The sequence below is a fragment of the Scytonema hofmannii PCC 7110 genome, from assembly GCF_000346485.2.
Lineage (GTDB): Bacteria > Cyanobacteriota > Cyanobacteriia > Cyanobacteriales > Nostocaceae > Scytonema > Scytonema hofmannii.
The window spans coordinates 10,139,380-10,370,065 of record NZ_KQ976354.1; the positions used below are offsets into that span (position 1 = coordinate 10,139,380).

The following is a 230,686-nucleotide window of genomic DNA, read 5'->3' on the forward strand; positions in this document are numbered from 1 at the left end:
CACAGTTTATTTATCCGTGAGTACTACTACACAATCTCTAGTTAATTTTTGTAGAATTTCAACTTGCTTTTCATATTCTGCCAGAGTTGTTAAAATTTGCCAACTATGTAAAAATTGTATTTGTTTTGTAAGCAAGTTAGACACATAACTCCTCTTCTCTCTGCGACCTCAGCGCCTCTGCGGTTAAAAATTTATTTATTACTCCCTTTCCTCCATAAGGTTACCAATCTTCTTCTCTTTCTTCGCGCTCTTTGCGTCTTTGCGGTTAAAAAATTTATTAAACCACACCAGACGCAGAGAGCACAGAGAGAGGAAAGAGAGATTTTATAAATTCATATCGCGTAATTTACGATTACCAGTATTTGCTCTTTTTGCACCATTTAAAAGTTCTTTAAGCTGTCCTTGAGCATCAGCATAGTCGAGCAAACTAAACACGATTTGTTGGTAATTCTCTCCACCAGCTATTTGATTTAATTTCCAATTCAACTCATAGCTAAGCATCATCTCTAAGTCTTTCTGACTGCGAAAAGCATCCATTAAAGCATCACAAAATTGCTTCCGTTGAGCGCCAGTAAAATTGATATTCTGGTTATTTCTTTCCAAATTTACTGTTAAAAGTGACTCCAACTCTTGTATTTGCCGTTCAATATCTTCGATTTCCTTCTTAAGTTGAAACTTGCGACCTGGATCGGCGGTAATGATGTATTCTCTTCGGAAATCAGATAGCTTTTCCTGTAAAAGTTTAAGATTAGAATCATCCATAGGTAAAGTATTAGATACAGTCGTCTGATTTGATGGAGAATTCACTTCTTGAGGCTGAAGCTTTGCAAGAACCTCAAAAGCAAAAGCACTGGCGCGATTTGCAGCCAATTCCTGAGAACCTCCATTGTCATCAATGCTTTTACCATCTATCAGATCGGATATACCACGAACGATCAACGCTGAAAGTTGGTTAGCATGAGTCGCTTGGAGAAAACCTCGTCCCTCCATTTCCACTGCAACTGCATCACCGTAGTTAGACTGAAGAAATTGGTAAACTTCAGACTTTGTGGAAGCAACAACTTTTGCTCCTGCGGCTATGGGTGCGACAAATACCTTGGGGGTTGGATGAGGAAGAGACTTTAACCTTTGAAGCCAGTCCGGTTTTCTGGCTTCTGCTCTTGCTCTTTGTATTAGGTTGTATGCTGATTCTCCCACATCAGGTCTGGGTTCAAATTCCTCTTTTGCTTTACCAGACTCATAACCATAAACTTTTGTCGCCGCAACGACATCTCCCAGCTTGACATCTTTAATACCACCTGCGACTCCCACAAACAGAACAAGACTTGGTTTGAAGTAAGCGATCGCCCGCTCTGCTTCCATCGCTGCGCCCGAATTTCCCGCACCTATCTCAACAATCCCAACATCCCATGACTTGCTGTTGGCAGTAAATTTTCCCTGTTCGTAAACTGTACCTTGGGGATGTACTATTTCTTGAAGGTCAGTTAGATGGGAGCGAACTGCCATATACTCTATGTTAATAGCAGTGAGTATTACCACACCAGCCATAGGTTAAACTTTTGTTGAACTTCAACTTGCTTTTCATATTCTGCCAGAGTTGTTGAGATTTGCCAAGCAATGTAGTCATTGTATTTGATTTGTCAGAAAATACTGAGTCTCTGAGGGTATTGCTAACCCTGTCAAGATGAACAAATAACTCCTCTTCTCTCTGCGACCTCAGCGCCTCTGCGGTTAAAAATTTATTTATTAAACTTGGTTAGGGACTTCCAAGAAATAAATTATCCGGTGATTGTGGGATGGGCGTCCTCGCCCGTCCTATGCTAGTGGCGGGCGGGGACGCCCGCACCACAAGAAATTTTGGGATATTTTTTTATTTGGAAGTCCCTTACCTGACGCTTGGATTTCGTGTTGGGTTTGGTTATCTCACAATTGGATTTCGTGTTGGGTTTGGTTATCTCACAATTGGATTTCGTGTTGGGTTTGGTTACCTGACGCTTGGATTTCGTGTTGGGTTTCGTTCCTCAACCCAACCTACTTATCTGCGTTCATCTGCGGTTCCATGACTTTTTTGTGTATTGCACTCAACTAAGTTCGCCCAGCCAAACTCGCAACGACTGTGGCTAACTCTGCAGGTTCAACAGGCTTGGGTAAATGTATCTGAAAACCTTCCTGTAAAGCTCGCAGCCTATCCTCTGTTCTAGCATAAGCCGTTAATGCAGCCGCAGGTATCTTTGCGCCTTGTTCCGAAAGGGGAATTTTTCCACTACGCTCAAGCGATCGCACTTCACGAATCAGAGTATAGCCATCTTCATTTGGCATACCAATGTCACTGACCAAAACATCTGGTCTCCATTGTGCGATCGCTTCTAATGCTTCCCGTACAGATCCTACTGCTTTTACTTCCGCTTGGCACTGTTGCAGTACGATGCTCAAAAAATCACGGGTGTCAGCTTCGTCATCTACAACCAGTACCCGAATACCCAACAGGGAGGGTGCGGGAGTAAGGATTTCCCCTGTCTCCCTATCTCCTTGTCCCTTTGTCTCTTCATCTTCCTCATCTTTTTTACCAAGAAGGGGTAACTTGACTGTAAAAGTAGTCCCTTGTCCTTCACCCAGACTTTCTACACGAACGCTACCACCATGTAGTTCTACTAAATGACTCACAATTGCTAACCCCAACCCCAACCCGCCGTAGGATCTTGTTGTAGAACTATCAGCTTGACGAAAACGGTCAAAAACGTATGGAAGAAAATCAGGGTTGATACCAATACCAGTGTCACTTACCTGAATTTGGGCATAGGACAATGGGAATTGGGAATTGGCATGGAGTGACGATTTCTTATGCCTTGTTACTGACAAGCGTACTTCAACACAACCTCCCTGAGGAGTAAATTTAATGGCGTTGGATAGTAGATTCCATACAATTTGCTGCAAGCGTTCGCTATCCCCCACAACATCCCAATCACCAGTCCCCTGTCCCCTGTCCCCTAAAACATAAAACTTTAAATCGATCTCTTTTGTCTCAGCAGCTAGACGAACTGTTTCCAGTGCAGTCTCAATAATTGAAATTAGGTTGCAAGGACGGACATTCAGGCGTAATTTGCCTCTAATCATCCGCGAAATATCTAATAAATCTTCTATCAGCTGTGTTTGTGCTCTAGCATTCCGCTCAATGGTTTCTAATGCTTTTGCTACTTTGGTTTCATCAAGTTGGCGTCGAGAACGCAATAGCTGTGTCCAACCAAGAATTGCATTGAGAGGCGATCGCAATTCATGAGATAAAATTGCTAAAAACTCATCTTTCATGCGATTTGCTTCTTTAAGCTGTTCTGTTTGCTGCTGTAAAGAGGCAATTAGCTTCGCACGTTCCATTGCAATAGCGATTTGATCGCAAACTGCTTGCATCATCCCCATTTCATTATGGGTAAATCTTACCCGAGTTCGACTGCCAAAGGCAAGAGTACCCAAAAGTTGTCCCTGAGCTACTAGAGGGTAACTGTAATAGGCTGTAATTCCAATAGAACGCAGAAATTCTGTTTTTGGCTCGGTTAACTGCTGCACGTTTTCCAAAGCTATTGGATGGCGTTGCTGCGATACCGTACCACTCACTCCTTGACCAAATTCTAACCACTCAATTTCTGTGACTTGTTCTTCAGAAACACCAGTGTAAGATGCTAGCTGTAAAATCCGTTTATCCTCATAAACTAAATAATTAAAGTAAGCATCTAAACGAATTTGTTCTGAAAGTTTTTTAAATAAACTATCAATCAGTGCAACAGGTTGTTGGCTTGAAAGTAAATCGCTAGCTGTATTAAACAATAGCTGAAGTCTCTTGTAACCTAGCGAAAGTGCTTTTTCTACCTGTTTCAGGTTAGTAATGTCCTGAAACACCAAAACACAGGTTGCTGGATAACCATGCATGGCTGGTAAAGTATCGGCAAATATCAGGAGCGAGCGAATTCCTACTGGTGTATGCCAATCTAATTCAAATCCTTCAATACGTTCGCCACGAGCGACTCTTATTCCAGGTGCTTGTTCTACTGGGATCGGATTTCCTGTAGCATCAGTGGCATAATAGTATGTGTTATAATCTTTCAATGATTCTGCTTTGGGAAATTTGCCTCCAGCCACTTTATCGGCAGCAACATTTGCAAAAGTTACCTTTGCTGTTCCTGATTCTATCAACAGCATTGGCATTGGCATGAGATTGAGCAAATCTTCCAGCCATTTTTGTTGGTTGCGGAGTGTTTCTTCTACCTGTTTGCGTTCTGTAATATCATTTGTAAAGGCAAGAATTTGTTCAATTTCGCCTTTTTCATCTAATAGTGGTAAATATTTAATTTCGGTTGTGAATTGTCCGTAATCAGGTAAACTAATTGTAACTTCTATTTTTTGTAACGTGCGGGTTTCTTGTGCCTGAATCAAAGTGGAAAGATAAGGTGTTGTCACTTCCGATGGAAAGATTTCCTCGTCTGTTCTTCCAAGAATTTCTTCTTTTGGCTTCTTAATTCTCTGTAATGCTGCTGCATTTACAAACTCTAATTGCCGTTTAGCATTGTAGATAGCAAAAACATCGGGGATATTATCTAGTGCCAATCGGAACCGTTCTTCACTTTGACATAGTGCTTGCTCTATTTGCTTGCGATCGCTTAAATCTAGGATAAATGCAACCGATTCCTCACGATTTTCTCCTACCAAAGTATAACCAACTAAAACTGGTATGCGACTGCCATCTTTACGGATATATTCTTTCTCGTAAGGCGTACAAGCACCTTTAGCGATCGCTTCTGCAATCCCTTCTGCATCTAAAGGTAAATATTCAGGCGGTGTAATATCAGTCCATTTAATTTTGTCTGCTTGTAAATCTTCAGATGTATAGCCAATCATCCGCAGAAATTCGTCGTTGGCTTTGCGGACGCGACCGTAAATGTCACCAAAGAGAATGCCAATAACGTTAGAATCTACAAAACTGCTTAATTTCTCTTCATTTACCTTCAAAACTTCTTTAACGCGATCGCGTTGCTTTCCCAATTTTTCTAAAGCTGCTGCACTTTCCCATATAAAGACACAAAAGCTCACAATTAGGACAACGACTAACAAGGATACTGCAAATTCTGGTTCATATAACCCTGCTATCAGCCCTTGTAGAGTTAACCATCCTAGCACTAAAGGGACTGCGATCGCAGCTAACAGTAACCGACGTGCTAGTACACCACTATAGGTATCGCTGGTTATTAACCGCATCAACCCTTCATCGGGATGAGCATATAAAATACCAACACAAAGCACTGTAAATGTCAGTGCAGTGTTAAGTGCCATTCCCGGATCGTGGGGTTGAAAACTGTATAATACACGAACTCTGTAGACATATCCAATAATAGCTTGTAAGGATATTAAAGCAGCGATGAGGCTAAAGACTTGAGCATACCAATAGTTACGATAGGTTTTGGGTTGACACACAAGTTCCAAAGCCCTACCAAGAACTATAAAGTTTAGCGCCGTATTTATGCCCATACCTTCCCAATGGATTGTCCCCAAACCATTTAGGAAGTCACGATGCAACAATTCGTCAAGCCTGAAATTCCAGTGGAACACGTATTGACTGACTGTAAACAAAGCAATGCTTAGAACCGCGATCGCACAAACTTTGCCCAAGATCGTGGGAGCAATCTTCTCTTCGTCTTTTCTTGTTAAGGACAGCCACAGGGATATGCCAGACAAAAAGAAGCAAAATGCTGCATCTACTTCCATACTTCCCGTACCGAAAGAGAGGAGCGATGTCAGAAACTTTTGCTCCAAGCACCAGCCAATTAATACCAAGAAACCGACGCTAGCAGCGATCGCACTCGCAGTTCGTGCCACCACTGAATTTGAAGAGAGTTGATGTGAACTTTGTTGGTGTAAGCGACTTAGTCTTAACATTTAAGGCTTCATTACCGCATGATTTTGGCACGGTAAACCAAGGCGTTTTCTACAATAACTATATTTTTTATTCTATTCTCCCTGAAATTTACGGTTGTTTACATCTATCTTTTTACAGATGTTTTTCTTTGCGTTCTTCGTGCCTTAGTGGTTCAAAATATTTTTTAACCGCAAAGACGCAAAGAACGCAAAGGAAAGATTTAGACAAAATACTATCAAGCTGCTTTTTGCAACTCTTCGAGTCGAGCAAAAACTTCTTGACTATGGGTAGCTGGATTCACTTTCACAAAAGTCTCGCGTAAGGTGCCATTTGGATCGATGATAAAACTATGGCGTACAGACACAAAGCTCATCCAGGAACCATAGGCTTTGCTAACTGTGCCAGTAGTATCAGCTAATAAGGGGAATTTTAAACCTTCTGAATCACAAAATTCTGCATGAGAATTGACATCATCAGCACTTACACCAACAATTTGAGCGTTTTTCTGAATATATTTCGGTAAGTCCTGCTGAAAGCGACGGGCTTCTATGGTACAGCCAGGGGTAAAATCTTTGGGATAGAAGTAAAGTACTACCCACGAACCACGTAGATCGGAGAGAGAAAGTTTGCCATCACCAGTGTTAGTTGGCAGTGTAAAGTCTGGTGCAGGTTGATTAATTGCTGGAAGTTTGCCACCGAGGGCATTGGCAACTGGAGCAAAATTCAACCAACTGATGATAGCAAAACAGCTAGCAAGTAATATGTTCAAAAAAGTGCGGCGAGAAATCATAATGATTAATACCAGAAACACAACTTAATATAAGTTTACATTTCCTGGTCGCCATTCTGAGAGTCTTAAGATTCCGAAGTTGTGTCCGCAGATTCAATGTATTGACTATCAAGGAGAAAAGCGCCCTTTGCAAAGCGAATACCCCAGTACCCACCAGGACGACGGTCAATAACTATACCTTCCTCTCCAAGATGAATCACATCAGGAGGACGCAGCATGGGCATGGGTTCGGCTGTTTTTACGTAGGGTGGTAGTGCTACAACACGTACTTTACTACCAATGGCAAATTCTTTGGACATAGTTTTGTTCATTGCTATTACTATGGTGCTTGCCAAATTTTTTGATGGTACTTTTCTATATCTGCGTAAGGGTCTTCAGGTGGATGGGTGTGGTCGTGACTGTGATGATGGTGATGGTGGTTATGAGCGTGGGAATGCTCGTGTCTGTCTTTTGCTAAAGCAGATAGACGGAATTTACACATCTCACAATTCATTTGTACTTGTTCTAGTTGGGTTTCAATTTCTCTTTCTCTCAGTACGGAAAGGAGAACCGGATGCAATCCCATTTCTGGTAGACAAGTTATGGAAATATCTGGATATTGCTCTTGCTGTTGGGCGGTGATATTAAAGATTTTTTTCACTAATGCTCCTGTAAATAGGAAGTATGGCAAAACGATGATGCGTTTGGGTTGGTAAAGTCGTGCGCGGCGAAAACCATCTTCTAATCTGGGGTGGGTAATGCCGATAAAACAGGTTTCAACGGTGGAGTAGCCGCTTCCTTCCCAAAGAATGCGAGCTAGTTTACATACATCTCCATTGGCGTCAGGATCGCTGGAACCGCGCCCAACAAATAAGAGAACGGTATCAGAGCGAGATATTTGTTGGGGGTTATGTTCGGTTTTGTCAAGTTCAGCTAGACGCGATCGCCACAATTCTACAATCGTAGGAGTAATACCAAAATGACGCCCATAGTGAAACTTTAACTGTGGATGTCGCAACTTAGCGCGATCTAACTCATTTGTGACATCAAATTTATTATGCCGTGCAGCAAATAACAGTATAGGTAGAACTGTTAGTTCAGTATAACCTTGTGCTACACATTGGTCTATACCTTCCTGAATGGAAGGCTCGGTCAGTTCCAAAAAGCAAGGTAAAACGGGACGGGATGGATCTAAAGCTTGATAAAGAGTGGCAAAATCTAATAAAGCTTGCCTTCCTTGTTCATCCCTAGTACCATGCCCAACCATTAACAAAGGACGTTGTATTGGCAGGGGTGACAGTTTCAGACTTTGAGCAGTTGAAGATTCTGAATGAGAGTGATTTGGAGTGTTGGTAGTCAGCATCCAGTTGTAAAGCTCCCTTCCCGTGCTACGCAGGAAATAGAGTGAGCAGGTAATAAATAGGCGTTCTGGCTAACGCAATTTTGGATTTTGGATGCGTGGATTTTGGATGAGAATAATCCAAAATCTAAAATCTAAAATCTAAAATCCGTTTACAGCTGCGGCACAGCCCCGGACTTGCACCGGCGTTTCCCTATTCCGTTACAGTTCACGTTTGCTTTGATATCTTAGCTGATTTAAGTCAGTAGCAAAATACCGGGGGAGGGGAGATCTTCGTGCTCTTTGCGTCTTTGCGGTTCATTAAATAAATAATTGAACCACGAAGACGCGAAGGTCACGAAGAAATGTTTCCTTTTTTTACATTCTCTCTAAAACTTTGATTCCTAGTAAGGATAATCCAAGCTTCAACGTTCTCGCTGTCACATCACATAGTATTAGCCGTGATGTTCGCACGGGTTCTTCAGATTTCAGAACTGGGCAATTTTCAAAGAATTGATTGAACTTTTGGCTCAGTTGATACAAGTACTCGCACAAGCGGTTTGGTAGCAAATCTTTTTCTACCTCACTGAGGACTTCATCTAACTGTAGCAAGTGTTTGGCTAAAGTGAGTTCTACTTCTTCTTGCAGAATAATTGGTGCATCTGCTCTGAGTTTGTCATAGTCAATGTTACCTTCACGGCTGATGCCTTGAGTTCTGACGTAAGCATAGAGCATATATGGAGCCGTGTTGCCTTTTAAGGCTAACATCTTTTCATAACTAAAAATATAGTTACTAGTACGGTTTTGGCTAAGGTCAGCATATTTAACGGCACTGATGCCAACTAAGAGCGCGACATGAGCGATGAATTCTTCTGTTTCTTCTCGTTCGTCTTCTTTGAGTCTATGTTCTAAGTCTGTACGAGCGTGGGCGATCGCTCCATCAAACAAATCCTGCAACCGTACTGCTTCTCCAGAACGAGTTTTCAATTTCTGACCATCTTCGCCAAGTATTAAGCCGAAGGGGGTGTGAACAAACTCGGTATCGTCTGTAATCCAACCTGCTTTTCTTCCTACTTGAAAAATTTGAGCAAAGTGGTTTTTTTGTTCTGCACCTACTGGATAAATCACTCGTTGCACTTTCTCTACCTGAACTCGGTAGCGAATTGCTGCTAAGTCTGTGGCGGCGTAGTTATAACCTCCATCTGATTTTTGCACGATTAAAGGTAAGGGTTCGCCCTCTCTATTTGTAAAACCTTCCAGGAAAACGCATTTTGCTCCTTGATTTTCTACCAACAGACCTTGTTTATCTAGTTCTTCTAGGACTTCAGGTAGTAAAGTATTATAAAAAGATTCTCCCCTTTCAATAAAGGGAGCCAATCCTAACAAATCGTATATGACTTGGTATGCTCTGCTGGAAAGTTGACAGACAATTTTCCATGCTAGCAAAGTTTTTTCATCTCCCGCTTGTAGCTTGACAACTGCTTGATGTGCTGCTTTGCGGAAATCTTCATCTGCATCGAACCGTTTCTTTGCTTCTCGGTAAAATGAGGATAAGTCCCCTAAGTTGAGAGTCTCAGTGGTGTTTAAAGCTTCGGGATACGTTTCTTCTAAATGGGCAATCAGCATTCCAAAGGGTGTTCCCCAGTCCCCTACATGGCTTACCCGCAAAACTTCATGACCCATGAATTCTACAATTCGGGAAAGGCAATCTCCAATAATGGCTGAACGTAAATGCCCTACGTGCATTTCTTTGGCAATATTTGGGCTGGGATAATCTACAATGACTCGTTTGGGATTTTTTGCTGGTGGAACTCCTAGTCTTGGATCGGTTTGAATCGCTTTAAGTTGTGCGACTAGGTAATCTGTTTCTAGCTTAAGATTGATAAATCCAGGACCTGCAATCTCTGGGGGTTTGCAAATTCCTACTAGGTCAAGTTTGTCAACTATTTTTTGTGCGATCGCTCTTGGCTGCTGTCCCAACTGCTTTGCTAGGGATAATGCAACATTTGCCTGGTAGTCTCCAAATTTTGGATTGCTAGCAGGTACTAATATTGGATCGGATTCAGCATAGTCAGCGCCAAAAGCTGCGCCTAAAGCCTCTTGTAATTGAAGTTTTAGTTTTTCTTGTGTAGCTTTCATAGATGAAATTTCATACTCCAGGGGGAATTTTCCCTCAAACTATAGTTTTTTTACTGCAAATGGACAATTTTTGGATAATTACTGGATTTTCATGCTCAAATCCAACCAACCGGATTGGGTAATGGGCGCACTACTTGAGATGTAGTCTACCCCTGTCTCAGCCACAGAACGAATAGTTTCTAAAGTAATGTTGCCAGAAGCTTCAATTTTAACGCGGTTGTTATGTTGGCGAATGAGGGAAACCGCCTGACGCATCAAATCAACTGGCATATTGTCTAACATAATGATGTCCGCACCATATTGTAATGCTTCTTGGACTTGAGCTAAATTTTCAGTTTCTACTTCTATTGTTAGGGGATATGGAATTTGGTGGCGTATACGAGATATTGCTTCCTCAATTCCCCCTGCTGCTGCAATATGATTGTCTTTGATCATGACGGCGTCATCTAGCCCCATCCGGTGATTGACTGCTCCTCCTATAGCGATCGCATACTTTTCTAACAGTCTCAATCCTGGTGTTGTCTTACGAGTATCTACCAACTTTGTAGGTAAATCTGCTATTTTCTCTACATATTTCTTTGTTAGCGTAGCGATGCCGCTAAGGCGCATAACTATATTAAGTGCAACTCGTTCTCCTGTGAGTAGTGCATCTAAAGGTCCTTCTATTTCAGCAACAACGTTTCCGCGTTCTGGACTTTCGCCCTCAGCGACAACCGCCACAAAGTTTACTTTTTCGTTTAATAAGCTGAAGACTTTGGCTGCTACAGGTAACCCAGCGATGACTCCATCAGCTTTCGCTATCCATTTTGCCTGTCCTTCTTCATGATTAATCAGTGCTTGGGTTGTGCGATCGCCTCGACCAATATCTTCTAATAAAAACGAGTGCAGTAGCGGTTCTAGCACTATCGTTGGTGGCAAAATTCCTAATTTATTCACGACTCTAAGATTTCCTCTAGCTCCGTCAAAATTACTTTATCCTAAAACCCTTCTACTGTCAGGCTTTCAGCCGTATCAAAAAACTTTTTCCAAAATTTTCAAAAAAAATGTTGACAGACGGAAGTGAGGTCGCTACTATATAAAAGTGCCTGATGAGGCGGGCGCACAAATGAGCGACGCCGAAAGGAGCCGAACCTTGAAAATTCTATAGTTTGGAAGCAATTATACAGCTAAAACCTGGCGTAAGTAAAGAATAAAACCCTTGGTTGAAGGGAAAAATTCAACTAGAGATAGAGCTAAACAAACAAACCAAAACGGAGAGTTTGATCCTGGCTCAGGATGAACGCTGGCGGTATGCTTAACACATGCAAGTCGAACGGAACCTTTAGGGGTTTAGTGGCGGACGGGTGAGTAACGCGTGAGAATCTGGCTTCAGGTCTGGGACAACAGTTGGAAACGGCTGCTAATACCGGATGTGCCCATGGGTGAAAGATTAATTGCCTGAAGATGAGCTCGCGTCCGATTAGTTAGTTGGTGTGGTAAGAGCGCACCAAGACGGCGATCGGTAGCTGGTCTGAGAGGACGATCAGCCACACTGGAACTGAGACACGGTCCAGACTCCTACGGGAGGCAGCAGTGGGGAATTTTCCGCAATGGGCGAAAGCCTGACGGAGCAATACCGCGTGAGGGAGGAAGGCTCTTGGGTTGTAAACCTCTTTTCTCAGGGAATAAAAAAATGAAGGTACTTGAGGAATAAGCATCGGCTAACTCCGTGCCAGCAGCCGCGGTAATACGGAGGATGCAAGCGTTATCCGGAATGATTGGGCGTAAAGCGTCCGCAGGTGGTTTATCAAGTCGGCTGTCAAAGCGTCTGGCTCAACTAGATAAGGGCAGTGGAAACTGAGAGACTAGAGTAAGGTAGGGGTAGAGGGAATTCCTGGTGTAGCGGTGAAATGCGTAGAGATCAGGAAGAACACCGGTGGCGAAAGCGCTCTGCTGGACTATTACTGACACTGAGGGACGAAAGCTAGGGGAGCGAATGGGATTAGATACCCCAGTAGTCCTAGCCGTAAACGATGGATACTAGGCGTTACGCGTATCGACCCGCGTAGTGCCGGAGCCAACGCGTTAAGTATCCCGCCTGGGGAGTACGCCGGCAACGGTGAAACTCAAAGGAATTGACGGGGGCCCGCACAAGCGGTGGAGTATGTGGTTTAATTCGATGCAACGCGAAGAACCTTACCAGGGCTTGACATGTCGCGAATCCCGATGAAAGTTGGGAGTGCCTTAGGGAGCGCGAACACAGGTGGTGCATGGCTGTCGTCAGCTCGTGTCGTGAGATGTTGGGTTAAGTCCCGCAACGAGCGCAACCCTCGTACTTAGTTGCCATCATTAAGTTGGGAACTCTAAGGAGACTGCCGGTGACAAACCGGAGGAAGGTGGGGATGACGTCAAGTCAGCATGCCCCTTACGTCCTGGGCTACACACGTACTACAATGCTATGGACAGAGGGCAGCAAGCATGTGAATGCAAGCAAATCTCACAAACCATGGCTCAGTTCAGATCGCAGGCTGCAACTCGCCTGCGTGAAGGTGGAATCGCTAGTAATTGCAGGTCAGCATACTGCAGTGAATTCGTTCCCGGGCCTTGTACACACCGCCCGTCACACCATGGAAGCTGGTAGTGCCCGAAGTCGTTACTCTAACCATTCGTGGAGGAGGATGCCGAAGGCAGGACTGGTGACTGGGGTGAAGTCGTAACAAGGTAGCCGTACCGGAAGGTGTGGCTGGATCACCTCCTTTTAGGGAGACCAACTTTTCAGTTCAACAGTGACCAGTGACCAGTGACCAGCAGAAAAAGGTTGTTGGGAGCGAGTCAAGAGTGAAACTGAAGGGACATCCCAGGTCGTGCGTCAGGTGAAAGCAGCTTCCAAACTAGAATTGAGGTTCGATTTGGGCTATTAGCTCAGGTGGTTAGAGCGCACCCCTGATAAGGGTGAGGTCCCTGGTTCGAGTCCAGGATGGCCCACCTGACATCAGTAAACAGTAACCAGTGAGCAGTGACCAAAGTTAAATTTACTGGTCACTGGGCACTGGTCACTGGTCACTGAAGACAGGGGGGTATAGCTCAGTTGGTAGAGCGCCTGCTTTGCAAGCAGGATGTCAGGAGTTCGAGTCTCCTTACCTCCACCTACCGCATTTTTCAGCCAGTAAAGATTCAAAGCCAGCGCAAAGTTGAAACAATGCGTGTGACTTAGTCAAATGGCAAACAATTGGAAAATGAGAAAGCTCAGAAATGAGGGAAATTCCAGCACCGTGATATCACAGATATCAGACTGCTGGGGAAAAAACCAGCCAGAACCTTGAAAACTGCATAGAGACGCGATAAGTTAGTGACCAGTGACCAGTGACCAGTGAGAAATTGTTGTCAAACTGAGAACTGAGAATTGGTCAGTGAACTTGAGAAAGCCAAAAAGTGGTCAAGAGAATCAGGGCTAATGGTGGATACCTAGGCACACAGAGGCGAAGAAGGACGTGGTTACCAACGAAAAGCTCCGGGGAGCTGGAAGCAAGCATCGAGCCGGAGATGTCCGAATGGGGCAACCCAATAAACGAAAGTAGCGAACCCAGTGAATTGAAACATCTTAGTAGCTGGAGGAAAAGAAATCAACAGAGATTCCCTGAGTAGTGGTGAGCGAAAGGGGAAGAGCCTAAACCAAATTGCATGCAGTTTGGGGTTGTGGGAAAGCAAGATCGAATCTAGCGGTTAGACGAAGCAGCGAAATACTGCACCAGAGAAGGTGAAAGTCCTGTAGTCAAAAACTCAAGGATAGTAGCTTCATCCCGAGTAGCATGGGGCACGAGGAATCCCATGTGAATCAGCGAGGACCATCTCGTAAGGCTAAATACTACTGTGTGACCGATAGTGAACAAGTACCGCGAGGGAAAGGTGAAAAGAACCCCGTCGAGGGGAGTGAAATAGAACATGAAACCGTTAGCCTACAAGCAGTGGGAGTCCGATTCAACGGATGACCGCGTGCCTGTTGAAGAATGAGCCGGCGAGTTATAGGTACTGGTAGGTTAAGTCACAGATGAAGCCAAAGCGAAAGCGAGTCTGAACAGGGCGTATGATCAGTATTTATAGACCCGAACCCGGGTGATCTAACCATGTCCAGGATGAAGCTTGGGTAAAACCAAGTGGAGGTCCGAACCGACCGATGTTGAAAAATCGGCGGATGAGGTGTGGTTAGGGGTGAAATGCCAATCGAACTCGGAGCTAGCTGGTTCTCCCCGAAATGTGTTGAGGCGCAGCGGTAACAGAAAAAACTGAGGGGTAAAGCACTATTTCGGTGCGGGCTGGGAGACCGGTACCAAATCGAGATAAACTCTGAATACTCAGTGGTAAAGTTACCAGTGAGACGGTGGGGGATAAGCTTCATCGTCAAGAGGGAAACAGCCCAGACCACCAGCTAAGGTCCCAAAATCATCTCTAAGTGGTAAAGGAGGTGGGAGTGCATAGACAACCAGGAGGTTTGCCTAGAAGCAGCCATCCTTGAAAGAGTGCGTAATAGCTCACTGGTCAAGCGCTCCTGCGCCGAAAATGAATGGGACTAAGAGATGTACCGAAGCTGTGGATTTCAGTGACCAGTAACCAGTGAACAGTGACCAGAAAGAAAAAAATGGTCACTGCTCACTGGTCACTGTTGAACTGAACTGGTAGGGGAGCGTTCCGTCTTCGGTAGAAGCAGTAGCGGCAAGCAGCTGTGGACGAGACGGAAGTGAGAATGTCGGCTTGAGTAGCGCAAACTAGGGTAAGAATCCCTAGCCCCGAAACCCCAAGGGTTCCAGAGGCAGGTTCGTCCACTCTGGGTTAGTCGGGACCTAAGGCGAGGCTGAAAAGCGTAGTCGATGGACAGAGGGTGAACAATCCCTCACTTTGAAGTGGGAGTCGGCAGAAGACGCATGAAAGAAAGCAACGCCCTGAATGGATTGGGAGGTGTCTAAGGATGCCGAGTTGTGAAGGATAGTGCCAAGAAAAGCTCTGTCGATGATGAAAGCATCAAACCCGTACTCGAAACCGACACAGGTGGGGAAGTTGAGAAAACTCAGGGGCGCGAGATAACTCTCTCTAAGGAACTCGGCAAAATGGCCCCGTAACTTCGGAAGAAGGGGTGCCAGCGAGAGCTGGCCGCAGTGAAGAGATCCAGGCGACTGTTTACCAAAAACACAGGTCTCCGCAAACAAGCAATTGGAAGTATGGGGGCTGACGCCTGCCCAGTGCCGGAAGGTTAAGGAAGTTGGTCAGGAGGAAACTTTGAAGCTGACGACTGAAGCCCCGGTGAACGGCGGCCGTAACTATAACGGTCCTAAGGTAGCGAAATTCCTTGTCGGGTAAGTTCCGACCCGCACGAAAGGCGTAACGATCTGGATGGTGTCTCAGAGAGAGACTCGGCGAAATAGGAATGTCTGTGAAGATACGGACTACCTGCACCAGGACAGAAAGACCCTATGAAGCTTTACTGTAGTCTGGAATTGGGTCCGGGCTTGGCTTGCGCAGCATAGGTGGGAGGCGTAGAAGTATTCCTTGTGGGGAGTATGGAGCCAACGGTGAGATACCACTCTAGCGAAGCTAGGATTCTAACCCACGATTGTGAATCCAATCGGGAGACAGTTTCAGATGGGCAGTTTGACTGGGGCGGTCGCCTCCTAAAAGGTAACGGAGGCGCACAAAGGTTCCCTCAGCACGCTTGGAAACCGTGCGTTGAGTGTAAAGGCAATAAGGGAGCTTGACTGTAAGAGTTACAACTCGAACAGGGTGGAAACACGGTCTTAGTGATCCGACGGCGCAGAATGGAATGGCCGTCGCTCAACGGATAAAAGTTACTCTAGGGATAACAGGCTGATCTCCCCCAAGAGTCCACATCGACGGGGAGGTTTGGCACCTCGATGTCGGCTCATCGCAACCTGGGGCGGAAGTACGTCCCAAGGGTTGGGCTGTTCGCCCATTAAAGCGGTACGTGAGCTGGGTTCAGAACGTCGTGAGACAGTTCGGTCCATATCCGGTGCAGGCGTTAGAGCATTGAGAGGAGTCCTCCTTAGTACGAGAGGACCGGGAGGAACGCACCGCTGGTGTACCAGTTATCATGCCCATGGTAGACGCTGGGTAGCCATGTGCGGAGCGGATAACCGCTGAAAGCATCTAAGTGGGAAGCCCACCTCAAGATGAGTGCTCTCACTACTATAAGTAGTTAAGGTCACAGGTAGAACACCTGTTCATAGGCAGTCGGTGTACATACAGTAATGTATTTAGCCAAGCTGTCCTAACAGACCGAGGTCTTGACCTCTGTTCAGTGACCAGTGACCAGTGACCAGTGACCAGTGAAGAACTGAGTTATGGTTAATGTTCGCTGTCATGGCTTCAATTCGCGTTTCTGTGCAGTCTTCAGGGTTTTGATTGAGCGATCAGTGATGCGAAATCTTCACAGCGATCTGAGTAAACTTTCTTTACTGGTCACTGCTCACTGGTCACTGCTCACTGTCTTACCTGGTGCCTATGGCTCGGTGGATCCACTCTGACCCCATCCCGAACTCAGTTGTGAAACATTGATGCGGCGACGATAGTTGGCGGGTTGCTGCCCGCGAAAATAGCTCGGTGCCAGGTTTATATTTACAACAACAGCCCTCTTCCTTACACTTAGGAAGGGGGCTTTGTTGTTTTCCAATTCAAATGACTCAAGTGATTGATGAGTTATAGATAACTGCGGGCGAGTGAGAGGCTTATGCTTGGATTTAGCTAAATTTGAACGCACCCCATCTAACAAGAGCGGTATAGATGAGGATTCCTTCGCTATGCAGCCAAAAGACTACGTAGCGTACCCAGAGTTACAGGCGTCCTCTGTGTGTCGTGGGAACTTTTGCCCTCTCCTTCGGAGACGCTTGCGCGAACGAACACTCTAGAATAACTGTTATCACCCATAATGACTGCATACCAATAACGAGCAGCAATGTTATATGAAGCGTTTAAGTCAGAGTGGTATCTTTTCCCTGTCGTAAAACAACACAAAGAATAATTTACTTTATCTCTTTTGACTTTACCGCTACCGTCATAAGCGTATGCGCTCGTATATTTTGGGTTGATAAAAACAATTGTCCCTCCCAATTCCGTCCATCTATTTGTCACTAGCTCAACAATTTTTCTGTGACACCAGAGATGAAACTTTTGTTTTTGTAAAGATTTTCTTCTCCCACCCTTCGCTTTCCATCCTTCTAGGTTCTCAAATACAATAACCTTGGCATTGTGGGTTTTCGCAAACTCAACAATAGATTTGGAAACTGTTTTTGATATTTGAAGATTAATATTGGAGGACTTGCGTTGAAGTCTTTTACAAAAACCCTTGGGTAAATCCGACTTTGTAATATTCCTTGTTTGTTTAGCCTTATGAGCAATCATCATCCGTCGTTTGTCTCTTCGGTCTATGTCTTGGCTCGGATTAATAAATTTTCGAGCTTTTACAGTACCGTCACGACCAACTATGGATGCTGTTGCAGCATTGTTAATACCCATGTCAACGCTGCACACAAACGTCTTTTCAGGTAAGTCAACTTTCTTAACCTCAATAGGCATAGACAGTTGACAAGTATGTTTGTTAACAACCATTGCAGGTGATTTTATCTTATTACCATCAATTAAATGGCGATTTAAACCATGTTTCTTAACAGGGATGCAATTAATCCATATCCAATCAGTTCCCGACCAAACTTTAAGATCAACTAGCTGATAATTTTGTCGATACTTAACTTGCTGACCTTTATACAACACTGGGTAAGTGTTGCACATTGCTTGTAGCGTCGGAGGTTTTGTTTTTCGGTGCGATCGCACTCCGGGGGAATAAACCTCAGTTTTGGTCTGGTAGTTACGCTATTATTAGCGTTGGCGCTCAAGCCCCTTTAGAAAAGCTTATTGAATACGTACAAAATCAAGAAAATTTACAATAAATACTTCGTATTTTTATGCTGGCTTCGCTAACCGGGGTTCAAGCTCTTAAAAAATGGGGCAGCCTTATAAACAACTTTACAATCTGCATTAGGGCTTACAATCTCAAGAAGGCTGCCCCATTTTTTCTTGCCTAGTGCAGTCCCTACCTAAAATGTAGATATTTTTATAGTATTTTTAGGTAGGGACTGCACTCAGCATTCTTGTTCAAAACTTGCATTCTGCCAAACCTAAATAACGTACTCCTTCTGGAGTTGTTTCAAATCGACAAGGTAAAATTTCTAAGCCAACGTTGATAGCATCTCGTAACAATTTTCCATAGATAGGATCTGCAACATCACCAGGAGAAAATCCCGTGCAATCGCCTCTGTTGACAAAGTAAAGCATAACTGCACGGTGTTGAGGCGTAAGTAGCATCAATTCCCGAAGGTGTTTTTGTCCTCGTGTTGTTTCTGTATCAGGAAATAAGGCTAATTTGCCCTGTGCCAAGGTTGTATTTTTAACTTCAAGATAAATTTGATGAGTGCTTTGAGCAAGTAGCAATTCCCGCTTTCTTGCTAAAGAGTCGCCAGATAGAACGGTGTTTTGGTTTTCTATTGATTCATATAGGAGAAAATCCACACGGCTTTTTTTGTCTTGGCCATATGTAACTTCGGTAAGGATATAGTCATATTTGCCTAATTCAGGAAAAAGACATTTTTCTAAAGCTAACTTAGTTATCCTGTTGGGCAATATTGTATTTATACCTACCCAAGTTGGCTCATTGTCATGTACCTGAATCATTTCCCAGGTATAGGACAATTTACGATTAGGACGATCGCTGTAGGAAAGCTGCACTAGACTACCAGGAGTACAAACGCCTGTCATTGGTCCCGTATTTGGACAGTGGGCTGTGACAACCTCACCATCCGCAAGTTCAACGTCGGCAAAAAACCGCTTGTAGCGTTTCAGCAAAATACCGGGGTACAAGGGTGGATAGCGATAGAGGTAGTCCATAGTGGCAGATTTGTTCTGTTTCAACGAAAATTGGAAATGAGTGAATTCAAGACTGAAGTATAAAGTATAAAGGATTTCTTCAACTCAGCCTTGACTCTTGATACTTTCTCCTTTTAACAAACCTATGAATGACGAATCTTATAATAAGGGAATAGAAAAAGCCAAGCAAAAAGATTACGCTGTAGCCATTGAGGAATTTACCCGTGCTTTGCAGCTAGCACCTTACTTTGCTGAAGCGTATTATCGACGAGGCTTAGCGTACTATGACTTGGGAGAAATACATAAGGCGGTTTCTGACTTTACAGAAGCGATCGCGCTTAATCCCCAGAGTATGGAAGCATATTATTGCCGCGCCTTAGCACGAATGTTGTTGAAAAATCTCCCAGGGGCGCTTGCGGATGTAGAGCAAGCTATTCGTCACAATGTTAATTATGCTGCTGCTTATCATTTGCGGGGAACGGTGCTTCGCAAACAGGGATATGTTCAAGATGCGATCGCTAACTTTAAAAAAGCAGCCCAATTGTATTTAGAGCAAAAAGACACAGAGAACTGTCGCCAATGTCTGGAAAAGATTAAACAGTTACAACCAAAAGAAAAACCCGTTGCAGTGAAGCAACCAAGTAGCACAATTGCACCCTTAAAATCAGAAAAAGAATATTTCGCGCAGTTACTGGAAAAAGCAGAAAAGGGTGACACCCGAGAAGCGATGGAGGATTTGAACTGGGTATTGCAAGTCGATCCTATTGATGCACAAGCTTACTGCTGTCGAGGAGTAGTGCGATGCAAACAGGGCAATTATCGGGATGCTATCTCAGACTTCAACCAAGCATTACGACTTAATTTTCAAGATGCCATTGTCTACCGCAACCGGGGAAAAGCACGCTTTCATTTAGGGGATCATACTGGAGCGATCGCCGATTTTAACCAAGCACTCCAGATGGAACCCCAGGATGCAATGCTCTATGTTGCCAGAGGGAATGTCTATCGAGCAATAGGTAATCATCTTGGTGCAATTAAAGATTATACCCAAGCAATACAAATAAACCCCGATGATGCAACAGCTTACTACAATCGCGGCATTGCTTATACTTGCATAGAAGAAATGCATCGCGCCGTTGAAGATTATCAGCACGCAGCGAGTCTGTTTTGTGAAAAAGAAGACTGGGGAAATTACCAACAAGTCTTAGATAGCCTTAAAAAAATTCACTCATATGGTTCTGATTCCAAAAAAGCAACAAACAATCTGCTACGCCAGCGTCTATTGAGACTCGTAGGCGGACATTGGGAAATTGCCGAACGGCTGATTGACCAGGCAAAGTACAACTATCCTGGCATGCCAGAAGAGTGGTATATCGAAAAAGTGATTCATGACTTGGAACGCGATTGGGATAGATAGACCATCCGGACGAAACACAAAGAAGTCAATAACATACAAGGATTATTTTTTTAAGACATAACTGTGTTCATTATCTATCTCAAAAATCAGTACTTTTAAGGAATCTTTAGATTTTGACAGCAATAACTTTCACAAGTTAATCATTCCTTGATAATTCCTCTGGAGACAACTACATAATTTTTTTCCATTATGAATTGATGAAAGCCTTGAAATCGAAGAGTCACTAACAGATTATAGGAAGGGGATAAAACAAGACATTTATCAAATCCCAAAAACAAATCACTAAAGCTTGGAGTACATTTCAACATGGCTAAGATTACAATTTCTCAACTACAGACTGCTGATGCTGCTTCTATCCAAGAGTTATCAAATGCTGAGCTTGATGCCACAAAAGGTGGACTAACACTAGCACTAAGCCCTGTCGTTAATGCTAAAAACACTGCGATCGCTGGTCAAGCTGACACCTATGGTTCTACCAATACGGTGCTCAAGGATGCCTTACAAGGTCTATTAGGCGTAAAATTATAAGTAAGTTTCTTGAACTCAAGTTCAGAACTGAAGCTAAAACCCATGAAAACGGCTTAAAATTTTGTCTAGTCAGCTCTGCTATCAGCCCAGAAAATCAATTTTGGGCTGAATTTTATCAAAGGAATAGTGTGTAAACAATTTCCATAGCTTCAGAAATAAGGCTTCGTGAAGACAAACGCAAGTGGGACGACAGCGCAAACATTCCCCTTAACCCACCCAAGGGTGGAGCTACAAAAACAAAGTTTGCTGACCCTGGCTCAATATCAATCCGCACAGGTAGATTGATATTGAGCCAGGGTCGTTTTGGTATTTGCCAGAATTCAGGTACGAGATGGCTTTCATCTGTTGCCATGAAATGATAAAACATCCTGCGATGGGCATAGTTTTTCACTACATTGAATGATGAGGCAGAGGGAATGACACCAGTCTCAATTTTTTACCAATCAGAGGAAAAGCTTTTTGAGACATAACTATGTTCATTATCTGCCTAAAACACAAGTGCTTTTAAACAATCTTTAAATTTTTCGGTTTTGACAGCAAGAGTTTTCACAAGTTAATCATTCCTTGATAATTCCCCTAGAGATAACTGCAGGATTTTTTTCGATTAGGAATTGATGAAAGTCTTGAAATCGAAGAGTCACTAACAGATTATAGGAAGGGGATAAGAAAAGACATTCATCAAATCCCAAAGACAAATAACCAAAGCTGGGAGTATATTTCAACATGGCTAAGATTACAATTTCTCAACTACAGACCGTTGATGCTACCTCTATCCAAGAGTTAACAAATTCTGAGCTTGATGCCACAAAAGGTGGACTAACAGCAGTAGTATCCCCTGTCATTAATAGTAAAAACCTTGCGATCGCTGGTCAAGCTGACACAGGTAGTTCTACCAATACTGTAGGTAAGAATCTCTTACAAAGCTTATTAGGCATAGTTGCATAAGTCTTTTGAACTCAAAGTTCACCCCTGAAGCTAAAACCCATGAAAACGGGTTAAAATCTTTGTCCACTAAGCTTTAGCTCTCAGCCCGAAAATCAATTTCGGGCTGAATTTTTTCACAGGAATAGTGTATAAACATCTATGAGTTTTTCGCTAACGCCTAAAGGCGTTAGCGAAGCTATCGCTATGCATGTTTAACTAGCGCTTACAAGCCCTTTGGAGGCAGGTATGGTGGAGGCAAAGGGCAGAAACTAAGTGTGTTTTTTGATACTATGATTGTCATGCCTTCTGCCCTCAGCAAAGCTGCCTTTTCAAAACCTTCATTACTTCGTCAAAGTCTCGTTGTAGTACTAGCTCAATAGTAGCAGGACTTAGGCAGAAACCGGATTTCTTTACCAAAAACTGTCGTTTCAGCCATGAGTCTTTGCTCAGAAACCCAGTTTCTTTCGTGTGAGTGCGTAAGTCTTAAGTAGTTTGCCTGTGCATATTAACAATATTAACATTGTTGGGTGAAATTAAGCCCAAGCAAAACTCTCTCAATCCAAAATCTAAAATACCAAATGGCATTACCTGTCAGATGAAAAACTTTTTGAGACATAACTATGTTCATTATCTGCCTAACAAACTAGTGCTTTTAAAGAATCTTCAAATTTTTCGAGTTTGACAGCAATAACTTTCACAACTTAATCATTACTTAATAATTACTTGAGAGACAAATGCATGATTTTTTTCTATTATGAATTGACGAAAGCCTTGAAATCTAAGAGTCAGTAACAGATTATAGAAATAGGGTAAGAAAAGACATTCGTCAAACCCCAAAGACAAACAACCAAAGCTTGGAGTATATTTCAACATGGCTAAGATTACAATTTCTCAACTACAGACCGCTGATGCTACCTCTATGCAAGAATTAACAAATTCTGAAATTAATGCAACAAAAGGTGGAATAGTAGTAGGACTAGGCCCTGTCGTTAATCTTACAAACACTGCTGTTGGTGGTCAAGCTGACACCTTTAATTCTACTAATACTGTAGGTCAGAATCTTGTACAAAGCTTATTAGGCGTGATTGTATAAGTGTCTTGAACTCAAGTTCAGCCCCTGAAGCTAAAACCCATGACAACTGATTAAAATCTTTGTCCACTAAGCTTTAGCTTTCAGCCCGAAAATCAATTTCGGGCTGAATTTTTTCATAAGGCTAGAGCATCGGTACAGAAATCACAAAAACCCGGTTTCTTCAAGTTGAGCATACGAGATATCAAGCTTGACCACAGAGAGAAACCGGGTTTTTTGCAACATTTTTGATTATTGTACCGACGCTCTAGTGTCAATACTGCAAGGGATTACGATAATTGAAGTGTCAGAACCCCGGTTTATTCAAAAAATCGGGGTTCTAATTTCCGCTTATCCAAGTAGTCTTGAGGCTAGTGTATAAACAATACCTTTAGGCTAAATTTTATACAATTTAAATTATTAATTCTTTCTTTTTTATCTTTTTAATTGAAACCCCAATCTGCTCGATTTCCTTTAAACTTTTGCTTTGGTCAAAACGATTGCGTTTTCATCTAAAAAGCGGAGGTAATAACATCAGTCTACAGTCTTTTTTTTTAACTAAACATTTTAGACATAAATGTGTTCATTATATACTTAAAAAAACAGTCCCTTTTAAAGAATCTTTAAATTTTAAATTTTTGACAGCAATAACTTTCACAAGTTAATCATTCCTTGATAAATTTCCTAGAGATAACTGCATAATTTTTTTCCATTAGGAATTGACGAAAACCTTGAAATCGAAGAGTTAGTAACAGATTATAAAAAGGGGATAAGAAAAGACATTCATCTCATCCCAAAGACACATCACCAAAGCTTGGAGTACATTTCAACATGGCTAAGATTACAATTTCTCAACTACAAACTGCTGATGCTGCCTCTATCCAAGAGTTGACAAATGCTGAGCTTGATGCCACAAAAGGTGGTTTAACAGCACTACTAAACCCTAACCTTAATCTTACAAACACTGCTCTCGCTGGTCAAGCTGACACCAGTTGTTCTACCAATACTGTGGGCGTTGATATCCTACAACGCTTATTGAGCTTGGTTGCATAAGTGTTTTGAACATAGCTATTCTATTTGATTTGTAAAAATTGCGAAATCCCAGAAACCCGGTATCTCAAAGATACCGGGTTTCTCGCCTTTTACTTTCGCGTAGCGTGTCTGAAGGATTTAGGATTGCTATATTAACGTTACTATTTTAAATATAGCTATACTATCTAATTTGTGAAAATTGACGCTATCCAGATCCCCGACTTCTTTGAAAAGTCAGGGGTCACACTTTTCACGAATGATTTAGGATTGAGATATCTTTCATAGCTTGGAGAGAATGACATCAATTTAAAGTTTTTTTTGCTGTTAGATGATTTTTTTTGAGACATAATTATGTTCATTTTCTGCATGAAAAACAAGGATATTTAAAAAATATTCAATTTTTTTGATTTTGACAGCAATAGCTTTCACAAGTTAATCATTTCTTGATAAATTTCCTGGATAAAACTGCGTAAGTTTTTTCCATTATGAATTGATGAAAGCCTTGAAATATAAGAGTAAGTAACAGATTATAGGAAGGGGATAAGAAAAGATATTCTCCAATCCCAAAGACAATTCACCAAAGCTTGGAGTACATTTCAACATGGCTAAGATTACAATTTCTCAACTACAGACCGCTGATGCTGCCTCTATCCAAAAGTTGACAAATGCTGAGCTTGATGCCACAAAAGGTGGTCTAACAGCACTACTAAACCCTAACCTTAATCTTACAAACACTGCTGTCGCTGGTCAAGCTGATACTAGTCGTTCTACCAATACTGTGGGCACTGATATCCTACAAAGCTTATTCGGCGTGATTTTATAAGTGTCTTGAACTTAAGTTCAGCCTTGAAGCTAAAACCCACGACAACGAATTAAAATCTTTGTCTACTAAGCTTTAGCTCTCAGCCCGGAAATCAATTTCGGGCTGAATTTTCTCATAGGGCTAGTGTATAAACAATTCTCATGACTTCAAAATAAGGGTTGCTGAAGACGATGAAAAACTTTTTGAGACATAACTGTGTTCATTATCTACCTAAAAAACAAGTGTTTTTAAAGAATTCTCAAATTTTTAGGTTTTTACAGCAATAGCTTTCGCAAGTTAATCATTAGTTGATAATTCGCATGCAGATAACTCCGTAATTTTTTTCCATTATGAATTGATGAAAGTATTGAAATCGAAGAGTCAGTAACAGATTATAAGAAGGGGATAAAAAAGGCATTCGTCAAATCCCAAAGACAAATCACCAAAGCTTGGAGTACATTTCAACATGGCTAAGATTACAATCTCTCAACTGCAGACTGCTGAGGCTGTCTCTATCCAAGAGTTAACAAATTCTGAGCTTGATGCAACAAAAGGTGGAATAACAATAGTAATAGCCCCTGTAATTAATCTTGCAGACACTGCTATCCTTGGTCAAGCTAACACCAGTCGTTCTACCAATACTGGTCTCGCTAATATCGGACAAAACTTAGTGGGTGCGATTTTATAAGTGTCTTGAACTCAAGTTCATCTCTGAAGCTAAAACCCATGAAAATGGGTTAAAATCTTTGCCTAGTAAGCTTTAGCTTTCAGCCCGGAAATAAATTTCGGGCTGAATTTTACAACAGGGCTAGAGCGCCGATACAGTAATCTCAGAAACCCGGTTTCTTTAAGAAACCGGGTTTCTGACACCTCAACGAGCGTTAACCGAGGAGTATTGAGAGTTGAGGGATAAAATTCTGCTCAAGAAGAACCTCCACTTTATTTCTAAGATTTAATGGTTAGATTATTCTGCATCTTGTTGTATTAATATGCAGGGTTGTCTCAGTAAAAAGTAAGTAAGCCTGAGGTCTGAGGGCAACCACTTAGTTATCTTATTATAATTTTTGAAGAACTTTTACTTGAAGAATTTTTTGTTTTAGCCATTCAGAAAAAAACTCTGAAAGGATTTGACTGCGTAACTTCTCATCTAATTGCGGCTGAAGTATTTCCTCCACAAGAATTAGATGGATTCCAGAAGATGTCACAATTGGCTTAAGAAGCTCTCTTTGATGGGTAGTAAAGACAGCAGCAGAAATTTCGGGCTTCAAATCTTTCCGGTAAACTATCCCCCGATATCCACATTTTCGACGTAATTCTGTATCTTCAATATATTTGTGAGCTACATCATAAAAACTTATCTCACCTTCTTTAATCATATAGTAAAGTTCTATTGCCAAGTCTTCATCATCTAAGATAACCTCATACATTACCACACCAGTATACTCAAGTTGGTTAGCAAAGAAATAGGGTTCAATTTTATCTGCAAACAAATGTTTTGCCAGCAGTCCTGATGTGAAACTCAAGTATGCGATTTGTTCAAAATCTTCTACGGAAAGACAATGTTTTTGCAGCCATAACCAAGTTTCTTCTGCACTCGTAAGTTTATTGATTAACCGAAAGGCGTCTGCCGACTTCTGGAGCGCTTCATCGTTCACCTCAATCCCAGCTTCTTTAGCGGCTTCCTCAACAACCTTACGAGTCAGAACCTCTTTAAGAATCTCAGGAATTTTACAAGATAGCTTCAGTTGTTGAATAATATCTTCGCTCGTAATGGTGACAGTTTCTAACATGATGTTCATTGTTGTTATGTAAACGCAATTAAATCAGGACTTACGCAAAGCCCCCTTTTTAAGGGGGTTCGGGGGATATGCAACGCTGAAAAACCCGAAAATTTGTTAAGGCTGCGTAAGTCCTGTACTTATCCGAACCGTATTGGAAGGTCGATACCACGCACCCCCTACAATTTCAACTCACCCTGTTGTAACTGCTTAAACGGATCTAGCAGAAAATCAATAATCCGACGTTGGCGCACAATGACCTCAGCCGTTGCTGTATCTCCAGGACGCAAAGGAATACAATCATTAGCTTTGGGAATACAATTCTTTTTCAGGGAGATTTCCAAGTTATAAGCTGCTACTTTTCCATTAGGTGTTTCTACTTCTGTTGCAGTAGGAGAAATTTCTACTATCTCTCCTTCTACAACTCCATGATCCTGAAACGGATAAGCATCAAACTTTAACTTGACAGGCAATCCTTTCCGCAAAGAACCACTCTCACTTATTGCCATCTGCGCCCGAATAATGAGCGGCGCATTTAGGGGTGCAATCTCTGCTACCATTGTTCCCGGTTGCACCACAGCCCCAGCCCGTTGTATCGGCAACTGATACACCCTACCAGCTATAGGGGATTTTAATACTCTTTGGTCTAACTGTAATTGTAAGGTTTTTATCTCATTCTTACTTTGATCTATTTCTGCCCTCATGGTAATCATCTCTGTCTCCAGATTTTTTAACTGTTCCTCACTTTTTAAGAGAGCCAGCTTATGAGAATGAGTCAGAGTCTGATAACTTCTTTGCTGTTCCTTTAGTCGCAAATATGCCTGTTCAATCTCCGCTTTTGCTTGACGAATAGTCCGCTCATAATTACTTCTTTGTTCTGCCAATCTAAGTTTAGCTTGCTCAATGTCTGACTTGTTTTGTTCGTATAACTTTTGTCTTTCTTTAGCTAGATCTTGTCTTTGTATAACTTGAACTTCTGCAACAATACCTTCCTTGCTTAACCGACGATAACGTTCAACCTCCTGCTGAGCACTTGTTAAACCACTCTCTGCTAAGGGAATTGCAGTTTGATTGTACTTAAGAGTTTGCTTTGCTTGATTGACTTGGGTAAATTTTTCTTCTTTTTGTAGTTCATAGGAATTTTTGAGAGCGCTCAAGTTCTGACTAACCTGTTCAATTTGAGCGTGTTTTTCTAACTCTTGTGCTTGATTTTGTTGTTGCTGAGTTGCCAAACCTATAATTAACTGTTTTTTCAACATTTCCAACTGCGAAAGTCGATTGAATTGTCCCTCCAATTTATCCTTTACCTGACGCAAGTCGGCGTGAACTAATTGCGAATCCAATATTAATACAGGCTCTCCAGGTTTTACTATTGCACCTTCCTTCACTGGAATTGAGGCAACAGTTCCTAAGACGGCAGTATCTAACGTAACTGTCTTTCCTTTAGGCTTCAGTCTTCCCCTAGCACTGCCTGTTTCATCAACTTTAAACAGCATTGCCCAAGGCAAAGCAGTCGCAGTAAAAATCAACAAAAAATACAGCAATCCCCTTGTCCAAACTTGGGGTAAGCTATCAACTAATTCCTGAGTAACATCAGACCAATCATCAGTTGGATAAGATGGAGTTTGGAGAGTTAAAGTTTGAGAGCGCTGTTCATCCTCATGGATTTGGATTTGCACCCGTCCATTCAATGTACTTGGCATGATTTCTTTTTACACAATTTGGGCTTTAGGATTTTTATTTGCTAATGGCTAATGACTCATTGCTAATTGTGAGAACTACCAGTCTGACCTTAGCCATTAGCCATTAGCTTTAAGCTATTAGCTATTAGCCATTTCACACCACAGAATTCATCTGCTGTTGATTGAGATAAAAATAATGTCCTCGTTTTGCCATTAACGCGTCGTGAGTTCCACTTTCAATTAACACACCCCGATCTAACACTAAAATCAAATCTGCATTCCGTATAGTTGAAAGACGATGGGCAATGACCAAGGCGGTTCGTCCCTTGAGAATAGTACTCAAGTTCCTCTGAATAATCCGTTCCGACTCAGTATCTAGATGGGAAGTTGCCTCATCGAAAACCAACAATCTGGGATTACCTAATAACGCCCTGGCGATCGCAATTCGCTGGCGTTGTCCACCAGACAACAATCCTCCACCTTCTCCAATCTGGGTTTCATACCCCATCGGCAACTTTTTAATAAACTCATCAGCACCCGCTAGTTTTGCTGCTTCCATGACCTCTTCGAGAGCTGCTCCTGGATGTGCCAGACTAATATTCTCTCGAATCGTACCACCAAACAAAAAGGTGTCTTGGTCAACGACTCCAACTTGTTGACGTAAAGAACGGAAGGAAATACTGCCTATCTCTAACCCATCAATCAATATATTACCATCTGTCGGAGGATACAGTCCTAACACCAATTTAGAAATCGTAGTCTTCCCTGAACCACTTCGTCCCACCAGCGCTACCATTTGTCCTGGTTTGACTTCAAAATTAAGATTTTGCAAGACATTGACATCACTTTCTGGGTGATAGCGAAATGTCACATTTTCAAAACGAATAGACCCCTGAAGCGGCGGTAAAGCTTGCCGTGCTTGGTGCTGCAAATCCTCTTCAGGTTCTGCATCTAACACATCGTTGATGCGTTCAGTCGCAATCATCACTTCTTGCAATTGATTCCACAACACTGTTAATCGTTGGAAAGGCGAAATAATATTCCCCAGTAACATATTAAATGCCACCAATTGCCCAATGGTTAACTGGTTGTGAATCACCAAATGCGCCCCATACCACAGTAAGCTAGATGTTATCACTGCTTGAATTGCGTTACTGAAAATTTGCAAGCGATTCCCAATAACTTGGCCGGAAAAGTTACTCTTTACCTCTTTATTCAATAACTCCTCCCAATGCCAACGCACTGTTTGTTCCACCGATGTGGATTTCACAGTCCGCACACCAGTTAAAGCTTCAATTAGGTAACTACTCTCCGCTGAATATGCATTAAAGATTTCCCTGGAAATTTTTTGCAAAAAAGGTGTGGCAATCAACGCCAGAAGGAAAAAAGGCGGTATGATTATCAACGACAGTAGGGCCATTTGCCAACTGTACCAAAACATCAATCCCACATAGATAAATACAGTTATTACATCCAGTAGGATAGACAATGCCTCCCCGGAGAGAAAGCGTTGTATTTTGCGATTTTCCTGCACCCTAGAGATAATATCCCCTACATAGCGGGACTCAAAGAAACTGAGGGGTAGCCGCATGGTATGGCGAATAAATCCCACAATTAACGCCAAGTCGAGCTTAGAAGCTGTGTGGAAGAGTAGATATTGCCGCAAACCCATCATTGCCACTCGGAACAGACTGAACATCAACAACCCCAACCCAACTGCTGTTAAGGTCAGTTCCGATCGCTGTACTACCACTCGGTCTAAGATCAACTGGGTAAATAGGGGCGTAATGAGTCCAAATATCTGGATGAATATAGAAGCAACAAACACTTCTAGTATCACCAAGCCATGCGGTTTCATCAACTCAAAATATTGCCATAAGGGGGTTGTCGCCTCTTTAGCATCGTTAAACATGGCTGTAGGTTGCAGCAGTAGCGTATAGCCAGTCCAGCCTTCTTTAAATTCCTTATGGCTAAGTTTACGTTGACCAATAGCCGGGTCTGCTACTATGACATTTTTCTGAGCGATTTCATAAACAACGATGTAGTGCTTTCCTTCCCAGTGGGCAATAGCAGGCAATTTTTGCTTTGCTAACTGGTCAAGAGTTGCTTTCACAGGTCGCGTGCTCAAGCCAATACTTTCTGCTGCTGCTGATAACCCTCTTAACGATGAACCATTGCGGTCAACATTGGCAATATCCCGCAAGCGGTTAATACTAAAATGTTTGCCCCAAAAGCGCGATATCATCACCAAACAAGCTGCACCGCAGTCCGATGCACTTTGTTGAGCATAAAACGGATAGCGTCGCATCACTCGCTGCCATAAATGCCCTACCTGTTGCTTGGGGTTGGGAAAATACACTTTGCTTTGCTTTTCTTTTTGCTTTTGCTTTATCGCAAATGTTGTATCAACATCTTTGTTAAGATTTGTTTTTCGATTATCTACCGTTGTTACTGAAAGATTGCGATTTCCCATCAGTAGAGAATTGCGCGCAACCGCTTCACCCCGCAAGTGCTCCCGAATTTGCGGAAACTTTGTCATAAGTGGAGACAGTGTCTCTGTTGAGAGAAAGCAAAGCTGTAAGTTCAACGCAGCCCTAGCTTTATATGGGCGAAAATCTGCCTCAGGGAATAAAGTGAATTCTCCAAATGCCCCCCCCGCCTCTAACGTGGCAATTAATTCATCTGCGTCGTCTAATAGCCTGACTTTGCCAGCTATCACTATGTATATACCAGGCTCAATATTAGTTCCATGCCAAAACTTACCTACTTTAGGGGAGAGGGATTTAACTTGTTTCAGACAGCGATGGTAATCCTCCTGGGAAAGAGAATGTCCCAAAATATTGCTTAACTGTTGCAGAGAAAACAGCTGCTCGGATAGATTTTCCGCCATGAGCGTCTAAATTTGTACCTATTTTTGCTAAGTTAACAGGCAAAAATTCGGTGTTATCCGATGAATTTGCCGAATTAAGGTCACCAATCAAGATTCTGGAACTCTTACCCAAGGTATTCTCAGGAGTGTTTTGCTGAGTATCGCTGAGTTTCGAGCGCGTGGACAATCCCATCTGTTTGAGCAAGCGATGGATATGGCGATCGCTCACCTCAACCCCAAATTCTTTCCCTAGATGTTTCCTCAACCAAGAGGCTGTCCATCGTTGAAAAGAGTAGCCATGCTCGCGGGGACTCTGACTCACGAGTTCGTGCAACCTATGAAGATATTCCTGATTCACAGCCGTTGGACGACCAATTGGACAATCTTGCCATTGGTGCGCCATACCTGTACGGGCAATGTGAGTCCAATGGCGTGCTGTTGCTCTCGAGCATCCTAAGGTTCGACAAATTTCAGTTTGGGATTTCCCATCATCAGCCAACAACATAATTTGGATACGCTGGTGGTAACACACAGGTAAATTCTCCTGTAAACTTTTTTGCAAAAGTTTACGCTGAAATGGTGTCAAAAATTTACCATTCGGAATTTCCGTATCAACTGTATTACAATTTACTAGGTAGTGCGACATACATTTGAGCTAAACCGTTTGCTATATATAGAGTTCGTCTTGGGGAAGGCAAGCGGTTTTATAAAAACCCATAAAAAATATACAGGTTTTATATCAATTCTAGAAAACAGTATATACAAGTTCGGAAAAAAATGTCTCACATATGACCAATAAAAATATAGAAAATTTATGTTGTTATTTTCATCTTCATCTTTCTTTCATAAAATCTAGAAACCTTTTAAACGAACAAAAATAAATTCTTCCACAGTAGAAATAATACGGTAAAGTATGTTATTTCTGCACTCTAGCTTGAAAAAGGGAGTAGGGGTAAGAAGTTTTCATGCGATCTCCCGTGGGAATCTAGCTAAGTACCAGTACTGATGACTTTGTTTGGAATTCCACACAACACTTGTGTAGAAGTATAGCAATAGCTGTAGTAGTGCTTGAAGGGAGGGTGGCTGTGAGGAGGTTTTGGAATGGGCTATTTCAAATTATATTTTGGGTTTGGAACGTCACTTTTTTGTTAATTGTCTACATGGGGATACTGCCTGTTATTGGTGTACCGTTGGTCTTGGCTACCGTAGCAGGTGAAATTCCCAGTGAGTTCTTTTTAACGTTGGTAGGTTTAGTCGCAGTCCCAACCGTGTGTACTTTCCTAGGAGGGTTCCACTTTAAACAACAGCCCCTACAACTCATTCGCTTATTTTATGGAGTGGAAGCACCTCTGTTTCTGCTGTGTCTGCTGCGGTTATTTCTGATTCGGGAACTGACTCCCGCTAGCACTCAAATTCTGGGCACAATGGCAGTTTGTATCGTAGCATTCTTTTTAGAAATGCTGTTGGGCTATGCAACAACCCGCAAAAGTGGTTTGCAGTGGCTGCAAATGCTAGCACACAGCTTGATACTGCTATTTGGTATCTACGCAAGTGCGGTACTGCTGTTTTATGCCTTGCCTTTAGCAGCATTTTTAGTGCAAGAATTTCTGAAATTCGAGTGGGCGCGTACACTTGGGCAGATTTTAATTTCTGGATGGTGGATACAGGGGTTGTGGTATTTTTTGTTATTTTTAATTCTCTGGATACTCAGTACTGCGTTATTTGTTATCATGCCTTTGGCACTAGCCGCACTATATATTAACTCTGGCCGACGGATTTTACAGGCATTTGCTTCACAAAACGGAAAAAAAAATACTGTCATTGGTGCTAGTGCAGTTGCGATCGCCTGGATAACCATATTTATCTTTCTACAACAACAGCCCCAAGTCCAAGCCTTTTCGTTGCTAGCCAATCCAGCATCTAACGACAGTACTCGTCAAGCACTTTTGGCAAAGTCAAGCACCATCCGGGAAGGTTTGGTGAACGCTTACCTGTCCTCTTATCGCTACCTCAGCACCAGAGAAGAAAACAATCACATTAGCGAAATGTATCGCGGTGTCTTTGGATTGAGCCAACCTATTGCCAATGCAGTGCAAGACAGCTATAACTCCCTCATGTCCCCATTTTTATACAATGGCTCCGATAAAGATGCTGAGAAAGCCGAAAAACTCTACGCAGAGTTTTTTGATACGCCACTTCAAAAGGCGGAACAACAATTAGTCAGTCACGCCGTACAATCTACATTTAACCGACAAGAAGTCAAAGCAGGGCTACTCAATATCAACGAGAAAAAAGTGTGGCTGCGATCGCAACAAGTCAAAGTCACAGAACATGGTGATTGGGCGGATCTGGAACTGTACGAAGTCTACAAAAACCAAACACCCGAAGTTCAAGAAATTTTCTACTCCTTTTCTTTACCCGAAAGCGCCGTCATTACAGGATTATGGTTGGGCGATACGAGCGATTTGCAAAAACGCTTCCCCTTTGTTGTCGCACCTCGCGGAGCGGCTCAGAAAGTTTACAATTCACAAGTTAGGCGGGAACGCCCAGTCGATCCAGCGTTGCTCGAACAAGTCGGACCAAGGCAATATCGCTTGCGAGCATTTCCCATTCCTCCTCAAGCACCAGTATTGCGAAGCGTATCGCAACAAAGACCAACTGAAATGCATTTGTGGCTAACTTATAAAGTGATGCGACAAGAAAGTGGTTGGGCATTACCAGCTTTAGGGGAAAAACGCAACATCTTTTGGACTCATGATACCAAGCGCATCCGTAACGGCAAAGAGGTAGCACTGAAAGACGAGCCTTGGTTAGAACCATTTTTACCAGCAACGGTCGAATTTCAGCCAACATTGCATCAAGTTGACTTTCCTGAAGGTCACAGCATTTTAGTAAAGCCACTCTTAAACAAGGATTATTCCTTACCCCAAGCAAAGCGATTTGCTTTAGTTCTAGACAGTTCTTTCAGTATGAATTCCCATGTCAAAGAATTGTCACAAATTTTTACATGGCTTCAAAAACATGGCTTTGCAGACAAAGAATTGGCTAATAATGACGCCGATCTATACATGACTGCTTCTAAAGGTGCTGTTCCCAAAAGATTAGATGACATCGGGCAATTGAAAGCTGAAAAAATGACCTTTTATGGCACAATTCAACCACAAGAAATGCTACAGCAGTTTAACCAGTTGCGTGGTGATACAGCTTATGATGCTGTTTTACTATTAACTGATGAGGGTAGTTATGAATTGTCAAAAGATAGGGTTTCCAAGCAGAATCGTGAGAATGAAATCAAAACAACGCCCGCACCTTTATGGATAATACATTTAGGTTCACTACCCGCAGCTTATGATGATGCTACGTTAAAGGCAATACAAGATAGTGGCGGAGGAGTTTCTCAGCAAGTTTCAGAGGTTTTGCAAAGAGTTGCAACGAAAGCAGCGTTGGGATCTTCTACAGTTAGTGTAGTGGATGGTTATGCTTGGTATAAACCAGATACACAAGAGAGTCAGACTGTATCTCAAAAAGAAGAGAGTTTCCAGCAACTGGCAGTGCGACAATTGATATTAGGATTGAGTCAGGAAATTAATTTAGATCGGTTAGAGACTGTGGATGCTATTCACGCCATAGCCAAAAAGTACGAGTTAGTCACTCCCTATTCCTCAATGCTTGTACTGGTGAACGATGAACAAAGAAGATTACTCAAACAAGCAGAAGCACAAAGCGATCGCTTTAACCGCAAAATCGAAAATGGTAAAGAAGATTTGAGCAAACCCAATAATCCGTTTAAAGTCAGTGTTAGCGAACCTTCGAGCGGATGGATTGTAGGGATTGTGGCGATCGCTTTACTGTTTTTTTCCAAGCGCTTTAACAGTAAACAGTGACTAGAGCATTGGTACACTATTTAACATGGGAGCATCCCAATTTTTTTAAAATACCTAGCGAATAGAATTCGCGGCTATACAAACGAAGTCCGCGCAGGCGGACTGACTAGAGTTTGTGTAGCTTCCCTTTTGTTTGTGTAGGGGACTTCTAAATTAAAAAATCTCCAACTTTCTCTTGTGGTACGTTGCTCACAGCCCGTCCTACAAAATAAGCGGGCGAGGACGCCCGCACCACAAGACAAGATGGGATAATTTATTTTTTGCAGTTCCCTTAAGTCAGAGAGGTTGCTATGCCAACAGCTACAGCATCGGTCGGAAAAATACGGTGGCGCATTCCAATAGTTCTCGCTGTAACACTGTTCGTCAATTACTTGGATCGCAACAATCTTTCGCTGGCGCTACCACAAATTGCTCGCGATTTTGGTTGGAGCGATCGCGAAATTGGTTCAAATGGTGAATGGCTGTTGGGCGCGTTCTTTTTATCATATGGGTTGTCGAATATGCTTATAAGCCCACTTGCTGAACGATTTAGTCCCAAACGCAGCACAATTGCAGCTATTGCAGCATTTTCTTTATTCACAATTTTATGTGCGCCGTTGGGACAGTCCCTCACTGCACTCATTTTGCTGCGCTTGCTGTTGGGGCTTGGCGAGGGGGTTCACATCCCGATGCTGAGTGCAATGACCAGCCATTGGTTCCCAGACACGGAGCGATCGCGTGCAAATGCGATTTGGGGTCTTGGAATTATCCTCGCTACTGCATCTGCTCCTCTGCTTATCGTTCCATCGATTCACTTGATTGGTTGGCGTCTTACCTTTGCTGTATTAGGTGCAGTCGGGATGCTGGTGTCAATTCCACTCGTTTGGTTTTTTGTACAAGATGAGCCACATCAAAACCATAGTGTGAGCGATATGGAGTTGGTATATATTCGTACCGGACAGGGAATTGTTGAGAATGCAGAAATGAGAATACCACGAGGAAATTATGTGCGCGATCGCCGATTTTGGTTGGTTGTTTTGGGTGGTACCCTCAACTCCTTCTGTGCCTTTGGTATACTCAACTGGTTACCAACTTATTTCAATCGTGCCAAAGGGATTGACTTCGAGCAACTGGGATGGCCTTTAGCGTTCATTTTTGGAGCAGGCATCGCAGGTATTATTGTGATGGCTTATCTGGGAGATAAACTTCAGCACCGAATACTGCTTGCAAGCGTTGGGTTTCTGGTTGCTGGTGTTATGGTTTACATTGCCTCAAGTGTTAATGCGTTAGGTCTCTTAGTGCTATGCTTTGCGCTCGCAGTCTTCTTTCAAAGTGCTTATGGTGCTCAAGAATACGCTATTGTTCAATGTCTGTTACCTGCCAACCGAGTAGGTGCTGGTACAGGATTGTACAACGGTCTTTCAGTTCTGTTTGGAGGTGTTGGCGGCTCGCTGATTCCTGGTTCAATTGTTGCAACAACTGGTAGTTTTGATACGGCAATTTTAAGTATTGTTGTCGGTGCTTTACTAGCAGCAGGCGTAATGTTTTTGTTAACACGGATGATTAAGTACTGATTGCCCAATAAACAATTTCGGTAAAGCTAGAGCATTTCTTAGGATAATGATGTATAAATTTATCTGCGTCCATCTGCGTTCATCTGCGGTTAATTATCAAAAATCCTTACTCGATCACACGCATCTATAATTATGAATATAGAAAATGATAGGTAAAAGCAGGTGTAATTATGCAGGCTATTTTTTGGACTGTAGAGGAAGTTGCCCAAAGAGCCAAACAGTTTTATGAAGATGGAATTCGGCAACAAGTCGAGCATAGCGATAATATTAGCAAAATGATTGTGATTGATGCTGAAACTGGCGAATATGGAATTGATAAAACTGGTGTAGAATCAGCATTAAATGGAAGGATATCATCTAGAGATAGATTTTGAAGACAATGGTTTGGTTTCATTAGAAAAAATACAATCTCCAATGTCATAAGATTTTTATTTAGATAAATATCATAGCGATTGTCCTCTCAAAATCAAGTTAAAGAACTCAATGCGATCCCTCTCCCCAAGAAACTAGAATTCTCTCTCATACTTATATATTTATTTTTTCGATAGTGATGCACTTTTTACTGGTTAAGGTTATGCAAGGAGGTTCTTCTCTAAATGTTGAGACAGGCGATCCCCCTTAAAAAACTACTGCATACACACAAGCCCCTTTCCAAGGGGAGGGTTAGGGTGGGGTAAAAAAGACTAAAACCTCTGCCTCTAATGCAACAATTCTTCTACCTGATGCTGGCTCCATAATTGTCTGTAAAGCCCTGGTTGCTGCAAAAGTTCCAGTTGCGTTCCTGTCTGAACAATCTTACCTTTATCCATAACAAAAATTCGGTTAGCCGCCGCCGCCGCAGACAACTGATGAGTGATAAACACAACTGTTTTCTTTTGCGTACCGCTAGATAGATTATTTAAAATTTTTGTAGCAGTTTGGTTATCAACACTAGAAAGGGAATCATCTAACACTAATATAGGAGCATCAACTAGCAAGGCTCTAGACAAAGCAGTCCGTTGACGCTGTCCTCCAGATAAAGTTATGCCGCGTTCACCAACTATTGTTTCGTACTGTTGGGGAAAGTTGGTAATTTCTGGATGAATTTGTGCTAGTTTTGCTGCTGCTTCTACGTCTCTTTGTTCGCTAATTGGATCTCCATAGCGAATATTGTTCTTAATAGTGGTGCTGAAAAGAAAACTATCCTGCGGCACAAAAGCAATAGCGCTTCTTAGATCGCTCAAAGCTATTTTAGTAATATCTATACCGTCTAAAAATAACTGCCCTGGTTCAATATCTAACAGCCTTGGCAAAGCATTTGCTAAAGTAGATTTTCCGGAACCAATAGCACCTACAATTGCCACTATTTCCCCAGGGGATATGTTAAAGTTAACGTCTTCTAGTGCGGGAGTAGAGTAACCAGGGTAGGTAAAACTTAAATTTTTAGCTGTTAATAGTCCTTTAACTTTTTCTTTTGGCAAATGAATGGCTTCTACGTCGTCTTGAATTTTGGGGGTAACGGTAAAAATCGTTTCAATGCGATCGATACTGACTTCACCCCTTTGGTAAGTCGTGATGGTAAATCCTAATAATGCTGTGGGAAAAACCAGACGCTCAACATAGAGTAACAGTGCCACAAAATTTCCAACAGCAAGAGTTCCAGCTGCAATTCGATTTGCTCCGAGCCAAATAATAATTAAAGAACTGATAGTAGCTAATCCACCAATTAGGGGAAACAATGTATTCCTGCTTTTTGCCAGGTTTAAGTTAGCTTGCAATAACTGTTCGTTTCTCTCGGCAAAAGCACGGCGCTCCTGATCTTCCTGAGAGTAGATTTTTATCAGGGCAATTCCGCTCACGTCCTCTTGAATCAGTTCGCTAATATTAGAAAGTCTCTCCTGTACGGCAAGTTGTTCGTTACGAAGGCGACTGCTAAACAAATGAACCAATAAAAACATCAAGGGGTAGATTGCCAATGATGCTAATGTAAGATCCACGCTAATTGTTAGCATCACTGGTAAAGTGAGAGTGTAAGCAAACAGGGTATTTGCTAGACTTAGAACCGCAAAACCCAATAATCGGCGGATATTATCTAAATCACTTGTTGCGCGACTAATTAAATCACCCGCCGTATTAGTGGCAAAATATGATGGTTCTAACTTAAGTAAGTGTTCAAAAATCCTTTGTTTCAAGTCAAATTCAACCTGACGCCCCACACCAAATATCCATATGCGTGAAGCCATACGGATCAGCCACATTGCTGACGTAAATAATACTATTCTTATCACAAAATATGATATTTGGCTCGCAGTAAAGTCTGTAGAGAGCTTATCTATGGTGTCACGGATCAACAAAGGGATGTAAACACCCAATCCGTTGACAATTAATAAAGAGATAATTCCTAAGGTTGCATCCCGCCAATGAGGGCGCAGGTATGCACCAAGTTTAGCAAGCCGTCGTGATTTTGCCATTCAAGCCCAGAAAGCAACTTTTTTATCTTATCTCCAACCCAAATATAGCTGTCTTCTTACCGTAGGGCAATTTTAATAAAGTTTGAAGGATGAAGGATGAAAAAAGAGTCGGAATTCGATATAATTCCCTAACTCCATTAATTTGTGTCACTTTATACTTCATCCTTCAAACTCGATCTCTTTAGTAGAAATTACCTTCCACCACGCAAGAAGCCAGAAATATAGTTGAGGTAAGTTTCCCACACTCGTGATGTTATTGACAGCGTTTCGGCATTAGGGACAAAGTCTTCAAGCCGCAATCCTCGTCTGGTAGTCTGAGCTGGGGTTTGCATTAAGTATGGTGCTCTAGCAACGATCGGATCTCCGACATCTGATACACCTACTGTTGGACTTCCGTATGCTGATGCTATAAGTGTTTCATATTTAGGATCTGCCATAGAAGCAGTTAACCCCCCATTTTGGAACACTAGCTGACTGGTGATGGATGGATCGACCACCATTGCAGCCACTGGCGATCGCACTAGAAAATAAGCAACTGCTGGTGTACTTGCCAACAACAAAATCACCAATGCCCAACCCAGTAAATATCCTCCTGGTTTACCTAACGCGCCATCTTTCATCTTTTGGGCTGCAAGAATCATCAGCAAAATCGATGCGCCTAAAGGTTTGAGTGGAAAAGAGACCACTCTCCACAAGGAGGCGACAGCTGGCTCGTTGGGGTTGATAAACGATAGCAAGACCACAACGAACAGAATAACTAAAAATAGTCGGGCAACGAAATTGCCTTGAGGATAAAACTTTTGGAACAGAGAGTAGATGATGGCCCCCACAAGTAGCCACAGTAATACTCTGCTTAACAGTAGAAACATAGATTGACTCTCAAATCTGAATTTTTCGGTCAGCCTCAGGTTTTAGGTAGTGGGGTTATTGTACTGCCAAATTGTAAAAGCACTGTTACTTGACATCAAACACCTCACATCCACAACACAACGACTACCGTCGTAGTGATTTTAGAGCAAATTCTTTCACATGAAACAATGAATCTGTAATTTTCCTCATCCGTAATTTGCCTCCTGTAGACTAAGTTAATTTAGGTAGTACTTTCACGATACGTAAGGAAAAACTATGTCGCATGGAAAACCCACCATTTTGGTGACAGGCGGAGCAGGATACATTGGTTCCCACACGGTGCTTGCCCTCAAGCTTGCGGGTTTTGACGTTATAGTACTAGATAATTTGGTTTATGGTCACCGCGATTTGGTAGAACAAGTTTTACGGGTAAAACTTGTGCAGGGGGACACAAACGACCACGCACTGTTAAATGATTTATTTAAAATACACGAAATTGCGGCAGTTATGCATTTTTCAGCCTACGCCTACGTAGGAGAGTCGGTAACCGACCCCGCAAAATACTACCGCAACAACGTTACTGGCACTCTGACTCTGCTGGAAGCGATGCTAGAAGCGTCTGTTAAAAAATTTGTATTTTCTTCTACTTGTGCAACTTACGGTGTACCACAAGTTGTACCCATTACTGAAGACCATCCCCAAAACCCCATCAATCCTTACGGTGCAACCAAACTCATGGTAGAGCGAATTCTATCTGATTTTGATGCTGCCTATGATTTCAAATCTGTACGTTTCCGCTATTTTAACGCTGCTGGTGCTCATCCTGATGGTTTGTTAGGGGAAGATCACAATCCAGAAACTCATTTGATTCCCTTGGTATTGCTTGCAGCACTGGGTAAGCGCGAATCTATCTCCGTTTTTGGCACTGATTACCCTACTCCCGATGGTACTTGTATTCGAGATTACATTCATGTTACGGATTTGGCAGATGCCCATGTTTTAGGGTTGGAATACCTGCTAAAAGGAGGCAATAGCGAAGTTTTTAATCTAGGAAATGGCAATGGCTTCTCAGTCAAAGAAGTGATTGACACTGCCAAGAAAGTTACAGGAAAGGAGATCGAAGTTGTGGAATGCGATCGCCGTCCGGGCGATCCACCATCACTGATTGGAAGTGGTGAAAAAGCGAGAAAAATGCTTGGCTGGAATCCACAGTACTCATCTCTGGAAGAAATTATTTCTCACTCGTGGCAGTGGCATCAAAAGCGACATAAGTAATACGATTTTGGATTTTGGATTTTAGATTTTGGATTGAAAAAGCCTTACTTAGACATAACTTTCACTTAACTATCTGTTACATTCTTTTTTCAAGTTGGTTAAGGAGAGAGAGATAGGAGGACAAGAGTGAATAATTAATCTAAAATCCCTTAATCCAAAATCCAAAATCCAAAATCCAAAATCCAAAATTCCTACCCCCTCTTTCTGCTTCGCAGTACTGCAAAAGAGACACCCAAAGCAGCAAGGGCTAATGAAGCGATCGCCCAAATTGGACTACCTTGAGACTGACTGGGGGTAACATCAGAATTGGAATTTTGTACTGGTGTATTATTTACCTCTACTGGTTCTGTAGTTGCTGAACCTGCAGCTACAGTGACTGAAAACTTTAACTCAAATGGCTGAAAACTCCCTTCATTTTTTGGTTTGCCACTCAGCTGTAATAAATAAGCCCCTGGTCTGGGAAAGATAATTTCCGAACCTGGTATGCCTTTATACTTCTCTGCTCTTACAGGTTGTAAAGATGGTTCTAGCAAAGGAGGTTCTTTTTGTGAATAAGGTTCAGCGTAAACAGCCAATTGGCAATTGCACTCAGTTAAAGGAATAACTTTTCCACCTCGGCGAGTTAGAGCAAACCAGGTTTTTGTTGTTTCCCCAGCACGGGGATTATCATTTGGTTCTAAATGGAGGGTAGCACCCACGTCTGCTGCAGTTTTAACCTTGTGAGCATGGGCAGTAGAATTTGGTAGGAAAAGGACGAATAACAGTAGTAAATTACACCAGATAACCTTCTTTGTGAGCAGAAAAGAGGGAGTATTTTTGCTTATCTCTGTATGGGAAGAGGGAAGATCAGTGGGGTCAACGCGACTTAGTAGAGGAAACATAAAATTTCTTTATAGATAAGATTGACCAAAAAAAGCGCCAACGTACAAGCAAAACACTCAGTGTTACAAAGCTTAGAAGCAACACTGCCAACTTATTCTCCCAACTTAACTGTAAAGCACCCAAGTAATGAGAACCGATCGTCACAGCATGAAAAGTACTTAACAGTAAAGCAGGTAAGCTCAATAAATGAATTAGTCTCCAAAGCTTGCCCAAGAACTTTTGCAAAGAATCAAAACTCGTCAAGGCAGCAGGAGTTATCAAAACCAATGCTATGGCACCAGCCACCATTCCTAACTGATACTCTTGTGGTAGGAAAAAGAAGGCTGTAAAGTTCCATTGTAGTGAATGTTCCATCATATGAGTTGTATGAGCCAATGACAGCACAAAAGCACCCACTCCCAACGCACGACGGTAACGTAAAGGTTTTGCCCACAAACCACTAATCGGGCGAGCAATCAGCGTGATTACTAAAAATACCAACGCAATATGCCCAGTGTAATCTACCATCGTGTCACCAGTCCGCAAAAGCGTTAGCACACCGATAGTGAGAGTCACCCAACCACCCAAGCGAAATAACTGACTGCGCCTGTCTTTACCGATTAAGGCTGCAGACACGCCAACACCTAGCATCGTGGGTAAAGTGCCTAAGCCAAAAGCTAGCATTGTGGCTGCGCCCATCCACCAGTTCCCAGTTTCAGCCGCTTTAATCTGGGCAGCATAAAGGAATCCACAGGGCATTAAACCCCATGTTATCCCCAAAAGTGCAGGCGTCCACCACTTAGTTTCTAGGGAAAGCTTGACCATTTCTGCACTCAGGCGGTTATGTAAATTGCCTTGCAAAAAAGGATGTAACACTGGAAGACGAGGCAAAAACTCTGGATTTATTTGTCTTATACCAAACCAAATCAGCAGAATGCCGGTTACAATAGCCATCCATTGACGTAATTCACTACCGATTCCTGCTAAATGTCCGCTCTTGAGTAAAACGGCACCTAGCGCACCAATGGCAGCACCAACCAGAGTGTAACTTAACATTCGCCCCAAGTTTAACAATACATGAAACCGCAATTGCTCCTGCCAACCGGGTTGCCCAGATGTAGCACTTCCTGTCTCTGAATTCTGAGATAGAGAAAATGCCACTGAAAGGGGACCGCACATTCCAAAGCAGTGGCCAAAACTTCCAAGAAACCCCAGGGTTGTAATGAGCAACAAATGTAACATTAGCAATTTCAATAATTAAAGATTTGACTTAATTTAGGGATTAGGGGTTAGGGGTTAGGGGAAGAGTTTGTATTTCTTTCTCTTATCCCTACTCCCTACTCCCTACTCCCTACTCCCCACTCCCTATCTTCATCAAATTTTTGGAGCATTGTATGTACTTTGACAGTCTCATGGGGAACTCTAGATGAAGTTGGTGCTTCTGTCAAAAGACAAAGCGTCAAACAAGAGCGGTTGCAACGTCCTATGCCAGGAAATTCGGAGAGAAGAGGACACGGCGCGTTACTCTATTTGCTGGAGTTATGGCAGCTGTCACGTGAAAAAGGAAAAAGAAAGGGTTCATAAATAAATGAAAGCAAAGAAAAAATGGTTTTGGTTGGTGCTGTTAGCTTTGACAACAATGGTTGTTGTACTGGTTGCTAAAGGATTGTTCCCACAGCATCAAGAATCAGTTATTTATAGTATTAGAGTTGAGAATTCTGTTCCTGTAAAGAAAGATGCGAGTAATAAGAACACGGGGACTCCTGGGGTCATTTCCTCTTCTCCACATCAGTCTTTACAAGAAAAGGTGGAAGAAAAGGTAGATGGGGATCGGACAACCAGTACTCCACAAGTGTCTGGATCTCGGCTGTTTTCTCATCTTCAAAAGTTGAATTTTATACGTCATACTCCTGTAGAGCGATCGCGAGCTCGTTCTTACATCAGTTCAGAACTCCAAAAATTAGGTTGGCAACCCCAACTTGAGGAATTCACTGAGAAACAGTTGGATATCACAAGAGTTGGCATTAATATTTTTGCGGAAAGACCTGGTACAAGTAAAGATGCAGGCGCTATTCTAGTGGCAGCCCACTACGACACTGTTTTCTTCTCACCTGGTGCTGATGATAATGCTAGTGGAGTTGCTGTTGTCCTGGAACTAGCGAGACTCCTCGGTTCGCGTCCTACCGCCAAAACATTGCAGTTAGCTTTTTTTGATTTGGAAGAAGCGGGGCTTTTAGGTAGTAAAGCTTTTGTCAAAAATAAAACTCACCTAGAAAATCTAAACGGTGTTATTGTGATGGATATGGTGGGTTATGCTTGCCATATTTCCGGATGTCAGAAGTACCCATCGGGTTTGCCTGTGAAGACCACTAGTAACAAAGGTGATTTTGTAGCGGTCGTTGGCGATGCCGAACACTTGCCAATTCTCAATGCTTTTCAGAAAGCAAATATTTCCCAAACTGCATTGAATAAGGAAGATCAAAAGGCAAAAGGTGAAATAACTTCTTCTCCTATATTGCCATCCGTACTGACTCTGCCAGTACCTCTCAAAGGTTTGCTGACACCCGATGTACTGCGTAGCGATCATGCTCCGTTTTGGTATCAAGGCATTGGTGCTGTTTTGGTGACGGATACAGCCAATTTACGAACTCCTCACTATCATAAACCTACTGATGTCCCAGCTACTCTTGACCGTGAGTTTTTTACAGGGACAGCACAACTTGTTGTCAATGCAGCGACTGAGTTGTTGGAAGGTAGTTAGTTGTTAGTTGTTAGTGATAAAATATCGCCTTCATCAGTTTTGAGTAATTACCTGCAAACTAATAACGACTACTCCCGAACCGCCAGAAGATTACCTAAACAAGTAGGTAGGGCTTTGCCCACCAATAGCGAATGGTGGGCAAAGCCCTACCTACTAATTACTACTAACCAAAGCATTTTTGTATATGATTTATCTTTAAGAAAAATTTTATCTTTAAAGAGCAATAGACATCTTGCACTCATTGCCTAAGTCTCTAATGGTAGAAATTATGCTTTTTTGTAAGATAATAACTTCCAAATAAAAAAATATTCCAAAATTTCGTGTATGCGGGCGAAAAGCCTGCTACTAATAAAGGACAGGCAAAAAAGCCCATCCCACAAGATGGGGCAATTTATTATTGGAGTTCTCTCACCAATAAATCCTACCCATTGATTGATTTCAGCTATGCTTCCGAATGTCAAGCTTAAATTATTTAGGTAGACGCTTACGGGCGGTTGCTCACTCATAGGGCATGAAAATAATTCTTTTCTCATGCCCAATGTCTAATGCCCTATTTTCAAGAAGGAACTTTATATGGTTATTCTTCAAGGTACTGCGCGAAGCGATTATCTAGAGGGAACGCAAGACAATGATTTCCTGATTGGTGATTTAGGAGATGATGTTCTCATTGGTCTATCTGGTGATGATTTTTTGGAAGGTGGAGAAGGTCGCGATCGCATAGAGGGGGGTGATGGGAAAGATATTCTCTATGCTGGACTAAGTCAATTATCGTATGCACCGGGTTATGGAGGAGATCCACAAGGCGAAAATATATTGTATGGAGGTAAAGGAGACGATTTACTCTTTGGGTCTTTCGGGAGAGATTTCCTATATGGTGAGTCTGGAGATGACAAAATAGTCGCTCTTTCTGGTGATGACTATCTTGATGGGGGCGATGGACGTGACAGATTAGATGGCGGTTTTGGCAATGATACCCTCATTGGTGGTGATGGAAATGATGTCTTATATGATGGCAGTTATAAAACTGGCTCTGGTGATGATGTTCTTGATGGTGGAAACGGAGACGATGTTCTTGATGGTGGACAAGGGAACGATCGCCTTTTTGGTGGGAACGGTGAAGATAAGCTGACGGCGGCTGGCTTTATCCCCTCTGGAACTGGTGGTATCTTTGGTCTTAATGAAATAGATATTCTCTTTGGAGGACAAGGGAGAGACACGTTTCAGTTGGGAGGGCGGAACGCTGCTGGAACTTTTTCTGTTTACTATGACGATTTTTATCAAACAAGTGCTGGTTATAATGACTATGCTCTCATTGCTGACTTTAAGCCTAATGAGGATATTATCCAGCTTGTAGGAAAAAGTACTGACTATGTTTTGGGATTGTCTCCGTTTAATTCGTCAGAAGGGGTGGCGATTCATTTTGTCAGTGGCAAGTCGCAGGAATTGATTGCAATCGTGCAAGGTGTATCAAGTTTGAATCTTGAGGACGATGACTTCAAATTTCTTTATTTTTAATCGGGGCTATTGCCCAAGCTCTTTCATATTATTCATCACTTCTTGATACAACTGCTGATTGTTTTGTTTTTCAAAAATTGCTGCTGCTCGCTGCAAGTCAGCCATTGCACCCTCTTTATCTCCCAATGCAGCGCGAGCATTACCCCGGTTATTGTATGCTGCGGCAAAGTTGGGAGCAAGGCGAATCCCTTCGTTGTAGTCTGCAACGGCTCCCTCTCTATCTCCTAAAATGGTGCGGGCGTTTCCTCGGTTATTATATGCAACCGCATATTTGGAATTGAGGCGAATGGCTTCACTGTAATCGTCTACTGCTGCGTTTCTATCTCCAGTTGCTGCCCTGGCGTTTCCTCGATTGTTGTATGCTTCAGCATAGTTGGGATTAATGCGAATAGCTTGATTGTAATCTGCGATCGCTGCTTGTGTTGCTCCTTCTGCTGCATAAACATTCCCCCTATTGTTATAAGCTTGAGCATCATTGGAATTGATCTGTAGCGCTTGGTTGTAATCTGCGATCGCTTGCTGTCTATTTCCTAATTTAAAGTAGGTAAGTCCTCGTTTATTGTAAGCTTCCCCATAATCAGGATTAAGACCGATCGCTTTACTATATGAGGCGATCGCGCCTTGAGAGTCTCCTTTTGTTTGCCTGTACTGACCCTGAGTATAAAAGTCTTTAGCACTAGATGGTCTAGCAACTGAACGCAACACAGGACGAGATTGAATATCTGTTACAAATACATCCTTAGTATTATTACAAGCAACAATTGTCACAGACAAAAATACAGCCAGCAACAGATTTTTCATCTTTCATCCTTTATCCTTCATCACTTTCCTGATTTTTGGGGGACAGCCGCCAAGACGTTATTTTCTCAATATCTACTGATAATTGTTCTAAATTTTCTCCTAAATCTTTTTGTAATTTTTGAGTTAATGTGATAGGAAAATCAAACTCAACATCTTGATTTTGTATCAACTCTACCAGTTCCATAAACGAAACTTTTACAGTTGTGCGTTCGTAAGAAGACAGCTTAAAATATGGTGTTTCAGATACATTTTGCAATTGCATGGCTTTTTTGATTCGCTCTTGCAAATGCTCGTATTCTGAATTGAGCACCTTCCACTGTTCCTCAATCTGCGCGTATCTTGCATTCAGGACTGCTATATCTTCCGCCGCAGGTTCTGGATTAATTTCTTTATTTAATTCTATCAAATTTAAATGAACTTGAGCAAGATAAATACAGTCTAAATAAGCATACTCTATTTGCTCTTCAGTTAAGGGTCGCCGTCCCCAATCACTTGTCTGTTCTTGTTTTTCTATATTCTGAAAAGCACAAAGTTCTTCAGCTAACGTTTTGAGTTGATAGTTAGGGACTGGTAAAGCATAATAAGGAATTTTTTTCGCTAATTCTAAAGTGCAAGTAATATTTTTTGCTTTCTTGCCACCTAGAAATTTTAAATCGTAGCTAGCATTATGAAAAACTTTTTCAATTTTGGAATTAACCATGATTTTGTCAATAAACTCAGCGACAGTGTGAGGCTGGTTGATGACATCCAAAATAAAAGTGCGATCGCCACTCAAATCGGCTGGATCGTCCAATACTTGAATCAGCGATAATTTGGGATTGCGAGTGTTGTACTCAGCGACTTCTGTATCAATCCACAAAGTGCTGGCTTTTGTGTATTCAGCAATAAGAGAACGAATAGTACTTTCTGAAGTCAGGTATGGCATTTGTGATTTTTCCTCATTAGTAAATTCGGTTATAACTTTCCAAGTTAACATTTTCAGCAAGGTGTGGTCAGAAACCCGGTATCTCCCAGATACCGGGTTTCTCAATCTCACCAATGATTTAGAAATGGCATAAGAGTATTTATTTCCCAAGCGGGATTTTTCAGCCTCAAACTTAAGTCATGTTTATATAAGTACTCGTATGTTTTAAATCTACTTCTCATTAACTATGCGCTACTTTGCCTTAGCTACTGACTATGATGGTACGCTAGCAGCCGATGGTCGTGTCAGCGATGAAACTATAGCAGCCTTGAAACGCCTGCGCCTTTCTGGTAGAAAACTGATATTGGTTACGGGTCGCGAACTGGAGGATTTGCAGGGTGTATTTTCAGAATTGGATTTATTTGACTGTGTAGTGGCAGAAAATGGTGCTTTGTTGTATTCTCCCGCTTCGCGTCAGGAAAAACCATTAGGCTCAAAACCCCCCGACGAGTTCATCAAAGCATTGCGCGATCGCAAGGTTGAGCCTTTGTCAGTTGGTCGAGTCATTGTTGCGACTTGGCATCCCAATGAAACAACGGTACTGCAAACAATTCGGGATTTGGGATTGGAATTGCAAGTCATTTTTAACAAAGGTGCAGTCATGGTACTTCCTTCCGGACTCAATAAAGCCGCAGGATTAACCGCAGCCTTGGATGAAATGAAGTTATCACCACACAATGTTGTAGGTGTGGGTGATGCTGAAAATGACCACGCTTTCTTAGAATTGTGCGAGTGTTCTGTTGCTGTTGCTAACGCTTTGCCAATGGTAAAAGAACGAGTCGATTTTGTCACGAAAAACAGTCGCGGTGCTGGTGTTGTCGAGCTGATCGATCGACTGTTGGCTTCAGATTTGGCTGAAGTAGATACTCAAAGAGAAAAACATAATATTTTACTGGGTACAAAGGAAGATGGTTCTCATGTCAATATGAAGGCTTACGGTGCAAGTCTATTACTGGCTGGTACTTCTGGTGGTGGTAAATCAACTTTGGCAACTGCTATACTAGAGCGCATTGCAGAGCAAAATTATCAATTCTGTATCATTGACCCTGAAGGCGATTACGAAAACTTTGAAGATGCAGTCATTTTGGGTGATGCTAACAGAGCACCAAGAATACAAGAAATTTTAGATCTACTAGAGCAACCGCACCAAAATATAATTATTAACTTACTGGGTATTGCTTTGGCAGATCGTCCCGCATTTTTTGCCGAAGTTTTACCCCAATTGCAAGAATTAAGAGCACGCACTGGTCGTCCTCACTGGATAGTAGCAGATGAAGCCCATCACCTCATGCCTGCTTCTTGGAATCCTGCCTCTCTGACACTGCCTCAAGAGCTTGATTGTATGATGTTTATAACTGTCCATCCCGACCAAGTTGCGCCCGCAGCACTGTCTCTGGTAGACGCCATGATTACTGTAGGTTTGTCACCGGAGAAAAATATCGAGCAATTCTGTTCGGTTGTCGGTCATTGTCCCCCACAACTTGCTCCTCAAAAGCTCGAACCAGGAGAGGCGATCGCATGGTTCCGGGAATCAAAGACCGAACCTTTCCGTTTCCGCATTACCCCTGGAAGTACAGAACGCCGCCGTCATGTCCGCAAGTATGCTCAAGGACAATTGGGAGAAGATAAAAGCTTTTACTTTATAGGACCAGAAGGCAAACTCAATCTCCGCGCTCAAAACTTAATTTTGTTCACCCAAATTGCTGAAGGAGTCGATGATGAAACTTGGTTGTACCACCTCCACGAGGGAGATTATTCCCGTTGGTTCCAAGAAGCGATTAAGGATGACTCTTTAGCAGAGGAAGCTGAAAAGATAGAGAAAAGTGCTAACGGTTCAGCAAGTGAAAGCCGTGCCGCCATCAAAGCAGCAATTGAACAGCGTTATACTCTACCAGCATAAAATAAGACGTACCACTAAGTCAAGAAAAATTTGCCCCTAATCCTACTCTTAACCCCTTTCATACAGTTCAAAGTAAGCTAAAATGCAAGCAGAATAAGCGTTTCTTCCTTTTAACAGCCTCATGCTTGAAATCCTGCAAACCCGACTGTATGAACTAGAACAATTTGCGAATGCCCTGGTATCCAATCAACTGACTCATTTAACTTGGATAAGTGTAGGTATTATTTTTATCGCAGGATTGCTCACCAGTTTGACTCCCTGTATGCTTTCCATGCTGCCAATTACCATTGCCTACATTGGTGGTTATGAAGCAAAAAGCCGTTGGCAAGGTGTTGTCCAGTCAACTTGGTTTGCTTTGGGATTGGCAACCACGCTAGCTGGACTAGGCATTATAGCAGCTTTCGTGGGTAAAGTTTACGGTCAAGTAGGTCTTGGCTTACCAATTATTGTTAGTATTATTGCCATTCTCATGGGGTTAAACTTACTTGAAGCGTTACCCCTGCAATTACCTTCTTTTGGCGGTACAGAGTGGATTTCTCAAGAATTACCCCAAGGAGTGCGAGCATATTTCATCGGTCTCAGTTTTGGTGTTGTGGCTTCTCCTTGCAGTACTCCTGTTTTAGCGAGCCTGCTGGGTTGGGTTGCTCAAACACAAGATTTAGTTCTGGGTGCTGTTTTGCTCCTTTGCTATACAGCAGGTTATGTTGTTCCCCTGATTTTGGCTGGTACTTTTACAGCTTCTATAAAGAAATTACTAGAGTTACGCCGTTGGTCTAGTTGGATTAATCCAGTCAGTGGTGCTTTGTTGGTAGGATTTGGCGTATTTTCCTTAATGTCTCGGCTTCCAGTATTACAGTGACCAGTGACCAGTGACCAGTGACCAGTGAGCGGTGAGCTTTTATAGAGAAATTTACACATAATTCCAATGACTATAGAAAATCCAGTTTCTGACAAAATATCTATATGGACAGCACTAGGACGTCTGCTGCGACAAGAGTTTTTACCAGTTCTGACAGATTTGCGCTTGGCAATTTTGATGTTTCTTGCGATCGCACTCTTTAGCGTCAGTGGTACTGTTATAGAGCAAGGTCAATCGGTAGCATACTATCAATCCAACTACCCAGAACACCCAGCCCTCTTTGGTTTTCTTTCATGGAAAGTCATCCTCATTTTGGGCTTAGACCATGTTTATCGAACTTGGTGGTTTTTGGCATTACTCATCTTTTTTGGCACTAGCTTAACAGCCTGTACCTTTACTCGTCAGTTACCAGCCTTAAAAACTGCCCAGAAATGGAAATATTACGAAGAACCCCGTCAATTTCAAAAGCTAGCTTTAAGTGCAGAATTTGATAATGTAGAAACCAGAAGTGCTACGACCCTACAAACTCTATTGCAAAAGCGGGGCTACAAAGTTTTTCAAGAAAAAGAGAATACTCTCTACGCCCGCAAAGGAATTATTGGACGCATTGGACCAATTGTAGTTCATATTGGAATTGTTATGACTCTCCTGGGTGGTATTTGGGGGGCTATGACTGGCTTTGTTGCTCAAGAAATGGTAGCTAGCGGCGATACATTTCAAGTGAAAAACATTATCGATGCTGGACCTTTTGCAGTAGGGCGAGTTCCTAAAGATTGGTCTTTGCGCGTCAATCGCTTTTGGATTGACTACACTCCCTCTGGCGGTATCGACCAGTTTTACTCAGATATGTCTGTTTTAGACAATCAAGAACAAGAAGTTGACCGCAAGACAATTTTTGTTAACAGTCCTCTGCGCTATCATGGCGTCACCTTCTACCAAACCGACTGGGGAATTTCTGCCATTCGAGTCAAAATCAACAACAGCCCGATCTTTCAAATCCCCATGGCTCCACTCAATACTAACGGTCAAGGAAAGATTTGGGGAACGTGGATTCCTACCAAACCAGATTTAAGTGCAGGTGTATCCTTACTGGCAAAGGACTTGCAAGGAATGGTGCTTCTTTACGATGCAAGTGGTAAGCTGATTGATACAGTTCGCGCCGGAATGGCTACCCAAGTGAACGGTGTCAGCTTAAAGATACTAGATATTGTTGGCAGCACCGGTTTACAAATTAAAGCCGATCCGGGAATACCTATTGTTTATGGTGGATTCGGCTTACTCATGCTAGGTGTCGTCATGAGTTACTTCTCCCACTCTCAAATTTGGGCATTACAAAAAGATGGTCGCTTGTATGTAGGCGGTAAGACCAATCGCGCCCAAGTCACTTTTGAACGGGAAATGCTGGAAATCTTGGATACTTTGAGTTCACCCCACCCTAACCCAGACCTTGGAAAGGTTCGGGAACCGGAAAGCTAATTTCCCCCTTTTTCAAGTGGGGACTAAGGGGGGTAAGCTATTACAGACTGGTGTGTACACCGTAGCTCCTCAAAGGAAAGGGAGCTGGGAGGGAGAGGTTTGTCGAACTCAGGTTATGTCCGGTTCCTTCCACTTCGGTTTTCCGCCACGACCTGGTAATTCCCAAAGACTTTCTAGACCAAGTTTTTGCCATTTATGTAAAACTTCGTTAGGTTTTTTCCCACCCACCTACTTACTGGCTGTGAAAAAACTTGGTCAATACGGGCTTTCACATGAAGCCAAGCTAAATTATTACTATATTCGCCGTATCCATTATTTTCCTTTATTCTCTTAAAGTTTAATTAGTGTACTTGTTGCGGAATAGAATACGTATGCGACAGATGGAGTTTTAAAAAAGCCATTATTCGCCTCCTTGGCACAACAAATAGCTCAGTTGTGTTATACCGCAACAAGTCTCGTAGATTGAAGTCTTTTTTGCATCATGAAAGTACTTAAGAGCTAATTCTGAAGAGGCTGCTGAAATGACTATATATATCATCCAACCCCGTTCCAATCCTGCCAGTTCGCTAGATTTGATTTCAACAAAATTTACAGCACCTTGCCGACAAAAGCAAGTTAGGGAGGTCATTAATCTCTGGCAAGAAGACGTTACTTACCAAAAACTCCAAAACTGGCTTTTGGATGCTCAAAAAGAAGGAACTGTTCGCGCTGTCAGCAACCTTAGCAATCCTGGAATCACAGGTACTGTTATTGCTGATCTTTCGGATGAAGCAGTTATTCAAATTCAGGAAGACCTACCTGACATAGCTATCCTCAAAGATGAGCCAATTGAGTTAATTCAGCCTAACAGAAACATTGCATCCTTGAAAGACAAAGTAACTGAAACAGATTTATGGCACCTAGCGGCTATTGGATTGACGAAAGCAAGGCAAAAAGGATGTGACTTTACTGGGAAAGGTATCACTGTAGCAGTTTTAGACACAGGTATTGATGGCAGACATCCTGAATTATCTAGAAAAATTATAAGTTCATACAATTTGGATGCCAAACAGTTTGAAATCTTTGGAGATGCTGAGTTGCTCGATCAAGATGAGGATACTGAAGGACATGGCACTCATGTAGCAGGGTTAATCTGTGGTAATGAAGTTGGCATTGCTCCAGAAGTAGGAATCATTAATGGCATCATGCTGCCTCAAGGAATTGGCTCTCTATTTAGCTTTGTTGTGGGAATGCGATGGATCAGCACCCGTTCTGATGTAGATATCGTGAATATTTCAGCAGGTGAACTTAGGGGAGGTCTGGAACTCTTAGATCTTTATGCAGAGACTCTTTTAGCTGTGGGGATTTTACCTGTATGTGCAGTAGGTAATGAGGGGCGCAACCGCACTCGTAGTCCTGGTAATTGTCGCAGTGTCATTTCAGTAGGAGCAACAACTCAATCTGGGAAAGTCGCGCCTTTCAGCAGTAGTGGAACTATTGTTCTAGATCATCATCAGTACACTGTACCACTCTTAGTTGCCCCTGGGTCTGCTGTTTACTCCTCTACTGTAGGAGGGCACTACGAAGCTTGGGATGGCACCTCAATGGCAACGCCCATTGTTTCTGGAATAGCAGCTCTCATATTACAGGAATATCCCAATATTACAGTAATGGAATTAACAGAAGCACTGCTGGAGAGGTGTACTCCTTTACCTGGTCAACTTGCAGAACGGCAGGGAGCGGGAATCATCAAAGTGGAACCACCAGCGCGATAAACGGTATTTGCTAGTCTATATATTATTCAGTTTGAATTTTACAATCGAAAATAGTTATAAAGAGTTTATCATGAATTAAAGAACCGAAATCTATGGGCTGCTGAGTTTAGTACATTTCCTGTGAAGTTTATGTATTGCTCTTGACGATGTTTGGAGGGTTTCGCGATGGATCTCAATGAAACGCAATTTTCCAAGGCTGATCCACTATTACAAGAAGCGCTTATCCAAGCAAGTGATGATGAAGTCATTCGGTCAATTTTTGTTTTGGAGACAGGAGATATTAGGACTGAACCGATTTTGTCTCCTAGTCAATTTCCTTCACGTCAAGCTTATCGGGAAGCACTGATTGCACAGCGAAAGACTCAGATGGCAGAGACATTGGGTGGAACAATGAAAGAGATCCGTTCCCTATCTCTCAAAACAGCAGGAGATACGATTAGTCCGATCCTAATAGTAGAAGGTTCAGCTCGTCAAACAATATTAGCTCTGGAACTGCCAGGTGTCCGTAGTGCTACTTTGGAGCAATTAGTTGGTTCACCTGAAACTCTTCCTGCTGAACAAGTTGATGCTATTTCCAGCTTCTATTTCTACATCTTTAGTAAGTACTTAGATGAACTTAGGGGAAGTTTAGATAAAAAAAATCAAGAACTGAGTAAAACAACCTTACTACTCACAAAACAGAAAGACAGGAAAAGAAAGTTAGAAGAGCAAATTAAAAATAAGCAACGAGAAAAAGAGTCAGACAAGGAAATTCTAAAGAAACTAGAGGATAACTTAGAAGAGTTAAATCAGGAGATAGCCCAAATTACTAGAGAAGTTAATCAGCTTACTCAAGACATAGCTACATTACCCCAGCAAATAGACCGATCTCTCCAAGATAAAAATCGAGCTTCTCAATCCAGGAATTTAGTCAATCAAACTATAGAGCAATATATTCTCAGCTACCATAAACGTTATGGCAAAATCAAAATTTTAGGAATGCAAAACTCAGTGAATTTAGAGAGTCTTTTTACAAGGGTAAGATTTTTGGATCAACCTGGCTTATGGCGGTTAGAATCTGCTGAAAATATGCAAGAGACATTTCGTCAAAGTATGAGAATGGGTTTTGAAATTAATAATGATATTAGAAAATTAGATGGACTCACAGTTGCCAAGCAGGAACCTCATCTCATGGTACTAGGAGCGCCAGGAGCCGGAAAATCAACATTCTTACGAAAACTTGGCTTAGAAGCATTCAAAGGAAAAAAAGGGATTTTTGAAGCAGAATATTTGCCAATTTTAATTGAACTCAAACGTTTAACCAGTTCCAAGGACAATCTTGTGCAAATTATTAAAGAGGAATTGAAGTCCTCTCATATTCCTTTGAGTGATGAGTTTGTAACCAAAGCTCTGGAATTAGGAAAATTACTGATTTTGCTGGATGGACTCGACGAAATGCCTGCTGAAAATCTGAATCAATCTATTCAGCAATTTCAAGCATTTGTAAATCAATATCCTCACAATCATGTCATTATATCTTGCCGTGTAGCAGCCTACCGTCAAGTATTTCAGCAGTTCAAAAATGTTGAAGTCGCTGATTTTGATGAAATACAAATTCAACAGTTTATTCGGAATTGGTTCTGTTCAGAAGGTGATCGGCAAGCAAAAACTGCTGAAAGATGTTGGGTTTTGCTAAACCAATCTAGCCATAAATCGACAAAGGAGCTTGCACGTACTCCTCTGCTCTTAGCATTTATTTGCCTAGTTTATAATGATGCTCAGGATCTCCCTACAAATAGGTCAAGTCTTTACAAGGAGGCGCTCGATATTTTGCTAAAGAAATGGTGGTCAGAGAAGCGAGTCAGTCATGAACCTGTGTATCGACATTTGGGAGTTGATCTGGAAGAGGAAATGTTGGCAGAGTTCGCTTATCAGAGTTTTAAAGCAGATCGGCTGTTTTTCTCAAAACAACAATTAATTCAAGATATCCAAGGTTTTCTCATCCGAAATGAGAACGCACCAAAAGACCTAGATGCCGTATCCATACTAGAAGCAATAGCAATTCAACAAGGAATTCTGGTTGAACGAGCGCGAGACGTTTATTCTTTTTCCCATTTAACCCTTCAGGAATATCTAACAGCCCAATATACTCGCGATCACAATCAGATTGGAACATTAGTTACTGAACACTTATTTGATGAGCGTTGGCGAGAAGTATTCTTGCTTTTAGCAGGTCTTATAAGGGCAAGGGCGGATGAACTGCTGGTGTTGATGGAGAAAGAGGTGAAGTCGCGAGTTAAGAGATCTAGTAAGCTATCTGCTCTTCTGCGTTGGGCTGATCGGATGACTGATTCTTCAGAAGGTTCCTATGTGCCAGTTGCTGAAAGATCCGTCGCTATATTTATTGCGCTTGCATTTTCTCGTGCATACAACTTTCTCAATCAGAATACTGCTAATAGCGATATTGATATGCAAATAAGTAGCGATTTTGATCGAATGATAGTTTTAGATGAATCTCTTGCTCTTCGCAGAAATCCTCTTTCCTTCTGGCCTTTAAACATTATTAATAATGTGACACCAGGTCTTAGAGTTCCTTCATCTTTTGAAATCAATTTCAGTCGTGCGATCACCCTTTCTCAAGATTTTATCAGTTTGCTTGACCCTAGCCTTGCGATTTATCTAGATCTAAATCTCGATAATACTCGAAAAAAAGCTAATGGTCTGAATCTTGATATATCTCATACTTTGAATTTTTCAATAGATCCTATACTTGCTCGTACTAAACCTCTAGATCTTGTACAGGATTTGGAAAAATCGAAAATTTTTAAGGATGTAAACTTTGCAAAGTTATCAGAAAGTTTACGAGAACTGCTCCAGAATTATTCAGGTAGTAAGCAAACGTATGAGAATTGGCGAAAGTTTCGCTCTCGTTTGCTTCAGGTTTGGTGTCAAACTTTGCAACTCAGTCCCAATCTAGTCCATTTATCTAAGAAAGAGGTGAAGGAACTAGAAAACTATCTTTATGCCAATCTGCTAATTGTATTATGTAAACAGGCAGCAGTAAAAGTATCTAAATCAACTTGGAAATTGATCGAGTCCGGAATGTTACGAGCTAACGAAAGATAGTTTGCCAGCAACAAGCTAACCACTCGCTTGGAGCGGACTGGTAAGAGATTCTGGTGCATTGTAGCCCACATTCCGCAGGTGAGGTCAGAAAATGGGGTATTTTTAAAAATGACGTAAATGCTGCATTTTCTGAGCATGACAGCATCACCATTAGATCTCCCCATCTAATTACGCGTGCAAGTAGCATTGGAACCAAAATGTACGCTAACGACTGATTCCTGTGATAACGATAAAATTTCTACCTTCTTCAATGCCTCATTCTCACCGAGAATTCAGGCTTTGAGCGGATTTTTCCTGTGATAACAATCTTTATCACAGGAATAGATAGAATTTAAGGCTACGCTCAAACTCAATTACAGTAAGCATCTTAGGCTTAGCGTACATTCCTGTTCCATTGCTACGAAAGGGCGTAATACCAACTTTTGACTCAAAGTTGGTAACTTACTCCATATTGATGACGCCACTCCACGAGCATTCGTGACAGGTTAAGAAAATGGCACATTTGTCAAGAGGGTGCAGGAAAAGGAGACAAATCCAGTTGAGAGACTGGCTTTCGGACACTTTTAACCACACCTAAGTCCTGGTTTTCTTGAGCAGTAAAGTACTTAACTGGGTCATCTGCCTGACCTTTATCATAAGCAACACTAAAATGGTATAAACCGCGATAAGTCATCTCCAAAGAAATACGGTCAAAAGGCAGAGATAATTCGTCAGCAATCGCGTCTCCTAAATCAATCAAGACCGCATAAAATAACCAAGTTGCCCACACTTGTAACTTGATTCCATTAATAGAACCAGTCCATAAATAAGATAAACCTAGTACAGCACGGCTTAAATAAATAGACCAAAATCGTGGGATGATAAACAGTAAGGTAAAAATATTGTTGTCTCTAAGTACAGAGGGATAGAGGTGTGCCAAAATTAACTTTAAGAAGATTAACGATAAGCGATAGCGATCGCTATGAACTTGAACAATTAATCAACCGACACAACACGCCACAACAAATAGTATTGAGAGCAAAAATAATCAAGATGGCATCTGACGGTCAAAATAATCGGGAAATCGCCAGAGATTTGGATATTAACAGGCATACAGTTAGTTTATGGCGAAACCGATGGTTGGAGACCGACGGAAAAGAATTATTGACTATTCAAAGATTACAGGATTCTGAGCGTGCTGGCGCACCAGTAAAATTTAGTATGGAACAAGTAGTTGAATTATTAGCGAAAAGCTTGTTCACCACCATCCGATTACGGACGACCAATAAGTCATTGGACACCAAGAGAACTAGCGGATGAAATTATAAAACTTGGCATCATCGAAAGCATATCAATACGACACGTTGGAAGATTATTAGAAGAAGCCCAATTAAAGCCACACCAAAGCCGATATTGGCTGACTCCCCCCCCCAGATCAGGAATTTGATTCAAAAGTTGAAGATATTACTGGCTTATACATCCTCCATTCCGCACCCCAACTGTCACAAACGGTAATTACTGAAAAAAATCTCTAAAAAAAGAGTAAAATTATACTGTTTTTCTAAGAAAAACAGATGAGAAAGCGTCAAAACTCGGATCTAAGACATACTCGCTATTCTCAATTATTAGCAATAAGACGGGAACAGATTTTCTGTGGTAATTGATAGATAAATTCCTATAGTTACTTATTCTGTATAGACATCTCTTCGACATTTAACATAACAACAGAGTTCCCCAGAACAATTCTGTCTCAATTTTTCTATATTTCTTTTGGGAAATCTTAAAATTTTCTATTTCTTTTATTTTCGTGGCTCAAGCTTGAGACGCATTTCCTCTTCGCTCTTTGCACGGGAATGTGCCTCTAAATTCTCTTGTCAGTCTATTGCTATTAATTCTCAACTGTTTGATTGTTACCTACTCTTTTTTTAGTTTTTATGGATAGCTGATTTACCAGCCCCGTTTCGACCAACTAATACCCCAACTCGGTCAACCAGGAACACGGAAACCTGACCGCCTAGAGCAGTCCAACCGTCGAGAGTAAAAGATAAGAGACGAGGCTGACTTGTGTTGGGCAAAATATAGTTTTTCCCTTTTCTGCTGACAATCTAAGTAAATTTTACCTAATTGTATCTATGTTTTGGGATCGTTGTGGACAAGATTGCACTAAATGTTAGGTTCTCCCCTAAAAGGACATCGGCTGCAACCATTGTGTTTCACAAACCAGGTAATAAAAAGACGTGCATCGCTGTTTTGTTTTTACTTTCTTGTAACTTACGTATGCTTCTGATGCCGTACCTCAACTATCATGTGTACATTACCGCGAGGTGCAAAATCTGCTTTAACAACTACTTCTAAAGGATCGCAAGCCGCAACAAAATCATCCAAGATTTGATTGGCTGTTTCTTCATGGGAAATGTAGCGATCGCGATAATTATTAATATATAGTTTCAGTGCCTTCAATTCCACTACTCGTTCATCTGGGATGTAGGTAATGTAAATTGTGGCAAAGTCAGGATAGCCAGAAAAGGGACACTTACAAGTAAATTCAGGCAAAGTTATATCAATGTTATATCGCCTTCCGACACGAGGATTAGGAAACGTAATAAGTTGTCCCTCCGCAATATTACGCTCACCATACTTCATTTCCATAATTATTTATTTACCACTGGTCACTGGTCACTGGTCACTGGTCACTGATTTATAACTCATCTTGTTCCCAATCGGGACAATTCTCATCATTCCATCCATATGGATGCATACCACAAACTAACAATCCCCCGCCATAGACTTGACCGTGGTAGTGACGACATCCAATACACGCAGCATTTCGCTCTGATGAGGGTTCAACTGGATATGGAAAACCAGAATCTAGAATAACATCGTCTATAACAATATCTTCAAGTTCCCAGTATGCTTCTAAAATCGGTTCTGTCAAATCTTGTAAATACTGGTCAACATCAGATGCGATCGCATCCTGCACTTGTTCGCTCAGTTCTTCCGTAAGCTCAAAGAAGGTATCTACCATTTCTGTCATCCCCAGAAAAAAGCGTTCTACTTCGTCAGCCACTGTTTCCATCATTTCCCAAAACTCTTTCTGCCACTTTTCCATAGTTTTTTACGTCCTTAACAGCCTCTTCAGTGGACGCCTAATTGTACATGGCTTCAAGCAATTGCGTACATTCTGAGGACTACTTAACTTACAAAACTTTGGAGGCACAATCAACTGTGTCTCCAATACTTAAATTATTACTTATCTCGTTGCAACTTACGCAATTCTTCTTGCATTTGCCTGACTTGATCGCGCAGTTTATCTACATTCTCTGTAGGAGGAGTCGCTTTCGCTGTTGGCTCTTCGTCTTCTTCCAAAATTTCTATGCGACGTGGTTCCGACTGAGGCTTTGGATCGCTTGTCGAACCAGATGTCGGTGTTTGTTGCGCTTGCTTCATCATATCTTCAACGAAGCGACGGGCTTCATCTGTCGTCATTTCACCCCGCGCAACCATTTCGTCTGCCAGTTTTTGGACTTGCGATCGCAATTCTGATAGTGTACCGCCTGCTTTCTCTCCCGCATAAGAAGCCAAGCCTACACCGAGATAAAAAGCTTTTTTAACAATATCGCCAAAACCGGGCATTGTCGCTTCTGTGCTCCTAAAAATAGGGCGACCCGGAGACTACGCCTGCTACAAGCATCCCGTATTGCTGCTACCTTCCGGTCCTGACAAGGTTTGGGCGTTGCAGCCGCGTAGATCCAGGTCTTTTTTATAATAGCACTAAATTTTTCAACTGAGTGTTATTCCATAACAATTTTCCACTCGTAGACTTTGTAGCTCACACAACCGTTTTCTATCAATGGGTCTCTTGCTACAATTGCCTGTGCTTCATCCATTGATGCTGCCTCAAAGATCATCATACCACCTCCACGCTGTGCCCAGTAACCCGTCTTTGCCTTGTGTCCTTTGGCAATCAGATCTTGTACGTAAGCTTTATGATCTGGTACATATTGGTCAAAAATAGGCTTATCTACCTTACCTTCTTCTATCTTCACAAACCAAGGCATTCCTTTTACAACCTCATCAAACTGCTAAAACAGTAACCAGTGACCAGTGACCAGTGACCAGTAACCAGTGACCAGTGACCCATGAAACTATATTTTATAGCTCTTCTCCCACCCCAAGAAATCCAAGACTACGCTAACCAAATCAAGCAGTATTTTGCTGACAAGTATGCTAGCAGCCATGCTCAAAAATCTCCACCGCACATTACCCTGCAACCACCTTTTGAATGGGAAGATACTGATATCCCTTTACTGGAGGAACATTTGAAAACTTTTGCTCTTCGTCAAAATTCAATACCGATTACCCTTAGCGGTTATGCAGCCTTTGTACCTCGTGTCATTTATATTGACGTTGTCAGAAGTCCTGAATTGCTTACTGTACATCAAAATTTCATGTCATATCTGGAAACTCACTTGGGAATTACAGACAAAGTTGGCCAAACACGTCCTTTTGTTCCTCACATGACAGTTGCTTTTAAGGATTTAACCAGACAAAACTTTCAAGCTGCATGGTCAGAATTTGAAAAGCGTCAGTTACATTTTGAATTTACGGCTTCGGTTTTAACATTGCTAGCTCATGATGGCAATCGGTGGAATATTAAAAGTGAATTTCCTTTTGTAGCTTCTACAACCGAACAACAGCTTAACTTTTAAGATTTATATCTTTTGCTTCTCAAACTCTTTTCATGCTTTATACTATTTTTTTACTCAATTTTTCTAAGAAAATCTATTGAGTTGTAAGTTCTAAAAATCACAATATCTATGTCTGTAAGAAATATTCATCAGAGACTGAATACCACTTTCTTAAGTGTAGCGATCGCTCCCTTTTCTATTGCAGCAATTTCCACACCAAGTCCAGCACAAGAGATTGTTGCTCAAAAAGTTAATTGTAACAACGCTAACACGACACCAGAACTGAAATATTGTTCTCAACTGTCTTATGAAGCAGCAGATAAACGCTTAAATGAAGTGTATAAAAGAGTGACATCTAATCTAATCAACGACCAGAAACAAATACTTGTTTCCGCACAGCAAGCTTGGATTAAATTCCGCGATAACAACTGTAATTTTGAAACCTACGGTTCTCGTGGTGGGACGGGGTATGAAGTTTTCCGCAACGGATGTCTTGAGAGATTGACAAAACAACGCACAAAGGATTTGCAAGATTTTCTCTCTCGGTAATATTTTAGAAATGTAGCTCAGATCCCCGACTTCTTTAAGAAGTCGGGGATCTAGACCAAGTTGCGCTAACACGAGTTATTTGTCTAATTCTTATCAAGAGTCGAGATGAAGTTCATAAACTGAAAGTACAAAGTTTGATGACAAGAACTTTGATGAAGATGAGCAAGCTTGGATGGTGCGCGAACAACTACCAGAGTAGAGTGTTTTGTCCATTGCTCTCAGAATGGAATTCTGGGGCTATACAAACAAAGTCCACCTGCGTGGACTTTATAAGAAGTCCGCGTTCGCGTAGCGTGCGCTTTGCGCTTAGGCGAACTTGGTCTGTATAGGCTTGATTTCAATCACAAGCGTGTTTTTTCCAAGTTGGGATGCTCCCGTTTTCGTGGAACAATTGCTGTGAAACTTGATTGAGGACTGCGATAGATTGTAGCAAGCTTCCTGCAATTTTGCTACCAACTCGTACCGGATATCTACTGTTATTGCCAGCTCATGTATTTTTAGGTTTGAACAGCTAACATCATGTTCGACTGATGACTTATCCATGAATTGGTTTGCAGTTGCACTCAGTACAAAGACCTCACAACTACAAACAGATTCTCGTCTAATCGCGATCGCTGTTGGCAAATCTTAATAACAACTCTTCACGAGATAAATTACTTCAAGTTTAAGAGCGATAAGCAGAGTAGAGCTTGTGCTTCGCGATAAGCACTCTTTCGGCTTGTGCTTCGCAGCGCACTCTAGTTTGTTTTACTTTGAGGTTTGTAGGAATCTTTGTTACTTTAGAGTAAAATGGAGTGTCGATATGATAAACGTAGAATTTCAAGCCAAAGTTGAGAATGGAGTCATTGTGGTTCCTCAAGAATATCAGCACGAATTGGCAGAGGCTAGTACAGTCAAAGTTGTTGTCTTCAAGCAGCCTAAAAAGCAATCCATGCAATTTGATATTATGGATGGACTAGCGCAAAACCCGATTCCAGTGCCAGGAATTCGCTCAATGACCCGTGAAGAAATGCACGAGCGATAAATGATGAGCGAACTTTGTTTTATCGACTCGAATATTTGGCTCTATCTCTTCATGGTCGATCCAATCTCTAGTGAGACTGAAGAAATTAGAAAACGGTCTTTGGCAATCAATTTAATTAATAATGTTAATGCTGTTGTCAGCACTCAAGTTATTAATGAGGTGTGCTCTGTCTTGTGTCGAAAAGCCTCATTTACTGCTATAGCAAATTAAGCAAGTTATTCAATCCTTTTATAACCGAGTTTTAGTAATAGAACTAGACTATGAAATTTTTATCAATGCGTCCGATTTACGAACTCGATACGGATTTTCGTTTTGGGATGGTTTGATAGTTGCTAATGCGTTATCTGTAAATAGTGATATTCTTTACTCAGAAGATATGCAAGATAATTTGGTCATCGCTCGACAACTTACAATTGTAAACCCTTTTAAGTAAAGCGAAATTATTGGGAAAAATACCTGCTTTCTCATGGTAGCGATCGCAATAGTTGCTTCCAAAATCCCGTCATGTTAAACAATGATATAGTTTTGCGATCGCTTATCCAACTACACAAACAGGACTTAGCGCCTACCAAGTTAAGCTGTCATCCTCTCCCTTTCACGCGTGGAGGGTTAGGGTGGGGTAAAACATAAGCTCAAACCGTCTATTTGTAAGCTATTTCAGACTGGTGCGTCATTGTTGCTTGGCAAGGGGGTTATTGCAAAGTAATAGGGGAATTGCTTATTTACAAGGATTATAGTTTAATAAGATTGGTTATCAGCCAAAATCGGGTTTGTGTAGTAGCAAACTACATTTGTTAAAAACTCATACATTAAAATCCTATTATAGCAAAACTAATGTCTGAACAAGATAAAGGCTCCATTGAACTGGCTGAATTGATTCAACAGGTTAAAGAAGACCTTCTTTCAGTTGCACCAGGAAACGATAAGCCGGGTACGGCTTGCGTCAAGGGCGATCGCGATGCTCCTTTCCTGTTTGTGGAGTCTGTGGAACTGGAGTTACAGGTGACTATCAAGCGGACTGGTAAAGCAGGTGCTAAGGGAAGCGTCAAAATTAACGTGCTGGGGGTTGGGGGTGAAATTGGTGGTGAGGTAGGAGGCGATAAGCTGGGTACAGCTTGCGCTTCGCGATAAGCCGGGTACGGCGGCGCTGCCATGCGATCGCAGTCGAGATGAAGTTCATAAGGTGAAAGTCAAACTATCTCCTCTGTTTGATAAAGAACTTTTAGTGAAGTTTTACGAGAAGAAGTATTCGGAAAAAATGCCCGCGACGTTGAATAACAGTTTAACAGGACTCTTTAAAGGTGATGAGGAGAGCAACCTGAATGATGACCTTGGTGAATAATATTCAGACCAATGAGTAAAGTTAACTTGCTGGAACTGCGATTTTATCCGATTGAAGGAAACCAACAGCGCTTTAAAGTGAGTGTGGAAGGTTTTTCTGGGGAAGTCCATCACGAACCAGTTCTACCTTTTTTGCGATCGCCTACACCTCCAGTGAAATCATCTGAAAATAAATTACCACCGACTATGACTTTGACATTAGACAATGAGCAACGAAGAAAACTGAGAGATGCTTTAATCAGTGCGTTTCCAAGTGAAGCTGAATTAGAGAGAATGCTAGACGATAAGTTAGGAATTCCTTTAAATACTATTGCAGATGGTAAAAATTATACAGAGCTTATATTCAATCTTATAAAATGGTTTAATAGCCAGGGGCAATCGCAAGACCTTGTGCAAGCTGCATATGCTGCTAATTCAGGTAATCCTGAGTTAAAAGAATTTATTCGAGAAATCAATTATCAGATACCTAATGAACCAAAGGACACGTTGGAACAGCAGATCGATACGCTTCAAGGTCGGTTACTTGTTTTATCTTCCAATCAATCTTGGAGTCGGGTGCAAGCAATTAAACTTAAAGAATTGAACAAACGATTGGAAATTCTGGGAAGTGACTTTGAAGCAGTATCTAACCAGTTGAATTACACCGAAAACGCTCAAACTCGCAATAACTTGCAACGACAGCTTGATGCGATCGAGCAGGATATGAAAAAAGTTGAAGAACAGATTAACGAATTGGAACATGGTAGAAAGTAGAGTTTCGCAAATCAAAAAGAAGGTTCTTCAAGAACGCTTAGACGCTCGGATGAAGGAATATAAGGCGCTGAATCAGCAATTAAACAACGAGGGAAATGCAGCAACTCTAGAGAAATTAAAGCGACAAATTCTGGAAAAAGAGAAAGAGATGCGAGAGGTTGAAGATGAGCTAAATAGCCTTACCAATTCAGAATATCCTCTAGATTCTCTGCTTCAAATTCTTCAACTTTATCAAAAATCAGATATTTCTCCTATTAAAAGAGCGTATCAAGTTTGCTGTCCTCAAGGGTTTCTGCAACAGAGCGATACTGTAAAAGACATTTTAGCAACTTTACAAGATCTCCCTAGTAATAATCAAAAATTTACTCCTATTGATTTCTTTGTAGCCCATCTAGTTCTTGATTCTAAAATATCTCAAGAATTGGCTGAAAATATAAAAAAATGGGGAGAAAATAATATTGCTCAGTTTACTCAATTACTTCACGATTGTAAACAAGACTTGATTAATAAAAATCAACCTTCAGATTCTTATTTATTAATAAATATTAATCAAAAAAAATCGAATTTCAATCAATTTCAAGTGAAAGCTTGGTTGATTCCTAATATTCAAAATTATCAACCCGAACGTGAAGAAGGTTATAAAACTCTTTATGTATCTGATTCTCCAGATGATATCTTTACACTCGATGATTTGCCTCAAATCGTGGATTTGCTTTTAGAGCAAAGTGATGACTATCCTCTACAAAATCTAACTGTAGAATTTTTTCTACCTTACGAACTGCTTAGCTATCCAGTTGATAAATGTATAAAAGAGGAATATGGTTATGAAGAAAAAATTGGACAAAAATATAGAGTGACTGTCCGTGCATTTGAACGTTTGGACAAGAAGTATCGTAGCAAGCATGAAGTCCGTTGGCGCGAAAAATGGCAGAAAGTAACACAAGTATGTAAGTGTAGAGAGACATTTATATGTTCGCAAAATTATGAACCAACAGATCTTCGTCGATCGCTAGATGAAAAAGTAGGTTTGATACTTACTAAATTCCCAGAAGAGCCAAAAAAGACGAGCCAAATATTTTCTGTGTTGCTGATCGCTGCTACTCCCGTGGCTATTTGCCTAAGATCGACTTTTAAGAGTATAGAAACTCAAGACAACAACTTAATTGATTTTCTTTTAGAATGCAGTATTGGAGAAATTCCAGAAAATGTTAGAAAAAAACGCCTTGATGCACCACAAGAAGAAGATGACCATGTAGGACATCATCTTTCGTTGATTTGGGAAGACCCCGATCGCCTAACACCTGATGTAGACTTTTTTTATCAAGTACCAAAATTTATATCTTAAGCATATGAATGACTGGAAAATCTTTAAGGGGGATGGAACGCAAAATAATGATTGGAAACTTCCAGAGCCGCCTAGTTGGAGAAATTTCAGTAACAATACTGACGAGGGGACTGCTAAAAAGCAAAGACGAGGTGAAACATACCAAGCCCGTCCTGAAGAAATAGAGTTAGTCAATGCAGCTTTATATTTACGGCGACCTTTATTAGTAACTGGTAAGCCAGGAACAGGTAAAACATCTCTGGCTTACGCCGTTGCTTATGAATTGAATTTGGGAGAAGTATTACACTGGTCAATTACAACTCGCACTACACTAAAGGATGGGCTTTATCGTTATGATGCGATCGGGCGGTTGCAGGATGCAAAAGGTGCAAGTGAAGATAATCTGAAAGAAATTGGCAAGTATATTGACTTAGGACCATTAGGAACGGCTTTACTTCCTTCAGAAAAACCAAGAATATTGTTAATCGACGAAATTGATAAAAGTGATATTGATTTGCCTAACGATCTACTGCACATCTTTGAGGAAGGAGAGTTTGAAATTCCAGAACTCAGGCGGATTGCTGGTAAATTAAATGAAGTGGAAGTGCAAACGGCATATACTAGTACAGCAGACACTAGTAAAGCAGAAACAACAGTAAAAATTCGCGAGGGACGTGTTCGTTGTACAACTTTTCCATTTGTGATTCTTACAAGTAATGGGGAAAGAGATTTTCCACCGCCCTTTTTGCGGCGCTGTCTGAGACTAAATATCAAAGAGCCTGAGCAGAAAGAGTTAGAGCGTATTGTAAGCGTACATCTAAAGTTAGACAACAAGTTACCCGAACAAGCAAATAGTTTGATTGCTAGGTTCCTGGATAAACGGAAAAAAGGAGAGTTAGCAACCGATCAATTGCTCAATGCAGTTTACCTAGTAACAAAAGGAAATTTTCCAATAGGCAACAATAAAGATGACTTAATTGAGCAGGTATTGAAGTATTTGGATAGTTCAGAGGAGTTATGATTGGATCGTTAATTGCTCGTTTAGAAAAGGCTGGGCTAGAGCTAAATGCGGAAGAAATTGCCGATATCCTTTGGCTGGCAAATCAGATGGAACAAGTTACCCAAAAGTCAAGTGAAACTAAGCAAGCATTGGAAGGATCTAGTCAACCTCCTACACAGATAAAATCTACTTCAGCAAATACTGCACAAACTTCTCCTCCATTACCTACCCCTTCTATAAAAGAGCCTACTGTTCCTGCTTACGCGTCTGATACCCTTCCTGAATCTAGTTCTTCTGACAAATCATCACCCACACTAGAAGGACTTCCCTTTAAAGCTCCTGCTGTAGCCGCTTTACAAAATTCATTGGCTTTAGGGCGATCAATTCGTCCCCTCATGCGAAAAGTGCCATCCCGAACAGAATTAGTTTTGGATGAAGAAGGTACGGCTCGACAGATTGCAGAATATCAGGTTTGGTCGCCTGTTTTGCAACCCGCACGGGAACGCTGGTTGGAGTTAGTGTTGGTGGTGGAAGAAACCCGTACAACAGTTGTTTGGGCACAAACCATTGCAGAATTCCAAAAGTTAATGGAGCAGCATGGGGCATTTCGCAACGTGTATACTTGGAGTCTACAAACGAAAACAGATGGAACACCCCAGCTTTTCCCAAAACAACAAAAAATCCGAAAAAAACAACGTTCTCGAAGTCCAAAAGAGTTATTGGATGCTACAGGTAGGCGATTGATATTGTTGATTAGTGATTGTATTTCACCTCTATGGTGGAAAGGGGAAATACACAAACTATTAAAGCTTTGGGGAGATCGCGTTCCAGTTGCGGTACTACAATTGTTGCCAGAGCAATTGTGGGAGCGAACAGTATTAGGATTGGGAACCTCCGTGCAACTAAGCGCTCTCACTCCTGGTGTCCTCAATTCACAACTGATTGTTAGTGGATTACCCATTTGGCAAGAAGAAAAACCAACAGTAGCTTTACAGTTTCCTGTAGTGACGCTAGAACCCGAACTCTTAACAGAGTGGGCGCGAGTCGTTGCTGGAGTTGGTAATATTCAGACATTAGGTGTTTTATTTGAGCCGAATTGGACTGAGTTCATACCAGAATCTCCATCTCCGAACTCCAAGCAAACATCAGATCCAGAACTATTAGTCAAACGATTCCATGCAACAGCGTCTCCTCTTGCAAGACAATTAGCAGGTTTAATGGCAGCTGCACCTGTCAGTTTGCCTGTAATCCATCTCATTCAGAAAGAACTTTTGCCAAAATCAAGGCAAATTCACTTGGCAGAGGTTTTTATGAGTGGACTGTTGCAACTAGTTCAAGAGCACTCACAGACTCAAGCAGATCGTTGGCAGTATAAATTTGTAGATGGAGTTCGGGAAAGTTTGCTTGGTTCTGTAAGAATTACCAAAATTGATGAGGTGTTGGAAGTTGTTTCTCAATATATAGCTAGTAAGACAGGATTACAAATCAAGAGTTTTGCAGCATTATTGGTTCCTAACCCTGAGTGGGATACTCACACGCAAGAAGAAATTATTCCCTTTGCTCAAGTTACCAAGCAGGTATTGCGTCAACTAGGTGAAGACTATGCTGCTTTAGTAGAACAATTAGAACAAAAATCGCAAGTTATCCCCAAATTTACAGAAATATCTGATAACCTTCCTAAGTTATTAACCTTTGAATTTGAGGTAGCAACTATCTCCATTGAGGATGAGACAGATAATTCTTTAGGTATCAACCTGCAACCTTTTGAATTTGAAGTAGCTACCATCGAACTGAAAAAAACAGGTTTGTTCCGGCGAAAAACAGAGTTGATAGTTAAACGGAGCCGGAAACAAGCTTGGGGCTTTATCGAAGATTTGGGGGATGGAGTGCAGCTAGAGATGGTAGCTATTCCTGAAGGTAACTTTTTGATGGGTTCGCCAAAAGATGAATTGGAGCGAAGAAGTAGTGAAGGACCTCAACATAAGGTGACAATTAAACCTTTTTTCTTAGGCAAATACCCAGTTACCCAAGCACAGTGGAAGGCTGTTGTGTCCCTTCCTCAAGTTAACCGCGAACTCAAACCCGATCCATCTTATTTTAAAGGTGACAATCGACCTGTGGAAAAAGTTTCATGGTATGATTGTGTAGAGTTCTGCGATCGCCTTTCCCGATACACTAACAAAACCTACCGTCTGCCTAGCGAAGCTGAGTGGGAGTATGCTTGTCGAGCAGGTACTACAACTCCGTTTCATTTCGGTGAAACGATTACCTCTGATTTAGCTAACTATAATGCCAACTCTACTTATGGTTCGGGTGTTAAAGGTGTTTATCGTGAAGAGAACAAACCTGTTGGAAGTACACCTGTCGGAAGCTTTAACGTAGCTAATGCTTTTGGAATATACGATATGCATGGGCAAGTGTGGGAATGGTGTGAAGACCATTGGCATGAGAATTATCATGGAGCACCTACAAATGCTGAAGCGTGGATAAATCGACTAGAAGATAATGAGAATCATTTAAGAATCCTGCGCGGTGGTTCGTGGTACATCAGCCCCGAACTCTGTCGTTCTGCGTGTCGCAGTTCCGTCAATCCGAAGAACAACACCGACCATATCAGTTTTCGAGTTGTGTGCGTTGTGTTGCCGATAACTCATAGCCGCCATTGACACTTGAGCACTTTTGCCCTTGGCTCCTTTTTTCTTAGCACTTGGTTAGCGTAACGGAGTGGAGGAAATAAAACTTTTTTTTCGATTGAGTCTGCCTAATAACTAACTAGAACTCCATAAAAGTATGTTTTATTTAACTTGCCTTACGACGTATCATGCTTTTAGAAGAATTATGTTATTCCGATTCCTGACTTCTTGAAGAAGTTGAGAATCTTGTAGCCGATCATCAACCATAAAAATCTTTTTTCCCTAACCTCTAAAAATGACAAAAGTAGTCATCAACCGTTCTCGACAAACAGCACAATATTTTATTGAAGAATTGGGCTATGGAGTCCAACTAGAAATTGTGCTGATCCCTGGTGGCAGTTTTCTGATGGGTTCTCCAGAAGAAGAACTTGAACGCTTAAGCTGGGAAAGTCCTCAACACTCAGTCACAGTTAAACCTTTTGGTATGGGCAAGTACCCAGTTACTCAAGCACAGTGGCGAGCAGTAGCGTTTCTTCCCCAAGTGAACCGCGAACTCAAACCCGATCCATCTTATTTTAAAGGTAAAAATCGACCAGTTGAACGAGTTTCATGGTATGATTGTGTAGAGTTCTGCGATCGCCTATCCAACTACACGAAAAGAACTTACCGTCTACCAAGTGAAGCTGAGTGGGAGTATGCTTGTCGAGCAGGTACTACAACTCCATTTCACTTTGGCGAGACAATTTCCACTGACTTAGCTAATTATAGAGGTACAGACGACGAAGAATATAAATGGTCAGGTTCCTACGGGAAAGGAAACAAAGGAATTTACCGCCAAGAAACCACACCTGTTGGCAGCTTTGGTGTAGCTAATGCTTTTGGGTTATACGATATGCACGGGCAAGTGTGGGAATGGTGTGCCGACCATTGGCACGAGAGTTATGAAGGAGCACCCACAGATGGAGAAGCTTGGATAGATTTGGGAAATAATGATAACCAAAGTCGTCTTCAGCGCGGTGGTTCGTGGTACCTCAACCCTGTTTACTGTCGTTCCGCGTGTCGCCTCTACTACAACCCGGACAACGGCTACGACCTTATCGGTTTTCGAGTTGTGTGCGTTGTGTTGCCGAGAACTCAGTAGCCCTTAGCACTTGAGCGCTTTTGCCCTTGGCTCTTCTTTTCTTAGCACTTAGTAAGCGTAACGGAGTGGAGCGATCTAAATTTTTTTTTCAAAAATCCAACTACACAAATATAGTATATCATGTAAATTCCAGTCTGTAAATTTTGCCTGAAATTTTCTCAGCACCCACATGGAAGAACTACCTATTATCCAAAAAACCTATGATTTGATTAAATGGTACGTGCCGATTCTGAATCGCCTACCTAACACTCATAAATTTATCTTAGGGGATAGGATGATTAAAGAACTGTACGATCTCTTAGAAAATTTAATAGATGCTCGATATGATACAAAAGATAAATTATCCAAATTAGAACCATTAAGCAGCAAACTGGATATTTTACGTCATCAAACCAGACTTTTACTGGATTTCGAGTTAATTGCCGTACATCGTTACGAATACGCAGGTAAGTTTATTAATGAGATTGGAAGGGAGTTAGGCGGTTGGATCAAACAGCAGAACAAGCTCAAGCAATCGAACAGCTAATACAAACGATCGCATGAAACGCCACGGAAACCTCTACCCTCAAATTCTCGAATTGGAAAACCTCTTAATAGCTGCAAAGAAAGCCCAAAAAGGAAAAAGATTTCGAGATAACGTTCTAGCTTTTAATTACAACTTAGAAGAAGAATTAATTAAACTACAAACAGAACTAGCTCAGAAAACTTACCAACCCGGAGCTTATAAAACCTTTTATATCAAAGAGCCAAAAAGTCGGATGATTTCTGCAGCACCATATAAAGACAGGGTGGTGCATCATGCCTTGTGTAACATAATAGTCCCTCTTATTGAACCTGCATTTATAGATGATTGCTATGCTAATCGAGTAGGATTTGGCACACATCGCGCCTTACGTCAATTTACCCAGTTTTCTCGTTCCAATCGCTACGTACTTCAATGCGATATCAAAAAGTATTTTCCCAGTATTGACCATCAAATACTAAAGATTTTGCTTCACCGTAAAATCAAATGCTCCGATACACTGTGGTTAATTGATGCGATCGTTGACAACAGTAACGAACAGTTAGCCACAGTTGAGTATTTCGAGGGAGATGATTTATTAACACCAGTACAACGAAGGAGAGGTTTACCCATTGGAAATCTTACCAGTCAGTTTTTCGCCAATTTCTATCTGAATAATTTTGACCACTTCATTAAAGAACATCTAAAAGCCCAGAAATACCTTCGCTATGTCGATGACTTTGCTTTGTTTTCTGACGACTGGGGGTTTTTAACCGAAGCGCAGTGGGCTGTTGAAGAATATTTAGCTCAATTAAGACTCAAGATTCATCCGATAAAGAGCCAATTATTTGAAACAAAGCACGGTGCTAATTTTTTAGGCTTTCGCGTCTTACCAGACAAAATCCGAGTCCGCACAGAAAACTTGCGAAGAGCAAAGCGTAGATTGAGAAAGATGAAGAGAGACTATATTTGTGATAAGATTACAGCAGATAAAGTAGCCCAATCAATTCAAAGTTGGTTTGCTCATTTAGAGCATGGGGATACATGGCGATTACGCCAACAGATATTTGCCTCTCTTGCCTGGACAAGGGGGTAGAGAAGGGGTAGGCAACCCCGAATACAGCGCGGTGGTTCGTGGAACAACAACCCTGAAAACTGTCGTTCCGCGTGTCGCAACTACAACAACCCGGACAACGACAACAACAATATCGGTTTTCGAGTTGTGTGCGTTGTGTTGCCGAGATCTCTCCTGTGCCAGAATTGTCGTATGGGAATGCGTCAAGCGTGCCAAAGAAGAGTTCAGACCTATTCCTGTGATGTTGGTAACAGCATCCAAATATCAAGCAAGATGGGGTAGCTTAGTAAGCATGCTGAAAAGTTGCCTCATCTCAGAAAAGAATTAACCGCAGATGAACGCTGATAGACGCAGATACGTCACTGGTTAGTGTTCAGTGTTCCCAAATCTTGCCAACAGTTCTTCACGTGATAAATTAGGTAACTGTAATAACAAAGCCGCATAATCAGATGAAGGTAAATCGGCGATTGGCTGGATCGCTGCTGTTAACTCTTCATCCACTGTTCCAAACCGCATTCTCAACAAAGCATCTATTGTATTGCGACGATCTGCTTGAACACCTTGCTGAACTCCTTGTTCGATTCCTTGCTGAACTCCTTGTTCGATTCCTTGCTGAACTCCTTGTTCTCTAGCTTCGACGAGTCGCTGTTCGTACACTGGTGATAGCTGCATAATTAACTCTCTCTCCTCTTGGTCTAAATCTTGTTTCAGTTCTAATGTCGTTTTGAGATTACTCAATAAATCAATAGCTACTTTCCGCAAGGAATTTTCTGCTGGTAATGCTTGTAACTCTTGAATCGCTTGTTGCTGTACTCTTCCTTTTCCGAGTATCCTCAACCATAACGTCTCTTGTGTCTGTGGTAACTGATGTATTGCAACAATTGCTCCGCGATAAAACTCTCCTAATAAGTAAACTCCTGGCAACCAGTTTTCTTCATCTAATATAGCTCTGAATCCCTCCAACTGAGCCTCTGAGGCTGTGGGTGACAGAATCCACAGAAACGGTAATTCTTCTTCGACTATTTCCGTCCCGTTGCGCTTGGCTTCCCGTTCCAATTCTGCAAAAATGTCAAATAACTTGTTAAGACAACTCCGTACTTCTGTGCGTTTGACAGCATTTCTAAATGGTTCAAACACTGTTGATGTGGCGGCAAACCGTCCTAACAACCCTAACTGTTCTCGCTCCTGACTTTCTTGAGGTGATGGTGCGAAATAAACATCTATTTCTTTAATTTCTGCAGCGACTTTCCGGCTGGTTTCGACTTTGCCTGATGGCGATAGCAATTCTTTGAAGTAATTCTTGGTAAATTGGTCGTAAGGAAATCTTGTCATTGTTTTTGAAGGACAATTGCTGTGAAACTGGATTGCGGACTTCGATAGATTGTAGCCAGCTTACTCTATTTTTGCTACAAAATGATACCGTATATATACTGTTATCTCAAGTGCTTGTGTTTTGAGGTTTGCACAGCGAGCAGAGCGATCGCATTACAAAGATGCCTTCACCTCCACCTTGGCGACAGTTTTGGCATCCTGTTGACCCCAAAAATCTTGCTCCAAGTGCTCGTGATTATAGGAAACAACTTCCAAACACTATTCCTATTCCTGATTCTGCTTCCTCTTCTGATTCTACTTCTAATTCTTCTGCCGAATTCTCCCGCGATAAAAACAGAGGACAAACTTTCCGCTTGCACTCAGCTAAAGAGCAGATTGTTGATGCAGTTAATGCTGCTCTTTATCTGCGCCGTCCCCTTTTGGTAACTGGAAGACCGGGTACTGGAAAAACTTCGCTAGCGTATGCGATCGGGTAGCCTAGTAAGCTTGCTGAACAGTTGCCTCATCTCAAGAAATTGATATCATGACAAAAAAAGACAATTGGAATTGGAAAGGCATTTTTCTCTGGACGGGCGAGGACGCCCGTACCACAAGAAGCAATTTTGGGCATTTTTCTCTGGACGGGCTAGAAGCCCGTACCACAAATTCAACTAAGCTAATAATTCTTTAACTTGCACAGCCTTAATAAACCTAGCTCTTGTGACTCTTGTGACTCTTGTGACTCTTGTGGCTCTTGTGACTCTTATGACTCTTGTGGCTCTTGTGGCTCTTGTGGCTCTTGTGGTACGGGCGTCCTCGCCCGTCCTACTGTGCAAATTCAACTACCGCTTTCCATTGGGACGTTGAATAATGGTTTCCACAACTCGCCGCTTTGCATTCGGGTCAATCCCTACCAAGCGCACATACTCATTGCCATGTTCTCCAAGACAAGATTCAATGGTTGAGATAGCATCATCTTCAGCAGTGATGGGGCTTGTTATACCACTAGTCCATGAACCTGTACGAAAGCGACGCTCATCTACATACTCAATCCCAATTCTGTAACCTTGAGATAATATCTGACGCACTTGTTCTATTGTCTCAAGACTTAATTTTGTATTGAGTCGTTGCTGTTGTTGGTGACCATGACCATTTGTTGGTGCTACAGGCTGAGTAGAACCATTCGTTGATGGCTGATAAGTTGGCGCTGCAGGTGGAGGTGCTGGTTGATAATTTGAGCGCATCCTGGTGTTGTACTCAGTGACTAATCGAGAATCATCAACTCGTTTTTGCTCGCCAACCATCAACTGACCTGTCTCAAGTAAATGGGATAAGCTAAAATCTGGCTTTCTAAATTGTGGCGGTCCTTCAACACTATTTACGATACGCCGGGATACGTGTTCAATCCCCACATCATAAATAAACTGGCGGATTTGTTCGTCATAAATTCGCGATCGCATAGCACTGAAGAAATCTACCGACTGATTTGGAAAAGTATCTACCAGTTGTTCGACATCTCGTTGTGAAAGCCCGTCTTCACTAAAAATCCCCCCGACGATACCAACTTTATCATTTCGGTCTGGGTCCCAGTAAAATTTCTCCATCCTGCCATCACGAATAAGTGGCGCGTAGAGGGTAGAGAAATCATTCCCTGTTACAATAATTGGTACGCGATGTATAGGTGTAGCGTCGTAACTACCAGGCAGTTGCACATCAGTTGGATTGTCAGCGATATTCATCAGCGTGGCATTCACCAATTGAGTATTGACCGTGTATTGCGTACCTTCATCAAAACGTCCCGCACCTGCATCTAAATCGTTAATCATCAACACGCACATTTTACCGCGCACGCGAATGAGTTCGGCTGTTTCTCGATAGCGCAGACGAATGAGACGTGCTGGATCGCCAGCATCAGGGCTTTCGAGTTCACCGCCTGATAAGAGAGTCGCTTCGATACCCATTCTCTCGAAGACTAACTCACATTGAAAAGACTTACCCTCACCTTTGCGACCGTGAATACCCAGAATTAGGGGAACTCGGATACCAGGAATATCGAGAAAATTTTTGGTGATGTGGACAGCGAGTTTGTCCAAAAAGCGAGGGGAAATATAATAACCCATGAACCTCTCCGATTGTTTCAATCCCTATAAGGGATCGCTTGGGGAAGGATAAAGTATGAAGCATAAAGAATCAAGAATTTTAAGCCTAGTGGAGAGTCGTCACATTTCCTACTTTTGGCGGTTGACTTAAATTTTGCCCTTATACTTCATGCTTTATCCTTCAAGTAGCTTCCTTCAATCTTAATTTCTTCTGGCTGTGACTTTTCAGCCCTTTTGGAAAAAAAGCTATTTTCTCTACTTATCGATCCAATTAGGAAGCCGCATTTAAATAACGTACCAATCAGTTCATAACAACAATCGTAGGGGCGCAATGCCTTGCGCCCCTACAAATCCTTCTGTTGATGAACTCCCCCACCCTAACGAAGCAGGTCGGGGCTTTGATGCGAATAATTTGGTAAATTTTTACTTGAAAGTCGGATTCATTATGAGTATGATTTATCAGTAGATTCACAAAGGAGCCGCTTTACTCATGTTAGCTCATAAAGAAGGACAAAGAGTTCCCTATGTAACATTTCGTTTGCGTCAAGACCACAATTGGGTGAATCTAACTACCAATGACTTGTTTGGCGGTAAAACCGTAATAGTCTTTTCCCTTCCAGGAGCATTTACACCGACTTGCTCCTCAACTCATGTCCCCGGTTACAACCAACTGGCAAAAGTTTTTAAAGACAATGGGGTGGATGATATCATCTGCGTCTCTGTGAATGACGCCTTTGTGATGAATGAATGGGCAAAAGACCAACAGGCTGAAAACATAAAGTTTATAGCTGATGGCAATGGCGAATTTACAGAAGCCATGGGAATGCTAGTTGATAAATCCGACTTAGGCTTCGGGAAACGGTCTTGGCGCTATTCCATGTTGGTGAAAAATGGCATCATTGACAAGATGTTTATTGAGCCAGAAGAACCAGGCGATCCCTTTAAAGTATCTGATGCAGAGACTATGCTGAGATACATCAACCCTCGAGCTGCGAAACCCCAATTGGTTTCCTTGTTTACAAGAGTCGGTTGTCCCTATTGTGCTCGCGCCAAAGATATGCTGTCTGGACGTGGCATTGATTATGAAGAAATCGTGTTAGGTAAAGATGTGACAGCTCGTACATTACAAGCTGTGACAGGTGCATCAACTGTTCCTCAAGTGTTTGTTGATGGCAAACTGATTGGTGGTTCCGAAGCATTGGCTGATTACTTAAGTGCTAGGTAAATTTTAAATCTGCATCTACAACTTCCCCTGTGGTGTACACATACCCCCCTTAATCCCCCCTTGGAAAGGGGGGAAAATGAATTTCCAGTTCCCTTGGAAAGGGGGAAAATGAATTTCCAGTTCCCTTGGAAAGGGGGAAAATGAATTTCCAGTTCCCTCCCCTTTCCAAGGGGAGGGCTAGGGTGGGGTAAAACCCAAGCGCCAATCCCTTTTACCTCAAAGAGCGACGCATCAGAGTACTTATCAAATCTACAAAAAAGGTAATGACTATGAGAACAATTAAAGTTGTCAGCAAACCTTTATAGTCAAAACTACTGAGCTGCTCTGTCAAAAGACGCCCCAAACCACCAGCACCGACAAAACCGACAATCACTGTAGCACGAACGCAAACTTCCCAACGGTAGAGGATATAAGCAAGGAAGCGGGGAAAAGTCAGAGGAATCACGCCGTAGAGAAAGACTTGGGAATCACTAGCACCATTAGCTTGTAGCGATCGCAATGGTCTATCATCCAAATTTTCTATCACCTCTGCCATTAAACGCCCCAAGATACCCAAGTTGTGGATAGCCAGAGCGATCGCACCCGGTAAAATTCCCGGAAACATCACAAACAGAAGGATTAAAGCCCATATAGGTTCAGGAACAGCACGAGCAAAGAGGAGTAAAAAACGAGTCAAGGGGAGTACAACAGAACGAAGAGACCTCTCGCCAATTTTCCTGGCTGCAAAAAAGGAAAGTAATATCCCACCCAAACCGGCTCCTGTAGTTGCCAAAACAGACATAGCCAAAGTTTGTGCTGACAGGGTAAACATTTGATTGAGCAGAGAAACGTCTGGAGGAAAGAGATTCTGAAGAATTTCTATCAATAGTTGTGCAGTCCGTGGTGACCAAAGTTTTGTAAAATCAGCTTTAACATACCAGAACGAAAAGATTAATAGAATCAGAGCACCCACCAATAAAAAAGTCACCACTGGATCGTGCTCTTGACCAAGCTTTTGTCGTTGCTTAAGATGCAAAACATTTAAATCCAAACGACTAGGAACACCCAAACGCTGGCGCAACCAACCACTTAAAAAATCCGTGCTACCACTTAAAAACAGCAGAGCAAACAAGAAAGTCCACATTTGCTGGTAACGTAATGATTGAAGACTGAGAAGAATTTGATAACCCAATCCACCAGCACCAATAATACCCAACACAGCCGCAGCACGAATCGAACATTCAAATCGATAAAAACTATAAGAAAGTAGATTGGGAAAAGCTTGAGGAATCAAACTGTAAATAAAAGCCTGACTGGGAGAAACACCACTGTTAAGTAACGCCAATAAAGGAGCGCGAGGAGTTTCATCCAAAATTTCCGAAAACACCTTAGCAGTGATAGCACCAAAAGGAATAGCGATCGCCAGAACAGCAACCAGTGGATCGAGACCAAAAATATTCAGAAAAAACAAACCCCAAATCAATTCATGAATCGCTCTAGGAATGGCCAGAATTGCCCGTACAATTAACCAAGGAACAGGAAAACCCCTTAAAGAAACTGACCTCCACCAAACCTCACACGATAAAACACCACCCACAAATCCAATTAAAACACTCAAAAACGTGCCACACACAGCATAGGCAAAAGTTTTCAGAGTAGCATCCAAAGTCAACAACAAAAATTCCCAACTCAATTCCGGTGAAAACGCCGCCAAGAGAAAGCGGACAACAAGATTCCAGCCTCCCTCATTAATCAAATCTTGCTGGAACACACCAGCAAATTGTAAAGACCAAACCAATAAAATAACAAACAGTAACCACCAGAAACTTCGCCAGTTTAACGTCATTTGTTAGTTGTTAGTTGTCTTTCATCACTCCCTCAATCCCTCATTCTTCTTTCTCATTTCTCTTCGCGTCCTTCGCGTCTTTGCGGTTCAATTTTATATAATTCCTCAATCACACCTGATGAAACCTCCCCAGCAGAAAGATCGAACAAAACTTCCCCCTGTCGTAAACCGATAATACGTTGAAAATAACTGCGAGCATACTCAATAGCATGCAAACTAGTCACCAGAGTTTTCCCCGACTCCTCACTCAACTGACATAACAAATTCATCACCTCACGACCCCGTTCTGGGTCAAGACTAGATATCGGTTCATCTGCAAGGATAGCAGCCGGATCTTGCACCAATACGCGAGCTATAGCCACCCGTTGTTGCTGTCCGCCAGACAATCGGTCTGTACGTTCGTAGAGCTTTTCAGGAATTCCTACCTGTGCTAACGCTTTAAAAGCTGTTTGTACCTCCAACGGGTAAATCAGCGAAATCGCCGCTTTAAAGAACGACCAGCGTCCCAAATGTCCAGCATTGACATTATGAATAACTTGTAGATTATCTACTAAATGAAACTGTTGGTAAATCGTACCAATTTGCTTTTGCACTTGTCGAAGAGACTTGGGACTCAGATTCACTAAATTACGACCCAGTACCCAAACCTCCCCTTGAGTAGGTTGCAGCGTACCATTAAGCAAGCTTAATAAAGTACTTTTCCCTGCACCACTCGGACCAACAAGAGCAATTCGTTCACCCGAGTAAATTTTCAAGTTAATATTTCTGAGAGACTGAAATCTCCCAAATTGTTTTGTAACGTTTTTCAGTTCAAAAATTAATGCACCTCGATTCATCAGTAATCAGTGACCAGTAATCAGTGACCAGTGACCAGTAATCAGTGACCAGTAAATAATTATTTAATTTTGCCAATTTTTCGACCAATTTGTTCAATTTGTGCATAGTTTTCATTCTTGGTAGGAATGAATTTTTCTGCTTGTAAAAGGTCGAGAATTTCTTTTTGCTCTGGTATCTTGGGATCTAAGTTAAAGAGTGCAGTTTGAACTTTTTTGACAAAATCTTCGCCGTAGCGCTTTTTGACTTGAGGGTTAATTATCCAGTGATAATCGTAGTATTCTGGAGTACGCCAGATAACTTCTACTTTACTTGAGTCTATTTCTTTAGCGTCAAGACGCTTTTGCCAGATTTTTTCGTTTAATGCACCCGCTTCAAAACTTCCGGCTTCGACAAGTTTAATTGTTTTGTCGTGGTCGCCAGAAAAACCAGCTTCACCTTTAAAATCTGTGAGTTTTACGTCAGCTTGTTCTAGAAAGTATTGTGGCATTAAACGACCTGATGTGGATGATTCGCTTCCAAAAGTAAAGGTACGTCCTTTAAGTTGTTTGAGGTCAGAGATATCTTTGAAGGGTTTGATCCCACTTTTTTTGTTAGCAATAAATACACTATGAAATTTTTCATCGACATCACGTTGAGCAATGGCTTCTGCTCCAGGGACTTGCAGTCTTGCTTGAACGCCAGTTAATCCTCCAAACCACACTAGATCTAAATCTCCGACTTTAAATGCTGTCACGGCTGCTGTATAATCGGTGACTGGTTTGTATTCTACTGGAACGCCAAGTTCTTTTTGTAAATAAGAAGCTAATTTGGTATACTGGCGTTGCAATTTCTCTGGGTCTTGATCGGGAATTGCTCCTGTTACTAAGGGTTTTGTTTCTGTTGTATTAGTTCTCTGCGAACTTCCAGATGTGTTAGAAGAACAAGCTGTTAATGATAGCAAGAGTAGAAACAAGCCTGATACGAAAAATTTGTGCATTATTCTGCTAATTTTGGATTTTAGATTTTGGATTTTGGATTCAAAAATTTTGCTTCTAAACTATAGTTATAGTTATAGTGGTCACTGGTCACTGGTCACTGGTCACTGGTCACTGGTCACTGGTCACTGGTCACTGACACAGTGCCATATTTTAAGAAAATCTACATATTTCATTTTTTCAGAACAGTACCATAAAAGTTTATAACAGTGACGAAATTCTTCTAGTTCGTTTTCTTTGACTTCATCAGAAAAACAGTTCTTTAATAATCCTATTAATTCTGGTATTTGTGCGTCAAGAAGAACTTTTTTCAAATTATCTGCTGTGCGCTTGCGAACAACTTCACTATTTGCAGCTTTGACAAGATGGACTAAGGTATAAAATGCTATTTTGTTACCTGGATCGGCTTTGGCTAACCTGCAAGCTCTGCGTCTTTTGGTATCTTCATCGGTAGTGAGTGCTATTCCTTGGACTAGGGCTGTTATAACTCTGGCATGACCACTAGTGTCTTCTGCGGAATTATAGCGTGAAAGTGTCTCTCTATCTTCTGAATTACTAAATTCTTGATGCAAAAGTTCTTTTTCCCCACGAAGTACTTTTAAATTATCCCCTGCTTGTTGTCTTAAAGAATCATAAGTTGTTGTATTAATAATTTTTTCGAGCGTGGAGAAAGCAATTGGGTTTTGTGGCGCAATTTTGCCCAAGCTATAAGCAGCTTTCCTGCGAGTTGAATCCTTTTTGGTGGACTCAATGATTGTTATCAGTGCTGCGATCGCAATTGGGTTACCTGGGTCAACTTTTCCCAAGCTATCTGCTGCTTGCCAACATAGGTTTTCATGCTGGATTGATGTTACAATGTGCTCTAAAGCTGCGATCGCAATTCGATTCCCCGGATCGAAGACTTTTCCCAGGCTGTAAGCGGCATTCCATTTATCAAAGTCGTTCTGACTGGTTTGGATAAACTCTTCTAGAGATGCGATCGCACATCTGCGGTCTGTTTTCAATAATGCGATGCGTGCTCCCTCTAAAATGGGCGAGGGAAACCTCCACCACTTTTGTTTTGTGTGATGGTAGTAACCAAATCGCCACTCAATCAGTTGTTTCACAATTTCATGACATAAGGAACACTCAGCAAATTCAGCAATTCCCTGTGCTGCTAGAAAGTAAGCTTGATAGCTGAAAAAACCCCCGCAACCGTCTTTAAATTGGGTCAGTGCTTGAATAAATTCTTCTTTATCTGCTTGCGGTATACTATCCCTTCCCAACCATAGCAAAATAACCTGCCGCCATTCAGGTTCAAAAATACGGAAACTAGGGAGTGGGAGAGTGGGAGTAGAGAGTAGGGTATTTTCACTACTCACCACTCCCCACTCACCACTCACCACTCCCCAATTATCAATTGCAAGTGCAGCAAAGTATTCTTGAAAAGTGGGATGGTAGAAAGCATAAACTTTTTCCCCTTGGGTTTCTGATATTCCTACTTGATTCAGCCAACCTAGTTGTAGTGCTAATTGAAACATCCCTTCATCTGGCGCACCTAATACTTGGCAAACAAAGCGATGGCTGAGGCGGAATTTGGTTTTTTCTTGCGCTATAGCCTGCAAAGCTAATTGTCCTAATGCCTTGTTTAATTCTTGACGCTGAGTAGAAGTTGTGGGAAAGCGATCTTGTTTCCATTCATATATAGCTTCCACAAACTGCTCGTAAAGCATAGCTTTAGTATTGGGCAATCCTCCCCGCCCCAATCCCCAACTGTGACACATCAGTGCCAAGCGTAACGGATTTTTGACAGCATCTTTTATCCGCCCTTTCCCTGGTTGGTCTAATTCAGATCTTAATTTCTGTCCCAATGCAGGATTGTCACGAAACCAACGGTAAATAAAGAGCTCTACTTGGTCTGGTGTTTGAGAATCACCATAAGTAAAATTAAGGTTGCGATAAGTATCAAAAGATTCTAAAACATTTTTCCCTGCATCCCAAACATTAAGCCGACAAGTGAGTATGATTCTCGCATCGGCTACCCATCCAGTTAAGAAACTCGCAATCTTGACCAAAGCGTGACTGGATTCAATTGCCATTTCATCAACTGCGTCTAGCAATAACCACACTCTTCCTTGGTTGAACTGTTGGCAAAATGCCTCTTGTATTTCTTGGGAAACAGACAGCTTGCGAGTCGCCGACTTCAACCAATCCTGAACGAGATACTGTTCCAAAGTCTTTCCCTGTAAATCCGCAAGAGAGACCCAGACAGGTAAGTCTTCAGTATTATCCAATACCCAAAATGCAATCTTTTGCAGTAAGGTTGTTTTTCCTGCACCTGGTTCTCCAACAATCGCAAGCCGTCTGCTGCGTCTTTGCTTTAGAACCTGTTCCAAAAATTCATTAGGTGTAAAAGTTTGAGTAACTAGCCTATCTTCCGCTTCGTATAATTGCGAACCCTGGACTGGAGAAACATCTTCACTGCGCCTATCTCTATGTTTTCGTTCCATCAATCCCAAGGGGACATAAACTTCATCTAGATCAAAACTCAATCCATCCAAACTTGTCAGGGGATTGGTCGTTAACCGTCTTTGATTTTGTGCTTCTAGAGTACTACGGCATAGTTGTTGCCAATCTAGGAGTGAAGAAGAGAATAATGCTTCATTTCTCTCTCGTCCCCCCTCTCCCTTTCCCCCACTCCCCCCCTCCTCTTCACGGGTGACTTGCTTCGACTTCTCAGGACGACGGCTTTCCCACTCTGTGTCAAATTGTCGTAAGTTGGCTTCCTTGTCCCAACGGCTATACCAAAGCTTTAGTGTAAAGTGCCAAGTTTCGGAACCACCCCTAGATGCACGGTTATCTTCTAAAATCTCCAAAAAATCCTCGAATCGCTTTAAGGCTTCCTTAATTTGTTCGCCGTTTAACGAATTTTGCCCGGACTCCAAACCTGTCAACGCTGCCAAAAATCTGACTTTCGTTCTCACAACCAAGCAATTTTCTGTTTGCCATCGTGTCTGAACTTGGGGACGTAGCGCATCTAATGCTGCTTCATTACACTCACCCAATTCGTCAGCAGCATACATCAGCAGCACTTCTAACAAACGCTTTGCTCGTTTTTTTGCTTCTGGTCCATAGCTTGGTCTTGCCATTTGAGGATTTTGGATTTTGGATTTTGGATTTTGGATTTTGGATTTTGGATTTTGGATTGGGGATTGGGGATTGGGAATAGAATGAGCCTATTTTTCATTGCCCATCTAGTTAAAATTCCCTGTTTACTGAAAAGTTCGGGGATTCCCCTAAGTTTAACAACTTCCCCTAAGAGTCTAATCCAGATTTTACAAGCTTTCTCACTGTTGCGACTTCTGTTAGCTTTAGGGAATTTGCCCCAAGTAAAGTGATGTATAGAAAAGGAAACACCAAGGATTCTATAACCGTATGTCGGGAAGTTGATATGCTAAAACTAACTTATACTGAGAATAACTTCATCCTAGAGCGTTTAGATGAATCTTTGGAAGATTGGGTAAACGTCAGAGTTGTATTAGCTGTACGCTTGGCTACGGGTATCCACGTTGAACCCAGTACTGCTTCTTTTCTACTAACTGCAGGGGTTTCTTGCTTACTTGATATGGAAGAAAAGTCTCTACAGGAAAATAGTGTAAAAATTTACCCTTGTGATGCTGATTTTGTTGAGGTTGTTCTCAAAGGTCTTTGGTTGACATCAAACGTAGAAAGTGAAGCTGGTGTTTTTGTGACTGCACTTTCACCATCTGTAGAGTTATTGTTGCAGCAACTGTCGCAATTATCAGTTACCAGTTATCAATCATCAGTTCGCGGTTAAGTGAATTTTGGATTTTGGATTGAGAAATCTATCGCTTATCTATAAATATTCAGTCTTGCTGTTTGCGGGACTTTAGTGCGACTTCCGTCATAGCCTGTTAAGCTGTTTAACCTAGTCGTGCATCCTTTCCCCAAACAGCATTCCAATAAACTCATAGCAGTTTTCAAGTAAATAAACCACAGCATTTTCTTGTGGTCTCGGCTCTTGTGGTACGGGCGTCCCCGCCCGTAAAGAGATTAAGAGGGCTGGCGTCCCCGCCCGTAAAAAGATTAAGAGGGCTGGCGTCCCCGCCCGTAAAGAGATTAAGAGGGCTGGCGTCCCCGCCCGTAAAGAGATTAAGAGGGCTGGCGTCCCCGCCCGTAAAGAGATTAAGAGGGCGGGCGAGGACGCCCACCCCACTCTATGTGGTCTATCGATCTGAAAACTGCTGTAATCAACCTAGTTGGGATGCATGCGAAGACAGCGCTACTACAAACCTTTTTTTATTTAGTTTATGACTGCTAATTTTAATCATCGAGTCGAGCAGGTTGCACGAGAAGATTTAGTCATGTTTATTAATGCCTGTCTTGCTTGCACCGGACAAAAAGAATTTTATGATGATGCCTACGGGCAGCGAGTTTCTATTGATTTTTTACATGACTATATTCTAGGTAATTACCGTTTGCTATACGCTCGCACTTTGGCATCTGGTATCAATCACTTTAATCAAGCACAAATTATTTTGAAACTGTTAGCAACTGGACGAGATGTTAAAACAGAAAATCGTAAGGAAGAAGGTGCATTAATTGCAACAGCACTCAAACAATTACCTCCACAAAGGGCTTGGGGAGTGTTGCAGCAGTTGCGGAAACAGCAAATTAATAACCGTCGCAGTCGTGCGATTGCACGCGAATATGTTCAACAGCGTCGAGATATCAGCTTTGATGCTGTCAAATACCGTTCAAAGGTAAGAGCAATTGTTTCCCATGCCCATCTTAAACTACAAGGCGAACTAGGTAACTTTCTTTTTCACAATTGGAAACAAAAGGTTTACGAAACAGAATTATTTGAAAAGTTTCGTCAAGCACATTACAGTGCTGAAGCTGTTTATGACTTACCCTTTACTATTGCAGAAGGTTTGGCGGCAAAACATAAAATTCCTCGTGACGTGTTCTTGTCTCGCATTCAAGAACGCATGACTTTGACTGAAAAGTTACGTTTTCAGAAAACAGCAGAACGTACCAATGAAGTGGAAATTAACCTCGATTTGGGTCGTCTTCCTTTAACTCGTCTGGCGTTATATATTCTCTCCTTACCTATAGAAACTCGACAGCAGGAATGGCAAACCTTAGATCGAGCATTAGAAGAATCTGCTTGGTTGGCATTAAAAAAAGCGCCTTTGAAACTAGGTCGAGTGGCAGCTGTTTTAGATTGCAGTTATTCTAGTTCTGGATCTTTAGAAAAGCGCCGCCGTCCCTTAGGTGTGGCACTAGCTACACATTATTTATTAAAAGCTGCATCTCAAGAATACCAAGCTTTTTGGACAACACCTATCAAAGATGCACTCCTGGTTCATCCTCGCGGACAAACTGACTTAGCCTCCCCCTTACTAGATGCTTTGGAGTGGGGGGCGGACTTGATAATTATTGTTTCTGATGGTTGTGAGAACGATCCTCCCCGTGGGGCTGCAGAAATTTTGCGTGTCTACCGTACCCGCATAGATCCAATGCAGAAAACCTCAATTGTTCACTGCAATCCGGTCTTCAATTCTGAAGATTACTCTTTGCGTTCCCTCAGTTCTAGCATTCCCACTGTAGGGCTGCGAGATGCGGAAGATTTACCTACGATGCTTGGCTTTGCACGGTTTGCTGATGGTTCTGCACCTCTGTCAGAACTCGAAGCATATTTGGCAAAGCGTGTGGAATTGATGTTGAACAGTGACCAGTGACCAGTGACCAGTGACCAGTGACCAGTGACCAGTGACCAGTGACCAGTGACCAGTGACCAGTGACCAGTGACCAAACTATGAATAACTAGGCACTAACAAATATTCTTATGGCAAAAAAAATTAACTTAATCTCCGACATATCATTAAAAGGATTAGAAATCGCCCCTTCACAAGTTTGGGGTTCGGTGCGGCTTGTACCTCTGTTGCGCTGTCAGGTGCGTAGTGACTTGCGCTTGCTACGCCGCAACTATAACGAAGACCTCACAGTCGTTTCTTTGGAAGGGCAAATGATGGAACCAGGAATGAAGTACTTTTCTTATGTACCTCACGGACTGGTACTGTCTTGGACAAATGATGGTAGCCCAGTTGCTGCTTATGGGGGACAGATAGCGAACAGTCACGGAAAACGCCTTGACTGCGGTTGTGCAACCGTGCGATTGATGCATCGCATGGCGAAGCGTTCGGGGAATAACCAACTGCGTTTTTTACCCCTGCATCTGGCAATGGAAGGTTTTTTGTCAATGTTTTTCTCTGGTCCTGATATTGCTTGGAGTGAATATTCTAAGTATGCTCTTTCTCATGGCTTGGGATGCCGTTACGAAACTTCTGTGGGTGGACGTTATATTGCTGGGCTAGAAGAAGCTTTGCGGGTATTTGAAATTCATCAAGGACAAGTTGGGGTTTTGGTGTTTGTTGCGGAAGCCCTCGCTTCTGCGTTTGTGGTTCCAACTCCGGAAGATTACCGACTGCTTCATACTAGTTTGCTAGAAGACTTTTATGGTGAATTGCTCTATGAGTATGGCTTGCTGTACGATACGACTTTTCCTATGGATGTTTCTGTAGAGGAGTCGAAGGTTAATAGTTTGGCTTCTTTGAGGCAAGCTATACAAACAATGCGTTCTGATTGGGCATCATTTCAGGGTTTCATGGCTTCTGGACTATTGGGACGTAGGGTTGCATCTAAGATAGTTTACAGTGCTGGACCTTTCTCTCTACAAAGATTTATTTCTAATTTGAACCCTAAAGACGAAAATCACATTGGGGAAGCGATCGCACGCGAGAATGGGGAGTTAGAATACCTCAAAACTTATCGTCTGTCAGCTGCACAAACTCGTCGAGTTTACTTACTGAGCGTATTAGCCGAACACAATTGGAATGTAGATGCTACTGCAGTAGCATTGAGCCATACTCGTGAGGAGTTTGTACACCGTCTGGAAAAAGCAGGTTTTGGTTACTTGTTAAATCAACAGGTACGCGATGCCGCACGTAAGAAAGTACGTAAGGTGAAATGATTTTCTCAAGTGTGTCGATCTTGTTTAAATTTGGCAAGAGTTTGAAACTTTTCAACACATTTTAAAATTTGTGTTATCTTCGATAGATAGGATTATATTCGGTTGTGCAATTTGTCTTTATCTATTTACAAGTGTCTCTCCGAATTTAACTCTCAAAACTACGTATTTTCGGAGACGTTTTATGTCAATCTATGTTGGTAACCTATCTTATGAAGTCGCACAAGACGACCTCAGACAAGTTTTTGCAGAATATGGAACTGTTAAAAACGTTCAACTCCCTACAGACCGAGAAACTGGTCGCGTGCGGGGATTTGCCTTTGTAGAAATGGAAACAGATGCTGAAGAAACTGCAGCGATTGAAGCTCTTGACACTGCAGAGTGGATGGGTCGTAGCCTGAAAGTTAATAAGGCTAAGCCACGTGAAGAAAAGCGTTCTTCCTTTGGTGGTGACAGACGCGGAAACAGCGGTGGCGGTTACTCCAGAGGACGCTACTAAGCTTGAACATGAGTTTTGGAGATGTCCCTAATCGGTTCATCTCAACACATAATTTAATTTAAGCATATTTTGGGCAGACACCAGTTCTGTCCTTTTTTGCTTTGATAGCTGCGAGTCAAATCCTCTACACACCTCTACCACGTCCGGTAAGCTTGGCAACGGCTGTAACTAAAGCGGTGGGATCTACTGGCTTGGTAATATGCTGCTGAAATCCGGCTGCGATCGCCTGTTGGTAATCCCCCTCAAGAGCGTAAGCGGTGAGAGCAAGTGCTGGAATTTGCCCTCCTAGGTTTGGTGACATTGCTCTGATTTGGCGCATCAGCATATAACCGTCTACTTCTGACATTCCAATATCGCTTAACAACAAGTCAGGCTGGAATTGCATCAGGGCTTGTATTGCTTCGCTAGCTGACGCCACCTGTGTGACTTCTGCTCCAGACTGCTCTAGAATGAAAGCGATTAACTCTCGCGTATCAATTTCATCATCCACAACCAAAACTTTCACCCCATTGAGAGGGGGAGGCTCAACAGATTGTTTGAGATTGGGAGCACTATGTAGGGGCATTTTCATCAGTGGTAGGGTGACTGTAAAAGTTGCTCCCTGTCCTTCACCCAAACTTTCTGCCTTGACCGTACCGCCATGTAGTTCTACGATATGGCGAACAATGGCTAATCCTAAACCGAGTCCACCAAATTTCCTAGTAGTTGTGCCGTCAGCTTGTCGGAAGTAGTCAAACACGTAGGGTAAAAACTCAGGACTAATTCCTTTACCCGTGTCGCACACCTGAATCTGAGCCATTGAACCATGGGACTCTAAACGGACTTCTACTTGTCCGCCAGAGGGTGTAAACTTGATGGCATTGGACAGCAGATTCCAAACAACTTGCTGTAAGCGAACTGAATCGCCCCAAACCTGTCCTATGTTTGGTTCCAGCACGGTCAATAGCTGAATCGAATTGGCTTGGACAGCTAAGCGTACAGTTTCTATTGCTGTTGCGATCGCAGATGCCAGATCGACTGTACCAATATTTAGGGTGAGTTTGCCTTGCAGGATGCGAGAGACATCTAACAAATCTTCGATGAGTTCGGTCTGGAGTTTGGCGTTCCGCTCAATAATTTCCAAAGCGCGAACAGTGGTTGCTTCATCATACTTTCTAGTTCGCAGTAACTTCGACCATCCAAGTATGGGGTTGAGCGGTGTACGAAGTTCGTGGGAGAGGACTGCCAAGAATTCATCTTTGATCCGGTTAGCTTGAACCAATTGTTCTGTCTGCTTCTGGAGTGCTTGTTCTGCACGGTGGCGTTCCCGATATGCGCGTTCTCGTTCGGTGATGTCAACTGCAACTCCTCCTACCAAGCATTGTCCTGACCCATCTGTTAGGGGAAATTTATAGACCAAAAAGTCACCAAGCGTACCATCAGTGCGAGGAGCACGCTCAATTGCTTCCAGCACTTGATTTATCCGAGCAACCATTCTGATGTTGTCCAGGAATTGTTGAGCGATTTCAATCGGATACAGATCGAAGATGCTTTTGCCGATCGCGTTGTTTGTTGGTAGCTTGAAGATGCGATAATAAGTAGGATTAAGGTAAAGCACGCGCCCATCTACATCAGTAATCCATGCTGCGGTTGGGCTGTTCTCCATAAAAGCCTGAAATCGTTCTTCACTTTGGCGCAGTGCTTTCTCCGCTTGCTTGCGAGCAGTAATATTCATAATGCTCACCAACACGTTATTTAGTTTTGTGGTTTGGGGCGGTAATGTAATCGTAAACAGGACGTTGAGGCGATCTCCGTTTATGGTTTGCAGAATTGTTTCAGATTCAAAGTAAGTTTGACCGCTAGCGAATGCCAAAAGTTCTTCAACAAATACCTCTAAAGTTTCTGGTACAAAGACTTGGTGAAGTGAATTCAAGAGTTCCTGTTTGTCAAGAGCACCAAACATTCGTACCGCCGTGTCATTCACATCGACAATTTTCACCATGCCAATTGCCTGTTGAACAAACTCAGGATGTTCCGCAAAAAAAGCTCGAAAATCTTGGACGCCTTGCGCTTTTAAACTCTCAATAGCTTCAAAGACAACAGAAAAATCTTCTTTCCAAATCGCCACCCCTGCGGCTTCAAAGATGTAGCGGTATTTTCTCTCCTGTTCTTTAAGCACCTCTTGAACCTGTTTGCGATCGCTGATGTCGCGAAAATAAACAGCAAGACCATCACTCGAAGGGTAAGCGTGGATTTCAAGCCATTTCCCTAGCAACTGACTAAAGTGTTCAAATACAACAGTCACTTGTTCAGTGACAGCACGGTGAAGTTCTTGATATGCCCAATTTCCGACTGTCTCTGGAAAAACCTCTTCCCATACCTGTCTGCCAAGCAGTTCTTCACGGGTTTTGTTTAAAAGCTTTGCAGCTTGCTGATTGACATAAGTGTAGCGCCACTGCTGGTCAAAAGCTACAAAGGCATCAGTGATGCTTTCAAGAATCTTGCTGATTTGGTCACGGATTGCCTTAGGCTCAGTTGCTTTTTCTGGATCGCTCACTCTCTAGGCTCCGCTTCTGAACAATATTTGATGAGGAGGTTTTCACCATGTCCTGCTGGCTTGATTCTAACGAATTGCGCGGTTTGTCTAACACTGCTATTCGTGTCAGCCGTAGAGGGTATGGTTGCATGTGAACGTTTTCCCAGTTTTCAATTGTACCATAAGCGACATCTAGTAAGGTTGGGAGTTGCTCTTTGGTCAATTTTGTCAATCGCCAAAGTTCACGAGTCAGTTTGCTCACTTCTGGTTGCCTTCGGCAAAGCTAGATGTAACGGACTCGTATTTAATATTTTTCCTATAATATGGCACAAGTGCTTCTCTACCTTTAGACTGAAGTTTCCCTTTGACCTATCCTTGGACTTGATGCTGACAAAGGTTTTTGGCGATTTTTAGTGACAGATTTTCAATTCTTCTACCAATGCCTTACCCCTAGCTAAATCTACAGCGTTTAATTCAACAACTTGCCACGGAGGATTGCCATTACGCAAGCGATCGCGAATAAATTTATCCCGCAATCTGTTTCCTCAGCTTTTTAGCATCACCTTGGGCGGAAATCGGGTCTTTTTCTAAGATTTTAACGGTTTTGGGCAAACGCTGGCTGATTTTTTTTGGTATATTCAGGATTTCATTAAGTAAAGTTATGGGCGAAGGATACCGTCCAAGTAGATGTCGCTAAAGTTGACATGAGGTATTCAATATGCCGAACTGGTTTTTATTATAGTAATCAATACTGAGATGTGTTGCATAGGACAGTAGAATTTGCCAATACGCATAGCCCAAGCGATTGAAATCGCGGCTATACAAACAAAGTCCGCCTACGCGGACTACTCTTCTTCTTTTCTTTCTTCGTGTCCTTTGCGTCTTCGCGGTTCATTAAATAAAGCTCACGCAAAGGCGCAAAGAAAGACACAATTCTTGCGATCGCTAATTAAGCTGATATGGTATCACTTCTTTCTTTTCCGCTTTGTTTTCTCCTTTGGAGGTGCAGTGAGTTGGAAGCTACCATCTTCTGTGGAAACTGCATTTTCACTACTTTGATTGGGGATGGGTAAATCTATTACAGGTTTTGGTAAGTTTTCATTTAGGGGAATATCCCAGTAAGGATCGTATTTCTTTGTAAATGCTTCGAGTCCGATGTTTTGCAGTTCTTCAAAGCAGGCGAGACACAGTTGTGGTGCTTTGGGGTAACTTTTGTGACTGAAGGTTGAGAGGATGTGGGCGTATTTATTTGTTTTCTTGTGTTATGATGGGATAAGGAAATTTATCTTCTCAATTAGTCTTGTGTCGATCGCAATTCTTTTAGGTCTTGGGTCGCAAGAATGTTAATCAAATAACGACGATTCATTCTTGCGGCTCACGTACTTGCTGAAAATGTGTCAGAATTTTGTTAACGAAAGTTTTTCCGTCGATAGGTGGAGTTTGTTCGCTCACTGCGATCGCCGCATCTATTTTTTCTCTCACAGAATTTATCAAGTCATCATCAGCTTGCTCATATTCATCAAGTAGCCTGAAAGCAAACTCTAACAATTCTTCAGCATTATGATATTTACCTGTTTGCAACTTGGCTTGGATAAATTTTTCTTGCTTTGGTGTAAGTATAATGTTCATGATATTCTATGCTATGCCAACGGTCTTACTGCTTTTGCTTCTTGATAAACTCTGGTTTGCTCTAAATCAATTCCTAACATGGCTTCGACCTCTTCTCGGCTCAGATTAATCAACTTGTAAACGGCGATGGTTGTGATTACGTCTATTATGTCATCCTTCGGTAGGGGACTTGTTCAAACAGCAATCTGGGGGAACGCTTGAAAAGCGTATAAAAAATGGCATCGCGTCTCACAACTAACTCCTATAACAATAGTGAAGTCAGGAAATTTGTCTTGTAACGATACCATCATCTTGTGTCAATTACAACCACACACTTGCTCAAGTTAATGACGCGATTGGCTGAACAATGGCTGCATATGTGAAGCATTGCTAAAAATAGTCACAAATGAAACCTCTTTGCAACGCAATTACCAGTTAGCATAAGGTTTTCTTGTACAGCACGCACCCGATCGCTTTATTCACGTGTTATAAAGGTTGTGCTCTTTATTTTTAATTTAAAATGCATAAAAAATATATTTTGTCAATAGACAGCGACACAACTTTGCCAAATATGGCACTAGTACAGGTCGGCGAAATAAGCTTACTATACAAAACAGTACACAAGCAGAGAAAATTGGACTTTTGACAAGTGCGATACGCTATGCGATCGCTTTGCAACTCAACGGTACTAAATACTTCTAATACTCTCTTATGTGCTAGATTCTACCTGTACACAAGAAAGTTGGGAATGTATAAAGAATCAATTAAACTTATAAATATCTTGTTATTCGCTTATGCTCAAGCGACTATTATTCCTATTTAGCCTTACTGTTACTAGCACTGGCGCTGTTTTCTTCTTTTTTTGGTATCAGGCCACCCAATTACCCGACTGGTATAAGAATTCACAAACTCAGCAAGTCAGCCCGCCGACGGTTGCAAATCTGGCTCCTCCAACTGACCAAACCGAGCAACTTCAAAAAGCACAAAAGCAACAAGCGCAAAAGCAAGTGTTGCATAAAATTTCCGACCGTCTCAAAGGCTCAAAAGCTAAACGTGAAGTGCAACTAGATGCGGATGAAGTCAATGCTCTCATTGATTCAGGAATTGCTCAATCCACTGACAAAAGTCGTCTTGCTCAAGCTGTTGTCAGCACAAAGACTCAAATTGAAAACGGTAAAATCTCCGCAGGTGCAGTGATTGATTTAAGAGCAATTCCTTTCAACGAGTTGCAAAAGGGAGAACAGATAGTGGTTTCCAAGTTACTCTCCGCTATACCAATCTTGAGGTATCGCCCCGTCTATGTGGAGGTGGAAGGAAAACCAACTCTCCGTAACAAACAAGTGAGCTTAGATGACACCACCCGCATTAAGCTTGGTAACATCAGTTTTTCTCTCTTAGATTTATCTAAGCGGTTTGGATTTTCTGAAGAACGATTAAACCAACAAGTTGCCAAAAAATTGGAAAATCTACCCGTAGAGGTAGACGAGGTGGAAGTGGTGGGCGATCGCTTGGTTGTTCGTGGTTCAGCAGGCAATAAAAAAGGGACTAGAAATACCTTAAGAGAATCAACCTAGCGTGGCTAACGAGTTCACTTTAATGATACTTACTCGTTAGTAAAAACATAGATTTTGTCAACTATCCAATGATTGATTTAAATATAAAAAAATATGTAATAATCATAATACTTAAACATATATACTTAATTTTTTTGAACTAACTTTTAACAATTAGGTATTACTATATTATGCAATTTGCTCAACGTCGCCGAATCTTGGTTGTAGATGATTTTGCACTCAATGTATCGTTACTTCAAACTGCTTTACAAGCTCAAGGTTATGACGTTGATACAGCAACAAATGGAAATTCGGCGTTGGCTAAAATTGAAGCTTCCCCACCCGATTTAGTGCTGCTAGATGTTGTAATGCCGGGAATGAATGGCTATGAAATCACTCAATGTATCCGTCAAAATGAGAAGTTACCTTTTATTCCAATTTTACTTGTCACCGGTTCTAATGACACTCGTGTCATAGAGGAATTGAAGATAAAAGAAGATGATTTTATCCGCAAACCAATTAACTTCGAGCGGTTGTTAGCTAGAATCAACTCCGTTTGGAATTAAAGTTAAGAAGAACTTATCGTCGCGCACTTCTTCCAAAAATACTGTACAGCTAGGTGGGTTAGCAGTTAGCAAGGAAACTACTAACCACTAACCACTAACCACTAACCCCCAACTACTTATAAATCAGGGGGTAAAATAACGTTATCAATCACATGAATAACGCCATTGCTAGCTTTGACATCAGCTTGAACGACCTTAGCGTCATTGACCATGACACCACCTTGTTCAACTTTGACATTAATTGCACCGCCTTCAACACTTTTGACTTCGCCTGATTTCAAATCGCTAGACTGTACAGAACCAGAAACAACATGATATCTCAGGATTTTTGTCAGTACTTCCTTGTTTTCAGGCTTTAACAAATCTTGTACGGCCTCTTGTGGTAACTTGGCAAAGGCTGCATCAGTCGGCGCAAAAACAGTGAAGGGTCCTTTACCTTGTAAAGTTTCCACTAGCCCAGCTGCTTTTAATGCTTTGGTTAGCATTGTAAAAGACCCGTTAGACTCTGCCACTGCGACTATATTCTTGCCTTCTGAACTATCGGTGGAAGGCTTATCTGGCGGTGTAGTCGGTGTAGTTGGCGTAGTCGGTATTTCTGTTGGACTAGAAGGAGGTGTGCTGTCAGGCGTCGTGGATGGAAGTTCTGTGGGACTTGTCGATCCCCCAGGACAAGCAGCACGGTTATAAGGACACTCCTGCAAAATGCTTGGTTTTGGATTTGTTGCACCGCCTTGCGCCACTAGATTTTTGGCTGGAGTTTTCTTAGTGGACTTTGTGACTTCCGATGCAGGCCTTCCGGGCGTATACTGTGAGTCAACTCGAAGACGTAGACTCTTGTTATAAGGCATTTCTTTGAAAATACTGGGGTTAGGATTTAATACCTCGTTTGCCCCAACAGGTAACCCAAGCAGGAAACTAATACCCGTCACTCCTACAATGCTAGCCAATTGCTTCAGCAAATTGCCGTATTCAACCTTCATAAAACTTACTTGGTTTTTATTTTCACATATCACCACTATTGATTTATATCATTTTGTTACACATAAAATCTCACTCAAGCAGTAATTAACAGTGACCAGTGACCAGTGACCAGTGACCAGTTAATTTCCACACTTATAAAGTAGGGAATTTAAATAATGACTGTACGCTTTTTTCCTAAATAAATTTGGAGACTTACACAGTATATTTTACCGATGACTGGTCACTAGTCACTAGTCACTGGTCACTGGTCACTGGTCACTGATTGAAGTGTAGAATCAATAAGTACACTAAGCACAGGAACTGAAGAATGCTGGAATTATACCAGTTTGAACTGTCTCAGTACTCAGAGAAAGTGCGTCTGATTCTAGATTACAAGGGTCTGGATTACCGTAAGATCGAGGTAACACCCGGAATTGGACAGATAGAGTTGTTCCGTTTAACAGGTCAACGGCAAGTGCCAGTATTAAAAGACGGTATTAGGTATATAGCAGATTCTACAGAAATAGCTAAGTATTTAGACTCTGAGTATCCCGAACGTCCATTGCTACCAACAAACTCAAAGCAACGAGCTCTAACTTTATTGATTGAAGAATGGGCAGATGAGTCAATAGGGATAAAAAGTCGCAAAGCATTATTTTCTGCAATTAGCCAAAATCAAAATTTTCGCAAATCTCTACTGCCAACTACAACACCAGATATTCTGAAAACTGTCGTCCAAGGCGTACCTAGCGAATTGCTGCAAATGATGGGCGTGGGAGTTGGTTATACTCCAGATGTCATCAGAGGTGCGATCGCGGACTTAAAGCAAGACTTGGAAGCGCTCACCCTATTGTTGGCAGATAGCCCCTATTTGACAGGCGATGAACCAACCCTAGCTGATTTTGCCGTGGCTGGTTTATCGATGTTGTTGAAGTTTCCTGATGGTCCTTATTTGGATTTACCAGTCTCTCTAAGAGGTAAGGGAGTCCCTGTATTTGCAGAAGATCTAGCATATGAACCATTTTTTAGCTGGAGAGACAGGCTGTATGCTCAATTTCGCAAACCTCTATTAAGTTTCACTACACCAGGTGCTCCAACTTCAATTCAAATTGAATAGTTAGTGGTTAGTTGTTAGTGGTTAGTGGTTAGTGGAAAAACAACTCACAACTAACAACTAATAAAAACTTAGTGCAAATTGTATAGTTTGCATTTACAATGCAACATATGCAAGAAACAAAAATGTAAAAATGAATTTGGGACAGCCATTAGGTTCAGTTATACAAGGCTCTCTCATAGGGGGATTAGAAGTAAGATTGCACCCCGATATTTCTGTGGAAGATATGCGGGTAGGGAAATTTTTGGTGGTACAAGGGGTGCGATCGCGTTTCTTCTGTATGCTCACAGATGTCTCGTTGGGAATAGCCAATCAGAGAATCACTGCTAACCCTCCTAATTGGGAAGATACTTTTTTACGAGAAATTTTGGCGGGAGGCGGTACATATGGCACGATTAACCTTGCTCCAATGCTAATGTTTACTCCAGAATCTGAAGAATCTTTTTCCTCCACTAACGGTAAATCTATAAATCCTTTTGTTCCATCAACAACAGGTTTGGCATCATTTCAGCCTCAAACAAGTACGACGATGGAATTGCTACCAGTAAAAACAATTCCCAGCCACTTTAGCCAAGTTTATGAGGCTTCTGTGGAGGATTTTCGGCGAGTATTTGGATGGGAAGATGACCCGCAAAGGAAAAACTTTTCTGTAGGAAAACCTCTCGATATGGAGGTGCCAGTTTGTATCGATTTAAACAGATTTGTAGAGCGAAGTAACGGGATTTTTGGTAAATCGGGGACTGGGAAATCCTTTTTGACAAGGTTACTTTTGGCTGGGACAATCCGTAAAAATGCAGCAGTCAATTTGATTTTTGATATGCACTCCGAGTATGGCTGGGAAGCTGTTTCGGAAGGCAAACAATTTAGTACCGTAAAAGGTTTAAAGCAGCTATTTCCCGGAAAAGTAGAGGTATATACTCTCGATCCAGAATCTACAAAGCGTCGGGGAGTTCCTCACGCACAAGAACTTTATTTGAGTTATGACCAAATTGAAGTAGAAGACGTAAAGTTATGTGCTAGAGATTTGGGTCTTTCGGAAGCCAGTATCGATAACGCGAACATTCTCTACGCCGAGTTTGGCAAGTCTTGGATTCTTCAGTTGTTAAATATGACAAATGAGGAAATCAAGATGTTTTGTGAGGAAAAGCGAGGTCACCAGGGTTCGATTACTGCTTTGCAGAGGAAACTTCTGCGATTGGATAATTTAAAGTATATGCGTGCTGCTTGCCCTCAGAACTACGTCAATCAGATGTTACGTTCTTTGGAAGGTGGTAAAAACATTGTGGTGGAGTTTGGCTCCCAGGCGGATATGCTTTCCTATATGTTGGTCACCAATATGATTACTCGCCGGATTCACCAACACTATGTGAATAAGGCAGAAAAGTTTTTACAATCGAAAAACCCCCTCGATAAACCGACCCAACTGATGATTACTATTGAGGAGGCACACCGCTTTCTAGATCCTGCGACCGTACAAAGTACTATTTTCGGTACAATCGCCCGAGAAATGCGTAAGTATTTTGTCACCCTCTTAGTGGTAGATCAACGTCCATCGGGTATAGATAATGAAGTCATGTCTCAGATTGGGACTCGGATCACTGCTTTGTTAAATGATGAAAAAGATATAGACGCGATTTTTACTGGTGTTTCTGGTGCTGGTAGTTTGAAGTCAGTTTTGGCAAAGTTGGACTCAAAGCAACAAGCTTTGGTTCTGGGTCATGCTGTTCCCATGCCTGTTGTGGTGCGGACTCGTCCCTACGATGCCAAATTCTATGAGGAAATTGGTGATACCGATTGGGAGGACAAGCCAGATGCGGAGGTGTTTGCTGCGGCTGAACTTGCTAAAGCAGACCTTGGTTTTTGACAGTAATCAGTGACCAGTGACCAGTAATCAGTGACCAGTGACCAGTAATCAGTGACCAGTGACTGTGGGATTTATTTTTTATGCTACTTGCTGTAGTATAATGTATTATAAAGAGATATCTGAATTTGTGATGGGAGGTATTGTCATTGATCATAGAAGCAATATCTTGTCATATATAGCAGGAATGAGCTATAATGAGATACAAACACTTCTTAGAAATTTTTAGGGCAGTTTACATTAAGCGAGTTAAGGTTTTAAGCAAAAACCAAAAGCGCTCAGATGTCAAGAATCTGTATCACAGTGTGTTTTACAGATGTACCAGTAAGTAAAGGTTTCGTTAGGGTTTGTCCTTGGAAAGAGGTAAAAAAAGCTACAGTAATTGTGTGCGATCGCTGTATGGACTTATTGAAGGAGACCTAGCGTCATGCTGAAAACAAAGGTAGATTTTATTCTGAGAGCGGATGCTGACTAACAGATGTTTGTAGTAGCTGTCATGCCGCTTGAAGTGAGAAAGACTCAGCGTTTAACCCTGTTTCTCTGATGGTGGGTATTTGCGAACTAGAGGAACTAACTACCAATTGTTAAATTTCTATTTCCAATTCTGAGATTTCGTGACATCCCTCCATAATAAGAAGCGATTCAGTTCGGTTATCCGGCTATTGGAGGAAGACCGAAAGGGGGGTTTTAGAGTCATTATAAATATATGAAAAATAATGTCAGAGATTTCGTGCAACAAAAACGTTTTGTTTTATAATTGAAAGATTTAACTCCACCACTTTACGTTCGGCAAAAATTGTCGTACTATAATGTAAGTAAAACTCATACCGACTTCATATTATATCCGTTACCGCCAAAAGCTAAAGGAAACAAAGAATTCTTGATAATCACGAGAATGCTTAAGAGCGATTCCAAAATCTGGAAAAGGTGGGGAACTTACCTTAAGGGATGACCGTCACCACAAAATCTGTATATAACAGTTTGTTATTGGTAGTTTCCTGCATACGTAATAAGGAGTGCATTGCTCTTCCCCTTTTGTCTTCATTATTTATTAACTTTGTTTACGGAATAGAGGAAAACGCACCGATGCCTACAGTTGATGCCCAAACCGAAAACCTAAACGCCAAATTCACGGCTGATATGGTGCGAACCTATCTGCGCGAGATTGGTCGTGTACCACTGTTAACCCGTGAGCAAGAGATTGTCTTCGGGAAGCAGGTACAACAAATGATGGTGCTTGTAGAAGCGAAAGAAGCTTTAGAGAAAAAACTGAATCACGAAGCAACATTACAAGAGTGGGCGACTCATGTCCGCAAGCCAGAAGCTGAGGTGACACAAATTGTTCACCAAGGCAAACGGGCTAAGCAGAAGATGATCGAGGCGAATTTACGCCTAGTGGTTGCTATTGCCAAGAAATACCAGAAGCGGAACATGGAGTTTCTGGATCTGATCCAGGAAGGAACTCTAGGATTAGAGAGAGGTGTAGAGAAATTTGACCCAACACGGGGTTATAAGTTCTCAACCTACGCCTACTGGTGGATTCGCCAAGCAATTACAAGAGCGATCGCTCAACAAGGTCGTACTATTCGCTTACCCATCCACATTACAGAAAAACTCAACAAAATCAAGAAAGTGCAGAGGGAACTCGCTCAGAAATTGGGAAGATCTCCCTCTCCTGCTGAAATTGCCAAAGAACTCGAATTAGAACCAGCCCAAATTCGAGAGTATTTAAACATGGCGCGTCAGCCTGTTTCTTTGGATGTAAAAGTTGGCGACAACCAAGACACCGAATTACAAGAAATGCTCGAAGATGATGGTCCATCGCCAGAGTATTACACCACTCAGGAGTTCTTGCGCCAAGACTTGAACAATATGCTCGCAGAACTGACTCCCCAGCAGAGAGAAGTTCTAGCCCTGCGCTTTGGCTTAGTAGATGGAAACGAAATGTCTTTAGCGAAAGTTGGCGAACGCCTCAACCTCAGCCGCGAACGCGTTCGTCAGTTAGAGCATCAAGCTCTTGCTCATCTGCGCCGTCGCCGCGCTAATGTCAAAGAATATGTCGCTAGCTAGTACTTGACTGCATTAATTCTCAAAGACTAGAAAAAAGATCCCCGACTTCTTTAAGAAGTCGGGGATCTTTGGTAGTATGCCTCCTGATTTAAGAGATAATTTTTTATTTATAGTTATTTTGATAAATACTCAATTTTAGACTTTACAAATAGAACATTATATGTTTATTTTTCAGAACGACTAATAGAGAAAGAAATTGGAAAAATTCCTGGTTCTTATCCGGAATTAACAAATTTACTTTTGTAGTTTCATCTTGTCCAGAGCACACTAGCAAATACGGGCTATGACACTAGAAGTAGGAGTAGCTAAAGATGGATACCTTAACATTAACAATCCAAAATTAGTAGTAATTTAATTCTTTAATAGAGGATTTTTCTGAAAAATACAAATCAAACTATTGATGGAGACAAATACATTACAACTCAAGTACGGTTGATAGTAAGTTAAAAATACAGAACTCGATAGTAAATTTTAGTTGGCAAGTAGGTTGCCTAAAAATATGAAACAGCACTTTTCTTCACGTCAGTTAGGGTTTCCCCTTGTTGGCTTAGTTCTTATACTCGGCACCTTTGCCAGCCAAACTAAAGCAGTATTTAGTAACGAGTCCAACCCCGTTAAGGTAACAAATAATTTACAACAAGTCAATACTCTTGGTACACCAAGTAACAATTCTCAAAGATTGGTAAGAAACTCTACCTCTGCATTAAGTAGAGCCAAAATTCCACAAAAAGATGGTATTTATCTATATGGTGAATCACCTAAACCAAGTCAACTTGGACAAGGTTATATTGTGTTTGAAAAGCAACAGGGTAAAGTGTTAGGCGCTTTATATATGCCTCACTCGGAATTTAGCTGTTTTAACGGTACGCTTGATTCAAGAGGTGAGTTGGCAATGACTGTGACTGGTTATCCCGGTGACAAAAGTCAGACACAAATAGCCACTAGCAGTAGCGTACCTCGTCTCATGGATGATGAATCTACCACTTATGACCACTCTGTTGTACTACAAAAATATCATCCACTGAATGCAAATGCAAACGATCGCCGGATGTTGCAAATGTGTAAAAATGAATTATGACCAATTCACAATTCATAATTAATACTCGATTCCTGGCTGTGCTTTAATGCCTTGATCCCGAAAAGGGTGTTTGACTAATGTCATTTCTGTAACTAGATCTGCCCGTTCAATTAATGCCTGAGGCGCACCTCTACCTGTCAGAATAACGTGAGTGTTATAGGGCTTTTGTTCTAATCCTGCCACAACCTCTTCAGTTTTTAAGTAGCCTAGTTTTAGAGCAATATTGACTTCATCCAACAAAATTAACTTATAATTTGGGTTGCAAATGTATGAGAGTGCTTTTTGCCAAGCCGCAACCGCTTTTTCAATATCGCGATCGCGGTCTTGAGTTTCCCAGGTAAAGCCTTCGCCTAAAGCATGAAATTCTAACAAGTCTCCTTGCCAAATGCTGAGCACGTTTTTCTCAGCAGGTTCCCAAGCTCCTTTGATAAATTGAATAATCGCCACTTTATAACCATGACCTAGCGATCGCAACACCATTCCAAGTGCAGCTGTTGTTTTGCCCTTACCATTACCAGTATTAATAATAATTAACCCCTTTTCGGTTGACGCTTTAGCGACTCTCTGATCTTGAATTTCTTTACGCCGCTGCATCTTTTGGCGATACTGCTCTGATGTTAGGGAAGAATTTTCTCCTACAGAAACATTACTGGTTGTTTCCCAAGTTTCATTGGTTGTCATGGCGATCGTCTTGAAATGGTCATTACATTTTATCGAAAGGCTGGGAATATTGCGCTGAATTACGAATTTTCCTTTGCTGGTTTTGCAATGCCAATACGAACTAGATTAGCTTCAAGTTCCTTAATAAATCTCAAATCTTTTTCTGGTAGGGGCTGATTTCCTCCTACAGATGGTTGCTTTTCTAGAAACGCAAATGCTTGACGAAATTGCTCCGGGCTGGCTTCAATCGGCGAGTCAAAGTGACAAGAAATTATCCAGTGAATATCCCAAGTGGCAACTTTATCAGCCCAATGAAGAACTTGTTTTGGTGCTTGGGGAAGAATCAGGGTTTGTAGAATTGGTGCTACAAAGGGACGCCCCCCACCTCGTAGGGTATCGAAAGAGTACTTCCAGTTCTGTTGCCATTGAAAGGGAAAAAAACCAAAGTATGCCTTTGCGGATCGATCTGGTGCTTTCAAAGCATCGCGTACCATCCTTCCCCATTCCAACATTTCCAACTCGCCAGGACGGAAGTAAATTGCGAACAATGAAATGCGCTGCCATCCCTTACGGCGGTTTGCTTCGTTGTTATCAATCGCTTCTAGTGCGCTGTCTTTGGCATGAAACAGCAAGGGGTATGGGTCTAATTGAACGATCGCAGGTGGTTCTTCTGGCACTGAAAGTATAGTATCAGTCAAGAGTAGAGTGCGCGATCGCTTGTGAAAGAGAGCAACTTCTACGAAATAACCCCTTCCCAAGTTGATGTCTAACACAGCACAATCAAAGTCATCAGCGAAGGGAAGACTGCTATTCTTTGGAATGATTTGGGTTCGGTTGGAAGGAAAGCCAAGCCAACTCAAAGGCAGGTCTACCGGAAAACTCCACTGATGGGGAGCAACAAATACCTGAGCTTGAGGAAAACGACGAGCAAAGGGGCCAACAAAAACTTTATGCTCCAAACCAGAACTGGTTGGTAAGATGATATACTTAACATCACCGTGTTTTGCTTCTAGTTCCTTCACCAAACGGATACACTCAGGTGTTGGAGCAACGGGCGCGTAAATGAGAAGACCCCCCGCAGAAAGCTTTACAACAGTCATGCGGATCGGGACAACAGTGTAGAGAATGCCCTGAACTTGCTCCAATGTCCAGATAGTTCCTTCAACGACTTCCCTACAGAGTGTGCGCCTCTTACCATAGGGATAAAGCGGTACAATCGGCCAGAACGGCCATGACCAATCTTTTGGATTGGGTAAGGAATGCATTTTTTGCTCCTGTAGCTTAGTTAGTTTATGAAGATGTATCTTTCAACTAATCTGTCAGGAGTCCCCAAGCAAAGCTGTACTCAGGTTAGGGACTTCTAAATAAAAAAGTCTTCAAATTCTCTTGTGGTACGGGCGTCTCGCCCGTCCTATACTAGTGACGGGCTAGAAGCCCGTACCACAATTAGAGATAATTACTTGGAAATCTCTTAATGTTTTATTTAAACTACAACTGCTGAGAATAACCAATCCTCGTGCGACTTTATTCGGTAGCCTTATCGGTAACTTCCACTTCTGGTGTTGCTTCTTTTGGTTTTGCTTCTTTTGGTACAACTTCAGGTTTCAGTGTATCTTCTGGTAAATTTTCTTTAATTCTCCGAATTGGCAAATTGGCAATCAGAGCCGTTGTCCGTTGGCTGCTTTCTAGGGAAAACTCCAATCCATCTTGGTCAATTTCGACATAACGGCAGACAATTTCTAAAATCTCTTGCCGCATTTTTTCTAAGATTTGAGGGCTGAGATCAGCGCGATCGTGAGCTATAACTAATTGCAGGCGACGTTTAACCTGAGTGCGGCTGGTGTCAGCACTGCGAAAAAAAAGTTTTTCTAAAAGTTCGACAATCATTGCGGCTAGAAGGGCAGACGGTGGGAAAGTTAAACAATCTTTGTTCGGAACAACTTTTTCAGACGAGAAAAGAGGTTGTCGCGATCTGAATCTAAATCAAGAAATTCGATTGATTCTCCTTCTAATCTGCGAGCAATGTTATCAAAAGCTGTGGCAGCTAAAGAAGAATTTTCCGACAGTACTAAAGGTTCGCCGCGATTGGTAGAGACTATGACGCGCTCATCATCAGGGACTACCCCAATTAAGGGAATAGCTAAAAGTTCCTGAACGTCTTGAACGGACATCATATCATTTGCCCGTACCATTGCGGGTCTGATGCGGTTAATAATGAGATGAGTTCTCTTAATACCCTGCGCCTCTAGCAACCCCACAACCCGGTCAGCATCACGGACTGAGGCTATTTCTGGTGTGGATACCACTAAAGCTTCTTTTGCTGGGGCGATCGCATTTTTAAACCCCATCTCAATTCCTGCTGGGCTATCAATCAAAACATACTCATACTTCTGTGCCAGCGCATTCACCAAAAGCTTCATTTGGTCGGGAGTGACAGCATCTTTGGTACGATTTTGTGCTGCAGGTAACAAGACTAGATTGGGTTGCCGTTTGTCCTTAACTAAAGCTTGCTCCAGACGACATTCTCTAGCCAAAACTTCAACTGCAGTGTATACTATGCGATTTTCTAGTCCTAGCAGCAAATCCAAATTTCTCAAACCAAAATCAGCGTCAACTAAAGCCACTTGACGCCCCATTTTGGCTAAAGCCATACCTAGGTTTGCTGTTATCGTGGTTTTACCCACCCCTCCTTTGCCAGAGGTAACGACAATAATGCGAGTCATGATCGAAATGCGCTCGATTGGTGATTAAAAATATACAACAGAATAGGGAGTAGGGAGTAGGGAGTAGGGAGTAGGGAGTAGAGATTGAAGATTGTTAAAACTCGATCAATGCCCAATGCCCAATGCCCAATGCTCAATGCTCAATGCTCAATGCTCAATGCCCCAATTCCATTTTCATCCTTCATCCTTTTTTTGACTGAGCCGACTTAATAAGATTTTAGAGAAATCAGTAGACCGGGCGATGCGAATTCCTTCTGATGTGACGTAAGCCACTTCAGGATAATACTGAGTGGGAGATTTTTCCGGTGCTCTAGCGACTGCATCTGCTATCCGCAACTGGGTTGGTTCCATTTGCAAAGCCATAATCAAACACTCTCGATTACCATTAGCACCTGCATGAGTAATTCCACGCAGACGACCCCAAATGAGAATATCCCCGTCTGCAATTACGATACCACCCGGATTTAAATCTCCTAAAAGAATGATATGACCTGGGTGGCGAACTTCCTCGCCTGAACGAACGGTTTTTTCTAAATAGAGAGGTTCTGCTAGAGGTAGCCTGGTAGGTTTGGGTTCGGAACGAAGCGTTTTTGGGGGCTGTATTTGTTCTACAGAGTAGCCTGAAGTAGCAGCTGCAATAGCAGTTTGGCGACGACTGGTGGAAACAGATTTCAGATAAACTTGATATTGACCTAAACTCTCAGCCAGTTCTTGTAGTTGTCTGCCATCTAACAAGCGGTCTTGCGCTTCCAAATACACGGGAGTATTTGGTGAAAAAGAGCGATGGCAAGCTAAAAGTCGCAACTTCATCTGTTGCCAGATGTCAGTCCAATTGTATTCTGATGAAGGCACTTGGGATTCTGTAGGTAAAATTAATAACAGCCTTTCTTTCTCACTTTTAAGTTGGACTTGAATATTTGGATTAACCGTATTTTCTAGAGACGGCAATTCATTCAAATCTATGATTAGTGGAGCGGGTTTGGACTCAGCATTGATAGGGACAACATTTGACTCCACACCGAGAAGGTTAGAATCAGACTCTGTTTCAGGAACGGCAACATTTTGCTCTACATCAGCAGCAACAGAATTTGACTCTACATTCACAACTACAGAATGTGAGTCTTCTTCAGAAGTGACAAAATGTGACGCTGTCTTAACAACAGCAGAATGTGAATTTTCACTGACACTGACAGAAATCACTTCTGCATTGCCCTCAGCAGAATTTGATTTTAAATACACAAGAACAGAATTGACCTCGGATTCAGGGATAATAGGATTTTCTTCTGCATTAGAGTAAGTAGACATTGACTTTACATTTTAGATATTGTTAGTGGATAATTGTTAGTGGTTAGTTGTTAGTTTTTAGTGGTAAAGAACGACTAACGACTAACGACTATCTACTAACCACTAACCACTTTTAACCTTTGATACACCGTTGCTAAAGCATGGGCATCGCCCACATTTCCAGGAAATAATACCACTGGTAATTCGGGAAACTGAGGATGGTCTAATGGAGTTTTGACTATTGAACAACCAGCGAGAATTTGGCCGAGTAATCGTGCTGAAGTCAAAGCTAAACCAGTACTTAAAACATCGTTAGAAGTAATGCCACCCTTGCTAATTAAAAATCCAATATCTGATGGTAGATGCCGTACAATATCCATCAATAAAGCTGAAACTTTCAGACCAAATTGCAATCTAGTTTCCACGTTTTCAAATGTTAGCTCTTGACGGCTGGTATAAATCACTGGTGTTTTGCGAGCATCGTGTACTGCTTGAACACTATCAACAACCTTGGTTAGCAGTGTAGCAGATTCATCTACACTAGCATTAACCAACTGGGCAACATCAACTTCTATACCCACTGTTCCCTCTTCTTGTAACAGCATCTTTAATTGCTCGGTTGTTTTCTTGACGTGGGAACCTACGATGACTGCACCAGGATTACCCCCTCTGACATACTGTGCCATATTTTCTGCTGCAATAGGTTGGGGTGGCAATCCTGCCAAAGCTGTTAAGATACTGGCAGCGCTGCGAAACAAAAATCTTTTTCCTTGACTTGCTGCGGCTAGTACGTCTTGTGCAAAGCGGTTAAGATCTGCTTGAGTTTCTCCATCCACAACAGCACACTGATTGTGACTGAGTTGCATTAAGCGTTTCAAACTTCCAGATCGAATATCCGCAAGTAAAAAGCGTTCTACTGATTCCTCACGAATACGTCCAGTAGTTTTTTCTTCCACATACTTGGGTAAATAACTGTGATGGTAGGCAAAAACTGAATCACGAGCAAACTCAGTTTCATGCACTGGAGTTGGAACACCATTAACAATCAAATAATGTACGCTGTCACTAGTGATACGTCCGCCCTCGAAAAACGCTGGTACAAGGAAATGAGCATCAAAAAGACCGAGTTCTTCAGCAATAACATCGGTTTCAATTGGATAATGTCCCCGCAAAGTGGAGTCGGAACGACTGACGATCAGAAAATCGTGTATTTCCTCAGCTTCGATAGCTAGCTTCAAGTTATGGCAAACTTCCCTGGTGACCGATGCTGCTTGATCTGCTGGAAGAGATCTTGTATTAGTTAGTACAAAGAAAATAAGTGAATCCTCTTGTAACCCCAAACGCAGGGTATCTACATCCCAGTGCATGAGCAGTAAGCAACTGTGAACTGTTTGAGAACCTGTGGGGTCGTCATCCAGGACAATAATTTTTGGTTTAGTGGTCATCTTTGTGTCACTCACCGGGGAGACTGCAATTTTCTGATCTCTGCTTGCACATCAAGAGCAATTTGCAACGATTGATTGAGAAATTGAGCGTATTCGCTAGCTTGAGCGCTCACTTGCAAGGTTTGCAGATTCGTTAAATTATTGACAAATAGCTCTTGGCTGTTGGCAAGCAGTTTTTTATTATCTCGCAAAATTCGTTCCGTTTTCAAAGCCCGGACTAAATCTTCTCTAATAAGTTGCAAAGCGGCGATCGCTGTCTCGCGATCGTTAAAATGGCTGTCATTGCCCGATGTTGTGAGTTGGTCGTGAATATCTATTGCTTTGATGACAGAATGATACTTATCAACTTCGTCTAAAAGTGTTGTGAGTGTTTTTGGACAGCTTATACGCCGCCAAACCCATCGCCCGATCGCTACAGTCACTGGTACTATAATTAACAAGAGCAGCCCTAGAGGGATTGAGGAACCGAAGATGGGCAAAATCATAAACGCATAAATTCCACCGACAACAATCGGTGTTAGAGCGAGTGCCACTATCATTTCATTTATAAGAAAACCCAATCGCTTCTCGCGATTTTGCATAATAGAAGGTCGGAACACGTCATCTGGGTCTAACCCAATCAAGCGTTTTAGTTCGCCCTTCGTAATTTCCAAGCCCATTAAATCTGGCTGCAAGATTTATACTCCTGTTATACCCCCATGTACGTATTTATAGTATAGGAACTTTGAAATAAAAAAATGCACCAAATTTTCTTGTGGTGCGGGCATCTTGCCCGCTTCCTTGTAATTAATGATATACCCAATGTAATCGGTAGGGAGTAGGGGGTAGGGAGTAGAAAAATTTTGATTTGTTTTGGTGTACGAAAGTATATGATGCTACTGTGATTTTACCTTGCTGCGTAATTCATCCTTGATTCTATTGAGAATAGAACTTTCATCAAGGTCTGCCAAAATTTTACTAATGACAGCTTTCGGTCCAGTCGGTCCCCATGATGCTCCATTGGCTAAATATGCTTTAGTGACTTGCCCTATAGCGTAGGAAGAAACGCCAGCAACGCCTGCTTGCGTCAGGGCTACAGATAAATAGGGACCTAAAGAAATCCCACCAGTTGCAGGTGCAGATAGCCCAAGCAGTGTTTTGAGGGAACTTAAACCCAAGTTTGCCAGTAATTCGCTGGCTGTGATGCCACCCATGCCAAGAGCAATTTGTTTTAATAAGTTTACCGCTCCTGCTTCTGTCATAGGAATGCTGTATAGTCTGGATAAACCCACAATGAGGACAACATCAATTACCGCTCCACTCAAAAAATCAACTACCGTCACAGGATTGAGTGCGATCGCAATTGCCTTTGTCATAACTGACTTCCAAATGAGTTGATTGGCGGCTTCGGCGCGAATTTTGAGCTTGCGCTGCACCAATTGTTCATTTACATTATCAGCATAAATCATGGTGTTAAGAGCAACCAAAGCTTTCCCCTCACGTTGCAGAACTTCCAAAATTTTTAGTTTGAGTTCCTCTATTTGAGCAGTTCCCGACCTTAGCTGTACACCATGAGTTCCATCAGAACGGCGAACCATCGTTCTGATTAATGGTGATGCTGCTGCCATAACAATTTCATCTGGTGAAAGGAGTTCTCTTACCCTCTGAGACCGAATTTTCTCATAAATTGCCATTCGGTCTGCTTCTGGATACTGGTCTACTTTATTAAACACCAGCAAAATAGGCTTACCCACCTCACGCAACTGCGAAAGGGCTTCGTGTTCGACCTTAGTCATATCACCGGAAATCACAAACAGAATTAAATCCGCCTGTTTTGCAATCTGTTCTGCTAGTGCTGCGCGGGTATCACCATCTACTTCATCTAAACCGGGAGTGTCAATTAATTGCACTTGAGATTGACCTATTCCGGGTAAAGTGACTCGCACAGCACGTTCTGTTGTGCCGATTTCTTCTGAAGAAAAGCTCCAGTCTACTGTTTGAGTATTGCGAGTAACACCGTGCAACGGACCGGTTTCAAAGACTGTTTGTCCTACCAATGCGTTAAGTAAGGAGGATTTGCCACGTCCGACCAAGCCAAAAGCTGCTATTTGGACTACCATGCGTTCTAGTTTTCCCAACATGGTTTCTAGGTCAGAAATTTCTGTTTCTAGCCCTTCTTTTTCTTGGGAGGTGAGATCGAGATGGGCTACCAAATTTTGTAGTGCTGTTTGTGCTTGTTTGTAGTTGAGTTCTGCTTGAATGTCTTCAAAGGTGAAAATGGCACTATCAAGTTCTTCTTCCCATTGGGGAGAGTTGTCGTCTGGACTGGGTGAATTACTACTAGGTTCGGGCGTGGGCAATGTTGAAGTCATATCAATTTTGGGTTTTGAACCGCAGATGAACGCTGATGGACGCGGATAGTTTTAAGAATTATGTAGGTTTATTTTTGGTTGTTATTTTAAATTTTTATATACTACTCTATTTACCATCCTAGTGATTTTCGGAAGCACAGTCAGGGGAATCAAGGGTCACGCGAGAATCAATTTCCAATGCCCAATCCCCAAATGACCGACAAAACATCCTAAACTGAAGAATGCATCTGTAGCAGTAAGATATTGACGAAATCACTTGTGCGAAAAATAGTTATTGCCGGTAACTGGAAAATGTATAAAACCCAGGCAGAATCTGAAGATTTTTTAAGAGGATTTTTGCCTGCTTTGGACGCCACCCCTGATGAGCGAGAGGTGGTTTTGTGCGTCCCCTTCACCGATCTAAGCGCTTTGTCAAAAAATTTACATGGCAGTCGCGTACAATTGGGAGCGCAAAATATCCATTGGGAGGAATTTGGAGCCTACACGGGTGAAATTTCTGGACCTATGCTGGCTGAAATTGGGGTACGCTATGTTGTTGTCGGTCATAGCGAACGACGGCAATATTTCGGGGAAACGGATGAAACCGTTAATCTACGTCTCAAAGCAGCTCAACGCTTTGGTTTAACCCCGATTCTTTGTGTGGGTGAAACTAAACAACAACGAGATGCGGACGAAACAGAATCGCTGATTACTAACCAAATAAAAACAGATTTGGTGGATGTGAATCAGGAGAATTTGGTGATTGCCTATGAACCTATTTGGGCGATTGGCACTGGCGATACTTGTGAATGCAAGGAAGCCAATCGTGTCATTGGCTTAATTCGCAGTTTGTTGAGCAATCCCAATGTACCAATTCAGTATGGCGGTTCCGTAAAGCCAAATCTTATAGATGAAATCATGGCTGAACCTGAGATTGATGGGGTTTTAGTGGGGGGAGCAAGTCTTGAACCTGCAAGCTTTGCTCGAATTGTCAACTATCAATGAAAATAGGGAGTAGGGAGTAGGGAGTAGGGAGTAGGGGGGTAGGGAGTGAGGGAGGGGGGGAGTGAGGGAGCAGAGGTGATAACTCATACTCAATGCCCAATGCCCAATGCCCAATGCCCAATGCCCAATGCCCAATGCCCAGTCCTCAATCCAAAATCCAAAATGGTATTAATTATCCGAGAACGCTGTTTTGAGTGGGGACAGCGCACTTACTTAATGGGTGTTTTAAATGTCACTCCAGACAGCTTTAGTGATGGTGGCGATTTTTACACGCTCCCTGCTGCTTTAGCACAGGCGCGGGCTATGGTAGCAAGTGGTGTAGATATTATCGATATTGGAGGTCAGTCTACTCGACCTGGAGCAGAGCAAATTTCTCTGGCAGAAGAGATTGACCGTGTCTTACCCGTCTTGCGCTTGTTGCGAAAAGAGCTACAAGTTCCTCTTTCTGTGGATACCACAAGAGCGGATGTAGCAAAGGCTGCGGTGGAAGAAGGAGCAGATATAATTAATGACATTTCTGGTGGTACCTTTGACCCAGAAATGTTGCCAACTGTAAGCAGTCTCAATGTGCCTGTTATACTCATGCATATCCGGGGAAACCCACAGAATATGCAAGAACTGACTGATTATCCGGATTTGATGGGGGAGATTTTAAGTTTTCTGACACAGCAAATCGCTGCTGCAACAGATGCTGGTATCGATCGCCAAAAAATTATTATCGATCCTGGCATTGGTTTTGCTAAAAACTACGAGCACAATTTAAAAATTTTTCGCCGCTTACCGGAATTGCGTCAACTTAACTGCCCTATCTTAGTAGGACCTTCCCGTAAAAGTTTCATTGGTCGAATTCTCAACCAACCAGATCCAAAAGCAAGAGTTTGGGGAACGGCTGCGGCGTGTTGTGCTGCCATCTTTAGTGGTGCCGATCTTCTCCGAGTTCATGATGTTACGGAGATGCGGGATGTGTCGTTGGTTGCTGATGCTATCTTTCGACTATCGCCGCCCAATTTACTCTAGGTCGAACCATTTCCATTTTCACCTTTTTTGCCCCCGTCATCATTGAGACTCTCAGAAATCAAATCCATCATTTCGCCACCTTTCCCCGGATCGACGAAGACAACTTTGGCATTCTCGCTTTCTCCTAGTCTGTAGCTAGCATTGATGTAATCTTGAGCGACAAGATAACGCAAGATTTCTTTACTTTCTGAATGGTTACGCAAGGCTGTAGAGATGATTTCCATAGATTTTCTGGTTCCTTCAGCTTTTTCTTCAGCAGCTTTGCGTGCTCCTTCTGCTTCCTTAACCGCAGCTTGACTCCTAATTTCAGCTGCTTTCTGTTCTTCCATTGACTTCTGGACGTTTTCTGGGGGTGTAATCCTTTGAATATCTACTCTTATAATCTCAACTCCCCAATCTTGCTTTATGACTACCTCCTTCCCCTGTTGCACCTCTTTCACCTCTTTCACCGCCTCAGTTAACTTCTTCTTAATATCGTCACGCATCTGAGTTCCAGAAGCGTTAGCCTCCTGCAAGCTTTTCTGAGCAATGACTTCTCGGAGAGTCGTTGTAGCTAGCTGAGTGAGAGCGCCTTGAAGATCGTCCACATTATAGTAGCTGTCTCTCATGTTTGCGATCTTCCAGAAGACCACAGCATCAACTTCTAAATATACGTTATCGCTAGTTATAATATTTTGAGGTTTGATGTCTAAAAACTGCTCTCGTGTTGTGTCCTCCATCACAATCTGATCGATTAAAGGCACAATAAAATTCAAACCCGGATTGAGTGTTCGGTGAGACTTCCCTAGGCGTTCGACTAAGGCTTCATTCCCCTGATTTATCAGTTTTGCAGATCCTAATGCGTACCCTATCAGCACTAAGACTATTGCAATAATTGGTTCCATGTATGCTCCTAATTAAGTGTTTGGTAGAATTTACCATAAAGACACAGTACTATCATGCCCTACATTCAGAATAATCTCCCTGAATGAGTATTGTAGTTATCACAAATTGCGGCAATAAGCAAGTGTTACCTATTAATTGATACAAAAAGCTACAGCGACTAAAGTTGGTCTAGATCCCCGACTTCTCGAAGAAGTCGGGGATCTAAAAGCACTTCAAAGCCGATGAGGTCAAGTCCTAGCTGTAGAACACCGCTATTAAATCACTAAGTGGTTACGCTTGCAAGTATTTTTTTTGTCCGTAACTTTACTTAATAAGGGAGTGGTAACTCTACTCCCTACTCCCTTCCACCCAAGGTTTGAGACTGGTTGGCAATTCAGAAACAAGACTTATTGGCAACTCAGGAGTAGAAAGAAACTGTGCGTAAGCTGGGGACAAAAATTCTCGATAAGTTTTTGCTTCTGGTGTGAGTTGTTTAACAAATGCTAAACTAGCACCCTGTGTCAATCGTCGCAGGGATCGGACTTCTTCACCTCGTTTTTCTTTGACTATAGAGTAGGCTGCACTTGCGGGATCGCTAATACTTAAATGAGTCCCTCCAATGGCAGTTAACAAATATTTCTCGCTCTGTAATTGATTAAAAGGTGCTATCTGATGCTTGAGTGCTGGGGTGATAGCATCTTCGGTTCCTGCTAAGATGAGGACTGGTTGGGTAATTTGAGTTAGACCTTTTTTCCCGAAGATTTCACCAATGACGGGATTGAGAGCGATCGCCTGACTCACTCGCTTATCTTGCAATCGGAGTTTTTTATCTCGTAACGAAGCAGCAGAACACTGCAACCAATCACCAGGAGATTTGTCAAAATTGAGAGAATCTTTACAGAATTTCCGCAAATCTTCCAAGTTCACCTCTGGGGTTACCAAAGCCAAAGCAGTATAACCTCCCAAAGAATGCCCGATGATAGAGACTTTCTCCGTGTTAAACTTTCCTTGAAGTTCTCCCGATGGAGTATTGAGTTTTGCGAGTTCATCAAGGACAAAACTCACATCACGTGGGCGATCGATAAATTCGGTTGGTGGTAGCAGTTTTCCTAAATTAGCAGCATCGTTCGCTTTATTGACTGACATTGCGTTGCTACCAGGATGCTCAATAGCAACGACTGTTATACCATGAGAAGCAAGATGTTGTGCCAAATATCTCAAGGATCTTCGATTGGAACCAAAACCGTGGGAAAGAACAACCAAAGGATTTTTAGCATTACCCCTACTCCAATAAACATCGATAGGTAATGTGCGGTTGCGCTGTCGGTCATAAAAATTCAGAGTTTGTTCCTGTACAGCTTCATTACCCACTATAGATGGATCGAAGGCCGCTTTAAAAGGTGTATTACTTTTAGCAGATAACTCCCGTTCCAATAAAAGACCCAGGGCTTGACTTTGTATGTGACTGGGGTTAAGCTCAACGGCTAAACCAATGACTTGAGTTGCGTCCACTGTCACATTTTCCTGTGGGTAAGCTCGTAGGAAACCAAGCGGACTCAAACCATTGACTTGTTTAAGTGCGATGTTGAGGGCTACTTGAATGGTATCGACTGTGCTGCCCGGAATCGCCGCTCCCAAGGATGATATGATTTGCTTACCTATTGGTGTTTGCCGCATTTCTTCAACAAATTTATCGGCAAAAGCTGGATCTACAGTAAAACGCTTGGTCAAGAACTCTCGGATTTCTGATGTGAAGAAGGGTGACAAAACTTCCAGCCCTGACGGCAATTTACCAGTTTTAGCAAACTTTTCCAAGTCTGCGATCGCCACTGACTGCTGAAAAGGACCCAAGCGAATGGTCACTGTTTCTGCTGCTAAAGTAGAAGAAATTCCTGTACCCCAACTAAAAGCCAGGGTCAAGCTGCATAACAATCCTTTTAACCAGGATGCTTTGGGTGGACGTTTGCTAACTAGAAATTGCATATGGATCGCGAGTCATTGGTCATGAGTTATTGATAACGCATTTATGAATGACGTTATTCTGTCAACTACAGTTTCATTTAAGCAATCTTGCTAGACATCTCCAGAAATTACAGCCGTTTTCAGGTAAATAGACCACAGCCGTAGGGGCGCAAGGCATTGCGCCCCTACCAACGGTGTGGTTCATTTAGGTGAAAACTGCTGTAATTATGCATTATCCGAAAGTCTTGGTAGGGGCGCAAGGCGTTGCGCCCTTACATCTAAAAATTAAGAGAGTCTTCACATAAGTAGATAAGACTCAACACTGGACATAAATAATACTGTCAGAGTAGATAATTAAATGATTTTTCGTTACTATTCATCCTAGGTAGAATTTACATCAAAAGGGCTTGTTCGATCGCTTAAACCAAGCCCTGGAATTGGTACTGGAGATGTCAGCAAGTAGCGTCAGACGTTGCCAGTCAAGTACATTCTCACGAAGCCATTCTGACAGGGGTTTGATTAATTTCTCCGAACTTCGTTGCGTTGCCGGATCATTCCAATGGCAAGTACCCCAAAAACTAACTTGACGGGGACGCTCTATTTGCCCCGTCTCGGCTCGGACAACGCTTTGAGCATAGTAGGCGTACTCTTCGAGTGTATCGAAGTAAATACGCCCAACCGCATATTGCACATCAAGTTGATCGCTCTTGCCATCCGCCTCATTCCGTTCGTTACCTAAAGGATCAAAGTTAACTAAATAGTAGTGCAGAGAAGTTCCGGGAACTAATTCAAATGGTATACTTATAAAGTCCGCAGAATCAAACCACTAGACAGATTCAATAGACTGTAATTTAGCAACAACTCGATTGCGTAAGTCTTCTTGGAAACGAATTGCCAACTCTTCTAGCTCTTGTGTGGATAAAACATTTCCCAATCCTTCGTGTAACATTGTTATCAGTTTGGCTTGGTCTATTAAATAATGGGTGGATAATAAGTAGTCCCCAAGTTTTTGTCCCCAGTCAAACCCGACTCCAATATCACAATTGGCTTCTTCCTCAATCTGAGCTAATTCTTTTAGCCGAGCTGCACTCAATTTAAATTCCATTACTCTCTCCCAAAAACTCATCTTGTTCATTAAACTCAGATCTCTGTCGCTGATACCATTCAAAATACGTCAAATTCTCCTTTTCGGCATCTAAGCCACAGTCAATCATACCCATTCTATGATAAAATCCTTCTGCTCCTGGAAGAGCATGAAGTCCGACTAATCCTCCATACCCCAACTCCAAGCTGCGATACATAGCAAATTCCAACAGTGTAGCGCCAACCAAGCGATACTTAACAGGCGTTTGTATACTTAAGCGATTCCAAGGAGCAGTAGCTAACGAATGAACATAGACGAGTCTTCGATTCGATTCAAACCAAGAGCGATGAACACGAGTTTCAATCAGCATTAGCCCCTGCGCGATCTGTTCACACTCAATCGCGTAACTTTCATAATTGGTACTGGTTGCATACACGCGGTTTTTCATTTCCCAATCCCAGAATTTGTCTTCTTCGCCTGAAACTCGTAATTGTGGCTTCCAGAAGCGTTCAAAGTCTTCTAAGTGTTTATTCGTTAGGGTAACCAAAATTGCATCAACGTATTGGTTATCTCGAACTTGTAAGAGTTGAATTGTCTGATGAACCATTAATTTACCAGTTTCAAATACCAATCTAATATAGGTCTAAAATTTTTCTAAGTTAAAAGGATAGTGAAAGGTTATTGGTGTGTAGTGGCGGTGCATGCGCTAAAGCGCTACTACACACCATAAAGCAAAGTATCGCTTATCACTCTTCTTCATTCAAAAAAGTTTCTTCTAGAAATAACATTCCAGATTTATTAGTAGAGATTTCTAAAATAAGTTCTTCATAAGCAGCCACGCGCTGTGTCACTGTTCGATAATCCTCAGACTGGGTACATAATTCCTCCCATAAATCTTGAGTGCGAATGGTAGCACCATCAAGAACATCTTCTGGGTCAATTCTGAGAGTCCGTTTTTTCACCCAGTCAAGAGAGTGAATAAATTTCACGATCGCATCATAACCACCACTACCCTCATCTGTGTATTTAGGGGGTGAAGGCATTGTGACCATATCACTGACTGCACCCGTAAATAAACAGATGGAATTGGGTTCTTTAAAAAGAGCAATAAATGAAGCGACTCCAGAATCGACACCTAAATCGCTTCGATTTTGCAGCCACAGTAAAACATAAAACTGTTCTTGGTATTTTTGAAGAATTTTTATTAAGTTATATGCATCAGAAGTAATACCTTTACCAGCCATCGGGAATAAGTTAATTCTCATAATTGTTCCTCTTGTTAACAAATAAAGCCCGCACAAGCGGGCTAAGGGGGTTAAAAAAACTGGATCTGGTAATACTTCTAGAGTCCGAATAAAGCCCTAACAATACCTATGAGACCACCTAGAGGATTGATAACCAACCCTGCGGTGTCGCCAGCCTTGGCTCCACCAGAACGGTAAACTACCACAACATCATTATTACGGAGTATGGGGTTTGTGTCTTCATTAATTCCTGCTTTAAAATCTACCTTGACTTGACGTTTGGTTACAGAACCGTCGGGATTCAAGCGAACCAAATCTACAGCTTTACTACTAGCTCTTGCGTCATTAAATCCACCTGCTGACAGTAACGCTTGGTTTAAGGTGCTGTTGGGCTGAAGGTCTATTTGTCCCGGTTTTTTCACTTCACCGACAACACCCACTTGTATGCGTGTGGGAGATAAAGTTGTTGTCGCTAATTGTGTTGCTTCTGCCCGGTTGATTTCAGTTGCTGTTGGGATAACAACTGTGTCTCCGTCTTGTACAATGATGTCCTGATTGATATCGCCGCTCTGCAACAGTTGCCACAGGTTAACATTTATAGATTGTTCTGTTCCAGTTCTTGTGGGTCGGCGGATGATGACATTACGAACATCAGCTTGTGGTGTAATTCCTCCAGCTTGCTGAATTGCTCGTGTCAGTGTTGGTAGACCTGTAATACTAGGTGCATTGGTTTGAGCGTTGCTACCACCTTCTGTAGCACCTTGAGTGACTAGATATGACCCAGGACGATAAACTTCACCAATGATTGCTACTGTACGGGGTCTTGTGGGATCGGCAGCAAAACTAGATGCGGCTAAATTACGTGCATTTGCTAAGTCTAGAGTTCTTGCAGTGGGTACGTAAATGGTATCGCCATCCCGTAAGGTAATATCTTGAGGTAACCTTCCGGTGCGTCTGAGTTCATCCAAATTGAGACTGGTGACTTGCTCTGGTCCTCTTCCGAGTTTGCGCCGCAATTCTACTCTACTTACATCGGCACTCAAGGTTACACCCTGAGCGGTGGTGAGTGCAGCGAGTACTGTTGGGTATTGTACCCCAGGATTGTCTCCCGCGCCTCCTGACAAGCTGAGAGTATAAGCTCCCGGACGCGTGACTTCTCCAGCCACAAAGACGTTAATGGGACGAGGTGATAATAGGTTAACTGAAATAATAGGACGTTTTAGATAGCGAGAGTATCTCTGAGCAATTAAGTCAGCAGATTGTTCTGTTGTTAATCCCAGAACGTTGACACTACCAATCAAAGGTAAGTTAACTGCTCCACCGGGTGGAACTTGGTACTCGCCTGAGTATTCGGGAACTTCAAATACACTCACTCTAATGCGATCGCCGCCTCCTAGCGTGTAGTTTGTGTCTACCTGTGTCGTTCTTGACGCAGGCTGCCTTTGCGCTAAACTAACGTTTGGAATCGCGATACTTACAGATGTTAATAACACCACACCCATAACTGGATGGGCGAGCAATTTCACCACACTCGTATTATGCATTGCTTACCTGAGACTACTATACAATTACATACTGTCTAAACATTTTTAGCCTGATTGACCCTTTTTACGTATTCTAGTTCCCTGATGTTCACACATTCTTCAATTAAATTATCCTTCCGGAAGGGAATTATTTAATATATTTAAATTTTCTTTAAAATTCACTTAAAGCTCAACTTCATCCAATGTAAATTTCGCGTAAATATATGTGGCACTGATGTCATTGGGGAGGGGCATTTTTACAAGCACGATAAGTATAAAAAGTAAAAACAGGTAGCAAAGCGTATTAAGTGAGAAAGCCCTTATCGATAAAAAATTTCTGTTAGCTGTTTACTAATTTTTGAGGTTTTGAATTTGTTGCACAAAAAACTTTTCTAAAGATGGACGTGATAAATTCATGGCTATTAATTGCCCGCCCATCAAACGAAGGCTCGCCAAAAAATCATAATAATCTCCATTGAGTTCCCCTTGCCACGAGCCATCTGGTTGGAATTCCAAATTACTGACCCATTTTTCGATAATTTCCCAGTCTCCACCATGTCCTTTCACAGAATATACGTCAGTTGTTCCTAAAAGTTCATTGAGAGACCCAGAACAAATCAGTTCACCTTGGGCAAGAATGGCAACGCGATCGCAAATTTGTTCCACTTCGCTAAGAACATGACTGTTGAAAAAAATTGTTTTACCTGCCCCTTTCAGCGATAGGATAATCTCTCTCATTTGGTAGCGTCCCACAGGGTCAAGCCCTGACATTGGTTCATCCAAGAATACCAGTTCCGGATCGTTGATGAGTGCTTGTGCCATCCCGACACGTTGTAACATTCCTTTTGAATAACGTCGCAGGAGTTTTTTGCGGGCATCAGATTGAGGCAAACCCACCAATTCAAGTAATTGAGGAATGCGTTGGCGTTGAACTTTTTTAGGAATTTGAAATAGCCCAGCGACTAGCTGTAAAAATTCCCAACCCGTGAGATAGTCATACAAATAAGGATTTTCTGGTAAATAACCGATGCGTTCTTTAACACCACGGTCTCCAATTGGCTTGCCCAAAAGCAGTCCCCGTCCTGATGTTGGACGGATAATTCCCAGTAACAATTTCAACAGTGTTGTTTTACCAGCACCATTTGGTCCTAACAGCCCAAAAGTTTCTCCCTTGTAAACTTTTAAAGAACAATTTTTGAGGGAGACGACTTTTTGATTCATAAAAAAGCCAGTGCGATAAACCTTTCGCAACTCAGAGGTTAGAACAACTGGCGGACTGTCACGTGTATTCAGTTCAGAATTTGGGGCGTCTGCAACAGACTTCATCTTTTGCTTCGGGCAACAACAATACGGTTTAATCTATAGGTTACCCAGTTGACTCTCAATAATAACATTGACCAGTGACCAGTGACCAGTGACCAGTGACCAGAAAGAGGTATTGAATATTCATCATTTCCCCAATACCCAATTCCCAATACCCAATCCCCCAAGTTAGGGGTCAGAGCCATTTGCCAATGACCAATCTCTAATGGTAAATACACAATTAGGTAAATTGACACCAATCAAGGTAACCAACCAATTGACTGGTCACTGGTCACTGGTCACTGGTCACTGTTCTTTATCCTTACATGCCCATGATTTCATACCCTGCATCGACGTACAGAACTTGCCCGGTAATTCCGCTAGACAAGTCGCTACATAAAAAAGCGGCTGCATTGCCTACTTCCAGTTGAGTAACAGTGCGTTTTAAAGGCGCAACTTTCTCTACATGGTGAATCATGTCCAGAATACCTCCTACCGCACTAGAGGCGAGGGTACGAATAGGACCGGCGGATATGGCGTTTACCCGAATATTGGCAGAACCCATTTCAGCCGCAAGGTAGCGCACGCAAGCTTCCAACCCTGCTTTGGCAACTCCCATGACATTGTAGTTGGGAATTGCTCGTACACCACCCAGGTAAGAGAGAGTGACAATACTTCCTCCCTCAGTCATCAAAGGTTTAGCGATCCCTGCTAGCTGTACTAGAGAGTAAGTACTCACTTCCATTGCCAGATTAAAGCCAGAACGAGAGGTGTTACTGAAGTCTCCAGTCAGGTCATCTTTACTGGCAAACGCTAGACAATGGATGAGGATATCTAGCTTCCCCCACTTTTGCTGGATTTCTTCAAAGGTTGACTTAACCTGCTCGTCATTTTGGACATCACAAGGAAGAAACAAGCTGGGGTTGAGGGGTTCTACCAGTTCTGCAACTTTCTTTTCCATTTTGCCTTTTTCATCTGGTAAGTAAGTAATCCCCAGATTTGCTCCTGCTTTATGCAGTTGTTGGGCGATCCCCCAGGCAATGGATCGGTTGTTTGCAATTCCTGTTACAATAGCTTTTTTTCCTGTCAGGTCAAGCATATTAATTCTTAATGTGAACTTTCATGCTTGAGCATACTAGAATCTGACGCTAGTTGTCTGGAGTTTTGAGCAGTATTAGTAATTATCATGATCCGGGTACCTGTTAGCTACCAGAAAATTGTTACTGAAAGCTTCGGGAAATCTCAATATATCTTCGGGTTTTTTCTAAAAAACTGTTTTACAAAAACTTTTGTAATTAACTATTAAAAAGTACTAGATCTAAACAGGAAAAATTATGTATCATGAGGAACAATTAACTATGAGCACCAGAGGATAAGTATAGGAAAGAACAAAAAGGTTGACAATGTGTTCTTGATTTTTCGGGTGTATTCTTAGGGAATTAGTTTTAATTTTTCCGGCATTGGGTAGGGGAAGGGAGATGATGACACAAGATAAGGCCCTAGCAAACGTTTTTCGTCAGATGGCAACAGGAGCTTTTCCTCCTGTTGTGGAGACGTTTGAACGAAATAAAACCATCTTTTTCCCTGGCGATCCTGCCGAACGAGTGTATTTCTTATTGAAAGGAGCCGTTAAACTCTCCAGGGTGTACGAGGCAGGAGAAGAAATAACCGTAGCACTACTTCGGGAAAATAGTGTTTTTGGCGTTTTGTCCTTGCTAACAGGAAACAAATCAGATAGGTTTTACCATGCAGTTGCTTTTACACCTGTTGAACTACTGTCAGCTCCAATTGAACAGGTGGAGCAAGCACTCAAGGAAAACCCAGAATTGTCGATGTTAATGCTGCGCGGACTGTCTTCGCGAATTTTACAAACAGAGATGATGATTGAAACCCTTGCTCACCGAGATATGGGTTCGCGATTGGTGAGTTTTTTATTAATTCTCTGTCGTGATTTTGGCGTTCCTTGTGCCGATGGAATCACAATTGATTTGAAGCTATCTCATCAAGCAATAGCGGAAGCAATTGGTTCGACTCGCGTTACCGTAACCAGGCTACTAGGTGACCTGCGCGAGAAAAAGATGATTTCCATTCATAAGAAAAAGATTACTGTCCACAAGCCCGTTACTTTAAGTCGGCAATTCACCTAAAAGAGTTCTGAGTGTTGAGTCAATTCGTTAGAAGCAACTCTGTAGCTATGCTTAAAGCTCTCTTAAAAACTCAACACTCTCCTCTAATTTCTCCACAGATGATGGCTGGAAGTAGTAGGCTGTATCTGGAAGGATTTCGTCGGTAGCTTAAAGATGACCACCGGGTACATCCTAATATTGGCAATATTAATTTTGGGAGGCGCGATCGCCACAGTGGGAGACCGTATCGGTACCCGAGTTGGCAAGGCGCGACTCTCACTTTTCAATCTGCGTCCTAAAAATACAGCAGTACTGGTTACTATTCTTACAGGAACTTTAGTCTCGGCATCAACTCTGGCAATTTTGTTTGCTGCTGACGAAGGGTTGCGCAAAGGAGTGTTTGAGTTAGAGGATATACAAAAAGACCTTCGTCGCAAGCGCGAAAGTCTTGAATCCACAACTCAACAACTGGATGTCACGCGGAAAGAACTAGAGCAAGCTAGAAAAGAACAACAAGAGAAAGAAGAACGTTTGCAAAAAACCAATGAGTCATTAAAGGAGGCAAATGCCAAACAACAAGCAACGCAAAACCAACTGAATCGCACGACAGAACAACTCAGCCGCACTCTCAGTCAACAAGCTCAAATTCAAGCTCAACTCCAAAATACGGAAACTCAACTGGATCAAGTCGTTGCACGCTACAAACAAACCGTAGCTGAACTGCGAAACGTTGATGTTGAGAAAAAAAAGCTGTTGGCAGAAGTAGAAAAACTTAAGATAGGGCGGCAAAAATTGTTTGCCGAGGCAAAAAGAGCGATCGCCCAAGCTCAAGAAGCTATTGAAAAGCGCGATCGCGAACTGGCTAACCGACAGGAGGTTATTCAACAGCGAGACAAAAAAATTAATGACCTAGATCGGCTCATTCAAGAACGCAACCAAGCCATTGCGGAACGAGAAAAAGTCATTGCTCAAAGAGAGTTTCGCCTCAAAGACCTGGAAACACAACAGAATGAACTAGAACAGGAAGTTGCAAGGCTGGAAAAATTCTACCAGTCCTATCGCGAACTGCGTTTGGGAAAACTTGCCTTAGTTCGAGGTCAAGTTCTCGCCTCTGGAGTTGTTCGGATTGAACAACCACCAGCTGCGCGTCAGGCGATCGTTCAACTGTTACAAGAAGCCAATCGAACTGCTAACCTCAGACTCACTGAACCCGGTACAAACACAGAAAATTCACAGATATTATTTGTTACTAAAGAGCAAATTGAGCAACTCAGCCAGCAAATTAAAGATGGTCGAGAATATGTAGTACGAGTGTTTAGCGCTGGTAACTACGTTAGAGGAGAAAATGGTATTCAATTTTTTGCCGATGCCACGCTTAATCAAAAAGTCTTTACAGGAGGTGAGGTATTAGCTGCCACAACAGCCGATCCCCAAAAAATGACAGCCTATCAATTAAGGCAGCGACTAGAATTATTAATTTCGGCTTCGCAATTTCGCGCCCGTAATGCTGGAATATTAGACAGTATTCAAATAGATAGTACATTTTACCGCTTTATTACCCAATTGAGGCAGTATAATTTGCCATTAGATATTAAAGCTGTTGCAGCAGAGGACACGTTCACGGCAGGACCACTCAAAGTAAAACTGATAGCAATTCAGAACGGGCAAGTTGTTTTTAGTACTTAAATCAACACATGACCAATGACTATTCCTGAATTTTCACCAACGCAACCAGTCATTTTGGGCTTCGATCCAGGTCGAGATAAGTGTGGTTTAGCTGTTATGGGCGTAGATAGGCAAATTTACTATCACGAAGTTGTCCCCTCCGATGGTGCGATCGCTGCTATTTTATCGCTGCGACAAAAGTATCCCATTTCCTTATTGGTTATGGGAGACCAAACAACAGCTAAGCGTTGGAAACAACAACTTTATCAAGAATTAACAGATTCATTAAACATTATCTTAATAGATGAGAGATACACCACTTTAGAAGCACGCGATCGCTATTGGCTAATGTACCCTCCTAGAGGATTGACAAGATTGCTACCCCGTGGTATGAGACAACCCCCTAGACCAATAGATGACATTGTTGCCATCCTGCTGATTGAAAGATACTTAAATCGGCTGACGAAATGATGGATGATGAATTGAAGGTTCACAAATTCATCATTCATCATTCATCATTCATCATTTACAATTCTGCTCGAATCGTGAAAGCATAGTCTCCGCCCGGTTCGAGTTGGTAGTCTCGTTGCTCTAAAAAGCGACCCAACGGTTCTTTAATTAAAGCACGTCCCTGAGAAGGCTTGACAGCAAGTTCCCCGCGATGGAAATGCCATTGGAACTGCCACTCAAAATTGCCTGCTCTGACTTCACCTTCGAGATAGCCTTGTTGCCAGGATTGACGGATAATCCTGACATGGGCAGTGGTTTCTGGTAAACGCTTGGCACTCACGACGCTTAATTGTCAAGTTTTACAGTAAAACTAACTTCTTATAGCTTTACATTAACTCAGCATAAGTAAGTCAGCACGATTAAAGTTAACTAGTCAGGATCGTCGTTCACAATTTCTACTGCAAAAAATAAATTATCTCCGGAATGTGGAACGGGTTATCCTTGCCCGTCTTGTATGAGTAGCACCGCAGTTGATTCAACGCGGGAACCCCCTTCTCCTATCGAGGTACGTTTGGGCGCAGGGCAATGCGCCCAAACATGGTTTACTTCATACAGATGAAAACTGCTATACAATTTTTTATAAATAATTTGTGATTTTTTTATATAGTATCCATTTGTCAACTGATTGTCATCATCTCTACACACCATTTTCATATGACTGTGTTATCTCTTTAATAGATAATTATTGTTAATCAGTAAAATGACAAATAATAAATCAAAAATGATTTTAAAATAAGTTATTTAAAAAAAAATTCTGCTCGGTCTTAGACAAACAAGACAGTTGAATGAAAAAATAAGTAGCTGTCCTGAGGATAGGATGACTAATTTTTTATTTGTATTCAAAGTAATTTAAATTTGTTTTCAACAAAAAGTTTTCCATACAAAAACTTTACAATATTAAGTAATATTTGAAGACAAATTTAACCAATTATGAATAATAATAACCTTGTAAACTTAGCAAAATTTCAAACAAAGTTCAGTTAAGGCAATTTTGGTTTGAGATAAATCACTACGCCTCAAACTGAAACTTAATTGCTCACAATAAAAAACCCAGGTTTAAGTGCTAGTCAACTTAGACAATTTTCACAATGACATAAAATCCTTTTGCTGAAGAGATACTATTGCGGTATTTTTTCTAATACATTGGCTATGAGATAAGGGAGACATCCCTTATGTAAAATGACCATGACTTTCGTATGCTTAGCTATAATTCGCTTCATTTTGCATGAAATAAATTTTGCCTCAAAAACACTACGCTAACCAAATTGAGGAATGGAGTCACAATGCAACTCTACACACCTGTTGAGATAGAACGCTTTCAACAAGACCTTCCCTATTTAATTGAGATCCAACAGTGGATTAAAAATTTTTTGACAAAACCTCACCCAAATTTAGGTAGATCGGGTCCTGTATGCCCTTATGTACCTCATGCGCTCAAGACAAATAGTATCCAACTAGGAGTTATCCGTGCTCAAAATTTGCAGTTACAGGAAATTGAAGAACTAGTTTTAAGCTATAAAGATATTTTTCTAAAAATAGAGCCACGGAACAAAGAAACTGAGCTGACCAACACTATTCTCTTAATTTTTCCTGACATTAAGCTAAACGATACCTCTCGTCTGATTGATAGCGTGCAACAAAAGCTCAAGGAATTTTTTGTAGATGCAGGGTTGATGTTAGGGGAATTTCACAAGCGCAATTATAGCCCCGGTTTGCACAATTCCAATTTTTATCCCCTTCAAAGTCCCATTCCCATTTTAGCTATTCGCTTTATGGTTGAATCAGATTTACCTTTTCTTGTAACCACTAATAATTTAGAACTCCGCGTTAAGTATCTCACATCTTATTTGAGACATTTTGAAAAGGAAAATCAAGACAGTGAAAACGTCAAGAATGCTCGTCACACTTTGAAATTGACACAAGAGCAAATTCAAAACAAAAAACTCTTGAATTTATGTGGCGATCGCTATTAAAAATCTTTGGATTAAAAGATAAGTCAAGAGATTTTTGGCTCACTTCCCAAGCGGGTAAAAATTTTTTTTCCTAGAAATTGCGTAATTCTTGTTATTAGCTGCATCCCCATGACCAACACCAGAAAAAATTTATCTGTTTATGACAATTCCTTAACAATAGAAAAAAATTGTCAAGTGCAACAGCATAACCAGCAGACTGAAATAGATAACTCCTTAGAGTTATGCATTCATCAAATGTTTGAGGCTCAAGTAGAGCGATCGCCTGACGCTGTTGCTGTTGTATTTGAAAACAAACAACTCACTTACCGACAGTTAAATCAGCAAGCCAATCAACTGGCATATCACCTGCGTGCATTGGGTGTAGAAAAAGAAGTTTTAGTTGGGATTTGTGTAGAGCGTTCTTTAGAGATGGTAGTAGGGCTGTTAGGAATTCTGAAAGCAGGAGGGGCTTATGTACCACTCGATCCCGCATATCCTCAAGAACGTTTAGCCTTCATCATGGAGGACACTCAGACACCAGTGCTCCTAACCCAAAAGCACTTGGTTCACAACTTACCTACTTGTAAAGCACAAATTGTTTGTTTGGATGGCGATCGCGAACAAATAGCCCAGAACAGCCAAGACAATCTTGTTTGCAAAACAACAGGCGATAATCTGATTTACGTCATTTATACCTCCGGTTCCACGGGTCAACCCAAAGGCGTGATGATCCCTCATCGTGGAATATGCAACCAACTTTACTGGAGGCAAACAAGTTTTGGATTAACTCAAGCAGATAAAGTCTTACAAACGATTTCTTTTAGCTTTGATCCCTCTGTATGGCAAATATTTTGGTGTTTGTCATTTGGAGGACAGTTAATCTTGCCTCATCCGGGCGGGCATCAAGACACTGCGTATTTAGTTAAGACTGTTATTGACAAACAAATCACCATTCTCGCCCTAGTGCCTTCTATACTCCGCGTGTTACTAGAAGAAGAGGGAATTGAGAACTGTAAAAGCCTTCGGCACATAACTTGTGGTGGAGAAGCCTTACCTATTGAATTGGTAGAACGGTTTTTTACTTGCTTGAATTTGGAGAATGTTCTGCATAACTGCTACGGTCCTACTGAAGCTTCTATTGATACAACCTTCTGGACTTGTCAGCGCGGAACTCATGGCATTTTTGCCCCTATTGGTCGCCCAATCAGTCATGCAGAAATTTACGTACTAGATGAAAACTTGCAACCCGTACCTGTTGGCGAACCGGGTGAATTGCATATTGGTGGTGTAGGATTGGCGCGGGGTTATTTCAACCGTCCCGAACTAACAGATGAGAAATTTATTCCCAACCCTTTTAACAAAGCAACAGTAAAAAATTCTTTTGGGTTGCCTTGTTTGGACCGACTCTATAAAACAGGGGATTTGGTGCGTTATTTACCTGATGGAAATATTGAGTTTCTGGGTCGTATCGACCATCAGGTTAAGATTCGGGGCTTCCGTATTGAATTAGGAGAAATTGAAGCCAAACTTGGCACGCATCCAGCCGTGCAACAAACTTTAGTTATGGCGCGAGAAGACGTTCCAGGTGACAAACAATTGGTGGCTTATGTTGTGGTAGATCCCGAACAAAACTCCACACAACGCCCCAGTCATACTGAGTTGCGTCTTTTTTTGCAGGATAAGTTGCCTCACTACGTGATACCTGCCAGCTTTGTCTTTTTAGATACCATGCCATTAAACCCTAATGGTAAAGTAAACCGCCATGCCTTACCCGCACCAGATAAAGGAAGTTACAGCAAAAACAACTTTGTGGAACCTCTCACCCCGATTGAGCGGGTTTTGTCAGCCATTTGGGCGGAAGTTTTGGGTTTGGAAGTCATAGGTATTCATGACAACTTTTTTGAATTGGGGGGACATTCACTGCTAGCAACGCAAGTGATGTCTCGCATACGTCGGGCTTTGGGTGTAGAAATTAAGGTAAAGTTACTGTTTGAGACACCAACGATTGCGAATTTAGCAAATGCGATCGCAGTTCAAAACCAAGGAACCGGGTCCTGTGAAGATCGAGTCATTCCCCGGTTAGCCAATCGACGATCAGCTCCCCTATCTTTTGCCCAACAGAGAGTTTGGTTTTTGGAGCAGTTGGAGCCAAACAGCCCGACTTACATCATCTCTCAAGCATTGCGCTTGCAGGGGACATTGGATGTAAGTGTATTGCAGCAGTCTTTAGATGCAATTGTTGCTCATCATGAAGCACTCCGAACAAATTTTATTGTCTCGGTTGATGGTAGCCCCATACAAGTTTTTCAGGAACCTCGCTCTATGGAACTGAAGGTCATTGACTTCACACAGGAGCAAAAAAGCGAAATCAACTCTCAAGTGCTAGATTATCTCAATCAAGAAGCACAACGCCCTTTCAACTTATCATCTGATTTGATGCTGCGAGCCGCTTTATGTCGCGTAGACCATCAAGAACACGTACTTTTGCTGGTCATGCATCATATTGCTTCTGATGGCTGGTCAATGGGTATCTTATGGGAGCAGTTGGCAACAGTGTATGAAGCTTTCTCGAACAAATTGCCAAATCCCTTGCCAAAACTGCCCATCCAGTATGCTGACTTTGCGGTTTGGCAGCACCAATGGCTATCGGGTCAAGTTCTTAACCAGCAGTTAGACTACTGGAAAGCTCAGCTAGCAGGTGCAAATACCGTACTGGAATTGCCTAGTGATAAACCGCGTCCTCCGGTGCAAACTTACCGAGGCGCAATGCAATCTTTGATACTACCTCAAATACTAGCAACATCGTTGACAGCGCGATCGCAACAGGAAGGCGTGACCCTGTTTATGACTTTGCTAGCAGCATTTGGGACACTTTTGCACCGTTATACCGGACAAGAAGATATCCTAATTGGCTCTCCTATCGCAGGTCGCGATCGGGCTGAAATTGAAGATTTGATTGGATTTTTTATCAACACCGTAGTTTTGCGGATTAACTGTTCCGGGAATCCCAGTTTTTCTACCCTACTGAATCGCGTTCGTCAGATGGCATTGGAAGCATATACCCATCAAGATATGCCTTTTGAGAAATTAGTGCAAGAACTACAGCCAGAAAGAGATACCAGCCGCAACCCACTGTTTCAAGTGTGGTTTAATATGCTGAATTTAAAGGATATTAAACTGGAATTGCCCGGTTTGGTTGTAGAACCCATACATATGCCAGAAGCAGCTTCTAAGTTTGATTTAACCTTATATGTGACGGAACAACAGCAAGGAATCAAACTGGAATTAGTTTACAACGCCGATCTGTTTGAACCAGAGCGGATAGTGGAAATGCTGACTCAATTCCATCATTTGCTTGTTCAGATTGGGGAAACTCCACAACAGAATATCTCTTGTTTATCACTGGTTACTCCCAAAGCCGAATTACTTTTACCAAATCCTCAGCGATCGCTTGACCTACACTCAGAAATAGCTGTTCATACTAAATTTTCTCAACAAGTTCAAAGAGTACCACAAAACCTGGCAGTTGTAGATGCACGAGTTGCTTGGACTTACGCCGAACTCGAAGAACTGAGCAATCAATTGGCTCACTACTTGCTAGCAAATAATATCCAATCTCAAGACGTAGTTGCCATATATGGACAAAGAAATGCCTTGTTAGTTGTGGCAATTCTGGGTGTTCTAAAAGCGGGTGGCGCGTTCGTCATTCTCGATCCGGCTTATCCTGCTTCTCGCTTAATTGATTGTCTCGAAATAGTTCAACCTCGTGCTTGGTTACAAATTGCTTCAGATTCTCCAGTTCTTGAGTGTATGGATATGGCGGTTCTTTCTTGGGTGCAAGATCTAAAAAAGTTCTGGAACCGCAGACGGACGCAGATGGACGCAGATGAAGCTGTATTTTATTCGGGTTTCTGCTGTTTGGAAATTTCTTATGACTCAATCTTGGGCGCGTTACAAAGTTATTCTAAGAGTGACCCGCAAGTGATAGTGGAACCGGATGATTTGGCTTATGTTGCTTTTACCTCTGGTTCTACAGGTAAACCTAAGGGTGTTAAAGGTAGCCACAGACCTTTATCTCATTTTGTGCTATGGCATCAAAAGACTTTTGGTTTGTGCGAGTCAGATAAATTTAGTATGCTTTCTGGTTTATCTCATGACCCTTTGTTAAGAGATATTTTCACACCCTTGTCATTAGGTGCAACTTTATGCGTTCCCCAACAAGAGGAAGTTGAGACATTGGGTCAGCTAGCTGATTGGATGCGAGTTATGAGAATTAGTGTGGCTCATCTCACACCATCAATGGCACATCTACTGACAGTAAAAACCGCAAGTCAAACCATAGACTTACGTTATGTATTTTTTGCAGGTGATGTCCTTACGCAACAAGATGTCACAAAAATTCGTCGTTTTGCCCCCCAAGTAAATTGTGTCAATTTTTACGGAGCTACAGAAACACCCCAAGCTATGGGTTACTTTGTTGTGTCTGAAGATTGTGGTGTTGGTAGTGTTAAAGAAACAATCCCTTTGGGTCGAGGGATTGAGGATGTACAGTTACTTGTTTTAACTCATACGTTACAGTTAGCTGGGATTGGCGAGCTAGGAGAGATTTACATTCGCACCCCTTACTTATCTTCTGGTTATATTGGCAGCGATGCCTTAACTCAAGAACGTTTTATTGTCAATCCATTTACCAAGATTTCTACCGACCGACTGTATAAAACGGGAGACTTGGGACGATACCTACCTAACGGTAACATTGAGTTTTGCGATCGCATTGACAATCAAGTCAAGATTCGTGGCTTCCGGATGGAGTTGGGAGAAATTGAAGTTGTTTTGAGTCAATATGCTTCTGTCCAAGAAGTTGTCGTTCTTCTCCGAGAGGATATTCTCGGTGACAAGCAGTTAGTAGCGTATGTCGTCCTCAAGGAAAAACAAATTTCCACAGCCAACGAACTGCGGCAATTTCTGACTGAAAAGCTTCCTAGATATATGATTCCAGCTTGTTTTGTGATGTTAGAGGCACTACCCCTAACTCCTAATGGTAAAGTAGACCGCGCTGCCCTTCCAGCACCTGAGGTAGAAAAGAAAACCTTTGTTGCTCCCCGCAACGAGTTAGAACGTGAGTTGGTAGAGATGTGGGAACAAGTCTTAGGTATCCAGCCCATTGGTGTGAGAGATAACTTCTTTGAGCTTGGAGGACATTCCTTATTAGCAGTAAAGCTATTCGCGCAGATTGAGCAAAAATTTACCCAAAAACTTCTTCTTGCTACTCTTTTTCAATCGGGTACAGTGGAAGCCATTGCCAAAATACTTTCTCAGTATAAAGAAGAAGAATTAGTCCGGTGGTCGTGCTTAGTACCAATTCAACCTGAAGGTTCTAAACCACCGTTGTTTTGCATTCATCCTCTTGGTGGAGAGATTTTGTGTTACTATTCCTTAGCACAGCATCTCGGTTTAGATCGACCGTTTTATGGAATACAACCACAAGGAATAGATGGAAAACTGCCTTTCTTAAGAAAAATAGAAGACATGGCAGCACTTTATATTAGAGAAATTCAGTCTATTCAACCTCAAGGTCCCTATTTTCTGAGTGGCTATTCTTTGGGAGGTATTATTGCTTACGAGATGGCGCAACAGCTTTACTTACAAGGTGAGCAGATTGGTATGCTTGCTATGCTTGATACCTGTCTTCCTGGGTATAGCAATAGGTTACCATTCTTTAAACGAATGTTGGTGCATTTTAGTAACTTGTTAGAACAGGGACCTGCTTACTTGTGGCAAAAGTTTGGTGGCTTGACGGAATGGACTCAACATAATATCACAAATAAGTATTTAGAATATTTGAGGATTTCCAAATCTTTTCCGGAAAATGATTTGCATGTAGCACTGATGGATGCTAGCGTGCAAGCTGTCAAAGAATATACTTTTAAGAGATACTCCGGTCCAATGACTCTTTTGCGAACTTCTGACAAATATCGAGACAAGGAAAAAGGAGTCGGTATGCAATACGATCCGCAATTTGGTTGGGGTGATGTAGTGATGGGAGAAATAGATGTTCATCTTGTTCCCGGTTCTCATCTCACCTTGTTTGAGGAACCTCATGTGAAGGTGCTAGCGGTAAAATTGAAGAATTGTCTGGAAGGTCGGATACCATTTATTTAATGATTTTCCCCACGGTTTACACTCCGTTGTTGCGCCGTGAAGCGACCCTTTTACGTCCTTCGGCTTTGATATGCTCAATATCGAGCGGAGTTCCCTCGCACGAGGCGAGGGAATCGAGTCCTTTTTGTACCTCCCGACGAAGTTCCTCAAGACGGAGCACGCGCAAATCCTCTCGTTCCTTGAGGAGGCGAAGTCCCTCGCGAATGACCTCGCTTTGCGATTGGTAGAGTCCGGAGTCGATAAGTTCAGCGACGAATTTATCCAGAGTTTCGCCAAGATGTACGTTCATGGTGCGGCACCTTTGAGGTAATGAGTCTCTGTGGCCGATTCTGCCATTATTAACAATAGTTGTCAATTTTAGTTACTCCCTTTCCGCCCAAAGATTACCTATTTAAATGAACCGCAAAGACGCAAAGAGCAAGGGAGTAAGAGGAAAAGCAGATCGGTAATCTTATAGCGAGAAGGGAGTAATCACTGTTGCGCTTTTAATTTGCATAACACAACGGGCGAGGACGCCCGTCCCACAAGAGTTAGGATAAAAACATAATCCAAAATCCTTTAATCCAAAATCCTTTAATCCAAAATCCAAAATATTATTTAGCCCGCGCAAGCGGGCTTTGTTCGCATAATTCCTGGCTTCTAGCTTGAGGGGGTTAAATTCTTTCCTGTGAGATTTTAGATTTTTTGCGATAAATTTAAAATCTAAAATCTTGTCACAGATTACCGATTGACTGCGGCTGCTTCTCGCGCTGCAACTGCTTGATCTGGGTGAATTCCCAATCGGGTGAGATTAATCCTACCTTTATTGTCAATCTCCCGGACTTTGACAATCACTTCATCACCAACGGCAACCTCATCTTCAACTTTGCCAACGCGATAGTCAGCTAGTTGGGAAATGTGAATCATACCTTCTTTACCAGGTAAAAATTCCACAAACGCACCAATTGGTATAATACGTGTCACGCGACCTGCGTAAACATCACCTTCGTTGAGCTTTCTTGTCATACCTTGGATAATGTTACGTGCTCTTTTCGCCTTGTTTTCATCAATGGCGGAAATTGTGACCGTACCATCATCTTCGATATCAATTTTTGCTCCTGTTTCTTCAGTAATGCCCTTAATTGTCTTACCTCCGGGTCCAATGACCAGACCAATCATATCCGGATCGATCCGAATAGTCATGAGACGTGGCGCAAAAGGTGACATTTCATCACGGGGTTTATCAATTGTCTGGAGCATTTTATCCAGAATGTGTAACCGTGCTGCTTTTGCTTGGTGGACAGCTTGGGCAATAATATCTAAGGACAAACCGGAGATTTTCATGTCCATTTGTAAGGCAGTAATCCCGCTATCTGTCCCAGCGACTTTAAAGTCCATGTCGCCCAAAAAGTCTTCGATTCCTTGAATATCGGTTAGGACTCGAACTTCGTCGCCTTCCTTAATCAAACCCATTGCTGCACCACTGACAGGTTTAGAAATGGGGACACCAGCATCCATTAATGCGAGTGTGGAACCGCATACCGAACCCATTGAGGTAGAACCATTGGAAGAAAGCACTTCCGAAACGACCCGAATCACGTAAGGAAATTGTTCTTTTGGTGGTAGGACTGGTAACAAGGCTCTTTCTGCAAGTACTCCATGACCGATTTCCCGACGACCGGGCGCACGCATGGGTTTGGTTTCCCCTACGGAGAACGGTGGGAAGTTATAATGGTGCATGTAGCGCTTTTGTTGGTCTTGTTGCAAGTCATCGTTGAGGTATTGCATATCTCCCGGTGTACCGAGAGTACAAGCAGACAATACCTGAGTCAGCCCCCGGTTAAACAGACCGCTTCCATGGACTCTCTTGGGCAAAAGATCTACCAGACAAGATACCGGACGTACTTCATCTAGCTTGCGCCCATCAACGCGAACGTTGTCTTCGATAATTTGACGGCGCATGAACTTTTTGGTCAAGTCCTTAAAGTTATTGTCAACCGCCTTATTTACTTTTGCGGCAATGCGAATGGAGTCTTCCTCAGGTAATTCGGCGATCGCAGTTTCAATGGTAGCCTTAACTTCATCCAAAGCTGCATCGCGCTGTGTTTTATCCAAATCAAATTGTGACAGGATTTTCTTAATATCTTCGGTTGCCCGTTCGCGGATAAAGTTCTCTAAGGTTGAGTCTACCTCTGGTGGTTCTTGTGTTGTGAGTTCCAGCTCAATTTCCGCAATCAAGTCTTGTTGTGCCTTGATGAGGTCTTGTACTGCTTCATAACCAAACTCAATTGCCTCAACAATGTCCCTTTCTGGCAATTGATTTGCTCCTGCTTCCACCATGATGACACCATCTGGTGACCCAGCTACAATCAAGTCCAAGTCTCCAGCTTCTATTTCCGCATAAGTGGGGTTAATGATAAAATCATCACCCACTAATCCGACCCGGACTGCTGCCATTGGTCCGTTAAATGGTATTTTGGCAATAATTGTAGCGATAGAAGCACCCGTAACTGCCAGCACATCGGGTGGTACTAACTCATCCATTGAAAGAGTCAGTGCAATAATTTGCAAATCGTCACGCAACCAAGACGGGAACAAAGGACGTAAAGGACGGTCAATCAGACGGCTGGTCAGAATTGCTCTTTCTGGCGGACGCCCTTCTCGGCGTAGCATGCCCCCAGGAATTCTACCTGCTGCATACAGTCTTTCTTCATAATCTACCGTTAAGGGGAGGAAATCGATGCCTTCTCTAGCTTCCGAACGTGTAGCTGTCACTAAAACTGCTGTATCGCCAGATTGTATCAACACCGATCCACCAGATTGGGGAGCTAATTGACCCACCTTCAGTCGAATATCCCGTCCGTCAAAGGATATTGACTTTTCAAATTCTCCCATTCAGTTTTTTTTCCTTCTATTTTCGCTATCTCTTCTCTGTGGCAATCCTAACATTTATGCACTATGGCTGGTGTCAGTTGCATACAAAGATAAACAAGTGTAACTATTCCCATTACTGAATGTAAACTCCTCACTCAGCGAGCCGATCTGTGAAAACTTTGGAGTTGTTCGATGTATAATAGAGGCTTGTGTGTACGCAGGATTCCAGCGGTGAAGGGGCTGGTGAGATTTTTGTTGGTAGGGCTTTAGCCCGCAACGATTGAAGTACATTTTACAGGTAATCTTCTGCTGGGAAGGGAGTAAAATAGGTAGGTTGTCACGATTAAAGCCAACTAGTCAGGTCGTCATTAGTTATTTGTTAGGAGCGATCGCTATTTTTACATTTCTTAACAAAAGAGTTTTGATTTCCGTCCACTTAGCTTGAGTATTTATTGATTGAACACTTAAAAAAAATTTTGGTAAAAAAGTAAGCAAATTCAAAAGTTAGTTCGGTAAAAATCTGAGTATTTGTCAAATGGCAATTTTACACGGTAGTTGGGTAATAAAAGATCGAGGTAGCTGTTTATTCATTTGGGGAGAAACTTGGCGGACTCTTGGAACTGATTCTGGTATAAGTTCATCACTTGCAGAAGTACCACAACACCCATTGGCAATGACACCAGTGGAATTATTCGAGTGGTTGCGATCGCGCAACATCACTGTAGAGACACTCAATATAACTTCTCCACAAAATGGGCAGAAAACAACCCAGAATGGACGGACGAAAAAATCCACAGGTACCGCCATCAATTTGCCAACTCTCAGCCAAGTCATTGCTTTACCAACTTATATTCAAAATGACGGTCAGGAGGAAACAGTAGCCATTTCTCCAGCACATTCTGCCACATTAGGTACAGAAAATGACACCCCAAAATATTTACAACCGTGGACAGTGGAAGGTTTCTGTCTTAACCCCGAAGCAGCAATAAAATTTCTGACTTCTCTCCCCCTCAATATAAATGACGAGACAAGTCACTTTTTAGGAGGAGATTTACGTTTTTGGGCGCAAATAGCTCGCTGGAGTTTGGATCTCATTTCTCGCTGTAAGTTTTTGCCTACGCTTCAACAGCAACCCGATAATTCTACAGTTGCTAAATGGCAAGCACTCCTAGACAGCGCTCAAGATGGAACTCGCTTGGAAAAGTTTTCTCAGTTAATGCCACTGGCTTGTCGGATGTATCAACAGGGAGTAGGGAGTAGGGAGTGGGGAGTAGGGAGTGGGGGAACTTCAGTTTATATTGATTTGCCAATTGAACCGCAAGATTTGCTGCTAGATTTTCTTAACAGTACGGTGGATGCCCAAATACGAGGGATGGTAGGTTCTCAAGCGCCTGTGGAAGCCAGGATGATGGCATCGGTTCCACCCACAATTCGACAGTGGTTGCTATCTTTAACGGCTGTCACTAACACAGTTAATGGGGATTCCTTTGGGGTGGAACGACTAGAAGCAGCACTGAAAGCTTGGACTTTACCCCTACAATATCAAGTGGGTACAAAACATCAATTTCGTACCTGTTTTGAACTGCGACCTCCAGAATTAAACCAGCAAGATTGGATTTTAGCTTATTTTCTCCAAGCTGCTGACGATCCCAAGTTTTTGTTAGATGCAGCAACAATTTGGAACCAATCTGTAGAGAAATTGGTTTATCGAAACCGGACTATTGAACAACCACAAGAAACTTTTTTGCGGGGTTTGGGGTTGGCTTCGCGATTGTATTCACCCATTGCATCCAGTTTAGAAACCCCAAATCCTGAATTCTGTCGCCTCAATCCCGTGCAAGCCTATGAGTTTATTAAATCTATGGTGTGGCGTTTTGAGGATGGCGGTTTGGGAGTGGTTTTGCCGAATACGTTAGAAAATCGGGGAAATATCGCAAATCGTTTGGGTTTGAAAGTGACTGCTCAAACACCAAAAAAAACAAAGGAACGCTTGGGTTTGCAGAGTTTATTAAACTTTAAGTGGGAATTGGCAATTGGCGGTCAAACTCTTTCCAAAGCAGAGTTTGACAAACTGGTGGCGTTAAACAGTCCTTTGGTAGAGATTAACGGCGAATGGGTAGAATTGCGATCGCAAGATATCAAAACAGCACAAACCTTTTTTGCCTCTCGTAAAGAACAAATGGCATTGTCTTTAGAAGATGCTTTACGAATCAGTATGGGTGACACTCAGGTGGTTGAAAAACTACCAGTGGTTAGCTTTGAAGCATCGGGGGCATTGCAAGAACTCGTTACGACTTTAACAAATAACAAAGCTGTTGAACCAATCCCTGCACCCGCAAGCTTCCAAGGAAAATTGCGACCTTATCAGGAACGTGGAGTCGCGTGGCTTGCTTTTTTGGAACGTTGGGGCTTGGGCGCTTGTTTGGCGGACGATATGGGGTTAGGTAAGTCTATCGAATTTATTGCCTTTGCTCTTCACCTAAAAGAACAAGAAGCATTGGAAAACCCAACCCTACTCGTTTGCCCAACATCAGTATTAGGCAACTGGGAACGAGAGGTCAAAAAATTTGCTCCCAACCTGAAGGTTTTACAATATCACGGTGACAAGCGACCTAAGGGGAAAGAATTTGCAGAAGTTGCGAAAAAGCACGATTTAATCATCACCAGTTATTCATTGGTTCAACGCGATGTTAAATCTTTGCAAGGAGTTTCTTGGCAAATGCTTGTTTTGGATGAAGCGCAAAATGTGAAAAATGCAGAGGCAAAACAGTCGCAAGCAGTACGGCTGTTAGAAGCAACATTTCGCATTGCTTTAACAGGAACGCCAGTAGAAAATAGATTGCAAGAACTATGGTCGATCTTAGATTTTCTCAATCCTGGATATTTGGGAAACAAACAATTTTTCCAAAGACGCTTTGCTATTCCTATTGAGAAATATGGTGATACTGCTTCATTAACTCAGTTGCGTTCATTAGTGCAGCCTTTTATTCTACGCCGGTTGAAAACAGATCGTGAAATTATTCAAGATTTGCCAGAAAAACAGGAAATGACTATTTTTTGTGGGTTGACAGCCGAACAAGCAAAACTTTATCAAAAAGTGGTGGAAGACTCGCTTGCTGAAATTGACTCCGCAGAAGGTTTGCAACGTCGGGGGATGATTTTAGGTTTGTTAAGCAAGCTCAAACAAATTTGCAATCATCCAGCACACTATTTGAAGCAGGATTCTTTGGTAAAATACCATTCCGGTAAACTTCAACGTTTGGAAGAAATGCTAGAGGTTGCGATCGCAGGAGGCGATCGTGCTCTGATATTTACTCAATTTGCGGAGTGGGGTAAGTTACTTCAACCCTATTTAGAAAAACAACTAAAGAGAGAAACATTGTTTTTATATGGCAGTACCAGTAAAAAACACCGTGAGGAAATGATAGACCGTTTCCAACACGACCCGCAGGGACCACCCGTGATGATTCTCTCCTTAAAAGCTGGAGGAGTAGGATTGAATTTGACAAGAGCCAACCACGTTTTCCACTTTGATAGATGGTGGAATCCAGCAGTGGAAAATCAGGCAACAGATAGAGTCTTTCGGATCGGTCAAACACGCAACGTACAGGTACATAAATTTGTCTGTACTGGGACTCTTGAGGAGAAGATTCACGACATGATTGAAAGTAAAAAACAACTTGCAGAACAAGTTGTAGGTGCAGGAGAAGATTGGCTGACAGAAATGGATACCAACCAACTTCGCAACTTACTAATTCTCGATCGCAATGCCGTGATAGAAGAAGATGAAATGGTTAGTGGTTAGTAGGGGCGCAAGGCCGCCGCGCCCGTACAGTAGTTAGTAGCTGCTAATCACAACCAACAACCAACAACCAACAACCAACAACCAACAAATGTCAAATCAAACACTGCAAGCTAGTAGAGAATGGTGGTCACAAAGGTGGCTTGATTTGTTAGATTCTTATCGGTTTAAAAAGCGGTTGGAACGTGGCAGAATCTATGCACGCGAGGGAAACGTTCTCAGTATTGAATTTAAAGGTGCAAGGGTTTTAGCTAAAGTTCAAGGAAGTGAAGCAGAACCCTATAAAGTTTCGCTTTCCCTCGACCCCTTTAGTAATGAGGAATGGGGTTATGCATCTGAAACTATGTCTCAAAAGGCAATTTTCTCGGCAAAGTTGTTGGCAGGAGAAATGCCGCAAAATATAGAAGAGGTTTTTACTACCAATGGTCTTTCTCTCTTCCCTTTTACCTTATCTGATGTTCACAGTAAATGTTCTTGTCCTGACAAAGCAAATCCATGCAAACATGTTGCAGCAGTATATTATCAGTTAGGCGATCGCTTTAGTGAAGACCCGTTTGTTCTTTTTCAATTACGAGGACGTACCAAAGACCAGATTATTCGCAGTTTACGTGAGTTACGTAGTGTAGGAAATAATGTAGAGACGTTACATAGAGATAATGGAGAACTTCAGCATGATGAGTCCCAACAGACTACTTCTAGTTTACAAACACTGAGTTCTTTTTGGCAATACGATGAACCCCTTGAATCTTCTTTGGTAGTGATTGCACCATCAGGTAGCGAAACTGTTTTAGATGCTTTAGGAGCAATTCCTTTAGCTAAAGAAGAGGAAAAAACAGCAAACTTGACGACTGCTGATGTAGTGATGAAGTATTTAGATGCAGTTTACAAAGATGTCAGCCAGAAGGCGTTTCTAACAGCTATGAACGTAGGCGGGGGATAAGGGGGAAAATTTTGTTTAATACTGTAGTGATATTGACATATGGTGATTGAATGGTAAAGAGGCATAATCACCCAATAAAGCCAAAATGGAACTTCAAACCAAGATTATTACAGTAGAACTTGCTGATGGTACAAATGTTCGAGTAGAAGCTACACAAATAGGCGATCGTAAAATCAATTTTCAGTCTCGACCTTTTGAGGAAGTCACAAGTACTATTGAATCCTTATCGAAGGAAATTGCAGAATCAGTGCATAAAGTTAAGCCAGATAGAGCCAGCGTGAAATTTGGTATTGATATTGCAGTTGAATCTGGTAAATTGACGGCTTTAATGGTAAAGGGTGCAAGTAATGCCAATATAGAGATTACTTTGGAATGGGGTAAGTGAGTTAATGATAAAAATATCCTAAAATTTTTTGTGGTACGGGCATCTTGCCCGTTACCGATAAAAGACGGGCAAGATGCCCGTACCACAAGATAAAATGATTGATTACTTGCAGTTCCCTTCACTCTCAAAAATACTGCTTGAGTGTATAGGTAATGGCTGCTGAAAAGGGTGTAAACCGTCCGCCTGAATCTTGTTTATCATAGGCTTGAGCAAGTAACTGTATTTCTGCGCCTGTTAACCCATTAGTAGCTTGCAGTACTGCGTCAATGGCTGCACGTCTCAGCTTTCTTAACTTATTAATGTCAAGTGCCAGTTTTTGAATGGTTGTTTTAGCAGACGCTTGCTTTTGTGGGTCATCTGTGGGTAAAATTTCTCCAGATCCAGAGTACTTAAAGTAATCCGGACAATTTGGATCTAAAGGAGAAATCATCAGTTCCTCGTCAAACCAAGCTTGTTTTTTGTGCCCGCAATGGACTGGTACGCGAGGTCTTTCTTCATCTTCTCCCTGACACGAAGCGATAAGATTTGTGTATTCAAATGTGAGCTGTTTGTATACACTCTTGGGTCTATAGTGTTCTATATGACATTGCTTTCTAGCAATGGGTCTACCACAGTAGCAACAAATATAACCTTGTTCTTGTAGAAGAGAGAAATACACATCGTCTTTCACACCTTTAGCGAAAGATTTCCAATCAGGTATTCGACTCCCAAGCTTCTGCTTCCATTTGGTTAAGCTATCTGGTTCTCGGCTTTTTTGAATGTGTTTCATCTGTTTAAAACTTCCTTGCGGCGGATCAGTACATCTGCTCGTACAAATTCCGGATCGTCTTCTCCAATTTCATCTGCCAAATTTTGGCGCAATTGTTTGGCACTATCGAGATTCCCCCGATCGATTAATCTAAAAAGATGCACCAGACTATCTTTAATCTGTTGAGGTCTTTCAGCGACACCCATGATGTCTTCTAAAATGGTATTGCTATCCCTGCCAAAAGAACTTTCTGGTTGTTGGGCAATAATACCATCAGGTGTTGTTTCTAGAAGAAAGATATTATCAGCTTGAACGTGACTGACAACTTGTGGTGAGTGGGTTGTGATAATAAATTGACAATTGGGGAATGTTCTGGTAATAGCAGGAATAATTTCCCGTTGCCATTTTGGATGCAGGTGAAGTTCAATTTCATCGATTAAAACAACACCGTTCCCTTGCAGTGGATTGTCTAAACTTGGATTGGCAATTGCCAACCGCCTTGCTAAATCTCCTACCAAGGCTAGCAAGCATTTTTCACCATCAGATAATTGACTGACGATGAATTCTCTACCTTGTTTTTTGACAGTCATTCGCAGAGGCGATCGCTCAACGCGCAAGTCAGAAAAATCTGGTTGCATTGAGGAAACTGCATTTCTCACTGCTTCTAACTGTTTGTCTCTGCGATCGGAATTATCCCGGCGCAATTCATTTTCTAAATCTTCGCGATTTCGGAACCATTCAAAAAAGCCTTTGAAGTCAATTCTTCCACCCGTTAATGCTTGGTCGTAAGCATTTGTTTGTTGAAAAGAAAATGCTTCAGCAATTTCCAAAGGCATATCAAGAACAGCGCGGTTTACTGGGTAGTAAATTGCTAAAGGTATGTTGGCATTCTCGTTGGCTACCAGATGACTTCTAATTTCGTTAGCTGCTTTTTCTAAATCTTCTAGAAAGTCTTCGCTTGTCTCCTGACCTTCTATTTGATTGAAGTCTTCTAATAGCGATTCCAAAGCCAGTTTTAAATTTTTTTGTCCAGCCCGCTTTTGTAAAGGTTGTTCTCTCTTATCCAATAAAGCTTTAATTTCTTCCAATCTTCTTGCTGCTGAACTTTCAGGAGATTGGTCTTGTGTTTTAACCTCACTTAAAGACCAAGTTAAATCTTGTTCTTCATTTAGAGAAATTGTGATTTCAATTTGAGTCTCTTGACTGCCATTTGTTACATCTTCTTCGCTTAAAGAACGCATAAATTCTATAGAATCTTGAATTCGTCCTGTAAGCTGAGACAAAAGAATAGCAAGACAATCAAGGATACTGGATTTTCCCACACCATTGACACCGATAAGTACAGTTGGACCTGTTTCACAAAAATCCAACGTTAGATCGCCGATTCCACGGAATGAAGACATTTTTAGGTGTTTGACTTTCATAGAATTTTGGATTTTAGATTTTAGATTTTGGATTTTGGATTGAAAAGCTTGGTAGTTTAACTAGTCTGCTAAAATACAAATTTATCTGCGTCCATCCGCGTTCATCTGCGGTTAATTCCTTCCTCCTGTACCTCACGAATGTGAAAATTGCTATAATTTATCTCAAATTAATATAATACCTTTATCAAAAATGCGGTTATCGGTGTCGATACCACTGATTTCTATTCTATCTGTATAAACCTCATAAGCGGCAAAACTTAGCTTTTGTGCAGCAAAATCTGTCCAGTCTGAATGTCCTACAGGACGAGTTCCCGCACCCCCACCACAAATTAAATAAGTTGTTCCATTAATAGCTTTTGTGCGCTCGTAATGGTGTTCGTGACCGTTAATATAGAGTTGGACTCCGTATTTTTGAAACAGTGGCGTGAATATTTTAATAAAAGTTGGATTATTACCATAAACACCCGATGCATAAATCGGATGATGACCGTATACAATTTTCCAAGGTGCGTTAGAGCGACTTAATTCATTCTCTAACCATATTAGCTGATTTTTCCAATCAGCGTTGTTGTTGGTATCTAAAGCAAAAAATTGTATGCGATCGCTCTTAGCGCAAGCCGTACCCGGCTTATCGCGACGAAAAGTGTAGAAGCGCCCCAACATATTAAAGTTAACATATTTTATTTGAGGATAGCCATTGTCTGTGCGAATATCGTGATTTCCCAAAACAGCTTGAAATTTCACGCCTTTTTGAAGCAAAGATGCATAGGGACGCTCAAAAACTTCATTAATTTTTTCTATTTCGCCGTTAGTATATATATTATCTCCTGCAAGTAGAATGAGATCGTAGGGGTTTTGGCTGTGATACTCAGTCATTGCTCTAGCTACAGAATACTGACCCCTATCGCCAGTTCCTGTATCTGCAACAGAAACAAAACGAAGTAACAAATCTTTTGTTTTTGGTTTAGCAGAGACTACTGTATTTGCCACAGCAGCAGTATAAGTATAATTGCTATTTTGACGACCTAAAAAACTGATAACACCTGCACCAAGGGTAGTTAAACTACCAAAAAGAAAAAATCGACGACGTTTTAGTTTCACAGTATTTGGTTAGTGGTTAGTGGTTAGTGGTTACTGGTTAGTGGTTTGTAGACAAATGACACAAACTTGAAAAAAGAATGCGATACGTAGTGTGAAATTTAGTATGGGGAAAGCTTTTCCAATCCAAAATCCAAAATCTAAAATCCAAAATGGTATGACAATATAAATTTCAACAAACATGACACTTGACCGGAAAAAAATTTATGCACTGCAAAGGTTATTACCCAAACGATTGACACAAAAAGATTTTTCCTCAGATGTTAACTCATTCCATTCCACATCTCGGCGTAAAACGATACCATTGTGACCTGCTAAAAAGCGCGGTAATTGCTCGTATTGAATAACTTTTAGTGTTTGAATGTCATAAGTTGTATAGGTAGTTAATTCTGGTGAATTAAAGTTAATATCTAGCACGGTTAAAGATTTCAAACGGCGGGATCTGCTATCAATCAATGGTCGAGGTCCAGAACCGAGTAGCCCCAAGTGGAGTAGCTGTAAGTTACCACGATGTCCCGGATAGTAAGTATGCTGATGACCGCTAATATAGGTGTGTACTTTGTACCGTTCTAGCATTGCTCGCAGTCGATCTGCATTATCCATCACGTTTCCTGGCTCGTTACGACCAACTGCAATTCCATATAAAGGCAAATGACCGAGTAAAACTCGCATTTTGGCTGCTTGTGCTTTGGAACTAGCAAGAGTTTTTTCTACCCATTCCAACTTTTCTTTTGGAATGCGGCTAGAGGAACCATCCCACACCAGGAAAAAGATATCTTTGTACTCAAAAGTGTAGTAAAAAGGAAATTCAAAACGGTCAACAAATTGAACGCCTGGGTCGTGTGTGGGATTGTTCCAGTACTCTGTTGCCAAGTCTCGCTCTTTTTGGTAAATAAAATTACCTTTGGCTCCTAAGGAGCTGGAAGCATCATGATTCCCAATGGTAAAACCAAAAGGAAGCTTAGCACGGCGAAGAGGGGCTGTAATGTGGTCATCAAAAGCAGCCCACATTGCCCGGATTTGTTTTTCTGATAGGGTTGATTTTTGTCCAGCCACCATGTCTCCACCGCACAGAACGAGATCGGGTTGCCAAAAGGGAATCAACGCCATACCCTTATCCACTTCTGGATCGTAGTCCGTGGAACCATAAGCGCTATTGAGATCGCTGATAACTAACAAACGCACATCGCCACGGTTCGGATTGAACAAACCATCCGCTCCAGCGTTTTTGACAATGGCAGCTGTTTCCGGAGGTAAAGATGACTGTGAAACTATTTGAGGTTGAGTTTGGGGAACAGTGGTTTCTTCTGGGGGTTGTACTGCAACAGGTACCTGTGGTGATTTAACCGATTGACAGGCATGCAATCCAAAGGAAAGACACAGCACCAAAGCAATTCCAAAAAAGATTTGAGGAAAAAATAGTCGAAAACGCATCCCGTTTCGAGTCCAAGAAGAAGTTTACGCAATACCATAACTTATATCTTGCACCAACTTCAAAAACCGGGTTTCTTGCAAAATGGAAATTTTCTTACCTCTACTCCCTACTCCCTACTCCCTATTTTCAAATGCTGATTCAAATCGTTCTGTTAATTTCATGGTTTTATCGATCGTGGTAGAGGTTAAATTCTGTAGCAACATCATCGGCTATACTTTTTCTTAATTCCCAAGGCATAATGACTTCAGCTTTTGGTCGCCATGCTCGTATACGCATACTGACGTTGTTATCGCCGTGTCGGTAGTTGAGGCGATAGTAAGCATCTTTATGTGAACGATTTTCTAGAATTTTGAGCAATGTCTGTTGTTGTTCTGGTTGCTTTGTATTTTGCTGGATCAGATTCTTGGCTTGCTTGTAGCTAATCGCCTCAAAAGTTTCGTGTCGGAAGGTATTTTGGATATAGCGATCGTGAAAATTTCGGTCAAATCGTAAGAGCATCAGTTGGGAGGGTAAATAGAAATCGAACCCCCACGCTTTGGACATTTCTATAGCAATGTCATCTGGGTTCGGTAAAGATGCTTGTTGATAGCACTTCTGTAAATTTGAGGGAATGGCTGAGTTTGCCCATTCTAAGGCAATCATATCGTGAATGCGATCGAGGCGAAAATTGTACCAATCCGTTTTTCGTTCGGGGCTTTGACCGTAAGCACACAGATAAACTGCTCTCTGGACGTAGTAGATGCAGACTGGGTAAACTATGCAATCAAGAGTGTTTCCCAACCTGGCGCTTTTGTAAGTGAGTTTAATTGGTGAGACTGGAGTTTTTGCCCAAAGCTGTCTTAACTTGTATTGCCAATCCTCAACCATATCAATGGTGCTGCGGGGAATGACATAATCAAGTTGTAGGAACAAGCGTTGCACGCCGTTGATTTTTTGGGCGTGGGTTTCTGCGATGGCAACCAAATCTTCCTGTAAAAAGTTTAGTTCATAAGCACTGAGTTGGGTAGCTGTGGCTTCATCTTGAGAACTTACGGGACGTGGTGGAAATTCCCGCACGCGATGGTATTTTTGGGCTTTGTATTGCAGCCAGCCAAGTTCAGCGAGAGTTTCCAAATCACCTTGGAGAGAACGACGAGTTACACCGAACAAGCGCTGTTGTAGCTGTTTGTCCAGATGGGATAAATCCATACCAGTGTGAGCAAGCATCAATCCCTTCCACTGGTGAGCAGCAATGCTGGTTTTCTCACTAAATAACCACTCGGCTGTGGTTTTGGAACACGGACAAAGAGAGTCATGTGGTTTGGGGATGATATCTCCTTTTGGGTGCGTGGGAGTGAAGAATGCATCCCGCCATTCTGCATAGGTGAAAGAATCGTCTAAAACCAACCGCTTTTGGCTGTTTCCGTAGAGCGATCGCAACCATACCCACAAGCGAATTGCCCGCAATAGGTTCTGTTTGAGCGAACCTCGTGCCAACCACTGCAATAATTCTACATGGGGAAGATCTTGAAAAACTTGTTCAGACACTAGCCGAATTCCTGTAGGTGTAACTTTCTCTAGGATAAAGTCAATTGGAAGCAGAGTTTTCCAAGAAGGAACATATTCGCCCTCATCCCCAGCCCTTCTCCCTTAGGGAGAAGGGAGTCAGAATCTATTCTTTGTCTTCAAAAAGTATCTACAATGTATATACTAAAATAGAATAAATCACATAAGTCCATTTGTGTGAGGTTTGCATTTAGATTTGTAATTCTCTAAGGAAAACAATTTAAGGTATTGATTTATGAGCACAGTCATATCTAGATGGGGAAACAGCTTAGCCATTCGCATTCCTAAAGCAGTAGCCGATCGAATACAAGTTGAGGAAGGTACTCATGTGAGTATCAGTATTTCAGGTGATAGCATTGTGATTACGCCTCAAAAGAGAAAAAAATATACACTTGACCAACTTCTAGAAGGCATGACACCAGATAATTTTCATCCTGAAATTAATACCGGAAGCGCTGTGGGGAATGAGATTTGGTGAGCAGTTCATATATTCCAGAGCGAGGTGATATCGTTAAATTAGAATTTGGATTAGTCGAAATTACGGCGGATTTAATCAAACGGGCATTTACGTTGAAAAACTCAGGTATGTCTTTTGAAGAAATCGCCAAGACATTGAATGCTGAATTAGAACGTCAAGGGCGCGAGCAGCAAGGCTACCGCCCTGGTTTAGTGTTGTCTCCCTTTCAGTACAACAAAATGTCTTCTATGGTTTTGGCTTGTCCCATCACTTCTCACAAGAAAGGGCTGAGTTTTGAGGTCGCGCTGATGGATGGTATGAAAACGAAAGGAGTCATTTTAACCGACCAAGTAAAATCTTTAGATTGGAAAGCCAGAAAAGTCGTGTTTGTAGAGAAAGTGGAACAGGACTTAATGGAAGAAGTACAAGCAAGAATTGAAACTTTGATTCTGTAAGAGCTTTATGAATTTGCTCAGCTCCCCGACTTCTCAAAAAAGTTGGGGAGCTTGGAATGCTTACTGGAAGATGCATCTTCCAGTAGGGAGTATGATAGAGCCATGAGTTGAGAGGTTAATGAAATGACAACTTACAAGATGGAGCTTAAAGACGAGGTTTTGCGAGTCAATTTTGGAGAAGCCGCCCAAAATGACCGGATTGTCCAAGATACGACCGCCCGTCTCGAACAAATGATTGACTCAGGAGAACTTACAGGAGGTCCTCTACTTAAGGTTAATGGACCGGCTTCCATACCAGTAGCATTTGCGATCGCACATAAAGTGGCTCACCTTTACGGTGCAGTTGGTTGCTTTGACCCTAAATTAGGTAAATATGTGATTTGTATCACACACAATCCAGCGTATAAGTTAGGAGACTTGATTGATTAATTTGAATTGAGGTTCTTGGTGTTGATGTTTCTACCACTGCTTAATCAATGAGTACTTAGGGCTTGCTGAAAAAGAAAAAAAGGAGACAGTCTCTAAATTCTCAGACTATAGAAGTATATTCAGGTGCAAGAGAGGAGGGTAGAATAGCCAAAAATGCTTGCATCACTGCGATCGGCAGCATCAAGTATGCTGTTAGTAACCATGTACCGAAAACAGGGACAAACTTCAATCCCAACTGAAAACTTTGAACTCCCGTTCGAGGGCAAGTTATCAGAAGATAATCGTTGGGTAATGATGGCTGCTTTCATTCCTTGGACAGAATTTGAAGAAGAATATTCTTCATTTTTCTCAGTAGAGATGGGAGCACCTGCCAAATCTTTTCGGATGGCATTAGGGGCATTAATAATCAAAGAAAAGTTGGGGATAAGCGATAGAGAAACAGTAGAGCAAATTAAAGAAAATCCTTATCTACAGTACTTTATAGGAATGTCATATTATAGTAATGAAGCTCCATTTGATGCATCAATGTTGGTACATTTTCGGGAAAGAATTAGTGTGGAGCTTGTTAACAAAGTGAATCAAGAAATGGTGAAGAAGATGCTAGAAGCAACATCTTCTAAACTATCTGAAAAAAAAACAGAATCACCAGAAGAAGAAGGTGAGACACCCAAAAATCGGGGAAAATTAATAATAGATGCAACTTGTGCTCCGGGTGATATCAGCTATCCGACAGATTTAGAGCTACTCAATCAAGCAAGAAAACAGACAGAGAAAATTATAGACTTACTTTACGAACAGACTTTGGGTCAATTAGAGAAAAAACCAAGAACCTATAGAGAGAGGGCTAGAAAGGATTATCTAGCAGTCGCTAAAAAACGTCGCGTTTCCCAAAAAGACAGGAGAAAAGCAATTAGAAAACAACTTCAATATATCAAAAGAAACTTATCTCATATTGAACAGCTAATTATTTCAGGAGCCTCTCTGGAAGATTTAAGTCACAGACAATATAAGATGTTGCTTGTAGTTGCAGAAGTCTACCGTCAACAACTCTGGTTGTATGAAAATAAAAAACAGAGTATTGACGACCGCATTGTCAGTTTAACCCAACCACATATCCGTCCAATTGTCCGAGGGAAAGCTGGTAAATCGGTAGAATTTGGGGCAAAATTGTCTGCTAGTTGCTTTGAAGGATATATATTTTTAGACCATATAAGTTGGGATAATTTTAATGAATCAGGAGACTTAAAAGCTCAAGTAGAAGCCTTTAAAAATTACACAGGGTACTATCCAGAATCTGTTCATGTTGATAAAATTTATCGCACAAGAGAGAACCGAGCTTGGTGTAAAGAAAGAGGTATTATAATGAGCGGACCTCCTTTAGGAAGACCCCCAGCTAATGTTAGTAAAGAAAAAAAGAAACAAGATTTAGAATCTGAGAGAATTCGTAATTGTATTGAGGGAAAATTTGGACAGGGGAAAAGAAGATTTAGCCTCAATCGCGTGATGACGAAACTTGCTCATACTTCTGAAACTGCAATTGCTATTACTTTTTTAGTGATGAATCTTTCTACTCAGCTCTCGCGGCTATTTTATGCTTTTTTATGTCTATTTTTTAAAACTACACCTTTTTCCCCATTTACTATTATTGAAAATAATCAGTCCTTAAATCATAGATAGCATCTGCTTATATTAGACCCTTGTTGAGTAACTAATCAATTCTTATCTTGCTGTTTTCTGACTTTTTCAGCAAGCCCTAACTAAATTTAACAATTTTGTTACAAACTGTCAATGGGACTTGACAAAAAAAGACTGATAGCTCTCATGAGTCCCACTTATCAGTTTTTGGAATAGCCCCCTTCCAACAAGGTATATGATTTAGGTCAATTGATGTGAGTGTCAGTAGCGATCGCATCTTTATGACGACTTAATTTATCGCCTTTCTAACCAAGCCTGTAAATCAGCCACACTGGTAAAATCTAAAAGTGCTTCGCTCAAATCTTCAAGAACCGGTAAGGGGAAATCGGAAATTTGAAGACGTATTGCCTCAGAAAGCTCTCCAAACCGCTTGTTCAACTGTCGGATAACGAGATTTACTGTCGCTTCTTCTCGTCCTTCTTCTCGTCCTTCTTCTCGTCCTTCTTCTCGTCCTTCTTCCTTGATTTCTCGATAAACTCGCGTTTCCTGCAATGTTATTCCTAGCATAGACTCTATCTCCCTGCGGCTCAATTGTTCAAACTTATATACTATTATTGTTGTCACCATCTCTATTATGGCGCGACTTGATGGTTGAGATTGTTCTTGGCTGCTTCTTGTTAACAAATATCTGGCTTCTTCGATGGCTTGTTCATCCCTTACCGTAGTAAGTACCATCAGCGCTACCCATAAAGGTAATTGACGAATATCTCCCAACTCATTTAAATACACCCGATGTACTTGGTCACTGTTAAGCAATGCGCGATAGGGATGAATATCGCTTTGTTCGGTACTGCGTGACGGATAAATTATAACCGCTTGCCAATCGCTAAATCTCTCACGGTTGCGGTAAAAATAAAGTGAAGATTCAGCACATAGCCTTTCGTAAAGTCGTTCATCTTTTTGAAACTGCACCTCGCAGAAATATACCACTCCTGCACCTTGATTTTCTGGTGGTAGAAACACGCCGTCAATTTCAAATTTCGGTTCTTTGACAGCAACGGAATCAAATTTATAAGCGTTTGCATTGTTTGGAGGATTTGTCAATAGTTCAAAGAGCAAAGTAGGCGATTGTTGAAAAAGTTTGTAAAATATCGAATCTCGACGCATAAGGCATTTTGCTGAGTTTATCTGTTTGATTTACGACGTGTTGAACAGTATATACCCTTAGAAAATTAGTTTTGGTAAGAACTATTATTATTTACAAACAAATAATGATTCTGGTTTGTAGTTGCGCCTTAGCGCTAAAGCGCAACTACGAGCCAATTTACAAAATTTTCATATTTTATTACATAATTTGATGTTTTGCTGAAATTATTTATCTAAAATCAACCATGACCCTAACTATGAAGCTGAGAGAATATTAGTTTTACAGCTAGAAAACGACACGATCTGAGGCAAAGCAGTGTTAAATTAGCTGAGGAGGTAGCAACCTTGATCGGTGGCTTTAATTGAAGTTTTATGTCACAAGACAATCCAAATCCACAACCACCTTCTTCTCCTGAACCACAGGGGAGTCAGTCCCAGCAAAGGGTTGAGCAAGTAACTCAGCCTTCCACAAGAGTTCAACCCGCTTGGAAGTCTTTTATTATCGGAATTCTGAGAGGAACGATTGGAATTTTAGAAGCAACAGTCAACAAACTGGAGACAGAATCTCCAGTCGGGGCTGTCGAGACGAGAGGAGGAGCGTCTTCACAAGGGTGGAGTGCAGTTTTAGGAAAAATCCGCTCGTTCTTGCCTGAAAATTTATCAACTAAGTTTTCAGATACAGCTTTAACAGGGATTATTGCTGGAATTACTGTTATTGTCTTCTGGACAACTTCCTCTATCCTCTCTGGTAAACCTACTGAGGTAGCCACTGTTCCACCAACTCAAGAAGCGCCTCCTGCAACGATCGCGACTCCAACAGAAGAAACACCTCCACCAGTTGCAGAAGAAGTCCCAGTACCACAAACTGAGGAAACTCCAACACCACAACCAGAAGAAACACCTCCACCAATAGCGGAGGAAGTTCCCCCACAGGTTGAGGAAAGCCCATTGCCAGAGCCAGAACCAACTCCCCCTCCAACACCAGAGATAGTCTTAACTCCAGAACAAACTTTGGTTGCAGCTATCGAAAATCAAGTAGCAGAGATTAGCGATCGCTTTGCTGCAGAATTGATACAGTCAATTCAAGCTAACTTCCGCAGCAGCAATCTGACTATCAAAATTAGTAACGAATGGTACAATCTAAAACAATCGCAACAGGACAAACTAGCGGCGGATATACTACAGCGCTCGAAAGATTTAGATTTTAGCCATTTAGAAATTATTGACTTTCAAGGTAGATTAGTAGCGCGTAATCCTGTTGTTGGTAGTGAGATGATTATTTTTCAACGGCAAGCCATAAATTCTTAGAGATTTTTGAACGAAAATGTTTTGGCACAGTCTGAAAATCCTTGTAAATCCAAAATCCAAAATCTAAAATCTAAAATCCAACATCCGCTTGGCGAGTCTTTCTAGCAAGAGCGACTGCGCTGAATTGATAAAAAAGTGGTCACCTGGAAGCATCTCTAATGAGAAAGCAGAATTTGTCTGTTCTCGCCATGCTTCCAGTTCTTCATAATTAGCTTCTGTATCTTCCAATCCACCAAAAGTAGCTATGGGAAAGTCAAGGGGTGGCTCGTAACTATAAACATAGGTTTCCAAAACTGCAAAATCTGCTCGTACAATAGGGACAAGGAGTTCCATCAATTCGGCGTTTTCCAGTACTGCTTTGGGAGTCCCATTGAGTCGGCGTAATTCTTCTTTGAATTCAGAATCGCCTAGAGTGTGAATCGGCGGCTTTGTGTCGGGGATTTGAGGAGCGCGACGAGCAGAAACAAACAGGTGTACTGGTTCTAAAGTGTACTCTTTTCGGAGTAAACGGGCAAGCTCAAAACTAATAAGCGCACCCATACTGTGACCGAAAAAGGCAAATGGTTTGTCTAAACGTGGTTTGAGAGCTTGAGCTAGAGCTTCAACCAAAGATTCCAGTCGAGTGAATGGAGCTAGCTTCATTTGGCTTCCCCGTCCGGGAAGTTCCACAGGGCAAACTTCTACATTTAAGGGTAGACTATCTGACCATTTGCGAAAAATCAGAGAGCTACCACCTGCATAGGGAAAGCAAAATAAACGCAGGTTGGCTTGAAGATTGGGTTTTGGACAGGTTACCCAGGAGTTAAAGGTTGATGTATTAGTCATAACTTAATAAGTTTACACGTTAACTATTATACTTGGTAACTACTGTAAGGGATTTTCAGTTAAAGAAATATCTGATCGGAGCACTCGAAGATGGTGCGTTACGGTGCATGAAGTGAGTGTGTAGATAAATATATAACAGATTAGCATCTCCTAAAAGATAGAAATCATGTCACAATAGCGAAAATTGATGGTGAAGGAAGTTTATGATAGTTATTTTCTATGAATTCTATGTTGCTCAATGCTACGTACTTCTTTTATGATGACAACAAGTAATTGACAGCTACTCTCAAGAAGTATTCTCTTGTTAGCTCAAAAGTTACAAGTTAAGTTACAAAATATAAGAGACGAACAAGAGAAATATAAAGGACAGGCGAGACGCCCATCCCACAAAACTATCACAAACATCCTGCAAATACGCAACGCGAGCGCTCCGATATGATTTGTGAGATGGCTGCGTGAGTATAGTCCTTTGTAAGTACACAGGATTAGTGACGACTTATGAAGTATATAGAGGGAATGACACTCCCTTTGCAGAAGCGTGCTTTGTATTTGAAAAAGAGAGTCATAAATAATGGGTAGTGGTGCATCAGATAAATCAACTCGTATGGCGATCGCACAATGGCTCTCAAGATATTGCCTACAGAGTTTGATGATTTTCCTTGCGATCGCACTTGTGAGTATTCCTCTTCTTGCAATTGCATCTGAAGAGAAGTCCAATCCCAGCAATAAACCGGAACCTCTTCAAACTGAGATTACACAGCTGGATCTCAAAATTATTGAGCAGTTGGTTGTTATTGCTCAGCGCAACTCTGCCTCTGTACAGGAGACAAAAGATGCAATGGGATTGAATGCCTTTGTGGACGTCGTGGAAATAGAATTAGCGTCGTATCAAACCACGTCAAATTTCACACCGCCCGATCTCGCGTCAAAGGAGCAGGGTTTGTCCCTTAACGTCACAATCGATCCAATTAAACTTATCAGGACTGTTCAGCAATTGCCTGTCATGAAGGCTCGTTGGAGTGAAGCTAAGCATAAACTACGAGTAGCCGTGGTGAAATACTACGTTGCTTATCTCCAAGCCCGTCAATCCTCGAAAATTGCTGCCTATCGAATGCAAAAGTTTTCGGAAAGCGAACGCATTGCCAGTCTTCATTCCCAAGCAAGTGTCAACCAACTTGCCAATCCTGATTATATTGCAGCCGCGACAGAAATGCTGAGTACGAGCACACAAGAACGAGTAGCATTGGAAGAACTAGCAGCCTGCGTCGGTTTATCCTCCCAAGCAGCGATCGCTGTCATCAACGGAAAATAGCTATGGCAATCCTAATAATGAATTGTGATTTTACCGTTATGGTAACCATTTGTAAGCGCTTTTCAATTAGGGTTTGTTGTCATGTTGCACTTTTTTCTGCTGGTCACGTTATTAGTCATTAGTTCTTTGTTCAGTTTAAATACAAATGACAAAGGACTAATGACCAATGACGAATAAATAAAATGTGCAAGCTTATTTGCGTTTTATCCCTGACTGCGAGCAACTTCCTCCATCTTTTTCCGGAGGCTCAGCGGTCTCATGTCAGTCCAAACTTCTTTGATGTAATCCAGGCATTCTTGTTTCAGACCACTTTTGCCAGCATCCTTCCAGCCTAGTGCGTTCTCCCGGTCAGCTGGCCAAATAGAATACTGTTCTTCGTGATTAACTACAACTTTGTAAATCGTCGTATCTTCTTTGTCGTCTTGATACATAATTTATCCTTTTGGCGAATACAACACAAAACTATCTGCGTTTATCAGCGTTCATCTGCGGTTAAAATCCAAACAATATCATACCTCCACAGGTTCAAGGTGTCCTTTCCCCTCTAAGGTCGCTAAGTTAATATCTGCGATGCATCGAACTTTCACATAGTTTAGAGTTAGGTTGCCAACTATATGAACCTGACCCTTTTGGTTCTCAAAGTCAGCTTCCTTAAAATTAGATGCTTCTGGGTCAAGTGTGACACCTAAATCAGTCCCTCCCCTAGTATTCGTGAATTTGATGTGAACATATCCACGGTCAATACATTCCTTCAAAGCAGTGGCTGTTTTTTCAGGTCGTAAGCTTGCTTCGACAGGATGCTCGCCTTCTGACAATCGTTGTACTAACTCATTCATAAAAGTCTTTCCCAAAACCTTATAATTCCTAACTAAGAAGTATTGCAGTCTGACATAACTAACAACTCAGTTTTTACCCACTGCAACTTCCTCAAACGCAATATTCACAGAGACTTCCCTCCAAGCATCCAGTTCTGCTTTGATGAACTGCAGTGCGGCATCCATAATATTGACTGCATCTGCTCCCAGTACTAATCTCTGTGGCGGGTTATTGCTATTAACCGCTTGAATGATCGCCAGAGCAGCTTTCTTCGGGTCACCTGGTGCCTTGACTTTCATGTTCTGCATATCCCGCACACGCTGGCGTTGACTGCTAATCAATGGCTGATAGTCCTCAATTTGGGTGTCAGTTAAGACATAAGAACGACTGAAAAAATCTGTACGCAACCAACCAGGTTCAACTATTGTGACTTTGATACCGAAAGGTGCAACTTCGTTAGCTAACGATCCGGAAAGTCCTTCTAGCGCAAGTTTGCTACTGCCATAAATTCCCCCGCCAGATTTGGCCATAAAGCAAGCTATTGATGAAATATTAAGGATGTGCCCGCTGCGTTGTTGTCGCATATGAGGTAGTACTACCCGGAGGGTTTCTAAGACACCAAAAAAGTTTGTTTCAAACTGACTGCGAACTGCTTCATCGCTGACTTCTTCAATAACCCCCGCAACCTCACATGCGGCATTATTGACGAGTACATCAATGCGTCCAAAGTTGGTAATTGCTTGTTTCACTGCCTCCCGCACCTCTTCGGGTTTCGTTACATCAAGTTGCACTGCTAAAGCACGACCCGGAAATCTTGCTGCTAAATCTTCTACCTGCTGTGGATTTCGTGCTGTTAGCACTACTGTCTCGTCCTGCTCGAGCACTGTTTCTGCCAATGCTCGACCAAGACCCCTTGAGCTACCAGTGATGAACCATACCCGTGCATGAGAAACAGACGAGGTTACCATAAGAATTCTCCCTAGTTATGAATCACTTTTGTTTTGAATTGCTGATGCTCCGACTTCTACGGATTCGTATACTGGAATTTCAAATGCAAGGATCTTGTGACAAAACTCTTTCCATTCGGGAGTTATATTGTCAAAAATGATATTTTCATCCTTGAAAATCCCATCTGTAACTACGTAGTTTTCTTGTAAATAGAGAAAATCATCATCCGTTAGCCCTCTCTTGACTTCAACTTCCGTACCATCGACTTCGTGCTTTTCTTTCCTCATATTTTCCGAATTCTCAGTCCATTGACTGAACTGACGTAATTTGTTGAGTGAGTATGCTTTGCAGTATTTTCCCATTGTTGCCATAGGAGCCTCTCTTTTAAGAGTGTTCAGTAATGAGTTGTCATTTATGACATGATGAATAGACATTTCTTTGGAAAAAATTTTAAAACAACCATTTTCGACCATTCAAAACCGATAGTTTATGATTCGTATTTTTGCATTTCCATTGTTCTGAGATTCTTGAATTCTATAAATGTTAATATAAATGTTATTAACAAAAATAAAATGTCTGCAAAAGTCATTCCATAATATATACCCTTCACACCCCAGATTTTGGCAAAGATTAGCACTAGCGGCACATTGAAAACTATACTCCTTAATAAAATCACTATTAATACAATTTTCCCTTTACCTATAGATTGAAATAGAGTATTACCAAAGAATGCTAAAGGCCATGCAGGTGTTAATATACTGAGAATTCTAAAATTTAGAACATCACTATTTGTAAAGTTCACATCCGGCAGAAGTAACCATAAAAATATTTTTGGAGATAATTGTAGAGGTATCCATATTAATATTAACAAAAGAGTGGCAATGATTGCAAAAGTTAAGTAGGCTTTCTTAAGTCTGTCATAATTTCTGGCTCCATAATTCATACCGATTATAGGTTGTAATGCTTGTGCAAAGCCACTCACGGGAATCAATACAAATGAAGCTACTTTCCCCGTTGCTCCAAAGAAAGCAATATCACTATTTGTTCCATAATGAGAGATTGATTTAAAAATCACAAAACTTTGAACCAATCCCATAACTGGATAAAGTAGCGCTGATACTCCTACTGATAAAATGTCAGGCAGTAAATCTATTGCTAGAATAAACTTTTTGGTATTAACAAGGGTGTAACTTTTCCCATAAATAAAATAAGTTAAGTTGACAATACTATAAACAATCATCGCAATAACTGTAGCGATGGCAATTCCATGAATACCCCAATGAAAGATACTGATAAATATAAAATTGAAGAAGATGTTAACTATGACAAAAATCCAGTCAAATACGGTTGCTAATCTGATTTTGCCTTCTGATTTGATGATTTGGCAAGAAGCTACGGCTAGGATCAAAAATACTGAACCTAGTATATAAGTTTTAAAATATTCAGTGCCAGCAGAGGCAACTTCACCACTTCCTCCCATGAATACAATTAATTCTTCACCACAACTGTATCCAAAAATTGTGATAACAAAGGAGATCGCAACACTCATTACCGTTAAGTTGCCAAATATTTTGGACTGAGTTTTGATATCTCCAGAACCAATGGCTCGACTGAGAACAGAAGCAGAACCTACCCCAACTAAGAGAGCAAATCCATTTACTATAGCTGTAAGCGGCAGCGCAAGTGAGATACCTGCGAGAGCAGTTTCACCAATGAATCGCCCTGCAAATAAAGCATCCAGAAAAGTGTTCAAACTAAGCATCAGTATTCCCAAAGTACTAGGAATAGATAACTTGAACATCAGTTTAACGAGATTGCCTTGGAGGATTTCATTCGTGACTTGAGATTGTTTTTGTGAAGTCATTATTTAAGTTCTCGGCTTGTTGCTGTTTACTCAACCTTGACTAATCGGCTAACACAATACTGCTTCACTGCTGTTAACTCCATCTCTTTTGCTGAGTTCAGGGCACTGATCACCTCACCACAGACTTCAACTCTGGCTTTATAGGCACCTGATGCACTGCCATCGGTCGCAGCATAATCAATACGTACTTCCACCCAATCAGCATCCTGTCCTTGAGCAACTTCTTCAATAGCAAGCACTTTGCCAGCTTTCAAGTAGTTGAGCCAAGTCCAACCCAACTGCATCCAGATTTCGCGTTCAGCAATTTGCTCCAATTTGGATAGACCCGCCCATCCTCGGTAGAATTGACGCAACCCTAAAACTGAATCATCTCTGTTTACGAGTAAATTAAGAACTTCTGGTTCTAAATGTCCCCACACGTGTCCTTGGGGTAAATCAACTAGGGTAGGGGCAAACTGATGACCGCCAAAGTGATTCGTTTGCCACACTCTTAACTTTCCATTAGAGGCAGGAGCATATTCCTTGCGTAACCGACGATATATAGGAGTTCCAAATCTGCCACAGGCAAGGTCAACTTGAGCATGGGTACAAACCATGAGTTCGCGGATGTGGCTGGTTTGTTGTTGGTACTGCTGAAACTTTAATAAATCATTGGGCTGTTGCATTAACTGCTTGAGTATTGCTGTTACTAAAGCAGTTGCTTCCTCCTCTGGAACAACAAACTCTTGCTTCTCGAACTCAGAAAACATCTCGGCAGGACGATAGTAGTGCAGCATGCGGGTTGACCCTGGATGAGAGTACTCACGGTCAGGAGCAATCAACATTGGTCTCAGCTTGACCCCATGCTTGACTATTAACTCTTGGAACAAACCTATCAATGGCTTGATGATTGGATTTTCCTGAAAGAGTTCTTGCGACCAGGGTTGTTTGAACTCCATAATTAACCAATGGTCACAAGTGCCTGCTGTACCAATTGGGTCTTCTCCGTTTGCTTTGGAAACCAACGAGCAAAAACGACAATCTGTTATAGGAAGTTGATAGGTTTGTTGAGTTTGCATATTTACTATCTCTGGCTCAATCTAATTTTTAATCCAATCCCAACCTTTTTCGTAAATTATCAAAATAAAAAGTGTCATAAAAATACTGGTGTGGAAGTAACCTTTTATATATGGCAGAAAGCTTAAGCCGCCATGCTGATTCCGTGACGAAATATTGCCTTTTAGGTTTGCGAGCTTCCAAAGCCTCCAAAATCGCATCTATTATTTTTTCAGGTGGTAAACCTTTGCTACGATTTGCCTCTACTGCTCGTTGCATACATATTCTGTAATTCTTGCCATATATAGCTTTAGCTTCGGGTGACATATTGGCTAATGTTTTCTGGTAGTTTATTTCTACTTTGTCAGCCTGTTCTGGGGTCACTATTCCCCCTGGTAAGATAGAAAGAACCTCAATTCCGCTAGAACGTAATTCCATCCGTAAAGAATCTGTAATTGCTTCAAGCGCAAATTTTGAAGCAGATAAAAGTCCTCTATACGGTAGAGCTAATCTGCCGCAAATCGCACTGATATTGATGATTCGACCTTTTGCTTTTCGTAGCATTGGTAAGAATGCTTGTGTGACTGCAATTTGACCGATAACATTTACTTCAAAATTCCATCTGACGTCATCTATCGCTACACACTCTAATGGTCCATCTACTGCTGCAACTGCGTTATTAATTAATGCGAATAATCCTTCATCGCCGAGCGCCAGTGAGACAAATTCTGCGGCGGATTTAATTTGTTCCGCTTTTGTGATGTCCATGATAATGGGTGTTAAATCACCTGATGCAGCCTGTTTTAGCGACTCAGCATCTTTCTCTGTGCGGACTCCAGCAAAAACGCGATACCCTTGCTTAGTAAGCTCGAGCGCGGTTGCTCGACCAAGACCTGTGGATGTTCCTGTAATCACCACAGCACCCTTTGTACTCTGAACCATATCTGTTACCTCTATGATGAATAGATATTGAACCGAAAAAGGACAAATTCAGAAATATGGCATTATGTCAACTAAACAAAAACCAACTCCAGTGGCTAAACTGAACCAACAACTGATGGTTGCAACCGTCCTTGATGCTGACGCCGACCATGCATGACCATCTTCACGCCACTGGCTGGGTGACATTGGTCACTAAACATCTTTGGTCGCTCTGGTCGCTTATTAACCAACGCTAATTGATAGCGTAAAAGAATTGTTGCTAACACAAGCTTCATTTGAAACTGACCAAAAGTCCCTGCTATACAACTACGAGCACCGCCGCCGAAGGGCAGAAATTCGTAGGGAGAGAATTGCTTTTCCAGAAAGCGCTCTGGCTTAAATTGTTTTGGATCGGGGTACAAATCTTCACGTTGATGGGTCAGATAAATATTACCAATTAGCACTGTACCCGGACTCAACTCATAGCCCATCACCTTAACTGGTAACTCTACCAACCTCGGTATCATGAATACCGCACTTGGGTAAATTCGTAAAACTTCGTTACAAACAGCACTAAGGTAGGGTAATGCAACAATGCTCATCGGGTCTGGGTCTTTACCAAGGCTATCGAGTTCCTCAAGCAGTCGCTTGCGAATACCAGGTAAACGGTGAATCCAGTACAAAGACCACGCGATCGAATGTGCTGCACCATCCCTAGTTGCTAATATGGGCAGTACTAGGAGGTCGCGCACCTCTTCATCGCTTAATGCTTTACCTGTTTCATCACAAGCAAATATGAGATCGGAGAGCATATCAGTGTGTGAGGGATTTGCTTGCTGGCGGCGTTCTTGGACTTCATTGTACAGAAGTTGAAAAATTTCGTTCCGCAGATGATTACGGTATCCCCACGGACTCCACCGACCTAAATCCCGTTGCCCAAACGGGAGTTGTGAGGTCATACGAACCAAGGGAGATAGGTCATGTTTAACGAAAGACGTAAATAGATGCTTGATTTTTTCATAGCCCTCTCCCTCTCGCAATCCCATCACAAGCTCTATACCCACTTGTAAGGTAATTTCTAGCACGGTATCATAGGCGATGAAAGTTTTTCCGATTGCCTGTTGACTCATAATTTTTTCTGTGTTTACACAGATACGTTGTCCACAGGCATACATCCGCTCTCCGTGATAAGCTTTCATTAAGAGCTTGCGACGATGTTTGTGACGTAAGCCATCAAGTTGAAGGATTCCTTGGTTTCCTGTAGTAAAGGCGGAACGCTGGTTCAATGCACCAGAAGCTGTAATTTCTTTGTCATTGGTGAAAATCTGCTTGATTCCTGAGGGATTGCCAACGTGCACTGTTGGTGTAGAACCAGACATTATGGTGACGATGTCGCCAAAGCGTTTGCAAATAGCATCCATATAACCAAAGGGGTCAGCCTGGAATTGCTGATTGAGCAACCAACTAGGTGTTTTCGGTCCTGGGGGTAGTGTCATCAGTCTTATTTACTCCCATTTTAAATACTATACTGCACCGAACATTTATTGATATGAATTCTTAACATAGTGCCTTTTTATTCTTAACCATATCTGTTACCTCCACATAAGTATTTAGCCAAAGTAAGAATAAGTTGAGAATGACATATGTCAACTTAACAAAAACCAACTCTAGCACTTAAACTGAACTACTCCCTTCGGTGCCCGATTACCTATTTAAAAAACCCTTCTAGGCGCAGAGAACACAGAGATAAGAGTTAGAGAAATAATGGTAATTTTAGACCGGGAAAGAAGTAACAATGCATGGCTGCCACTGTCCTTGATGCTGACGCCGACCATGCATGAGCATCTTCACGCCGTTAGCTGGGTAACAAATTAAACCTCCAAACTTTGGTTTCTCTGGTCGCTGGTCAACCAGTGCTAATTGATAGCGCGAAAGAATCGTCGCCAATACAAGCTTCATTTCAAACAAAGCAAAAGTTCCTCCGATACAAACACGAGCACCGCCCCCAAAGGGCAGAAATTCATAGGGAGAGAATTGCTTTTCTAGAAAGCGCTCTGGCTGAAATTGCTTCGGTTGTGGATATAAATCCTCGCGCTGATGCGTCGAATAAATATTACCAATGAGTACTGTACCCGGACTCAACTCATAGCCCATAACCTCAACTGGTGATTCTACCAACCTTGGAAATGTAAATAACTGAGTTGGGTAAATTCGTAAAGCTTCGTTACAAACTGCATTGAGGTAGGGTAATGCAACAATACTCATGGGATCTAGGTTTTCACGCAGGCTATCGAGTTCTGCAACCAGTCGCTCGCGAACTACAGGCAAACGGTGGATCCAGTAGAGTGACCAGGCGATCGCAGTTGCTGAAGCATCTTGAGCTGCGAATATCGGCGATAATAGAAGGTCTCGCACCTCTTCATCACTTAATGCTTCACCTGTTTCATCACAAGCAAATATGAGATCGGAGAGGATGTCAGTGCGTGAGGGTTCCGCTTGTTTGCGACGTTCTTGGACTTCAGTGTACAGCAAATTGAAAAGTTCTTGCCGGAGTTGATGTAGGTATCCCTGCGGACTCCATCGACCTAAATCCCGTCTTCCAAAGGGAAGCCCCCTAAGAATTTTGACTATAGGAATTTGTGCGGTTTTAATTATAGAAGCAAATAGATGCTTGATTTTGTCATAGCGCTCTCCCTCATGTAAGCCCAAGACAACCTCTATACCCACTCGCAAGGTGATATCTTCGATGGTAGAGTAGGCAATGAAAGGTTTCCCAATTACCTGTTGACTCATGATTTTTTCTGTGCGTTCGCAAATACGTTGCCCGCAGGCGTGCATCCGCTCTCCATGAAAAGCCTGCATTAAGAGCTTGCGCCGATGTTTGTGACGTAAGCCATCAAGTTGAAGGACTCCTTGGTTTCCTGTCATCAAGGCAAAATTGCGATTCAATGCGCCCCTAGCTGTAATTTCTTTGGTGTTGGTGAAAATCTGTTTTATCCCTGAGGGATTGCTGACATACACTATTGGTGTAGAATCAGACACTAAGGTGACGATGTCACCATAGTGTTTGGAGATAGCATCCATATAGCCAAAAGGGTCAGCCTGAAATTGCTGGTTCAGCAGCCAGGTGGGGGTTTTCGGTCCTGCGGGTAGTGTCATCAGTCTTTTTTACTCCCGTTCCCTATACTACTCTCATAAGAACATTATCAATAGAAATTCTCAACTGTTTGGCTAATTCCTGAATATGAGGTTCGACGAAAATTGAGAAATGATCGCCTGGAACTTCAATAACCTGAATAGGTTGACTAGAACATTTACCCCACCCTAGTAGGGGGTTATCAGTATAAAATTCTGGACTTTCAAAGTCATGAATAATCTCCTCCTTTGCTCGGAACAGAGTCATGGAGTGAGGATAAACCTGGGGAACATAATCTCGCATGGCTTGGACATGAGCTTTGAAAAGTTTGTAATAGCGGAGAAAATCTTTAATCTCTGTATCGCTAAAGATGAAGTTGGCTTTTTTATTCACTAAATGAAATTGCTCATCCACTGGTAAATCTCGAAGTTCCTCAAAAGGAACGGAAAAGTTTATATTACTATTAGTTTTGATTGATTCAGCCATGCGGAGTAAGAATTTTGCATCGTCATCGTCTGTCGGTTTAATAGCAGTTTCTGGTAATATAGCATCGATAACAACTAACAAACCTACTGTTTCACCCTGCCTTTGCAATTGTTGCGCCATTTCAAAGGCAAGCACACCGCCGTAACAAAAACCTCCTAAAAGATAAGGACCAATCGGTTGTACCTGACGTATTTCTTGGAGGTAGCGAGCTGCTGTTTCCTCCACTGAAATTATTTCCGGTTCCTCTTGGTCAGGGTTATGTTGCAAGGCATAAAATGGATAGTCCTCACCAAGTCTTCTGGACAAGTTAAAGTAGTGACGAACACCTCCACCCGCGCCATGCATACAAAAGAAAGGAATCTTGGAACCATTCGACTGAATTGCTACCAGAGGAGAATTGGATGTCTCACGCACTGGCTGACTGACAATGGTCGCTAGTTTTTCAATCGTCGGGTTTTCAAAAAGAGTAGACAGGGGAAGATTGTACCCGAATCGGTCGTAAATTTGAGCCATCAAGCGTACAGCTAAAAATGAGTGACCGCCCAACCCAAAGAAGTTATCTGATACCCCAATCGGGCTAGTATTCAGAAGATTTTCCCAAATTTTCACCAAAGCCAATTCCGTAAAATTCCGGGGAGCAACCAAGGCTTGAGTGGCGTTTGGTCGGATAACGTCGTCAATGGGAAGCGATCGCTTGTCTACTTTGCCATTGGGTGTAAGGGGTATTGCATCTAATACTACGAAAGCAGACGGTAGCATATAGTTCGGCAGCTTTTGTTGCAAGTGGGGCAAGAGTTGCGCCACTATATCTTGCTTAGGAGTCACTACATATGCAATCAAATGGCGATCTCCTTCATCATCTCGGGCAATAACGACAGATTCTTTCACGTCTGGATGTTGTGCGATCGCGGCTGCAATTTCTCCTAGCTCCACCCGGAAGCCACGGATTTTGACTTGGTCATCACGGCGACCTAAATACTCAAGGTTACCATCAATGAGATAACGCACCAAATCACCAGTTTTATAAAGTTTGGTTCCTGGGACAAAGGGGTTATCAATAAACCGTTCCTGAGTTAATTCGGGACGATGCAAATATCCCCTTGCCAATCCATCACCACCAACATAAAGTTCACCAACAACTCCTACAGGCGTTGGTTGCAAATGGCGATTCAAGACATAGACCTGAGTATTGTCGATGGGACGACCAATAGGAACGCTAATTAGTTTATCTGGCAATAAACTAGTGTCATAGTGAGTAACGTTGGCAGAAACTTCCGATGAGCCGTAAAGGTTGATCAGTTTTGCTCCTGGCATCAATTGGAGGAAAGTTTGAGTTAAGCTGACAGACAGTGCTTCACCGCTCGTTATCCAAAGTTTTAGATGCGATAAATTCTTGGTAAGATAACTGTAGCTATCCAAGAGTAAGCGCAGCAGTGAGGGAACAAGTATAATACGTGTAACTTTGTGCTTTGCCAGAGTTTCTATGAACAATTGTGGGTCTTTGACAATGGTATCGGGAATAATGACAGTGGGAATGCCTTGAAGTAAGGGTGCAAAAATCTCCCATACTGAGTCTACAAAGCTAATGGCTGTTTTCTGGCAACAAACCTCGTTTTGTATGAAGGGATAGGTTTTCCACAGCCAGTGCAAGCCATTGACTGTACCGCGATGAGTCCCAAGCACGCCTTTAGGTGTTCCAGTTGAGCCAGAAGTGTAGATAACATAGGCGAGATTATCGGCTTTTGACGGACTAATGGGGTTTTCTTGACTTTCTTGCTTGATAATTTCCCATTCACCGTCTAAGGAGATGACCGTTACTTGTCCTACCCTACGGGAAGCCGCCCTTTGGGCGTCTATGTCAAAAGTCATTTGTCTAAAGTTATTAACCAATGATTTTTGACTAATGACCAATGACACTTGAGAATCGGAGAGCATAAAGCTCAAACGCTCAACTGGATAACTTGGGTCAAGGGGAATATAAGCACCACCTGCTTTGAGGACAGCTAAAATTCCCACGACCATTTCTACTGAACGTTCCAGAGAAATGGCGACAAGAGTTCCTTTTGTTACACCCTGTTTTTGTAAATAATGGGCAAGTTGATTAACCCTCTGGTTGAGTTGACGGTAAGTCAGTTGTTCTGTTTGGCTAATTAACGCTAATGCATCATGAGATTGCTCGACTTGCTGCTCAAATAATTGATGGAGAGACGCATCTTGGGAATAATTTGCCCTTGTCTGATTCCACTCGACTAACAGTTGCTCTCGCTCGGGAGTAGTTAGTGGTGACAATTCACAGATGCGCTGCTCGGGACTAGCAACAATGCTTTCCAATAAGGATTGGAAATGAATAATGAATCGGTTTATTGTTGCTGAGTCAAACAAATCCGTATTGTACTCCAAACACCCGGTTAATCCCTGTTGGGATTCGGACATTGACAGGAAAATGTCCAACTGTGCTGTACCGCTATCGAACTGCAAAGTACGCAAGGTTAAACCAGATACTTCCTGTACGGACATTGGGGTATTTTGCAGGACAAACATAACTTCATACAGCGGATTCCGGCTTAAGTCTCGCTCGGGTTGCAATTCTGCTACGAGCTTCTCAAAAGGCAAATCCTGATGTGCATAAGCATCAAGAGTCACCTCACGCACTTGATGTAGTAGTTTGCGAAAGCTGGGATTACCATTAAGATTATTACGCAACACTAAAGTATTTACAAACAAACCCAGCATCCCTTCTAGTTCAGCTCGGTTCCGGTTTGCAATTGGAGAACCAATGAGGATGTCTTCTTGGTCAGTGTAGTGATATAGTAACGTATTAAATGCTGCCAGCAGAGTCATAAATAAAGTGGTGTCTTCTCGCTGGCTCAATTGATTCAGTGCATCTGTTAAGGTTTTGGAGAACGTAAAGTATTGCTTAGCACCAGTAAAAGTGGCAACGGTAGGTCGCGCACGGTCTGTGGGTAACTGTAGGACGGGTAATTCACTGGTGAGTTGTTGCTTCCAGTAATTGAGTTGGTTTGCCAAGACTTCACCTTGCAAGCGATCGCGCTGCCAAACTGCGAAATCTGCGTACTGAATGGGAAGTTCAGGTAAGGGAGAAGGCTGATTTGTGGAGAACGCTGCATACAGCGTTGTTAACTCCCGCAAGAACACACCAATAGACCATCCATCTGTAATAATGTGGTGCATGGTCAAGAGGAAAACGTGTTCTTCTTCACCCAAGCGCAGTAAAGTCGCTCTGACTAGAGGTCCTTTCGCTAAATGGAAAGGTTGCTTTGCCTCTTGGGCTGCAAGTTGTTTAACCTCTGGTTCCCAATCTCTACCAGACAAATGATCGAGGTTGATAATAGGTAGATCCCAGGTTAATTGGGATACAATCTGCTGCACTGGCTCTCCATTTACAAGCACAAAAGCTGTGCGCCAAACTTCATGACGCTTCAGGATTTCATTGAGACTTTGCTGGAGTGCTCTCATATTGAGCGCTCCCTTTAAATGAAAGACACTAGGAATATTGTAAAAATAACTTCCGTGGTAAAGTTTGTCAATAAACCACAGCCTTTGTTGAGAGAAAGACAAGGGAATATTGTTATAAACTTGACGTTTGGTAATAGTCTCAACTTTAAATTTGCCTTCCTTCCATTTTTCCAAGAGGGCTTTTTTGGTAGGTGATAAATTAGAGTATTGTTTATCCATCACAGAAACTCTACGATTAGTAAGATTTTTTAAAAATTATTTTCGACAAATAAAGCAAGCCAAGCCGTGTTTCTCGTCACTTCCAAAATCTTTGAGATTGTAGTGAGTAATTTCTGTGAATCCTACATTTTCTAAAGACGACTTAACTTCTGCTAAAAAGTAATCTTTCCTCAGCCAAGTTGTGTCTGAACGCTTCCAGAGTCCCTCTATCAATTCAAACCCGGTAACTTTAATTTCCCATATTCTTTCTTCCGGTTTATAGTAGAATATTTCAAGCAAAGCACACTCGTCATTAACATTGACATGATTAAAAGTTTGCGGAGCCACCTCATGTAGCAAATCTGCCAACGGCATCGTGAATACGAAGAGACCATTTTCCTTTAATGCTACATATACGTTTTTGAAGACGAGTTTTAATTCTTCAAGGTTTATAATGAAGAGTAAAACTTCGGTTGAAAAAACTGCATCAAAGGTAGGTGGCAGATCAAATTTACGTATATCACCAAGAATAAATTCACTATCAGGTGAGTTTTTTCGGGCATAGTGCAACAGTTTTTCAGAAGCATCAAGCCCAGTCATTTGATATCCTTTTATTTGAAGCTGTTTTAATAACCTTGCTGAACCGCACCCAAGATCAAGAATTCGCGATCCCTTGGGGAGATGGCGTAACATTATTTGCTCTAAAACAGGTATGACATATTCTACTATATCTTTATCTGAATAACCCTTAAGTTCGTTCTGCATCCGGGCAAAGGTCTCGTAATTTGGAACAGGACTGGTAAAAGACATAAACTGTTTTTCCTTTTTTATAAGTAAAGGGTTCAAAACAAGCAAGTTTCACTGTTAACTGTCATTTATCTTTTGTTATTTGTCTAAATATCTACACAAATGACTAATGACAAAGGATGATTCAACAATCTGCATGATGAGTCAAAAGAACTTCTGCTTCCTCTTCAGATAATTCTTCAATTTTTTCTAACAGAAGTCGCTCAATCATTTCTGCCTGTTTGCTCGGTACCATTGCTTCTAGTAAAAGCTCGCGCAGTGGTAATTCTACCGGGTACTTTGTTTGCAAATGAGAAACTAGTCGAGTTGCAATGAGGGAGTCTCCTCCCAACTCATAGAAGTTGTCATAAATACCAACTTGTGCAATCCCAAGTACTTCTTGCCAGACTTCGGCGATTTGTTTTTCTAACTCGTTAGTTGGAGCAACATAACAATGACTAAGATGAGGTCTGGAATAGCGTGAAGATGGCTCTACTTGACTAGAGGATTTTGAATCTAGTAACGAGGCAAGTTTGAATGTGCGTTCGCTTCTTGCTTTGAGATCTACTGTGGAAACAATAACTTGATTTCCCTCTCCTAAAGAGAAGAGCCGTTTAAATACTTCTATGCTTTCTGTTTCGTTAATGGCTAATTCCACCCCAGATACCTGTTCAAGAGTTTTTTGTTCTTGGGTTTTATTTAGTTGCACTTTATCCCAATTTATGAGAGTCCACGGCAAAGACTTAGTTTGATTATGTCTCTGAGTAAAGGTATCTATTAACTGGTTAACTCCTGAGTATAAAGATAACCCAAATCCTCCTAAAATGGAAGATAAAGAAGAAAAAATGATACAAAAATCTAACTTTCGACTCTGTAATACTTGTTCTAATATAGCGATTTTCTTATTTTGAGAGTCTAGTAGTTTTTCTAACTCTGTATTCCCAATTTCTGGTATCGAGCAAAATATATGTTCGCGGGTTATTCCAGTTGAATAGATAACCCCATCAATTGAACCAATATTCTCAGGTGCAAGGCACTGGTACATTTGTTGATAGTTAGTTGCATCTGCACGCACCACCAAAATGTCTGCACCCAACTCAGCTAATGCGTGCAGTTTTTGGATTTTGCGACTCATATCCTCTTCTTGCGTGTGAGTTTCAAGCCATTGTGAATAATCATCTTTTTCTGGAAAAGCAAAATCCTCGATAAATATCAGTTTTGCTTGTAAAGTTTTTGCTAAGTATTCTGCAAGTACAACTCCAAGACTTTCTAATCCACCAGGAAACAGGTATACACCCTGTTTTCTCAATGGTGTTTTTTCTTCAACTACTGACTTTAAGTGAACTGGTTCAAACGTTTGTACCCAACGGTAGCGATCGCGATAAGCAACAACCAAGTCAGACGACAAAGTCGTAAACTCACTAATGATTTGGTCTACGATTTGACTCTCACAATCTCCCCTTCCTTCCTCCATGGTTCGTGCGCCTCTGCGGTTCGTTAAACCAAAATCAATACTCCGACAAGTAATATTCGGATACTCTTGAGGAATAACCTTACATAAACCTAACACCATTGCTTTTTCTAGGTCAAGAGTTTCATTGCCACTGACTTCTTGGATGTTGTTCGATACAACCCAGATTTGCAAGCGATTGCCAATTTTGAACTTACCAAGAGACTGCGTTAAAAACAGCAAACTGTTAAATTCTAGATACTTACCTAGTTGACGAGTCTCAACATTATTCAGACTCCATAAATGAGCAATATTTTGGGGAGTCTTACTTAATGCAATCAGTTCTTGGAACAATGCATCATAGTCATCACGATTTTGGGGATTAATAGCATAAATTCCCTCACTCAATTTAGTAAACTGCTCTCCCACCTTCACCAAAATCACATTTTTGCTATTCTGTTGGAGTTTATTAACTAACTGAGAACCTACCCCACACTCATCAACAAACAACAACCATTGTTCTTGTACAGATTCGTTTTTATAAGGGGAGAATGAATGAGGGAGCAAAGAACGTTTCCATGAAGGAATATAAAACCAGTCGGCAATGTCTTGTCTTTTGTTTAATGTAACTGACTTGCTACTTGAAGAAGATGAGGATTTAGCATCAATCCAGTATCTTTGTCGCTCAAAGGGGTAAGTGGGCAAAGGCAGACGACGGCGTTGCTCGTGGGTATAGAATCCCGACCAATTTATTTCTACACCAGATAACCACAGCCGACCTAATGTCTGTAACAACCAAGCAACATCCGATTGTTGTTCTTTGGCATGGCGTAAAGAAGTCAGCACAATTTGTTGTGCTTCTGGCTTTAAATGCTGTGTTGTTAATGTACTTAATGTTCGCCCCGGACCCAACTCCAGGAAAACACCTTCAAACTGTTGTAACAGTTGAGTTATCCCAGAGGAAAATTTCACTGTTTGCCGCAGATGTTGACTCCAGTAGTGAGGATTTGTGGCTTGTTCATCTGTAATCCAACTCCCAGTAACATTGGAAATGAAGCGAATCTGAGGCGGGTTGAGCTTCACTTTTTTCACAGCTTGCACAAATGGTTCTAAGATGGGTTCCATCATTACAGAATGAAACGCATGAGACGTGTGTAAAAGCCGACATTCAATTCCAAATGAGGATAATTGGTTTTGGAGTGTGGCGATCGCATCGGTTGAACCGGAAACTACGCATGAGAATGGACTGTTGATTGCTGCTATTTGTACAGACGTTCCAGGGTTTTGTAGAGACCTGTCATGCTTAGTCTCTACATCTAATAGGGATTGCACGTCTTTTTCTGGAAGTGGAACAGCAAGCATACTCCCTGTGGGCAACTGTTGCATCAGTTGTCCCCTTGTTGCCACAACCGCCAAGGCATCTTCTAGGGAGAACACGCCTGCAATTGTTGCCGCGACGTATTCCCCGATGCTGTGACCAATCATTGCCTCTGGACGCACTCCCCATTCCATCCATAATTGGGCCAGGGCGTACTCAATAATAAACAGTGCTGGTTGGGTAATTGCCGTCTGCTGTAGAGACGCGAGATCTCTCGTCTCTACATCGATGTGTTGTGCGTGTGGATAAAGTATATGACGGATATCGAGACCGAGGTGGGGTTGGAGAATTGCAGCACAGATATCCACATATTTGCGAAATGTGGGTTCGACCTCGTATAGTTCCCGCCCCATATTTACATATTGCGCCCCTTGTCCTGAAAACATGAAAATGACGGGCTGTTCTCTATGCTCTTGGTATGCAGTCAAAACCCGTTTGATCTCCTGCGTTTTTAGGGCGGTTACAGCATCTTTAATGTCCTGGCACACCAATATGCGGCGATGGTTAAAAGCTCTGCGACCTACTTGTAGGGTGTGAGCTACGTTTGCTAAGTTTATATCTGGATGCTGTTTTAAATACGCGACCAAATTTGCAGTTGCAGTTTCAAGTGCCGAACTAGTTTTGGCTGATAATAAAAGCAATTGCCAAGGGCGTGAATGACCAGACGCGCCATGGTTAGTCTTTACATCTGGGGCTTCTTCAAGAATGATATGGGCATTAGTGCCACCAAAGCCTAAGGAACTAACTCCAGCCCGACGGGGAATACCGTTAGCTTCCCACTCAGTAAGTTTAGTATTGACGTAGAAGGGGCTGTTAGGAAAATCTATCTGAGGATTGGGAATTTCAAAATTTAAGCTAGGGGGTATTTGCTTGTGTTTCAGTGCTAAGACAGCCTTGATCAGGCTTGCTACACCAGCTGCTGTATCTAAATGTCCGATATTTGGTTTTACTGAACCGATGGCGCAGAAGCCATTTCTTTGGGTAAAAGCACGAAAAGCCTTTGTTAGTGCAGCAACTTCGACTGGGTCACCAGTTGCTGTTCCAGTTCCATGAGTCTCTATATAAGAAATATCATCAGCATCTATTCCAGCATTTGCTAGAGCCTCTACGATCACCTCTGCCTGACCATCTACACTAGGTGCCGTATAACTAACTTTCAAGGAACCATCGTTGTTAATGGCTGAACCTTTGATAACTGCATGAATGTAGTCTCTATCTGCTATGGCATCTTTTAATCTTTTTAAGACGACAATTCCAAGCCCACTGCCGAAAATAGTACCTTGTGCTTTAGCATCAAAGGCACGACAGTGACCATCAGGAGACAAAATTCCACCTTCTTGATAGAAATAGCCTGACTTCTGTGGAACTTTAATTGCAACCCCCCCTGCTAAAGCAATATCGCACTCTTCATCTAGTAGACTTTTGCAAGCTAAGTGTACCGCAACTAATGAAGTAGAGCAGTAAGTCTGGATACCTACACTTGGTCCTTTCAGATTTAATTTGTATGAAATATTTGTAGTCAAAAAATCTTTATTAAGAGTATATTTATTTGAAAAATTTATCAAATTATAGTTTTGATAAACATTGTGCAAAAAGTAAGTGTTTGTGCTTGTACCAGCGTAAACCCCAATCAACCCTTCATAAGTTTCTGGATCGTATCCAGCGTTTTCAAGCGCTTCCCAGGCACACTCCATGAAGAGGCGGTTTTGGGGGTCCATCACTTCAGCTTCTCTGGGGCTAAAGCCAAAGAATCTAGCATCAAAACTCTCAATATCTTCTAGTACAGGTGCTGCTTTGACATAATTTGGGTCATTGAGAACACTCTCTTCAATATTTGAAACTACTAAATCTTGATTATCAAAAAATCCAATAGACTCAACTCCATTTTGGAGATTATCCCAAAATTCATCAATATTATTTGCACCAGGGAAACGACCAGATATTCCCACTAATGCTATGTCTAAATCTGCTGTTTCTTCAATTTTTGAATTGTCAGTTATCATGGTTTTACAAATTGCTATAAATTAACTATTTTTCTAGTCATAATTCTTTTGTATTTTTATCTGCCTTCTTCTTTTTCCTCGACTTAGTCTTTGTTCAAAACTCTTCTTCTCAGATTCTTCAGAAATTAACATTTTTGCCATAGATCCTACATTTGGGCATTCATAAAGTTTGGCTATAGACATATTTAAATCAAATGCCTTATTTAATTGAGAAATAACTTGAATGCCGATGAGTGAGTCACCACCAAGCTCAAAGAAGTTGTCATAGATTCCTATCCGTTCAATTCCAAGAATTTGTTGCCAAATTTCAACAAACTTTTGCTCAATTTCAGTCCTAGGTGCAACATAATCATTACTTAAGTCAGGTCGTGGATGTTTTAAGTTTAACTTATTGACCGTCTCTAAAAATTCTAGGACGCGGATTTCACTATAAGAATTATACTGCTCTAGTGAATTCAAAAAATCAGAGGGAGAAACCACAACTTGAGGTATTTTACTTCCTAAAGTTCGCAAAAAAGCATCTACACCCTCATTAGGTAATATTCCTTGTTTAAGATTCTCTGCACGCAATTCTTGGAGTTGTTGGGGCACTGCCGTGTCTACTGCCATCCCAACTTCTTGCCAAGCACTCCAGTTTATACTTGCGATCGAGTTACCATATTTTGAGATATTACAATGAGCAAAAGCGTCAAGAAAGGCATTGGCTCCGCAATAGTCTACCTGTCCAAATCCCCCTAGAATTGAAGTCGTTGATGATGTGAGAACCAAGAAATCTAACTGATTATTCTTAACAATAGCATCAAGAACTAGTGTCCCCTTCACTTTGGGAGCTAGAATACTGTCTGCTTCTTCCTTTGTTTTTCGCTGAATCACACCGCCTCCAGGAACTCCAGCAGTATGGATGACACCGTTTAGCTGACCAAACTGTGACTCTGCTTGCGCGATCGCATGTTGCATTTGTTCGCGGTTGGTCACATCAGCACTGACCACCAAAACTTCTGCACCCGACTGTTCGAGTTCTTGAACTTTAAGAATTTTGCAGCTAATGCTATCTGTCTCATCGTGAGTCATTAGCCATTTTTCCCACTCATCTCGGTTGGGCAAAGCTTTTCGTCCTATTAACAGTAGTTTTGCTTGTACAGTTCTCGCCAAGTATTCTGCCACAATCAGCCCGATACCTCCGAGTCCACCTGTAATGAGATAGACTCCCCCTTCTTTTAATCGCGATTTTCCAATTTTCGCTTCATCAAAGCGCACTGGCTCAAAAGTTTGCACCCAGCGATTGGTACCACGGTAGGCGATCGCGCATTCAGAAGTAGAAACTGACAGTTCTGTCAGCAATTGTTCTACGAGTTTTTCTTCTTGCCAAGTTCCTTTTGAGGGAAGAATAACATCAATACTACGACAACTGATATTTGAGTATTCTTGAGATATAACTTTAATCGGTCCGAGTAATGTTGCTTTCTCTGGAGAAATTACCTCAGTTCCTGTCACTGGCTGTAGGTTGTTAGAAATGACCGTGATTTGTACTTCATCAACAGTTTCTTGTCGTCCCAGCGCTTGAGCAAGAAATAGCAGACTGTAAAATCCCATTGCTTGGGTTTTCTCAACGTCTTCAAGTTCTAATTCTTTGTCAGTGACAGGTGTGACGCTCCACAAATGAACAATGGTTTTTGGCAACTTCTGTTGTGTTAACAGTTCCTTGATTAAGGTATCGTAATCACGATCGTGTTGAGGATTAAGGGTATATTGACACTCGTTTAGCTTAGTGAATTCTGCCCCAACTGTTACGGTAATGATATCTTGGTTTTGTTGTTGCAGTTGTTCTACTAGTTTGGTACCCAAGCCACATTCATCAGCAAACACCAAAGTACAAGATTTTTGCGCTGCTAATTCTTTGTGTTCGGGCTGTGCTGGAGGTAAAGATGGTTTCCAGAAAGGGATGTAAAACCAGTCAGCAATGTCGGGCTTTTTAGCCAGTAACACTGATGTAGCACGGTCGTCAATTCCTTGTTTTTTGGATTCAATCCAATAACACTGGCGCTCAAAGGGATAGGTGGGCAAAGGCAAACGATGGCGCTGCTCGTGAGTATAAAATCCCGACCAATCTATCTCTACTCCAAAAAGCCATAGCCGACCTAATGTCTGTAACAAAAAGCTAACATCCGACTGTTGTTCTTTGGCATGGCGTAAAGAAGTCAGCACCTGTTGTTTGGCATCAGGTTTGAGATGCTGTGTTGTTAATGTACTTAATGTTCGCCCCGGACCCAACTCCAGGAAAACACCTTCAAACTGTTGTAACAGTTGAGTTATCCCAGAGGAAAATTTCACTGTTTGCCGCAGATGTTGACTCCAGTAGTGAGGATTTGTGGCTTGTTCATCTGTAATCCAACTCCCAGTAACATTGGAAATGAAGCGAATCTGAGGCGGGTTGAGCTTCACTTTTTTCACAGCTTGCACAAATGGTTCTAAGATGGGTTGCATCATCACAGAATGAAACGCATGAGATGTATGCAACAGCCGACATTCAATGCCTTGGGAGGACAATTGGTTTTGAAGTGCGGCGATCGCATCGGTTGAACCGGAAACTACGCATGAGAATGGACTGTTGATTGCTGCTATTTGTACAGACGTTCCAGGGTTTTGTAGAGACCTGTCATGCTTAGTCTCTACATCTAATAGGGATTGCACGTCTTTTTCTGGAAGTGGAACAGCAAGCATACTCCCTGTGGGCAACTGTTGCATCAGTTGTCCCCTTGTTGCCACAACCGCCAAGGCATCTTCTAGGGAGAACACGCCTGCAATTGTTGCCGCGACGTATTCCCCGATGCTGTGACCAATCATTGCCTCTGGACGCACTCCCCATTCCATCCATAATTGGGCCAGGGCGTACTCAATAATAAACAGTGCTGGTTGGGTAATTGCCGTCTGCTGTAGAGACGCGAGATCTCTCGTCTCTACATCGATGTGTTGTGCGTGTGGATAAAGTATGTGACGGATATCGAGACCGAGGTGGGGTTGGAGAATTGCAGCACAGATATCCACATATTTGCGAAATGTGGGTTCGACCTCGTATAGTTCCCGCCCCATATTTACATATTGCGCCCCTTGTCCTGAAAACATGAAGATGACTGGACATTGACCGGGTTTACACTGGTAAGTCAAAACACGTCGAGGATCTTGGGAGGTCAACACTTTTACCGCATCGTCGGAGTCATGACAAACCACCATGCGGCGATGCTCAAAAGCTTGACGACCTACTTGTAAGGTGTAAGCCACATTGGGCAGGACGATATCACAGTGTTGTTGAAAATGAGCTGCTAAATTTCTTGTGGCAGTTTCTAGGGCTGTAGTGGTTTTGGCTGAGAGCACCAACAATTGCCAGGGGCGGGATCGTAGAGATGCTAGATCTCGCGTCTGGTCAGCTGGGGCTTCTTCCAAGATAACATGGGCATTAGTCCCTCCTATACCAAAAGAACTGATACCTGCTCTGCGAGGAGTTCCTTTAGCTTTCCACTCCGATAACTTAGTATTAACGTAAAAAGGGCTGTTAGCGAAGTCTATTTCAGGATTTGGTTGTTCAAAGTGTAAACTAGGCGGAATCATCTTGTGCTTGAGCGCCATGACCGTTTTGATTAACCCGGTGATACCAGCAGCTGTATTCAGATGTCCGACATTAGTCTTTACCGAGCCGATCGCACAAAAGCCCTTCTTTTTGGTGCGGGTTTCAAAGATTTTCTTGAGGGCACTAATTTCAATGGGATCTCCCAAGGCTGTGCCAGTTCCGTGGGTCTCTATGTAAGTAATTGTCTCTGGATGAAACCCAGCGATTGCTAAAGCTTCGGCGATCGCTGAAGCTTGACCCCCCACACTTGGAGCTGTGTAACCTACCTTAGCCGCACCATCGTTATTGATTGCTGAACCTTTGATAACTGCATTTATGCAGTCACCATCTGCTAAAGCATCCTCTAATCTCTTGAGAACAACAATACCCACTCCATCACCAAAAATAGTTCCTTGGGCGCTAGCATCGAAGGCTCGGCAATGACCATCAGGAGAAGTTATACCTCCTTCTTGATAGAAATAACCTTGCTTTTGCAGAGACTGTATTGAAATACCACCAGCCAAAGCCATATCGCACTCATAATTCAGCAACCCTTGGCACGCTGAATGAACAGCTACTAATGATGTAGAGCAAGCTGTGCTGATATTGATACTTGGTCCCTTTAAGTTCAGTTTATATGAAACTCGCGTGGCAGCATAATCCTGACTATTGCTTAATAGAGTTGAAAGACCCATGGATTTGATTAGATCGGGGTGAGAACTCAATTTGCTAAGAAAGTAGCTACTCAGGTTGGTTCCCACGTAAACACCAGTCAAGCCTTTGCCCGCTCCTGGGTCATAACCAGCATTCTCCAGCGCTTTCCAAGCACTTTCAAGGAGAATACGGTGTTGGGGGTCCATGATTTCGGCTTCTCTTGGCGAGAAATCGAAGAAAGGAGCGTCAAACATCTCAATGTCTGACAGTATGGCACCAGCTTTTACATACTGAGGATCGCGCAGCCATACCGGGTCTATGCCTGCAATTTCTAATTCTTCATCACTGAAGAAAGAAATCGACTCCTTCCCATCGCACAGATGCTGCCAAAATTCATCAACATCTTTGGCTCCAGGACAACGACCAACCATACCGATTATGGCTATGCCTTTGATGGAATCTTGGATTTGTTGGTTATGCATCTGCCATCCTCCGTTGTTTCATTAATTGTCTTTTTTCTTGCATAGCCGCTTCTTTTCTGCTAGCACGTTCATCAGCTAGCTGAAATGTTGGTTCTTTAACCTGTTTTCCACCAAGATATTCTGCCAAGGCACTTATGGTCGAATATTCAAATAGGTCAGCTATTGAGAGATTTTTATTTAATGTTTTTAGAAGTTTACTGCGAACCTGAATTATGAGTAGTGAATCTCCACCTAATTCAAAAAAATTATCATGGAGACCTATATTCTTTATCCCAAGAACCTCTTGCCAAATATTGCCAATCGTTTGTTCAATCTCATTTGTGAGAGGAACGTAGGGATTTTGTAAATCAGGTCTGGAATGGAGTAATAATGAATTTGCTTGTTGACCAGCTGCTTTCTGTTGAAAAGATTCAAGCTTAATCCATTGGTCAATCCTAGCTTGAAGTCCTCCTGTCGAGACAACTACATGATTGAATTCACTACAGTTCAAAATCCTTTGAAAAGCTTGTACCCCTTCTTCCGGCTTAATAGCCAATTCAGCCACACTTGCGCCCACAGATGTACTTTGTTTATTTTCTTTTTCCAGTTGCCAACCATCCCAGCTTACGCTTATCCATGAAACAGGATGGTTCTGATTGCGTTGGTGCACAAAAGTATCCATGAAGCTATTGGCTGCTGAGTAAGCAACAAATCCCAATCCGCCTAAAACAGATGATAAGGAAGACAACAACAAACAAAAATCAAGCTTTCTATCTTGCAAAACCTTGTCTAATACTATGAGTCCATGTACTTTTGATTGAAATTGCTGCTCGCAATCAGTTCTACTTATCTTTTCAATAGCTTCAGAAGGTTTACCTCCAATAATTCCAGCAGCGTGGATGACACCGTTTAGCTGACCAAACTGTGACTCTGCTTGCGCGATCGCATATTGCATTTGTTCTGTGTTGCTGACATCCGCGCTCACCACCAAAACTTCTGCACCCAACTGTTCGAGTGCTTGCAATTTCCGAATTTTGCTGCTGGTGCTATCTGTCTCATCGTGAGTCATTAGCCATTTTTCCCACTCGTCTCGGTTGGGGAAGGCTGAACGTCCTATCAACAGGAGTTTTGCTTGTACAGTTCGCGCTAAGTGTTCTGCCAAAACCAGTCCGATACCTCCGAGTCCACCTGTAATGAGATAGACTCCTCCTTCTTTTAATCGTGCTTTTCCAATTTTCGCTTCATCAAAGCGCACTGGTTCAAAATTTTGTACCCAACGATTCAGCCCTCGATAGGCGATCGCGCATTCAGAAGTAGAAACTGTCAGTTCCGTCAGTAATTGTTCTACGAGTTTTTCTTCTTGCCAAGTTCCTTTTGAGGGAAGAATAACATCAATACTACGGCAGTTGATATTTGAGTATTCTTGGGGTATGATTTTAATCGGTCCAAGTAATGTTGCTTTCTCTGGAAAAAGCACTTCCGTTCCTGTCACTGGCTGTAGGTTGTTAGAAATCACTGTGATGTTAAAATCCTCAGTCGTTTCTTGTCTTCCCAGCGTTTGAGCAAGAAATAGCAGACTGTAAAATCCCATTGCTTGGGTTTTCTCAACGTCTTCAAGTTCCAATTCTTTGTGAGTGACAGGTGTGACGCTCCACATATGAACAATGGTTTTTGGCAACCTCTGTTGTGTTAACAGTTCCTTGATTAAGGTATCGTAATCACGATCGTGTTGAGGATTAAGGGTATATTGACACTCGTTTAGCTTAGTGAATTCTGCCCCAACTGTTACGGTAATGATATCTTGGTTTTGTTGTTGCAGTTGTTCTACTAGTTTGGTACCCAAGCCGCACTCATCGAGAAACACTAAAGTACAAGATTTTTGCGCTGCTAATTCTTGCTGTTCGAGTCGTGCTGGGGGTAAAGATGGTTTCCAAAAAGGAATGTAAAACCAGTCAGCAATGTCGGGCTTTTTACCTAGTGATACAGATGTAGCACGGTCATCAATTCCTTGTTTTTTGGGTTCAATCCAATAACGTTGGCGCTCAAAGGGGTAGGTGGGCAAAGGGAGACGATGGCGCTGCTCGTGGGTATAAAATCCTGACCAGTCTATTTCTACACCAAAAAGCCACAGCCGACCTAATGTCTGTAACAAAAAGCTAACATCCGATTGTTGTTCTTTGGCATGGCGTAAAGAAGACAGCACAATTTGTTTTGCTTCTGACTTTAAATGCTGTGTTGTTAATGTGCTTAACGTCCGCCCTGGACCGATCTCTAGAAAAACACCTTCAAACTGTTGTAACAATTGAGATATACCATCTGAAAATTTCACAGTTTGCCGCAGATGCTGACTCCAGTAGCTGGGATTTGTGGCTTGGTCTTCTGTAATCCAACTTCCTGTGACATTGGAAATGAAGCGAATCTGAGGCGGGTTGAGCTTCAGTTGTTTCACAGCCTGCACAAATGGTTCCAAAATGGGTTCCATCATCCCAGAATGAAATGCATGAGATGTATGCAACAGCCGACATTCAATTCCTTTGGAGGATAATTGGTTTTGGAGTGCGGCGATCGCATCAGTTGAACCAGAAACTACGCACGAAGATGGACTGTTGATGGCTGCTATTTGTACAGACGTTTCATTAGTATGTAGAGACACGCCATGGCGTGTCTCTACATCTTGTATGAGGGATTGCACCTCTGTTTGTGGAAGTGGAATGGCAAGCATACTGCCTGCGGGCAACTGTTGCATCAGTTGTCCCCTTTTTGCTACAACAGCTAAGGCATCTTTTAGGGAGAATACACCTGCAATTGTTGCGGCGACATACTCCCCGATGCTGTGACCGATCGTTGCCTCTGGACGCACTCCCCATTCTATCCACAATTGGGCGAGGGCATACTCGATAATAAACAGTGCTGGTTGGGCGATCGCTGTTTGTTGCAGTTGCTGGGAAGCAACTTCAATTTGTTGTTCGCTAGGATAAAGTATATGACGGATATCAAGACCGAGGTGAGGCTGGAGAATCTCAGCACAGATATCTACTTGCTGGCGAAATGTGGGATCAAGATCGTACAGTTCTCGACCCATATTCACATATTGTGCCCCTTGTCCGGAAAACATGAAGATGACTGGACAGTGACTGGACTTATGGTGGTAAGTAAAAATACGTTGCGGGTCTTGGGAGGTTAAAACTTTCACCGCATCGTCTGTGTCATGGCATACCACGATACGGCGATGCTCAAAAGCCCGACGACCTACTTGTAAGGTGTAAGCCACATCAGGCAAGTTAATATCAGGCGTCGCGTGCAGGTGGTCTGCTAAATTTTCTGTGGTAGTTTCTAGGGCTGTACTGGTTTTGGCTGAGAGCAGCAACAATTGCCAAGGACGCGAATGACTAGATCTGTCGTGCTGGGTTTCTACGACTGGGGCTTCTTCCAAAATAACATGGGCATTAGTGCCTCCGATTCCGAAAGAACTGACACCTGCTCTACGAGGAGTTCCGTTAGTTTTCCACTCGGACAACTGAGTATTGACGTAGAAAGGACTATTGGCAAAATCTATTTGGGTATTAGGTTGCTTAAAGTGTAAGCTGGGGGGTATTTGTTTGTGTTTTAGTGCTTGTACAGTCTTAATTAGACCAGCTACACCTGCAGCTGTATTCAGATGTCCAACATTGGTCTTTACTGAAGCGATCGCACAAAAACCTTTTTCGTTTGTGCTAGCACGAAACGCTTGTGTAAGAGCCTTAATTTCAATGGGGTCTCCTAATTTAGTTCCGGTACCATGTGTTTCTATATACGCGATCGTCTCAGGTTCAACTCCAGCTAAGGCAAGCGCCTCTAAAATGACCTCTCTTTGACCGTCAACACTGGGAGCTGTGTAACCAACCTTTAAAGAACCATCGTTATTGATAGCCGAACCTTTGATGACTGCATGAATCAAGTCGCCATCGGCAATGGCATCTTCTAACCGCTTCAAAACCACAATGCCTATACCTTGACTAGGAACACAGCCTTGAGCATTAGCGTCAAAGGCTCGGCAATGTCCATCAGAAGAATGAATCCCTCCTTCTTGATACTGGTAACCAGCTTTTTGCGGTATAGAGAGTGAAACACCGCCTGCTAATGCGATATCACTTTCGCCATTTAGTAAACTTTGGCAGGCTAAATGGACAGCAACCAATGATGTGGAACAGGCAGTCTGAACATTGATGCTCGGTCCCCTCAAGTTTAACTTGTAAGAAACTTGCGTGGGCAGGAAATCCTTGTCGTTTCCAATTAAAGTTTGAAAGCTGTCTACGGATTCCATGAATTCCCGGTTGGGATATAAGTTTGAAAGCAGGTAAGAACTTGGAGCGACACCAGCGAAAAGACCAATTTGACCACTGTAAGTTTGGGAGTTGTAGCTAGCATTCTCTAGAGCTTCCCAAACACATTCTATAAAAATACGGTGTTGTGGATCCGTAATTTCGGCTTCTCTGGGAGAAAAGCCAAAAAATGAAGCGTCAAATAACTCTATATTTTCCAGGACGCCCCCTGCTCTTACGTAGCTAGCATCATTCAGCAATTCTGGATTTATCCCAGCAGACAATAGTTCCTTATCAGTGAAAAAAGAAATAGACTCTACACCATCTCGGATATTTTGCCAAAAACTGTCAACATTTTTAGCACCAGGAAAACGACCCGACATACCGATGATAGCTATTTCGTCTTTATCATTTAAGCTATTAAAGTAATTGTCTATAGTCATAATTAAAAACAATTGTTAACTTTATACTTTCAGTGATTGTATAGATGAATACTTGGCTCATTCATACTAGGACTTATGCGTTCTCATCTTTATGTTATCTCTTGTCTGTAATCCGTGATTAATTCAACAAGATTTATGACAGTTTTTGCATAAGCCCTACATCTGAAAAAGTAAGCTGTTGTGTTCGCGAAGACTAGACTGATTTCTCAATAGCTTCTAGAAAATTTGAAATTTCAAATTGAGAAGCAATTTGAATTTGGTCATTTAAAACTGCGTCAATATCTTCTTCGGTAGTTAGCGGGTTGGCAATCACTGCACGTAGGGCAATGATCGGTATTTCTTTACCAAAGCTAACGGTTGTTTTTGTCGTTCGCGAGATAAAAGTACGACCAATTTGGCGCTGAATTTTCTGCAAGCGTTCATTAAATTGATCGATGAGTTGATTGTCAATTTCGGTCAACTGCTTTTTGGCAACAAGCTCTCTCAACGGTTCCGGAATATAGCGATAGAGAAGCAGGTTAGTATCAGGTTCTGCTAACAACTGAAACTCAGGCATCATACAGATACGATCTGCCATATATTGAGTTTTCCGAATTCCTTCATCAATCAAAAATTCATATCCCTTAAGTCCAAGCAAATTTAGCCCAGCGTGTAAGAATAAAGCCATACCAGGTCGAGAACCTTCTAAAGCGCGTTTACCTAAATCGAATGACCCCTTACGCATGGTGTAGCTTGCTTGCTTTTCAATTGCTTCCGCCATGTGCGGATCGCGCATAAAGACCATACCGATGCCCATTGGCAGGTATAGTTGTTTATGTCCATCAATGGTTACTGAATCAGCCCGTTCGATACCAGCAAGCTTATGCCGATGTTGTTCGGAAAAAATGAGCGGTCCACCCCAAGCAGCATCTACGTGAAAATGAACATGAGCTTCCTGTGCAATGTCTGCAATCTCGGAGAGCGAATCCACACCACCTGAGTCTGTGGTGCCAGCAACGCCTACAATACCAATAATAAGCTGGTTTTGGGCACGACATTCTATAACAGCTTGGCGCAGTGCCTGTATGTCAACTCGATTGTTGCAGTCCGTAGGGACTCTGATCAAACCATGCGTACTGATACCCATTAAATCTGCGGCTTTATCAAAAGAGAAATGCATCAACTCAGAGCCAATAATTACTGCTCCTTTGTAGCCGTAGAAATCTAGGGCTGCGGCTAAGCCTTCTTTTTCTATGCCACCAAACCCATCTTTCGGTCCCAAAGCCGCATTTCGAGCACACCACAGAGCCGTGATATTTGCTACTGTCCCGCCAGAAACTAAGATTCCCAGCGTACTGGAGTTGTTTTGAATGTGCTGAACATAGAAATTATCAGAAAAGTTGTAAATCAGTCGATGCAACATCGCCAAAGATTCACGTTCACAAAAGCTTAGGGCTTTAGCAGTCTCTATTTTGACGGCGTTTTGGTTCATTGCCGTCATCAGTTTAGCTAAAGGACGTACAAAACAAGGAAGCGCCGAGGTCATGTGACCGATAAACTGTGGCGAAGATGTGTGTATTGAATGAGTAATAACATTTTTGCCTAGATCTTGGAGATAGCTTTCAAAATTAGCAGGTTCAAGAGGTATTTTACTCTCACAAAATTTTCCTAATAAGGAGTTTATATCAATGTCAGTGTTAGCATTAACTGTACTTAAAAATTCTTGAGATAGATCGTGAATAATATTATCTATTTTGTCTTCAATAGATGTCGTTTGACTAGATGAAGCAAACAATTGCATCACTTGTTCTTCAATCTCATAATGCAATGTTTGCTCAGTTTCACACAAGTAATTTTGGTTTGGCATTTCTTGTTTGCTTAATGTCATCTTGTCTCCTTGAAATAATTTTTTTCTAATAAATATTCCGCCTTCAGCAGTCAGAACTTAGTGTTTGAGGTGAATTTCGTCAATTTTTATGTGACTGATTACCTTGTCTCCCTTTATTGAGACGAAATACCTTTTTACTTTGTCGTTGCTCGATGTTCTTTCCTGGCTTGTTTTCGGCGCTGTACTGAAGCTGTCCTACTTTCAGGTCGATGAGAATGTTGTGTAAAAGATAGTTGTTCGCTTGACTCCTGACTGAGATATCTAGCTAAATGACTTACGCTTGGATATTGAAACATTTCAACTAAGGGAAAATTTCGCTGAAATATTTTTTGCAACTTGTTATGAACCTGAATTAAGAGTAATGAATGACCGCCGAGGTCAAAGAAATTATCATGGATTCCTACGTCCTTAACAAGAAGTACTTCTTGCCAAGTATTAGCAATAGTGTGTTCTACTTCAGTTTGGGGTGGTTGATAAACTACTTCCAATTCGGGACGTATTTGGTTAGGTACTGGCAATACCTTACGATTAACCTTGCCATTAGGTGTCAGGGGTAGTTTATCTAGCACCACAAAAGCTGTTGGTATCATATAATTTGGCAGCTTGGACTCCAAAAAGACTCGTAGTTCAGTAATCGTCAGTGTTTGCTCTGTATGCAAGACGGCATATGCTACTAAACGTTGAGAAGAAGCTGAATCTTCGCGAACGTCAACTACAGTTTCTCTGACTGCTGGATGTTGACTGATAAGTGCTTCAATCTCTCCAAGCTCGATGCGGAAGCCACGGACTTTGACCTGGTGGTCGATTCGTCCAATGTACTCTATCTCTCCATTGGGTAGATAGCGGGCTAAATCTCCTGTTTTGTACAGGCGGGAGGCTGATTTGTTATTAAAGGGGTTGGGGATAAATTTTTCTGCTGTCAGTTCGGGGCGGTTTAGGTAGCCACGTGCTAGTCCATCCCCACCTATGTGCAGTTCTCCAGGTACTCCAACAGGAACTAATTGAGCGTGTTGGTCTAGGATATAGAATTGTGTGTTAGCAATCGGGTGACTAATTGGCGCAACAGTGCTGTCAGTTTTTACCAAGCAGGCTGCTGACCAAATGGTGGTTTCCGTAGGACCATACATATTCCACACCGAGTCATGCCGATTGAGTAATTCATTGGCGAGGTGTTTTGGTAAAGCTTCGCCGCCACAGAGGATTTTCAATTGATGATTCCCAGCCCAGCCTGCGGCCAGAAGTAGCTGCCATGTAGCTGGTGTGGCTTGCATGACTGTAGCATTTGAGTGAGTCAATTTTGCTGACAACTGCGTTCCGTCCGAGGCAACTTCCCGGCTTGTGACTACTAGACAAGCACCGACTATGATAGGCAGGAAAAGTTCCAACGCGGCAATATCAAAGGAATAGGTGGTGACAGCTAACAAGGTATCAAGCTCGGTTAGCCCTGGCGTTTGCCGCATAGCGTGCAAGAAGTTGTTCAAAGCGCCGTGGGGAATTTGCACACCCTTGGGCTTGCCCGTAGAACCAGAGGTATAAATAACATAGGCCAGGTTGTTAGCAGTGACCTGAGTGACTGCGTTTTCCTTGCTGTGTTGGGCAATAGAGAGCCAATCGGTATCTATACAAACGACTTTGGCTTTGTGTTGGGGGATTGCCTCCATCAGTTGCGCTTGAGTCAGCAGCACTTGTACTTGGGCGTTTTCTAGTATAAAAGCTAATCGCTCTTGGGGATAAGTGGGGTCAAGGGGTACATAAGCGCCACCCGCTTTGAGAATGCCTAATAGCCCGATGACCATGTCGAGCGATCGCTCTACACAAATTCCCACCAATACCTCTGGTTCTACACCTAGCTTTCGCAAGTAGTGCGCCAGTTGATTGGCTCTTGCGTTTAATTCTCGGTAGGTTAGCTGCTCATCTTCAAAGACCACAGCAGTAGCATCAGGTGTGCATTCAACCTGAGCCTCAAATAACTGATGGATGCATTGTTGGGAATAGTTAATTTGAGTATTATTCCACTCCACTAGCAAAGTTTGCTGCTCGGGTTCTGTTAACAGTGGTAACTCCGAAAGCCGCTGCTCCGGATTGGCGATAATGCCCTCAAGCAAGGTCTGAAAATGCTTTACCATCCGATTTATGGTAGTGGCATCGAACAGATCGGTACTGTACTCTACCAGTCCTTTTATTCCTCGATTTGTTTCCTGTAGGTTGAAGCGTAACTCAAATTTTGCTGTCCCATTGTCCAACACTAAGGGAGTCACAGTTAGATCCAAAAGCTCCAATGGTTCCACTTGTGCCGATTGCAGATCGAATTTGACCTGAAATAGGGGTACCATTTGGCTCAGATTTCGCTCTGGATTCAATACATCTACTAGTTTATCAAACGAGAGGTCTTGATGGTCATAAGCTCCCAGAGTCACCTCACGTACCCGACTGAGTAAGGAGCGAAAAGTGGGATTTCCAGACAAGTTAGTACGCAATACCAAGGTGTTGATCAAAAAACCAATTAATCCCTCGGTCTCGACTCGATTGCGATTGGCAATATCTGTACCTACGACAATGTCATTCTGGTAAGTATATTTATATAGTAAGACATTAAATGCGGCTAATAATAATGTAAATAGTGTTACCCTTTCCTTCGCGCTCAAAGCTTTGAGTGCATCGGATAGACCTTTAGATAACTCAAAAGACTGTTTTGCTCCTTGATAAGTTGCAACAGCTGGTCGTGGTCTGTCGGTAGGCAGTTCTAAAACAGGAAGGTTAGCAAGTTGCTGCTTCCAGTAAGCCATCTGCGCTGACAAAACTGTTCCTTGCAAATATTCTTGCTGCCAAATTGCCCAGTCTGCATATTGGATCGGCAGTTCGGGTAGTGGAGAAGGTTGCTTGCGAGAAAAAGCTTCGTAAAGGGCTTTCATTTCCCGAACAAATACCCCCAAAGACCAGCGGTCAGATACGATGTGATGCATTGTTAACAGCAGCACATACTCTGTCTGTTCCAACTGTAAGAGAGTTATTCGCAGTAATGGTTTGGTGAGGTCAAAGGGTTGCTGAGCTTCCGTAATAGCAAGCCGTTGAACTTCTTGCTCTTTGTTAGGCGCTTCCTTGAGATCGACTATTGGTAATGTGATGGGCTGGGCTGAAGCAATTGCCTGAATTGGTTGTCCCTCTGAATTGGTAATAAAAGTTGTCCGTAAGCTTTCATGACGCCTGACAATTTCTGTAAATACTTTTGCTAGCAATGCTACATTAAGCTGACCCTCAAGACGTAAGGCGCTAAAAACATTGTAAGCACTGTTGTCAGGGTTTAATTGCTGGAAAAACCATAGCCGTTGTTGAGCAAAGGACAAAGGTAACTCATTTTGCTCTTTTCTTTTAGATATTTCTGAAGTTTTTAGAGGGGTTAAGCTCCTCTGCTTGAGCCGCTTCTCAAATAGCATCCGTTGCTCTGGAGAAAGAGCAGCAAGTTGTTGAGAAAAATCACTCATTGGTATGTTTCCACAATAATTAATACTTAAAAAAATTGGCTATCAAGAGCAGCTAACTTATAGGGAGTTGCTTTTAAACGTGGTATTTCAATACCAGCTATTCATTAATGCATATTCCGCGCACGCACTCCCGTTCAGCTTCAATCTCTGGTTTTATTAGCTAAGTGATACCATTTTTTGTTTCTCTAGGATACACATATCTTTCAACTCTTTGAGATAAGGTAAACTTGCCATCACAGCATCAAAGTTTGGGTTGAAGTCAATAAGACAAGCAACTTCATCAACACTAGCTTGCTTCAGACGCTCAATCATTTGCATACAAGTTGTTTTTGACCCAATTAGAGTTCTTCCTTTTAGCCAACCTTCATAGGCAAACCGTAAAAGACTATTGATATCTGCTTCTGTAAATTTTTCTAAATTTACCTTGATACCAGCATTCCTTGCCAGATTTTCAAGTAGATCAATATGTGTCTTCAAGTAATTGCAAAAAGGTTCCCTCGCTTGTTCTTTTACGGTGTTAAAGTCTTCTCCTACAAAGGTATGTATCATCATTGCTACCTTGGCTGCTTTAGGGTTATGACCGTGTTTTGCTAAAGATTCACGATACAGTGCTATCTGTGGCGCTACCTCTTCTAGAGTCCCTCCCAGTAGAGAGGTTAATATGTTAGCACCTATTTTGCCAGCTTCAATAAATGTTGCGTTTGATTGACAAACAATCCAAGTAGGGAGCTTACGCTGTATTGGTCGTGGAAACGTCTTTACATTGAAAGCTTTTCCAGTTACATCTTTGAGTTCAACTTGTTCACTTTCCCAAAGTTTCTGGACTGTTTGGATTCCACGCCACATGGTTTCTTTGCGGTTGGCATGACTTTCGCAAGAAAGTACAAAGTCATCTACTGTCCAACCTGAGGCAAAAGCAAGGGCAACTCTACCATTTGAAAGATTATCAACCATAGACCATTCTTCAGCCACACGTACTGGATTATGAAGTGGCATGACAACACTACCGGCACGTAATTGAATTCGCTCAGTTACCATCGCCAACGCTGCACTTGTTAAAGATGGGTTGGGATAAAGTCCTCCAAACGGGTGAAAGTGCCGTTCAGGAGTCCAAACTGCTGCAAACCCATTTCGATCTGCAAACTTAGCACTTTCTATTAATAGATTATACTTGTTTGCGTGAGTTGTAGATCCATCACCGGAAAAATAATATAAGCTAAATTCCATTTCTTAACTCCCTAAATTGTGCTAAGCAATTATCTTGCGTAAGTTGGCACGATTAAAGTTCAAGTCAATGTTAGTGGTTAGTGGTTAGTGGTTAGTTGTTCTACTAACCACTAACAAATGACGCTCGACTAAACTAAAAGTCTTTAACAAGCTCTTGTTGAATCTCTTCTGGTGAAAGGTTTCTTACCTCTTGTAATAAAGCCGCAATTTCTTGAAGTTCTTCTTGTTTGGGTTCATTTTCAGCGATGACAGCAGCAAGTCCAGCCACGGTGGGAGCATCAAAAAGAATGCTTTGTAGAGGCAATTCTACTTGAAAAATTTCTCGCAGGCGTGAAGTTACTTGAACAGCCAGTAAGGAGTGTCCTCCTAACTCAAAAAAGTTATCGTGAATGCCAATTTGTTCAACGCCAAGAAGTTCTTGCCAGATGTTTGCTATTGTTTTCTCAATTTCATTGCTAGGAGCTACATAAGTAGTTTGCAGTTTTGGTCTTGAGTGCTGTGAGAGAGAATCTCCTGTGTTTAAATCTTGAGAATTACCTGCGTTTTGTGGAGCTTCATGCTTTATCCACGTGTTGAGCCTAATTTGTAAATCTCCTGGCGAAACAATAAATTGACTTGCTGAACCTATTGATAAAATACGCTGAGAAACATTCCATGCTTCTTTGGGTGTCATTGCTAATTCAGCTAAAGTTGCTCCCAAGGCAGTATCTTTTTCTTGCTTCTCTTCGTATTTTACAGCATCCCAGTTCACACTGAACCAGGGAACGGAGCTTGTTTGATTGCGTTTGTTTACAAAGGCATCAATGAAGAGATTGGCTGCTGAATAAGCAACAAGTCCGAGTCCTCCTAGCATAGATGATAATGAAGATTGCAACAAATAAAAATCAAGCTCTTTACCTTGCAAAACTTTTTCTAGGACATAGAGTCCGTAAACTTTTGAGTTGAATTGCAATTCACTTTCAGTTCGACTAATCTCTTGAATAGAGAAAGCTGACTTTTCGTTACTCATTGGTGTTGCATAGAACACCCCATGAATCTGACCAAAGTACTCATATGCCCGAGCGATTGCTGCTTGCATTTGTTCAACATTTGCAACATCAGCTTCTATCATGAGCAACTCTACACCTAACTGTTCTAATTCAAGTATTTTTTTGATGTGGCGACTGATGGTGTCTTGCTCTTCATGAGTTGCAAGCCATTGAGACCATTCATTTCTCTGGGGAAGCCCTATATTCCCAATCAAGACCAGCTTAGCTTGCACTGTCTGAGCTAAATTCTCTGCGAACACTAAGCCAAGACTTCCCACAAGATCGCCTGCGATAAGGTAAACGCCTCCTTTCCTTAGTCTAGTTGTTGCTTCTTCAACTTCTTTCAATTGTGCAGATTCAAAAGTTTGTTCCCATCTGCGATCGCCACGGTAAGCAACAACCAAGTCCGATGGCTGTGCTGCTAGTTCTGCCACGAGTTGGTTTATAAGTTGTTTTTCTTGGAAAGTTATTAATTCAGGAGTAAAGATATCGATGTTACGACAGGTAATATTTGGGTACTCTTGTGGAATTACCTTACACGGTCCTAATACAGTCCCTTTTTCTGGAATCAACTCCTCTTGTCCGATCGCATCGTGAACGTTGTTAGTCACGACTATCAGTTGGAGAGGGTTTGTCACATTTTGTTTGCTAAGTGCTTGTGCTATAAAAAGTAAACTGTAAAAACCAAGAGTTTGATATTTTTCAAAGCTGGAAATTGCCGATCGTGTTTGTTCAAACAGTGTTTGATTTTGGGGTTGAGTGTTTGCTGTGACGCCCCAAAAATGAACAATAAATTGTGGAATTTTATCTATTGTACGCAGTGTTTGGAACAGGGCATCATAGTCATCCCGTTTTTGGGGATTAATTGCGTAGGCATGCTTACTCAATTGAGCAAATTCTTCTCCCACCGTTACAGTAATGACTTCTTGACCTTCTTGCTCCAGTCGTTGAGCAATTTGAGAACCCAATTGACATGAGTCAACAAAAATTAGCCAGCACTGCTTTTGCTTTAAAAACTTTGTCCCCTGAAAAGGTTCAAGTAACTTGGCTTGTTTCCAGGTAGGAAGGTAAAACCAGTCAGCAATATTTGGTTTTTTGCTAAGTTTGATGTGACGAGGACTGGTGTCTTCTGTTTTTTGTGCTTCAATCCAATAACGCTGGCGCTCAAAAGGATAAGTTGGCAATGGAAGACGATGACGGTGCTCTGCAGCATAAAAACCATACCAATTCACTGGCACTCCTGCTAGCCAAAGTCGTCCTAAGGTGTTGAGTAAAAATGCCACATCAGACTGTTGGTCTTTTGGATGGCGCATTGAACTAAACACCATCGATTCATTAGTCTGTTGTTTTGCAAAAGTACTTAACGTCCGCCCAGGACCAACTTCCAGCAATATGTGCTCTGATTCTTTTATTAACTCAGCAATGCCTGTAGCAAAGCGTACTGTTTGTCGTAGATGTCTTGCCCAGTAGCTTGGATTAGTTGCTTCGTTAGCCGTTATCCAGGTTCCTGTCAAGTTAGAGATAAAAGGAATTTGAGGAGGATTTAAATTAACTTTTTCAACTTGCTTAGTAAATGGTTCCAGGATGGAATCCATCATGTGGGAATGAAAGGCATGAGAAGTATGCAATCGACGGCATTCTACACCTTGTTGTGTTAAAAGAGTTTGCAAGTTGGCGATCGCTTCTTCAGAACCCGATACAACACATAAAGATGGTGCGTTAATTCCAGCCAGAGTGAGTTCCTGAGTCAGCCAAGGTTGTATTTCCTCCTCAGAAAGTGGAACGGAAAGCATAGCACCTAATGGAAGTTGTTGCATTAGTCTTCCACGAGCAGCTACCAGTTCTAAAGCGTCTTCTAAGGAGAATACACCCGCTAGGCAAGCTGCTACATACTCTCCTATGCTATGACCAATCATTGCTGCAGGAGATATGCCCCACGACACCCATAACTGAGCCAAGGCATACTCAATGACAAACAGCGCTGGCTGAGTTATATAAGTTTGTTGTAATTGCTGTGCTGCTGTTTCTGTTTGTCCTTTGCTAGGATACAGAATAGTACACAAATCAATGCCCAGAAGAGATTTGAGTAACTGACAACAGCGATCGACCTGTTCCTGGAAAATTGGTTCAGTTTCGTATAATTCTCGACCCATCTCTACATACTGGGCACCTTGACCGGGAAACATAAACACAACTTGTCGATTGCACGGTTCCTGAAAGTGAGTGAAAACTCGTTGTGAGTCTTTTGTCTCTAAGACTTTCACTGCATCGTCAAAGTTCTGGCATACTAGCATTCGGCGATGGTCAAATGCTCGACGCCCGACCTGAAGGGTATATGCTACATCAGCCAGGTTTAAGTCGGGATGCTGCTTGAGGTGGGTAATTAGATTTGTCGTTGCAGTTTCCAGTGCCGAGTCAGTTTTTGCAGAAAGCAGCAACAACTGCCAAGGGCGAGAAGGACTGGAGGTTTCAACATCTGGCGCTTCTTCGAGTATCACATGGGCATTTGTTCCACCAATGCCAAACGAACTAACTCCAGCACGGCGGGGAGTGCCGTTGGTTTTCCACTCTGAAAGTGCTGTATTTACGTAGAAGGGGCTGTTGTCGAAATCAATCTGAGGATTGGACTGCTCAAAGTGCAAGCTAGGCGGTATTTGCTTATGTTCGAGGGCTAAAACAGTCTTGATTAAGCTTGCAACGCCTGCTGTAGTATCTAGGTGTCCAATGTTCGTCTTGACTGAACCGATGGCACAAAAACTTTTCTTCTGGGTACTAGCATGAAATGCTTGTGTCAGTGCAGCGATTTCAATAGGATCTCCCAAGGATGTTCCAGTTCCATGTGCCTCAACATAAGTGATTGTCTCGGGGTCAACCTCAGCGATAACTTGAGCCGCTTTAATCACATGAGCTTGAGTATCTATACGGGGTGCCGTGTAGCTAACTTTGAGAGCGCCATCGTTATTGATAGCTGAACCTTTGATGACAGCATGAATACAGTCGCCATCGATAATTGCCTCTTCTAATCGCTTCAAAACCACAATGCCCACACCCTCACCGCTAACAGTTCCTTGTGCATTAGCATCAAAGGTACGGCAGTGTCCGTCAGGGGATAAAATTCCCCCTTCTCGATATAAGTATCCTGTTTTCCGTGACGAACTGATTGCAACGCCACCAGCCAAGGCAATATCACATTCACCACTTAGTAAACTTCGACAAGCTAAATGCACAGCAACTAATGAAGTTGAACAAGCCGTTTGAATGTCAATAGAAGGACCCTCAAGATTTAATTTGTAAGATACCCGTGTGGTTAGAAAATCTTTATCACTTGCAACGAAAAGTTGATAATTATCAATAGAGTTTTTAATATTTTGATTTGAATAAAGATTGAACACATAACTGTTCATACCTGCGCCAGCATAAACCCCAACCAAACCTTTGTATTGTTTAGAATCATAGCCAGCATTTTCCAGAGCTTGCCAAGCACACTCCAAGAAATGACGTTGTTGGGGATCGATGATTTCTGCTTCTCTGGGATTGAAGCCAAAGAATGAAGCATCGAATAATTCTACATCTTCTAATGGCGCTCCAGATCTTACATACTGAGGGTCATTCAGCATGTCAGGGTCTATTCCTGAAGATATTAGTTCTTCATCTGTGAAAGAAACTATTGACTCTACACCATCTCGTAAATTTTGCCAAAATTCCTCAATATTTTTGGCTCCTGGAAAACGACCTGCCATGCCAATAATAGCAACTTCTAAACCATTCCGACTAAATGCTACCGGAGTACTCATGTTTATTTAACTCTCTTACTGATTGTCAAAAATTGTTTTATACGAGCTTTACCATCTTTTAACTGTTCGGTTCTAACATCAGTTTGATGAAAAAATGGTGGTTCATTTTTGTTAGCTTGATTGAGAAACTCTGCTAAGGAGCTAATAGTCGGATATCTAAATAGTTCAAGCATTGAGAAATTGCCTGGGAATATTTGACAGAGTTGGTTATGAACCTGAACCATCAATAATGAATGACCACCAAGTTCAAAGAAGTTATCGTGAATACCAACTTTTTCTACCTTGAGTGTCTTCTGCCAAACATGAGCAATAGATTTTTCCAAATCAGTTTGTGGTTTGACGTAATTTGCTTCCAAGTCTGGGCGAAGACCATCTGGTACTGGCAATGCTTGGCGATCCACCTTGCCATTGGGTGTTAATGGTAGAGCCTTCATGGGTACAAAGGCAGCAGGCATCATATAATCGGGCAATTTCTCCTTTAAGAAACTCCGTAGCTGACTGAGTGTAGAAGTGAACTCCTGTTCAGACACCACATAAGCCACTAGCCGTTTGTCCCCAAGTACATCCTCTCTCACGACAACTACAGCCTCTCGAACAGTGGGATGTTGAGTGAGTCGTGCTTCAATCTCTCCAAGTTCGATGCGGAAACCACGGATTTTGACCTGGTGGTCAATACGACTAATGTACTCTATCTCTCCATTGGGCAGATAGCGAGCTAAATCCCCAGTTTTGTACAAGCGCGCTGCCGATTTGTTACTAAAGGGGTTGGGGATAAATTTTTCTGCTGTTAGTTCCGGGCGGTTTACGTAGCCACGAGCTAGTCCATCCCCACCTATGTGCAGTTCTCCAGGTACTCCAACAGGAACTATCTGACCGTGTCGATCCAGGATATAGAATTGTGTGTTAGCAATCGGGTGACTAATTGGCACAATGCTGCTGTCAGTTTCTACTATACCAGCTGCTGACCAAATGGTGGTTTCCGTAGGACCATACATATTCCACACCGAGTTACACCGATTGAGTAACTGATGGGCTAGCTGTTTTGGTAAGGCTTCTCCGCCACAAAGAATTTTCAATTGATGGTTCCCAGACCAGCCTGCTGCCAGAAGTAACTGCCAAGTAGCTGGTGTAGCTTGCATAACCGTAGCATTTGAGTGAGTCAATTTTGCTGACAACTGCGTTCCGTCCGAGGCAACTTCCCGACTCGTAACTACTAAACGGGCACCCACTATGATTGGCAAGAAAAGTTCCAACGCCGCAATATCAAAGGAATAAGTGGTGACAGCCAGCAAGGTATCACGCTCAGTTAACCCTGGTCTTTGCCGCATAGCGTGCAAGAAGTTGCTCAAAGCGTCGTGGGGAATTTGCACACCCTTGGGCTTACCCGTAGAACCAGAGGTGTAGATGATATAAGCCAGGTTGTGACTAGTTACCTCACTGACTGAATTTTCCTGACTTTGATGGGCAATAGAGAGCCAATCAGTATCTATACAAACGACTTTGGCTTTGTGTTGGGGCAATGCCTCCACAAGCTGTGCTTGAGTCAGCAACACTTGTACTTGGGCGTTTTCTAGTATAAAAGCTAATCGCTCTTGGGGATAAGTGGGGTCAAGGGGTACATAAGCGCCACCCGCTTTGAGAATGCCTAATAGCCCAACTACCATGTCGAGCGATCGCTCTGTGCAAATTCCCACCAGTACTTCTGGTCTTACTCCCAGCGCTTGTAGGTAGTGCGCCAGTTGATTTGCTCGTTGGTTGAGTTCTCGGTAGGTTAACTGCTGCAATTCAAACACCACTGCTACAGCATCAGGTGTCAGCTCTACCTGAGCCTCAAATAACTGATGAATGGATTGTTGTTGGGGATACTCAGTTTCAGTATCATTCCACTTCACTAGCAGTGCCTTCTCAGCATTGGTTAACAACGGTAACTCCGACAGACGCTGCTGTGAATTGGCAACGATTGCACAGAGCAAAGTTTGTAAATGCCCTGCCATCCGGCTAATAGTGCTTGACTCGAATAAATCGGTATTGTACTCTAGAGTGCCAACTAGTCCCTGTGCTGTTTCTGTCATGTCTAGGGTCAAATCAAACTTAGCAGTACGGCTCTCAGTTGCGATGGGACTCAACGTTAAACCAGGCAACTCTAACGCCGACATCGGTGCATTCTGGAGCACAAACATCACTTGAAATAGTGGGGCGTGGCTTAAAGAACGCTGTGGTTGCAATTCCTCTACCAACTGCTCAAAAGGCAAATCTTGGTGAGCGTAGGCTCCTAGCGCTACTTCCCGCACACGAGTAAGTAACTCCTTAAAGGTGGGATTACCTGCTAGATTAGTTCGCAGTACCAAGGTATTGGCAAAAAAACCAATTAACCCTTCTATCTCCGTGCGGTTGCGGTTAGCTATCGGCGATCCTACCACAATATCCTCGCTACCCGTATAGCGCCATAGCAGAGTTTGGAAAGCTGCTAGTAGCGTCATAAATAAAGTGCATCCGTTCTGCTGGCTGAGTTTATTCAGAGCTAGAGAGAGATCTTGAGATAGGTTAAATAAATAGCTGGCACCCTGAAAAGTCTGAACAGCAGGACGCGGGTAGTCAGTTGGTAACTCCAGTACTCTTGGTGCGCTCTCTAACTGCTTTCGCCAGTAAGATATCTGGGATTGTAATACGTCTGCTTGTAGCCATTTTCGCTGCCAAGCTGCAAAGTCTACATATTGGATTGGCAGTTCAGCTAATAGTGAGGGTTGCCGATCGCAGAAGGCTGGATAAAGTTTTGCCAACTCACGCACCAATATGCTTATCGACCAACCGTCAGAGACAATGTGGTGCATTGTCAGTAATATTATGTGTTCTTGATTACTTTGGCGTAAGAGTTTCACACGCAGCAGGGGGTCACTGTTGAGGTCAAAAGGATGTTGCGCTTCTGCTAATGCCTGTTTTCTAATTTCGACTTCTTGTTGATGGGAAGATAATTCACTGATATCAACTACGGGCAACATCAGCGGTGTAACTGATGAGATAACTGCCACGGGTTGCCCTTCTATTGTCTGGAAATTGCTTCGCAAAGCTTCATGACGGCGTACAATTTCGTTGAAACTTTTTTGTAATGCCCCTAGGTTTAATTGTCCCTGTAGACGGACAGCAGCAGGAATATTGTAGAAGGGACTATTTGGTTCTAAATGGGCAAGGAACCATAACCTATGTTGAGAAAAGGATAGAGGTAACTCTTGCTTTCGTGAAATCCGCTCAATAGTTACTGCTTCCAGTCCATTACTTGTCTTGGTGGCTTTTTCGATTTCTTTAGCTAGCCCAGCTATTGTTGGTTGTTCAAATAAGCGACGTAAAGGAAGCTCTTGCTGAAAGACTTTCCGCACTTGGGAAATCACGCGAGTCGCTAATAAGGAGTGCCCACCTAATTCAAAAAAGTTATTGTGAATGCCTATTTTTTCAATGCCAAGTACCTCTGCCCAGATTAAGGCTAACATCTGCTCAATTGGTGTGGAAGGAGCGACAAAATCTGATTCAGCTAATAGCTGTGTCGCCTCGGGTGCTCTTAGTGCTTTACGATCTATTTTACCATTAGGTGTAAGTGGTAGTGACTCTAGCATCACAAAAATTGCTGGCACCATGTAGTTTGGCAGCTTAGACTTCAAAAAACACCGCAGTTCAGGAATTGTCAGTGTTTGCTCTGAGTGCAGGACGATATAGGCTACTAAACTTTGAGAATGTGCTTCATCCTCTCTCACGATAACTACGGTTTCTCGGACTGCTGGATGCTGGTTGATGGCTGCTTCAATTTCTCCAAGTTCGATGCGGAAACCACGAATTTTCACCTGGTAGTCCATGCGACCAATGTACTCTATCTCTCCGTTGGGCAGATAGCGTGCTATATCTCCTGTTTTGTACAAACGCGCTGCTGAATTGTTACTAAAGGGGTTGGGAATAAACTTTTCTGCAGTCTGTTCAGGGCGGTTTAAATAACCACGTGCTAGTCCATCCCCACCGATGTACACTTCGCCCAGTACACCAATAGGAACAGGTTGTCTTTTTGCATCCACTATGTACATCTGAGTATTAGCTATCGGGCGACCAATTAAAACGCGCTCAGGCAAAGGTGCATGGGGATTGAGGCTATAACAAGTGACATCCGCAGATACTTCCGACGAACCGTAAAGGTTTAACAAGATGCTATGTGGCAAATTCTGTCTAAATTGGACAAGCAGATCAATTGAGAGTGCTTCGCCACTGCTAATCCACAACTTCAATTGGGGTAGCTGTAACTGTAGATCGTTATGTGTATTCAACAATGCACCCAGCAAAGAGGGAACAAGTACTAATCGTGTCACATTTTTGTGAGCAAGATTTGTCACGAACTGTTGTGGATCTTTTAGGATGTCATCCGGTACAATGACTGTGGGTATCCCTTGGAGTAAGGGTCCAAAAATTTCCCATACTGAATCCACAAAGTTTAAGGATGTTTTCTGGCAACAAATTTCTCCCTGCACAAAAGGATAATTCTGCCACATCCAGTGAAAGCGATTAACCGCACCCCTATGCAGACCAAAAACACCTTTGGGCTGACCCGTTGAGCCTGAGGTGTAGATGACGTAAGCTAGGTTATCAGCTTTTGAAATATTGACGGGATTATCTTGGCTTTGTTGAGCAATTATATTCCAGTCTGTGTCCCAGCAAACCACTTGTGCTTTGTGTTCAGGAAGTTGCTCCACCAACTGTTGCTGAGTCAGCAGTACTGGCACCTTAGTCTCTTCTAGTATAAAACTTAATCGCTCTTGGGGATAAGTGGGGTCAAGGGGTACATAAGCGCCACCCACTTTGAGAATGCCTAACAGCCCGATGACCATGTCGAGCGATCGCTCTGTGCAAATCCCCACCAGAACCTCTGGTCCTACTCCGATCGCTCGCAGGTAATGTGCCAGTTGATTTGCTCTTGCATTGAGTTCAGAGTAAGTTAGTTGTTCTTCCTCTAACACTACTGCTACTGAGTCAGACGTGCGTTCTACTTGAGCTTCAAACAGCTGGTGAATACACACATTTGCAGGATAATTAGCAGAAGTATCATTCCACTCCACTAGTTGCCGATGCAGCTCAGTTGCTGTCAACATCGGTAACTCTGACAGCCTCTGCTGTGGATCGGCAACAATGCCCTCAAGTAAAGTACGGAAATGCTCTACCATCCGAGTTATGGTTTCGGCAGCAAACAAATCAGTATTATATTCTAACAACCCCGTCAATTCTGGCTCTGCATCGACTAGGTAGAGGGTCAAATCAAACTTAGCAGTTTGAGTGTGCCTTGGGAGCCAACTTAGAGTTAAACCGGGCAGTGTTAAATCCTTCTGAGAGTTTTCCTGCAAGGCAAACATTACCTGGAACAAGGGCATATGGCTGAGATTTCTCTCCGGTTGAAGTTCTTCCACCAATTGCTCGAAAGGTATATCTGCATTTGCGTATGCACTCACGCACATTTCACGCACTCTACTTAGCAACTTTAAGAAACTTGGGTTACCAGAAAGGTCAGTACGCAGCACAAGGGTATTGACAAACAACCCAATCAGATCCTGAATCTCAACTTGGTTGCGGTTAGCAATTGGGGAGCCAACGCAGATGTCTTCTTGACCTGTATAGCGATACAGTAGGATTTGAAACGCTGCTAGTATCGTCATAAACAGGGTTACCCCCTCCCGACTACTTAGAGATCTAAGCATATCGGTAAGGCGCGGTGATAGTGTAAAAGAGGCAACTGCACCTCGGAAGCTTTGGACTGGGGGTCGTGGACGATCTGTGGGGAGCGCCAACGTTGAAGCGCCTGCCAATTGTTGCTTCCAATAAGAAAGCTGCGTCTTTTGTAGTTCCCCTTGCATCCACTGAAGCTGCCAGATAGCAAAGTCTGCGTAATGAATCGGGAGTTCAGGGAGTGGGGATGCCTTCTTCGTAGAAAAAGCTTCATAAAGTGCTGCTATCTCCCGGATCAGCACTCCTATCGACCAGCCATCAACGGCAATATGGTGGATTGCAAAGAGCAGCAAGTGTTCATGCACACCTGTTTGTAGCAGCATAGCTCGCAGCAACGGACCAGATGTCAAGTCAAAGGGTTTTTGAGCTATCTCTGTTGTTAGCTGCTCGAGTTTAGCTTCTCGCAATGCTTCTGGCAACTCGCGTAGATTCACCACAGGTAGCACCATACTTACAGTAGGGTGAATGACCTGAGCGGGCTGTCCTTCCACTATCTCAAAGGTGGTGCGTAGAGCTTCATGGCGTCGCACAATTTCATTAAGACACTGCTCTAGAGCTACCACCTTTAGCTCACCTGTTAGCTGTACGCATGCTAGCTCATTATAATATGGACTACTGGAATCTAACTGATAGAGAAACCACAAGCGTTGTTGGGCAAAGGATAGGGGCGCAGGACTTGTTTGGGAACGTTTTGAAATAACCTCTAATTGAGAGCGAAAGCTAACTTCACCCCGCAGTCGCTTTTCCAGAATCGCCCGTTTATTGGCTGATAATTTCGAGCGTCGTTCCGAAATTTCATCTTTTTTTCTGTCCATAATCTCCCCTATCAAACTATGTGAACTAACAATGCTTCTTAATCGATAATTTTGACCTTCACATAATCAGGAAAAGGTTGAATTCGTGTTAGATTATTTTCTAAAAATAACAAATCTTCTATCTTCTCTGTTTCCTGAAACCCTGCAAACTTATAAGAGACATACATCATGCGATTGCGATTGTTTGAAACAAATTCAGCACGCAAACGAACGTTGTTGTTTTTCGCCAATGTCATAATATAGTTCAACAAAATTGTGCCGACACCTCTGGACATAACGCGGCAAGACATCAGCAAAAGTTTTACAGTCCACACCAACTCTTGGCATTCCACAAGAGCCAACCCAATTTTACCATAACTGCCATACTTATCGTCTAAACTTGCAATGAGTAGTTTATACTTATCGGATTGCCGAAAATAATTCAGCTCATCATAGGAGTATGTATAACCTGTTGTATTTAATTGATTTGTTCGTACTGTTAATTCTTCGGCTCGCTGTAAATCCTCCTCTTTGGCATAAGAGATAGTAAAAGACATATTGAGTGTCGCTAAAAATTCTTCTTGAGTTCCAACAAATTCTTTTTCTGATTGATTTCGCTCTATATCACTAAGATACATTAGTCTTCTTAATTTTGAATCCTCTGTAATAAAACGAGGATTCATTTCTGGCAGATCTAGCAGATGCGTCAGTTCAGTGGTATTAACACAGAGTACTTCAGGGAGTGAAAAATTAACTTCTTCTAGTTCAAATAACTGGTCATCTATAAAGGTAAAGGTGTCGATCCCAAGATTGAGGGACTTAGCAATTTCCTGAATAGAACTAGATTTCGAGTTCCAATTGATTTGGGGATAGAGAAAATATTCGTGCAAACCAAACTCTTGGAGTTGTGCGATCGCTCTAGCATAATCATTTTTACTAGCAATAGACTGCAAAATACCTCGACTGTCTAGGGTTTTGATAATATCAACTACCTGGTTTCGCAAATCAACACGATTGTCCTCTAATAATACACCATCCCAAAGAGTGTTATCCAAATCCCAAACTACACATTTGATAGCTTTTTTATCCGCTAGTTTATTATTTGATAGCTCAGCTTTTGTACTCATCATGTTTTCACGTCCTTACCAGTAAGTTTTGATAAATCACGGTGGAAGCGGATGGTGACATATACTCCTGATAACCGTAATCAGCAATGGTTATTTGTTGTATTTGCGTGCTTCCTTCAATGATTTCCATAATTTTGGCATCTCGCAAATACCTGGCAACAGAATATTCACTGGTGCAACCATTGGCACCGTGGATTTGTACAGTATCATTTGCAATTTTGGTTGCTGTTGTGGACGCAAAATATTTGGCAATTGAAGTCTCTACGATTGAGTTTGGATCGCCAATCTCTTTAAGATAACCAGCTTGATAGCACAGTAATCTTGCTGCTTTCACATTGGCTATCATCTCAGTTATAATTTGCCGAATCAATTGGTGTTCTTTGAGATAAACACCGAACTGCTTTCGTTCATTTGTGTAGTGAATACAGGCTTCTAAACAGGCTTGAGCGATACCTACAGAACCCCATGCTACACTGTATCTTCCATAATCAAGTGCAGAAGAAGCTACGTAGGAGAAACCAAAACCTAACTTACCTACCAGATTTTCCTGGGGAATTCGACAATCTTGAAATTGCAACTCAGCTAACATCGAAGCCCGAACACCCAACATACCAGAAATAGGTTGTATCGTCAGTCCTGGGCTGTTTTTTTCTACTAAAAAAGCAGAAGGTTTACCCGAACATTGAGCAAACACCAAAAAGATATCGGCTATTTGTCCGTAAGTAATCCATTTTTTGTGTCCATTTAAGATATAAGAGTCACCAGAAACTGTCGCCGTGGTTTCTATACTTTTGGCATCGCTACCTACGTTAGGTTCACTTAAGGCGAAAGCAGCTATTTTCTCACCAGACGCTAACTTTGGCAGCCAATACTCTTTCTGATACTTATTGCCCCATTTAGAAAGAGCATAAGTAACCATACAGTGAACTGTGAGCAAACTCCGTAGTGAAGAACATCCCCGTCCAATTTCTTCGTTAAGAATACCATAGGTAATCATGTCCATAGCTATGCCACCAAATTCTTTGGGTAATACAGCACCCAAATATCCGAGTTGAGCTAAATTTTCAATTAGCTTTGTCGGGGTACGCTCTTCTTGGTCATAGGAATTTGCGTAAGGTATAACCTCTTCGTCTACGAAAGCTCTAAATTCAGCTTGAGCATCTTTTTGTTGAGTTGTTAACTCTATTTTCATCTTACTACTTAAATGTTGAAATGGATTGAACTTTTTATCTGTTACTCATTTTTGTGCAACTAAAGCTGTCTTACGTTCAATCAAACGAGTCATAGCATTTATAGATCTGAAGTTATCAAATTCTAGGTCTTCATTATCAATAGTTAGTTGAAATTCTTGTTCGATAAACAAGACGAGTTGCATGGCGAACATAGAATTGACAAAACCAAGCGCAAAGATATCTTCATCTAGCTGCAAGTTATGATTGCGGAAAAACCGTGCAAGGAACTCCTTGATTGTTGGTTGTATTTCTTTCATCTTTTCAATTCACCTTCGCGTTAAGGATAACTGGAAAATTCTTGACTCCCGAACCGCTCTAAACTTACTTGTCTCTGATCCTTATCTCCTCTATGTTCTCAGTGGATTCTACAGTTAATTCATAGATATTTTTGGGTGGGAAAAGAGTAATCTCTTCAAATAGCTCTATTGTAGGTATAAAAACTTTGTCCATACAAGCGAGCTTTGTTTGTGTAGCCCTAGATTTCTAGCCTGTAGTGAAAAGAGAGCTGTCGAATAAATTGATGTCTATGGAACACTCCCAGTTCAGTAATCAGTTCCTAACAAAAATTGAGTCCATAGCACAAGTGATGTTTCCACCAAAAAAATCGGTATAGTACGTGTCAATTTTGTAGCAATCAGGATATTTCATCAAAAACCTCCCGATTGCGTCTTTTTGAAATAAACTCTCCTCAATTACTACGTAGTCACCTTGTTTAAAGTAGCGATGAAAATGACATAAAACTCCATGAACATTGACATGGGCATCTTCAATGAACAGCCACGGGTGAGGTGCGTTTCTCAAAAAATCCTCAGCGAATACTTCCTCTATTTGATTGCAATCTCCTTGTATAAAGCTGACGCCGTTATGCTGCAATTCTAGCTTCTTCAAATCAACGGAGAAAATGTGACCCTGGATCTCAAATATCTTCATAAGATCTGCTAGCCATATCGCGCTCGATCCTACTCCGGAACCAAGCTCAATGATGGTTCTTGGTTTGATGTCCCACAGCATCATAGTGTAGATGTTAAAATCAAACGCGGTCTTAAAAAGAGGCATACCTTTCCACTGCATACACTCTGCTACTCCTTGACTCATAGCAGGCTCGTAAAGACCTATATCGGTCATCATACCCAGTGCAATTTCCGGCGTGGTGAATCGCTCGTGGAAACTGACAAAACGCCCCTGACTTCGTCTGCTTAAAAAGAGCCGTAGCTGCTGAAGCCCTTGCCTCAGTCGTTCTCCCTCTGTACCGCTTAGGTGCTTACTACTCTCTTCCCAAGGTAGATCTTTGTCCAACTGGTGCAGTTGTTCTATTAAAATATCTAAATAATAATCAAAGGCCGTAGGTACTTCCTGTTGACGCTGTCTTATTTTTGCTTGGACTTCTTGTGCTAATCGATTTGTAGCTTCTTTAAGTTCATTTCCCTCTAGCAGTACTGGTAGGTTATCCGGGATGGCGGGTTGCTGTTCGAGAGTATAATCTTGGTATTCGGTATTCATACTAACCTTAGATATCGTCAAAACTCGTCATTTTAAGCATTGCAACTAAGAAGGTATTTAAAAAATAAATTTTAAGCAGTTGAGCAACGATGACTAGAGGCTAACCGACGTAACATTAGATGCTTTATAGCGGCATAGATCATGGTTTTACTCGTTTAAGGAAAATATTCGTAACCCTTACTTAGATGGCGATCGCGACCAAGCCATGCAAGTGTATGCTCAAAGACCCAACGCCCTTGGTAATACTTGAAAGCCATTCGCTAGATAATCTTTGGTGAGAAAAAGGGTAATCTCTGATTTCAAGTGGCTCCACTGTAAGTATAAAAACCTTGTCCATTTTTGCGACCATACAACCCTGCATCTACCATTTTTTTCAGCAACGGACAGGGTCTGTATTTGCTGTCATTGAAGCTTTCATATAAAACTTCGATGGAGAATAGAATAGTGTCTAAACCAATCAAGTCAGCAGTTTCGAGTGGTCCCATTTTGTGTCCAAAGCAGGATGTGAAAATTTTATCCACTTCTTCTACGGAAGCAACTCGATCTTGTAGCAAGAAAATGGCTTCATTAATCGTCAACATTAGCACGCGGTTAGAGACAAAACCGGGCGAGTCGTTAACAAGAATGCATTCTTTACCCATCTGCGCCAACAATTCTTTGGCTGTTGCGATCGCATCATCACTGGTGTGATACCCGCGAATCATTTCCACCATCGGCTTCATTGGTACTGGGTTCATAAAATGCATACCAATAACTTTGTCAGCACGCTTAGTAACTGAAGCAATGCGAGTAATAGAAATAGCAGAAGTATTGGCTGCAAATACAGTCTTCTCTGGACAAATCGCATCAAGCTGTGCGTATATCCCTTTTTTAATATCCCACTTTTCCGTGGCATTTTCAATCACAAATTCTGCAGATTCAAGAAATTTATAATTTGTCGAAAATTTAATTCGATGCAGAATATTGTCAGGGCTTTCTGCTTGCTGGTTTTTCTGAAAAAAACCTTGAAAACGGACATTATTTCTGATTTCCTTCTTAGCATTCTCCAAAATGTCTTCGGAAATATCTACTAAAATCACTTGATGACCAGTTTGGGAGAGGTTTTGGGCTACCCCAATTCCCATGACACCCGCTCCGACTACACCGACAACTTGAATTTTCATGATTTTTCTTCTCAAACGACAGACTTTTACGAAACAAGATCCCCGACTTCTCCTCTAATAAGTAGGGGATCTTGGTCTTCTAATTTTTCTATCTCTTCTATGAGAATTTCTTCAATAACCAAAGCTAACTCAGCTACAGTAGGTGCTTCAAAGAGAGAACGAACAGGTAGTTCTACCTGAAAATTTTTGCGAACAAGGGAAATAAGTACAGTTCCCGTTAGAGAGTCTCCACCTAATGCAAAGAAGCTGTCATGAATACCAATCGGCTCAATACCCAGTAACTCTTGAAAAATCTCAACCAGTTTGCGCTCTACATCATGACTAGGAGCAACATAAGCATTCTTTAAATTTGGTCTTGAGTGACGAGAAGATAAATTGACTTGTTGGGCAGCACTTTTTTCTTGTCTTGATTCTAGCTTAATCCATTGGTCAATTCTAGATTGTAAATTACCCGTCGAGACAACTATTTGATGATATTGACTCCACAAAAGAAGACGTTCAAGGGCATTGATACCTTCAGGCGGTTCGATAGCAAATTCCGCCAAACTTGTACCTGTAGGTATTTGTTGATTGTCTGCTCCAAATTGCCATGCATCCCAGTTGACGCTCATCCAAGAAACAGGATTCGTCTGATTGTGCTGGTAAGCAAAAGCGTCCGTCAAAAGACTGACTGCTGAGTAGCCAACAGAGCCTAATCCTCCTAAAACAGAGGTTAACGAAGACATCAGTAGACAAAAATCAAGCTTTTGGGACTGCAAAACCTCTTCCAAGACTAACAGTCCCTGCACTTTTGCTTGAAATTGCTGCTCGCACTCTGTATGGTCTATCTCTACAATAGGACTAAATAACTTCTCTACAGGTACTTTAGCTGTGTGGAACACTCCATTGAGTTCACCAAACTGCTCTTTTGCTCCCGCTTTCGCACTTTGCACCTGTTCTAAATTTACCACATCGGCGCTCAAGATTAAGACCAATGCCCCCAGCTTTTCCAGTTCCTGCACTTTGAGAATCTTGCGGCTGATGTTATCTTGCTCATCGTGAGTTGTCAGCCACTCTGACCACTCTTCTCGGTTGGGAAAATCTTCCCGCTCCAAAAGCAACAGTTTTGCTTGTACTGTTTTTGCCAGATGTTCGGCTACCACAAGTCCTATGTCTTCAAGTCCACCAGTTATCAGGTAAACTCCTTTTTCCCTTAACCTTGGTGTTTCAGCGACGCTTGCATCCAATTGCACAGGCTCAAAGGTTTGCACCCACCGTTCTAAACCACGGTAAGCGATCGCTGAGTCAGGGGAATTAGCTCTTAGCTCGTTCAGCAATTGCTCCACAAATTTCTCTTCTTGCCAACCCCCCGGTGAGGGAATCAGAACATCAATACTGCGACATCTAATATTTGAATATTCCTGTGGGATAACTTTAACAAGTCCAAGTACTGTTGCTTTTTCTGGACAAACATTTTCAACTCCGGTTACAGCTTGCACATTGTTGGAAATAACTGCAAGCTGTAACTCATCAGTAAAATTCTGTTTTCCAAGCGCCTGTGCCAAAAACAGCAAGCTGTAGAATCCTTGTTCTTGGGCTGTGTTAAAGTCTGTAGGTTCTGACTGTGTTACACTCCACAGATGAATAATTCTTTTTGGTGTTAAATCTTGAGCGCGAAGTTCTTTGAGTAAGGTATTGTAATCATCCCGTTGTTGAGGATTTATTGTATATGTACGCTTGCCAAACTGCTCCTCTGGTGATTTGCTTCTACTGCTAAATTCCTCCCCAACTTTGACGGTAAACACATCATGACCTTCAAGTTCGAGTTGCTTCACGATTTGAGCGCCCAACCCATACTCATCGACAAATACCAACCAGCATTCTGCTTGTTTGACCTGACTACTCAACTGCGGTGGTAGCGAACGTTTCCATGAAGGAATGTAGAACCAGTCAGCAATGTTGGGCTTTTTGCCTAATGAAACTTGTTGCGTCATGGAAGCATCTTGTTCATGAAGCAATGCTGTAAATGCTGCTGGTGCTTCGTGCGTTGCTGGGGCGCTAGCCTGAGCGACAATTATGTGGTCTGTAAAAGGTGCGAATTCTGAGAATGCTGTTACCTGCACAAAACCATGAGATTTGAGTTCTTCAAGCCACTGCTCCTTGGATAAAAAGGGATTGCACATATTGCGCTTGCTTTCTGGGTCTTCTATCGGATTCATGAGCAAAGCGTCAATAAACTCAAATTCTAATCTGGCTTGAGTTGTTTCCCAAAATAGAAGTAAACCTCCAGGAGCAAGTATTGAGCGAATGCGATCGAGAGTTTCTCCAATATTTCGAGCCACGTGCAGCACTTGGAAAGCTACAATCGCATCAAAGCTGTGGCTTAAGTATTCTTGTTCTTCAAGCGATCGCTCAATATCTAGCAATCGATATTCGATAAATGGATAATCGCTAAACTTCTTCTTGGCTGCGTTCAGGAAAAAAACACCCACGTCAGTAAAGGTGTAGCTGGTTTTTTCTGATGGCAACATAGGTAATAATTCTGCCGTGCCGGTACCAGTTCCAGCACCAATTTCTAATATTCTAAGATTGACGAATGGTGGTAATGATTTCACCACCTGTTCTAGGCATGCCCGCATAATTGAGTTGTAGTATTTATTTTCGGGCAATTGTTGAACTGAAAATTCTCCTTCCTTTAATAAGGTAGAAACATGGAACTCCAATGGTTCTTTTTCACCAGTCAGTATGGCTACCATATTTTCGCCATATAGTTGAAGTAAATCTATTTGTTGCGGTGTATCTGCCCATTTGGCTCTGACTTCTGTTAACAGATCGTTAACAGAGTCTAGTGAAAGTGGCAGCAGGTTAGTAAACAGCCCTTGTTCTTGATGTAACTGACCTTGCTCTACCAATATTTCCAGCCATCGACTCAACAATTCTCTATAATTAGGAATAATCTGACATTGCTCAAACAACTCCAGAAGAGAATACTTTTTACTGGGATTGCTAAAAGCTCCTAAATGTGTTAATGCAAGATTAATATAGGCAATGCATAAACGATCTAAGCACTCTCTTTTCTCTTGAGAAATTTGCTTGTCAAATTCCGAAGCTCCGACACGAGCTTGAAGTTGACCAGCTTCTACCAGAGATTGCCAAAGTTCTGACGCTGTTAACTTGGGTTGGAGATCTCTTTGTACAGGTGATAATTTTTGCGGTTCAATCCAGTATCGTTGTCGCTCAAAGGGATATGTTGGCAAGGGAAGGCGATGTCGGCGCTCATGGGCATAAAATCCTGACCAATCAATCTTAACGGACTCAAGCCATAGCTGTCCTAATGTATTCAAGATGAAAGCAACATCTGACTGTCGCTCATAAGCATAACGTAGCGAAGACAATACTATTTTGTCATCATCAGAAACATTCTCTAAACATTGCACTGCCAAGCTGCTTAATGCCTGTCCCGGACCTACTTCCAACAAAATTGGACTGTGTTGTGTCCACAACTGGTGTACTCCATCACCAAAGCGCACGGGTTGACACATATGTTGTGTCCAGTAGCTCGGATTTGTGGCTTGCTCTGCTGTTATCCAAGTTCCTGTAACGTTAGACACATATGGAATTTGCGGTAGCTTAAGATTGATATTTCGTACTACTTCAGTGAAAGAGTCAGCGATCGCGGACATCATGTAAGAATGAAAGGCATGAGAGGTTTGCAATTGGCGACAAGCTAACCCCTTAGCACTCAAAGAGCGTGCTAATTCCTCTACAGCCTCTGTGGTTCCCGCAAGCACGCACTGAGATAAGCCATTGACTGCTGATAATGAAAGATTTTTGCTCAAAAAAGGTTGTACTTCTGTCTCAGAAAGGGGAACCGCCAGCATTGCTCCCAAGGGTAACTCTTGAATCATTTGCGCTCTTTTGGCAACCAGAGTCATAGCGTCTTCTAGAGATAACACTCCTGCTAGAGTTGCTGCGACATATTCACCAATGCTGTAGCCAATCATTGCTACTGGACGAATCCCCCACGACATCCACAATTGAGCTAAAGCATACTCAATAGCAAATAGCGCTGGCTGAGTCAGATAGGTTTGATTCAGTTTTTGTGTAGCGGGATCTACTGGTTGGGGATCGCGACCAAGCATCTGGCGTAAATCGATCCCCGTTTTTTCTTTTGTTGCTTCTTGCTTTTCGGTTGTTGAATGGGAAGTCGGATAAATGACTTCTTTGAGGTCAACACCCAACAAAGGTTGTCCGAGGTAACAACAGCGATCGAGGTGTTCGCGAAAAGTTGGCTCGACTTGATAAAGTTCAAGAGCCATGTTAATATATTGAGTCCCTAAACCAGTAAACATGAAAGCTACAGGGCGCTCATTCGTCTCCTCAGTGGTAGTCAGAACTCGTTTGGGGTTCTGGAAAGCAATTATGGCATCTTGAATGTCTTGACAAATAACCGTGCGCCGATGGCTAAAAGGGTGACGACCAACTTGCAATGTATAAGCTACATCCGCAAGATTAAGTTCAGGGTGTTGCTGGAGCTGATTAACCAAATTTGCAGTTGCAGTTTCTAAGGCTGAATCAGTTTTGGCAGATAATATCAGCAACTGCCAAGGGCGAGATTGACCAGACGCAGTTGCGGTCTCTACAACTGGGGCTTCTTCTAAAACAACATGAGCATTAGTTCCCCCGATGCCAAAAGAACTAACCCCAGCACGGCGGGGAGTTCCATCTGTTTTCCATTCACGAAGCTGAGTATTTACGTAAAAGGGGCTGTTAGCAAAGTCAATCTCAGGATTGGGTTGTTCAAAGTGTAGGTTGGGCGGTATCATCTTGTGTTTGAGCGCCAAGACTGTCTTGATTAAGCCTGCTATACCAGCTGCTGCATTCAGATGACTGACATTGGTCTTTACCGAACCGATAGCACAGAAGCCCTTCTTATCAGTCCCGGCGCTAAATGCCTTTTTCAGTGCCCTAATTTCAATAGGATCGCCCAGTGCTGTGCCGGTTCCGTGGGTCTCGATGTAGGTGACTGTTTCTGGGTTAAATCCTGCGATCGCCTGAGCAGAGGCAATCACGTCTGCTTGACCTGCCACACTGGGTGCTGTGAAACTCACTTTCTCCGAACCGTCGTTATTGATGGCTGAACCTTTGATAACTGCATAAATGCAGTCCCCATCAGCCAAGGCATCCTCTAATCTCTTAAGTACAACAATACCTATCCCATTTCCGGAAGGACAACCCTGTGATTTAGCGTCAAAGGCACGACAGTGACCATCAGGAGAAGTAATCCCGCCTTCTTGATAAAAATAACCTTCCTTATGTGGAACTTCTATAGTAACTCCACCAGCCAGTGCTCTATCACACTGGTAACTTAGCAATCCTCGGCACGCTAAGTGAACTGCCACTAATGATGTAGAGCAGGCCGTGTTGACGCTAATACTTGGTCCCTTCAGATTCAACTTGTAGGACACCCGAGTGGATAAATAGTCTTTATCATTACTAATTGTAATTGGCAAAGAATTTGATTTGCTTAGGTTAGGATCTGAAACTAGGTTATTAATTAAGTAGCTACTCAAGCTGGCTCCGGCGTAAACACCAGTCAGTTCTTTGTCCGCTTCAGGATCGTAACCAGCATTTTCAAGCGCTTCCCAAGCACACTCTAAGAAAAGACGGTGTTGCGGGTCCATGAATGCAGCTTCTTTGGGTGTAAAGCCAAAGAACGAAGCATCAAGCATATCAATATCTTCCAGCACAGCCCTTGCTTTTACATAATTGGGATCGCGTAACAAAGCTGGATCTAAGCCTGAATTTACCAATTCATCATCGGTGAAGAATGAAATGGATTCCACACCGTCGCGCAGATTCTGCCAAAACCGCTCAACACTTTTGGCACCAGGAAAACGACTAGCCATCCCAATGACAGCTATGCCTTTCAATGCATTATGAGTATCTTGGTTATCCACGCGCCTTTCTCCTTTGTTTCATCATCTGCGCTTCTTCTTCAATAGCCTTTTCTTGCCTTTTCGCACGAGAATGAACTTGCCCAAAGGCAAATTGTTCAACCTGTTCTTGGCTTAGATATTCTGCTAGGGTACTTACTGTAGGATATTCAAATAAATCTGTTGTTAATAAATCTTGTTTGAATACTTTTTGCAGTTGACTTCGCACCTGAACTATTATAAGTGAATCTCCACCTAGTTCAAAAAAGTTATCGTAAATGCCTACTAGCTCGATCCCAAGTAGTTTTTGCCAAATGTCTGCAATTGTTTGCTCAGTCTCATTTCTAGGAGCAACACAAGCATTACTCAGTTCAGGTCGTGGGTGTGCCGGTTTTGAAAGGTTAGTCTTGCCTAAAGATTCCAGAAGAGCTTGTGCATTAAAATTACGATCCCGTTCTATCAGAGTTGTTAAATCTTGAGTCAATACTGCAATTCGAGGAACTGTACTGTTGAGAATACGCTGAAACACCTCTATCCCTTCTGAAGGTAATACCGCATCCATTAATAAGGATTTATTATCAGAAATATCCTGTTTTTCAACTAATCGCTTCACCGCCTCTACTGACATACCAACATCCTGCCAATCAGTCCAGTTAATAGAGACTGTAAATGTGCGCTCTTTATTTGTTTTGTGATAAGCAAAGGCGTCAAGAAACTCATTAGCAGCGCAATAGCCAACCTCACTAAATTTCTTTCTATAAATGATTGAGCTAAGAGATGAACAAAGAATTAAGAAATCCAGTTTAACATCTTTCAAAAGGCTATCCAGTACTAATGTACCCCTGACTTTAGGAGCCATAATACTTTCTGTCGTCTCTCGCGTTCTTCGAGAAATCACACCAGCATAATCAGCAACTCCTGCACTATGAATAACACCATTGATTTGACCAAACAATTCCTGGGCTTTCGCGATCGCGAATTGCATCTGTTCAAGGTTAGCTACATCAGCGCTGAATACCAAAACTTTTGCGCCCAGTTCTTCAAGTTCCTTTACTTTCTGAATTTTGCGACTGACACTGTCTTTCTCGTCATGAGTCGCTAACCATTGTTCCCACTCTTCAGGTGCAGGAAAAGCTGAACGCCCTATCAAAACTAGTTTTGCTTGTACCGCCTTCGCTAGGTGTGACGCCAGAGCAAGTCCAATGCCTCCGAGTCCACCTGTAATCAAATACACTCCCCCTTGCCTTAATCGCGATGCTCCTCCCTTTGCTTCCTCTAATTGCACTGGCTCAAAGGTTTGCACCCAACGATTAAAACCACGGTAGGCAATAACGATATCGGAGGATTGTGTTCCTAACTCGTTCAGCAACAGATCTACAAGTTTCTCCTCTTGCCAACTGACTTCCTTCGGAATTACAACATCAATGCTGCGACAGCTAATGTTTGAATATTCTTGCGGAATTACCTTAACAGCTGCCAATAAAGTTGCTTTTTCTGGACACAGTACTTCTTCTCCAATCACTGACTGCATATTGTTGGAAATGACCGCAATTTGAACCTCGTCTGTGATATGCTGTTTTCCAAGTGCTTGAGCCAAAAACAGCAGGCTATAAAAACCTTTTTCTTGGGCTTTATCAACTCCTTCGAGTCCTGATTGAGTGTGACCAACAGAAGTCACACTCCATAAATGAACAATCGTTTTTGGGGTCTTGTCTTGTGCTACTAGTTCATTCAGCAGGGCATCATAGTCATCACGTTGTCCAGCATTAAGGCTATATGCACACTCACTCAACTTAGTGAACTTCGATCCTTCCTTCACTGTAATTACATCCTGACCATCAAGCTGAAGTCGTTTTACCAACTCTTCACCCAAGCCGCACTCATCAATAAACACAAGAGTGCAAGACGAATGAGTCACCAGTTCCTTCTGCTTCAACAGTATAGGAGGTATAGATTGTTTCCACAAAGGCCAGTAAAACCAGTCAGCAATGTCTGGCTTTTTACCAAGTGACACAGATTTACCACTGTTATCCGGTCTCTGTTTATAGTCTTCAATCCAATAACGCTGTCGCTCAAAGGGATATGTTGGTAGTGGAAGGCGATGACGGTGCTCGTGAGCGTAAAATCCTGACCAATCCACCTGTACTCCATATAGCCAGAGTTTTCCCAGTGTGTTCAGTACAAACACCACATCTGACTGTTTTTCCTTAGGATGTCGTAATGAACAGAGTGCTGGGGAATCTGAATGCTTTTGAGCAAAAGTACACAAGGTGCGTCCCGGTCCTACTTCCAGTAAAATGCGATCTGGTTCTTGCAATAATGTAGAAATGCCAGTAGCAAACTGCACGGGTTGCCGTAAATGTCTCGCCCAGTAATTCGGATCTGTGGCTTGTTCTGCTGTTATCCAGGTTCCAGTGACGTTAGAGATAAAGGGAATTTGCGGAGGATTCAGTTGAACTTTTTTAACTTCTTTGATGAATGGCTCAATGATGGGTTCCATCATCACAGAATGAAAGGCGTGGGAGGTATGCAGACGGCGACACTCTACACCTGATGCTGCAAGTTGCTCATAAATCGTGTCTACAGCATTATGGGTTCCTGAAACTACGCACAAGGAAGGAGCATTGCTGGCGGCTAATGATAAATTTTCATTTAATAAAGTTTTAATCTCTGCTGCAGTTTGTGAAACTGAAAGCATTGCACCTACTGGCATTTGCTGCATCAGTCGCCCACGAATAGCAACTAGAGTCAAAGCATCTTCAAGTGACATAACACCAGCAAGGCAAGCTGCTACATATTCCCCAATGCTATGACCAATCATTGCGCCAGGGGAAATGCCCAATGACATCCACAACTTAGCGACAGCATATTCTATGATAAACAATGCGGGTTGAGTGACGTCAGTTTGTTGCAGTTTTTTTGCTGCGGCTTTTGACTCAGATTCCTTGGGATAAATGAGCGCTCGCAAATCTAACCCTAAATGAGGTTGAAGCAACTGACAGCACAAATCCACCTGTTCCCTAAATATTGGCTCACTCTGGTAAAGTTCTTTCCCCATATCCACATACTGAGCGCCCTGTCCGGGGAACATGAAGACGATGGGGCGATCGCTACCTTCAACTAAGCGAGTGAAAATTCTTTGAGGATCTCGTAACTGCAAGGCACTGGTTGCATCCTTAATATCTTGGCACACGAGCACGCGACGATGATCGAATTCAGCACGCCCTACTTGCAGCGTATAAGCCACATCTGCTAAGTTCACATCGGGATGTTGCTTGAGGTGTTGAACTAGGTTCTCTGTTGCAGTTTCCAGAGCTGAGTCAGTTTTAGCAGAAAGTACTAACAACTGAATCGGGCGAGAAGGGCTAGAAGGCGTCAGCGTTGGTGCTTCTTCTAGAATGACATGAGCATTAGTCCCACCTATACCCAAAGAACTGACACCAGCACGTCGAGGGGTACTTTCTGCTTTCCATTCTGCTAGCTGAGTATTAACGTAAAAGGGACTATTGGCGAAATCAATCTTGGGATTGGGTTGCTCAAAATTCAAACTAGGTGGGATTTGTTTGTGTTTCAGAGCTAAAACAGTTTTCACCAGTCCTGCAATACCAGCCGCTGCATCTAAATGACCGATATTTGTTTTAACTGAACCAATTGCACAAAAACCTTTTTTCTGGGTACTGCTACGAAAGACTTGAGAGAGTGCTGCAATTTCAATTGGATCGCCTAAGGCTGTACCAGTACCATGAGCTTCAATATAGCTTATCGTCTCTGGCTCAACTCCCGCAAGCATCATCGCTTCGGCAATGACTTCTGCTTGACCGTTCACGCTAGGTGCTGTATAGCCAACTTTACCAGAACCATCATTATTGATAGCTGAACCTTTAATGACAGCATAAATACAGTCACCATCTGCGATCGCATCTCCTAATCGCTTGAGGACAACAACTCCTACACCATTACCAATAGTTGTTCCCTGTGCTTTGGCATCAAAAGCACGACAACGACCATCAGGAGATAGCGTTCCTCCGTGTTCGTACAAATAACCTGTTTTTTGTGGTACGTGAATAGAAACTCCACCCGCCAAAGCCATATCACATTGATAATTCAACAAACTTTGGCAAGCAAGTGTTGTTGCAACTAATGACGTGGAACAAGCTGTTTGTACTGTAATACTTGGTCCAGTCAGATTTAATTTATAAGAAACACGAGTCGTGAGGAAATCTTTATCATTACCAATAACTGTTTGGTAGCATTGGGCTGAACCCATGCGATCGCGATTTAAATCTAATGAATAATAGTTATTGAAGCTAGCGCCAGCGTAAATTCCAATCCGACTTGTATACCTAGTAGAGTCGTAGCCAGCATTTTCTAATGCTTCCCAAGCACATTCTAAAAAAATCCGATGTTGCGGGTCAGTGATTTCTGCTTCTCTGGGGTTAAAGGAAAAAAACGCAGCATCAAAAAACTCAGTATCTTCTAAGACAGCACTGATTTTGACGTAATTTGGTTCATTTATCACCCCTAAATCTATTCCGGAAGTGATTAATTCTTCATCGCCAAAACAAGAAATTGCCTCCACTCCATCACGCAGGTTTTGCCAAAATTCTGAAAGAGTTTTGGCTTTTGGAAAACTTCCCGCTATGCCAATAATAGCTATTTCTTCCACAGAGTTGTTAACTTCTGCACTCCTCATTAGTTTATTGTCCTTACTTCATCAAAGATTGTTTTGAAAATGGCATATTGAAATCAAGATTTTAGATAACTTAGGTGAGTATAAATTTGACGTTGCTCATCTTGAAATGCTCTGCGACCGTGCAAAAACTTAGAATTATCAATCATGACGAGATCGCCCGTCTGCCATGAAATAAAGCCAGTTAATTTATCCATGACTCCCTTAATTTCATCAATAACTGCATGAGGTATCTGTAACCCATCTTCAAAAAAAACTCTTTCGCTATTTTCTGATATTTCGGGCTTTACTCCTTCCGAAACCTCTGGATCTTGAGACTCTAAGGGCTCTTGATAATATAAGATTATACTATTAGTAAATGCATCTTGATTGCCAAACTTTGTTTTTACCACAACTGAGCAAGTATATTCAAAATAGAGAGATTCATCTTCTTCAATCTGGTAATTGACATCTTCAATATTATTGAGTGTCTGCTTTACATCGTCAATGGTAGTTCCCGGTCCAAAAAAAAGCTTCCAGTGCTCGGCATCAAAATTATACTTAAACTTGACTCTTTTGGAAAGAAATAGTTGTTTGACTGATTCAGGCAACTGTTCCCAAACTCTTACACCATCCCAGAACAAGGTTTCACCATCCTGTGCAGCAGGTACACTACAGCAAAACCAAACTATATCAGGTCGAAAGGGACTAGCGGAGTTCTCACAATGAGGAAGAACTTCATCCATTCCGTTATCTACTAGTTGGACAAAATCGTCGAATAAACCAACTACTTGTCTGTATGGATCGCGAACAAATTTAGAACTAAATTTTTCAGAAAATTCTCTCATCTCCTCATAAGTTACTCCAAACCCTCGAAAAAGAAGTAAACCAAATGTCTTGAACATTTCTAAAACTTCATGGGTTGACAGACTAAGAATACTTTGGTTGTCTTTGCTATAAACTATTCTTGCTGTGCTAGTTCCGAGTGGTTCAATTTTGAGCATTATAAGTATCCTCTCAGATTAATAGCTTGATTTTCAACGGATAGTTTTTCTCGGGTGCTTGTGTAATAATTCTTTGCGTCGATTGCTTACCTCTATTTGCTTTTGCACGCGCTGACGTATCGAACCAAAAGTAGGCACATCCTCTGGATTTTGACTGAAATATTGTGCCAAAGATTTGATAGTTGGATTTTGAAATATTTCTACAATTGATAAATTCCGGTGCAAATTTTGCTGCAGTTTACTATGAACCTGAACTATCAATAATGAATGACCACCAAGGTCAAAGAAATTGTCATTTACACCTACTTTCTCTAAGTGCAGCACCTCTTGCCAAACACGAGCGATCGCTCGCTCCATCTCAGAACGAGGAGCTACGTAAACCTCTTCTAACTCTGGACGATCGCCATCTGGCACAGGCAATACCCGACGATCTATCTTGCCATTCGTCGTCAACGGCAGCGTCTTTAGCTGCACGAACACCGACGGCACCATATATTCTGGTAGCTGTTCTTTGAGAAAGTTCCGCAGGTCACTAGTGGTAAGCGCTGTCTCAGTGTTGGCAACAAAATAAGCCACCAAACGCTGATTTCCTGGTAAATCCTCCCGCATCAGCACCACTGCTTCTTGAACTTCTGGGTGTTGCCCTAATAGACCCTCAATCTCTCCGAGTTCAACGCGGTAGCCCCGCACTTTCACCTGATGGTCAATCCGCCCCAAAAACTCAAGATTTCCATCGGCTCGATAACGAGCTAAGTCCCCGGTCTTGTACAATCGCGCTCCCGGCTCGTTACTAAAGGGATTTGGAATGAATTTAAGAGCCGTAAGTTCTGGTCGATTCAAATAACCACGGGCTAAAGAGACACCGCCAATATGTAGTTCACCCGGAACTCCTATCGGCACAAGCTGATGATATTGGTCTAACACGTGTAGCTGAGTGTTAGCAATCGGCAGACCAATAGGAACTGAACTTGACTCAAGCTCAACCTGGGGCACTCGATAAATACAACAGCCTACTACAGTCTCCGTTGGACCATATTCATTTACTAGCATCGTGTCAGGTGCATACTCTTGCCAGAAAGTAGTGCTTTCCGTCAACAAATTTTCTCCCCCAACGATAAACGCTCTGGTTATACCTGCTACTTCGTTTGATGATAATTGCCCAGAGAGTAATAATAGTTCAGCTGGTGTGATTTTAACGAGACTCAAGTTTGACTCTTGACGGAGGGTATGACTCAACGACTCGATCCCTTGGTTTTCTGCAATGAGTTTCACCTGACGCCCAACCAGTAAGGGTGAAAACAAACCTGTTATAGTTAAGTCGAAAGCAAGGGAAGAGTGAACAGTAGTTCCTTTTCCAAGCTCAACTGTATAAGCTTGGGTACACCAAGTTAAGTAGTTAAGTAATCCTTTATGAGGAATTAATGTTCCTTTAGGCTTACCAGTGGAGCCAGAGGTGTAGATGACATAAGCTAGGTTAGCAGAATTTATCTCACAGACAGGGTTTTGGGAACACTCGCGAGCAATTTCTTCCCAGTCAGAGTCCAGACAAACTACCTTGGTGCTATCAGTCGGCAATTTCTCTATCAACCTCTGCTGAGTTAGCAGTACTGGACTCTGGGTGTCTTCTAAGATGAAAGCTAATCGCTCTTTGGGATGTGCGGGATCTAACGGTACGTATGCCCCGCCTGCTTTGAGGATACCCAAAAGTCCCACAACCATGGACAGCGATCGCTCCATGCAAATACCAACAAGCACCTCTGGTATAACACCCAACTTTTGCAAGTAGTGCGCGACTCTGTTCGCCTGGTTGTTTAACTCACGGTAAGTCAGTTGCTGGTTTTCAAAGACGACTGCGATCGCATTGGGTGTTCGTTCTACCTGCTGCTTAAACAAGTGATGAATGCACTGATTATACGGATAATCTGTCAAAGTATCATTCCAGTCAACTATGAGTTGATGTTTCTCAGATGCAGTCAGTAAGGGCAAATCGACAATTGCATTATCGGGATTCGCAATAATACCTTCAAGCATTGTCTGGAAATGCCCCAGCATTCGAGTTATAGTATCCGCATTAAACAGATCCGTGTTGTACTCAGCAGTCGCAACCAACCCCTGTTCAGAGTCTTCCATAAACAGAGTCAGGTCAAACTTTGCCGTACCGCTGTAGCTCTCTTGACCGATTATGGATATATTGGATAACTTAGGAGTTGGCAACGGCATATTCTGGAGAACAAACATTACCTGAAACAACGGGTTGTAACTGAGGTCGCGCTCCGGTTGTAATTCCTCCACTAATTTCTCAAAGGGCAGGTCTTGATGCACATAGGCTTCTAAGGCTGTTGATTTTACTTGGAAAAGTAAATCTCTAAAACTGAGTTTACCATCAAGTTTGGTACGCAAAACCAAAACATTGACAAAAAATCCTATTAACGACTCAATTTCTGCTCGGTTGCGGCTAGCAATTGGTGAACCTACCAAGAGATCTGTCTGTCCTGTATAGCGATAAAGCAAAGTTTTAAAAGCCGCTAGCAAGGTCATAAATAAGGTTACGCCTTCTTGATGGCTCAGTTTCTTCAGTGCTTTTGTCAAAGTTTGAGACAGAACTAGTTTAGCTTGAGCGCCATTGAAAGTTTGAACTGGAGAGCGCGGACTGTCAGTAGGCAAGTTTAATATAGGCAAATCGCCACCTAACTGCTGCTTCCAGTACTCTAACAAGGATTGTGAACGTTGTTTCTTCAACCACTGTTGCTGCCAATAGGCAAAATCTACATATTGAATGGGTAATTCAGGAAGTGGCGACGGTTTTCCTTTCAAGAATGCTTCATACAAAACTGCTAGTTCTTTAATCAGAACCCCCATCGACCATCCATCCGCAATAATATGATGCAGCGTCAGGAGTAGTCTGTACTCTTGTTCAGCTAAGCGTAGAAGTTTTGCACACCAAAGCGGTTCGCTTGACAAGTCGAAGGACTGTTGAGCTATGAGAGTGGACAGACGTTGTACTTCTTTTGTGCGCTCGCTTTCTGAGAATTCTCGCAAGTCCTTAATTGTCAAAGTTAGATCTGCCGCTGGTTGAATAACCTGAACGGGTTTACCTTCACTGACTACAAAGTTTGTCCGTAAGATATCGTGGCGTCTCACGATCTCGTTGAGACTTTGTTCCAACACGTCTACATTTATATGCCCTGTCAAGTTAATGAAGATAGGAATGTTATATACAGGAGTGTTAGAAGTTAGTTGATTGATAAACCACAGTCGCTGCTGTGCAAAAGAGAGAGGATGAACGGACGTGGTTTTCTGAACTGGAGTGAGGGACACTGATAATGTAGAAGCCCCTGATGTCAGTTCAGCAATTATTTTGGTCGCTAACGCTCGCAAACTCAAACCTTCAAAAAAATCAGCCACGGATACAGCCACTTTCAGGTCAACCTCAATTCGGTTTTTTAACTCAAAAACTTTTATAGAATCAAGTCCTAAAGAACTTAGTGGCTGTTGCGGCTTAATTTCCTGCGGTGGTATAGAAAGCACTTGTGCTAAGAGATTCTGTAAATAGGACTCTAAAAGCGGCTGACACTCGTGTGGAGTCAGTGCCAAGAGCATTTCGCGCTGTAATCGATTTTCAGTTATTTGAAAATTAGCACTCTTGTGGACGTTACTACTAACAATTTCTAACTTCCCAGCTAGAAAATCTGCTTTTGTGGCACGGCGTTGAATCTTACCACTGGAGGTTTTGGGAATAGTACCTGCTTTAATCAAGACTACTGTGTAAACTTGTACCTCATGCTCCTCGGTCACTGCTTGACGAATTGCTGCAATGACTTCCTCAAGATTCGGTTTGGCACGAAACTCCAACTCTTGCACGACTACCAGTTGTTCTTCATTCTCTACCTCAACTGAGAAAGCTGCACCACTACCCAAACGTAATGATACATGACTGCGTTCTACTGTTAACTCTATGTCTTGTGGGTAGAGATTGCGACCACGGAGAATGATTAAATCTTTGGCTCGACCTGTAATGAAGAGTTCTCCATTCTGCAAAAAGCCCAAGTCACCAGTGCGTAAAAATGGTCCAAAACCTGTGTCTTTGAGGTAAGCGTGGAATGTTTGCTCTGTCTCAAGAGGGCGATTCCAATAACCCTGACCAATGCTAGGTCCTGATACCCAGATTTCTCCAACTTCGTGACTGTGACAACTAGTGAGAGTCTCCGGGTGTGCGATCGCAAGAAGTTGTTGCGGTAAAGTTTGACCGCAGCTCACAAAGGTCTGGAGATCGTCACTATCAGCAGATGCTTCAACGACTAAGTTCTTCTCCAACGAAGATTTTGCAACAGTTTTGCAAGGAGGTAAAACTTTCTTGACCCCACCAGAAACTATCAGAGTTGCTTCCGCCATGCCGTAACAAGGGTAGAATGCTTGTGGACGAAATCCACAAGGAGCAAAGACGGCTGCAAATCGCTCTAGAGTCTCTTGTCTGATAGGCTCAGCACCGTTAAACGCAACACTCCAACTACTTAAATCGAGAGTTGACCTTTGCTCAGAAGTAATCTTGTGAATGCATAACTCATAAGCAAAGTTAGGACCCCCGCTAGTCGTACCTTTGTAGTGAGAAATTGCCCGTAACCATCGGTATGGACGTTGCAAAAAAGATGCTGGAGACATCAAGACGCAAGAAAAACCCCCATACAAAGGTTGTAATATTCCACCAATCAATCCCATATCATGGTAAACAGGAAGCCAAGAGATAAACTGACTCTCAGGCGAATGTTCCATAAATTGGTAAGTCACAGCAGCGTTGTGCAGCAAGTTGCTGTGATTGAGCATGACACCTTTAGGTGTGCCTGTAGAACCTGAGGTATATTGCAGAAAAGCTAAGGCTTGTGCATCAATTGCAAATTCTTGCCAAGAATCTTCGATCCCTTCTACCAAGTTGTCAGTTGTCAGCCAACGTAGATTTTCTTGGTCTGTTTGTTTTGCAAGTAAAGACTGTACGGTAGGCAGAATCGTTGTTGTTGTCAGGATAATTGCTGCTTGTGCATCTTTTATAATTGCCTGAATCCTGGGCGTATTACGTTGATTGCGCGGTGGATAAGCCGGAACAGCCACCACTTGGGCGTAGAGACAGCCAAAAAATGCTGTTAGGTAATCTAGCCCTGGAGGATAGAGCAATATAGCACGTTCCCCACTTAAACCAAGAGCTTGGAGTTGGGCGGCGATCGCACGCGAGCGCCGATCTAACTCATGATAAGTCAGCGTTGATTCTATTGTCTCTCCGTCTTCAAGGAAGGTGAATGCTTGTTTAGACGGTGTTGTGGAACTGCGAGCGCACAGAATATCAACGATTGTCTTGTACTGATGGGGAACGTTTTGTAATTTATTGAGAATTTGAGTCATTTTCTGCCTCAGGCAATCAGATACACGCAAACAATGGTTAAGCGGGACTTGCTCAATGACAAATTTAACCCTCACAGAGAAGGGATACTGCCTTTAAGCCTTCATAATTTATTTAATTAGGGAAAATTTTCTCAGATAAACCTCAACTGTTATCTTACAGATATCTTACAGAATATGTAGCGCAACTACACAGTTAGTCACGCAGGTCTTACGTTTTAGCTTGTTGCTAGTTATTTTCAGTTAACTCTTTTTACTTTACAGGCAGTTTATTTCTTTTGCAACCCCTAGAGTTATAGACATAAGTTATCAATATTTTTTCCAAGTATTGGCTGCCAATACTTGGAAAAAACCATTACTTTTGGTAGATGCTAAAAACAAAGTTATCAAAATTTTGCCTGTATCGAGATCGTCTAAAGATTCTGTGTAGTCTTAGTGACTGAGATGGACTCACCAAGAAGATATGACGGCTAAATGCTTTCTCTGGTTATACGGTGAATTCTTTGGTGTAGAAATAAACAACAGGCTTCTAAGTTTTGGCTGAAGACCAGCTGAACATGAAGGTTAAATCTCATCAATTAGTGATAAAAAGTAGTCATAATTGGGTTAAATTTACTCAAATAATGTAAATTTTTATTTGTTGTAGTTTTATGGGGCTTGCTTTCTCAGTGCAAATAACTTTCAATAATCTCTATCCTGCTTGCATAACCAGCTGCAGATTCAGTGGCGTGATGGAGTTCAAAGAGAAATAATGAAATTAGGGCAACTTGTTCCCAATCTGTTGCTGTCAAGCGCGATTGTGGTATTGGTCACAGCTCCTGGGAAAAGTGAGGAAATATTATCAATTAAACTGAAAAAGACTACAGGAGCTATTGACAAGAGCGTGGGTTCTGCTCGACAAGCACCTCTAGTGACCAAAGCGCAGCCTGTTGAGGCGACTGGAAAGATTCGGCTTTTAAGTGAGATAGAGCACCCACTCAAGAGCGCCCAAATGTTACTCGTACAGTCACCAGTACCCCAAACATCTCCCACATCAGAAGTTGTGCAAGTGACAGGCGTGAAAGCCAATTCCACCAAGCAAGGTGTGGAGGTGATTTTACAAACCGCAAAAGCGCAACAGTTACAAATCATAAATCGCAGTGCTGGCAATAGCTTTATCGCCGACATTCCAAATGCTCAACTGCGTCTACCCAGTGGTGAGGCATTTACATTTCGCGCTGAAAAACCACTTGCTGGGATTACTCAGATAACGGTCACTAACTTTGATGCCAAGAGTATTCGGGTCTCAGTCATAGGTGAGACTGTTGTCCCAACTGTCGAGTTGTTTGATAGTTCGAACGAGGGTTTGATTTTGAGCATTGCGAATCCCCAACCTTCTATGCAGCAGGAGCAACAACCCCAAACACAAAAAGAGCCTGAATCAGTTGAGCCTAGCAGTGAAACAAAGCCAACCCAACCATCAACTCAGGGTGATGAGCCAATTGAATTGGTGGTCACAGGTGAGCAAGACGGATATACTGTACCTGATGCAACGACTGGAACAAGACTAGATGTTCCACTACTAGAGACGCCAGCCTCCATCGGTACGATTACCAGAGAATTGATTGAAGACAAAGCTGCTCGGCGAGCTGAAGATTTGATTCCTTACATTAGTGGTGTTAGCCGAGGCGCAGGAAGTAGCCCACAGGGAGGACTCCTATCTCAGTTTACAATTCGTGGATTTAGTGTAGAGTCACAAACTTATATCAATAGTTTGCGAGACAATACTCGATTCCAGGTTCGAGACTTGGCAAATATCGATCGGATTGAAATTCTCAAAGGATTCTCTTCTGTACTCTATGGCAACGGAGCGCCAGGAGGAGTTGTTAATTATATTACCAAAAAGCCGCAAGCTACGCCCAACTACACAACTTCCTTTGAAGCTGGGAGCTTCAATTTTTATCGAGGTGAAATTGACTTAACAGGTCCCCTGGATCGAAATAACAACTTGCTTTACCGATTGATCGTCGCTTTGCAGAGTGCAGACTCCTTCTATGACAACGTTGAAGATAATCGTATTTTCATTGCTCCATCACTTAGGTGGAATACTGGCGGAGGTGGTTCCTTAACTCTTGAAGCCGAGTATTTGCAACAAAGTAAAGACTTTAATGCTGGAATCAAGTTTTTTAACGATCGTTTTTTCTACGATCGCAGTTACACTGACCCTCGAAGCGATAGCCAGCGCGATAATTATCGAGTTAGTGCATACCTGGATCAACCTCTTGGTAAGAACTGGTCGCTGAATCTTGGTGGGAACTACTTACATACCAGTAGAGATGAAAACATATTTACTGCTTTTAGATTTAGTGGCAATACTCTTCAAAACCTTTACAGAGAGATTGACGACGATTATACCCAGTATAATCTACGTGGAGAAATACGAGGAAATTTCAACCTTGGATCATCTCAACACAAGCTTCTAGTAGGGATTGAGTACAACAAATTTAAGAGTGAGTTTATTGGAAATAACCGCTCTATTTTTGTTGGAAGAGTTAATGTCGCTAATCCAATTTTTGATACACCGACTCCTACTGATTTAGGACTTGCTTTTACCAGCTTCAGTAATGAAGATTACGGCGTTTACATTCAGGATTTCATAACTCTTGGGCGCTTCCGTTTCCTTGCGGGTCTTCGCTATGCCGAGTTTAGAAACGAAAATAATAATCAAACTAGCCAAGAAGGTGATTATATTGCTCCAAGTCTGGGACTAGTGTACAGCCTCACAGATTCACTCTCTCTTTATGGCAGCTACAGCAAATCAACGACACCAAATACTGGCAGAACCCCCGAAGGGTTTCTCGATCCTAAAACAGCAACGCAATACGAAATTGGTGCAAAAGCAAACTTCTTCAATGATCGACTGAGTATTACAGCTGCTTTGTTTAATTTAACCCAGACCAATATTGGTGAAACTGATCGAAATAATCCTGAGTTTAACGTCCTAGTGGGAGAAATTCGCAGTCGCGGCTTTGAATTTGATATGACAGGAAAAATCACTGATAACTTCAGTCTCATCGCCGCATATACGCTGCTTGATGCTGAAATCACTGAAAATCTCAATAACCCACAATTAGAGGGAAATCGCCCTGTCAATAGTCCAGTAAATAGTGCTGCACTTTGGGGTAAGTATGACTTTACAAAAGGTACCTTGCAAGGATTAAGCCTAGCAGCTGGTTTGATTTACGTAGGTGATAGGAAAGGAGATAATGCTAATAACTTCGATGTTCCCAGCTATGTGCGGGTGGATTTAGCAGCAGCTTACAGAATCGACAACCTCACTTTCAGGTTGGGTATCGAAAACTTGTTTGATAAAAGGTATATTGAATCCTCATCAGATGCTGCCCAAGTGTATCAGGGATCGCCATTTGCTGTCACTGGTTCAGTTTCTGTAAGATTTTAATCTCTCAACCAAAATTGCAGGGATCGCTGCTGCTGAATATTGTGGACATCTATCATGAAGCCATTCAAATTACGCTCCTTCGCTTTTCACCTTCACCGCTACATCGGGTTAGCCGTGGGACTGCTGTTAATCATCGTAGGCTTAACAGGTAGCCTGCTGGTATTTTCCGATGAAATCGACCATTTTCTGCTTCGTCGTCAAATTGGGCACATTCTCCCCTCTGGGCAAAGGATGTCCATTGAATCCGTGCTAGATAAGGTCAAAGCGGCTTACAGCGACCAGCCAGATATCAAAGCTACTTTTATCAGCACAATACCAGAACCGGATGCCCCTTACCAAATCTTCCTTAGCTCCCCTAAAGGCAATCGCACAGAAGTCAATGTCAATCCTTATACGGGTACAATCATGGGCAGTCGCAACAGCGATCGCACCTTCAGAACACTCGCAATCAAACTACACTACCAACTTCTGGCTGGCGAAACCGGAAGCCAAATTCTTGGGGTAGTCGCACTTTTACTATTCATCCTCAGTATTACAGGTATTATTCTCTGGCCTGGTTGGCGAAGGCTAATTTCTGGTTTCAAAATCAAGCTTGATGCACACCCCAAGCGAGGTAACTTTGACATCCATAAAGTCGTAGGAATTATTGCAGCTGTTTTCTTGGGATTGACGGGGTTCACTGGATTTTGTTGGAATTTCTATGATTTCGCCAAACCTGTCATCTTTGCTGTAACCTTCACTCCCAATCTACCCAACCCTGTTTCCATTCCCATTAAAGGCTCTTCTGGGCTAAAACTTACACAATTGCTGCAAAAATCAGATATGGCATTACCAGATGCAGTCACGACTTATATCGTCCTGCCAACAAAACCAGAAGATGCTCTTAGAGTGGGGAAAAAATTCCCCCAAGAAAGCTGGAAATACGGTTACAGCCAGGTTTATCTAGATCGGTACACGGGTGAAATAGTTCGGTTAAAGAACGCACTTAAACAATCTCTGGGCGACAAAATTTTGGACTTGTTTATACCATTGCACTTTGGTACTTTTGGCGGTTTACCAACTCGTATTCTTTACGTCTTTGTTGGTCTTGCACCACTGATTCTGTTCATCACTGGCTTTGTAATGTGGCGGTATCGTTACCTTGCAAAACCAAGTAGTCTTAATCCTGCGGTAGAACTATCAGAGCAAAGTCGAACTTAACTAACAACTGAATCTGCCCAAATCTATGTTTTTTCAGAATGAATTTGTCAAAAAAGTTATGTCTAATATGTCTAAAGAATGTTTGAGTTCGTTTACATTCTCCTAATAAATTCCAGAAACTAAAATATGGTTCATTTACACAAAGCTTTCCAAAAAAAATCATTCCGACTCTTATCATTTGTAATTGGTCTTGTCTTTGCTTTAGTTATGGGGTGCCAAACTTCCGCACAAGTAGCAACATCCACGGAAATACTCTGGGATACTTATGGCATACCCCACATATATGGTAAGGATGAAGCAAGTGCATTTCAAGCCTTCGGGTGGGCGCAAATGCAAAGCCACGGGAACTTGCTTTTGCGTCTATACGGTCAAGCACGGGGACGTGCTGCTGAGTACTGGGGAGAAAAATATTTAGACTCAGACCGTTGGGTACTCACTACAGGAGTGCCAGAACGCGCTCGTTCTTGGTATAAGGCACAAAGTCCGGCTTTTCGCAGCTATCTCGATGCCTTTGCTGCTGGAATTAATGCCTATGCACGGGAGCATGGTGAAAAACTTGACGATGAGGTAGAAGTTGTGCTACCAGTTAAAGCCGAAGATGTGATGGCTCACTTACACCGAGTCCTACATTTTACTTTTGTTGCTAACCCACAAGCGGTTGCAGGTATCTCCAAGGAAGAATCAAAAGCCGGGTCTAATGGTTGGGCGATCGCTCCCTCGCGTTCTGCAACTGGCAAGGCAATGCTACTTGCAAACCCCCACTTACCTTGGTCAGATTTATTCTTATGGTACGAAGCGCAAATGACTGCTCCGGGTCTTGATGCCTATGGAGCAACACTTGTTGGAATTCCCGTGTTAGCGATCGCATTCAACGATAATTTGGGCTGGACTCACACCGTCAATACTCACGATGGCTGGGATGCTTACGAACTCAAACTGGCTGACAATGGTTATAGTTTTGATGGCAAAATTCGTCCCTTTAAAACAACAACCCTTTCGGTAAAGGTAAAACAAAAAGACGGCACGTTGAGCGACCAACCCCTAGTCGTCAAACAGTCTATTCACGGACCCGTGGTGTCAGAGAAAGACGGCAAAGCTGTGGCGCTACGCGTTGTTGGTCTTGATCGACCTGGTGTGTTAGAGCAGTGGTGGGATATGGCACGTTCTCAGAACTTAAAACAATTTGAAACTGCACTCGGACGCCTGCAATTGCCAATGTTCACCGTCATGTACGCAGATAAAGACGGACATATCATGCACCTGTTTAACGGTCAAGTTCCAATTCGCCAAAAGGGCGATTTTGAATATTGGCAAGGAATTATTCCCGGTGACACTTCTAAAACGTTATGGACAAAAATTCATCCCTACAAAGATTTACCACGCATTGTTGACCCGCAAAGTGGCTGGTTACAAAACGCCAATGACCCACCATGGACAACAACATTTCCCACCGCTATTAAAGCAGATAATTACCCATCTTACATGGCACCTCGTTTCATGGACTTTCGATCGCAACGCTCAACCCGGATGCTCTTTGAGGATGACAAAATCACTTTCAATGAAATGGTGGAATACAAACATTCGACTCGCATGGAACTGGCAGATCGTATATTGGATGACCTAGTCCCTGCAGCCCAAAAACAAGGAAGTGAATTAGCACGACGAGCAGCTGATGTCCTAGACGCATGGGATCGACAAGCAGATGCAGATAGCAAAGGTGCAGTCCTTTTCGCGGCTTGGGCAGAACAAATAGACTGGGATAAAGCCTTTACCAAACCTTGGAATGAAAACTCTCCACTCACCACTCCAGACGGTTTAGCCGATCCCAAGAGTGCAATTGCAACACTAGAAGTTGTTGCTGCCAAAGTGGAAAAGACATACGGGGCGCTAGATGTAGCTTGGGGAGATGTTTTTCGGTTGCTAGTCAGTAACAAGAATTTGCCTGCTAATGGTGGTTCGGGAAGTCTTGGTATTTTCCGCGTTCTCAATTTTGCGCCTGCTTCACAAGATCGTTTCCAAGCAGTCGCAGGTGATTCCTTTGTCGCTGCCATTGAGTTTTCTCAACCAGTAAAAGCAATGGCACTCACTAGCTACGGCAATGCCACACAACCAGGTTCACCTCATGTTGGAGACCAATTGCCAATGTTTGTAAATAAACAATTGCGCCCAGTGTGGCGCGATCGTCAAGACATCCTTACCCATTTAGAAGAACGCAAGATGTTTTGAATAGGACATTGACTTTGGTCAATTTGGATAAGCGAAAATTAGAAACCGGGTAACTCCTGCGAAACCTGGTTTCTGGCAACTCATCCCTTGATACCTATAAAACTAAGCACTTTCTGCCAGAAGATTACTTATTAAAAAACCGCCAAGACGCCAAGGACGCCAAGAAAAAGAAAGGTGATTGGGAGGGATTTTACAAACTACGTTTGAGTTCTCCCTCGGTTGAAACACGAGGGATTCTAAATGGATGTTGCTACGTGGTCTAAAGACGCACTTCGCAACGAATTGCGAAATGAATTCTTTAGATCGCGGAACAAGTCATACCGATGTGGCAGACTCAAAACTGCCCTACCCACCTTAACTAAGACAAGTCCTAGCTGTGTGGCTACTTTACGCATGATGTTGGCTGCGCCGTTGCAGTCAGCATTGATTACAAAACCAAGAAAGGTTTTGTAAAGACCACGTTCAATTCTTTCACCTGATGGCTTCCATCCGTTGGGTTTCTCACCAAATGTAGGTAGCAAGTCATCATCAAGAAATGAACTCTTGGATGTGTAGCTCTCTTCGGTAATTGTTAAAACAATTCCGTACTCTGGACAAAGTTGTTTAAGACGTTCAATCAATCTACCCGTTGGAATGGGTACAAAATTTTGATTGCCACGCTTGCCCATATCAGAACCATTCTTCTGTCCCTCATTCCAACCAATAATAAGATTTCCCACACCATCAGCGAGGCATCGATTAATAATAAACCTAGCTGCTTTATTAATGGCATCTCTCATCTGGTTATTGCGTTTGCGTTGAATCCTATCAAGGTTAGAGTCCCAGTAAAAATCTGACTTCCCTTGCTTATATTTGGCAACAAGACGGCAGTAACCCTGATTCATTGAACGTAACTTTCTACCATCAATAATTAAGCTCTGCCCAAGTGTTGAAACACCTGTTAACCAATTATTTCCACCGTGGTCA

The 230,686-nt window shown here is 42.2% G+C and carries 161 protein-coding genes, 2 tRNA genes, 3 rRNA genes, 1 other RNA gene, 3 pseudogenes and 1 riboswitch (2 of these 171 running past the window's edge); of the genes and pseudogenes, 74 read left to right on the forward strand and 96 right to left on the reverse strand.

Translation table 11 applies throughout. The annotated features are described in order from the left end of the window. Positions 1-3, reverse strand: partial view of a hypothetical protein gene (locus WA1_RS42835; protein WP_017750128.1) — the 5' end (the start) only. The gene continues 870 nt to the left of window position 1, outside the view; 3 of the gene's 873 nt are visible here — the first part of the coding sequence; it begins with the start codon at positions 1-3; the stop codon falls past the left edge of the window. Between the two features lie 321 nt (positions 4-324). Continuing rightward, a complete protein-coding gene (locus WA1_RS42840) occupies positions 325-1,548 on the reverse strand; it encodes a phosphorylase family protein (protein WP_017750130.1) in 1,224 nt (407 codons plus the stop codon). Between the two features lie 248 nt (positions 1,549-1,796). Between WA1_RS42840 and WA1_RS42845 the strand changes: the two genes are divergently transcribed. After that, on the forward strand, positions 1,797-2,063 hold the full coding sequence (locus tag WA1_RS42845) for a hypothetical protein (protein ID WP_066613248.1): 267 nt from the start codon (positions 1,797-1,799) through the stop codon (positions 2,061-2,063). 22 nt (positions 2,064-2,085) lie between these two features. Here the strand turns inward: WA1_RS42845 and WA1_RS42850 are convergent, their stop codons facing one another. The 6 genes from WA1_RS42850 to nadC all read right to left on the reverse strand — a co-directional run bounded on the left by WA1_RS42850 (position 2,086) and on the right by nadC (position 11,085). Further along, the gene (locus tag WA1_RS42850) at positions 2,086-5,922 is read right to left on the reverse strand and encodes a PAS domain-containing hybrid sensor histidine kinase/response regulator (RefSeq protein ID WP_017750132.1); all 3,837 of its coding nucleotides are present in this window, start codon (positions 5,920-5,922) and stop codon (positions 2,086-2,088) included. A gap of 215 nt (positions 5,923-6,137) precedes the next feature. Beyond that, positions 6,138-6,692 carry a peroxiredoxin gene (locus WA1_RS42855; RefSeq protein ID WP_017750133.1) on the reverse strand — a complete coding sequence of 185 codons (555 nt, stop codon included), beginning with the start codon at positions 6,690-6,692 and terminating at the stop codon, positions 6,138-6,140. 65 nt (positions 6,693-6,757) lie between these two features. Next, positions 6,758-6,991 carry a regulatory protein SipA gene (gene sipA, locus WA1_RS42860; RefSeq protein ID WP_017750134.1) on the reverse strand — a complete coding sequence of 78 codons (234 nt, stop codon included), beginning with the start codon at positions 6,989-6,991 and terminating at the stop codon, positions 6,758-6,760. A 20-nt stretch (positions 6,992-7,011) separates the two neighbouring features. Then, positions 7,012-8,034, reverse strand: coding sequence for a sirohydrochlorin chelatase (locus WA1_RS42865; protein ID WP_017750135.1), 1,023 nt, complete (start codon positions 8,032-8,034; stop codon positions 7,012-7,014). 38 nt (positions 8,035-8,072) lie between these two features. Then, positions 8,073-8,274: riboswitch (cobalamin riboswitch) on the reverse strand. Positions 8,275-8,388: 114 nt separating this feature from the next. Then, positions 8,389-10,149: an arginine--tRNA ligase gene (argS, locus tag WA1_RS42870; protein WP_017750136.1), complete on the reverse strand. Its 1,761-nt coding sequence runs from the start codon at positions 10,147-10,149 to the stop codon at positions 8,389-8,391. Between the two features lie 78 nt (positions 10,150-10,227). Then, complete coding sequence (gene nadC / locus WA1_RS42875; RefSeq protein ID WP_017750137.1) at positions 10,228-11,085, reverse strand: carboxylating nicotinate-nucleotide diphosphorylase; 858 nt, start codon at positions 11,083-11,085, stop codon at positions 10,228-10,230. Between the two features lie 311 nt (positions 11,086-11,396). On the opposite strand from nadC, the gene WA1_RS42880 reads away from it, so the two are divergent. The 5 genes from WA1_RS42880 (at position 11,397) to rrf (ending at position 16,746) form a co-directional block, all read left to right on the forward strand. After that, positions 11,397-12,887 (forward strand): 16S ribosomal RNA (locus tag WA1_RS42880). A 152-nt stretch (positions 12,888-13,039) separates the two neighbouring features. Continuing rightward, positions 13,040-13,113 (forward strand) — tRNA-Ile (locus WA1_RS42885). 88 nt (positions 13,114-13,201) lie between these two features. After that, positions 13,202-13,274, forward strand: a tRNA-Ala gene (locus WA1_RS42890). A gap of 288 nt (positions 13,275-13,562) precedes the next feature. Next, positions 13,563-16,429, forward strand: a 23S ribosomal RNA gene (locus tag WA1_RS42895). Between the two features lie 199 nt (positions 16,430-16,628). After that, a 5S ribosomal RNA gene (rrf, locus tag WA1_RS42900) occupies positions 16,629-16,746 on the forward strand. The 16S, 23S and 5S rRNA genes sit together here with 2 tRNA genes alongside, the layout of an rRNA operon. Positions 16,747-16,932: 186 nt before the next feature. On the opposite strand, the gene WA1_RS42905 is transcribed toward rrf, so the two are convergent. Beyond that, on the reverse strand, positions 16,933-17,922 hold the full coding sequence (locus WA1_RS42905; protein WP_017748200.1) for an IS200/IS605 family accessory protein TnpB-related protein: 990 nt from the start codon (positions 17,920-17,922) through the stop codon (positions 16,933-16,935). Between WA1_RS42905 and WA1_RS56145 the strand changes: the two genes are divergently transcribed. Then, positions 17,922-18,080 (forward strand): transposase, encoded by a 159-nt coding sequence (locus WA1_RS56145; RefSeq protein WP_017748201.1) that lies wholly within the window; start codon positions 17,922-17,924, stop codon positions 18,078-18,080. The two genes, WA1_RS42905 and WA1_RS56145, sit on opposite strands and share 1 nt — an antisense overlap. A gap of 205 nt (positions 18,081-18,285) precedes the next feature. Here WA1_RS56145 and sfsA read toward each other — a convergent pair whose 3' ends face one another. After that, positions 18,286-19,074: a DNA/RNA nuclease SfsA gene (gene sfsA / locus WA1_RS42910; RefSeq protein ID WP_017748202.1), complete on the reverse strand. Its 789-nt coding sequence runs from the start codon at positions 19,072-19,074 to the stop codon at positions 18,286-18,288. A 124-nt stretch (positions 19,075-19,198) separates the two neighbouring features. On the opposite strand from sfsA, the gene WA1_RS42915 reads away from it, so the two are divergent. Further along, a complete protein-coding gene (locus WA1_RS42915; protein WP_017748203.1) occupies positions 19,199-20,470 on the forward strand; it encodes a tetratricopeptide repeat protein in 1,272 nt (423 codons plus the stop codon). 306 nt (positions 20,471-20,776) lie between these two features. Next, positions 20,777-20,998, forward strand: coding sequence for a hypothetical protein (locus WA1_RS42920; protein WP_017748205.1), 222 nt, complete (start codon positions 20,777-20,779; stop codon positions 20,996-20,998). 115 nt (positions 20,999-21,113) lie between these two features. Here WA1_RS42920 and WA1_RS42925 read toward each other — a convergent pair whose 3' ends face one another. Continuing rightward, positions 21,114-21,350 carry a hypothetical protein gene (locus tag WA1_RS42925; RefSeq protein WP_017748206.1) on the reverse strand — a complete coding sequence of 79 codons (237 nt, stop codon included), beginning with the start codon at positions 21,348-21,350 and terminating at the stop codon, positions 21,114-21,116. A 371-nt stretch (positions 21,351-21,721) separates the two neighbouring features. Here WA1_RS42925 and WA1_RS42930 point away from each other — a divergent pair, with 371 nt between their 5' ends. The 5 genes from WA1_RS42930 to WA1_RS42950 all read left to right on the forward strand — a co-directional run bounded on the left by WA1_RS42930 (position 21,722) and on the right by WA1_RS42950 (position 25,513). Continuing rightward, positions 21,722-21,943, forward strand: a complete 222-nt coding sequence (locus WA1_RS42930; protein WP_017748212.1) for a hypothetical protein — start codon at positions 21,722-21,724, stop codon at positions 21,941-21,943. A gap of 850 nt (positions 21,944-22,793) precedes the next feature. Further along, positions 22,794-23,015: a hypothetical protein gene (locus tag WA1_RS42935; RefSeq protein ID WP_017748213.1), complete on the forward strand. Its 222-nt coding sequence runs from the start codon at positions 22,794-22,796 to the stop codon at positions 23,013-23,015. 807 nt (positions 23,016-23,822) lie between these two features. Next, a complete protein-coding gene (locus WA1_RS42940) occupies positions 23,823-24,044 on the forward strand; it encodes a hypothetical protein (RefSeq protein WP_017748214.1) in 222 nt (73 codons plus the stop codon). 580 nt (positions 24,045-24,624) lie between these two features. Continuing rightward, a complete protein-coding gene (locus WA1_RS42945; protein ID WP_017748216.1) occupies positions 24,625-24,846 on the forward strand; it encodes a hypothetical protein in 222 nt (73 codons plus the stop codon). A gap of 445 nt (positions 24,847-25,291) precedes the next feature. Further along, on the forward strand, positions 25,292-25,513 hold the full coding sequence (locus WA1_RS42950; protein WP_017748217.1) for a hypothetical protein: 222 nt from the start codon (positions 25,292-25,294) through the stop codon (positions 25,511-25,513). 367 nt (positions 25,514-25,880) lie between these two features. Here the strand turns inward: WA1_RS42950 and WA1_RS42955 are convergent, their stop codons facing one another. The 4 genes from WA1_RS42955 to WA1_RS42970 form a co-directional block, all read right to left on the reverse strand. Then, positions 25,881-26,615 (reverse strand): peptidylprolyl isomerase, encoded by a 735-nt coding sequence (locus tag WA1_RS42955; protein ID WP_017748218.1) that lies wholly within the window; start codon positions 26,613-26,615, stop codon positions 25,881-25,883. Positions 26,616-26,782: 167 nt separating this feature from the next. Continuing rightward, positions 26,783-28,306, reverse strand: a complete 1,524-nt coding sequence (locus tag WA1_RS42960) for a beta-barrel domain-containing protein (RefSeq protein WP_017748219.1) — start codon at positions 28,304-28,306, stop codon at positions 26,783-26,785. 133 nt (positions 28,307-28,439) lie between these two features. After that, positions 28,440-31,175, reverse strand: coding sequence for a peptidase domain-containing ABC transporter (locus tag WA1_RS42965; RefSeq protein WP_081403057.1), 2,736 nt, complete (start codon positions 31,173-31,175; stop codon positions 28,440-28,442). Then, complete coding sequence (locus WA1_RS42970; protein WP_272819351.1) at positions 31,069-31,740, reverse strand: helix-turn-helix domain-containing protein; 672 nt, start codon at positions 31,738-31,740, stop codon at positions 31,069-31,071. The genes WA1_RS42965 and WA1_RS42970 overlap by 107 nt, the downstream gene beginning before the upstream one ends. Positions 31,741-32,239: 499 nt before the next feature. Here WA1_RS42970 and WA1_RS42975 point away from each other — a divergent pair, with 499 nt between their 5' ends. From WA1_RS42975 to WA1_RS42985, 3 genes are all read left to right on the forward strand, one after another. Continuing rightward, the gene (locus WA1_RS42975) at positions 32,240-35,038 is read left to right on the forward strand and encodes a TIGR02921 family PEP-CTERM protein (RefSeq protein ID WP_066613475.1); all 2,799 of its coding nucleotides are present in this window, start codon (positions 32,240-32,242) and stop codon (positions 35,036-35,038) included. 290 nt (positions 35,039-35,328) lie between these two features. Then, entirely contained in the window at positions 35,329-36,591 is a 1,263-nt protein-coding gene (locus tag WA1_RS42980) for an MFS transporter (protein WP_017748224.1), read from the forward strand. Positions 36,592-36,761: 170 nt separating this feature from the next. Beyond that, positions 36,762-36,965 (forward strand): hypothetical protein, encoded by a 204-nt coding sequence (locus tag WA1_RS42985; RefSeq protein ID WP_017748225.1) that lies wholly within the window; start codon positions 36,762-36,764, stop codon positions 36,963-36,965. A gap of 324 nt (positions 36,966-37,289) precedes the next feature. Here the strand turns inward: WA1_RS42985 and WA1_RS42990 are convergent, their stop codons facing one another. Continuing rightward, the gene (locus WA1_RS42990) at positions 37,290-39,041 is read right to left on the reverse strand and encodes an ABC transporter ATP-binding protein (protein WP_017748226.1); all 1,752 of its coding nucleotides are present in this window, start codon (positions 39,039-39,041) and stop codon (positions 37,290-37,292) included. Between the two features lie 191 nt (positions 39,042-39,232). After that, complete coding sequence (gene fraI / locus WA1_RS42995; protein ID WP_017748227.1) at positions 39,233-39,910, reverse strand: septal nanopore formation protein FraI; 678 nt, start codon at positions 39,908-39,910, stop codon at positions 39,233-39,235. 256 nt (positions 39,911-40,166) lie between these two features. Here fraI and galE point away from each other — a divergent pair, with 256 nt between their 5' ends. Further along, positions 40,167-41,165: a UDP-glucose 4-epimerase GalE gene (gene galE / locus WA1_RS43000; RefSeq protein ID WP_017748228.1), complete on the forward strand. Its 999-nt coding sequence runs from the start codon at positions 40,167-40,169 to the stop codon at positions 41,163-41,165. Positions 41,166-41,356: 191 nt separating this feature from the next. Here galE and WA1_RS43005 read toward each other — a convergent pair whose 3' ends face one another. Together WA1_RS43005 and WA1_RS43010 are read right to left on the reverse strand one after the other, a co-directional pair. Further along, entirely contained in the window at positions 41,357-42,046 is a 690-nt protein-coding gene (locus WA1_RS43005; protein WP_017748229.1) for a hypothetical protein, read from the reverse strand. After that, a complete protein-coding gene (locus tag WA1_RS43010) occupies positions 42,021-43,268 on the reverse strand; it encodes an urease accessory protein UreH domain-containing protein (protein WP_017748230.1) in 1,248 nt (415 codons plus the stop codon). The genes WA1_RS43005 and WA1_RS43010 overlap by 26 nt, the downstream gene beginning before the upstream one ends. Positions 43,269-43,427: 159 nt before the next feature. Here WA1_RS43010 and WA1_RS56155 point away from each other — a divergent pair, with 159 nt between their 5' ends. From WA1_RS56155 to WA1_RS43020, 3 genes are all read left to right on the forward strand, one after another. Next, a complete protein-coding gene (locus WA1_RS56155; protein WP_148662888.1) occupies positions 43,428-43,610 on the forward strand; it encodes a hypothetical protein in 183 nt (60 codons plus the stop codon). A gap of 4 nt (positions 43,611-43,614) precedes the next feature. Next, positions 43,615-44,787: a M28 family peptidase gene (locus tag WA1_RS43015; RefSeq protein ID WP_017748231.1), complete on the forward strand. Its 1,173-nt coding sequence runs from the start codon at positions 43,615-43,617 to the stop codon at positions 44,785-44,787. A gap of 573 nt (positions 44,788-45,360) precedes the next feature. Further along, positions 45,361-46,302 (forward strand): calcium-binding protein, encoded by a 942-nt coding sequence (locus tag WA1_RS43020; RefSeq protein WP_017748233.1) that lies wholly within the window; start codon positions 45,361-45,363, stop codon positions 46,300-46,302. A 6-nt stretch (positions 46,303-46,308) separates the two neighbouring features. On the opposite strand, the gene WA1_RS43025 is transcribed toward WA1_RS43020, so the two are convergent. Further along, a complete protein-coding gene (locus WA1_RS43025) occupies positions 46,309-47,103 on the reverse strand; it encodes a tetratricopeptide repeat protein (protein ID WP_017748234.1) in 795 nt (264 codons plus the stop codon). A 10-nt stretch (positions 47,104-47,113) separates the two neighbouring features. Next, entirely contained in the window at positions 47,114-48,028 is a 915-nt protein-coding gene (locus tag WA1_RS43030; RefSeq protein ID WP_026135189.1) for a ribonuclease D, read from the reverse strand. A gap of 226 nt (positions 48,029-48,254) precedes the next feature. Here WA1_RS43030 and WA1_RS43035 point away from each other — a divergent pair, with 226 nt between their 5' ends. The 5 genes from WA1_RS43035 (at position 48,255) to WA1_RS43055 (ending at position 57,161) form a co-directional block, all read left to right on the forward strand. Beyond that, a complete protein-coding gene (locus WA1_RS43035; protein WP_017748236.1) occupies positions 48,255-49,967 on the forward strand; it encodes an HAD family hydrolase in 1,713 nt (570 codons plus the stop codon). 121 nt (positions 49,968-50,088) lie between these two features. Next, positions 50,089-50,826 carry a cytochrome c biogenesis protein CcdA gene (locus WA1_RS43040; RefSeq protein ID WP_017748237.1) on the forward strand — a complete coding sequence of 246 codons (738 nt, stop codon included), beginning with the start codon at positions 50,089-50,091 and terminating at the stop codon, positions 50,824-50,826. Positions 50,827-50,892: 66 nt separating this feature from the next. Continuing rightward, positions 50,893-52,302, forward strand: a complete 1,410-nt coding sequence (locus tag WA1_RS43045; RefSeq protein ID WP_017748238.1) for a cytochrome c biogenesis protein — start codon at positions 50,893-50,895, stop codon at positions 52,300-52,302. Positions 52,303-52,823: 521 nt separating this feature from the next. Then, a complete protein-coding gene (locus WA1_RS43050; RefSeq protein ID WP_017748239.1) occupies positions 52,824-54,056 on the forward strand; it encodes a S8 family peptidase in 1,233 nt (410 codons plus the stop codon). A 165-nt stretch (positions 54,057-54,221) separates the two neighbouring features. Further along, entirely contained in the window at positions 54,222-57,161 is a 2,940-nt protein-coding gene (locus WA1_RS43055; protein ID WP_017748240.1) for an NACHT domain-containing protein, read from the forward strand. Between the two features lie 517 nt (positions 57,162-57,678). On the opposite strand, the pseudogene WA1_RS43060 reads toward WA1_RS43055, so the two are convergent. After that, a pseudogene (locus WA1_RS43060) lies at positions 57,679-57,990 on the reverse strand (IS4 family transposase); the annotation flags it as partial. A gap of 83 nt (positions 57,991-58,073) precedes the next feature. On the opposite strand from WA1_RS43060, the gene WA1_RS43065 reads away from it, so the two are divergent. After that, a complete protein-coding gene (locus tag WA1_RS43065) occupies positions 58,074-58,460 on the forward strand; it encodes a helix-turn-helix domain-containing protein (protein ID WP_272819352.1) in 387 nt (128 codons plus the stop codon). 605 nt (positions 58,461-59,065) lie between these two features. On the opposite strand, the gene WA1_RS56160 is transcribed toward WA1_RS43065, so the two are convergent. The 6 genes from WA1_RS56160 to WA1_RS43090 form a co-directional block, all read right to left on the reverse strand. Next, positions 59,066-59,215, reverse strand: coding sequence for a hypothetical protein (locus WA1_RS56160; RefSeq protein ID WP_201789162.1), 150 nt, complete (start codon positions 59,213-59,215; stop codon positions 59,066-59,068). A 196-nt stretch (positions 59,216-59,411) separates the two neighbouring features. Then, positions 59,412-59,789, reverse strand: coding sequence for a preQ(1) synthase (queF, locus tag WA1_RS43070; RefSeq protein ID WP_017748241.1), 378 nt, complete (start codon positions 59,787-59,789; stop codon positions 59,412-59,414). Between the two features lie 49 nt (positions 59,790-59,838). Then, positions 59,839-60,249: a hypothetical protein gene (locus WA1_RS43075; protein WP_066613250.1), complete on the reverse strand. Its 411-nt coding sequence runs from the start codon at positions 60,247-60,249 to the stop codon at positions 59,839-59,841. A gap of 137 nt (positions 60,250-60,386) precedes the next feature. Beyond that, positions 60,387-60,773: a phasin family protein gene (locus tag WA1_RS43080; RefSeq protein ID WP_017748243.1), complete on the reverse strand. Its 387-nt coding sequence runs from the start codon at positions 60,771-60,773 to the stop codon at positions 60,387-60,389. 26 nt (positions 60,774-60,799) lie between these two features. After that, positions 60,800-60,896: signal recognition particle sRNA small type (ffs, locus tag WA1_RS43085), an RNA gene on the reverse strand. A 35-nt stretch (positions 60,897-60,931) separates the two neighbouring features. Further along, positions 60,932-61,198, reverse strand: coding sequence for a YciI family protein (locus tag WA1_RS43090; protein ID WP_017748244.1), 267 nt, complete (start codon positions 61,196-61,198; stop codon positions 60,932-60,934). Positions 61,199-61,279: 81 nt separating this feature from the next. Between WA1_RS43090 and WA1_RS43095 the strand changes: the two genes are divergently transcribed. From WA1_RS43095 to WA1_RS56170, 14 genes are all read left to right on the forward strand, one after another. Continuing rightward, on the forward strand, positions 61,280-61,849 hold the full coding sequence (locus tag WA1_RS43095) for a 2'-5' RNA ligase family protein (protein WP_017748245.1): 570 nt from the start codon (positions 61,280-61,282) through the stop codon (positions 61,847-61,849). Positions 61,850-61,957: 108 nt separating this feature from the next. Then, positions 61,958-62,377: a lysozyme inhibitor LprI family protein gene (locus tag WA1_RS43100; RefSeq protein ID WP_017748246.1), complete on the forward strand. Its 420-nt coding sequence runs from the start codon at positions 61,958-61,960 to the stop codon at positions 62,375-62,377. Positions 62,378-63,179: 802 nt separating this feature from the next. Continuing rightward, positions 63,180-63,401, forward strand: coding sequence for a hypothetical protein (locus tag WA1_RS43110; protein ID WP_017748249.1), 222 nt, complete (start codon positions 63,180-63,182; stop codon positions 63,399-63,401). Next, the gene (locus WA1_RS60905; protein ID WP_017748250.1) at positions 63,402-63,611 is read left to right on the forward strand and encodes a PIN domain-containing protein; all 210 of its coding nucleotides are present in this window, start codon (positions 63,402-63,404) and stop codon (positions 63,609-63,611) included. Positions 63,612-64,235: 624 nt separating this feature from the next. Further along, positions 64,236-64,532: a trypco2 family protein gene (locus WA1_RS60910; RefSeq protein WP_017748251.1), complete on the forward strand. Its 297-nt coding sequence runs from the start codon at positions 64,236-64,238 to the stop codon at positions 64,530-64,532. Between the two features lie 52 nt (positions 64,533-64,584). Then, a complete protein-coding gene (locus WA1_RS60915; RefSeq protein WP_017748252.1) occupies positions 64,585-64,743 on the forward strand; it encodes a hypothetical protein in 159 nt (52 codons plus the stop codon). An 11-nt stretch (positions 64,744-64,754) separates the two neighbouring features. Further along, the gene (locus WA1_RS43125; RefSeq protein WP_017748253.1) at positions 64,755-65,495 is read left to right on the forward strand and encodes an effector-associated domain EAD1-containing protein; all 741 of its coding nucleotides are present in this window, start codon (positions 64,755-64,757) and stop codon (positions 65,493-65,495) included. Next, positions 65,482-66,840: a VMAP-C domain-containing protein gene (locus WA1_RS43130; protein WP_017748254.1), complete on the forward strand. Its 1,359-nt coding sequence runs from the start codon at positions 65,482-65,484 to the stop codon at positions 66,838-66,840. Before WA1_RS43125 ends, WA1_RS43130 begins: the two co-directional genes overlap by 14 nt. Positions 66,841-66,844: 4 nt before the next feature. Then, a complete protein-coding gene (locus tag WA1_RS43135; protein WP_017748255.1) occupies positions 66,845-67,840 on the forward strand; it encodes an AAA family ATPase in 996 nt (331 codons plus the stop codon). Next, entirely contained in the window at positions 67,837-70,485 is a 2,649-nt protein-coding gene (locus WA1_RS61465; RefSeq protein ID WP_017748256.1) for a formylglycine-generating enzyme family protein, read from the forward strand. The genes WA1_RS43135 and WA1_RS61465 overlap by 4 nt, the downstream gene beginning before the upstream one ends. A 262-nt stretch (positions 70,486-70,747) precedes the next feature. Further along, positions 70,748-71,593, forward strand: coding sequence for a formylglycine-generating enzyme family protein (locus WA1_RS43145; protein ID WP_017748257.1), 846 nt, complete (start codon positions 70,748-70,750; stop codon positions 71,591-71,593). A gap of 169 nt (positions 71,594-71,762) precedes the next feature. Then, entirely contained in the window at positions 71,763-72,119 is a 357-nt protein-coding gene (avd, locus tag WA1_RS43150; RefSeq protein WP_017748258.1) for a diversity-generating retroelement protein Avd, read from the forward strand. Positions 72,120-72,132: 13 nt separating this feature from the next. Further along, complete coding sequence (locus WA1_RS43155) at positions 72,133-73,191, forward strand: RNA-directed DNA polymerase (protein WP_017748259.1); 1,059 nt, start codon at positions 72,133-72,135, stop codon at positions 73,189-73,191. A gap of 21 nt (positions 73,192-73,212) precedes the next feature. Then, positions 73,213-73,452, forward strand: a complete 240-nt coding sequence (locus WA1_RS56170; protein WP_148663049.1) for a hypothetical protein — start codon at positions 73,213-73,215, stop codon at positions 73,450-73,452. Positions 73,453-73,536: 84 nt separating this feature from the next. Here WA1_RS56170 and WA1_RS43160 read toward each other — a convergent pair whose 3' ends face one another. Beyond that, a complete protein-coding gene (locus WA1_RS43160) occupies positions 73,537-74,502 on the reverse strand; it encodes an RpnC/YadD family protein (protein WP_017748260.1) in 966 nt (321 codons plus the stop codon). 353 nt (positions 74,503-74,855) lie between these two features. On the opposite strand from WA1_RS43160, the pseudogene WA1_RS62120 reads away from it, so the two are divergent. Further along, positions 74,856-74,972: pseudogene (locus tag WA1_RS62120) on the forward strand (AAA family ATPase); the annotation flags it as partial. Between the two features lie 53 nt (positions 74,973-75,025). Then, positions 75,026-75,172, forward strand: coding sequence for a hypothetical protein (locus WA1_RS57745; RefSeq protein WP_017748262.1), 147 nt, complete (start codon positions 75,026-75,028; stop codon positions 75,170-75,172). A gap of 151 nt (positions 75,173-75,323) precedes the next feature. Here WA1_RS57745 and WA1_RS43170 read toward each other — a convergent pair whose 3' ends face one another. After that, positions 75,324-76,601 carry a RuBisCO small subunit-like domain-containing protein gene (locus WA1_RS43170; protein WP_017748263.1) on the reverse strand — a complete coding sequence of 426 codons (1,278 nt, stop codon included), beginning with the start codon at positions 76,599-76,601 and terminating at the stop codon, positions 75,324-75,326. A 469-nt stretch (positions 76,602-77,070) separates the two neighbouring features. On the opposite strand from WA1_RS43170, the gene WA1_RS43175 reads away from it, so the two are divergent. Beyond that, entirely contained in the window at positions 77,071-77,805 is a 735-nt protein-coding gene (locus WA1_RS43175) for a glutathione peroxidase (RefSeq protein ID WP_017748264.1), read from the forward strand. Between the two features lie 211 nt (positions 77,806-78,016). Here WA1_RS43175 and WA1_RS43180 read toward each other — a convergent pair whose 3' ends face one another. The 4 genes from WA1_RS43180 to WA1_RS43195 all read right to left on the reverse strand — a co-directional run bounded on the left by WA1_RS43180 (position 78,017) and on the right by WA1_RS43195 (position 84,569). Then, positions 78,017-79,630 (reverse strand): PhnE/PtxC family ABC transporter permease, encoded by a 1,614-nt coding sequence (locus WA1_RS43180; protein WP_017748265.1) that lies wholly within the window; start codon positions 79,628-79,630, stop codon positions 78,017-78,019. A gap of 53 nt (positions 79,631-79,683) precedes the next feature. Next, positions 79,684-80,466 carry a phosphonate ABC transporter ATP-binding protein gene (locus WA1_RS43185; protein ID WP_017748266.1) on the reverse strand — a complete coding sequence of 261 codons (783 nt, stop codon included), beginning with the start codon at positions 80,464-80,466 and terminating at the stop codon, positions 79,684-79,686. Between the two features lie 59 nt (positions 80,467-80,525). Beyond that, a complete protein-coding gene (locus tag WA1_RS43190; RefSeq protein ID WP_017748267.1) occupies positions 80,526-81,443 on the reverse strand; it encodes a putative selenate ABC transporter substrate-binding protein in 918 nt (305 codons plus the stop codon). Between the two features lie 123 nt (positions 81,444-81,566). Further along, positions 81,567-84,569: a HEAT repeat domain-containing protein gene (locus tag WA1_RS43195; protein ID WP_017748268.1), complete on the reverse strand. Its 3,003-nt coding sequence runs from the start codon at positions 84,567-84,569 to the stop codon at positions 81,567-81,569. Between the two features lie 302 nt (positions 84,570-84,871). Here WA1_RS43195 and WA1_RS43205 point away from each other — a divergent pair, with 302 nt between their 5' ends. The 4 genes from WA1_RS43205 (at position 84,872) to WA1_RS43225 (ending at position 88,973) form a co-directional block, all read left to right on the forward strand. Then, entirely contained in the window at positions 84,872-85,258 is a 387-nt protein-coding gene (locus WA1_RS43205) for an alr0857 family protein (protein ID WP_017748270.1), read from the forward strand. Positions 85,259-85,751: 493 nt separating this feature from the next. Continuing rightward, a complete protein-coding gene (locus tag WA1_RS43215) occupies positions 85,752-87,185 on the forward strand; it encodes a hypothetical protein (protein WP_017748272.1) in 1,434 nt (477 codons plus the stop codon). Positions 87,186-87,292: 107 nt separating this feature from the next. Beyond that, positions 87,293-88,477 (forward strand): ARPP-2 domain-containing protein, encoded by a 1,185-nt coding sequence (locus tag WA1_RS43220; RefSeq protein WP_017748273.1) that lies wholly within the window; start codon positions 87,293-87,295, stop codon positions 88,475-88,477. A 181-nt stretch (positions 88,478-88,658) separates the two neighbouring features. After that, positions 88,659-88,973, forward strand: coding sequence for an RNA recognition motif domain-containing protein (locus WA1_RS43225; protein WP_017748274.1), 315 nt, complete (start codon positions 88,659-88,661; stop codon positions 88,971-88,973). A 124-nt stretch (positions 88,974-89,097) separates the two neighbouring features. On the opposite strand, the gene WA1_RS43230 is transcribed toward WA1_RS43225, so the two are convergent. Together WA1_RS43230 and WA1_RS60930 are read right to left on the reverse strand one after the other, a co-directional pair. Continuing rightward, positions 89,098-91,509, reverse strand: a complete 2,412-nt coding sequence (locus WA1_RS43230) for a PAS domain-containing hybrid sensor histidine kinase/response regulator (RefSeq protein WP_017748275.1) — start codon at positions 91,507-91,509, stop codon at positions 89,098-89,100. A 389-nt stretch (positions 91,510-91,898) separates the two neighbouring features. Continuing rightward, positions 91,899-92,024 (reverse strand): hypothetical protein, encoded by a 126-nt coding sequence (locus WA1_RS60930; protein WP_017748277.1) that lies wholly within the window; start codon positions 92,022-92,024, stop codon positions 91,899-91,901. Between the two features lie 244 nt (positions 92,025-92,268). Between WA1_RS60930 and WA1_RS57750 the strand changes: the two genes are divergently transcribed. Continuing rightward, positions 92,269-92,547 carry a hypothetical protein gene (locus tag WA1_RS57750; RefSeq protein WP_158516774.1) on the forward strand — a complete coding sequence of 93 codons (279 nt, stop codon included), beginning with the start codon at positions 92,269-92,271 and terminating at the stop codon, positions 92,545-92,547. A gap of 303 nt (positions 92,548-92,850) precedes the next feature. On the opposite strand, the gene WA1_RS43240 is transcribed toward WA1_RS57750, so the two are convergent. Beyond that, positions 92,851-93,117 carry a ribbon-helix-helix domain-containing protein gene (locus tag WA1_RS43240; RefSeq protein ID WP_017748278.1) on the reverse strand — a complete coding sequence of 89 codons (267 nt, stop codon included), beginning with the start codon at positions 93,115-93,117 and terminating at the stop codon, positions 92,851-92,853. A gap of 29 nt (positions 93,118-93,146) precedes the next feature. Next, positions 93,147-93,290, reverse strand: a pseudogene (locus tag WA1_RS56180) (DUF2887 domain-containing protein); the annotation flags it as partial. 600 nt (positions 93,291-93,890) lie between these two features. On the opposite strand from WA1_RS56180, the gene WA1_RS43245 reads away from it, so the two are divergent. Next, a complete protein-coding gene (locus tag WA1_RS43245) occupies positions 93,891-94,670 on the forward strand; it encodes a hypothetical protein (RefSeq protein ID WP_017748279.1) in 780 nt (259 codons plus the stop codon). 170 nt (positions 94,671-94,840) lie between these two features. Further along, on the forward strand, positions 94,841-95,215 hold the full coding sequence (locus WA1_RS43250; protein WP_017748280.1) for a response regulator: 375 nt from the start codon (positions 94,841-94,843) through the stop codon (positions 95,213-95,215). A 116-nt stretch (positions 95,216-95,331) separates the two neighbouring features. Here WA1_RS43250 and WA1_RS43255 read toward each other — a convergent pair whose 3' ends face one another. Then, positions 95,332-96,195, reverse strand: coding sequence for a fasciclin domain-containing protein (locus tag WA1_RS43255; protein ID WP_017748281.1), 864 nt, complete (start codon positions 96,193-96,195; stop codon positions 95,332-95,334). Between the two features lie 308 nt (positions 96,196-96,503). On the opposite strand from WA1_RS43255, the gene WA1_RS43260 reads away from it, so the two are divergent. The 4 genes from WA1_RS43260 (at position 96,504) to WA1_RS43275 (ending at position 102,298) form a co-directional block, all read left to right on the forward strand. Beyond that, the gene (locus tag WA1_RS43260; RefSeq protein WP_017748282.1) at positions 96,504-97,292 is read left to right on the forward strand and encodes a glutathione S-transferase; all 789 of its coding nucleotides are present in this window, start codon (positions 96,504-96,506) and stop codon (positions 97,290-97,292) included. Between the two features lie 130 nt (positions 97,293-97,422). Beyond that, positions 97,423-99,153 (forward strand): helicase HerA domain-containing protein, encoded by a 1,731-nt coding sequence (locus WA1_RS43265; RefSeq protein WP_017748283.1) that lies wholly within the window; start codon positions 97,423-97,425, stop codon positions 99,151-99,153. Between the two features lie 1,083 nt (positions 99,154-100,236). After that, positions 100,237-101,220: an RNA polymerase sigma factor, RpoD/SigA family gene (locus WA1_RS43270; RefSeq protein ID WP_017748284.1), complete on the forward strand. Its 984-nt coding sequence runs from the start codon at positions 100,237-100,239 to the stop codon at positions 101,218-101,220. 499 nt (positions 101,221-101,719) lie between these two features. Next, on the forward strand, positions 101,720-102,298 hold the full coding sequence (locus tag WA1_RS43275; RefSeq protein WP_017748285.1) for a hypothetical protein: 579 nt from the start codon (positions 101,720-101,722) through the stop codon (positions 102,296-102,298). An 18-nt stretch (positions 102,299-102,316) separates the two neighbouring features. Here the strand turns inward: WA1_RS43275 and cobO are convergent, their stop codons facing one another. The 8 genes from cobO to WA1_RS43315 all read right to left on the reverse strand — a co-directional run bounded on the left by cobO (position 102,317) and on the right by WA1_RS43315 (position 110,761). Then, positions 102,317-102,979, reverse strand: a complete 663-nt coding sequence (gene cobO, locus WA1_RS43280; protein WP_017748286.1) for a cob(I)yrinic acid a,c-diamide adenosyltransferase — start codon at positions 102,977-102,979, stop codon at positions 102,317-102,319. 59 nt (positions 102,980-103,038) lie between these two features. Next, positions 103,039-104,223: a DUF4336 domain-containing protein gene (locus WA1_RS43285; RefSeq protein WP_017748287.1), complete on the reverse strand. Its 1,185-nt coding sequence runs from the start codon at positions 104,221-104,223 to the stop codon at positions 103,039-103,041. Between the two features lie 259 nt (positions 104,224-104,482). After that, complete coding sequence (gene minE, locus WA1_RS43290) at positions 104,483-104,845, reverse strand: cell division topological specificity factor MinE (protein ID WP_017748288.1); 363 nt, start codon at positions 104,843-104,845, stop codon at positions 104,483-104,485. Positions 104,846-104,874: 29 nt separating this feature from the next. Continuing rightward, entirely contained in the window at positions 104,875-105,681 is an 807-nt protein-coding gene (gene minD / locus WA1_RS43295) for a septum site-determining protein MinD (RefSeq protein WP_017748289.1), read from the reverse strand. 174 nt (positions 105,682-105,855) lie between these two features. Continuing rightward, positions 105,856-106,986 carry a septum site-determining protein MinC gene (gene minC / locus WA1_RS43300; RefSeq protein WP_017748290.1) on the reverse strand — a complete coding sequence of 377 codons (1,131 nt, stop codon included), beginning with the start codon at positions 106,984-106,986 and terminating at the stop codon, positions 105,856-105,858. A gap of 95 nt (positions 106,987-107,081) precedes the next feature. Then, positions 107,082-108,410 carry a four-carbon acid sugar kinase family protein gene (locus WA1_RS43305; RefSeq protein ID WP_017748291.1) on the reverse strand — a complete coding sequence of 443 codons (1,329 nt, stop codon included), beginning with the start codon at positions 108,408-108,410 and terminating at the stop codon, positions 107,082-107,084. Positions 108,411-108,421: 11 nt separating this feature from the next. After that, positions 108,422-109,084, reverse strand: coding sequence for a hypothetical protein (locus WA1_RS43310; protein WP_026135194.1), 663 nt, complete (start codon positions 109,082-109,084; stop codon positions 108,422-108,424). A gap of 201 nt (positions 109,085-109,285) precedes the next feature. Then, positions 109,286-110,761 carry a GTP-binding protein gene (locus tag WA1_RS43315; RefSeq protein WP_017748293.1) on the reverse strand — a complete coding sequence of 492 codons (1,476 nt, stop codon included), beginning with the start codon at positions 110,759-110,761 and terminating at the stop codon, positions 109,286-109,288. Positions 110,762-111,019: 258 nt separating this feature from the next. On the opposite strand from WA1_RS43315, the gene tpiA reads away from it, so the two are divergent. Continuing rightward, a complete protein-coding gene (gene tpiA / locus WA1_RS43320) occupies positions 111,020-111,745 on the forward strand; it encodes a triose-phosphate isomerase (protein WP_081403059.1) in 726 nt (241 codons plus the stop codon). 162 nt (positions 111,746-111,907) lie between these two features. Next, positions 111,908-112,762, forward strand: coding sequence for a dihydropteroate synthase (folP, locus tag WA1_RS43325; protein ID WP_026135195.1), 855 nt, complete (start codon positions 111,908-111,910; stop codon positions 112,760-112,762). Here the strand turns inward: folP and WA1_RS43330 are convergent. The 10 genes from WA1_RS43330 to fabI all read right to left on the reverse strand — a co-directional run bounded on the left by WA1_RS43330 (position 112,759) and on the right by fabI (position 121,840). Beyond that, positions 112,759-113,646 (reverse strand): SPFH domain-containing protein, encoded by an 888-nt coding sequence (locus tag WA1_RS43330; RefSeq protein WP_017748296.1) that lies wholly within the window; start codon positions 113,644-113,646, stop codon positions 112,759-112,761. The two genes, folP and WA1_RS43330, sit on opposite strands and share 4 nt — an antisense overlap. A gap of 328 nt (positions 113,647-113,974) precedes the next feature. After that, on the reverse strand, positions 113,975-115,609 hold the full coding sequence (locus WA1_RS43335) for an alpha/beta hydrolase (RefSeq protein WP_017748297.1): 1,635 nt from the start codon (positions 115,607-115,609) through the stop codon (positions 113,975-113,977). A 376-nt stretch (positions 115,610-115,985) separates the two neighbouring features. Continuing rightward, positions 115,986-116,279: a hypothetical protein gene (locus WA1_RS43340; RefSeq protein ID WP_017748298.1), complete on the reverse strand. Its 294-nt coding sequence runs from the start codon at positions 116,277-116,279 to the stop codon at positions 115,986-115,988. Between the two features lie 135 nt (positions 116,280-116,414). Then, on the reverse strand, positions 116,415-116,693 hold the full coding sequence (locus WA1_RS43345; RefSeq protein WP_017748299.1) for a hypothetical protein: 279 nt from the start codon (positions 116,691-116,693) through the stop codon (positions 116,415-116,417). Further along, positions 116,683-117,279: a GNAT family protein gene (locus WA1_RS43350; RefSeq protein ID WP_017748300.1), complete on the reverse strand. Its 597-nt coding sequence runs from the start codon at positions 117,277-117,279 to the stop codon at positions 116,683-116,685. The genes WA1_RS43345 and WA1_RS43350 overlap by 11 nt, the downstream gene beginning before the upstream one ends. Before the next feature lie 139 nt (positions 117,280-117,418). Next, on the reverse strand, positions 117,419-117,937 hold the full coding sequence (locus WA1_RS43355) for a hypothetical protein (protein WP_148662889.1): 519 nt from the start codon (positions 117,935-117,937) through the stop codon (positions 117,419-117,421). Between the two features lie 77 nt (positions 117,938-118,014). Then, positions 118,015-119,460, reverse strand: coding sequence for an SLBB domain-containing protein (locus WA1_RS43360; RefSeq protein ID WP_026135196.1), 1,446 nt, complete (start codon positions 119,458-119,460; stop codon positions 118,015-118,017). 330 nt (positions 119,461-119,790) lie between these two features. Continuing rightward, a complete protein-coding gene (locus tag WA1_RS43365; RefSeq protein ID WP_017748303.1) occupies positions 119,791-120,765 on the reverse strand; it encodes an ABC transporter ATP-binding protein in 975 nt (324 codons plus the stop codon). After that, positions 120,762-120,998: a hypothetical protein gene (locus tag WA1_RS57755; RefSeq protein WP_017748304.1), complete on the reverse strand. Its 237-nt coding sequence runs from the start codon at positions 120,996-120,998 to the stop codon at positions 120,762-120,764. The genes WA1_RS43365 and WA1_RS57755 overlap by 4 nt, the downstream gene beginning before the upstream one ends. Positions 120,999-121,063: 65 nt before the next feature. Further along, positions 121,064-121,840 carry an enoyl-ACP reductase FabI gene (gene fabI, locus WA1_RS43375; protein WP_017748305.1) on the reverse strand — a complete coding sequence of 259 codons (777 nt, stop codon included), beginning with the start codon at positions 121,838-121,840 and terminating at the stop codon, positions 121,064-121,066. A gap of 379 nt (positions 121,841-122,219) precedes the next feature. Between fabI and ntcA the strand changes: the two genes are divergently transcribed. From ntcA to WA1_RS43390, 3 genes are all read left to right on the forward strand, one after another. Beyond that, on the forward strand, positions 122,220-122,888 hold the full coding sequence (ntcA, locus tag WA1_RS43380; protein ID WP_033336565.1) for a global nitrogen regulator NtcA: 669 nt from the start codon (positions 122,220-122,222) through the stop codon (positions 122,886-122,888). 153 nt (positions 122,889-123,041) lie between these two features. After that, complete coding sequence (locus WA1_RS43385) at positions 123,042-124,553, forward strand: DUF3084 domain-containing protein (protein WP_017748307.1); 1,512 nt, start codon at positions 123,042-123,044, stop codon at positions 124,551-124,553. Positions 124,554-124,568: 15 nt separating this feature from the next. Then, positions 124,569-125,003 carry a pre-16S rRNA-processing nuclease YqgF gene (locus tag WA1_RS43390; protein ID WP_017748308.1) on the forward strand — a complete coding sequence of 145 codons (435 nt, stop codon included), beginning with the start codon at positions 124,569-124,571 and terminating at the stop codon, positions 125,001-125,003. 55 nt (positions 125,004-125,058) lie between these two features. Here WA1_RS43390 and WA1_RS43395 read toward each other — a convergent pair whose 3' ends face one another. After that, positions 125,059-125,322 carry a DUF3146 family protein gene (locus WA1_RS43395; protein WP_017748309.1) on the reverse strand — a complete coding sequence of 88 codons (264 nt, stop codon included), beginning with the start codon at positions 125,320-125,322 and terminating at the stop codon, positions 125,059-125,061. A 1,003-nt stretch (positions 125,323-126,325) separates the two neighbouring features. Here WA1_RS43395 and WA1_RS43405 point away from each other — a divergent pair. Both WA1_RS43405 and WA1_RS43410 read left to right on the forward strand, forming a co-directional pair. After that, positions 126,326-127,015, forward strand: coding sequence for a DUF6875 domain-containing protein (locus WA1_RS43405; protein ID WP_017748311.1), 690 nt, complete (start codon positions 126,326-126,328; stop codon positions 127,013-127,015). Positions 127,016-127,123: 108 nt separating this feature from the next. Continuing rightward, entirely contained in the window at positions 127,124-133,156 is a 6,033-nt protein-coding gene (locus WA1_RS43410) for an amino acid adenylation domain-containing protein (RefSeq protein ID WP_017748312.1), read from the forward strand. Between the two features lie 16 nt (positions 133,157-133,172). Here WA1_RS43410 and WA1_RS43415 read toward each other — a convergent pair whose 3' ends face one another. Both WA1_RS43415 and WA1_RS43420 read right to left on the reverse strand, forming a co-directional pair. Beyond that, positions 133,173-133,511 carry a type II toxin-antitoxin system ParD family antitoxin gene (locus WA1_RS43415; RefSeq protein ID WP_272819353.1) on the reverse strand — a complete coding sequence of 113 codons (339 nt, stop codon included), beginning with the start codon at positions 133,509-133,511 and terminating at the stop codon, positions 133,173-133,175. Positions 133,512-133,876: 365 nt separating this feature from the next. Further along, on the reverse strand, positions 133,877-136,030 hold the full coding sequence (locus tag WA1_RS43420) for a polyribonucleotide nucleotidyltransferase (protein ID WP_017748314.1): 2,154 nt from the start codon (positions 136,028-136,030) through the stop codon (positions 133,877-133,879). 514 nt (positions 136,031-136,544) lie between these two features. Between WA1_RS43420 and WA1_RS43425 the strand changes: the two genes are divergently transcribed. The 3 genes from WA1_RS43425 to WA1_RS43435 all read left to right on the forward strand — a co-directional run bounded on the left by WA1_RS43425 (position 136,545) and on the right by WA1_RS43435 (position 141,136). After that, entirely contained in the window at positions 136,545-139,814 is a 3,270-nt protein-coding gene (locus tag WA1_RS43425) for a DEAD/DEAH box helicase (protein ID WP_017748315.1), read from the forward strand. 88 nt (positions 139,815-139,902) lie between these two features. Then, positions 139,903-140,751: an SWIM zinc finger family protein gene (locus tag WA1_RS43430; protein WP_017748316.1), complete on the forward strand. Its 849-nt coding sequence runs from the start codon at positions 139,903-139,905 to the stop codon at positions 140,749-140,751. Positions 140,752-140,836: 85 nt separating this feature from the next. Next, entirely contained in the window at positions 140,837-141,136 is a 300-nt protein-coding gene (locus tag WA1_RS43435; protein WP_017748317.1) for a CU044_2847 family protein, read from the forward strand. A gap of 124 nt (positions 141,137-141,260) precedes the next feature. Here WA1_RS43435 and WA1_RS43440 read toward each other — a convergent pair whose 3' ends face one another. The 5 genes from WA1_RS43440 to WA1_RS43460 form a co-directional block, all read right to left on the reverse strand. Continuing rightward, on the reverse strand, positions 141,261-141,905 hold the full coding sequence (locus WA1_RS43440) for a retron system putative HNH endonuclease (protein WP_017748318.1): 645 nt from the start codon (positions 141,903-141,905) through the stop codon (positions 141,261-141,263). Then, the gene (locus tag WA1_RS43445) at positions 141,902-143,308 is read right to left on the reverse strand and encodes an AAA family ATPase (protein WP_017748319.1); all 1,407 of its coding nucleotides are present in this window, start codon (positions 143,306-143,308) and stop codon (positions 141,902-141,904) included. The genes WA1_RS43440 and WA1_RS43445 overlap by 4 nt, the downstream gene beginning before the upstream one ends. A gap of 162 nt (positions 143,309-143,470) precedes the next feature. Beyond that, on the reverse strand, positions 143,471-144,409 hold the full coding sequence (locus tag WA1_RS43450; RefSeq protein ID WP_017748320.1) for a metallophosphoesterase family protein: 939 nt from the start codon (positions 144,407-144,409) through the stop codon (positions 143,471-143,473). Between the two features lie 201 nt (positions 144,410-144,610). Continuing rightward, positions 144,611-145,840 carry a metallophosphoesterase family protein gene (locus tag WA1_RS43455; RefSeq protein ID WP_017748322.1) on the reverse strand — a complete coding sequence of 410 codons (1,230 nt, stop codon included), beginning with the start codon at positions 145,838-145,840 and terminating at the stop codon, positions 144,611-144,613. A 166-nt stretch (positions 145,841-146,006) separates the two neighbouring features. Further along, the gene (locus WA1_RS43460; RefSeq protein ID WP_017748323.1) at positions 146,007-147,368 is read right to left on the reverse strand and encodes a TIGR03985 family CRISPR-associated protein; all 1,362 of its coding nucleotides are present in this window, start codon (positions 147,366-147,368) and stop codon (positions 146,007-146,009) included. 253 nt (positions 147,369-147,621) lie between these two features. Between WA1_RS43460 and WA1_RS43465 the strand changes: the two genes are divergently transcribed. From WA1_RS43465 to WA1_RS43480, 4 genes are all read left to right on the forward strand, one after another. Further along, entirely contained in the window at positions 147,622-147,864 is a 243-nt protein-coding gene (locus tag WA1_RS43465; RefSeq protein ID WP_017748324.1) for an AbrB/MazE/SpoVT family DNA-binding domain-containing protein, read from the forward strand. Next, complete coding sequence (locus WA1_RS43470; RefSeq protein WP_017748325.1) at positions 147,861-148,298, forward strand: type II toxin-antitoxin system PemK/MazF family toxin; 438 nt, start codon at positions 147,861-147,863, stop codon at positions 148,296-148,298. Before WA1_RS43465 ends, WA1_RS43470 begins: the two co-directional genes overlap by 4 nt. Before the next feature lie 123 nt (positions 148,299-148,421). Continuing rightward, on the forward strand, positions 148,422-148,727 hold the full coding sequence (locus tag WA1_RS43475) for a CRISPR-associated protein Csx3 (RefSeq protein WP_017748326.1): 306 nt from the start codon (positions 148,422-148,424) through the stop codon (positions 148,725-148,727). A gap of 201 nt (positions 148,728-148,928) precedes the next feature. Next, a complete protein-coding gene (locus WA1_RS43480; protein ID WP_026135401.1) occupies positions 148,929-150,404 on the forward strand; it encodes an IS5 family transposase in 1,476 nt (491 codons plus the stop codon). 252 nt (positions 150,405-150,656) lie between these two features. Here the strand turns inward: WA1_RS43480 and WA1_RS43485 are convergent, their stop codons facing one another. Next, complete coding sequence (locus WA1_RS43485; protein WP_017744594.1) at positions 150,657-151,529, reverse strand: Rpn family recombination-promoting nuclease/putative transposase; 873 nt, start codon at positions 151,527-151,529, stop codon at positions 150,657-150,659. 351 nt (positions 151,530-151,880) lie between these two features. Between WA1_RS43485 and WA1_RS43490 the strand changes: the two genes are divergently transcribed. Continuing rightward, complete coding sequence (locus WA1_RS43490; RefSeq protein WP_017744595.1) at positions 151,881-152,816, forward strand: hypothetical protein; 936 nt, start codon at positions 151,881-151,883, stop codon at positions 152,814-152,816. A gap of 63 nt (positions 152,817-152,879) precedes the next feature. Here the strand turns inward: WA1_RS43490 and WA1_RS43495 are convergent, their stop codons facing one another. Then, positions 152,880-153,641, reverse strand: coding sequence for a thioesterase II family protein (locus tag WA1_RS43495; protein ID WP_017744596.1), 762 nt, complete (start codon positions 153,639-153,641; stop codon positions 152,880-152,882). Positions 153,642-154,212: 571 nt separating this feature from the next. On the opposite strand from WA1_RS43495, the gene WA1_RS43500 reads away from it, so the two are divergent. Beyond that, positions 154,213-154,953: a hypothetical protein gene (locus WA1_RS43500; protein ID WP_017744597.1), complete on the forward strand. Its 741-nt coding sequence runs from the start codon at positions 154,213-154,215 to the stop codon at positions 154,951-154,953. Positions 154,954-155,156: 203 nt separating this feature from the next. Here the strand turns inward: WA1_RS43500 and WA1_RS43505 are convergent, their stop codons facing one another. The 28 genes from WA1_RS43505 to WA1_RS43640 all read right to left on the reverse strand — a co-directional run bounded on the left by WA1_RS43505 (position 155,157) and on the right by WA1_RS43640 (position 222,858). Next, positions 155,157-155,384 carry an MbtH family protein gene (locus WA1_RS43505; RefSeq protein WP_017744598.1) on the reverse strand — a complete coding sequence of 76 codons (228 nt, stop codon included), beginning with the start codon at positions 155,382-155,384 and terminating at the stop codon, positions 155,157-155,159. Positions 155,385-155,462: 78 nt separating this feature from the next. Beyond that, positions 155,463-155,789: a hypothetical protein gene (locus tag WA1_RS43510; protein WP_017744599.1), complete on the reverse strand. Its 327-nt coding sequence runs from the start codon at positions 155,787-155,789 to the stop codon at positions 155,463-155,465. 66 nt (positions 155,790-155,855) lie between these two features. Next, positions 155,856-156,737: an oxidoreductase gene (locus tag WA1_RS43515; RefSeq protein WP_017744600.1), complete on the reverse strand. Its 882-nt coding sequence runs from the start codon at positions 156,735-156,737 to the stop codon at positions 155,856-155,858. Between the two features lie 15 nt (positions 156,738-156,752). Beyond that, the gene (locus WA1_RS43520) at positions 156,753-157,088 is read right to left on the reverse strand and encodes a hypothetical protein (RefSeq protein WP_026134790.1); all 336 of its coding nucleotides are present in this window, start codon (positions 157,086-157,088) and stop codon (positions 156,753-156,755) included. A 116-nt stretch (positions 157,089-157,204) separates the two neighbouring features. Further along, the gene (locus WA1_RS43525; protein ID WP_017744602.1) at positions 157,205-158,581 is read right to left on the reverse strand and encodes an MATE family efflux transporter; all 1,377 of its coding nucleotides are present in this window, start codon (positions 158,579-158,581) and stop codon (positions 157,205-157,207) included. Between the two features lie 26 nt (positions 158,582-158,607). Then, entirely contained in the window at positions 158,608-159,639 is a 1,032-nt protein-coding gene (locus WA1_RS43530; RefSeq protein WP_017744603.1) for a sucrase ferredoxin, read from the reverse strand. A gap of 28 nt (positions 159,640-159,667) precedes the next feature. Next, the gene (locus WA1_RS43535; RefSeq protein ID WP_017744604.1) at positions 159,668-160,558 is read right to left on the reverse strand and encodes an SDR family NAD(P)-dependent oxidoreductase; all 891 of its coding nucleotides are present in this window, start codon (positions 160,556-160,558) and stop codon (positions 159,668-159,670) included. A 95-nt stretch (positions 160,559-160,653) separates the two neighbouring features. After that, positions 160,654-162,033, reverse strand: coding sequence for a cytochrome P450 (locus WA1_RS43540; protein WP_017744605.1), 1,380 nt, complete (start codon positions 162,031-162,033; stop codon positions 160,654-160,656). Positions 162,034-162,310: 277 nt separating this feature from the next. Further along, positions 162,311-163,696: a cytochrome P450 gene (locus tag WA1_RS43545; RefSeq protein WP_017744606.1), complete on the reverse strand. Its 1,386-nt coding sequence runs from the start codon at positions 163,694-163,696 to the stop codon at positions 162,311-162,313. 22 nt (positions 163,697-163,718) lie between these two features. Beyond that, positions 163,719-167,855 carry a non-ribosomal peptide synthetase gene (locus WA1_RS43550; RefSeq protein ID WP_017744607.1) on the reverse strand — a complete coding sequence of 1,379 codons (4,137 nt, stop codon included), beginning with the start codon at positions 167,853-167,855 and terminating at the stop codon, positions 163,719-163,721. A 36-nt stretch (positions 167,856-167,891) separates the two neighbouring features. After that, entirely contained in the window at positions 167,892-168,644 is a 753-nt protein-coding gene (locus tag WA1_RS43555) for a class I SAM-dependent DNA methyltransferase (protein ID WP_017744608.1), read from the reverse strand. Positions 168,645-168,765: 121 nt separating this feature from the next. Further along, positions 168,766-173,451, reverse strand: coding sequence for a type I polyketide synthase (locus WA1_RS43560; protein ID WP_066613252.1), 4,686 nt, complete (start codon positions 173,449-173,451; stop codon positions 168,766-168,768). Positions 173,452-173,484: 33 nt separating this feature from the next. Next, positions 173,485-178,191: a type I polyketide synthase gene (locus WA1_RS43565; RefSeq protein WP_066613254.1), complete on the reverse strand. Its 4,707-nt coding sequence runs from the start codon at positions 178,189-178,191 to the stop codon at positions 173,485-173,487. Further along, positions 178,184-182,914: a type I polyketide synthase gene (locus tag WA1_RS43570; protein WP_017744613.1), complete on the reverse strand. Its 4,731-nt coding sequence runs from the start codon at positions 182,912-182,914 to the stop codon at positions 178,184-178,186. Before WA1_RS43570 ends, WA1_RS43565 begins: the two co-directional genes overlap by 8 nt. A 193-nt stretch (positions 182,915-183,107) precedes the next feature. After that, positions 183,108-184,781 (reverse strand): pyridoxal-dependent aspartate 1-decarboxylase PanP, encoded by a 1,674-nt coding sequence (gene panP, locus WA1_RS43575; protein WP_017744614.1) that lies wholly within the window; start codon positions 184,779-184,781, stop codon positions 183,108-183,110. A gap of 134 nt (positions 184,782-184,915) precedes the next feature. Continuing rightward, positions 184,916-188,263 carry a non-ribosomal peptide synthetase gene (locus tag WA1_RS43580; RefSeq protein ID WP_017744615.1) on the reverse strand — a complete coding sequence of 1,116 codons (3,348 nt, stop codon included), beginning with the start codon at positions 188,261-188,263 and terminating at the stop codon, positions 184,916-184,918. A 156-nt stretch (positions 188,264-188,419) separates the two neighbouring features. Further along, positions 188,420-189,490 (reverse strand): LLM class flavin-dependent oxidoreductase, encoded by a 1,071-nt coding sequence (locus tag WA1_RS43585; RefSeq protein ID WP_017744616.1) that lies wholly within the window; start codon positions 189,488-189,490, stop codon positions 188,420-188,422. Positions 189,491-189,623: 133 nt separating this feature from the next. Continuing rightward, on the reverse strand, positions 189,624-194,312 hold the full coding sequence (locus WA1_RS43590) for a type I polyketide synthase (RefSeq protein ID WP_017744617.1): 4,689 nt from the start codon (positions 194,310-194,312) through the stop codon (positions 189,624-189,626). Between the two features lie 2 nt (positions 194,313-194,314). Beyond that, on the reverse strand, positions 194,315-200,878 hold the full coding sequence (locus WA1_RS43595; protein WP_017744618.1) for a non-ribosomal peptide synthetase: 6,564 nt from the start codon (positions 200,876-200,878) through the stop codon (positions 194,315-194,317). A 38-nt stretch (positions 200,879-200,916) separates the two neighbouring features. After that, positions 200,917-201,987: an HAD-IIIC family phosphatase gene (locus WA1_RS43600; protein ID WP_026134792.1), complete on the reverse strand. Its 1,071-nt coding sequence runs from the start codon at positions 201,985-201,987 to the stop codon at positions 200,917-200,919. A gap of 4 nt (positions 201,988-201,991) precedes the next feature. Continuing rightward, a complete protein-coding gene (locus tag WA1_RS43605) occupies positions 201,992-203,176 on the reverse strand; it encodes an acyl-CoA dehydrogenase family protein (RefSeq protein WP_017744620.1) in 1,185 nt (394 codons plus the stop codon). A gap of 45 nt (positions 203,177-203,221) precedes the next feature. Further along, positions 203,222-203,473 carry an acyl carrier protein gene (locus tag WA1_RS43610; protein ID WP_017744621.1) on the reverse strand — a complete coding sequence of 84 codons (252 nt, stop codon included), beginning with the start codon at positions 203,471-203,473 and terminating at the stop codon, positions 203,222-203,224. Between the two features lie 292 nt (positions 203,474-203,765). Beyond that, positions 203,766-204,716, reverse strand: a complete 951-nt coding sequence (locus tag WA1_RS43615) for a CmcI family methyltransferase (RefSeq protein ID WP_017744623.1) — start codon at positions 204,714-204,716, stop codon at positions 203,766-203,768. A 299-nt stretch (positions 204,717-205,015) separates the two neighbouring features. Then, complete coding sequence (locus WA1_RS43620; protein WP_017744624.1) at positions 205,016-205,879, reverse strand: 3-hydroxyacyl-CoA dehydrogenase family protein; 864 nt, start codon at positions 205,877-205,879, stop codon at positions 205,016-205,018. Between the two features lie 26 nt (positions 205,880-205,905). Continuing rightward, entirely contained in the window at positions 205,906-211,818 is a 5,913-nt protein-coding gene (locus tag WA1_RS43625; RefSeq protein ID WP_017744625.1) for a type I polyketide synthase, read from the reverse strand. Continuing rightward, positions 211,811-216,487 (reverse strand): type I polyketide synthase, encoded by a 4,677-nt coding sequence (locus WA1_RS43630; protein ID WP_017744626.1) that lies wholly within the window; start codon positions 216,485-216,487, stop codon positions 211,811-211,813. The genes WA1_RS43625 and WA1_RS43630 overlap by 8 nt, the downstream gene beginning before the upstream one ends. Positions 216,488-216,540: 53 nt before the next feature. Further along, the gene (locus WA1_RS43635) at positions 216,541-217,467 is read right to left on the reverse strand and encodes a TauD/TfdA dioxygenase family protein (RefSeq protein ID WP_017744627.1); all 927 of its coding nucleotides are present in this window, start codon (positions 217,465-217,467) and stop codon (positions 216,541-216,543) included. A gap of 33 nt (positions 217,468-217,500) precedes the next feature. Continuing rightward, positions 217,501-222,858, reverse strand: a complete 5,358-nt coding sequence (locus WA1_RS43640; protein WP_017744628.1) for a non-ribosomal peptide synthetase — start codon at positions 222,856-222,858, stop codon at positions 217,501-217,503. Positions 222,859-223,606: 748 nt separating this feature from the next. On the opposite strand from WA1_RS43640, the gene WA1_RS43645 reads away from it, so the two are divergent. The 3 genes from WA1_RS43645 to WA1_RS43655 all read left to right on the forward strand — a co-directional run bounded on the left by WA1_RS43645 (position 223,607) and on the right by WA1_RS43655 (position 229,720). Next, a complete protein-coding gene (locus tag WA1_RS43645; protein WP_017744629.1) occupies positions 223,607-226,294 on the forward strand; it encodes a TonB-dependent siderophore receptor in 2,688 nt (895 codons plus the stop codon). 54 nt (positions 226,295-226,348) lie between these two features. Continuing rightward, entirely contained in the window at positions 226,349-227,494 is a 1,146-nt protein-coding gene (locus WA1_RS43650) for a PepSY-associated TM helix domain-containing protein (protein WP_017744630.1), read from the forward strand. Positions 227,495-227,620: 126 nt separating this feature from the next. After that, positions 227,621-229,720 (forward strand): acylase, encoded by a 2,100-nt coding sequence (locus WA1_RS43655; protein WP_017744631.1) that lies wholly within the window; start codon positions 227,621-227,623, stop codon positions 229,718-229,720. Positions 229,721-229,956: 236 nt separating this feature from the next. On the opposite strand, the gene WA1_RS43660 is transcribed toward WA1_RS43655, so the two are convergent. Further along, positions 229,957-230,686: the 3' portion of an RNA-guided endonuclease InsQ/TnpB family protein gene (locus tag WA1_RS43660; RefSeq protein WP_017750189.1), read on the reverse strand. The gene runs 659 nt beyond the window's last position; only the last 730 of its 1,389 coding nucleotides appear in the window; its start codon lies off the right edge, out of view — the gene reads right to left on this strand; the stop codon is at positions 229,957-229,959.

What these genes read in the sequence shown, in the direction of transcription:
- WA1_RS43080 (WP_017748243.1), bottom strand. Translation starts at nt 60,773, where the DNA reads ATGCCCGGTTTTGGCGATATTGTTAAAAAAGCTTTTTATCTCGGTGTA.
- WA1_RS43245 (WP_017748279.1), top strand. Translation starts at nt 93,891, where the DNA reads ATGCTCAAGCGACTATTATTCCTATTTAGCCTTACTGTTACTAGCACT.
- panP (WP_017744614.1), bottom strand. Translation starts at nt 184,781, where the DNA reads ATGACATTAAGCAAACAAGAAATGCCAAACCAAAATTACTTGTGTGAA.
- WA1_RS43345 (WP_017748299.1), bottom strand. Translation starts at nt 116,693, where the DNA reads ATGGAATTTAAATTGAGTGCAGCTCGGCTAAAAGAATTAGCTCAGATT.
- WA1_RS43055 (WP_017748240.1), top strand. Translation starts at nt 54,222, where the DNA reads ATGGATCTCAATGAAACGCAATTTTCCAAGGCTGATCCACTATTACAA.
- WA1_RS43600 (WP_026134792.1), bottom strand. Translation starts at nt 201,987, where the DNA reads ATGATGAGTACAAAAGCTGAGCTATCAAATAATAAACTAGCGGATAAA.
- WA1_RS43155 (WP_017748259.1), top strand. Translation starts at nt 72,133, where the DNA reads ATGAAACGCCACGGAAACCTCTACCCTCAAATTCTCGAATTGGAAAAC.
- WA1_RS43465 (WP_017748324.1), top strand. Translation starts at nt 147,622, where the DNA reads ATGAGCACAGTCATATCTAGATGGGGAAACAGCTTAGCCATTCGCATT.
- WA1_RS43125 (WP_017748253.1), top strand. Translation starts at nt 64,755, where the DNA reads ATGAGTAAAGTTAACTTGCTGGAACTGCGATTTTATCCGATTGAAGGA.
- sipA (WP_017750134.1), bottom strand. Translation starts at nt 6,991, where the DNA reads ATGTCCAAAGAATTTGCCATTGGTAGTAAAGTACGTGTTGTAGCACTA.
- WA1_RS43420 (WP_017748314.1), bottom strand. Translation starts at nt 136,030, where the DNA reads ATGGGAGAATTTGAAAAGTCAATATCCTTTGACGGACGGGATATTCGA.
- queF (WP_017748241.1), bottom strand. Translation starts at nt 59,789, where the DNA reads ATGGAAATGAAGTATGGTGAGCGTAATATTGCGGAGGGACAACTTATT.
- minC (WP_017748290.1), bottom strand. Translation starts at nt 106,986, where the DNA reads ATGTCTACTTACTCTAATGCAGAAGAAAATCCTATTATCCCTGAATCC.
- WA1_RS43265 (WP_017748283.1), top strand. Translation starts at nt 97,423, where the DNA reads ATGAATTTGGGACAGCCATTAGGTTCAGTTATACAAGGCTCTCTCATA.
- WA1_RS43510 (WP_017744599.1), bottom strand. Translation starts at nt 155,789, where the DNA reads ATGAATGAGTTAGTACAACGATTGTCAGAAGGCGAGCATCCTGTCGAA.
- WA1_RS43255 (WP_017748281.1), bottom strand. Translation starts at nt 96,195, where the DNA reads ATGAAGGTTGAATACGGCAATTTGCTGAAGCAATTGGCTAGCATTGTA.
- WA1_RS43170 (WP_017748263.1), bottom strand. Translation starts at nt 76,601, where the DNA reads ATGGGTTATTATATTTCCCCTCGCTTTTTGGACAAACTCGCTGTCCAC.
- WA1_RS43215 (WP_017748272.1), top strand. Translation starts at nt 85,752, where the DNA reads ATGACTGCTAATTTTAATCATCGAGTCGAGCAGGTTGCACGAGAAGAT.
- WA1_RS43445 (WP_017748319.1), bottom strand. Translation starts at nt 143,308, where the DNA reads ATGAAAGTCAAACACCTAAAAATGTCTTCATTCCGTGGAATCGGCGAT.
- WA1_RS43185 (WP_017748266.1), bottom strand. Translation starts at nt 80,466, where the DNA reads ATGAATCGAGGTGCATTAATTTTTGAACTGAAAAACGTTACAAAACAA.
- WA1_RS43135 (WP_017748255.1), top strand. Translation starts at nt 66,845, where the DNA reads ATGAATGACTGGAAAATCTTTAAGGGGGATGGAACGCAAAATAATGAT.
- WA1_RS43545 (WP_017744606.1), bottom strand. Translation starts at nt 163,696, where the DNA reads ATGACACTACCCGCAGGACCGAAAACCCCCACCTGGCTGCTGAACCAG.
- WA1_RS43590 (WP_017744617.1), bottom strand. Translation starts at nt 194,312, where the DNA reads ATGAGTACTCCGGTAGCATTTAGTCGGAATGGTTTAGAAGTTGCTATT.
- WA1_RS42950 (WP_017748217.1), top strand. Translation starts at nt 25,292, where the DNA reads ATGGCTAAGATTACAATCTCTCAACTGCAGACTGCTGAGGCTGTCTCT.
- WA1_RS43645 (WP_017744629.1), top strand. Translation starts at nt 223,607, where the DNA reads ATGAAATTAGGGCAACTTGTTCCCAATCTGTTGCTGTCAAGCGCGATT.
- argS (WP_017750136.1), bottom strand. Translation starts at nt 10,149, where the DNA reads ATGAAAGCTACACAAGAAAAACTAAAACTTCAATTACAAGAGGCTTTA.
- WA1_RS43130 (WP_017748254.1), top strand. Translation starts at nt 65,482, where the DNA reads ATGGTAGAAAGTAGAGTTTCGCAAATCAAAAAGAAGGTTCTTCAAGAA.
- WA1_RS43005 (WP_017748229.1), bottom strand. Translation starts at nt 42,046, where the DNA reads ATGTTTCCTCTACTAAGTCGCGTTGACCCCACTGATCTTCCCTCTTCC.
- WA1_RS43270 (WP_017748284.1), top strand. Translation starts at nt 100,237, where the DNA reads ATGCCTACAGTTGATGCCCAAACCGAAAACCTAAACGCCAAATTCACG.
- WA1_RS43095 (WP_017748245.1), top strand. Translation starts at nt 61,280, where the DNA reads ATGAAACTATATTTTATAGCTCTTCTCCCACCCCAAGAAATCCAAGAC.
- WA1_RS43110 (WP_017748249.1), top strand. Translation starts at nt 63,180, where the DNA reads ATGATAAACGTAGAATTTCAAGCCAAAGTTGAGAATGGAGTCATTGTG.
- WA1_RS43540 (WP_017744605.1), bottom strand. Translation starts at nt 162,033, where the DNA reads ATGACACTACCCCCAGGACCGAAAACACCTAGTTGGTTGCTCAATCAG.
- WA1_RS43610 (WP_017744621.1), bottom strand. Translation starts at nt 203,473, where the DNA reads ATGAAAGAAATACAACCAACAATCAAGGAGTTCCTTGCACGGTTTTTC.
- WA1_RS43480 (WP_026135401.1), top strand. Translation starts at nt 148,929, where the DNA reads ATGTACCGAAAACAGGGACAAACTTCAATCCCAACTGAAAACTTTGAA.
- WA1_RS43475 (WP_017748326.1), top strand. Translation starts at nt 148,422, where the DNA reads ATGACAACTTACAAGATGGAGCTTAAAGACGAGGTTTTGCGAGTCAAT.
- WA1_RS43565 (WP_066613254.1), bottom strand. Translation starts at nt 178,191, where the DNA reads ATGCATAACCAACAAATCCAAGATTCCATCAAAGGCATAGCCATAATC.
- WA1_RS43175 (WP_017748264.1), top strand. Translation starts at nt 77,071, where the DNA reads ATGTTAGCTCATAAAGAAGGACAAAGAGTTCCCTATGTAACATTTCGT.
- WA1_RS43410 (WP_017748312.1), top strand. Translation starts at nt 127,124, where the DNA reads ATGACCAACACCAGAAAAAATTTATCTGTTTATGACAATTCCTTAACA.
- WA1_RS43515 (WP_017744600.1), bottom strand. Translation starts at nt 156,737, where the DNA reads ATGGTAACCTCGTCTGTTTCTCATGCACGGGTATGGTTCATCACTGGT.
- WA1_RS43605 (WP_017744620.1), bottom strand. Translation starts at nt 203,176, where the DNA reads ATGAAAATAGAGTTAACAACTCAACAAAAAGATGCTCAAGCTGAATTT.
- WA1_RS43530 (WP_017744603.1), bottom strand. Translation starts at nt 159,639, where the DNA reads ATGCAAACTCAACAAACCTATCAACTTCCTATAACAGATTGTCGTTTT.
- WA1_RS43355 (WP_148662889.1), bottom strand. Translation starts at nt 117,937, where the DNA reads ATGAGAATTAACTTATTCCCGATGGCTGGTAAAGGTATTACTTCTGAT.
- WA1_RS43365 (WP_017748303.1), bottom strand. Translation starts at nt 120,765, where the DNA reads ATGAAGTCTGTTGCAGACGCCCCAAATTCTGAACTGAATACACGTGAC.
- WA1_RS43520 (WP_026134790.1), bottom strand. Translation starts at nt 157,088, where the DNA reads ATGGCAACAATGGGAAAATACTGCAAAGCATACTCACTCAACAAATTA.
- folP (WP_026135195.1), top strand. Translation starts at nt 111,908, where the DNA reads ATGGTATTAATTATCCGAGAACGCTGTTTTGAGTGGGGACAGCGCACT.
- WA1_RS43335 (WP_017748297.1), bottom strand. Translation starts at nt 115,609, where the DNA reads ATGCAATTTCTAGTTAGCAAACGTCCACCCAAAGCATCCTGGTTAAAA.
- WA1_RS43220 (WP_017748273.1), top strand. Translation starts at nt 87,293, where the DNA reads ATGGCAAAAAAAATTAACTTAATCTCCGACATATCATTAAAAGGATTA.
- WA1_RS43350 (WP_017748300.1), bottom strand. Translation starts at nt 117,279, where the DNA reads ATGGTTCATCAGACAATTCAACTCTTACAAGTTCGAGATAACCAATAC.
- WA1_RS42965 (WP_081403057.1), bottom strand. Translation starts at nt 31,175, where the DNA reads ATGGCGGAAAATCTATCCGAGCAGCTGTTTTCTCTGCAACAGTTAAGC.
- WA1_RS43505 (WP_017744598.1), bottom strand. Translation starts at nt 155,384, where the DNA reads ATGTATCAAGACGACAAAGAAGATACGACGATTTACAAAGTTGTAGTT.
- cobO (WP_017748286.1), bottom strand. Translation starts at nt 102,979, where the DNA reads ATGACAACCAATGAAACTTGGGAAACAACCAGTAATGTTTCTGTAGGA.
- WA1_RS43225 (WP_017748274.1), top strand. Translation starts at nt 88,659, where the DNA reads ATGTCAATCTATGTTGGTAACCTATCTTATGAAGTCGCACAAGACGAC.
- WA1_RS43240 (WP_017748278.1), bottom strand. Translation starts at nt 93,117, where the DNA reads ATGAACATTATACTTACACCAAAGCAAGAAAAATTTATCCAAGCCAAG.
- WA1_RS43485 (WP_017744594.1), bottom strand. Translation starts at nt 151,529, where the DNA reads ATGCGTCGAGATTCGATATTTTACAAACTTTTTCAACAATCGCCTACT.
- WA1_RS43010 (WP_017748230.1), bottom strand. Translation starts at nt 43,268, where the DNA reads ATGTTACATTTGTTGCTCATTACAACCCTGGGGTTTCTTGGAAGTTTT.
- fraI (WP_017748227.1), bottom strand. Translation starts at nt 39,910, where the DNA reads ATGTTTCTACTGTTAAGCAGAGTATTACTGTGGCTACTTGTGGGGGCC.
- galE (WP_017748228.1), top strand. Translation starts at nt 40,167, where the DNA reads ATGTCGCATGGAAAACCCACCATTTTGGTGACAGGCGGAGCAGGATAC.
- WA1_RS60910 (WP_017748251.1), top strand. Translation starts at nt 64,236, where the DNA reads ATGTCTGAACAAGATAAAGGCTCCATTGAACTGGCTGAATTGATTCAA.
- WA1_RS42990 (WP_017748226.1), bottom strand. Translation starts at nt 39,041, where the DNA reads ATGGCAAAATCACGACGGCTTGCTAAACTTGGTGCATACCTGCGCCCT.
- WA1_RS42865 (WP_017750135.1), bottom strand. Translation starts at nt 8,034, where the DNA reads ATGCTGACTACCAACACTCCAAATCACTCTCATTCAGAATCTTCAACT.
- WA1_RS42980 (WP_017748224.1), top strand. Translation starts at nt 35,329, where the DNA reads ATGCCAACAGCTACAGCATCGGTCGGAAAAATACGGTGGCGCATTCCA.
- WA1_RS43555 (WP_017744608.1), bottom strand. Translation starts at nt 168,644, where the DNA reads ATGTCTTTTACCAGTCCTGTTCCAAATTACGAGACCTTTGCCCGGATG.
- WA1_RS43430 (WP_017748316.1), top strand. Translation starts at nt 139,903, where the DNA reads ATGTCAAATCAAACACTGCAAGCTAGTAGAGAATGGTGGTCACAAAGG.
- WA1_RS42940 (WP_017748214.1), top strand. Translation starts at nt 23,823, where the DNA reads ATGGCTAAGATTACAATTTCTCAACTACAAACTGCTGATGCTGCCTCT.
- WA1_RS43030 (WP_026135189.1), bottom strand. Translation starts at nt 48,028, where the DNA reads ATGCCATACCTGACTTCAGAAAGTACTATTCGTTCTCTTATTGCTGAA.
- WA1_RS42850 (WP_017750132.1), bottom strand. Translation starts at nt 5,922, where the DNA reads ATGTTAAGACTAAGTCGCTTACACCAACAAAGTTCACATCAACTCTCT.
- minD (WP_017748289.1), bottom strand. Translation starts at nt 105,681, where the DNA reads ATGACTCGCATTATTGTCGTTACCTCTGGCAAAGGAGGGGTGGGTAAA.
- WA1_RS43035 (WP_017748236.1), top strand. Translation starts at nt 48,255, where the DNA reads ATGCGCTACTTTGCCTTAGCTACTGACTATGATGGTACGCTAGCAGCC.
- WA1_RS42935 (WP_017748213.1), top strand. Translation starts at nt 22,794, where the DNA reads ATGGCTAAGATTACAATTTCTCAACTACAGACCGCTGATGCTACCTCT.
- WA1_RS43195 (WP_017748268.1), bottom strand. Translation starts at nt 84,569, where the DNA reads ATGGCAAGACCAAGCTATGGACCAGAAGCAAAAAAACGAGCAAAGCGT.
- WA1_RS43525 (WP_017744602.1), bottom strand. Translation starts at nt 158,581, where the DNA reads ATGACTTCACAAAAACAATCTCAAGTCACGAATGAAATCCTCCAAGGC.
- WA1_RS43425 (WP_017748315.1), top strand. Translation starts at nt 136,545, where the DNA reads ATGGCAATTTTACACGGTAGTTGGGTAATAAAAGATCGAGGTAGCTGT.
- WA1_RS61465 (WP_017748256.1), top strand. Translation starts at nt 67,837, where the DNA reads ATGATTGGATCGTTAATTGCTCGTTTAGAAAAGGCTGGGCTAGAGCTA.
- WA1_RS43585 (WP_017744616.1), bottom strand. Translation starts at nt 189,490, where the DNA reads ATGGAATTTAGCTTATATTATTTTTCCGGTGATGGATCTACAACTCAC.
- WA1_RS43250 (WP_017748280.1), top strand. Translation starts at nt 94,841, where the DNA reads ATGCAATTTGCTCAACGTCGCCGAATCTTGGTTGTAGATGATTTTGCA.
- WA1_RS42930 (WP_017748212.1), top strand. Translation starts at nt 21,722, where the DNA reads ATGGCTAAGATTACAATTTCTCAACTACAGACCGTTGATGCTACCTCT.
- WA1_RS43050 (WP_017748239.1), top strand. Translation starts at nt 52,824, where the DNA reads ATGACTATATATATCATCCAACCCCGTTCCAATCCTGCCAGTTCGCTA.
- WA1_RS42960 (WP_017748219.1), bottom strand. Translation starts at nt 28,306, where the DNA reads ATGCCAAGTACATTGAATGGACGGGTGCAAATCCAAATCCATGAGGAT.
- WA1_RS43640 (WP_017744628.1), bottom strand. Translation starts at nt 222,858, where the DNA reads ATGACTCAAATTCTCAATAAATTACAAAACGTTCCCCATCAGTACAAG.
- WA1_RS43620 (WP_017744624.1), bottom strand. Translation starts at nt 205,879, where the DNA reads ATGAAAATTCAAGTTGTCGGTGTAGTCGGAGCGGGTGTCATGGGAATT.
- WA1_RS43650 (WP_017744630.1), top strand. Translation starts at nt 226,349, where the DNA reads ATGAAGCCATTCAAATTACGCTCCTTCGCTTTTCACCTTCACCGCTAC.
- WA1_RS43260 (WP_017748282.1), top strand. Translation starts at nt 96,504, where the DNA reads ATGCTGGAATTATACCAGTTTGAACTGTCTCAGTACTCAGAGAAAGTG.
- WA1_RS42845 (WP_066613248.1), top strand. Translation starts at nt 1,797, where the DNA reads ATGGGCGTCCTCGCCCGTCCTATGCTAGTGGCGGGCGGGGACGCCCGC.
- WA1_RS43015 (WP_017748231.1), top strand. Translation starts at nt 43,615, where the DNA reads ATGAAAGCAAAGAAAAAATGGTTTTGGTTGGTGCTGTTAGCTTTGACA.
- WA1_RS43550 (WP_017744607.1), bottom strand. Translation starts at nt 167,855, where the DNA reads ATGGATAAACAATACTCTAATTTATCACCTACCAAAAAAGCCCTCTTG.
- minE (WP_017748288.1), bottom strand. Translation starts at nt 104,845, where the DNA reads ATGATTGTCGAACTTTTAGAAAAACTTTTTTTTCGCAGTGCTGACACC.
- WA1_RS42855 (WP_017750133.1), bottom strand. Translation starts at nt 6,692, where the DNA reads ATGATTTCTCGCCGCACTTTTTTGAACATATTACTTGCTAGCTGTTTT.
- WA1_RS43635 (WP_017744627.1), bottom strand. Translation starts at nt 217,467, where the DNA reads ATGCTCAAAATTGAACCACTCGGAACTAGCACAGCAAGAATAGTTTAT.
- ntcA (WP_033336565.1), top strand. Translation starts at nt 122,220, where the DNA reads ATGATGACACAAGATAAGGCCCTAGCAAACGTTTTTCGTCAGATGGCA.
- WA1_RS43315 (WP_017748293.1), bottom strand. Translation starts at nt 110,761, where the DNA reads ATGACTTCAACATTGCCCACGCCCGAACCTAGTAGTAATTCACCCAGT.
- WA1_RS43500 (WP_017744597.1), top strand. Translation starts at nt 154,213, where the DNA reads ATGGGTAGTGGTGCATCAGATAAATCAACTCGTATGGCGATCGCACAA.
- WA1_RS43405 (WP_017748311.1), top strand. Translation starts at nt 126,326, where the DNA reads ATGCAACTCTACACACCTGTTGAGATAGAACGCTTTCAACAAGACCTT.
- WA1_RS43390 (WP_017748308.1), top strand. Translation starts at nt 124,569, where the DNA reads ATGACTATTCCTGAATTTTCACCAACGCAACCAGTCATTTTGGGCTTC.
- WA1_RS42920 (WP_017748205.1), top strand. Translation starts at nt 20,777, where the DNA reads ATGGCTAAGATTACAATTTCTCAACTACAGACTGCTGATGCTGCTTCT.
- WA1_RS57745 (WP_017748262.1), top strand. Translation starts at nt 75,026, where the DNA reads ATGACAAAAAAAGACAATTGGAATTGGAAAGGCATTTTTCTCTGGACG.
- WA1_RS42840 (WP_017750130.1), bottom strand. Translation starts at nt 1,548, where the DNA reads ATGGCTGGTGTGGTAATACTCACTGCTATTAACATAGAGTATATGGCA.
- sfsA (WP_017748202.1), bottom strand. Translation starts at nt 19,074, where the DNA reads ATGGACTACCTCTATCGCTATCCACCCTTGTACCCCGGTATTTTGCTG.
- WA1_RS43360 (WP_026135196.1), bottom strand. Translation starts at nt 119,460, where the DNA reads ATGCATAATACGAGTGTGGTGAAATTGCTCGCCCATCCAGTTATGGGT.
- WA1_RS43330 (WP_017748296.1), bottom strand. Translation starts at nt 113,646, where the DNA reads ATGGAACCAATTATTGCAATAGTCTTAGTGCTGATAGGGTACGCATTA.
- WA1_RS60905 (WP_017748250.1), top strand. Translation starts at nt 63,402, where the DNA reads ATGATGAGCGAACTTTGTTTTATCGACTCGAATATTTGGCTCTATCTC.
- WA1_RS43535 (WP_017744604.1), bottom strand. Translation starts at nt 160,558, where the DNA reads ATGGTTCAGAGTACAAAGGGTGCTGTGGTGATTACAGGAACATCCACA.
- WA1_RS43440 (WP_017748318.1), bottom strand. Translation starts at nt 141,905, where the DNA reads ATGAAACACATTCAAAAAAGCCGAGAACCAGATAGCTTAACCAAATGG.
- WA1_RS43100 (WP_017748246.1), top strand. Translation starts at nt 61,958, where the DNA reads ATGTCTGTAAGAAATATTCATCAGAGACTGAATACCACTTTCTTAAGT.
- avd (WP_017748258.1), top strand. Translation starts at nt 71,763, where the DNA reads ATGGAAGAACTACCTATTATCCAAAAAACCTATGATTTGATTAAATGG.
- WA1_RS43630 (WP_017744626.1), bottom strand. Translation starts at nt 216,487, where the DNA reads ATGAGGAGTGCAGAAGTTAACAACTCTGTGGAAGAAATAGCTATTATT.
- WA1_RS43560 (WP_066613252.1), bottom strand. Translation starts at nt 173,451, where the DNA reads ATGATAACTGACAATTCAAAAATTGAAGAAACAGCAGATTTAGACATA.
- WA1_RS43580 (WP_017744615.1), bottom strand. Translation starts at nt 188,263, where the DNA reads ATGAGTGATTTTTCTCAACAACTTGCTGCTCTTTCTCCAGAGCAACGG.
- WA1_RS43205 (WP_017748270.1), top strand. Translation starts at nt 84,872, where the DNA reads ATGCTAAAACTAACTTATACTGAGAATAACTTCATCCTAGAGCGTTTA.
- fabI (WP_017748305.1), bottom strand. Translation starts at nt 121,840, where the DNA reads ATGCTTGACCTGACAGGAAAAAAAGCTATTGTAACAGGAATTGCAAAC.
- WA1_RS43190 (WP_017748267.1), bottom strand. Translation starts at nt 81,443, where the DNA reads ATGCACAAATTTTTCGTATCAGGCTTGTTTCTACTCTTGCTATCATTA.
- WA1_RS43615 (WP_017744623.1), bottom strand. Translation starts at nt 204,716, where the DNA reads ATGAATACCGAATACCAAGATTATACTCTCGAACAGCAACCCGCCATC.
- WA1_RS43655 (WP_017744631.1), top strand. Translation starts at nt 227,621, where the DNA reads ATGGTTCATTTACACAAAGCTTTCCAAAAAAAATCATTCCGACTCTTA.
- WA1_RS43455 (WP_017748322.1), bottom strand. Translation starts at nt 145,840, where the DNA reads ATGCGTTTTCGACTATTTTTTCCTCAAATCTTTTTTGGAATTGCTTTG.
- WA1_RS43045 (WP_017748238.1), top strand. Translation starts at nt 50,893, where the DNA reads ATGACTATAGAAAATCCAGTTTCTGACAAAATATCTATATGGACAGCA.
- WA1_RS43435 (WP_017748317.1), top strand. Translation starts at nt 140,837, where the DNA reads ATGGAACTTCAAACCAAGATTATTACAGTAGAACTTGCTGATGGTACA.
- WA1_RS43305 (WP_017748291.1), bottom strand. Translation starts at nt 108,410, where the DNA reads ATGACCACTAAACCAAAAATTATTGTCCTGGATGACGACCCCACAGGT.
- WA1_RS43160 (WP_017748260.1), bottom strand. Translation starts at nt 74,502, where the DNA reads ATGACAAGATTTCCTTACGACCAATTTACCAAGAATTACTTCAAAGAA.
- WA1_RS43145 (WP_017748257.1), top strand. Translation starts at nt 70,748, where the DNA reads ATGACAAAAGTAGTCATCAACCGTTCTCGACAAACAGCACAATATTTT.
- WA1_RS43180 (WP_017748265.1), bottom strand. Translation starts at nt 79,630, where the DNA reads ATGACGTTAAACTGGCGAAGTTTCTGGTGGTTACTGTTTGTTATTTTA.
- WA1_RS43495 (WP_017744596.1), bottom strand. Translation starts at nt 153,641, where the DNA reads ATGACTAATACATCAACCTTTAACTCCTGGGTAACCTGTCCAAAACCC.
- WA1_RS43570 (WP_017744613.1), bottom strand. Translation starts at nt 182,914, where the DNA reads ATGACTATAGACAATTACTTTAATAGCTTAAATGATAAAGACGAAATA.
- WA1_RS43275 (WP_017748285.1), top strand. Translation starts at nt 101,720, where the DNA reads ATGAAACAGCACTTTTCTTCACGTCAGTTAGGGTTTCCCCTTGTTGGC.
- WA1_RS43040 (WP_017748237.1), top strand. Translation starts at nt 50,089, where the DNA reads ATGCTTGAAATCCTGCAAACCCGACTGTATGAACTAGAACAATTTGCG.
- WA1_RS42915 (WP_017748203.1), top strand. Translation starts at nt 19,199, where the DNA reads ATGAATGACGAATCTTATAATAAGGGAATAGAAAAAGCCAAGCAAAAA.
- WA1_RS43490 (WP_017744595.1), top strand. Translation starts at nt 151,881, where the DNA reads ATGTCACAAGACAATCCAAATCCACAACCACCTTCTTCTCCTGAACCA.
- WA1_RS43025 (WP_017748234.1), bottom strand. Translation starts at nt 47,103, where the DNA reads ATGAAAAATCTGTTGCTGGCTGTATTTTTGTCTGTGACAATTGTTGCT.
- WA1_RS43020 (WP_017748233.1), top strand. Translation starts at nt 45,361, where the DNA reads ATGGTTATTCTTCAAGGTACTGCGCGAAGCGATTATCTAGAGGGAACG.
- WA1_RS42985 (WP_017748225.1), top strand. Translation starts at nt 36,762, where the DNA reads ATGCAGGCTATTTTTTGGACTGTAGAGGAAGTTGCCCAAAGAGCCAAA.
- WA1_RS42905 (WP_017748200.1), bottom strand. Translation starts at nt 17,922, where the DNA reads ATGTGCAACACTTACCCAGTGTTGTATAAAGGTCAGCAAGTTAAGTAT.
- WA1_RS42945 (WP_017748216.1), top strand. Translation starts at nt 24,625, where the DNA reads ATGGCTAAGATTACAATTTCTCAACTACAGACCGCTGATGCTGCCTCT.
- WA1_RS43285 (WP_017748287.1), bottom strand. Translation starts at nt 104,223, where the DNA reads ATGCATTCCTTACCCAATCCAAAAGATTGGTCATGGCCGTTCTGGCCG.
- WA1_RS43595 (WP_017744618.1), bottom strand. Translation starts at nt 200,878, where the DNA reads ATGGACAGAAAAAAAGATGAAATTTCGGAACGACGCTCGAAATTATCA.
- WA1_RS42925 (WP_017748206.1), bottom strand. Translation starts at nt 21,350, where the DNA reads ATGGCAACAGATGAAAGCCATCTCGTACCTGAATTCTGGCAAATACCA.
- WA1_RS43385 (WP_017748307.1), top strand. Translation starts at nt 123,042, where the DNA reads ATGACCACCGGGTACATCCTAATATTGGCAATATTAATTTTGGGAGGC.
- WA1_RS42955 (WP_017748218.1), bottom strand. Translation starts at nt 26,615, where the DNA reads ATGTTAGAAACTGTCACCATTACGAGCGAAGATATTATTCAACAACTG.
- WA1_RS43075 (WP_066613250.1), bottom strand. Translation starts at nt 60,249, where the DNA reads ATGGAAAAGTGGCAGAAAGAGTTTTGGGAAATGATGGAAACAGTGGCT.
- WA1_RS43090 (WP_017748244.1), bottom strand. Translation starts at nt 61,198, where the DNA reads ATGCCTTGGTTTGTGAAGATAGAAGAAGGTAAGGTAGATAAGCCTATT.